Source organism: Vibrio sp. 1580, from assembly GCF_033340055.1.
Genome location: NZ_JAWOVT010000005.1, coordinates 161,329 through 369,298 on the forward strand (window position 1 = coordinate 161,329; position 207,970 = coordinate 369,298).

At 44.8% G+C, this 207,970-nt stretch carries 182 protein-coding genes, 2 tRNA genes, 1 pseudogene and 1 riboswitch (1 of these 186 cut by a window edge); of the genes and pseudogenes, 109 read left to right on the forward strand and 76 right to left on the reverse strand.

From position 1 onward, the window contains the following. The 6 genes from R7093_RS10025 to hemL all read right to left on the reverse strand — a co-directional run. A protein-coding gene (locus R7093_RS10025; protein ID WP_318122927.1) for an ABC transporter permease crosses the window boundary here: on the reverse strand, positions 1-710 show its 5' portion. It extends 277 nt beyond the left edge of the window; the window shows 710 of its 987 coding nt (coding positions 1-710); the start codon lies at positions 708-710; its stop codon lies off the left edge, out of view. A 170-nt stretch (positions 711-880) separates the two neighbouring features. Next, complete coding sequence (locus tag R7093_RS10030; protein ID WP_047102641.1) at positions 881-2,563, reverse strand: ABC transporter substrate-binding protein; 1,683 nt, start codon at positions 2,561-2,563, stop codon at positions 881-883. Positions 2,564-3,345: 782 nt separating this feature from the next. Next, the gene (locus tag R7093_RS10035) at positions 3,346-6,732 is read right to left on the reverse strand and encodes a response regulator (RefSeq protein WP_047102640.1); all 3,387 of its coding nucleotides are present in this window, start codon (positions 6,730-6,732) and stop codon (positions 3,346-3,348) included. Positions 6,733-6,958: 226 nt separating this feature from the next. Continuing rightward, the gene (rsmC, locus tag R7093_RS10040; protein ID WP_005386543.1) at positions 6,959-7,984 is read right to left on the reverse strand and encodes a 16S rRNA (guanine(1207)-N(2))-methyltransferase RsmC; all 1,026 of its coding nucleotides are present in this window, start codon (positions 7,982-7,984) and stop codon (positions 6,959-6,961) included. Between the two features lie 76 nt (positions 7,985-8,060). After that, positions 8,061-9,146 (reverse strand): AI-2E family transporter, encoded by a 1,086-nt coding sequence (locus R7093_RS10045; RefSeq protein WP_005386541.1) that lies wholly within the window; start codon positions 9,144-9,146, stop codon positions 8,061-8,063. A 345-nt stretch (positions 9,147-9,491) separates the two neighbouring features. Next, entirely contained in the window at positions 9,492-10,787 is a 1,296-nt protein-coding gene (gene hemL, locus R7093_RS10050; protein WP_005380032.1) for a glutamate-1-semialdehyde 2,1-aminomutase, read from the reverse strand. A gap of 246 nt (positions 10,788-11,033) precedes the next feature. On the opposite strand from hemL, the gene erpA reads away from it, so the two are divergent. From erpA to vmeK, 3 genes are all read left to right on the forward strand, one after another. Beyond that, entirely contained in the window at positions 11,034-11,375 is a 342-nt protein-coding gene (erpA, locus tag R7093_RS10055) for an iron-sulfur cluster insertion protein ErpA (protein ID WP_005380031.1), read from the forward strand. A gap of 105 nt (positions 11,376-11,480) precedes the next feature. Then, entirely contained in the window at positions 11,481-12,596 is a 1,116-nt protein-coding gene (locus R7093_RS10060) for an efflux RND transporter periplasmic adaptor subunit (protein ID WP_047102639.1), read from the forward strand. Positions 12,597-12,605: 9 nt separating this feature from the next. Continuing rightward, on the forward strand, positions 12,606-15,710 hold the full coding sequence (gene vmeK / locus R7093_RS10065; RefSeq protein WP_047102638.1) for a multidrug efflux RND transporter permease subunit VmeK: 3,105 nt from the start codon (positions 12,606-12,608) through the stop codon (positions 15,708-15,710). A 65-nt stretch (positions 15,711-15,775) separates the two neighbouring features. Here vmeK and R7093_RS10070 read toward each other — a convergent pair whose 3' ends face one another. After that, positions 15,776-17,068 (reverse strand): peptidoglycan DD-metalloendopeptidase family protein, encoded by a 1,293-nt coding sequence (locus tag R7093_RS10070; protein WP_033905576.1) that lies wholly within the window; start codon positions 17,066-17,068, stop codon positions 15,776-15,778. Positions 17,069-17,198: 130 nt separating this feature from the next. Here R7093_RS10070 and tyrS point away from each other — a divergent pair, with 130 nt between their 5' ends. Beyond that, positions 17,199-18,386 (forward strand): tyrosine--tRNA ligase, encoded by a 1,188-nt coding sequence (gene tyrS / locus R7093_RS10075; RefSeq protein ID WP_017820416.1) that lies wholly within the window; start codon positions 17,199-17,201, stop codon positions 18,384-18,386. 418 nt (positions 18,387-18,804) lie between these two features. Further along, a complete protein-coding gene (locus R7093_RS10080; RefSeq protein ID WP_047102637.1) occupies positions 18,805-19,650 on the forward strand; it encodes a magnesium transporter in 846 nt (281 codons plus the stop codon). Here R7093_RS10080 and dacB read toward each other — a convergent pair. Both dacB and R7093_RS10090 read right to left on the reverse strand, forming a co-directional pair. Further along, positions 19,629-21,050, reverse strand: coding sequence for a serine-type D-Ala-D-Ala carboxypeptidase (dacB, locus tag R7093_RS10085; RefSeq protein WP_047102636.1), 1,422 nt, complete (start codon positions 21,048-21,050; stop codon positions 19,629-19,631). The two genes, R7093_RS10080 and dacB, sit on opposite strands and share 22 nt — an antisense overlap. 186 nt (positions 21,051-21,236) lie before the next feature. Next, on the reverse strand, positions 21,237-22,259 hold the full coding sequence (locus R7093_RS10090) for a porin (RefSeq protein ID WP_005386521.1): 1,023 nt from the start codon (positions 22,257-22,259) through the stop codon (positions 21,237-21,239). A 545-nt stretch (positions 22,260-22,804) separates the two neighbouring features. Between R7093_RS10090 and greA the strand changes: the two genes are divergently transcribed. Continuing rightward, positions 22,805-23,278: a transcription elongation factor GreA gene (greA, locus tag R7093_RS10095; RefSeq protein ID WP_005380065.1), complete on the forward strand. Its 474-nt coding sequence runs from the start codon at positions 22,805-22,807 to the stop codon at positions 23,276-23,278. Positions 23,279-23,362: 84 nt separating this feature from the next. Here greA and yhbY read toward each other — a convergent pair whose 3' ends face one another. Continuing rightward, a complete protein-coding gene (gene yhbY, locus R7093_RS10100; protein WP_005380066.1) occupies positions 23,363-23,659 on the reverse strand; it encodes a ribosome assembly RNA-binding protein YhbY in 297 nt (98 codons plus the stop codon). A 138-nt stretch (positions 23,660-23,797) separates the two neighbouring features. Between yhbY and rlmE the strand changes: the two genes are divergently transcribed. The 17 genes from rlmE (at position 23,798) to R7093_RS10185 (ending at position 41,877) form a co-directional block, all read left to right on the forward strand. Continuing rightward, positions 23,798-24,427 carry a 23S rRNA (uridine(2552)-2'-O)-methyltransferase RlmE gene (gene rlmE, locus R7093_RS10105; RefSeq protein WP_005388985.1) on the forward strand — a complete coding sequence of 210 codons (630 nt, stop codon included), beginning with the start codon at positions 23,798-23,800 and terminating at the stop codon, positions 24,425-24,427. A 108-nt stretch (positions 24,428-24,535) separates the two neighbouring features. Beyond that, positions 24,536-26,509, forward strand: coding sequence for an ATP-dependent zinc metalloprotease FtsH (gene ftsH, locus R7093_RS10110; protein ID WP_017635895.1), 1,974 nt, complete (start codon positions 24,536-24,538; stop codon positions 26,507-26,509). Between the two features lie 52 nt (positions 26,510-26,561). Further along, positions 26,562-27,392, forward strand: coding sequence for a dihydropteroate synthase (gene folP / locus R7093_RS10115; protein WP_017820419.1), 831 nt, complete (start codon positions 26,562-26,564; stop codon positions 27,390-27,392). Positions 27,393-27,411: 19 nt separating this feature from the next. After that, a complete protein-coding gene (glmM, locus tag R7093_RS10120) occupies positions 27,412-28,752 on the forward strand; it encodes a phosphoglucosamine mutase (RefSeq protein ID WP_005388992.1) in 1,341 nt (446 codons plus the stop codon). A gap of 220 nt (positions 28,753-28,972) precedes the next feature. Next, complete coding sequence (secG, locus tag R7093_RS10125; protein WP_005380080.1) at positions 28,973-29,311, forward strand: preprotein translocase subunit SecG; 339 nt, start codon at positions 28,973-28,975, stop codon at positions 29,309-29,311. Between the two features lie 16 nt (positions 29,312-29,327). After that, positions 29,328-29,411: transfer RNA gene (locus R7093_RS10130), tRNA-Leu, on the forward strand. A gap of 56 nt (positions 29,412-29,467) precedes the next feature. Then, positions 29,468-29,544 (forward strand) — tRNA-Met (locus R7093_RS10135). 225 nt (positions 29,545-29,769) lie between these two features. Next, positions 29,770-30,225 (forward strand): ribosome maturation factor RimP, encoded by a 456-nt coding sequence (gene rimP / locus R7093_RS10140; protein WP_005386424.1) that lies wholly within the window; start codon positions 29,770-29,772, stop codon positions 30,223-30,225. 36 nt (positions 30,226-30,261) lie between these two features. Further along, positions 30,262-31,749 (forward strand): transcription termination factor NusA, encoded by a 1,488-nt coding sequence (gene nusA, locus R7093_RS10145; RefSeq protein WP_005380084.1) that lies wholly within the window; start codon positions 30,262-30,264, stop codon positions 31,747-31,749. 22 nt (positions 31,750-31,771) lie between these two features. Further along, entirely contained in the window at positions 31,772-34,483 is a 2,712-nt protein-coding gene (gene infB, locus R7093_RS10150) for a translation initiation factor IF-2 (RefSeq protein WP_005380086.1), read from the forward strand. 114 nt (positions 34,484-34,597) lie between these two features. Next, positions 34,598-34,993, forward strand: coding sequence for a 30S ribosome-binding factor RbfA (gene rbfA / locus R7093_RS10155; RefSeq protein WP_005380087.1), 396 nt, complete (start codon positions 34,598-34,600; stop codon positions 34,991-34,993). After that, entirely contained in the window at positions 34,993-35,946 is a 954-nt protein-coding gene (gene truB / locus R7093_RS10160) for a tRNA pseudouridine(55) synthase TruB (RefSeq protein ID WP_017820421.1), read from the forward strand. The genes rbfA and truB overlap by 1 nt, the downstream gene beginning before the upstream one ends. A 141-nt stretch (positions 35,947-36,087) precedes the next feature. Continuing rightward, the gene (rpsO, locus tag R7093_RS10165) at positions 36,088-36,357 is read left to right on the forward strand and encodes a 30S ribosomal protein S15 (RefSeq protein ID WP_005380094.1); all 270 of its coding nucleotides are present in this window, start codon (positions 36,088-36,090) and stop codon (positions 36,355-36,357) included. 292 nt (positions 36,358-36,649) lie between these two features. Continuing rightward, on the forward strand, positions 36,650-38,785 hold the full coding sequence (gene pnp, locus R7093_RS10170) for a polyribonucleotide nucleotidyltransferase (RefSeq protein WP_005380098.1): 2,136 nt from the start codon (positions 36,650-36,652) through the stop codon (positions 38,783-38,785). A gap of 178 nt (positions 38,786-38,963) precedes the next feature. Continuing rightward, entirely contained in the window at positions 38,964-39,884 is a 921-nt protein-coding gene (gene nlpI / locus R7093_RS10175) for a lipoprotein NlpI (protein WP_005380101.1), read from the forward strand. Between the two features lie 99 nt (positions 39,885-39,983). Then, positions 39,984-40,406, forward strand: coding sequence for a MarR family winged helix-turn-helix transcriptional regulator (locus R7093_RS10180; protein ID WP_005380103.1), 423 nt, complete (start codon positions 39,984-39,986; stop codon positions 40,404-40,406). A gap of 124 nt (positions 40,407-40,530) precedes the next feature. Continuing rightward, positions 40,531-41,877: an MATE family efflux transporter gene (locus R7093_RS10185; protein ID WP_033905574.1), complete on the forward strand. Its 1,347-nt coding sequence runs from the start codon at positions 40,531-40,533 to the stop codon at positions 41,875-41,877. Between the two features lie 51 nt (positions 41,878-41,928). Here R7093_RS10185 and R7093_RS10190 read toward each other — a convergent pair whose 3' ends face one another. From R7093_RS10190 to R7093_RS10200, 3 genes are all read right to left on the reverse strand, one after another. Continuing rightward, complete coding sequence (locus R7093_RS10190; protein ID WP_021034024.1) at positions 41,929-42,807, reverse strand: U32 family peptidase; 879 nt, start codon at positions 42,805-42,807, stop codon at positions 41,929-41,931. Positions 42,808-42,827: 20 nt separating this feature from the next. Continuing rightward, a complete protein-coding gene (locus tag R7093_RS10195) occupies positions 42,828-43,841 on the reverse strand; it encodes a peptidase U32 family protein (RefSeq protein WP_005386427.1) in 1,014 nt (337 codons plus the stop codon). 133 nt (positions 43,842-43,974) lie between these two features. Then, positions 43,975-46,014, reverse strand: coding sequence for a bifunctional diguanylate cyclase/phosphodiesterase (locus tag R7093_RS10200; protein ID WP_005380112.1), 2,040 nt, complete (start codon positions 46,012-46,014; stop codon positions 43,975-43,977). 363 nt (positions 46,015-46,377) lie between these two features. On the opposite strand from R7093_RS10200, the gene R7093_RS10205 reads away from it, so the two are divergent. Both R7093_RS10205 and R7093_RS10210 read left to right on the forward strand, forming a co-directional pair. Beyond that, positions 46,378-46,905, forward strand: coding sequence for an SCP2 domain-containing protein (locus R7093_RS10205; protein ID WP_005394645.1), 528 nt, complete (start codon positions 46,378-46,380; stop codon positions 46,903-46,905). Continuing rightward, entirely contained in the window at positions 46,889-47,392 is a 504-nt protein-coding gene (locus tag R7093_RS10210) for a GNAT family N-acetyltransferase (RefSeq protein ID WP_005380119.1), read from the forward strand. The genes R7093_RS10205 and R7093_RS10210 overlap by 17 nt, the downstream gene beginning before the upstream one ends. Positions 47,393-47,454: 62 nt before the next feature. Here the strand turns inward: R7093_RS10210 and R7093_RS10215 are convergent. Further along, a pseudogene (locus R7093_RS10215) lies at positions 47,455-47,900 on the reverse strand (hypothetical protein). A gap of 159 nt (positions 47,901-48,059) precedes the next feature. Between R7093_RS10215 and R7093_RS10220 the strand changes: the two are divergent. The 6 genes from R7093_RS10220 to R7093_RS10245 all read left to right on the forward strand — a co-directional run bounded on the left by R7093_RS10220 (position 48,060) and on the right by R7093_RS10245 (position 53,344). Further along, on the forward strand, positions 48,060-48,461 hold the full coding sequence (locus tag R7093_RS10220; protein ID WP_005380121.1) for a DNA polymerase III subunit psi: 402 nt from the start codon (positions 48,060-48,062) through the stop codon (positions 48,459-48,461). Between the two features lie 12 nt (positions 48,462-48,473). Then, a complete protein-coding gene (gene rimI, locus R7093_RS10225) occupies positions 48,474-48,929 on the forward strand; it encodes a ribosomal protein S18-alanine N-acetyltransferase (protein WP_005380122.1) in 456 nt (151 codons plus the stop codon). Between the two features lie 285 nt (positions 48,930-49,214). After that, positions 49,215-50,804 (forward strand): peptide chain release factor 3, encoded by a 1,590-nt coding sequence (prfC, locus tag R7093_RS10230; RefSeq protein ID WP_033905573.1) that lies wholly within the window; start codon positions 49,215-49,217, stop codon positions 50,802-50,804. Between the two features lie 94 nt (positions 50,805-50,898). Further along, on the forward strand, positions 50,899-51,096 hold the full coding sequence (locus R7093_RS10235) for a DUF5363 family protein (protein WP_033905572.1): 198 nt from the start codon (positions 50,899-50,901) through the stop codon (positions 51,094-51,096). Further along, positions 51,083-51,856: a TatD family hydrolase gene (locus R7093_RS10240; protein WP_033905570.1), complete on the forward strand. Its 774-nt coding sequence runs from the start codon at positions 51,083-51,085 to the stop codon at positions 51,854-51,856. The genes R7093_RS10235 and R7093_RS10240 overlap by 14 nt, the downstream gene beginning before the upstream one ends. Positions 51,857-52,060: 204 nt before the next feature. Beyond that, positions 52,061-53,344, forward strand: a complete 1,284-nt coding sequence (locus R7093_RS10245; protein WP_005380131.1) for a NupC/NupG family nucleoside CNT transporter — start codon at positions 52,061-52,063, stop codon at positions 53,342-53,344. 358 nt (positions 53,345-53,702) lie between these two features. On the opposite strand, the gene R7093_RS10250 is transcribed toward R7093_RS10245, so the two are convergent. After that, positions 53,703-53,837, reverse strand: a complete 135-nt coding sequence (locus tag R7093_RS10250; protein WP_005391675.1) for a hypothetical protein — start codon at positions 53,835-53,837, stop codon at positions 53,703-53,705. Between the two features lie 90 nt (positions 53,838-53,927). Here R7093_RS10250 and deoC point away from each other — a divergent pair, with 90 nt between their 5' ends. From deoC to deoD, 4 genes are all read left to right on the forward strand, one after another. Continuing rightward, the gene (gene deoC, locus R7093_RS10255; protein WP_005380133.1) at positions 53,928-54,704 is read left to right on the forward strand and encodes a deoxyribose-phosphate aldolase; all 777 of its coding nucleotides are present in this window, start codon (positions 53,928-53,930) and stop codon (positions 54,702-54,704) included. Between the two features lie 97 nt (positions 54,705-54,801). Then, the gene (gene deoA, locus R7093_RS10260; RefSeq protein ID WP_005380134.1) at positions 54,802-56,130 is read left to right on the forward strand and encodes a thymidine phosphorylase; all 1,329 of its coding nucleotides are present in this window, start codon (positions 54,802-54,804) and stop codon (positions 56,128-56,130) included. 68 nt (positions 56,131-56,198) lie between these two features. Further along, positions 56,199-57,419 carry a phosphopentomutase gene (locus R7093_RS10265; protein ID WP_017635882.1) on the forward strand — a complete coding sequence of 407 codons (1,221 nt, stop codon included), beginning with the start codon at positions 56,199-56,201 and terminating at the stop codon, positions 57,417-57,419. Between the two features lie 143 nt (positions 57,420-57,562). Next, on the forward strand, positions 57,563-58,282 hold the full coding sequence (gene deoD / locus R7093_RS10270) for a purine-nucleoside phosphorylase (RefSeq protein ID WP_005380140.1): 720 nt from the start codon (positions 57,563-57,565) through the stop codon (positions 58,280-58,282). 94 nt (positions 58,283-58,376) lie between these two features. On the opposite strand, the gene R7093_RS10275 is transcribed toward deoD, so the two are convergent. Beyond that, complete coding sequence (locus R7093_RS10275) at positions 58,377-58,982, reverse strand: YtjB family periplasmic protein (protein ID WP_005391677.1); 606 nt, start codon at positions 58,980-58,982, stop codon at positions 58,377-58,379. Between the two features lie 91 nt (positions 58,983-59,073). On the opposite strand from R7093_RS10275, the gene serB reads away from it, so the two are divergent. Further along, entirely contained in the window at positions 59,074-60,054 is a 981-nt protein-coding gene (gene serB / locus R7093_RS10280; RefSeq protein WP_005380142.1) for a phosphoserine phosphatase, read from the forward strand. 63 nt (positions 60,055-60,117) lie between these two features. Here serB and R7093_RS10285 read toward each other — a convergent pair whose 3' ends face one another. After that, the gene (locus R7093_RS10285; RefSeq protein WP_005380143.1) at positions 60,118-62,466 is read right to left on the reverse strand and encodes a PilZ domain-containing protein; all 2,349 of its coding nucleotides are present in this window, start codon (positions 62,464-62,466) and stop codon (positions 60,118-60,120) included. 136 nt (positions 62,467-62,602) lie between these two features. Here R7093_RS10285 and radA point away from each other — a divergent pair, with 136 nt between their 5' ends. After that, positions 62,603-63,982: a DNA repair protein RadA gene (gene radA / locus R7093_RS10290; RefSeq protein ID WP_005386443.1), complete on the forward strand. Its 1,380-nt coding sequence runs from the start codon at positions 62,603-62,605 to the stop codon at positions 63,980-63,982. Between the two features lie 215 nt (positions 63,983-64,197). Continuing rightward, positions 64,198-66,288 (forward strand): elongation factor G, encoded by a 2,091-nt coding sequence (fusA, locus tag R7093_RS10295; RefSeq protein ID WP_005386444.1) that lies wholly within the window; start codon positions 64,198-64,200, stop codon positions 66,286-66,288. 118 nt (positions 66,289-66,406) lie between these two features. On the opposite strand, the gene R7093_RS10300 is transcribed toward fusA, so the two are convergent. After that, positions 66,407-67,354 carry a LysR substrate-binding domain-containing protein gene (locus tag R7093_RS10300; protein WP_130545035.1) on the reverse strand — a complete coding sequence of 316 codons (948 nt, stop codon included), beginning with the start codon at positions 67,352-67,354 and terminating at the stop codon, positions 66,407-66,409. 106 nt (positions 67,355-67,460) lie between these two features. Between R7093_RS10300 and R7093_RS10305 the strand changes: the two genes are divergently transcribed. Beyond that, entirely contained in the window at positions 67,461-67,661 is a 201-nt protein-coding gene (locus R7093_RS10305; RefSeq protein WP_224721253.1) for a DUF1127 domain-containing protein, read from the forward strand. Positions 67,662-67,729: 68 nt separating this feature from the next. Here R7093_RS10305 and R7093_RS10310 read toward each other — a convergent pair whose 3' ends face one another. Further along, positions 67,730-69,421 (reverse strand): AMP-binding protein, encoded by a 1,692-nt coding sequence (locus R7093_RS10310; protein ID WP_318146639.1) that lies wholly within the window; start codon positions 69,419-69,421, stop codon positions 67,730-67,732. A gap of 477 nt (positions 69,422-69,898) precedes the next feature. On the opposite strand from R7093_RS10310, the gene R7093_RS10315 reads away from it, so the two are divergent. After that, positions 69,899-70,894: a transporter gene (locus tag R7093_RS10315; protein WP_005380160.1), complete on the forward strand. Its 996-nt coding sequence runs from the start codon at positions 69,899-69,901 to the stop codon at positions 70,892-70,894. A gap of 224 nt (positions 70,895-71,118) precedes the next feature. Here the strand turns inward: R7093_RS10315 and R7093_RS10320 are convergent, their stop codons facing one another. Genes R7093_RS10320 through R7093_RS10335 form a run of 4 tightly spaced genes read right to left on the reverse strand, consistent with a single transcriptional unit; the run spans position 71,119 to position 73,696 of the window. After that, positions 71,119-71,685, reverse strand: a complete 567-nt coding sequence (locus tag R7093_RS10320) for a hypothetical protein (protein WP_005380163.1) — start codon at positions 71,683-71,685, stop codon at positions 71,119-71,121. Between the two features lie 54 nt (positions 71,686-71,739). Beyond that, entirely contained in the window at positions 71,740-72,417 is a 678-nt protein-coding gene (locus tag R7093_RS10325) for a C39 family peptidase (protein WP_033905563.1), read from the reverse strand. A 5-nt stretch (positions 72,418-72,422) separates the two neighbouring features. After that, complete coding sequence (locus R7093_RS10330; RefSeq protein WP_005380167.1) at positions 72,423-72,746, reverse strand: hypothetical protein; 324 nt, start codon at positions 72,744-72,746, stop codon at positions 72,423-72,425. Positions 72,747-72,766: 20 nt separating this feature from the next. Then, complete coding sequence (locus R7093_RS10335; protein WP_005391691.1) at positions 72,767-73,696, reverse strand: hypothetical protein; 930 nt, start codon at positions 73,694-73,696, stop codon at positions 72,767-72,769. A 568-nt stretch (positions 73,697-74,264) separates the two neighbouring features. Between R7093_RS10335 and R7093_RS10340 the strand changes: the two genes are divergently transcribed. Continuing rightward, the gene (locus tag R7093_RS10340; protein WP_005380169.1) at positions 74,265-74,909 is read left to right on the forward strand and encodes a helix-turn-helix transcriptional regulator; all 645 of its coding nucleotides are present in this window, start codon (positions 74,265-74,267) and stop codon (positions 74,907-74,909) included. Between the two features lie 123 nt (positions 74,910-75,032). On the opposite strand, the gene chrA is transcribed toward R7093_RS10340, so the two are convergent. After that, on the reverse strand, positions 75,033-76,172 hold the full coding sequence (gene chrA, locus R7093_RS10345) for a chromate efflux transporter (protein ID WP_318146640.1): 1,140 nt from the start codon (positions 76,170-76,172) through the stop codon (positions 75,033-75,035). Between the two features lie 112 nt (positions 76,173-76,284). On the opposite strand from chrA, the gene R7093_RS10350 reads away from it, so the two are divergent. Further along, positions 76,285-77,202 carry a LysR family transcriptional regulator gene (locus R7093_RS10350; RefSeq protein ID WP_158156818.1) on the forward strand — a complete coding sequence of 306 codons (918 nt, stop codon included), beginning with the start codon at positions 76,285-76,287 and terminating at the stop codon, positions 77,200-77,202. 171 nt (positions 77,203-77,373) lie between these two features. On the opposite strand, the gene ebgR is transcribed toward R7093_RS10350, so the two are convergent. Next, entirely contained in the window at positions 77,374-78,360 is a 987-nt protein-coding gene (ebgR, locus tag R7093_RS10355) for a transcriptional regulator EbgR (RefSeq protein ID WP_182016233.1), read from the reverse strand. 420 nt (positions 78,361-78,780) lie between these two features. On the opposite strand from ebgR, the gene R7093_RS10360 reads away from it, so the two are divergent. After that, positions 78,781-79,368: an outer membrane beta-barrel protein gene (locus R7093_RS10360; RefSeq protein ID WP_017636001.1), complete on the forward strand. Its 588-nt coding sequence runs from the start codon at positions 78,781-78,783 to the stop codon at positions 79,366-79,368. 38 nt (positions 79,369-79,406) lie between these two features. Here R7093_RS10360 and R7093_RS10365 read toward each other — a convergent pair whose 3' ends face one another. Continuing rightward, positions 79,407-79,958 (reverse strand): gamma-glutamylcyclotransferase family protein, encoded by a 552-nt coding sequence (locus R7093_RS10365; RefSeq protein WP_206953305.1) that lies wholly within the window; start codon positions 79,956-79,958, stop codon positions 79,407-79,409. A gap of 184 nt (positions 79,959-80,142) precedes the next feature. Here R7093_RS10365 and R7093_RS10370 point away from each other — a divergent pair, with 184 nt between their 5' ends. Next, the gene (locus tag R7093_RS10370) at positions 80,143-81,327 is read left to right on the forward strand and encodes an NnrS family protein (protein WP_182016232.1); all 1,185 of its coding nucleotides are present in this window, start codon (positions 80,143-80,145) and stop codon (positions 81,325-81,327) included. 73 nt (positions 81,328-81,400) lie between these two features. On the opposite strand, the gene R7093_RS10375 is transcribed toward R7093_RS10370, so the two are convergent. The 5 genes from R7093_RS10375 to R7093_RS10395 form a co-directional block, all read right to left on the reverse strand. Continuing rightward, a complete protein-coding gene (locus R7093_RS10375; RefSeq protein ID WP_005391702.1) occupies positions 81,401-82,354 on the reverse strand; it encodes a CorA family divalent cation transporter in 954 nt (317 codons plus the stop codon). A 279-nt stretch (positions 82,355-82,633) separates the two neighbouring features. Further along, entirely contained in the window at positions 82,634-84,193 is a 1,560-nt protein-coding gene (gene glpD / locus R7093_RS10380; protein ID WP_318146641.1) for a glycerol-3-phosphate dehydrogenase, read from the reverse strand. A 176-nt stretch (positions 84,194-84,369) separates the two neighbouring features. Next, positions 84,370-85,161 carry a DeoR/GlpR family transcriptional regulator gene (locus R7093_RS10385; RefSeq protein WP_005380192.1) on the reverse strand — a complete coding sequence of 264 codons (792 nt, stop codon included), beginning with the start codon at positions 85,159-85,161 and terminating at the stop codon, positions 84,370-84,372. Between the two features lie 159 nt (positions 85,162-85,320). Next, on the reverse strand, positions 85,321-86,838 hold the full coding sequence (gene glpK / locus R7093_RS10390; RefSeq protein WP_005380193.1) for a glycerol kinase GlpK: 1,518 nt from the start codon (positions 86,836-86,838) through the stop codon (positions 85,321-85,323). Positions 86,839-86,897: 59 nt separating this feature from the next. After that, the gene (locus R7093_RS10395) at positions 86,898-87,752 is read right to left on the reverse strand and encodes an MIP/aquaporin family protein (RefSeq protein ID WP_005380195.1); all 855 of its coding nucleotides are present in this window, start codon (positions 87,750-87,752) and stop codon (positions 86,898-86,900) included. A gap of 896 nt (positions 87,753-88,648) precedes the next feature. Here R7093_RS10395 and glpT point away from each other — a divergent pair. Together glpT and glpQ are read left to right on the forward strand one after the other, a co-directional pair. Continuing rightward, positions 88,649-90,013, forward strand: a complete 1,365-nt coding sequence (glpT, locus tag R7093_RS10400; protein ID WP_005380199.1) for a glycerol-3-phosphate transporter — start codon at positions 88,649-88,651, stop codon at positions 90,011-90,013. A 56-nt stretch (positions 90,014-90,069) separates the two neighbouring features. Then, positions 90,070-91,125: a glycerophosphodiester phosphodiesterase gene (glpQ, locus tag R7093_RS10405; RefSeq protein ID WP_025768218.1), complete on the forward strand. Its 1,056-nt coding sequence runs from the start codon at positions 90,070-90,072 to the stop codon at positions 91,123-91,125. Between the two features lie 81 nt (positions 91,126-91,206). Here the strand turns inward: glpQ and dapD are convergent, their stop codons facing one another. From dapD to R7093_RS10430, 5 genes are all read right to left on the reverse strand, one after another. Continuing rightward, complete coding sequence (gene dapD, locus R7093_RS10410; protein WP_042521367.1) at positions 91,207-92,238, reverse strand: 2,3,4,5-tetrahydropyridine-2,6-dicarboxylate N-succinyltransferase; 1,032 nt, start codon at positions 92,236-92,238, stop codon at positions 91,207-91,209. A gap of 325 nt (positions 92,239-92,563) precedes the next feature. Further along, the gene (locus R7093_RS10415) at positions 92,564-93,547 is read right to left on the reverse strand and encodes a GGGtGRT protein (protein WP_005391709.1); all 984 of its coding nucleotides are present in this window, start codon (positions 93,545-93,547) and stop codon (positions 92,564-92,566) included. Between the two features lie 22 nt (positions 93,548-93,569). Continuing rightward, the gene (locus tag R7093_RS10420) at positions 93,570-94,262 is read right to left on the reverse strand and encodes an iron-sulfur cluster assembly scaffold protein (protein WP_158174139.1); all 693 of its coding nucleotides are present in this window, start codon (positions 94,260-94,262) and stop codon (positions 93,570-93,572) included. Between the two features lie 131 nt (positions 94,263-94,393). After that, a riboswitch (Fluoride riboswitch) is annotated at positions 94,394-94,469 on the reverse strand. A gap of 156 nt (positions 94,470-94,625) precedes the next feature. Then, positions 94,626-94,925: a YebG family protein gene (locus tag R7093_RS10425; protein ID WP_005380208.1), complete on the reverse strand. Its 300-nt coding sequence runs from the start codon at positions 94,923-94,925 to the stop codon at positions 94,626-94,628. A 128-nt stretch (positions 94,926-95,053) separates the two neighbouring features. Further along, the gene (locus tag R7093_RS10430) at positions 95,054-95,980 is read right to left on the reverse strand and encodes a LysR substrate-binding domain-containing protein (protein WP_005391712.1); all 927 of its coding nucleotides are present in this window, start codon (positions 95,978-95,980) and stop codon (positions 95,054-95,056) included. Between the two features lie 109 nt (positions 95,981-96,089). Here R7093_RS10430 and R7093_RS10435 point away from each other — a divergent pair, with 109 nt between their 5' ends. After that, positions 96,090-97,064, forward strand: coding sequence for a TDT family transporter (locus R7093_RS10435; protein ID WP_005391714.1), 975 nt, complete (start codon positions 96,090-96,092; stop codon positions 97,062-97,064). A gap of 75 nt (positions 97,065-97,139) precedes the next feature. Here the strand turns inward: R7093_RS10435 and R7093_RS10440 are convergent, their stop codons facing one another. Further along, on the reverse strand, positions 97,140-98,963 hold the full coding sequence (locus R7093_RS10440) for a DUF3413 domain-containing protein (protein ID WP_031780218.1): 1,824 nt from the start codon (positions 98,961-98,963) through the stop codon (positions 97,140-97,142). 252 nt (positions 98,964-99,215) lie between these two features. On the opposite strand from R7093_RS10440, the gene recC reads away from it, so the two are divergent. The 3 genes from recC (at position 99,216) to recD (ending at position 108,855) form a co-directional block, all read left to right on the forward strand. After that, the gene (gene recC / locus R7093_RS10445) at positions 99,216-102,707 is read left to right on the forward strand and encodes an exodeoxyribonuclease V subunit gamma (RefSeq protein ID WP_318146642.1); all 3,492 of its coding nucleotides are present in this window, start codon (positions 99,216-99,218) and stop codon (positions 102,705-102,707) included. Positions 102,708-103,033: 326 nt separating this feature from the next. Then, positions 103,034-106,708, forward strand: a complete 3,675-nt coding sequence (recB, locus tag R7093_RS10450) for an exodeoxyribonuclease V subunit beta (protein WP_053306793.1) — start codon at positions 103,034-103,036, stop codon at positions 106,706-106,708. Beyond that, entirely contained in the window at positions 106,708-108,855 is a 2,148-nt protein-coding gene (recD, locus tag R7093_RS10455) for an exodeoxyribonuclease V subunit alpha (protein WP_053306737.1), read from the forward strand. The genes recB and recD overlap by 1 nt, the downstream gene beginning before the upstream one ends. Before the next feature lie 34 nt (positions 108,856-108,889). Here the strand turns inward: recD and R7093_RS10460 are convergent, their stop codons facing one another. Beyond that, on the reverse strand, positions 108,890-109,078 hold the full coding sequence (locus R7093_RS10460) for a hypothetical protein (protein WP_005380230.1): 189 nt from the start codon (positions 109,076-109,078) through the stop codon (positions 108,890-108,892). A 416-nt stretch (positions 109,079-109,494) separates the two neighbouring features. Continuing rightward, positions 109,495-110,832: an amino-acid N-acetyltransferase gene (argA, locus tag R7093_RS10465; protein ID WP_012841478.1), complete on the reverse strand. Its 1,338-nt coding sequence runs from the start codon at positions 110,830-110,832 to the stop codon at positions 109,495-109,497. Positions 110,833-110,994: 162 nt separating this feature from the next. Between argA and R7093_RS10470 the strand changes: the two genes are divergently transcribed. From R7093_RS10470 to R7093_RS10490, 5 genes are all read left to right on the forward strand, one after another. Continuing rightward, positions 110,995-111,450, forward strand: a complete 456-nt coding sequence (locus tag R7093_RS10470; protein WP_005380234.1) for a DUF2850 domain-containing protein — start codon at positions 110,995-110,997, stop codon at positions 111,448-111,450. Positions 111,451-111,723: 273 nt separating this feature from the next. Further along, positions 111,724-112,827 (forward strand): murein transglycosylase A, encoded by a 1,104-nt coding sequence (gene mltA, locus R7093_RS10475; RefSeq protein ID WP_054577574.1) that lies wholly within the window; start codon positions 111,724-111,726, stop codon positions 112,825-112,827. A gap of 99 nt (positions 112,828-112,926) precedes the next feature. After that, on the forward strand, positions 112,927-113,736 hold the full coding sequence (gene tcdA / locus R7093_RS10480) for a tRNA cyclic N6-threonylcarbamoyladenosine(37) synthase TcdA (protein ID WP_005380241.1): 810 nt from the start codon (positions 112,927-112,929) through the stop codon (positions 113,734-113,736). Between the two features lie 19 nt (positions 113,737-113,755). After that, complete coding sequence (gene csdE / locus R7093_RS10485; RefSeq protein ID WP_017636016.1) at positions 113,756-114,184, forward strand: cysteine desulfurase sulfur acceptor subunit CsdE; 429 nt, start codon at positions 113,756-113,758, stop codon at positions 114,182-114,184. Positions 114,185-114,493: 309 nt separating this feature from the next. Next, a complete protein-coding gene (locus R7093_RS10490) occupies positions 114,494-115,414 on the forward strand; it encodes a diguanylate cyclase (RefSeq protein WP_318146643.1) in 921 nt (306 codons plus the stop codon). Between the two features lie 33 nt (positions 115,415-115,447). Here R7093_RS10490 and csdA read toward each other — a convergent pair whose 3' ends face one another. The 4 genes from csdA to R7093_RS10510 all read right to left on the reverse strand — a co-directional run bounded on the left by csdA (position 115,448) and on the right by R7093_RS10510 (position 119,051). Next, complete coding sequence (gene csdA, locus R7093_RS10495; protein ID WP_318146644.1) at positions 115,448-116,659, reverse strand: cysteine desulfurase CsdA; 1,212 nt, start codon at positions 116,657-116,659, stop codon at positions 115,448-115,450. Beyond that, the gene (locus R7093_RS10500; protein ID WP_006742560.1) at positions 116,659-117,258 is read right to left on the reverse strand and encodes a DJ-1 family glyoxalase III; all 600 of its coding nucleotides are present in this window, start codon (positions 117,256-117,258) and stop codon (positions 116,659-116,661) included. Before R7093_RS10500 ends, csdA begins: the two co-directional genes overlap by 1 nt. Further along, positions 117,255-118,145 carry a 2-dehydropantoate 2-reductase gene (panE, locus tag R7093_RS10505; RefSeq protein WP_258481357.1) on the reverse strand — a complete coding sequence of 297 codons (891 nt, stop codon included), beginning with the start codon at positions 118,143-118,145 and terminating at the stop codon, positions 117,255-117,257. Before panE ends, R7093_RS10500 begins: the two co-directional genes overlap by 4 nt. 108 nt (positions 118,146-118,253) lie before the next feature. Beyond that, entirely contained in the window at positions 118,254-119,051 is a 798-nt protein-coding gene (locus R7093_RS10510) for an outer membrane protein OmpK (RefSeq protein ID WP_005385292.1), read from the reverse strand. A gap of 323 nt (positions 119,052-119,374) precedes the next feature. Here R7093_RS10510 and R7093_RS10515 point away from each other — a divergent pair, with 323 nt between their 5' ends. The 4 genes from R7093_RS10515 to R7093_RS10530 are packed head-to-tail and all read left to right on the forward strand — an operon-like array spanning position 119,375 to position 122,611. After that, entirely contained in the window at positions 119,375-119,971 is a 597-nt protein-coding gene (locus tag R7093_RS10515) for an LON peptidase substrate-binding domain-containing protein (RefSeq protein ID WP_005380253.1), read from the forward strand. Beyond that, positions 119,968-121,326 carry a DUF4397 domain-containing protein gene (locus tag R7093_RS10520; RefSeq protein ID WP_318146645.1) on the forward strand — a complete coding sequence of 453 codons (1,359 nt, stop codon included), beginning with the start codon at positions 119,968-119,970 and terminating at the stop codon, positions 121,324-121,326. Before R7093_RS10515 ends, R7093_RS10520 begins: the two co-directional genes overlap by 4 nt. 44 nt (positions 121,327-121,370) lie before the next feature. Next, the gene (locus R7093_RS10525; RefSeq protein WP_017636022.1) at positions 121,371-121,955 is read left to right on the forward strand and encodes an RNA polymerase sigma factor; all 585 of its coding nucleotides are present in this window, start codon (positions 121,371-121,373) and stop codon (positions 121,953-121,955) included. Continuing rightward, the gene (locus R7093_RS10530) at positions 121,952-122,611 is read left to right on the forward strand and encodes a ChrR family anti-sigma-E factor (RefSeq protein WP_005380256.1); all 660 of its coding nucleotides are present in this window, start codon (positions 121,952-121,954) and stop codon (positions 122,609-122,611) included. The genes R7093_RS10525 and R7093_RS10530 overlap by 4 nt, the downstream gene beginning before the upstream one ends. A 63-nt stretch (positions 122,612-122,674) precedes the next feature. On the opposite strand, the gene R7093_RS10535 is transcribed toward R7093_RS10530, so the two are convergent. The 4 genes from R7093_RS10535 to R7093_RS10550 form a co-directional block, all read right to left on the reverse strand. Then, on the reverse strand, positions 122,675-124,027 hold the full coding sequence (locus R7093_RS10535) for an AmpG family muropeptide MFS transporter (RefSeq protein ID WP_318146646.1): 1,353 nt from the start codon (positions 124,025-124,027) through the stop codon (positions 122,675-122,677). Positions 124,028-124,098: 71 nt separating this feature from the next. Continuing rightward, complete coding sequence (locus R7093_RS10540) at positions 124,099-124,644, reverse strand: peptidylprolyl isomerase (protein ID WP_005380258.1); 546 nt, start codon at positions 124,642-124,644, stop codon at positions 124,099-124,101. Next, positions 124,644-125,213: a YajG family lipoprotein gene (locus R7093_RS10545; RefSeq protein WP_005380259.1), complete on the reverse strand. Its 570-nt coding sequence runs from the start codon at positions 125,211-125,213 to the stop codon at positions 124,644-124,646. Before R7093_RS10545 ends, R7093_RS10540 begins: the two co-directional genes overlap by 1 nt. Before the next feature lie 32 nt (positions 125,214-125,245). Next, entirely contained in the window at positions 125,246-126,400 is a 1,155-nt protein-coding gene (locus tag R7093_RS10550; protein ID WP_318146647.1) for a methyltransferase, read from the reverse strand. A 243-nt stretch (positions 126,401-126,643) separates the two neighbouring features. Between R7093_RS10550 and bolA the strand changes: the two genes are divergently transcribed. From bolA to nqrM, 9 genes are all read left to right on the forward strand, one after another. Continuing rightward, positions 126,644-126,952 carry a transcriptional regulator BolA gene (bolA, locus tag R7093_RS10555; RefSeq protein ID WP_005380262.1) on the forward strand — a complete coding sequence of 103 codons (309 nt, stop codon included), beginning with the start codon at positions 126,644-126,646 and terminating at the stop codon, positions 126,950-126,952. Between the two features lie 473 nt (positions 126,953-127,425). Beyond that, the gene (locus tag R7093_RS10560; RefSeq protein ID WP_005380264.1) at positions 127,426-128,766 is read left to right on the forward strand and encodes a Na(+)-translocating NADH-quinone reductase subunit A; all 1,341 of its coding nucleotides are present in this window, start codon (positions 127,426-127,428) and stop codon (positions 128,764-128,766) included. A 5-nt stretch (positions 128,767-128,771) separates the two neighbouring features. Next, positions 128,772-130,016: an NADH:ubiquinone reductase (Na(+)-transporting) subunit B gene (locus R7093_RS10565; protein WP_005380265.1), complete on the forward strand. Its 1,245-nt coding sequence runs from the start codon at positions 128,772-128,774 to the stop codon at positions 130,014-130,016. Beyond that, complete coding sequence (locus R7093_RS10570) at positions 130,006-130,776, forward strand: Na(+)-translocating NADH-quinone reductase subunit C (RefSeq protein ID WP_005380267.1); 771 nt, start codon at positions 130,006-130,008, stop codon at positions 130,774-130,776. The genes R7093_RS10565 and R7093_RS10570 overlap by 11 nt, the downstream gene beginning before the upstream one ends. Then, positions 130,776-131,408 carry an NADH:ubiquinone reductase (Na(+)-transporting) subunit D gene (locus tag R7093_RS10575; RefSeq protein ID WP_005380269.1) on the forward strand — a complete coding sequence of 211 codons (633 nt, stop codon included), beginning with the start codon at positions 130,776-130,778 and terminating at the stop codon, positions 131,406-131,408. The genes R7093_RS10570 and R7093_RS10575 overlap by 1 nt, the downstream gene beginning before the upstream one ends. 7 nt (positions 131,409-131,415) lie before the next feature. Beyond that, positions 131,416-132,012: an NADH:ubiquinone reductase (Na(+)-transporting) subunit E gene (gene nqrE, locus R7093_RS10580; protein ID WP_005380270.1), complete on the forward strand. Its 597-nt coding sequence runs from the start codon at positions 131,416-131,418 to the stop codon at positions 132,010-132,012. A gap of 33 nt (positions 132,013-132,045) precedes the next feature. Next, the gene (nqrF, locus tag R7093_RS10585; RefSeq protein WP_005380271.1) at positions 132,046-133,269 is read left to right on the forward strand and encodes an NADH:ubiquinone reductase (Na(+)-transporting) subunit F; all 1,224 of its coding nucleotides are present in this window, start codon (positions 132,046-132,048) and stop codon (positions 133,267-133,269) included. A 157-nt stretch (positions 133,270-133,426) separates the two neighbouring features. Beyond that, positions 133,427-134,431, forward strand: a complete 1,005-nt coding sequence (locus R7093_RS10590) for an FAD:protein FMN transferase (RefSeq protein ID WP_318146648.1) — start codon at positions 133,427-133,429, stop codon at positions 134,429-134,431. Between the two features lie 22 nt (positions 134,432-134,453). Further along, the gene (gene nqrM / locus R7093_RS10595) at positions 134,454-134,687 is read left to right on the forward strand and encodes a (Na+)-NQR maturation NqrM (protein WP_005380273.1); all 234 of its coding nucleotides are present in this window, start codon (positions 134,454-134,456) and stop codon (positions 134,685-134,687) included. 158 nt (positions 134,688-134,845) lie between these two features. Here nqrM and R7093_RS10600 read toward each other — a convergent pair whose 3' ends face one another. After that, positions 134,846-136,063 carry a response regulator gene (locus R7093_RS10600; protein WP_005380276.1) on the reverse strand — a complete coding sequence of 406 codons (1,218 nt, stop codon included), beginning with the start codon at positions 136,061-136,063 and terminating at the stop codon, positions 134,846-134,848. Positions 136,064-136,250: 187 nt separating this feature from the next. On the opposite strand from R7093_RS10600, the gene R7093_RS10605 reads away from it, so the two are divergent. Together R7093_RS10605 and dinB are read left to right on the forward strand one after the other, a co-directional pair. Further along, positions 136,251-136,484, forward strand: a complete 234-nt coding sequence (locus R7093_RS10605; RefSeq protein WP_005380277.1) for a DUF2789 domain-containing protein — start codon at positions 136,251-136,253, stop codon at positions 136,482-136,484. A 76-nt stretch (positions 136,485-136,560) separates the two neighbouring features. Continuing rightward, positions 136,561-137,625, forward strand: coding sequence for a DNA polymerase IV (dinB, locus tag R7093_RS10610; RefSeq protein WP_054576341.1), 1,065 nt, complete (start codon positions 136,561-136,563; stop codon positions 137,623-137,625). Here the strand turns inward: dinB and R7093_RS10615 are convergent. Then, a complete protein-coding gene (locus tag R7093_RS10615) occupies positions 137,622-139,547 on the reverse strand; it encodes an ATP-dependent DNA helicase RecQ (RefSeq protein ID WP_054576291.1) in 1,926 nt (641 codons plus the stop codon). The two genes, dinB and R7093_RS10615, sit on opposite strands and share 4 nt — an antisense overlap. Before the next feature lie 76 nt (positions 139,548-139,623). On the opposite strand from R7093_RS10615, the gene R7093_RS10620 reads away from it, so the two are divergent. Together R7093_RS10620 and R7093_RS10625 are read left to right on the forward strand one after the other, a co-directional pair. Beyond that, on the forward strand, positions 139,624-140,103 hold the full coding sequence (locus R7093_RS10620; RefSeq protein ID WP_005380280.1) for a GreA/GreB family elongation factor: 480 nt from the start codon (positions 139,624-139,626) through the stop codon (positions 140,101-140,103). Between the two features lie 61 nt (positions 140,104-140,164). Then, positions 140,165-140,908 carry a YggN family protein gene (locus R7093_RS10625; RefSeq protein WP_005380283.1) on the forward strand — a complete coding sequence of 248 codons (744 nt, stop codon included), beginning with the start codon at positions 140,165-140,167 and terminating at the stop codon, positions 140,906-140,908. Positions 140,909-140,998: 90 nt separating this feature from the next. Here R7093_RS10625 and R7093_RS10630 read toward each other — a convergent pair whose 3' ends face one another. After that, positions 140,999-143,545, reverse strand: coding sequence for an Ig-like domain-containing protein (locus R7093_RS10630; RefSeq protein ID WP_053304077.1), 2,547 nt, complete (start codon positions 143,543-143,545; stop codon positions 140,999-141,001). Between the two features lie 378 nt (positions 143,546-143,923). On the opposite strand from R7093_RS10630, the gene R7093_RS10635 reads away from it, so the two are divergent. Then, positions 143,924-145,288, forward strand: a complete 1,365-nt coding sequence (locus R7093_RS10635) for a sodium-dependent transporter (RefSeq protein ID WP_005391763.1) — start codon at positions 143,924-143,926, stop codon at positions 145,286-145,288. A gap of 104 nt (positions 145,289-145,392) precedes the next feature. Here the strand turns inward: R7093_RS10635 and R7093_RS10640 are convergent, their stop codons facing one another. The 5 genes from R7093_RS10640 to tsaA all read right to left on the reverse strand — a co-directional run bounded on the left by R7093_RS10640 (position 145,393) and on the right by tsaA (position 149,270). Then, positions 145,393-145,584 (reverse strand): DUF4250 domain-containing protein, encoded by a 192-nt coding sequence (locus tag R7093_RS10640; protein ID WP_005380289.1) that lies wholly within the window; start codon positions 145,582-145,584, stop codon positions 145,393-145,395. Next, positions 145,584-145,790 carry a YaeP family protein gene (locus R7093_RS10645; RefSeq protein ID WP_005391765.1) on the reverse strand — a complete coding sequence of 69 codons (207 nt, stop codon included), beginning with the start codon at positions 145,788-145,790 and terminating at the stop codon, positions 145,584-145,586. The genes R7093_RS10640 and R7093_RS10645 overlap by 1 nt, the downstream gene beginning before the upstream one ends. Positions 145,791-145,901: 111 nt before the next feature. Next, complete coding sequence (locus R7093_RS10650) at positions 145,902-146,570, reverse strand: tellurite resistance TerB family protein (RefSeq protein WP_005380291.1); 669 nt, start codon at positions 146,568-146,570, stop codon at positions 145,902-145,904. Positions 146,571-146,747: 177 nt separating this feature from the next. Next, on the reverse strand, positions 146,748-148,463 hold the full coding sequence (locus R7093_RS10655) for a proline--tRNA ligase (RefSeq protein ID WP_054577581.1): 1,716 nt from the start codon (positions 148,461-148,463) through the stop codon (positions 146,748-146,750). A 111-nt stretch (positions 148,464-148,574) separates the two neighbouring features. Then, positions 148,575-149,270, reverse strand: a complete 696-nt coding sequence (gene tsaA, locus R7093_RS10660; RefSeq protein ID WP_005380294.1) for a tRNA (N6-threonylcarbamoyladenosine(37)-N6)-methyltransferase TrmO — start codon at positions 149,268-149,270, stop codon at positions 148,575-148,577. A gap of 123 nt (positions 149,271-149,393) precedes the next feature. Here tsaA and R7093_RS10665 point away from each other — a divergent pair, with 123 nt between their 5' ends. The 3 genes from R7093_RS10665 (at position 149,394) to R7093_RS10675 (ending at position 151,599) form a co-directional block, all read left to right on the forward strand. Continuing rightward, a complete protein-coding gene (locus tag R7093_RS10665) occupies positions 149,394-149,654 on the forward strand; it encodes a type B 50S ribosomal protein L31 (RefSeq protein WP_005380295.1) in 261 nt (86 codons plus the stop codon). A gap of 3 nt (positions 149,655-149,657) precedes the next feature. Continuing rightward, positions 149,658-149,783 carry a type B 50S ribosomal protein L36 gene (gene ykgO / locus R7093_RS10670; protein WP_005380299.1) on the forward strand — a complete coding sequence of 42 codons (126 nt, stop codon included), beginning with the start codon at positions 149,658-149,660 and terminating at the stop codon, positions 149,781-149,783. 229 nt (positions 149,784-150,012) lie between these two features. After that, entirely contained in the window at positions 150,013-151,599 is a 1,587-nt protein-coding gene (locus tag R7093_RS10675) for an AbgT family transporter (RefSeq protein WP_005380301.1), read from the forward strand. A 106-nt stretch (positions 151,600-151,705) separates the two neighbouring features. Here the strand turns inward: R7093_RS10675 and R7093_RS10680 are convergent, their stop codons facing one another. The 8 genes from R7093_RS10680 to R7093_RS10715 all read right to left on the reverse strand — a co-directional run bounded on the left by R7093_RS10680 (position 151,706) and on the right by R7093_RS10715 (position 158,870). After that, positions 151,706-152,779: a hypothetical protein gene (locus R7093_RS10680; protein ID WP_318146649.1), complete on the reverse strand. Its 1,074-nt coding sequence runs from the start codon at positions 152,777-152,779 to the stop codon at positions 151,706-151,708. Then, positions 152,776-153,888 carry an ATP-grasp domain-containing protein gene (locus R7093_RS10685; protein ID WP_213917206.1) on the reverse strand — a complete coding sequence of 371 codons (1,113 nt, stop codon included), beginning with the start codon at positions 153,886-153,888 and terminating at the stop codon, positions 152,776-152,778. The genes R7093_RS10680 and R7093_RS10685 overlap by 4 nt, the downstream gene beginning before the upstream one ends. Then, a complete protein-coding gene (locus R7093_RS10690) occupies positions 153,876-155,144 on the reverse strand; it encodes a F390 synthetase-related protein (protein WP_318146650.1) in 1,269 nt (422 codons plus the stop codon). Before R7093_RS10690 ends, R7093_RS10685 begins: the two co-directional genes overlap by 13 nt. Next, positions 155,132-155,995, reverse strand: coding sequence for an MBL fold metallo-hydrolase (locus tag R7093_RS10695; RefSeq protein ID WP_005380307.1), 864 nt, complete (start codon positions 155,993-155,995; stop codon positions 155,132-155,134). The genes R7093_RS10690 and R7093_RS10695 overlap by 13 nt, the downstream gene beginning before the upstream one ends. Continuing rightward, a complete protein-coding gene (locus R7093_RS10700) occupies positions 155,964-156,950 on the reverse strand; it encodes an NAD(P)-dependent oxidoreductase (RefSeq protein ID WP_318146651.1) in 987 nt (328 codons plus the stop codon). The genes R7093_RS10695 and R7093_RS10700 overlap by 32 nt, the downstream gene beginning before the upstream one ends. Then, positions 156,947-157,936, reverse strand: coding sequence for a ketoacyl-ACP synthase III (locus tag R7093_RS10705; protein WP_186584723.1), 990 nt, complete (start codon positions 157,934-157,936; stop codon positions 156,947-156,949). The genes R7093_RS10700 and R7093_RS10705 overlap by 4 nt, the downstream gene beginning before the upstream one ends. 194 nt (positions 157,937-158,130) lie before the next feature. After that, a complete protein-coding gene (locus tag R7093_RS10710; protein WP_005380310.1) occupies positions 158,131-158,580 on the reverse strand; it encodes a YaiI/YqxD family protein in 450 nt (149 codons plus the stop codon). Continuing rightward, the gene (locus R7093_RS10715) at positions 158,577-158,870 is read right to left on the reverse strand and encodes a hypothetical protein (RefSeq protein WP_033905520.1); all 294 of its coding nucleotides are present in this window, start codon (positions 158,868-158,870) and stop codon (positions 158,577-158,579) included. Before R7093_RS10715 ends, R7093_RS10710 begins: the two co-directional genes overlap by 4 nt. Positions 158,871-159,802: 932 nt before the next feature. Here R7093_RS10715 and R7093_RS10720 point away from each other — a divergent pair. After that, on the forward strand, positions 159,803-160,288 hold the full coding sequence (locus tag R7093_RS10720; RefSeq protein WP_005380314.1) for a GNAT family N-acetyltransferase: 486 nt from the start codon (positions 159,803-159,805) through the stop codon (positions 160,286-160,288). Here R7093_RS10720 and R7093_RS10725 read toward each other — a convergent pair. Then, on the reverse strand, positions 160,248-160,547 hold the full coding sequence (locus tag R7093_RS10725; RefSeq protein WP_005380315.1) for a DUF3301 domain-containing protein: 300 nt from the start codon (positions 160,545-160,547) through the stop codon (positions 160,248-160,250). The two genes, R7093_RS10720 and R7093_RS10725, sit on opposite strands and share 41 nt — an antisense overlap. 13 nt (positions 160,548-160,560) lie before the next feature. Next, positions 160,561-161,598, reverse strand: coding sequence for a DUF3549 family protein (locus R7093_RS10730; protein WP_054728427.1), 1,038 nt, complete (start codon positions 161,596-161,598; stop codon positions 160,561-160,563). A 76-nt stretch (positions 161,599-161,674) separates the two neighbouring features. Between R7093_RS10730 and R7093_RS10735 the strand changes: the two genes are divergently transcribed. Then, complete coding sequence (locus tag R7093_RS10735; RefSeq protein WP_086047155.1) at positions 161,675-161,989, forward strand: YqcC family protein; 315 nt, start codon at positions 161,675-161,677, stop codon at positions 161,987-161,989. Positions 161,990-161,993: 4 nt separating this feature from the next. Then, complete coding sequence (truC, locus tag R7093_RS10740) at positions 161,994-162,773, forward strand: tRNA pseudouridine(65) synthase TruC (RefSeq protein WP_318146652.1); 780 nt, start codon at positions 161,994-161,996, stop codon at positions 162,771-162,773. Positions 162,774-162,854: 81 nt separating this feature from the next. Here the strand turns inward: truC and R7093_RS10745 are convergent, their stop codons facing one another. From R7093_RS10745 to map, 3 genes are all read right to left on the reverse strand, one after another. Further along, a complete protein-coding gene (locus R7093_RS10745) occupies positions 162,855-163,238 on the reverse strand; it encodes a DUF3461 family protein (protein WP_005380322.1) in 384 nt (127 codons plus the stop codon). Positions 163,239-163,380: 142 nt separating this feature from the next. Further along, complete coding sequence (gene glnD / locus R7093_RS10750) at positions 163,381-166,005, reverse strand: bifunctional uridylyltransferase/uridylyl-removing protein GlnD (protein WP_017636037.1); 2,625 nt, start codon at positions 166,003-166,005, stop codon at positions 163,381-163,383. 108 nt (positions 166,006-166,113) lie between these two features. Next, on the reverse strand, positions 166,114-166,992 hold the full coding sequence (map, locus tag R7093_RS10755) for a type I methionyl aminopeptidase (RefSeq protein WP_005380326.1): 879 nt from the start codon (positions 166,990-166,992) through the stop codon (positions 166,114-166,116). Between the two features lie 384 nt (positions 166,993-167,376). On the opposite strand from map, the gene rpsB reads away from it, so the two are divergent. The 21 genes from rpsB to R7093_RS10860 all read left to right on the forward strand — a co-directional run bounded on the left by rpsB (position 167,377) and on the right by R7093_RS10860 (position 190,215). Further along, positions 167,377-168,105, forward strand: a complete 729-nt coding sequence (rpsB, locus tag R7093_RS10760) for a 30S ribosomal protein S2 (RefSeq protein ID WP_005380327.1) — start codon at positions 167,377-167,379, stop codon at positions 168,103-168,105. Positions 168,106-168,237: 132 nt separating this feature from the next. Continuing rightward, on the forward strand, positions 168,238-169,083 hold the full coding sequence (gene tsf, locus R7093_RS10765; RefSeq protein WP_005380328.1) for a translation elongation factor Ts: 846 nt from the start codon (positions 168,238-168,240) through the stop codon (positions 169,081-169,083). A gap of 147 nt (positions 169,084-169,230) precedes the next feature. Further along, positions 169,231-169,956: a UMP kinase gene (gene pyrH / locus R7093_RS10770; protein WP_005380329.1), complete on the forward strand. Its 726-nt coding sequence runs from the start codon at positions 169,231-169,233 to the stop codon at positions 169,954-169,956. Between the two features lie 100 nt (positions 169,957-170,056). After that, the gene (gene frr, locus R7093_RS10775; RefSeq protein ID WP_005380330.1) at positions 170,057-170,614 is read left to right on the forward strand and encodes a ribosome recycling factor; all 558 of its coding nucleotides are present in this window, start codon (positions 170,057-170,059) and stop codon (positions 170,612-170,614) included. A 96-nt stretch (positions 170,615-170,710) separates the two neighbouring features. Further along, positions 170,711-171,466 (forward strand): isoprenyl transferase, encoded by a 756-nt coding sequence (locus R7093_RS10780; RefSeq protein WP_047102608.1) that lies wholly within the window; start codon positions 170,711-170,713, stop codon positions 171,464-171,466. 12 nt (positions 171,467-171,478) lie between these two features. After that, positions 171,479-172,321: a phosphatidate cytidylyltransferase gene (locus R7093_RS10785; RefSeq protein WP_005385351.1), complete on the forward strand. Its 843-nt coding sequence runs from the start codon at positions 171,479-171,481 to the stop codon at positions 172,319-172,321. A gap of 50 nt (positions 172,322-172,371) precedes the next feature. Further along, positions 172,372-173,577, forward strand: coding sequence for a 1-deoxy-D-xylulose-5-phosphate reductoisomerase (gene ispC, locus R7093_RS10790; protein WP_047102607.1), 1,206 nt, complete (start codon positions 172,372-172,374; stop codon positions 173,575-173,577). Further along, positions 173,577-174,935, forward strand: a complete 1,359-nt coding sequence (gene rseP / locus R7093_RS10795) for a sigma E protease regulator RseP (RefSeq protein WP_047102606.1) — start codon at positions 173,577-173,579, stop codon at positions 174,933-174,935. The genes ispC and rseP overlap by 1 nt, the downstream gene beginning before the upstream one ends. Positions 174,936-174,979: 44 nt before the next feature. Next, a complete protein-coding gene (gene bamA / locus R7093_RS10800) occupies positions 174,980-177,394 on the forward strand; it encodes an outer membrane protein assembly factor BamA (protein WP_042521413.1) in 2,415 nt (804 codons plus the stop codon). Between the two features lie 13 nt (positions 177,395-177,407). Next, positions 177,408-177,917: an OmpH family outer membrane protein gene (locus R7093_RS10805; RefSeq protein ID WP_005391804.1), complete on the forward strand. Its 510-nt coding sequence runs from the start codon at positions 177,408-177,410 to the stop codon at positions 177,915-177,917. Positions 177,918-177,923: 6 nt separating this feature from the next. Further along, positions 177,924-178,955 carry a UDP-3-O-(3-hydroxymyristoyl)glucosamine N-acyltransferase gene (lpxD, locus tag R7093_RS10810; RefSeq protein WP_047102605.1) on the forward strand — a complete coding sequence of 344 codons (1,032 nt, stop codon included), beginning with the start codon at positions 177,924-177,926 and terminating at the stop codon, positions 178,953-178,955. A gap of 232 nt (positions 178,956-179,187) precedes the next feature. Then, on the forward strand, positions 179,188-179,640 hold the full coding sequence (gene fabZ / locus R7093_RS10815; RefSeq protein ID WP_005380349.1) for a 3-hydroxyacyl-ACP dehydratase FabZ: 453 nt from the start codon (positions 179,188-179,190) through the stop codon (positions 179,638-179,640). A gap of 1 nt (position 179,641) precedes the next feature. After that, positions 179,642-180,430 carry an acyl-ACP--UDP-N-acetylglucosamine O-acyltransferase gene (gene lpxA, locus R7093_RS10820; RefSeq protein ID WP_047102604.1) on the forward strand — a complete coding sequence of 263 codons (789 nt, stop codon included), beginning with the start codon at positions 179,642-179,644 and terminating at the stop codon, positions 180,428-180,430. A 119-nt stretch (positions 180,431-180,549) separates the two neighbouring features. Further along, on the forward strand, positions 180,550-181,689 hold the full coding sequence (gene lpxB, locus R7093_RS10825) for a lipid-A-disaccharide synthase (protein ID WP_017636041.1): 1,140 nt from the start codon (positions 180,550-180,552) through the stop codon (positions 181,687-181,689). A gap of 9 nt (positions 181,690-181,698) precedes the next feature. Continuing rightward, positions 181,699-182,334, forward strand: a complete 636-nt coding sequence (gene rnhB / locus R7093_RS10830) for a ribonuclease HII (protein WP_258658673.1) — start codon at positions 181,699-181,701, stop codon at positions 182,332-182,334. An 81-nt stretch (positions 182,335-182,415) separates the two neighbouring features. Then, on the forward strand, positions 182,416-185,895 hold the full coding sequence (gene dnaE / locus R7093_RS10835; RefSeq protein ID WP_005385364.1) for a DNA polymerase III subunit alpha: 3,480 nt from the start codon (positions 182,416-182,418) through the stop codon (positions 185,893-185,895). 46 nt (positions 185,896-185,941) lie between these two features. Continuing rightward, positions 185,942-186,901, forward strand: a complete 960-nt coding sequence (gene accA / locus R7093_RS10840) for an acetyl-CoA carboxylase carboxyl transferase subunit alpha (RefSeq protein ID WP_005380365.1) — start codon at positions 185,942-185,944, stop codon at positions 186,899-186,901. Positions 186,902-187,008: 107 nt separating this feature from the next. Continuing rightward, positions 187,009-188,319 carry a tRNA lysidine(34) synthetase TilS gene (gene tilS / locus R7093_RS10845; protein ID WP_042521419.1) on the forward strand — a complete coding sequence of 437 codons (1,311 nt, stop codon included), beginning with the start codon at positions 187,009-187,011 and terminating at the stop codon, positions 188,317-188,319. A gap of 70 nt (positions 188,320-188,389) precedes the next feature. After that, positions 188,390-188,704: a c-type cytochrome gene (locus tag R7093_RS10850; protein ID WP_017636043.1), complete on the forward strand. Its 315-nt coding sequence runs from the start codon at positions 188,390-188,392 to the stop codon at positions 188,702-188,704. Positions 188,705-188,890: 186 nt separating this feature from the next. Further along, on the forward strand, positions 188,891-189,229 hold the full coding sequence (glnB, locus tag R7093_RS10855; RefSeq protein ID WP_005380372.1) for a nitrogen regulatory protein P-II: 339 nt from the start codon (positions 188,891-188,893) through the stop codon (positions 189,227-189,229). A gap of 140 nt (positions 189,230-189,369) precedes the next feature. Further along, a complete protein-coding gene (locus tag R7093_RS10860; RefSeq protein WP_025768251.1) occupies positions 189,370-190,215 on the forward strand; it encodes an endonuclease/exonuclease/phosphatase family protein in 846 nt (281 codons plus the stop codon). 1 nt (position 190,216) lies between these two features. Here R7093_RS10860 and R7093_RS10865 read toward each other — a convergent pair whose 3' ends face one another. The 3 genes from R7093_RS10865 to gloB all read right to left on the reverse strand — a co-directional run bounded on the left by R7093_RS10865 (position 190,217) and on the right by gloB (position 193,496). Then, the gene (locus R7093_RS10865; RefSeq protein ID WP_005380375.1) at positions 190,217-190,903 is read right to left on the reverse strand and encodes a YIP1 family protein; all 687 of its coding nucleotides are present in this window, start codon (positions 190,901-190,903) and stop codon (positions 190,217-190,219) included. After that, entirely contained in the window at positions 190,900-192,483 is a 1,584-nt protein-coding gene (locus tag R7093_RS10870) for a LysM peptidoglycan-binding domain-containing protein (RefSeq protein WP_017820746.1), read from the reverse strand. Before R7093_RS10870 ends, R7093_RS10865 begins: the two co-directional genes overlap by 4 nt. Before the next feature lie 254 nt (positions 192,484-192,737). Then, entirely contained in the window at positions 192,738-193,496 is a 759-nt protein-coding gene (gene gloB, locus R7093_RS10875) for a hydroxyacylglutathione hydrolase (RefSeq protein WP_005380380.1), read from the reverse strand. Positions 193,497-193,533: 37 nt separating this feature from the next. Here gloB and R7093_RS10880 point away from each other — a divergent pair, with 37 nt between their 5' ends. After that, on the forward strand, positions 193,534-194,280 hold the full coding sequence (locus R7093_RS10880; RefSeq protein WP_017636046.1) for a class I SAM-dependent methyltransferase: 747 nt from the start codon (positions 193,534-193,536) through the stop codon (positions 194,278-194,280). On the opposite strand, the gene rnhA is transcribed toward R7093_RS10880, so the two are convergent. Continuing rightward, positions 194,277-194,741, reverse strand: coding sequence for a ribonuclease HI (gene rnhA, locus R7093_RS10885; protein ID WP_213896056.1), 465 nt, complete (start codon positions 194,739-194,741; stop codon positions 194,277-194,279). The two genes, R7093_RS10880 and rnhA, sit on opposite strands and share 4 nt — an antisense overlap. A 59-nt stretch (positions 194,742-194,800) precedes the next feature. Between rnhA and dnaQ the strand changes: the two genes are divergently transcribed. The 5 genes from dnaQ (at position 194,801) to R7093_RS10910 (ending at position 198,482) form a co-directional block, all read left to right on the forward strand. Further along, entirely contained in the window at positions 194,801-195,523 is a 723-nt protein-coding gene (gene dnaQ / locus R7093_RS10890) for a DNA polymerase III subunit epsilon (protein WP_005380385.1), read from the forward strand. Between the two features lie 8 nt (positions 195,524-195,531). Further along, positions 195,532-196,782, forward strand: coding sequence for a TIGR03503 family protein (locus tag R7093_RS10895; RefSeq protein ID WP_213896055.1), 1,251 nt, complete (start codon positions 195,532-195,534; stop codon positions 196,780-196,782). A 203-nt stretch (positions 196,783-196,985) separates the two neighbouring features. Beyond that, positions 196,986-197,543, forward strand: coding sequence for a nucleotidyltransferase domain-containing protein (locus tag R7093_RS10900; protein WP_053304069.1), 558 nt, complete (start codon positions 196,986-196,988; stop codon positions 197,541-197,543). Positions 197,544-197,594: 51 nt separating this feature from the next. Beyond that, complete coding sequence (locus R7093_RS10905) at positions 197,595-197,987, forward strand: DUF1353 domain-containing protein (RefSeq protein WP_213896054.1); 393 nt, start codon at positions 197,595-197,597, stop codon at positions 197,985-197,987. An 84-nt stretch (positions 197,988-198,071) separates the two neighbouring features. Continuing rightward, positions 198,072-198,482 (forward strand): GNAT family N-acetyltransferase, encoded by a 411-nt coding sequence (locus R7093_RS10910; RefSeq protein ID WP_033905502.1) that lies wholly within the window; start codon positions 198,072-198,074, stop codon positions 198,480-198,482. A 73-nt stretch (positions 198,483-198,555) separates the two neighbouring features. On the opposite strand, the gene R7093_RS10915 is transcribed toward R7093_RS10910, so the two are convergent. Together R7093_RS10915 and fadE are read right to left on the reverse strand one after the other, a co-directional pair. Then, entirely contained in the window at positions 198,556-200,331 is a 1,776-nt protein-coding gene (locus R7093_RS10915) for a SulP family inorganic anion transporter (protein WP_005391826.1), read from the reverse strand. A 202-nt stretch (positions 200,332-200,533) separates the two neighbouring features. Beyond that, entirely contained in the window at positions 200,534-202,978 is a 2,445-nt protein-coding gene (fadE, locus tag R7093_RS10920) for an acyl-CoA dehydrogenase FadE (RefSeq protein WP_005385392.1), read from the reverse strand. A 376-nt stretch (positions 202,979-203,354) separates the two neighbouring features. Here fadE and lpcA point away from each other — a divergent pair, with 376 nt between their 5' ends. Continuing rightward, positions 203,355-203,930 carry a D-sedoheptulose 7-phosphate isomerase gene (gene lpcA, locus R7093_RS10925; RefSeq protein WP_005380392.1) on the forward strand — a complete coding sequence of 192 codons (576 nt, stop codon included), beginning with the start codon at positions 203,355-203,357 and terminating at the stop codon, positions 203,928-203,930. A gap of 50 nt (positions 203,931-203,980) precedes the next feature. Continuing rightward, a complete protein-coding gene (locus R7093_RS10930; protein WP_005380394.1) occupies positions 203,981-204,826 on the forward strand; it encodes a class II glutamine amidotransferase in 846 nt (281 codons plus the stop codon). Positions 204,827-205,215: 389 nt separating this feature from the next. On the opposite strand, the gene purN is transcribed toward R7093_RS10930, so the two are convergent. Continuing rightward, the gene (gene purN / locus R7093_RS10935) at positions 205,216-205,872 is read right to left on the reverse strand and encodes a phosphoribosylglycinamide formyltransferase (protein WP_005394347.1); all 657 of its coding nucleotides are present in this window, start codon (positions 205,870-205,872) and stop codon (positions 205,216-205,218) included. Positions 205,873-206,023: 151 nt separating this feature from the next. After that, positions 206,024-207,064: a phosphoribosylformylglycinamidine cyclo-ligase gene (gene purM, locus R7093_RS10940; RefSeq protein ID WP_005380399.1), complete on the reverse strand. Its 1,041-nt coding sequence runs from the start codon at positions 207,062-207,064 to the stop codon at positions 206,024-206,026. Positions 207,065-207,243: 179 nt separating this feature from the next. Here purM and upp point away from each other — a divergent pair, with 179 nt between their 5' ends. Further along, entirely contained in the window at positions 207,244-207,870 is a 627-nt protein-coding gene (gene upp / locus R7093_RS10945; protein ID WP_005380401.1) for a uracil phosphoribosyltransferase, read from the forward strand. Positions 207,871-207,970: the final 100 nt, after the last annotated feature.

Below are 207,970 nucleotides of genomic sequence, written 5' to 3' on the forward strand. Positions count from 1 at the left end.
CGGTTTTCACTCAGCCCTTTACCTTTAGCCATCGTGATGTAGTCTTCGGCGAGAAGGTTGATCATGTTGTTACGCATGTTAACTAGGAAGCCACCAATTTGAACGATGGTTGCACAGAATAGAGGTAGTACAGCGTGGTAACCCACGTTCTTGATGAACTCCCAGCTTGTCCAATCAGGAATAGTACCTGGCGTGTAAGCATAGCCAGATGGGAACCATTTCAGGCCAATCGCAAAGGTAAACAGCACTAACATTGCGATAACCATTTGTGGAATAGCTTGAATGATCAATGTGCCAGGCGTTACGAATGCATCGTACTTACTACCGCGCTTCCAGGCGGCAAAAATACCAAGGACAGAAGCGATGGAGAAAGAAAGTACAACCGCAGTACCAGCTAGAAATAGTGACCAGCCAAATGCACTACCTAGTAAAGAATTAACTGAAAGAGGGTAGAACTGGATTGAGGTGCCCAATTCCCAACTTAGAATGTTTTTAATGTACGAGAAGTACTGAATGTAAATTGGCCCATCAACGAAACCGAGCAGTTCTTTCATTGCTGCGATTCGTTCTGGAGTCACCTGTACTGAAGCATTAGCAAACATCATGGTAACTGGGTCACCAGGCATTGCTCGCGGAATAATAAAGTTTAACGTCGCTGCAACTAAGAGCGCGACAAGATAGAACGACAAACGTCTTAAAAAATAACCCATAACTCACACCTTACTCACCCAGATTTTTTCCCTGTTTCTGGTTTCAGGTCGCTCCTAGCGAAATTTAGAGCGAAAAATCCCCTGACGACGAGCGCCACATATTGGTTTCGTTAACAAGGGATTTTTATAGGCGGCACACGGGATGTATGCCGCTTGAAATGAACTTCTACTTATTTAACTGGTTTTAGGTCCAGTACGTGAAGTAGACGCTCTGGGATACCTGCCCAAATGTTTGGACGGCCCTTAGGGTTTTCTTCGTTCCACCAACCAGTGAAGCGAGTTGTGTTGTATTGGTACATGTACGCGCCAGATAGCACAGGGATAGTTACTTGGTCCTGAGCAATGATCTTCTGAATGCCATGAGCGATCTCTAGCTGTTCTTGCTTATCTGCTGTCTTGTAGAAGCTGTTAAGAAGACCGTCTAGCTTATCGTTCTTGTAGAAGTGCATTGCAAAGCGAGGCATGCCGTCACCAGCTTGTAGCTTCGAGTTGTAGCCACTATCCCAGTACAAGTGTGGATCTGCACCGTGGAAGTAGTTGGTGTAAGCAACGTCGTAAGTACCTTCTAGCATAGCTTGGTTGTATACCGAGAAGTCCGGTGTACGAGCACGAGCTTTAATGCCCACTTCTGCTAGTTGCTCAACGGCTAGCTGTACCGTGTTGTTGAAGTCAGTCCAACCGTTTGGTGATTGAATTAGAAGCTCGAAAGACTTGCCAGATGGTGTATCCACAAAGCCATCTTTGTTTACATCTTTGAAGCCAGCTTTAGCTAGAAGCTTTTTCGCACCTTCCGCGTTGTATGTGTTGTAGCCTTTGTACTTGTTGTGCGTCTCTTCATCAGACCAAGCTTCGAATGCGTAGCCAAGACCAGATGCGAAGTCGTTCACTGTACCGCCGCCGTAGAAAGCGATATCAATGATAGTTTGACGGTCTAGCGCCATAGAGAACGCACGACGGAAGTCAACGTTAGTTAGTGCTTCGTTTTTCGCAGAGTCTGGGTTTTTGAAGTTCACTACAAATGCTTGAGTACCCGCTGGTGGGTACCAGTAGTGGTGATTCGGACTTGCTGCAGCGTACGTACGGTCGATGTCTGGTACGAATGAAGACGTCCAGTCCATTTCGCCGTTAACGATTTTGCCCAAGAATTGGTCGTTGTTCGCGATTTGTGGCACACGCAGACAATCTACATCTAGGTTGTCAGCATCCCAATAATTCGGGTTCTCACACTGGATATATAGCTGCGGTGTGAAAGTGTCGATTTCAGTAAATGGACCACTGCCTACTGGATTTTCGTTTGTGAATGTTGCTGGATCTTTTACTTTGCTCCATACGTGCTTAGGTACGACGGGTACTTTCGCAATTTCGTAAGGAACGTTTGAGTTTGCTTCGCTTAGACGGAATTTAACTTGGTAGTCGTTAACTTTTTCTACGCCAGTCACCCAAGAGTTGATACCAGATTGGTCTAGCTCTGGCTTCTCTTTAACTAGGTTGAAAGAGTAAACAACATCATCAGCGGTAAACGCTTTGCCATCAGACCATTTTACGCCCTTACGGATATCGAAGGTTACGCTCATCAGGTCATCAGCCATGGTAAAGTTTTCTGCTAGACGAAATACAGGCGTGTTACCGTGCATTTCGTTAAAAACAACTAGCGGCTCGTAAATAAAGTCGGTTGTTGTGTGCAGGTTAGTTGCACCCAAGAAAGGGTTAAAGTTACGAACGAAAGTTGTAAACTCTTTAGGGTGGATAGTCAGTTCACTGCGTTCAGCCGCAGTAGCTACCGATGCAAAACCTGTAGTAGCCGTTGCAATAATTGCTGTTGCTAGTGCTGTTTTTTTAATATTGGCAAGCATAGCTGTTCCTTACTATTTGCTTTCATTTCACTAAATGGAATTGAATGTCATCAATTGATAAACACTCTCTAAGACCTACCTCTTGTACATGCCTTACTCATTACAACATTGAGTTTCGCCAAGAGTGGCCTGTAGGCCTTAGGCAGGAGTAAGAAAACACCTTATCCATAAAATAATCAAACTTGATTCCCGTTAAAAACGTTAAAATCTCTGAGCTCTCCGTTATAAACGTTATTTTGGCTAATTTTAACCAGTAGAGGGACAAAAAATAAACGTTGATATGCGTCGCAGTTTATATCCTTGTTAATAATGAGTGTTGGTGATTACTAACCTGGTGATCCATTTAAAATATACGTTTCTTGCTTGGTTTCTAGGTTCGGAGATCTCGCTCACATGCAGAAATAGTGTTAATTAATCAGCTAAAAATTAATCTGCCGTTCTGTTGTGATTAAGTTCGCAATCTCTATCAATAGTTCGTCAAAATCCGCTTGTTATCTGAAAAATGGCCTTTTTTATCGACAGTTTTCTTCCGTTTGTTGTCCTTTTTTTATTGTATGAATGAAGTTTTTTCGGTTGCTCGAACTTACCTAGTTAAGACAAGTTAAATGGATAAGGTCGTACGTTTTGAAGACCAACAATAGATAGCGTTGTCTAACCGAATGTTCGTTATTGGAAATATGTTAATGGGGTAGGAAGAGGCGGTCTCTTTTATCTCAAGGAAGGGAATACTCGAATAACAAAAAAGCCCAGCATGCACGCTGGGCTAGTTTTTTTGATAAATATTAGCTGGTCAATAGTCGCTGTAGTTTATCTCGTTGTGCTTCTATGTATGCTCTCTCGGGGCTCTGTTCTTTGCAGTGTTCGAGAATGAACTCTATCGAGCTTAGCACCGTTCTCCAACGTGGTGTTTTGGGTAATGTTTCTATACGCATGTATTTATCTAAGGTGCGTGTTTGTAAAGTACTTCGGTCTAGATAAACGCGCCACAAGCCACTTTGCTCTGCAAATGCGAATTTACTTTCACCCGTTACAGATTCCCAATACTCTAAAGCATGTGTCATTGCGTCGACTAGAACTTCCCGCATAAGTTCTTGCTTGTCCTTTTTATTACCGAGTGCTTTGTCTGCAAGGCGCGTAAATTCTCCGCCAAGCTCTTTTAGCTTTTGCAATTGGTCTTTGTCACCATCAAATGCATAACTTGAAAGCACTTCTACGGCGGTTTCTAGATTATGTATGCGAGCGGCACTGGCTCCACCGCCGACATTAAAGATGTACATGATATCTAACCCTGAACCTTCAGGGAGCTTAAGAATGTCTGCTTCGATGTTCTGACGAATATCTTCAATATAGATATCAATCTTGCCACAGTAATGAGGTTGTTTGACGGTTAGATATTTAGGGGCAATCAGCTCATCAGCAGATGAGCGCTTTAGCTGTTCTAAGCTGCGCTTGAATAGCTTACAAGCAGCTTCGTTAGCAAAGCGAATACGTTTGTCTTCACGTAGACAGATGATAGCTTCAGGAGCCGATTCTAGCTGTTCCAACAAACGACCTTGAGTCTCAAGTAAGCTTGCTTCAACGACTGCTCGCTGTCTAAGTTCAGACTCTAGCACTTTGTTTTCCATATGGCGCATTTCTGCTTTACTTGCCGTTAAATGCGCTTGGATACGTGCCGCCAACTCTTGTTTATTAAATGGTTTCGATAAATAGTCGTTGGCTCCTGCCTCAAAACCTCTTACACGATCTTCTGTTTGACTGAGTGCGGTGAGCATAATGATTGGCAACTCGGCATGATCATAGGTTTCACGTAGTTCACTACAAACTTGGTAGCCGCTCATGCCTGGCATCATGATATCCAATAACAGAAGTTCCGGCTTCTCTTGCTCGACGAGCGCTAACGTTTCTGGCCCATCGGAGACGGTACGCACACGATAGCCCTCTAAACGTAAAAAGCTTTCAAGCACGCGTAAGTTTACTGGTTCATCGTCAGCAACATACAGTAACGGGCCGTCTGGGTTCTCTGGAAGTGATAAGTCTTCACTGTTCTCTACATTAACTTCAGGGATTTGGAAGTGTCCGTGCGCAGCTAGAGTCTGAGTTGCTAGGATTTCTTCTTTACTGGCGAGCGGTAAAGTGAAACTGAAGGTAGTTCCGACCATTGGTTGGCTACTGACGTATAACGAACCTCCCATTAATTCGATCAATTGGCGGCTAATGGAGAGCCCAAGTCCTGCACCTTGACGATAACGGCTCGCGTCTTGCCCTGCTTGGATGAGTGGTTCAAAAATATGTTCAAGTTGTTCTGCGGGAATTCCTTGTCCAGTATCCACGACTTGTACGCGTACATGATCATCTACCACATTAGCGGAGATAACAATTTTACCTTCTGAGGTGTATTTAATCGCATTGCCAATCAGGTTATATAGCACTTGTTCAAGGCGTTGCGGGTCAGCTGACACTGCTTTTAAATCCGCAGGGACTTGGTTGATGATGCGGATGGTTTTACTTCCAAGTAAATGGCTAGAAAGCTCTAAAACCAATCGTGTTGCACTGCCCAAACTCACTGCTGATTTCTGGATATCCATGCTTCCATAACGCATTTTATGATAATCCAACAAGTCATCGACTAGATTAGCGAGACGCTGACCACTTTTAATGATGATATCAAGCTGATATTTCTGGCTAGCGGGGATCGCGCCATTGGCGCCGGACGCTAAGGTTTCAGCAATCCCGACCATGCCGTGTAACGGTGTACGAAGTTCATGAGAAGTCGTGGCTAAGAACTCATCTTTTAATTTATCGGCCAATTGCAGTTCTTCATTCTGTTTCTGAATGATCTGTATGTTGCTTTCTAGTTCTTCATTTTGCTTCTTAATGGTTTGAATCTTCTCTCGAATAGAGCGTTGCATTCGTTCAAAGCTTAACGCAAGCCGACCAATTTCATCTTTACGAACCGTATTAAAAGACGTGTCATCAAGATCCCCTGCAGAGACCTTTTCGGCAACCCAAGTCAATTTCAGCAACGGAGAAGTGATAAAGTTTGATAAATAGTGAGAAGCGATCACCACAAGGATAATGGCGATCAACATAGCGATAACGAATAGTTTTTCGAGTTGATGTATACGAGCGAAAGCTTCGTTTTCTGGTAACTGTACGACGAGCGCCCAAATCACACCACGAGTTTCAATCGGTGCATAAGCCGCGATGATCTCTTCACCTAAACCGTTTGTGTAAGTGCCGACACCAAATGCACCAGAGAGTGCTTTATCGATCACTTCTAAACTGTTCTTAATGTCGTCTTGTTTCGTGTTAATTGTGCGAGGTTGGTGATCATTTCCAACCAGCAAGGTGTTAATTGATGACTCTCGGTTGGCGTCTGCGGCTAACTTAGTGATGCCATTATTTGGCAAGCGGAACATGGCATAGCTGTGTAGATAACCTTGCTGAACAATTGGTGCACCTAGCCAAGCGACTGATTTCCCCCCTTCCAGCTCGAAGTCAGACACAATCACAGGAGTGTAGTCTTCGTTTACTTTTCGACGTTCAGTCACATCATCGGCGAGACGCTTGAAAGTTTTGCCAAGTGCCGAGTCTTTGTAGGGGCCTGATAACAAGTTCGTTCCGTAGTTATCGTCTTTGTTGATCGAGTAGGTGACGTTACCATTGATGTCTACCAGCAAAATGTCATTAAAATCAGAGCGCTTGAGGAGCTCTAAGTAGGCCCAATGATAGCGTTTATGTAAAAGCCGGTAACGTTCACTTCCTACATAGTTGGATGACTCGGGTAACGTTGAGGTTTTGATTTGGTCTCCGCTGCCCTCGATGTAGCGCTGTTGGGCGTTTTTACGAGACTCTTCAATATCATTGCCTAAACGACTAAAAGCATTGACGAGACCGTAGAATCGGCCACCACTGGCGTAAGCCAACTCTGAGCGCACAAAGCCCATGACTTCGGTTTCTCGTGCCTCAAAGTAGTCGATGATTTGCTGCTGTTTTGTATCTCGAACAGACAGTAAGTGCGAGGTGCTTTGTTCTTGCAGATCTTTACTGTGGGACTGCAAGAAAAAGATCGCAGTAATGGTAAGAGGTGTGATACTGAGCACCAGAAATGCGGTCATCAGTGTACTCTGAAGGCGCTTAAATTTCTGTTTTTTGTAGAATTTAAACATGGATAAGATTACAACTCATAATGGGCAGTTCTAAAACATACTTCGCTGCCGAGGTTCTCGTTAAAAACGGATAAGATGTTCAACTAGATAGAATTAACAAAATTAACGAGTTTTTTTTCTTTGACAAGAAAGTTAGTTGTAAAGCGTGCAGGGTGACGCAGTTTTTCTTATGAGTGTTGAATTTATGAGAAAAAATCGCGCAGGTTTGTGCCTGCGCGGGGGGAAGTTATGATTTTTTCGCGTAGTAGATAGAAAATTTATTGGTCTTATTTAGCGTCTCGCAATTATTAAACGCCCGCTCGATAATTGGTGGGTATTTTAAGAAGCTATTCGCGACAATCACCATTTCGCCGTCTTTGGTTAGATATTGTGGTGCCTGACCCAACAAGGTTTCCGCTGCGTTGTAATTTGTGTCTAGACCACTGTGGAATGGCGGGTTGCTGACGATAAAGCGGTAGTCTTTTGCGGTATCCGAGTATATATCTGATGCAAATACGCGTCCGGATAAACCATTCGCTTCTAATGTGGCTTGGCTAGAAGTGATCGCATAAGCATTAATGTCACACATCTCAATCGCGATCTCTGGATTCGCTTTCGCCATAAACGCACCGAGCACACCTGCACCACAACCAAAGTCGAGCACTTTGCCCGACAGCTTAGGTAAGGTTTCAAGCAGCAATCGGCTACCTAAGTCGAACTCGCCATGGCTGAATACGCCAGGTAGGCTCTTAACCGCTAGCGACTTCTCACCGAGTGTAACAGTGTAAGACTTAAACCAATCTGCTTGGTTGAAAGGTTTTGGTTCATTGAGGCAATTACCCCAGTAAAATGAGCAGCGACGAGCAGAGTCGTACTTGTTCACAGGGCCGTATTCTTGGAACATCTTCTCGATGCTCTTGATGCCGGAGCGGTTTTCACCAACGATGACGATTTCGGTGTTAATGCCCAGTTTCGCCATCAACATCGCCAGCAAGTATTCTGCTTCGGCTTTTGCTTTTGGCCAGTATAAAAGGACCATGTCTGCTTTTGTTTCAACATCAAACACAGAGCCAAAATGACTTTTCACTTTGTCAGAGGTTTGAATTTGGCGGTAGTAGCTATAGTTGGAAGTAAACACTTCAACAGACTCACAATGAGCCACTAACTCAAGAGGAAATAGGTCTTCAACTTCACCAGCGACTAAAACGTGTTTTCCATTGAAGTATTCAAGTTGGCGCTGAGCTATTTGGCTAGGAGCGATATAAGCAGACATAAATTTGGTTCATCAGAAATAATTTGGGGCAGATTTTCGCACAATCTGCCCCAAGCTTGAAGTGATTAAGCGGTGACTAGCTGTTGTCTTGTTGGTTAAGGAAGTCTTTGAATTCTTCCTCGTAGATATTAAACAGTACCATGGTCACGGCAAAAATAAGTGGGCCGTAGATAAGACCAATCAAACCAAACAGATGCAGACCACCCAGTAATGAGAAGAAAATCATAAGGGTATTCATGCCGGCGCTGCCTTGCATTAGCAACGGACGCAATAGGTTATCTATAGAGCCAACGACGACTACACTCCACACCGTCAAGAAGATAGCCCAAGTCATATCGCCTGTTAAGAACAAGTACGCTGCTGCAGGAATCCAGATTAGCGCGGTTCCTACCACTGGAATGAATGATGCAAAGCCCATCATCGTTCCCCAAAATAGCCCAGGGAAGCCAGCTAGCCACATACCGATGCCGCCAGCCAAACCTTGAGCAATCGCTGTCATGAATGAGCCCATCACGGCTGATTTAGAAACTTGCTCTATCTCTGTCAATATGCGGTCTTCTTGGCTACGTGAGAGTGGCAGGATATGACGAATCGCAGAGATAATTTTGTCGTGGTCACGAAGCAGAAAAAACAGCACAAACAGCATCAGGAAGAAGTTCATTAGGAAGTTGGTTGCGTCTCCTAAAATCTTTGCGCTGATAGCAACTAAGTTAGAGCCAAACGATGTAGCAAATTGACCAATTTTCTCAGCAATGGCTTTGGGCTCGATTTTATCAAAAGGTAAGTACTCATTAACAATCGCTAAGCCTTTGATAACGAAAGGATGTTGGAATATATCTTGGATGCCACCATTGGTAACCCAATTATATGTATTTTGTGAGAAAACAGAGCCTTGCTGAACAATGGCTGCAAACACAAATAAAAGCGGGATAACAATAATAAACGTCAAGACGACACATGACAGCAGTGCCGCCATATTGGGGTGCTTGGGAATTTTCTGCTCAAACCATTCGTGTATCGGAAACATGAGCAAAGAAATGATAAAAGCCATCACAATTGAATTGATATATGGCTCAACCAATAAGTAGCAAGCAAAAGCAGCGGCGAGTAAAGCAACCATTAGTACTCGGTGACTCGACGTTATTTTTACATTATTTGGCATGGTATTAGTCCAACTTACAGGTGACGTTTACGGTTTATGCCTTCAATGATGGCGTGTAACCTTTATTACTTTGCACTCTTAACTCTTTCAAGCTTATGACAATGCCGAATTAGAGCAGGGCGATGTACCTTGCTATAATGACTACAAATCAGTCGGTTATCAATCAAGAGATGAGCTATGGGTTGTTGCAACGGTGATAAAAAGTGTCAAACTGAGAAAAAAGCTAAGCGAATACCGTGGTTTGGCATTGTCGTTGGGGTATTAGCGATATTGGTTATTTTGAATTGGCAATAAAAAAGGACCGTTACGGTCCTTTTCTAAATGCGTTATCGCCGTTTTTAGCGATTATTTCGCTTCTTCTGCAAGAACAGCAAAACAGCGGTCAGCCGCTTCTAGTGTGGCATCAATCTCTTTTGAACCATGAGCGAGTGAAGTAAAGCTCGCTTCAAACGCAGATGGTGCAAGGTAGACACCGTGTTTTAGCATTAAGTGGAAGAAACGCTTGAAGCGTTCTACATCGCACTTCGTTACGTCTTCGTAGCAAGTTACTTTTTCTTGGTCAGTGAAGAAGAAGCCGAACATACCGCCCACTTGGTTAACAACTAGCGGAATACCGTGTTTTTCTGCTAGAGACTTAAAACCTTCAGCAAGTTGTTTCGTTTTAGAAGCTAGGCGCTTTTCGTTGCCTTCTTCTTTTAGAAGGTTCAAACATGCGTAGCCTGCTGCCATTGCGACAGGGTTACCGGAAAGGGTACCAGCTTGGTAAACAGGGCCTGTAGGTGCAACGTATTGCATGACTTCTTTACGGCCACCGAAAGCACCTACTGGCATACCGCCACCAATCACTTTACCCAGTGTCGTTAGGTCGGGTTTGATGTTGTAGTGTGCTTGCGCGCCGCCTAGAGCAACACGGAAGCCTGTCATTACTTCATCAAAAATTAGTAGCGCGCCTTCTTGATCACAGATTTCACGTAGCCCTTCGTGGAAGCCTTCCACTGGTGGAATACAGTTCATGTTGCCTGCTACTGGCTCAACGATGATACAAGCAATTTCGCCTTTGTTAGCAGCAAATAGCTCGCGTACAGAATCTAGGTCGTTGAATGTTGCTGTTAGCGTGTGCTTAGCAAAATCTGCAGGAACGCCAGGAGAGCTTGGTTGACCTAGAGTTAGTGCACCAGAACCTGCTTTTACTAGCAAGCTGTCAGCGTGGCCGTGGTAACAACCTTCAAATTTCATGATCTTGTCGCGACCGGTGAAGCCACGTGCAAGGCGAATCGCGCTCATAGTAGCTTCAGTACCAGAACTTACCATGCGGATTTGCTCCATTGATGGAACAAGCTCAGAAACTAATTCTGCCATCGCGATTTCAAGTTCTGTTGGCGCACCGAAGCTGAGACCGCGTTGCGCTGCATCAATTACTGCTTCGCGGATAACCGCGTGGTTGTGGCCAAGAATCATTGGACCCCAAGAGCCAACGTAATCAATATACGCTTTACCATCGGCATCAAAAATCAGTGGACCGTCTGCTCGTTCGATAAATAGCGGAGAACCGCCAACGCCGTTGAATGCACGAACTGGTGAATTGACACCGCCAGGGATGGTTTGCTGAGCTTTTTGATACAGCTCTGATGATTTGGTCATGGGGTTATCCTCTTTTGATTGCTCGGACCAAGTGGAGCGCATTGTACCTAGCTATAATCAAGTTAGAAACGTTTTGCTTAATTTATGTGTTGTTTCGCAGTGTAATCTTATATATCCGCATCGGATATAAAGAATCGGCGGCGAATACTTGAACGAGTTTGTCAGGTATTGGATAATCGTCTCAATTAGCACAAATTTGACGTCTTGCTTCAGGCTTGACGCATTACACGAGTGAGAGAGGTCTTCGTGAGCGAAGTAAACGTACCATTATCTTTTTCTGACGCAGCAGCATCTCGCGTTAAAGCATTGATTGCTGAAGAAGAAAACCCAGCATTGAAACTGCGCGTATACATTACTGGCGGCGGCTGCAGCGGCTTCCAATACGGCTTTACTTTTGATGAAAATGTAAACGAAGGCGATACGACAATCGTAAACAGTGGTGTAACACTGGTTGTAGACCCTATGAGTCTGCAATATCTCGTTGGCGGTATTGTTGACTACACAGAAGGGTTGGAAGGAGCGCGCTTCTTCGTAAATAATCCAAATGCAACGACAACATGTGGTTGTGGTGCATCGTTCAGTGTGTAATTAACACCTAACAGGCAGCTAATGGCTGCCTGTGCTTTATGTAGAAGGATGTCACGTAAAGCACACGCTCGCAGATATGCAGAGAAATAATAAAAAGGACTTTATATGTCTGGACTTTCTTTTGGACGCCGAATTGTCGAGCGCCCTTGGCTAGTATCTCTTATCCTCGTCTTACTTCTTGTTGCATGGCTAACCATCGGCCAACTCAAAGCACAAGATGATCATTCTAACTCTTCAACATCCACGAACACGACACCACTTGCAAAGGTGATGTTTGATACTTTTCTTGCCGAACCTACCAGTAAAACCATTGAATTGTATGGACGAACAGCGCCCAATCGTCAAGCGCGTCTTGGCGCCGAAGTTGCCGGTAAAATAGTCAGTCTTAACATAAAGAAAGGCCAAGCGGTCAAACAGGGACAAGTGATCGCAAACATCGATAAGCGCGACCTTGGCATTCAACTTAAACGGGCCCAGGCGATGCTGTTGGTTAAAGAGAAAGAGTTTAATGCAGCTAAATCGCTAAAAAGTCGTGGATTGCAAGGTGAGGTTGCATTTGCGACAGCGCAAGCAGCGTTGGTAGATGCACGTGCGAATTTGAGTAACGTGCAAACGGCTTTAAGAAATACTGAGGTTAAAGCGCCATTTGATGGCATCGTAGATCACCACTTTGTTGAGTTAGGTGATTTTGTCGGGATTGGCGATCCTATTGCGACGGTCATTGATTTGGATACTTTAGTGATTGAAGCCGATGTCAGTGAACGGCATATACAATACCTTAAGGAAGGCCTAGAAGCCGACGTAAGAACCATTAACCAACAGCATCATCAAGGTCGTGTGCGCTACATTGGACGTGTTTCTTCTGCTTCTACTAATACATTTCCAATTGAAATCGAAATTGATAATCAAGACGCAAGAATTCCTGCCGGTATGAGCGCAGAAGTACAGCTGCCTTTGAGTGAAGTGTTGGCAGTAAAGATTACGGCTGCCATGTTAGCACTAGATGAAGAAGGTAACTTAGGTGTCAAGACACTGCGTAATGAGTATGTTGAGTTTGTTCCAATTCAACTCGTTAAGGCCGAGGATGACGGTGTGTGGCTCTCTGGGTTAGGAGAGCGTGCAGACATTATCGTGCTGGGACAAGGTTTTGTGCGAGATGGTGATCAAGTACTGGCCAATAAAGTTGATGACGTAGTTGTTGAAGCGGCTAGTGAGCAGTAAGGAGCACTTATGTACACTCTGATTGATGCTGCGTTATCCCGCGCTCGCACTATGCTGACATTACTGGTGATGATCTTAATTGCCGGTGTCATTACTTACGTCACTATCCCCAAGGAATCGAGCCCAGATATTACCATTCCTATTATCTACGTTTCTGTTGGGCATCAAGGCATTTCTCCCGTCGATGCCGAACGTTTATTAGTTCGGCCAATAGAGCAAGAGTTGCGCTCTATTGAAGGCGTAAAAGAGATGACCTCTGTGGCATCAGAAGGTCATGCTTCGGTGACGCTGGAATTTAGTGTTGGAGTGGATCTTGATAAAGCGATGGCAGATGTGCGTGATGCGGTTGATCTTGCAAAGCCAAAATTACCAGAGGACAGTGATGAGCCAACGGTAAATGAAGTCACGTTTGCATCTGAAGAGCCTGTTTTGACCGTTGTGCTCTATGGCACCGTACCAGAGCGAACCATTGTTCAGATTGCCAGAACGTTACGTGATCGTTTGGAAAGTTTCCGTCAGGTTCTTGAGGTTGAAATCGCAGGAGATCGCGAAGACATCGTGGAGATAGTTGTCGATCCGCTATTGATGGAAAGCTACGGTCTCGATCAAGCGGATATCTATAATTTAATTGCCTTGAATAACCGAGTTGTGGCAGCGGGGTTTGTCGATACTGGGTATGGACGCTTTTCGGTAAAAGTCCCATCGGTTTTTGATTCACTGAAAGATGTGCTTGAACTACCGATCAAGGTGAATGGCAAAGAGGTGATCACTTTTGGCGATGTGGCGACAGTACGACGTGCATTTCGCGATCCTGAAAGTTTTGCTCGTTTAGATGGCGAATCTGCCATCGTTTTGGATGTAAAAAAACGGGCAGGGGAAAACATTATTGAAACGGTTGAGCTGGTAAAAGAAGTACTGGCTCAGGGACAGAAGCGTGCCGAGTGGCCCGACAATTTGCAAGTTAAATACACTTGGGATCAATCCGACGATGTCAAATTGATGCTCAGTGATCTACAAAACAATATCTTATCCGCAATTATCCTCGTAGTTATCGTCATTATTGCCATATTGGGGGTTAGGACCGCGCTTCTCGTGGGGATTTCTATTCCAGGATCGTTCTTGACTGGGTTGTTGGTGTTATCGGTATTTGGGCTGACGGTCAATATCGTCGTACTGTTTGCTTTAATTATGGCAGTAGGCATGTTGGTGGATGGTGCCATTGTGGTGACAGAGTTTGCAGATCGGCGCATGCAAGAAGGAACGCCACGTAAAGAAGCCTATCGAGATGCAGCAAAGCGAATGGCCTGGCCTATTACCGCATCCACAGCAACCACATTGGCTGCGTTTGCTCCGTTACTTTTCTGGCCAGACATTACTGGTGAGTTCATGAAGTACTTACCACTTACTTTAATTGCTACCTTGGCCGCTTCACTGATGATGGCTTTACTGTTCGTTCCTGTCATCGGTGGGCTCATTGGCAAGCCTCAAGTAGTCAATCAGAAAGCTCAGCGAGAAATGGTGGAACTGCATAACGGCAACTTTGAAAAAGCGACAGGCATTACCAAGCTTTATTACCAGACTCTGTCGGTAGCGATTCGTCATCCATGGAAGGTCTTACTCAGCGCGATACTGCTAGCGGCAGGTGTCGGCTTCACTTACAACAAAGCTGGCTTGGGTGCAGAGTTTTTCCCTGAAGTGGACCCTGCCTTTTTTACCGTTAAAGTTCGTTCTTATGGTGACTTGTCTATTCACGAAAAAGATGTTGTTATGCGCGAAATCGAGAAGGTGATGCTCGGTCATGACGAGTTTGAAAGTGTCTACACGCGCACAGGATCGAGCGATAATGGGGATGAGATTGGCCAGATTCAAATAACGCCTGTGGATTGGCAATATCGACGCAAAGTGAAAACCATTATTGAGGAACTAAAAGAGACGACAGACCGCTTTTATGGTGTTGAACTTGAGTATAAATTCCCGGACGCAGGACCGCCTGTCGAGCATGATCTCGTGATTGAAGTATCATCACGAAACTTGAGTGTTAGTGCGTTAGATGAAGCGGCCAAAAAAGTACGACATTGGGCTGATGGTAATCCTGCACTGACCAACTTGAGTGATACCACTAATAAGGAAGGGATTGATTGGCAAATTGATATCCAGCGAGATGACGCTTCTCGCTTTGCAGCGGATGCTACCTTAGTCGGGAATACCGTCCAGTTTGTTACGAACGGCTTGAAAATAGGCGATTATTTGCCTGATGATGCGGATGAAGAAGTCGATATTTTGGTGCGCTATCCGCAAGATAAGCGCGACATAGGTCGATTTGATCAACTGAGAGTGAAAACGACAGCTGGTCTGGTACCGATTACGAATTTTGCTCAAATCAAACCAGATCATAAGCAAGACACTATTCGTCGGGTCGACGGTCATCGAGTTATCAATATTAAAGCGGATATGGTGGAAGGTTACAATTTGGCGCTTGAGTTACCTAAGATTGCCGCTGGAATGGAACAGCTCGACTTACCGGAAGGCATTGAATATAAGATTCGGGGTCAAAATGAAGAGCAGGAAAACTCATCAGCATTCTTGCAAAATGCTTTTATTGTCGCGCTTGGTGTGATGGCTTTGATTTTAATTACGCAGTTTAATAGCTTTTATCAAGCTTTCTTAATCCTTAGCGCAGTGCTGTTTTCTACTGTTGGTGTCTTCGCTGGGTTACTTATTTTCCAAAAGCCATTTGGCATCATTATGTCGGGAATTGGAGTGATTGCGTTGGCTGGTATCGTGGTAAACAACAATATTGTTTTAATCGATACTTATAATCAGATGCGTAAACGTGGCTTAGAAAAATCTGAGGCTATTTTGCGTACGGGTGTGCAGCGTTTAAGACCCGTTTTACTTACGACGGTGACCACCATATTAGGCTTATTGCCAATGGTGTTAGAAATGAACATCGACTTAGTTAATCAGAAAGTGGAGTTTGGCGCACCAAGCACTCAATGGTGGTCTCAGCTTGCGACCGCTGTCGCGGGTGGTTTGGCGTTTGCGACTTTGCTAACGTTAGTTCTGACACCGTGTTTGCTTATGCTCGGGAGAGAGCATCACTCCGAACAGTAAGCTTTATCGTGATGATATCGACAAAACAAAAAGGGCAGCGAAGCTGCCCTTTTCAATACCTTGCCTTACTTCATTGCTAGCAGTTTGCTGTAGCGTTCAAGCTTGTCCATGCTAACTTTCGCGTTTGCCATGAAAGTTTGTCTCGCTTTTCCTGTCAGGGATTTAGATTGTGGCAAATTCACCGTGCGCGGGTTTTTATGGACACCATTCACAAGGAACTCATAGTGCAGGTGAGGGCCAGTTACACGGCCAGTTCCGCCAAGCGTACCGATGGTTTGGCCTTGCTTAACGCGTTGACCAGCTCGTACAGTACGTTTGGTTAAGTGCAGGTACTTGGTAATGTAAGTATTACTATGTTTAATGAAAACGTAGTTACCATTAAATTTGTTGTAAGACGATTTTTGAACAACACCATCACCAGCCGCCCAAATCGGGGTGCCCACTGGTGCTGCATAGTCCGTGCCTCTATGAGGACGAACGCGTCCCGTCACTGGATGTAAGCGGCGTGGGTTGAAGTTAGACGAAACTCGACGGAAATCCAACGGCGCGCGTAAGAATGCTTTTTTCATTGCACGCCCATTTTCGTCGTAATACTTGCCACTTTTCTGATCCAATATTGCGGTAAAGGTATCGCCTTGGTTTTTAAAGATCGCAGCAATGATTTTTCCACGGCCGATTACTTCTCCTTCTACCACTTCCTCTTGGTAAAGTACTCGGAAGCTGTCGTTTTTACGAATATCTAAAGCAAAGTCGATGTCCCAACCAAATATGCCAGCCAGTTCCATGATTTGGTTACCATTTAATCCAGAAGATATTCCTGCATTCCAAAAGTTTGATTTGATGGTGGCTTCAGCGTAGTTGTACTGGAAGTCGACTTCTTTTTTATCAACTTCAGAAACGTACTTGCCGTCTTTTAATGTGATACGAAAAGTCTCGAACGCGCTTAGTGTTCTTCTTAGCTGCACCAAGTCGTTATTTTCGTCAAAACCAAATTGCAATCGGTCACCAGGTCGAAGCCGAGTTAACTGTTTTTCCACTTCTTTGTCTGATGAGACCAGTTCATGTAATAGACGAGCAGAAAGCCCTACGCGACTAAATAAGATGGCAGCACTCTCGCCATTTTTTACCTTGTATGTCTCCCAGCGCAGCACGGCGGGAACCGCAGGCGATGAACTATTTAGTGCACTGAGTTCGAGGGAAACTGGAACAGGATAATGTTGACCAACTTTTAATCGGCTCTGCTGCGGGTCTAGGTCTTGCGGATCAGGTAAAAAGAAGAGCGCGAAGATAATCAGCGCACTAAAAAAACCGATCAATACTTTGTGCAAGAGTGGAAGTCGGACAAAAATCGAATGCATGAGGTACTTGATTGCTAAATTAAACGGAAAAAGTGACAACTACCTAGTCTAACGTGTTTCAAAATGCATCGCTATTCAAGTAATATGTTCAGCTATTATATTTTTGCCAAATCTGTGGGAGTGAACAAGAATGGCGAGCATTGAAGCTGCACTAGCCGAGATTAAGCGCGGTGTTGAAGAGCTGATTCCAGAAGAAGAGCTAATCGCAAAACTAAAAGAAGACCGTCCTCTACGTATTAAATTGGGCGCTGATCCAACAGCACCTGACATTCACCTAGGCCATACGGTTATTTTCAATAAGCTTCGCTTGTTCCAAGAACTAGGTCATGAAGTGACGTTCCTAATCGGTGACTTCACTGCAATGGTTGGTGACCCAACAGGTAAAAACACAACTCGTCCACCGCTAAGTCGTGAAGACGTATTGCGTAACGCTGAAACGTACAAAGAGCAAGTGTTCAAAATTCTCGATCCTGCAAAGACTAAAATTCAGTTTAACTCTGAGTGGCTGTCTGAATTGGGCGCAGAAGGTATGATTCGCCTTGCGGCAAACCAAACCGTTGCTCGTATGCTAGAGCGTGACGACTTTAAAAAGCGTTACGCGGGTGGTCAGCCAATTGCTATTCATGAGTTCATGTACCCACTTCTACAAGGTTGGGACTCAGTAGCAATGGAAACGGATGTTGAATTAGGTGGTACAGACCAGAAGTTCAACCTTCTAATGGGTCGTGAACTGCAAAAGTCTCACGGTCAAAAACCTCAGGTTGTACTGATGATGCCGCTTCTAGTGGGCCTTGATGGCGAGAAGAAGATGTCTAAGTCAGCAAACAACTACATCGGTATCAGCGAAGCGCCAAGCGAAATGTTTGGTAAAATCATGTCTATTTCTGATGACTTAATGTGGAGCTACTACGAGCTGCTTTCTTTCCGTCCTCTGGAAGAGATTGCTCAATTCAAAGCTGATGTAGAAGCGGGCAAAAACCCTCGTGACATCAAAGTATTGCTAGCAAAAGAAATTATTGCTCGTTTCCACAGTGAAGCCGATGCCGATGCAGCAGAGCAAGAATTCGTAAACCGTTTTGCGAAGAACCAAATTCCTGATGAAATGCCAGAGTTTGACTTTGACGCAGGTCGCCCAGTGAGTAATCTGTTGAAAGAAGCAGGTTTATGTCCATCATCGTCAGATGCGATGCGCATGGTTAAGCAGGGCGCTGTGAAGATTGATGGTGAAAAAATTGCGGACAGCAAATTTGCTCCAGAAGCGGGTACTTACGTGTTCCAAGTAGGCAAACGTAAATTTGCTCGTATTACTATTCAGTAATCCATAATGACTGCAAATGAAAGCGTCCGAAGGGCGCTTTTTTTGTATGAAAATTTAGCAAAAACGGCAAAGTAAAACTTCCATACCTGATGAACTTTGCTACTATACTTGCGCTGCCAATAATGGCAGCGCTATCGGAGATTTACATGAACAATACCGACCATCCTCCCAGTCGTTGGGTGAGTAAGATTAAGGGAGCGAAATAACCCGCTTCGGTATTGGCGATCTCCGCCTTACCTAAGTGGTGAGGCATCTTTTCTAATTTTCTTCTCGTTATTTCCTTCATACATTCTGAATAGACAGTGCATTCGCATTGGTTTTCTCTGTGCATCTTATTTGTTGTCTGACTTTTAGCGTGCAAGAGTGGCTTTTCATGCTTTGTCGATGGTCGTTACCAATGCCAATCGGGAGATTCGCCATGACGGTAATGAACAACACTTTTATTGAAACAACACCAAACTTTTCTGAAGTAGAAATTGGTGCAGCTCGCAATGCATTCTTGCAGTACGAGCAAGAGCAACAAGTCCATTTGCTTACGGTTATGCCGATTGATGAGGCTGTAGGTATTTTACAGCATTGCTCTGTCGGCTATGTGAATAGTCTTATTGCTCAACTTGAGCAAGCAGGCCATGACAAACGCGCACGTCATTATGCTCACCAATTAGGTCTGCATATGTCTGAAGTTGATACACCTGATGGTTATTTATCGACTAGTGTTTTGGGGCACGTGAAGCAGCGTATTGGGTGGATCATTGCACTGGCTCTTTTAGGGATAGTGTCAGGCTTGATCATCGCTCAGTATGAGGACACCCTTAGTCAGCTTGTTTTACTTGCAGTGTACATGCCAGTGATTGCAGCTGCTGGTGGTAACACAGGAACACAAGCAGCAACTTTGGTAATTCGTGCTCTTGCTACTGGAGAGTTAAAAAAACGCCAATGGTTAGAAGTTTTGTGGAAAGAGAGCCGAGTCGCTCTATTTATTGCGCTAGCGATCGCTATCGTGATGATTGGACGCATTATGTTATTTAGTGCAGGACAATCAACAGGAGGCTTTGAACTGACCGATATCGCACTGGCAATAGCAGTTGCGCTGTTCATTCAAGTCACCATTTCTACAACATTGGGCGGGCTGTTGCCAATTATTGCACGAGCTTGCAAGTTGGACCCAGCCGTATTGGTGAGTCCAGTTCTTGCGTCTATCGTCGATATTTCAGGAATGTGGATTTACTTTAACGTGGTGAACTATTTCTTAGGTATTACCTGACTAAAGTTCACAATGTCATTGTAAAAAAGCTGCTCAAAATGTGTAATCGGGGCGATGACAGGTGTGTTGTCGTCCCGTTTTTCTGGGAAGTAGTCTGAAACAAACTGAACAAAAATGGTGTTAGGTTGACCATTTTTATCCAAGCCATATCCAGCCATATTGTAAGTCCCGTAGATAGAGCCACTTTTCGCGATCAGCTGTCCTTTAATTGGAAGTTTTCGCATACTTTGTCGGTACTTTAATGTGCCGGATTCACCTGATTTCGGCATGATGGCAATCAATTTGAGTTCGTTTTCATGCTTCCAAATATAGCGCAGCATTTCAGCCATCTTGGTCGCGGAGAACCGGTTATTTCGCGAAAGTCCTGAGCCGTCTTCTAGGCGCGCATTACGAATATCAATACCAGTGTTGGCGAAAATGATCTGCTTGATCGCTTCTGTACCGTTAGTAAAACTGCCTGGCTGAACGAAAAATTTAGCACCAAGTGTTTTGGTTAATGTGTCGGCAATCAAGTTGTCAGAGTTTTTGAGCATATCTTCAAGAATGTCTGGTAAGGCCTTTGATTGATGCATTGCGATGAGCTTTCGCTGCTTTTCTGGCGCCGTACCGACCCTAATCTTTCCTGATACCCCAATGTTGAGCTCCTTGAGCAAAGTCGCCAACCTTTGACTGGTGTAACGCTCAGGGTCTTGAACCGCAAATTTCAGTGGCAATGGTTTGTCTCTTTCAACCAAGCACCCTGTTAGCTTGTAGTTGTTATCGGGATTTGCAACTAAACCTAAGTCACAATGACGACTTTTCTTAATGGTTTTAGAAACTGTTTCTACGGTACTTGTGACACGAATAGGTTGATGCTCTGGTACGTAGACCCGCGTTCCACCATCTTTTTGTGTATAGATAGAGGCTTGTACACAGTTGTTATTGAGTGTGATGGTCGATGCCGGAGCGCTGTAGCAAACTCCCAAGATATCCCACGGCCAGCCCACCGCACGGTTATAACCAGTGAATGCGCTGTTATCGAGCCATAGGTCACCGTTAATCCGTTTTAAGCCATTTTTCTTAGCTAGAGTGAGGATTGATTTTAAGTCGTTGGTTTGGAGTGTTGGGTCGCCGACAAAGTAAATCACTGCATCTGAGTTCGATGTTTCCAGCTTGGTTCGAAACCGGAAGTTATCACCCAGTTCTAACTTCGCGGCTAATGCGGTGACGATTTTTAATGTACTCGCTGGTGGGAACAGTTGTTCGGTAGGATGAACACCGTCAAGCTCAGCATTTTCACTGAGTTTTTCCGCAACTAAACTGATGCGGGCGCCTTCAGGCAACACCTCTTGATGAGGGTACGCTTGTGAAAAAGCAGAAAGTAATGAAGAGAATATGAGCAAGGGCCAACGTAAACGCATAATGATACTTTCTAAGGTGAGTTATGTGATTGAGTATACGCAAGTCCTTTCAATATGCTAGGTAACTAAAGAAATGCTTCAAATGTCTTCATGAATGAGACACGAGAGAAAGGCGCGCTGCTTAAAATGAAGTATAAAAAATGCCCGCTTAAAGCGGGCATTCGATATTCTAGTCAAAGACCGGAATTAGAAGTCGTAACGTAGACCTAGAGCTAGCTCGTCTTCAGCATCGATCTTAGTTGCAACTGTTTTGCTAGTGTCAGTTGAACCAAACTTGTCACCTGCATCAATCAGGTTGAAGTTGTAAGAAATGTAACCACGGAAGTTAGGCTTGAAGTAGTAAGAAGCATCAACAGCAAAGTTGTTTGCAGAAGTTTCGTTGTTAGTTTCTGCATTGTTGTATGATGTTGTAAATACTGTTTGGCCTAGAGTGTAAGCACCCGCTAGCTCGTAACCAGTGTAATCAACTGTGTTACTGTTGTTTGAATCTTCCATTTTCTCGCCGTCAGTGAATACACCAGCGAAGTAAAGATCAGACATTGTGTAAGATGCAGCTAGCATGTACTCGTTAGCTTTGTCTTGATCTGCGTAACCAGCACCTAGCTCAAGACCAGTGTCAGCTAGAGCGTAGATTGCAGATAGAGAGTAACCGTCTTGTTTGTTGTCGTAGTACTCACCAGTGTTTTCGTTTTCCATACGATCAGCGAAGCGGTAGCTTGCTTTTACGCTTAGGTTTTCAAACTGGCCTTTGTAAGCCATCATGTTGTCTGTACGGTCTGATACAGCTAGTTTGTCTGCTGCAGAGTTACCGTGGTAAGCCATGATATCTGTGAAGTCAGTGATAACGCCTAGTGCACCTTCAGTTTTACCGTATGCGAACTCACCGTAAGCACCGCCAAGACCAGCGTAAGCAAGACGAGTTTCTAGATCGCTCTTGTCGTCGCCGTCTACAGTACCGTTTTGAGCAGTCTCAAATTCACCTTCCCAGAAACCAACACCGTATAGGTTGTCATTGATTTCTTGTTTACCAAGGAAGTTTAGACGGATGCGAGATTTGTCTTGAGCGTCGCCATCTTTCATAGATAGACGTGCTTCAGCACGGCCGCCCATTTCTAGAGAAGTACCGTCTTGGTTGTAAAGTTCAGCTGCGTTTACGCCAGTTGCCATAGCTGCTGCAGATACAGAAAGAGCAATTAGAGTCTTTTTCATCTTATTTGTCCTAGTTAGCTGTCCATAATCATTGTTGTATGGGGGAGAGGTGATCTCTCACAAGTTGTTGGTCCAAAATTGGCTAATTGAGCGATATAGTTCGCACTTGTAAGCCATTGATCTAACAACTCGCTGGACATGTTTTACTGCTAAAGTTTCCGTATGAGTTAGTAAAATGATATAAATCTCACTGATGAACACTGTTCAATTGTGCGTTGTTTTTATTTAAATTACTGTTTTTTATTGAAATTATTGGCAATGACATTGACCTGACATTGATTAGTTTTTATCTTTTTTGAGGTTTTTGGTGTAATGAACAGTGTTGTTTTTCAATAAATTGAGAAGGTGATTCGCCCTAGAACCGCTCTAAAAGTGAGTTATATGATTATGCCGAAAAGGCATAGTCTTGCTGCCTTTCGAATTAAGATGATTTCGTCCGGGAGTTTGTTTACACTAAACGAAATACATCTTTAAGCGCACTACCCAGTCCTATGACAGGGTGGGCTTTTTTTGTCCAAAGACCCATTTGGGCTTGAGGTTATAAAATGGAAAAAGTTCCAATGACACTACGTGGCGAGCAAAAGCTACGTGCAGAACTCGATCGTCTACTTAAACTACGTCCTCAGATCTCAGAGGCAATTGCTGAAGCTCGTGAGCTAGGTGATTTAAAAGAGAATGCTGAATATCACGCCGCTCGTGAAGAGCAGGGCATTTGTGAAGCACAAATCCGTGACATTGAATACAAACTGTCAGTTGCTCAAGTTATTGATGTAACGAAGATGGAGAACACGGGTAAAGTGATTTTTGGTTCAACCGTAACCTTGATTGATATCGACACCGAAGAAGAAAAAACGTACCAAATCGTTGGTGATGACGAAGCCGATATCAAAGCAGGTCGCATTTCAGTGAGCTCACCTATTGCTCGTGGCCTGATTGGTAAGATGGAAGGCGATGAAGTTGCTATTCAAACTCCGGGTGGCGCGAAAGACTTCGAAATTGACCGAGTAGAATATATCTAAGTCGTTTGGAGTAGCATTACTACTCTGATAAAACGCAAAAAGGTCGCCTCAGGCGACCTTTTTTCTTCAGCAACGTAAGTAGAGTTACTTACGAGGGATTTCGATTTTACGCTCTTCAGACTGGCGGTATAGCACAAGCACTTTACCAATAGTCTGAACTTTTTCAGCGCCCGTCTCACGTACGATAGCGTCGATGATTAGCTGTTTTGTTTCACGATCTTCCGAAGCAACTTTTACTTTGATAAGTTCGTGATGGTTAAGAGCGATTTCAATTTCTGCTAGCACGGCTTCTGTAAGTCCATTTGCGCCCATTAGCACAACAGGTTTTAAACTGTGAGCTAGGCCTTTAAGGTGCTGCTTTTGTTTGGTGCTTAGGTTCATTACGCGGCCAATTTTCTTTAAAATAAGGGTTGAAAAAAGCTATTTTAACGCCATCTATTGCTGAAGACTATAATTTATTGAGTAATAGGTAGCGCCTATTAAAACAATAGCTCCAATTTGTGCCTTGTTGGGATTAAAATGAGTAAACAAAAACATTCGGCTAGTTCTGGTCGTTGGTTGAAAGAACACTTTGATGATAAATACGCGAATGAAGCCCGAAAAAAAGGCTACCGCTCACGTGCTTATTTCAAGATCGATGAGATTCAAACGAAAGATAAATTGTTAAAGCCTGGAATGACAGTCGTCGACTTGGGGGCCGCGCCGGGCGGATGGTCTCAATATGCTGCTAAGATAGTAGGGGACAGTGGTCAGATCATTGCGTGTGACTTGCTTCCTATGGACCCGATTGCTGGCGTTAGCTTTTTACAAGGCGACTTTCGTGATGATGCGGTATTGGAAGCTTTGCTAGAAAGGATCCAACCTTCCATGGTAGACGTAGTAATGTCTGATATGGCGCCTAACATCGCGGGAAACAATTCTGTTGATCAACCTCGCGCTATGTATTTAGTTGAATTAGCTTTAGATATGTGTCGACAAGTTCTAGCGCCTAATGGTAGCTTTGTCGTAAAGGTTTTCCAAGGGGAAGGCTTCGATCAGTATGTGAAAGAAGTCCGAGACATGTTTAAAGCCGTAAAAATTAGAAAACCAGACTCATCGCGAGCTCGCTCTCGAGAGGTCTTCGTCGTAGCCACTGGTTACAAAGGTTAACCATTTTGCTCTCTTGAGAGCGTGTTAACACTATAGCTACAGTTAATGAACTGTAGTACCCTACCTTTAATTACAATTAGTTATCGAGAGGCTTACACCTTGAGTGACATGGCAAAAAATTTAATTCTGTGGCTTGTTATCGCCGTCGTATTGATGTCGGTATTCCAGAGCTTTGGCCCTGGAGAAAGCAATGGCAGAACCGTGGATTACACCACGTTTGTACAGGAAGTTGGCCAAGGCCAGATTCAAGAAGCAACTTTTAAAGACGGTGAAATTAGCTTTGTTCGTCGTGGCGGCGGTGCCAAAATGGTCACTTACATGCCAGTGTATGACCAAAAGCTTCTAGATGACCTAATTAACCAAAACGTGAAAGTACAAGGCACGCCTCCAGAAGAGCAAAGCTTGCTTGGTACTATCTTCATCTCTTGGTTCCCAATGATCTTACTGATTGGTGTATGGATTTTCTTCATGCGTCAAATGCAAGGCGGCGGTGGTAAAGGCGCCATGTCTTTTGGTAAGAGCAAAGCTCGAATGATGAGCGAAGAACAAATCAAGACAACTTTTGCTGACGTTGCTGGTTGTGACGAAGCAAAAGAAGACGTGAAAGAACTGGTGGACTACCTACGCGATCCAAGCCGCTTCCAAAAACTGGGCGGTAAGATTCCAACGGGTGTTCTAATGGTTGGTCCTCCTGGTACGGGTAAAACGCTTCTAGCGAAAGCCATTGCCGGTGAGGCGAAAGTACCATTCTTTACTATCTCTGGTTCTGATTTCGTAGAGATGTTCGTTGGTGTTGGTGCATCTCGTGTGCGTGACATGTTTGAACAAGCAAAGAAAGCCGCACCTTGTATCATCTTTATCGATGAGATCGATGCGGTAGGTCGTCAACGTGGCGCAGGTGTTGGTGGTGGTCATGATGAACGTGAACAAACACTAAACCAAATGCTCGTTGAGATGGATGGTTTCGAAGGTAACGAAGGTATTATCGTTATCGCTGCGACTAACCGTCCTGATGTGTTGGACCCTGCGTTACTGCGTCCTGGTCGTTTTGACCGCCAAGTGGTAGTTGGTCTTCCAGATGTACGTGGCCGTGAACAGATCCTAAAAGTTCACATGCGTAAGGTCCCTCTAGCGGGTGATGTGGAGCCTTCTCTCATCGCGCGTGGTACTCCAGGCTTCTCTGGTGCTGACCTAGCAAACTTAGTTAACGAAGCAGCCCTGTTTGCTGCGCGCGGTAACAAGCGCAACGTTTCTATGGTTGAGTTTGAACTGGCGAAAGACAAAATCATGATGGGTGCTGAGCGCCGTTCAATGGTGATGTCTGAGGAAGTTAAAGAGTCAACCGCATACCACGAAGCGGGTCACGCGATTGTTGGTCGCTTGGTTCCTGAACACGATCCAGTGTACAAAGTGTCTATCATTCCACGTGGTCGTGCGTTGGGTGTAACAATGTACCTTCCAGAGCAGGACCGCGTGAGTATGTCTCGCCAACACCTAGAATCAATGATTTCTAGCTTGTACGGTGGTCGTTTAGCAGAAGAACTTATCTACGGTGCTGACAAAGTATCAACCGGTGCTTCTAATGATATCGAGCGCGCAACAGATATTGCTCGTAAGATGGTTACTCAATGGGGTTTCTCTGAAAAGCTTGGCCCTCTGCTGTATGCAGAAGATGAAGGCGAAGTGTTCTTAGGACGTAGTGTAACTCAGACTAAACATGTGTCTGACGATACAGCGAAGTTGATTGATGACGAAGTTCGTCAGATCATTGACCGCAACTACGATCGTGCGAAGAAGATTCTTCAAGAGAACATGGATATCATGCATGCGATGAAAGATGCGCTGATGAAGTATGAAACCATTGATGCTCGCCAGATTGATGACTTAATGGAGCGCAAAGCTGAAATTCGTGAGCCTGCGGGCTGGAGTGATAACTCAGCAAGCAAACCAGAAGACAGCGACAAGCCTCAAGCAAAGCAAGAAGTTAAAGAAGAAGCAACGGAGACTGCGAAAGATGCAGAACAGCCTAGCTCTTCTGAAACAACTTCTAACGAAGCGCCTGAAAAGAAAGACTCTGAATAAAGAGTATCGATAATATTAAACCCCGAGTTATCTCGGGGTTTTTGTGTTTATGATGATGATTACAGCAAATAACAAATCTTTGGACCTTTCGCGTCCACATGTCATGGCCATTCTAAATGTGACACCGGATTCCTTTTCGGATGGCGGTAAATACAACTCAATTGAACTTGCTCTTGCTCAAGTTGATAAAATGATAAAGGCTGGTGTAAGTATTGTTGATGTTGGTGGTGAATCGACAAGACCTGGTGCACCGGATGTGTCTTTGGAAGAAGAGCTTAGGCGTGTTGTCCCAGTAATCAAAGCCATTCGTGAAAAGTATGATGTGTGGATTTCCGTTGACACCAGTAAAGCAGAAGTGATGCGTCAAGCAATTGATGCTGGGGCTGATTTGATCAATGACATCCGCTCGCTGCAAGAGCCAGGTGCTCTGGAAGTCGCAGCAGAAGCAAACCTTCCAATTTGTCTGATGCATATGAAAGGTCAGCCTAGGACCATGCAAGTTGACCCTCATTATGATGATTTAATGGGGGACGTGTCGGCTTTTCTAGAAGAGCGTATCGCGGCGTGTGAAGCAGCAGGGATTGATAAATCTCAACTGATTCTCGATCCTGGGTTTGGCTTTGGCAAAACAATCGAACACAATTATCATATGCTTGCTCATCTTGAAAAGTTTCATGAATTCGGCCTGCCTATTTTGGCTGGCATGTCTCGTAAATCCATGATCTTCAAACTGTTAGACAAGCCAGCGGCAGAGTGTACGAACGCAAGTGTCGTTTGTGCTACGATTGCCGCGATGAAAGGCGCGCAGATCATTCGCGTGCATGACTTTGAAGAGACAATCGAAGCGATGAAAGTTGTTGAGATGACGAAAAACAATATTTAAAAATAATAAAGGAAAGTTTATGTCGAATGAAAGACGTTACTTTGGTACTGACGGTGTGCGCGGTAAAGTAGGACAATACCCAATCACTCCAGACTTCGTACTTAAGCTTGGCTGGGCTGCTGGTCGTGTACTAGCGAAACAAGGCACAAAGAAAGTTATCATAGGTAAAGATACACGTATTTCAGGTTATATGCTTGAATCTGCACTAGAGGCTGGCCTTGCAGCTGCGGGACTTAAAGCAACATTTACTGGTCCCATGCCAACTCCAGCTGTGGCATATTTAACTCAGACTTTCCGTGCCGAGGCTGGTATTGTGATTTCTGCATCACATAACCCATATTACGACAACGGCATTAAATTCTTTTCTTCTGAGGGTACTAAGCTACCTGACGATATCGAATTGGCGATCGAAGCTGAGTTAGATAAAGAAATTGAATGTGTGGAGTCTGCTGAGCTTGGTAAAGCAACCCGCCTAAATGATGCAGCTGGTCGTTACATCGAATTCTGTAAGAGTACTTTCCCATCTGAGCTGAGCCTTGCGAACTTTAAGATCGTAGTAGACTGTGCGCACGGTGCAACGTACCACATCGCTCCAAATGTTTTCAAAGAACTTGGGGCAGAAGTTATCGCTATGGGCGTAGAGCCTAACGGCATCAACATTAATGAAAAAGTGGGCGCAACAGACGTACGAGCTCTTCAACAGCGTGTTGTTGAAGAGCAAGCGCATCTTGGTCTCGCATTTGATGGTGATGGTGACCGCATCATTATGGTCGACCACCTAGGTAACAAAGTTGATGGTGACCAAATTGCTTATATCATCGCTCGTGATGCACTTCGTCGTGGTGAGCTAAAGGGTGGTGTTGTTGGTACACTAATGACTAACTTGGGTATGGAAAATGGTTTAAAGCAGCTAGGCATTCCGTTTGTACGTGCTGCTGTTGGTGACCGTTATGTCATGGAGCAACTGCTAGAAAAAGGTTGGAAAATTGGTGCTGAAAACTCAGGCCATGTGATCTTATTAGATAAAGTCACAACCGGCGATGCGATTGTTGCTGCACTTCAAGTACTTGCTTCTGTAATTGGCAGCGATATGTCTTTATATGAACTATCGCAAGGAATGACATTATATCCTCAGGTTTTAGAAAATGTCCGTTTCTCAGGAGAAAGTAACCCTCTTGAAGCTACAGCTGTATTAAACGCTGTCGCTGAAGTAGAGGCGACACTTGGTGATAAAGGGCGTGTACTGCTGCGTAAGTCTGGCACTGAGCCTTTGATCCGCGTTATGGTGGAAGGCGAAGATGGTGAACTAGTTCAACACTCAGCATTGAAAATCGCTGAGGCTGTTAAAGCAAGTTGTTAATCATTGCGTTAAAGCATGTCTTGAATGAAAAGGGCATCTTTTGCCCTTTTTTTGAGCGCTTAACGCATTGGCATTGATTTTTTACTAATTTTCCCTTGTCAGCGTTACTGGCTTTCGCTAGTATTGCTCCGCCTCCCGTTAGGAGGTCGCTAGCCTTGTTCATTATGATTTGTTCTTTTGAACGGCGCTGGCTCAACAATTTGGAACATAGGTGGAAAAAATGTTTTCAGTTCTACTTGTGATTTACCTGTTGGCAGCGCTTGGTGTGATTGGCCTTGTGTTGATTCAACAAGGTAAAGGCGCAGATATGGGAGCCTCGTTCGGTGCTGGTGCTTCAAACACAGTGTTTGGTGCTGGCGGCTCAGGTAATTTCTTAACCCGAACAACTGCTATTTTAGCAACCGTATTCTTTATCGTTAGCTTGTTACTTGGTCGTATGTCTACGCACCAGACTGAATCACAATGGGTAGACCCAACGTTAGGTCAACCAGTTGTTGAACAAGTTAAGGACGCAGCGAGTGAAGTTCCTGCCCCTGCGGGTGATGAAATTCCTCAATAAGCTGTAAGGTTTTGATGCCGAGATGGTGAAATTGGTAGACACGCTAGCATGAGGTGCTAGTGCCTTAGGTGTGAGGGTTCGAGTCCCTCTCTCGGCACCATGTATTTACAAACTTGTAAATCACTTGTTTGCGAGTATAATGCTCAGCAAGTCGGACGCGGGGTGGAGCAGCTTGGTAGCTCGTCGGGCTCATAACCCGAAGGTCGTCGGTTCAAATCCGGCCCCCGCAACCAATCTCTTTCTTTAAAAGGAAATCGTAGATTGGCAAGTTTGCGTAGTGCTAACCACACTACGAGTTAAGAAAAGCAATTGTTGGCTATTCTTAACGTATCAGGGTCCAGCAGCATAAAACCCCGACTATCGGGGTTTTTTGTTATCTGAGCTTTTTGAAATAGCTCAGATACTGCTTGGTTTTTTGATTGGGCTCTGAGCCCTTTTTTTGTTTCTGGAGTGGTTAAATGACTGGTTTAGAAAGACAACTTACTGAAATGCTTGACGCGCCAGTAGCGGCATCAGGTTATGAGTTAGTTGGATTAGAATTCATTCGTGCAGGCGCGCACTCAACGTTACGTATCTACATTGACCATGAAAATGGTATTAACGTAGACGACTGTGCAGAAGTTAGCCACCAAGTTAGTGCAGTTTTAGACGTTGAAGATCCAATTTCTGTTGCTTACAGCCTAGAAGTGTCTTCTCCAGGTTTAGAAAGACCACTTTTTAAAGCAGCACATTACGAGCAATTTATTGGTCACGAGGTCAGCATCGTATTGAAAATGGCTGTAGCAAACCGTCGTAAGTGGAAAGGTATTATCCACGGTGTTGATGGCGAAACAGTGACAATTACTGTAGACGGTCAGCAAGAAGAGTTTGCTCTAAGTAACATTTCCAAAGCTAACCTGATCCCTAAATTTTAGTTCCCTAAAAAAGTTTAAGCTTAGAGGCTAAATACAATGAGTAAAGAAATTTTAGCGGTAGCAGAAGCGGTATCGAACGAAAAAGCGGTACCTCGTGAGCGTATCTTTGAGGCTCTTGAGATTGCTCTAGCAACTTCTACAAAGAAGAAATACGAAATCGAAATCGACGTACGTGTTGCCATTGACCGTAAAACCGGTGAGTTTGTAACTTACCGCCGTTGGTTAGTTGTTGATGACGTTGAGAACCCTACAAAAGAGATCTCACTAGAAGCAGCGCAATACGAAGATGATTCAATCGAGCTTGGCGACTACGTAGAAGACGAAATCGAATCAGTAACGTTTGACCGTATTACGACTCAAACTGCTAAGCAAGTTATCGTACAAAAAGTTCGTGAAGCTGAGCGCGCACAAATCGTTGAACAGTTCATCGACAATGAAGGTGATCTAATCACTGGTGTCGTGAAAAAAGTAAACCGTGACACAATCGTGCTTGATCTTGGTAATAACGCTGAAGCGGTAATCCTGCGTGATGACCAACTTCCTCGTGAAAACTTCCGTCCAGGCGACCGCGTACGTGGCCTTCTTTACAAAGTCGCGCCTGAAGCACGTGGTTTCCAATTGTTCATCACTCGTTCTAAGCCAGAAATGTTGGCAGAACTGTTCCGTGTTGAAGTGCCTGAAATCGCAGAAGATATTATCGAGTTGAAAGGCGCAGCACGTGATCCTGGTTCTCGCGCTAAGATCGCTGTCAAAACAAATGACAAACGTATCGACCCTGTAGGTGCGTGTGTTGGTATGCGTGGTGCACGTGTACAAGCTGTTTCTGGCGAACTTGGTGGTGAGCGTATCGATATCGTTCTTTGGGATGATAACCCAGCTCAATTCGTTATTAACGCAATGGCGCCAGCTGATGTTGCTTCTATCATCGTTGATGAGGATGCACACTCAATGGACATCGCAGTTGAAGCTGACAACCTAGCGCAAGCTATTGGTCGTAACGGTCAAAACGTGCGTCTAGCATCTCAACTAACCGGTTGGGAACTGAATGTTATGACAGTTGCTGATCTTCAGAAGAAACACGCTGAAGAATCACAAGCATCTATTGAAAACTTCATGAAGTACCTAGATATTGAAGAAGACTTCGCTCAACTTCTTGTTGAAGAAGGTTTCTCAACGCTAGAAGAAATCGCATACGTGCCAGTTAACGAGCTACTAGAAATCGATGGTTTGAATGAAGAACTAATCGAAGAGCTTCGTGGACGTGCAAAAGATGCACTAACGACGATCGCACTAGCACAAGAAGAGTCTTTTGAAGGTCTAGAACCAGCTGAGGACCTACTTGCACTTGAAGGTCTTGAGCGTGAGATGGCATTTAAATTGGCAGCGAAAGGTGTAGCGACACTGGAAGATCTTGCTGACCAAGGTATTGACGATTTAGAAGGTATCGAAGGCCTGACCGAGGAACGTGCAGGTGAGCTAATTATGGCCGCACGTAACATCTGTTGGTTCGGCGAAGAAGCATAATTTTCGGCAAGGAGGAAGCGGCATGACACAATTAACAGTTAAAGCACTGAGTGATGAGATTGGTACGCCAGTCGACCGCTTGATTGAACAACTTGCTGACGCTGGCATTAAAAAGGCGAGCTCTGACAATGTTACTGATGAAGAGAAGCAGAAGCTTCTCTCTCATTTAAAGAAAGAACACGGTGATAAATCAGGTGATTCAGAGCCGACTCGCCTTACGCTTCAGCGTAAAACTCGTAGTACACTTAGTGTGAACGCGGGTGGTGGTAAGAGTAAGAATGTTCAGGTTGAGGTGCGCAAAAAACGTACATACGTGAAGCGCAGCACAATTGAAGATGAAGCGAAACGTGAAGCTGAAGAAGCAGCACAACGTGAAGCAGAAGAAGCAGCAAAACGTGCAGCAGAAGAAGCTGCAAAACGTGAAGCTGAAGAAGCTGCAAAACGTGAAGCTGAAGAAGCTGCAAAACGTGAAGCGGAAGAAAAAGCGAAACGTGAAGCTGAAGAAAAAGCGAAGCGAGACGTAGATACGAATGCACAACGTAATGCTGAAGAAAAAGCAAAGCGTGATGCTGAAGAGAAAATTAAGCAAGAAGCAGCGCGAAAAGAGGCCGACGAGCTTAAACGTCGTCAGGAAGAAGAAGCTAAGCGTAAGGCTGAAGAGGAAAGTCAGCGCAAGCTTGAAGAAGCTCGCGAATTGGCTGAAAAGAATAAAGAGCGTTGGTCTGCTGCAGAAGAGAAAAAGGGTGATATGGAAGATACAGATTACCATGTAACGACTTCACAATACGCACGTGAAGCCGAAGATGAAGCAGATCGCAAAGTAGAAGGCGGTCGTCGTAAGAAGAAAAAAGCAGCTTCGGGTAAAGACGACCAAGCTCGCGGTGGCCGTAACAACCAACGTGGCGGTAGAGGTCGTAAGGGCAAACTTGCTAAGCCGACTTCAATGCAGCACGGGTTTGATAAGTCAGCAACGGTTGCTAAGCAAGACGTTGTAATTGGCGAAACGATCGTTCTATCAGAACTTGCTAACAAGATGTCGGTTAAAGCGACAGAAGTTATCAAAGTAATGATGAAGATGGGCGCTATGGCGACTATCAACCAAGTGATCGACCAAGAAACAGCACAACTTGTTGCTGAAGAAATGGGCCATAAAGTAGTTCTTCGTAAAGAGAACGAACTGGAAGAAGCGGTACTATCTGACCGTGACACTAACGCGGAAGCAGTTCCACGTGCTCCAGTTGTTACTATCATGGGTCACGTTGACCACGGTAAAACGTCAACACTTGACTACATCCGTCGCACACACGTTGCTTCTGGCGAAGCGGGTGGTATTACTCAGCACATTGGTGCGTACCACGTTGAAACAGACAACGGCATGATCACGTTCCTTGATACTCCTGGACACGCAGCGTTTACTGCAATGCGTGCTCGTGGTGCTCAAGCAACAGATATCGTTGTTCTTGTAGTTGCAGCAGACGATGGCGTAATGCCACAAACAGTAGAAGCGATTCAGCACGCGAAAGCGGCAGGCGTTCCTCTAATTGTTGCTGTGAACAAGATCGATAAAGAAGACGCGAACCCAGATAACGTTAAGAACGAGCTTGCTCAATACGACGTTATTCCTGAAGAGTGGGGCGGTGAGAACATGTTCGTTCACATCTCTGCTAAACAGGGTACAAACATCGATGGTCTTCTAGAAGCAATCCTTCTTCAGTCTGAAGTTCTTGAACTTACAGCTGTAGCTGAGGGCATGGCATCTGGTGTTGTTGTTGAATCTCGCCTAGATAAAGGTCGTGGTCCAGTTGCAACAGTACTTGTTCAATCAGGTACACTAAACAAAGGCGACATCGTTCTTTGTGGTCAAGAATACGGCCGTGTTCGTGCAATGCGTGATGAGCTAGGTAAAGAAATTACTTCGGCTGGCCCATCTATCCCTGTAGAGATCCTAGGTCTTTCAGGTGTACCATCTTCAGGTGATGAAGCAACAGTAGTTCGTGACGAGCGTAAAGCGCGTGAAGTAGCTAACTACCGTGCTGGTAAGTTCCGTGAAGTGAAACTTGCTCGTCAGCAGAAATCTAAACTAGAGAACATGTTCTCTAACATGACTGCTGGTGAAGTTGCTGAACTTAACGTTGTACTTAAAGCAGACGTTCAAGGTTCTGTAGAAGCAATCGCTGACTCACTAGTTAAGCTATCTACTGACGAAGTTAAAGTGAACATCGTTGGTTCTGGTGTAGGTGGTATTACGGAAACTGACGTAGTACTAGCGGAAGCTTCAAACGCAATCATCCTTGGCTTTAACGTTCGTGCAGATGCTTCTGCTCGCCGTGCTGTTGAAGCCGCAGCTGTTGACTTACGTTACTACTCAATCATTTACCAATTGATTGATGAAGTGAAACAAGCAATGGGCGGTATGCTTGCTCCAGAATTCAAGCAAGAGATCATTGGTCTTGCTGAAGTTCGTGACGTGTTTAAGTCACCGAAACTGGGCGCTATCGCTGGTTGTATGGTTACAGAAGGTGTGATCAAGCGTAACAACCCAATCCGTGTACTACGTGATAACGTTGTTATTTACGAAGGTGAACTAGAGTCACTACGTCGTTTCAAAGATGACGTTCAAGAAGTTAAGAATGGCTACGAATGTGGTATCGGCGTTAAGAACTACAATGATGTTCGCGTTGGTGACCAAATCGAAGTCTTCGAAATCGTTGAAATTAAACGTACTCTAGACTAATTGACTAAAATTACTAATATTGTCTTTGAAAGATAAGTAGTAATTGGTTGTTGAATACACCATGGGGGGCTGGCTTTGACCAACCCCCCATTCTTTCTATATAAGAGTAAAGATATGTCAAAAGAATTTAGCCGCACGCAGCGCGTTGCACAGCAGCTGCAAAAAGAACTAGCGATGATCCTTCAACGTGAAGTTCGTGACTCTCGCCTTGGCATGGTGACGATCTCAGACGTAGAAGTCTCTCGTGACCTAGCTTACGCAAAAGTATTTGTGACCTTCCTGTGTGTGGGTGAGCAAACACCTGAATCATGTCTAGCAGCGCTACGTGAGCACGAAGTGCACATTCGCATGATGTTAGGTAAGCGTATTCGTCTACGTTTAACGCCAGAAATCCGCTTCCACTATGACAATACGCTTGTTGAAGGTATGCGTATGTCTAACCTAGTGTCTGAAGTCGTTAGTTCAGACAAACAAAAGCAAAAAGATTCTGGTCGTGAGGACGAAGAATAATGGCTCGTCGTCGTAAAGGTCGTCCAATTAATGGCGTTATACTGTTGGACAAACCAACAGGTATCTCTTCCAATGATGCACTGCAAAAAGTAAAGCGAATCTACTTTGCTGAGAAAGCAGGCCACACTGGAGCCTTGGACCCATTAGCGACAGGCATGCTGCCAATTTGCTTGGGTGAAGCGACAAAATTTTCTCAGTTTCTTCTTGATTCTGATAAACGCTACCGTGTGATCGCAAAGCTGGGTGAACGTACCAATACGTCTGACTCGGATGGTGAAGTTGTAGAGACGCGTCCAGTCGATGTTACGTTAGACAAGCTAGAAGCGTGCATCGATCAGTTCCGTGGTGAATCTGATCAAGTGCCTTCCATGTTCTCTGCGTTGAAGTATCAAGGTAAACCCTTGTATGAATACGCTCGTAAAGGCATCGAAGTTCCGCGTGAATCTCGTAAGATCACGGTATATGAGATTGTTCTTCACCGTTTTGAAGGCGATGAAGTAGAGATGGAAGTGCACTGCTCTAAAGGTACCTATATTCGTACTATCGTTGATGATCTGGGCGAAATGTTAGGTTGTGGTGCGCACGTAACTATGCTTCGTCGTACTGGTGTTGCTAAATACCCTTACGAGAATATGGTAACACTTGAGCAACTAAATGAGTTGCTAGAGCAAGCTCACCGCGAGGAACGAGCGCCTCGAGAACTACTGGACCCACTGCTTTTGCCAATGGATACAGCGGTAGAAGACTTACCAGAAGTCAACTTGGTGCCTGAACTGGCGGATATGGTCCAACATGGGCAGCCCGTTCAAGTATTTGGTGCTCCGACAGAGGGCTCACTTCGCCTTACTATGGGTGAAGAACGCTTGTTTATTGGCGTTGGCGAAATGAACGAAGATGGCAAAATCGCTCCTAAGCGATTGGTCGTGTTCCGAGATGACGTTGCATCCAAGTAAATGATTGAAAATACCGACCTGAGTGTCGGTATTTTTATATTGCACGAGATAGGAAATTTCCCTATAATCCGCGCTTCGCGTAGCGGCTGAATCAGAGATTGGCTGCTACAACTTTAAACCTACTCTTATTAGGAGAGAATTATGTCTCTGAATGCAGAAACTAAAGCAGCAATCGTTGCAGAATACGCACAAGGCGAAGGCGACACTGGTTCACCAGAAGTTCAAGTAGCTCTACTTACAGCTTCTATCAACCACCTACAAGGTCACTTCAAAGCGCACAAAGGCGATCACCACAGCCGTCGTGGTCTTCTACGCATGGTTTCTCGTCGTCGTAAGCTTCTAGATTACCTAAAAGGTAAAAACCTAGCTCGCTACCAAGACCTAATCAAACGTCTAGGCCTACGTCGCTAATCAGCGACTGCATAGCAGTTTGTCTAAAAAGGGGCTTTATGCCCCTTTTTTGTTGCCTAAATTTAGCCAAATTAGACTTATGCCGTTATAATACTGGCGGCTAAACCTTGTAAGAGGTTTTCTCAAAAGCTCATAGCATTACAGTCAACCACGTCGACCAAAAGGTCGCGACTATTCAAAAGGAACTTCCGAGTTTCTTTTTACTAGTCGCGATTCGTAATGCCTTGAGTGTCAATTAACACATCTAAGATTTCTTTAAGCACTAAAGGAAGATTAGAAACAAGGAATAACAATGTTCGAAAAACCAGTTGTTAAAACGTTCCAGTACGGTAACCACACAGTTACTTTAGAAACTGGCGTTATTGCACGTCAAGCTACAGCAGCAGTTATGGTCACAATGGATGATACGTCTGTATTCGTATCTGTTGTAGGTAAAAAAGAAGCCGTTGCAGGTCAAGACTTCTTCCCACTAACGGTTAACTACCAAGAGCGTACTTACGCTGCGGGTAAAATCCCAGGCGGCTTCTTCAAACGTGAAGGTCGTCCTTCTGAAGGCGAAACGCTAACAGCTCGTCTAATCGACCGTCCAATCCGTCCGCTATTCCCAGACGCGTTTAAAAACGAAGTTCAGGTTATCGCGACAGTAATGTCTGTAAACCCAGATGTTCAGCCAGATATCGTTACAATGATCGGTACTTCTGCTGCTCTTGCTATCTCTGGCATTCCATTCAACGGCCCTATCGGTGCGGCGCGTGTTGGTCATATCGATGGTCAGCTTGTACTTAACCCTAGCCAAACTGAACTAGAAACTTCTAAGCTTGACCTTGTTGTTGCAGGTACAGAGTCAGCAGTACTGATGGTTGAGTCAGAAGCGGACAACCTAACTGAAGAAGAAATGCTAGCGGCGGTTGTTTATGGTCATGACCAACAACAAGTTGCTATTCAAGCTATCAACGAATTCAAAGCAGAAGTTGCAACTCCTGCTTGGGATTGGGTTGCTCCTGAAGAGAACACAGCGCTTAAAAATAAGATTGCTGATCTAGCAGAAGCTAAACTTGTTGAAGCTTACCAAATTACTGAGAAAATGGCTCGTTACGACCGCATCCATGAGATCGCTGCGGAAGTAAATGAAGTTCTTCTTGCTGAAGATCCTGAAGCAGATACAAAAGAAATCCACACTATCTTCCATGATCTAGAGAAGACAGTAGTACGTAGCCGTATTATTGCAGGTAACCCACGTATCGATGGCCGTGAAAAAGACATGGTTCGTGCACTAGATGTACGTACTGGTGTTCTTCCTCGTACTCACGGTAGCGCGCTATTCACTCGTGGTGAAACTCAGGCGATCGTTACGGCAACGCTAGGTACTCAGCGTGATGCTCAAATCATCGATGAGCTAACTGGTGAGCGTAAAGATCACTTCCTACTGCACTACAACTTCCCTCCATACTGTGTAGGTGAAACTGGTTTTGTAGGTTCTCCTAAGCGTCGTGAAATCGGCCACGGTAAACTGGCGAAGCGTGGTATTGCTGCAGTAATGCCTTCTGTTGATGAGTTCCCATACACAGTACGTGTTGTATCGGAAATCACTGAATCTAACGGTTCATCTTCAATGGCTTCAGTATGTGGTACTTCTCTTGCGCTTATGGACGCAGGTGTACCAATCAAAGCATCTGTTGCTGGTATCGCAATGGGTCTTGTTAAAGAAGGTGACGATTTCGTTGTACTTTCTGACATCCTTGGCGATGAAGACCACCTAGGTGACATGGACTTTAAAGTAGCAGGTACTAACACTGGTATCACTGCACTTCAAATGGACATCAAGATCGAAGGCATCACTAAAGAAATCATGCAAATTGCGCTTAACCAAGCTCAAGGCGCACGTAAGCACATCCTATCTGTAATGGATGAAGCTATCTCTGGTGCTCGTGAAGACATCTCTGAATTTGCTCCGCGTATTCACACGATGAAGATCAGCGCTGAGAAGATCAAAGACGTTATCGGTAAAGGTGGTGCAGTTATCCGTGCTCTAACTGAAGAGACTGGTACAACTATCGAAATCGAAGACGACGGTACTATCAAGATTGCGGCAACTGAAGGCACTGCTGCGAAAGAAGCTATCCGCCGTATCGAAGAGATCACTGCTGAAGTGGAAGTGGGCCGTATCTACACAGGTAAAGTTGCACGTCTAGCTGACTTCGGTGCATTCGTAACGGTTCTTCCAGGCAAAGATGGTCTTGTACACATTTCTCAAATCGCAGAAAAACGCGTAGAGAAAGTGTCTGACTACCTAGCTGAAGGTCAAGAAGTTCAAGTTAAAGTTCTTGAAATCGACCGCCAAGGCCGTGTACGTCTAAGCATGAAAGAAGCGGTAGAAAAGCCAGCTGAAGAAGCTGCTGCTGAAGCACCAGCTGCTAAAGACGAGTAAGACAAAATGAGACTTTCAGCCTTTTATTAGATTAAGGGCCTGAAAGCATGTTATAAAAGGGGAGCATTTTCGCTCCCCTTTTTTGGTTTGTTTCGATGTATTAACCTCAAACGAGGTTATCGCCTATATTGCATTAAGAGAAATAAATCTTGAGCGGTCCAAACAGGAGTATCAATTAGTGAAATGGTTTCAAACCGCAATTTTATGTGTTGCTATCGCGCTGACCGGTTGTGCAAATACTTCTCAACAATCAGCACAAAAGTGGTTATATCCACCGATGGCGGTGCCACTTCAGCCTAGTGTTCAACAAGAAGTACAAATCGCGCGTCTCTCGCAGTTGCTACAACGTCCCGACCTTAGTGATGAAGTGCGCGCTAAAATGCATTATGAGCGCGGTAGCTACTACGACAGCGTTGGTTTACGTGATCTTGCCCGTTTGGACTTTAACCAGTCTTTGCAGTTGAATCCTGCTCAGCCGGACATCTTCAATCTTTTGGGAGTATACTTTACCCAAGTAGGAGAGTTTGATGCGGCATATGAAGCGTTTGACTCGACCATAGAGTTGGCTCCTGATAATACCTATGCTGAGCGCAACCGTGCGATTGCACTGTATTATGGTGGCCGAATCGATCTCGCTTTAGAAGATATGACCAAGCATTATCAAGAAATGCCAACGGATCCTTTTCGTTCATTATGGCTGTACATCATCGAAGCTGAGCAAAATCCAGAGCAAGCAAAAGCCAATCTTCAACAGCGTTATTTACGAGATCGTAGTGAAGAGTGGGGGTGGGTTCTTGTTGCTATCATGCTGCGAGACGTCTCGGACGAAGACGCGCTTAAAGCAATTATGGATGGAACGAGAGAGAACTATCGCCTAGCTGAACGATTGACGGAAACGTATTTCTACCTTGGAAAGCGTAATCAGCTTGAAGGTGATATCGCAAGTGCCATCTCACTTTATAAGCTCGCGATTTCGTTCAACGTTTACGATTATGTTGAGCATCGCTATTCTTTCTTGGAGTTGGCGCAAATTTACGATCAATTACAGCAAGATAGATTGGCCAAGTTAAAGGCTGCCAAGAAGCTGGAAATTGAATGATTTAGAGCCGCTCGATGAGAGCGGCTTTTTTTATGATTGAACTTGATGAGTGACTCATTTAAAATAGTTAGTCTTGCTAACTAAGTGGTGGTGGCTTTTATGGCATTAGAAGAAAGCTTGATTGATTTAGAGCGTTTTTGCGCCAAAGCTTGGCGTGTCTATGCCAAAGAAGATCCATTATCACATCTAAGCTTTAATGAGTTCGATTATTTACGTGTGATTCAGGTTTACCCTGAGGGTGTGCGAATAACCGATCTTGCAGAAGAGCTGCAAGTGACTAAGCCTTCCGCATCGACAATGGTTGTGCGTTTGGAAAAAAAGGGTTTGGTGAAACGCATCGCATGTAATGAGGATGCTCGTGCTAAGCGTGTGTTGCTTACGGAAGAAGTCGCAGAAAAAATGTCTTTGGAGCAGGTAGTGTACAAAGATATCTCTGACCAAATGATGCAACAATTAAATCAGCAAGAAGCTGAACAGTTACAAGCTTTATTGAATAAAGCATTGAGTAATAAGTCATTTTAAACTGAAGCAAAGGCCTCAGCTGTATGGTTTAGTTTTTGTTGTTTCATCTTTCTTTTATTTAATTTAACCATTTAGTTAGCCTTGCTAATTAAATGGTTAGCTTTGCTAACTACTGGTGACAGTCATGCAAAACTCAATTTATAGACAGTTTTGGAAATATACGATTCCAACCGTCGCAGCAATGCTCGTAAACGGTTTGTATCAAATAGTTGATGGCATTTTTATTGGCCGTTATGTTGGCGCTGACGGATTAGCTGGGATCAATGTTGCGTGGCCTATTATCGGTTCGATCCTCGGTATAGGAATGATGATTGGGGTGGGGACTGGCGCGCTGACTTCGATCAAGCAAGGAGAGAACGATCATGAAGGCGCTAAGCGAATCCTAACGACCGGATTGACGTTGTTAGCGGCATTGATGCCGATCGTTGCTACAATATTGTTCTTGTTTTCGGATGAATTTATTCGCTGGCAAGGTGCGGAAGGGCGAGTGTTTGAACTTGCGCTGCAATATTTGCATATTCTGATTGTCGCGTGCGTATTCACGTTGGGTTCTATCGCAGTTCCGTTTTTATTACGCAATGACGACAGCCCGAACTTAGCAACGATTTTGATGGTCATCGGTGCCGTTATTAACATTGTATTAGACTACGTATTTATTGCTTGGTTGGAGTGGGAGTTAACCGGAGCCGCTATTGCCACTGCACTTGCACAATTAGTGGTCACTGTGCTCGGTATTGGTTACTTCTTTACTTCAAAAGCAACATTACGCCTTCGTATCCGCGACTTCAAAGTTCAGGTTGATGCTGCACCAAAGATTATCATGATAGGTACATCAAGTTTCTTTATGTACGCCTACGGCTCTGTGATGGTGGCACTGCACAACTCGTTATTTGCTCAATACGGAAGTGCAATGTTGATCGGAGCGTACGCCATTTTGGGGTACATCGTGACGGTTTACTATCTGATAGCAGAAGGAATTGCGAATGGTATGCAGCCTTTAGTGAGCTTCAACCACGGTGCACGTAATCAGGAGAACATCAGAAAGTTATTAAAGGTCGCGATGGGGACATCTGTGCTTGGTGGGGTGGCGTTCGTTGTTTTGATGAACCTTTTCCCGTACGAACTGGTTGCGGTGTTTAATAATGCTGACCAACAGTTGATTGATAGCACCGTGATCGGGATTCGTTTACACATGTTTGCGTTGTTCTTAGATGGTTTTTTAGTTGTGGCGGCCGCGTACTATCAATCAGTAAACAAAGGCAGCAAAGCTATGTTTGTAACACTAGGCAACATGCTGGTCCAGTTGCCATTCTTATTCATTATGCCGAAACTTTTCGGCGTGACAGGTATTTGGTTAGCTTTCCCATTGTCTAACATTGCATTGAGTTTGGTCGTGATCAGTATGTTGTGGCGAGATGTGAAAAAGCTGCTTAATGAGAGTTCTGTCGAACCAAGGGTGCAAGCCTGCTAACAAAAGCTAACAGATAAAAGCGAGGCTAGGCCTCGCTTTTATCTTTAAGGATTAAATGGTTTTTACTTCTAAGCCCGCTAGTTGATGCCAATAGCCATTGCATTGGCGGCTTTCGAGCTTTTCAGGATTATCGCCGTATTCGTTTGAGCGAAAACGCTCTAACTCTGAAAAAGTGTCGATACCAAGAGGGCTTAACCGGACCACATCAACCAGCCCTTTCATAGTAGGTAAGTCATTGATGAGGTTGTAGCAATACCCTGACTGTGTTTGAATGCCGTTAAGGTTAAAGACTTCTTGCCCTTCTTGGCTGCTGACCTGGATACCCGTAGGGTATTTGATACAGCAGGTTTCGCAATCGTCTTTCGCTCGGTTTTCAGCTCGGGCTGTGAAACAGCGAGCGGAATACGCTAAAGGCAAATAACCGTGGCTAAATACCTCAACTTCAAACTTGTTACGAATACCAAGCTCGTCACACTGAACTAAAGTATCGTTTAACCATTCGCGAGATAGCTCGACAGGCATGCACCAACGCATCATACCTTGCTTCAAAAATAAGTTGAGCGTGTGTGCGTTATAAGTATTGATTGCAGGGCCAACGACGAAAGGCACTTTATGCTCTGATGCCAATTGAACAGCAGATACGTCATTTGCTTCAATCGCGAAGTCACCGTTGTCGATGTACTTCTTCATTATGTTTACTTCACTCGGAGCTTCTAGTAGTGCCATTGTTGATAGCACCACTTGCTTGCCAGATGCAGACAGCTCTTTTGCGATTTCAAGCCAATGCGAAGGCTTCATTTCTCGACGTTTTGAACATACGGTTTCCCCAAGATAGATGATGTCCGCGGAGCTTGATTTCGCTTGTTCATAAAACGCTTCGATATCTTGTTTTGGCCAGAAGTACAACAGCGGACCAAGCGCGTATTTCATTGAATTATCCATCTTAACCTCTACTGCCATTTGCGGTGATAAGCACCAAGTGTGGTCTGCGTACCTTCAGACACGTTTGCCAATGCGGCATCCCAAGCCGCTTCGACTTGATAAGCTTCTGGGTTTGCTTGGTAACGGTCAATCGCGGCTCGCCATGTTCGAGTGACTTGTTCTACGTAAGCTGGGCTACGTTGGCGACCTTCAATTTTTACAGACGCCACATTTGCAGCAAATAGTTCTGGCAGCATAGAGAGGGTGTTCAAACTGGTTGGTTCTTCCAGTGCGTGGTAGCGTTTTTTCTCGCCTTCGATTTCTGCTTCGAAACGACCTTTACACAAGGTAGGGTAGCCCGCATTTTCACCGGCGCTGTAGCGATCGATCAAAATGTCGTTAAGGCGGGATTCCAGACCATTTTCTGTTTCTTGCCAGCGAACGTACTTAGCTGGAGAGCATGCTCCCACAGTGTTTGGAGACTCGCCTGTCATATATGACGATAGGTAGCAGCGACCTTCAGACATGATGCAAAGGCTACCAAAAGCAAAGACTTCTAACTCGACATCGCTAGTGATGTTGCGTGAAAGCTGTTTGACCTGATGAATCGATAAAACGCGAGGTAATACTACCCGTTTTACGTTAAAGTTTTGTTTGTAAAAATCAATGGCTGCGACGTTGGTCGCTGATGCTTGCACTGAAAGGTGTAGTTCTAGATCGGGATATTTGCGAGCCGCGTACTCCAGCACTGCAATGTCTGCAACAATCAGCGCGTCTACACCCAGTGCCGCTGCATTGTCTACTGCGTTCGTCCAGCGCTCGAAGCCATTGGGATGAGCGAAGGTATTCAACGCGACATGAATTTTTTTATTGCGGTCATGAACGTATTGCACCGCTTTTTCTAACTTTTTGCCGTTAAAGTTGAGGCCAGCAAAGTGACGGGCGTTGGTATCATCTTTGAAACCAATGTAGACGGCATCGGCACCGCAATCAATCGCAGTTTTTAACGCAGGCAGGTTACCCGCGGGACACAAGAGTTCCATATGCTCACAATCATTGAGAATAAAAAGGTGTCCGCATTTTATGAAGAATTATGAATAGCGAAATTGACCTAAGTTAGGTTTAGCTCAATAAAGTCGATATTTACCCCTTGCGAGTAAGGGTATCGGGTCGGGGTTAGTTCTTGTGACGACGATTCTGTACAAACAGCTCTTCAATTTCATGTTTTGGCTGCGGGCGATAAAAATGGAATCCTTGAATCGCATTACATTGAAGGTTAGAGAGCAGGGTCGCTTGCTGGTGGGTTTCCACCCCCTCGGCAACGACAGTTAAGTCGAGCGACTTACCCAGATTAATGATGTTTTCAATCACAGTGACTTGTTTCGGTAGTGTGTCGATATCATTAATAAAAGCGCGGTCGATTTTTAGCTCGTCAATAGGAAAACGCGCTAAGTAGGAAAGAGAAGAGTAGCCGGTACCAAAGTCATCGATAGAGAGAGCGAAGCCAAGCTTTTTAATCGCATTCAACATTTGCAGTGTATGTTCGCTATCACTCATCACGGCACTTTCGGTTAGCTCGAAGGTAATGCAGCTTGGATCAAGCTCGGTAGTGCGAAGCAGCTTTTCCATAAAGTCGATCAGCTGTGGGTTGCCAAATTGCTCGGGAGAGAGGTTGATGGCGACACGGCCTGGCAGTATGCCTTGTTGCTTCCAACGTTTTACCGTATTGAAAACATCACGCATCACGACACGTCCAAGGTGTTCTATTAACCCAGCGCGCTCGGCGACAGGAATGAATGAGCCAGGACTAATGTACCCTTCGACTGGATGCTTCCAACGAACGAGCGCTTCTGCGCCGTTGATACTGAAGTCTCGCGCGTTAACCTTAGGTTGATACCACACTTCCAAACCGTTCTGCTGCAATGCTTTTTGCAGTTCAATTTCAAGCCACAAACGCATACGCGCTTCTTTGTTCATTTGATCGTTAAATTTGATCAGACGATTTCTACCACGATCTTTGGCTTCATACATCGCAGTATCGGCATTTTGTAGTAGGATTCGCGCATCTTGTCCGTCTTCAGGGTATCGAACGCTACCAATTGAACACGCAAGGCGTTTACTGAAGTGGTGCAAGTCGAAAGGTTGGTTGATCAACGAGATAATGCGATCGGACAAAATTTCAGCCATGCGGGTGTTTTCTGGCTCCGGCAGAATGACGCCAAACTCATCGCCACCCAAATGACCAATAATCGCTTGGTTTGGCAGTAACCGTTTAAGACGGGCCGATACCTCTTGAATCACTTTATCGCCAATATGGTGACCAAGTGAGTCATTAATGTTTTTGAAGTTATCGATATCCAAATAGAACACCAGAAGCGGTGTTTGCTTTTTGATCAGCTGTTCCAAACGTTTGGTGAAGCCAAAGCGGTTGTAGAGTTTGGTGAGCGAGTCAATGTGTATGTCTTCATTCGATGCAGAAGACAGGTTTTTGGGCGCATCATCAGCATCTTGGATTAGGATAATTTGAGATTCGCTACCTAATATCGCCGTGGAATCCGCGTGTAGCTGAACTTTCCGTTCAAAGCCGCATCTTGCACTGGTTAAGCAGACAAAAGGTTTGTCAGAAATTAATGTACTCAATCGATGACTAAATACCTTTTTACTGTTTTCATCGATGAATAAACGACTTAGCTCTTCGCCCAACAATTCATGAGGAGAGTTAAGTCCGAGAAGGCGCGCTGATGCGGGGTTCGCAGAGATGACAATATCATCTTCGATAAGCAGTAAGCCGTCTGGTAGCAGTTGTGTTAACTTCGCAAACTTACTTTCGGACTCTTCTAAGGAGCGAACGAGTATCTGCTTTTCTGAAGTATCGACAGCGTGAAAAACAACAAAGCGAATGTCGTTACCTTCAAAAACTGGCGAAAGACTAAAGTGAAGACTGGTTTCAAGGTCGGTTTCATCGAGCGTGATTTCGGCTTCGACATGTGCCCCTTTGAACGCGCGCTGATAGTATGGTGCAAGCTTCTTATAAAACTGTTCACCCAGCACTTGGCAATCGTTTAAGCCGACGATTTCCTCATGACTTAAACCTGCGATATCGCAGTAACGGTCACTTACCATTCGATAATTGTGTTTTTTATCAAGAATGGCAAAGAAGAAAGGGCTATTTGAGGTTAGCGTGGCAAACCAATGTTTTAATTGCTGGGAAGGCATTAGGGTATTACCGATCTCCAATGAGCCAGATTATTCGTCCGTGTATAAAAAGCGACACCCTGATAAGCCTGCGGCGATCTACCACCAAGCCAAAGTGTTACTTGCCATTAAAGGGCTCGCGGTTTTAGCTGTGCAGTCGACAATCACATGGATACGCTCAGATAACTATAACTTTGAAAATACGGTTGTAAAAGTGTTTATCCACCTGTTCGCATCAATAATACACGTAAGTTCAAAAAAAGAAGCGTTAGTGAGCAATAAACCACCAATCTAAAATAAGCACTTTATTGATACATAACAGTAATCTCATCGCCACGATTGCTTAATATAAGCAACCTAATGACAAAGTAACGGATAATGAACGTGTTAAACAAGATTCGCAGTCAACTAGTAAAGAACGCAGCTAATATTTTGCGTTCTCCAGTCCAGTTATTACCACAGCCAATTCAGCAAAAAGCGTTGCTAGAAGGGCTAAAAATGGTGTTTAAAGAAGCCTTGGAAGATGGTGACTTTGAGTTCCTTGAAGACAAGTGGTTAAAAGTTGCGATTAAAGACTTGAACTTAGCATGGTACATCAGCTATCAAGACGAAAAATTGGTGGTAGCTGAAAAACCAGTTCAGGAAGATGTGAGTTTTAGTGGTAATCTAAACGACCTAGTACTGATTGCTGGTCGTAAAGAAGACCCTGACACACTGTTCTTCCAACGTCGCCTTTCAATTGAAGGTGATACTGAGCTTGGCTTAGAAGTGAAAAACTTAATGGACAGTGTCGACTTAGAGCAGTTACCGAAAGCAATGCAAGTCGCTTTGAATCAATTGGCTGATTTTGTTCAGAAAGGAGTTCAAGCGCCTGCACAACCAACCGGAGTAGCGAATGCTTATTCGAACTGAAGCCCCAGCGGACATTCTTACCATTGACCGCTTATTGAAACACGCCTTCCCGACGGAAGCTGAAGCTGAGCTTGTGATGCGTTTGCGCGAAAACAGCAAATTCACGCTTTCCTTAGTCGCGTGTACAGATGAGGGAGAGGTGATAGGCCATGCTTTATTTAGCCCTGTGACCTTAAATGGTGAAGATTTGTCATGGCAAGGGCTAGCGCCATTAGCTGTTCATGAAGATTACCGTCGCCAAGGCATCGCTGCAGAGTTGATCAAAGAAGGTTTTGATTCACTGCGTGATTTTGGTTACCCAGTGTGTGTGGTGTTGGGCGATCCTGATTATTACGCGCGCCAGGGTTTTCAATCATGCGACGAGATGGGCTTTGAATGTGCTTGGGATGTCCCTAAAGGTGCATTTCGAGTCGCAGAGTTGGTCGAAGGTCAATGTGCTGGACGCTCCGGACGCATAGACTATGCGCCAGAGTTCTCTGAACTGTAAATGAAAGAAGCCCACGACTAAGTGGGCTTCTTTCTTATTCACTGAAAACTGAGATAGGGAGGTTAGGATGACTGGTTACTTTTCTTTTTGCCCCAGACCTCTATTTTCGCTTTTTTACTTACCCCTAGCAGGCTAAGTTTTGTGCTTCCCCAGCTACTGTAAGTCATTTCAATCCGTTTTAGCTTGGCTTCTTTTGTACCTGGAAGGCTCCAGGCACGAGTCGACAATCCGCTTGTTAGTACGCCCATAGAGGAAAGCTTTTTCTCACTACCATCTGTCATGACGACTTTTAAACCATTCATGTCTACCGTTCCTTGCACACATTTTAGTTTTATTTTACTGAAGCTTCGGTTTCGGAATGGCTATTTGGTGTCACGGTATCTGTTTCTGTATGAAAGTTAACGGTTTTCGTTGCAATCAGCTCCCACTCATCGCTGTTATTAGCAAAAACACTCACGCTGGTGGCGGCTACCAGTGTGCAAAGTAGTAGCGTATTTAAGAATTTCATAATGTACCTCATATGTCATACCCAATGTGTGGCCGTTGGCAAAACGCTATGTTCAGGAATATCCAAATCATCTCATTGTGTTCAGGTGTTTCTTGAAGTCCTTTAGGTATAATCGCGATAATTTGATAGGATTGCCCTCGTTCAAATAGGTGACGGAAAATGTCAATTAACGAGAAACAGTATTTACGTGAAATGGGGATCAGCACATGGGAGCTGGTACACCCTGAAAGACTGGAAGGCTATCAATCGCCATTATTGGATTTGCAAAGTTCATGTAAACTCCTATTGGTATCGCCAATATGTCCAGAAAACGAGACGGCATTGATGTTTGAGCGCGTATTAAAAAGCATTAAGCTCACGCTTGATGATGCGCTACACCTAGAGCCTGAGCGCTTATCCATGCTGGGTGAACATCAGCTAGAGTGGGTGTGGTTTGCAGGCTGTGAGGCTGATCAAAGCATCAAGGCAAAGCACCTGACCTCGCCACTATTACAAGATATTGATGGTAATAACGAACAGCGCCGCGCATTGTGGCAACAAATCTGTTCGTACTCTTCTTAACGGAGCTAATGCGTGACAATTGAAATTACGCCGATGCGTGCAGAGCACCTCGACCAAGTTTGGCAAATCGAGCAGCAAGCACATTCTCACCCTTGGGCCGAATCTTTGGTTCGTGACTTATCCAGTCGCGGTGCTTGCCATCATGTGATGCTGGAAGGCTCTCAAGTGGTTGGTTACTTCTATGGACAGAATATTGTTGGAGAAGTGACACTATTAAATATTGCAGTAGCACCTTCTCAACAGGGCAGAGGGCTAGGGCAAAAATTGCTGGACGCGTTTATTGAATACTGTGAACAAGCCAAAGCAGAGAGTGCTTGGTTAGAAGTGCGTGAAAGTAATCACCCAGCTATCCATATTTATGAGCAAGCAGGTTTTAATGAAGTGGACCGTCGTTACAACTATTACCCAGCTAAATCGGGAAATGGTAAGGAAGACGCCATTATCATGAGTTACTTATTTTTGAGTTAGTTTTAGGCCGTTACTAATTACCTCATCAACACTTATGCTTTAAATGCGTATCCGGATTCGAGGCTTTTGAATATGTAATAATAATTTTTTGAATTTTTACATCTCTTTGTGTGGAGCTGGCTTTCCCTTGTTAGTTGCAGGTAAAGGCTGGTGAGCCGAGTAAATTCAGTTCATGTCTTTCCAGTTTGCTAGCACAGCGATAATAAGCGAGAATACCGCACAATATCGAATAGTAGATATGCTTGCCTATTTTGTGAGCATGAAAGTAATTTAGAAGATTAACTAATGTCAAATCCCCTTTTTTTAGGCGAAGTGTCTAAGCGCAGAACGTTCGCTATTATTTCTCACCCGGATGCGGGTAAAACCACCATTACTGAAAAAGTACTGTTATTCGGAAACGCGATCCAAAAAGCAGGTACGGTTAAAGGTCGTGGTAACGCACAGCACGCAAAATCAGACTGGATGGAAATGGAAAAGGAACGTGGTATCTCGGTTACCACTTCTGTAATGCAGTTCCCTTACAATGACTGTCTGGTAAACCTACTTGATACGCCTGGACACGAAGACTTCTCGGAAGATACATACCGTACGTTAACGGCAGTAGACTCGTGTTTGATGGTTATCGATGCGGCGAAAGGTGTCGAGGATCGTACACGTAAGCTGATGGAAGTAACGCGTCTGCGTGACACGCCAATCGTAACCTTCATGAACAAACTTGACCGTGACGTTCGTGATCCAATGGAAGTATTGGACGAGGTAGAAAACGAGTTGGGCATGATGTGTGCGCCAATTACATGGCCAATCGGCTGTGGTAAAGAATTTAAAGGTGTGTACCACATTCACCGTGATGAAACGATTTTATACGAATCAGGTCACGGTCATGAGATTCAAGAAGTTCGAATCATCAAAGGTCTCGATAACCCAGAGCTTGATGAAAAAGTTGGTGCAGGCCTTGCGGAAAGTGTTCGAGAAGAGCTTGAGCTTGTCATGGGTGCTTGCCCTGAGTTTGATTTGGAAATGTTCCTAACAGGTGACCTGACGCCAGTTTACTTCGGTACTGCATTAGGTAACTTTGGTGTGGATCATATGCTAGACGGTCTAACTGAATGGGCTCCAGCGCCGAAAACTCGTCAAGCGGTTGAACGTGAAGTTGAAGCGACTGAAGAGAAGTTCTCTGGTTTCGTATTTAAGATCCAAGCGAACATGGACCCAAAACACCGCGACCGTATCGCATTCATGCGTATTGTATCGGGCACTTACACGCAAGGTATGAAGATGAACCACGTTCGTCTTGGCAAGCAAGTGAGTATCTCTGATGCAGTAACCTTTATGGCTGGTGACCGTGCACGTGCAGAACACGCTTACGCCGGTGACATCATTGGTCTACACAACCACGGTACTATTCAGATTGGTGATACCTTTACGCAAGGTGAATCATTGAAGTTCTCTGGTATTCCGAACTTCGCTCCGGAACTATTCCGTCGTATTCGCCTGAAAGATCCACTAAAGCAGAAGCAGCTTCTCAAAGGTTTGGTTCAGCTATCAGAAGAAGGTGCGGTACAGGTATTCCGTCCTCTACAGAACAACGATCTGATCGTTGGTGCCGTTGGTGTACTTCAGTTCGATGTTGTTGTGGCTCGTTTGAAATCTGAGTATAACGTTGAAGCGATTTATGAAGGCATTAACGTTGCAACTGCGCGTTGGGTTGAGTGTGATGATGCGAAGAAACTGGATGAGTTCCAACGCAAGAATCAAGCGAACTTAGCATTGGATGGTGGTGATAATCTAACGTATATCGCTCCAACAATGGTTAACTTAAACTTAGCGAAAGAGCGTTTTCCTGACGTTGATTTCCGTGCGACACGTGAGCACTAATTTGCGCGGTTAGGGTAAGCCGTAACGCAAACTAGATTTTAAAACGCCCTTGGCTATAAACTTAGCCAAGGGCGTTTTTATATAAGGATAAGATATGAATTGGTTTAAACGTGGGCTAAAGCGTTACGACAACTGGTGTAAAGAGATGGGGTTAACTCCCGATCAGAAACGCAGTTGTGTCCCATATCGAAAAGACCCTGCCCATCAAACTGAAGAGAAGAGTGAAGCCCAACGATCTTCTGATTTTCTGCCCGCAGATACAGATAAAAAGCGTCAAGATGAAGCTCTTTGATACGCACTGCCACTTTGATTTTGATGTGTTTCAAGATGACTTTGCGCATCAACTTGAGCTTGCTCAAACGCAAGGTGTCGCGAGAATTTTGATTCCTTCCGTCGGTCCGCAAAATTGGGCTCGTATTCAAACCTTGGCAGAGCAACATGCTAATTTGTATTATGCGCTCGGCTTTCATCCGTATTTTCTTGAAGATAACGTTGAGCAGCACCTTACAGAGCTAGAAGGCTATCTAAATCAAAAAGGGCCACAGTGCGTGGCAATAGGAGAGTGTGGTTTAGATTTTGCCATTGATGTTGACCCACAGTTGCAAGAAAAGACACTTGAAGTTCAATTTGAGCTGGCTAGACGCTTCGAACTCCCAGTTATTTTACATAGCCGAAAAGCGCACAATCGCCTCATTCAAATGGTGAAAGCGGCGAATCTCCCTAGAGGTGGTGTGCTACACGCTTTTTCTGGGAGTTATCAGCAAGCCATGGAGTGGGTCAAATTAGGTTTTTTTATCGGTGTAGGAGGAACGATTACCTACCCAAGAGCCAAGAAAACACGCGACGCAATTCAAAAATTACCACTCGAAAACCTAGTAATCGAAACAGACGCACCAGATATGCCTATACTTGGATATCAAGGGGAGTCAAATCACCCAGCCAAACTCATTCACGTCTTTAATGAGCTCGTAGAGTTGCATAACGGCCGAAAGCAATCGATTGCCTCTCAACTGTGGAAAAATAGCAATTTTGCTTTCTCGATATGTGAATAAAATCTAAAGATGTGGTTTGAAATCGAAAACGTTTTCCTGCTTATTGTGAATTAACTCACAAAGCTGGTTGAATCAATCATGAATCTTATAGGAAAGTGTGAGGCTGGCATTACTTTAATTGATTCTGCATGAGTATAATTGCCCCCGCTTTATAGCTCCATTTTGTAACACGCCAATAAATAACTTATAAGGAAGTCATAAACTATGAGCCTGTTTATGAGCCTAATCGGTATGGTAGTGCTTCTTGCGATTGCAGTGGCATTTTCTAACAACCGAAAAGCTATCAACTTTAGAACTGTGGGTGGCGCATTCGCTATCCAATTCGCATTAGGTGCATTTGTTCTGTATGTACCTTGGGGCCGTGATCTACTAAACGGTTTCTCTTCAGGTGTTTCTAACGTTATCAACTACGGTAACGATGGTTCATCATTCCTGTTCGGTGGTCTTGTTTCTGACAAGATGTTCGAAGTATTCGGCGGCGGCGGTTTCATCTTCGCATTCCGTGTTCTTCCTACACTGATCTTCTTCTCTGCACTGATTTCAGTTCTTTACTACATTGGCGTTATGCAATGGGTTATCAAGATTCTTGGTGGCGCACTACAAAAAGCGCTAGGCACTTCTCGTGCGGAATCAATGTCAGCGGCAGCTAACATTTTCGTAGGTCAAACTGAGGCACCTCTAGTTGTTCGCCCATTCGTTCCAAAAATGACTCAATCAGAGCTATTCGCGGTAATGTGTGGTGGTCTAGCTTCTGTTGCTGGTGGTGTACTAGCTGGTTACGCATCTATGGGTGTTCCACTAGAGTACCTAGTTGCGGCATCATTCATGGCAGCACCAGGTGGTCTACTGTTCGCTAAAATCCTTCACCCAGAGACTGACCAGCCTCACGAAAGTATCGAAGAAGCGATGGACGGCGGTGACGACAAACCAGTTAACGTAATCGACGCAGCTGCGGGCGGTGCGGCTTCTGGTCTACAACTTGCGCTTAACGTAGGTGCAATGCTAATCGCATTCGTTGGTCTAATCGCGCTAATCAACGGTATGCTAGGTGGCATCGGTGGTTGGTTCGGCATGCCAGAACTAACACTAGAGCTAATCCTAGGTTACGCGTTCTCTCCACTAGCATTCCTAATCGGTGTTCCATGGGCAGAAGCTGTAACAGCTGGTTCATTCATCGGTCAGAAAATCGTAGTGAACGAATTCGTTGCTTACTTGAACTTCACACCATATCTAGGTGAAAACGCTCAAGTAATCGCGGCAACTGGTGAAGTAATGTCTGAGAAGACAACAGCTATCATCTCATTCGCACTATGTGGTTTCGCGAACCTTTCTTCTATCGCGATTCTACTTGGTGGTCTAGGTAGCCTTGCACCAAACCGTCGTAGTGACATCGCTCGCATGGGTGTTAAAGCAGTTCTTGCAGGTACGTTGTCTAACCTTATGGCAGCGACAATTGCAGGCTTCTGCTTAAGCCTTGCAGCACTATAATTAGAATCGGTTCTTAATATATAGACGCCGTTTTACATCATGCCCTGTAGCAAGAGATTGCTGCGGGGCATTTTTCGTTTTTCGGGCTCCAAAATTTCATCGGGTGTTTGCCTTAGTCGAGGTATTACGCAGTCAATGGAATAGGGGCTAGGAAATTTTGAGATACAAACCGTTTGCGCTCTATTTGGTGCTACAGTTTTGCGGTGAAACTCTATAATGTATTAATCACAGGATAGTGGTTAAGCTTGATTCTTAATCACGTAATGAATATTACATAATCGATGGGCAAATGAATTGCCCTGCAATATCAGATCTAATAGGCGTTTTGCTTTGTGATGTGATATTAAAGACACCGCAATCATAGATTGTTGTGCCATAGGCCAAACTGGTACTGTGCGGTGACAAGGATAGCAATTGGCATATGATAAATTTTCGCTGTATATGCCGAGTCTTCAGGGAACCAAGTCCGTTCATTAATAGACTGTTTAGCCATTTACTCACATTGTCTCGACTTGTTGATTATAGTTAAAGACGTGATGTAAGGCTGAGTAGTGAATTTTTTGAATATTGATCGGAGATAGAAATGAGCGATTTAAAAGCAGCAGCGCTACGTGCACTTAAACTTATGGACCTAACTACGTTGAATGACGATGACACTGATGCAAAAGTGATCTCACTATGTCATGACGCGAAAACAGCAGTAGGCAACACAGCTGCAATTTGTATTTACCCTCGCTTTATTCCTATTGCTAAGAAGACACTTCGTGAGCAAGGTACGCCAGAGGTTCGTATTGCAACAGTAACGAACTTCCCACATGGTAACGACGACATTGAAATCGCAGTTGCTGAAACAAAAGCGGCGGTTGCTTACGGTGCAGACGAAGTTGACGTAGTTTTTCCTTACCGCGCGCTAATGGCGGGTGATGAGAAAGTAGGCTTCGAACTAGTTAAGCAATGTAAAGAAGCTTGTGGTGACATTCTTCTTAAAGTGATCATCGAAACAGGTGAACTAAAAGAAGAAGCACTAATCAAGAAAGCATCTCAAATCTGTATTGAAGCAGGTGCTGACTTCATTAAAACTTCAACTGGTAAAGTGCCAGTAAACGCAACACCAGAATACGCTCGCATGATGCTTGAAGTTATTCGCGACATGGGTGTTGCAGAAACTGTTGGTTTCAAACCAGCAGGTGGTGTGCGCACTGCTGAAGACGCAGCAGCATACCTAGCAATGGCTGACGAAATCCTAGGTGACAACTGGGTTGATGCTCGTCACTACCGTTTTGGTGCGTCTAGCCTGCTAACCAACCTACTAAATACATTAGAAGTATCGGACGACGTCGCTGATCCAACAGCGTACTAATTCCAATAATACGTCTGAACGGTAGCACCTAAACGGGTGCTACCAAACCTCTTCTATCCTACTACAACCATGGCTCAAAAGAGCTTGGGAGGCACTAATGTATTTACCACAAGAAATCATTCGTAAAAAACGTGACGGCGAAGTCCTAACCGCCGATGAAATCAACTTCTTTATTCAAGGCGTAGCGAACAACACGGTATCTGAAGGTCAGATTGCGGCGTTTGCTATGACGATTTTCTTTAATGAAATGACCATGGATGAGCGCATCGCCTTAACGTGTGCAATGCGTGATTCGGGCATGGTTATCGACTGGAGCCACATGAATTTCGGTGGTCCAATTGTCGACAAACACTCAACCGGTGGTGTGGGTGACGTAACTTCTTTAATGCTTGGCCCAATGGTGGCAGCGTGTGGCGGTTTCGTACCTATGATCTCTGGCCGCGGTCTTGGTCATACAGGCGGTACGCTGGATAAACTTGAATCTATCCCTGGTTACAACATTACGCCGAGCAACGATGTTTTTGGTCAAGTAACCAAAGACGCTGGTGTGGCGATCATCGGTCAAACTGGTGACCTTGCTCCTGCGGATAAGCGTGTTTACGCGACTCGTGATATTACCGCAACGGTAGACAATATCTCCCTGATTACGGCGTCGATCCTTTCTAAGAAACTGGCGGCGGGTCTGGAATCGCTAGTGATGGACGTAAAAGTGGGTTCAGGTGCATTTATGCCAACTTACGAAGCGTCTGAAGAGCTAGCAAAATCAATCGTTGCGGTAGCAAACGGTGCTGGCACTAAGACTACGGCAATTCTTACGGACATGAATCAAGTATTGGCGTCTTCAGCGGGTAACGCGGTAGAAGTTCGTGAAGCGGTTCGTTTCTTAACAGGTGAATACCGTAACCCTCGTCTACTTGAAGTGACCATGGCTTCATGTGCTGAAATGTTAGTACTTGGCAAGCTTGCTGAGAACACAGAAGACGCACGCGCAAAACTGATGGAAGTGCTGGATAACGGCAAAGCAGCTGAGTGCTTCGGCAAGATGGTTGCTGGCTTAGGCGGCCCTGCGGACTTCGTAGAAAACTACGACAACTACTTAGAAAAAGCAGAAATCATCAAGCCAGTTTACGCAACAGAAACGGGCATTGTCTCTGCAATGGATACACGTGCTATCGGCATGGCTGTGGTTGCTATGGGTGGTGGTCGTCGAGTCGCTACTGATGAAATCGACTACGCAGTTGGTTTCGACGAGTTCATCCGCCTAGGTGAGGTCGCAGACAGTGATAAACCTCTTGCGGTCATCCACGCTCGCACTGAAGAGCAATGGGAAGAAGCGGCAAAAGCACTGCGCAGTGCAATCAAAGTAGGTGGTGAATACACACCAACTCCAGAGGTTTACCGCCAAATTCGTGCAGAAGATATCTAATAGAACAAGTAATTACACAAGGCCTACTCAACCATAATAAAAAGCCGAGTGGGCCTAAGGAACGAGCAATGAAAAGAGCATTTATTTTAGTACTAGACTCATTCGGTATCGGTGCAACTGCCGACGCTAAAGAATTTGGTGATGTAGGTTCAGACACACTAGGTCACATCGCTGACCAATGTGAAAAAGGCTTAGCAGATAACGACAATCGCCAAGGTGCACTTCGCCTTCCAAATCTATCGAAACTTGGTTTGGCAATGGCGCATAAAGAATCGACAGGTCGCTTCGCACCTGGACTAGACACAGACGCTGAAATCATTGGTGCATACGGTCATGCAGCAGAGCTTTCTTCAGGTAAAGACACGCCGTCTGGTCACTGGGAAATCGCAGGTGTTCCTGTTCTGTTTGACTGGGGTTACTTCACTGACAAAGCAAACAGCTTCCCGAAAGAATTGACTGACCGCATTCTTGAGCGTGCGGGGCTTGACGGTTTCCTAGGTAACTGTCACGCGTCTGGTACTCAAGTTCTTGACGATCTTGGTGAAGAGCACATGAAGACTGGCAAACCAATCTTCTACACGTCTGCTGACTCTGTATTCCAAATCGCATGTCACGAAGAGACTTTCGGTCTAGACCGTCTACTAGAGCTTTGCCAAATCGCACGTGAAGAGCTAGAAGATTACAACATTGGTCGTGTTATCGCGCGCCCATTCGTTGGTGCTGGTAAAGGTCAATTTGAGCGTACAGGTAATCGTCGTGATCTTTCTGTAGAGCCACCATCAGCAACGGTTCTTCAGAAGCTCGTTGATGAGAAGCAAGGCAACGTGGTTTCTATTGGTAAGATTGCTGATATCTACGCAAACTGCGGCATCACTAAGAAAGTGAAAGCGACAGGTATCCCTGCATTGTTCGAAGCAACGCTAGAGCAAATCAAAGAAGCGGGCGACAACACGATCGTATTCACTAACTTTGTAGACTTCGACTCAGCTTACGGTCACCGTCGTGACGTAGCGGGTTACGCAGCGGCACTTGAGTACTTCGATGGTCGTATCAACGAAGTGCTAGAGATTATGGAAGAAGACGATGTGCTTATCCTAACGGCAGACCACGGCTGTGACCCAACATGGCCAGGCACTGACCATACTCGTGAGCACATCCCAGTATTGGTTTATGGTCAAAAAGTACCAGCTGGTTCTCTTGGCCGCCGCGAAACATTCGCAGATATCGGTCAAACATTGGCAAGTTACTTCGGTACTTCTCCAATGGATTACGGTAAGAACTTCCTATAATTAGTTAGGTTTTTGAAAACTAGGAGCTCGATTGCTCCTAGTTTTATGTTTGCAGTATGTAAATGCTGCTTGTCGGAAATGAGAATACTCTGGCTTATATCGCCTTAAGCGCGGAGCGCTAGAGAAAGGTTAAGGAAAAGAAAATGGCAACTCCACATATCAATGCTGAAATGGGTGCATTTGCAGACGTCGTACTGATGCCTGGTGATCCACTACGTGCAAAATACATCGCAGAGACTTTCCTTGAAGATGTCGTTCAAGTGTGTGACGTTCGTAATATGTTTGGTTACACAGGCACATACAAAGGCCGTAAGATCTCGGTAATGGGCCACGGTATGGGTATCCCATCATGCTCGATTTACGCGACTGAACTAATCAAAGACTTCGGCGTGAAGAAAATCATCCGTGTTGGCAGCTGTGGCGCAGTGAATGAAGACATCAAAGTGCGTGATGTTGTGATCGGCATGGGTGCATGTACTGACTCTAAAGTGAACCGTATCCGCTTTAAAGGTCATGACTTCGCGGCAATCGCAGACTACAACATGGTTCGTGCGGCAGAAGACGCTGCAAAAGCTCGCGGTATTGACGTTAAAGTTGGTAACCTATTCTCAGCAGAGCTTTTCTACACGCCAGATCCAGAAATGTTCGATGTAATGGACAAGTACGGCATTGTTGGTGTTGAAATGGAAGCGGCTGGTATTTACGGTGTTGCGGCAGAATACGGTGCAAAAGCTCTGACAATCTGTACGGTTTCTGATCATATCAAGACTGGCGAACAGACTACATCTGACGAGCGTCAAACGACATTCAACGACATGATGCTAATCGCACTAGATTCAGTATTGCTTGGTGACGAAGAGTAAGCGACGAAGAGTCATTCTATTTTTCGCTCTCAAGAGCTAAAAAACAGCCCGCACATTGCGGGCTGTTTTTATATGAGTTATTAGCGCTACCTAGTTACTTGGTTAGCAGAAGGTTTGGCGCTTTTTTACGACGTATCGGTTGTCGACGTAAAATCAAGATGAACAACATACCACAGACAAAGCTCATTAAGACCATCATGTACATATAACGATCACTCTTGCGATAGTGGTGGTCAGAAATAGCCGTCACCCGGCCCGTCTCAAAGGTCACGCGAACAAAACCGATAAGCGCACCATCTGCAAAAACTGGTTCAACCAACTGCTGGCGACCAATGGAAGCTGTTGCCAAAGGCGTATCCAGGCCAAGAACTTCGCGTACCGATAATGCCTCTTCACTAGACGCTAAACGTACACCCTGTGCATCGTAGATTGTTGCATCAAACACTAAACGGTCTTGTGCTAGCTGGTTTGTTAGCTGAAGTAATCGTTCTTGATCTTTAGTTAAAATCATCTCACTGGCAGAAAGAGACGCCTGTGAAATCAAAACTTTGGTGAGCGTTTCAAGCTGTTGTGCTTGAATTTTCTCATTACCCTTACTGATCACAACACTGTTTTTTATTGTGATAAACAACATCACACACAGTAGGATTAGTGCCAGAATTCTTAGGGCATTCCTTACTGAGAACAAAGATTCACTCATGCTCTTTACTCATCCATTTAAAATAAAACAAAGACTTGCCTTTTTAGTTTGTTGAGGTAACGTTTTAGCAAAGTCATAAGGGATTATATACATGGACGCGTCAAAAAGCTTGCCTATCAGAAAACATACGACACTTTTAAAACGATTACCCGAGACTCGATTTGCCTCCCAATTAGATAAAGCAAAAGCAAACTGGATCGTATTTGCTGAGTACCTTTCGCCAAGTCACTTCGAAGACATTGATTTCTTCACCGGCTTTTACAACCCAATACTAGAAACGTGGAAAGTTGGCCAATATGAAGTAGCCCTGATGGCCGGAGAGTTGACTCCTCAACATGAAACGATCTTACAAAGTCTCAACCTAGATTACGCCTCGCTTAATGAAGTGCCCGATCTATCAACCCAAGGGTTGATTGTATTTGATATGGATTCAACGGCGATCCAGATAGAGTGTATTGATGAAATCGCGAAACTGGCAGGAGTAGGGGATGAGGTCGCTGAAGTCACTGAACGTGCCATGCAAGGTGAGCTGGATTTTGAGCAAAGTTTACGTCAGCGAGTTGGTAAGCTCAAAGGTGCCGATGAATCAATTCTTGAACAAGTTCGTTCCCAGTTACCATTCATGCCGGACTTTGAAGCGCTAATTGCGACGTTGAAAGCCTTGGGCTGGAAAACAGCGATTGCCTCCGGTGGTTTTACTTACTTCTCTGATTACATCAAAGATAAAGTCGACTTAGACTTTGCTCGCTCCAATCAATTAGAAATTATTGACGGCAAACTCACGGGTAAAGTACTTGGCGATGTGGTAACGGCGCAGATGAAGTCTGACATTCTAGTGGAACTGGCGGATGAATATGAAATTGAGCAGCACAACACGGTTGCTGTCGGTGATGGCGCTAATGATCTTGTGATGATGTCGGTGGCAGGATTAGGGATTGCGTATCACGCAAAACCAAAAGTGGAAGCTCAAGCGCAATCAGCGATTCGCTTTGCAGGGTTGGGCGGTGTGCTCTGTATTTTATCTGGCGCATTGGTGAAGCAGCAAAAGGTCAGCTGGAAAGCTAAACCTTAACCATCCATTCAAAAACACCGCCAGAAAGGCGGTGTTTTTTTTCAATTTGGTATGACTTTGAATTTACTCGGTTAACTCCAATCTAATTACTACCTCTTCAGTAATGTCTTCAAATTCACTGTAACCAACGAGCGCCGTCAACTCTTTTTCTAACTTGCTTGCTTGATGTACACCAAATTGAGTTAAGTCACTTAAATCTTGTTGCAGTAATGATGTCATCGGATCGAAAATTGGCGCAGTAGAAAGGCGAATCACGTAAAAGTCACCCATCATTCGCGCTTTCTTTATAAATTGAATCCGCTCTTTTACGCTGTTGAACTCTTGATGAAGCTTTGACTCAATGCCTGTAATTTTATTGCCTACTTTTGCGGCGCTTATGTAGATATCCTGATGTCTGGCTTGAGCACCTTCTACACGTTTTATTGGCTCTGCGATTAATGTGCTTGTCCGGCCTTTAAAGATAGGTTCAAGTGACAACAGTTGGTCATGCCCAAGACGGGCAAAAAGTTCAATGTGTTTAGGTAGCGGCAAGTTCACCCCGATAACGGGGGTTTTTATTGAAGATGACGTACTCTTACTGATAAAAATGGGCGTGCTCAGCGTACGCGAGAGCAACATGCAGTGCAGTCTTTCAAGTAGAGCATTACTTGGTAGCGTCTCTTTTTGCGGGATTAGCTTGTCTTGATTGTGCTCGATAATGCTGTTGAAAAAAGCGATTACCTTCATGGTTTGGCTGCTTTCATCAATAACTAACTGCACGCTACAACCATCTGGGCTTACACGAATTACTCGGTATGGCACCGACATTAACGGCAATTTTTTATCGTAGAGTTGTAATTCTCGAAAGTTGATTCTTACCTCTTGCCCAGAACGTAACATCGTGGGCTCACTTAGCCTAATTCCGAGTCCTCGTTTGGAAAGGTCAACAGTACAGCCGCCTGTTTTAGTTTGTCCTGAGTACAACTCTAAAGGTGTTTTAAAACGATAACGAGGCTCTTTACGACGAGACTTTGCATCAAAATAAATGCCCTTTGGATTGCCAATAACTCTTCTCGGATGGCGAAACGCGTTTAACGTATTAGCGGGTAAGCGCGGCTTTTCAGTTAGCAGGTAATCCTGCCCTGACTTTTCGTCAGCAATTTCTTGCAAAATACCAATATGAGTCAGTGATTGAGACGTTTCTGCCAACTCTGGAGAGAATGCTGCTAGGTCTTCCTGTTCTTGCTCAGATAGTTCAAAGATTGAAATTCTAAAGGCGCGCCAACTCTCTCGTTTGCCACCTAAATGCCAAAATAGCTGGCGCTGTTCGCGAGTTGCTTCAGGGCGAAACATCGAATAGAAATAGGTTCGATTCTCGTGCTCGTGAGTAAATGAATAAAGGACATTGGTTGTTCCTTTCACACCAGGCTTAATGAGTGACGCGATGCGTTGCTCGTTGAATAAGGAACCAAACATTTGCTGGTTTCTCTCATCGTGCCAGTATTGCCAAAGCTTTTGATTGTTTGGCGTTAACATTGCTAATTTTAGGTCACTACCATCAAAGAATAGAGGCAAGCTGCTGGTGTGCTTTAGTGCGATGTGCTCATAACCGCGAGTTCGAGCTCGAATAATCTTGTCTTGATTGTCGTGACGAGCCCTTTTAGCAGCACTGTTGAGCGCTTCATCTATCACTCTGGTGACGACATTGGTGTCAGTTAAGCGTATGGTTCTGAGGTATCGAACTGAGTCATTTTCGTAACAGTCATCAACCGCGAGTATGCGGTATGCAAGCGGTTTCTCTATACCTGCAACGTTAGATTTGCTGGCAAATTCAGTAAACGTGACCTGAATAATTTCCCCAAGGTTATATTTAAACGCGCTAGGGACTTTGAACTTTGCGCCAGAGCTAGATAAATCAATGCTTAATCCATGAAGAAGCTGTCCTTTAGAACGGCAAATTTCAACTTGAGATTGGACTTTCAAGCGTTTTTCTTGGCGCTTTAAATCGTAGCCTAGGTGAACAGGTTCTGCTAAGAACGGGCTTTTAGGATCCGTTAACGATTGCGTTTTTTGCTGAGTAAGGCGCTTGCTCATTACGCGAAAGTTATTTCGCGTGTTGACTAATGCTTCCCACATTCCTTCCGTGTAGCAGCCAAACTTTTTGATGTTTTTATGGTAAGCGTTGAAAGCAACATCATCCAACCAATGTGGAATACCATCCAAAATATACTCGCGACATTCGCCTTGAACGCGACCTCGCAAATCAATACTTTTTTTGCATGGAGCCATTAAGCGGTTAAGTTCCATTTTAACCAAAATTTTGGCCGAAGGCGGCTCTTCCTCGGTCAGTTGGCCAAGGACAAAGTCAAAGTCATTCGTACCGTAAACGGGAATGAGTCGTTCTGCGAGCGAGAGAATTTCAGATTGCTGCATTATTTCTGTTAGAGTATGTCGTTACTTTAAATTGTATCGGCTAAGCGAAGTAATACTTAAGTATATCAATAGTTCATTTCAGTTCAGGTCTGACTTGGCTGTGCTTAGTCACATTTGTAGAAAAAATTGAGGCATCATGGCGAAAGCAAAACGAGCGTATGTTTGTAATGATTGTGGCGCGGACTTTCCCCGTTGGCAGGGGCAGTGTAACGCATGTGGTGCATGGAATACGATAACAGAAGTACGTATCGCTGCATCGCCAACCGTTGCTCGCAATGAACGCTTAAGCGGCTACGCTGGTTCCGCAACAGAAGCTACGGTTCAAACGCTATCCGAAATTGATCTGCAAGAAGTACCTCGCTTCACCAGTGGGTTTAAAGAGCTTGACCGCGTGTTGGGTGGTGGTGTTGTACCAGGTGCCGCAATTTTGATTGGTGGTAACCCTGGCGCTGGTAAATCAACCCTTCTGTTGCAAACCATGTGTAGTTTATCTGCGCAAATGCCAACGCTTTACGTAACCGGTGAAGAGTCATTACAGCAGGTGGCAATGCGTGCTTCCCGATTGGGCTTGCCGAAAGATCATTTAAAAATGCTATCGGAAACGAACGTCGACAAAATTTGCCAAATCGCCGAAAAAGAGCAGCCTCGTATAATGGTAATAGACTCGATTCAGGTGATGCACGTTTCTGATGTTCAATCGTCGCCTGGCAGTGTTGCTCAGGTACGTGAATCTGCGACGGCTCTGACACGATACGCAAAACAGAATAATGTTGCGGTATTTATTGTTGGTCACGTAACAAAAGATGGTACCCTTGCGGGCCCCAAAGTTCTTGAACACATTATCGACTGTTCGGTACTACTCGATGGTGGAACGGATAGCCGATTCCGCACTTTGCGTAGTCATAAAAACCGTTTTGGTGCTGTGAATGAGCTTGGTGTATTTGCAATGACAGGTCAAGGATTGAAGGAAGTGAGTAACCCATCAGCGATCTTCCTTTCTCGTGGTGAAGAAGAAACATCAGGCTCTTCCGTCATGGTGGTTTGGGAAGGCACGCGCCCTCTACTAGTAGAGATTCAAGCGCTGGTGGATTACTCGCAGTTAGCCAACCCTCGTCGTGTTGCGGTCGGCTTGGAGCAGAACCGCCTATCACTTTTGCTTGCTGTGTTGCATAAGCATGGTGGCTTACAAATGGCAGACCAAGATGTCTTTGTTAATGTGGTTGGCGGTGTTAAGGTGACGGAGACGAGCGCTGATCTTGCTTTAGTTATGGCGCTTTTATCGAGTTTTCGTGACCGTCCACTCCCTAAAGATGTGGTGATTTTTGGTGAGGTAGGGCTTGCGGGCGAAATCCGTCCAGTGCCAAGTGGGCAAGAGCGTTTGAATGAAGCGTTCAAACATGGTTTCAAGAAAGCCATCGTGCCAGCAGCCAACATGCCGAAAGGTGGCATCCCTGGCATGCAAATTCACGGCGTTAAGAAATTGTCGGAAGCTATAGAGGCTTTTGACGAGCTGTAATGCTCATAAGAATGGTATTTGTGCAATCACAAACTGTTCTATCCGTCCTCAATAAAATGCGAATAAAGTACATAAATTGCTGTGTTTGACTATGCTTTGGGGACGGAAATTTCACGTTAAAATTTTTTTTCTTCCATCCGCACGCAAGGGTATCAGTATTGACAGAATGTGATATACTCTGCGCGCACTTTATACCTTATTAACAGAGTAAGACAATGACTGATTTATCAAAATACAGAAACATTGGTATTTTTGCTCACGTAGACGCGGGTAAAACTACCTCTACAGAGCGTATCCTAAAGCTAACTGGTAAGATCCATAAGATCGGTGACACTCACGACGGTTCAACTACTACTGACTTCATGGAGCAGGAAGCTGAGCGTGGTATCACAATCCAGTCTGCAGCAACAACTTGTTTCTGGAACGATCACCGTCTAAACATCATCGATACTCCTGGACACGTTGACTTCACTATCGAAGTTTACCGTTCTCTAAAAGTACTTGACGGTGGTATCGGTGTATTCTGTGGTTCTGGTGGTGTTGAGCCTCAGTCAGAAACTAACTGGCGTTACGCTGACGAATCACACGTATCACGTCTGATCTTCGTTAACAAACTAGACCGTATGGGCGCAGATTTCTACAAAGTTGTAGATCAAGTACAGAACGTACTAGGTGCTACACCTCTAGTTATGACTCTACCTATCGGTATCGAAGAAGATTTCGTAGGTGTTGTAGACGTACTAAGCCAACAAGCTTACGTATGGGATGAGTCTGGCCAACCAGAGAACTACGAAGTTCAAGATATTCCAGCAGACATGGTAGAAAAAGCTGCTGAATACCGTGAAATGCTAATCGAAACTGCTCTAGAGCAAGACGAAGATCTAATGATGGCTTACCTAGAAGAAGGCGAAGAGCCATCTCTAGAAGACATCAAACGTTGTATCCGTAAAGGTACTCGTGATCTAGCATTCTTCCCAACTTACTGTGGTTCAGCGTACAAGAACAAAGGTATCCAACTTATTCTTGACGCGGTAATTGATTACCTACCATCTCCAACAGAAGTTGATCCACAGCCTCTAACTGATTCAGAGACTGGTGAGCCAACTGGTGAAGTTGCGACTGTATCTGCAGACGAGCCACTACGTGCTCTTGCATTTAAGATCATGGATGACCGCTTCGGTGCTCTAACCTTTATCCGCATCTACTCTGGTAAGATGAAGAAAGGTGACACAATCCTTAACTCTGCAACTGGTAAAACAGAGCGTATCGGCCGTATGGTTGAGATGCACGCGGACGAGCGTAACGAGATCGATTCAGCACAAGCTGGTGACATCATCGCTGTAGTTGGTATGAAGAACGTTCAAACTGGTCACACTCTATGTGATCCTAAGCACGAATGTACTCTTGAGCCAATGATCTTCCCAGATCCAGTAATCTCTATCGCAGTTAAGCCTAAAGATAAAGGCGGTTCTGAGAAGATGGGTATCGCGATCGGTAAAATGGTTGCAGAAGATCCATCATTCCAAGTTGAGACTGATGAAGATTCAGGCGAAACTATCCTGAAAGGTATGGGTGAACTTCACCTAGACATCAAGGTAGATATCCTTAAGCGTACTTACGGCGTTGAGCTAGAAGTTGGTGCTCCACAGGTTGCTTACCGTGAAACTATCACTCAAGCAATCGAAGATAGCTACACGCACAAGAAACAGTCTGGTGGTTCTGGTCAGTTCGGTAAGATCGACTACCGCATCAAACCAGGTGAGCCAAACTCTGGCTTCACGTTCAAATCAACAGTTGTTGGTGGTAACGTACCTAAAGAATTCTGGCCTGCAGTTGAGAAAGGCTTTGCGTCAATGATGGAGCACGGTGTTCTAGCTGGCTTCCCTACTCTAGACGTTGAAGTTGAACTATTCGACGGTGGTTTCCACGCAGTTGACTCTTCAGCTATCGCTTACGAAATCGCAGCGAAAGGTGCATTCCGTCAGTCTATGCCTAAAGCTGGCGCGCAACTTCTTGAGCCAATCATGAAAGTTGACGTGTTCACTCCAGAAGATCACGTTGGTGACGTAATCGGTGACCTTAACCGTCGTCGTGGTATGATCAAAGACCAACAAGCAGCGTCTACTGGCGTACGTATCAAGGGTGATGTACCTCTATCAGAAATGTTTGGTTACATCGGTACTCTACGTACTATGACTTCTGGTCGTGGTCAGTTCTCTATGGAGTTCTCACACTACGCACCATGTCCAACAAACGTTGCAGAGCAAGTAATTGCTGACGTTAAAGAGCGTAACGCTAAGAAGTAATTCTTAAGTTAACTCTATAACTTGAAAGCCCCGCTTAGTGCGGGGCTTTTTGTATTTAACAGTCTTATACGCAGAGCGTGTTTGTTTGATTCCTATTTAGCGTTTGTTTTGACGATTGTTATGATGCCGTTCTAGTACTGTTGCCTTTTAGGTCAATGGTCCTAAAGTCTGGTACCACTGACTTTTCAAATATTTCTATTTCTTCCTTCAACCATTGCGCAAACAATTGAGCTTTAGGTCTTTTTAAGTAGCCTTTTGGCGCACACAAGTAATACGCAAAGTTGGGCTTGATAGCGATATCTCCAATTCGGACCAATTTGCCAGAACGAAAATATTGATGAGCTAAACTGTGTTTTACTAATGCCACGCCTTGAAGTGATAGTGCAGCCTCAAGCACGAGATGTGATCCACTGTATTTTAAGGTAGGCTTTGCTGCGCAGTGACCCAAGGTTGCTAACCACATATTCCAATCAAGATCAGGCCAAACATCTTCAATCAGCTCAGCTTTGCTTAAATCCTCGATGTTATAGATCCCGTGCTCTTTCTGGTACACCGGATGACAAGCTGGATAAAAAGCTTCGTCCATCAGCCATTGTGATTCTAAATTGGGGTACTTTCCTAAACCGTAACGAACACATAAATCTATCTGGCTATCTTGAAAAGACACCAAATCATTGGTTGGTTCTAATAGCAAGGCGATATCAGGGTGACGCTGACGAAAAGCCGTAATTTTCGGGACTAACCAATGATGAGCGAAAGAGGGGAGTGTTGATATCGAAAGGTGGTTCGGGTTTGGATCTTGATTGACTAATCTAACCCCTTGCTGCAAATGAGCAAACCCTCTTTCTGCCTGACTAAACAGTAGCTCTCCCTCAGGTGTGAGCACGATTTTTCTGTGCTGACGAACAAATAGGTCCGTGCCTAAGAACTCTTCTAAATGACGAATTTGCTGACTAATGGCCGCTGGCGTAACAAACAGTTCTTTTGCTGCCGTTTTAAAGCTTCCTTCCTTTGCTGCAACGAAAAAGTAATACAAGCCCTGTAAGGGAGGCATTCGATCTTTCACATTAGTTTTCCTTAACTCTATGGCAGATTCTATCGTTTGAGGATATCAGCGTAGTCGCTGATTATTAAGTGGTCAACATTGTATAGGGATCTTTGAAATGGAAAACATGACACACACTTGTGAGCGTACTATACCTACTGCCCATCAGAGCGGGTTACAGTTAATTTATTCTAAACTGGCGGCTTGGAGAAGGAACTATAAGACACGTCGTCACTTGAGAGAGTTACCAAAGCACCTTTGGGACGATATTGGGTTAGGTGAAAGGGAGATTAGTTGTGAAGTGAGTAAGCCATTCTGGAGAGAGTAGTTTATGAGTTTGATTCAAGCTCAAAGTTAAGTTGCACTCCCCAATGGTGTTGAGGAGTGCAAGCAAAATTACAAGTCTTCTTCCCACACGACCAATTCATCTTTTGGCCAATTGTGGCCTATCTCATGATACTTTTGTTCGAGCACATGACGTTTAATTTTAAGCGTTGGCGTCAGTACGCCATTTTCTATACTCCAAGGTTCTTTAATCATTAACACGCCTTTGATTTGCTCATGAGAGGTGAGTTCTTGATTCATCCTAGCAATAACTTTACGTGTGGTGCGTGCGTATCGCTCTCGATCAAAGTTAGGGAAGTCATGTGGCACAACCAAAAGAATCGGAGCGGGTAGCCCTAAACCGATGAGACACATCATCTCTACGCGACTGTACTCGAAAAGCTTTTTCTCGATAGGAACCGGAGAGACAAATTTACCTTTGGCGGTTTTGAAGTTATCTTTTTTACGGCCTTGAATCGTTAGATAACCATCTGAATCGATAGCGCCGATATCGCCTGTGTGTAGCCAGCCCTCTGAATCAAAAGACTCTTGGGTGGCAATATCATTTTTGTAGTAGCCAGAAAATAGCCCTTTACCACGCACCATGATTTCATCATCAGCTGCGATTTTTAACTCAATGCCTGGCCCTGCATTACCGACACTACCAATTTTGTCAGCTCTAAATGGGTAGTTGAGCGTGCTGTAGGCAAATGATTCCGTCATCCCCCAAGCCTCTGTGATATCAAGGCCCACTGAGTGGTACCATTCCAACAGCGCTGGCGAGACAGGTGCAGAGCCACAGCCTAATACTCGAGCCTGATCTAAACCGAGACCATCTGCTAGCTTTTTCTTGATCAAAGAATTGACGAATGGGATTTTCAACAGAATATTGAGCTTCTTCTGTGGAAGTTTGTCTTGAATACGTTGCTGGAATAGCGTCCATAATCGTGGGACGGAGATAAACAGAGTTGGTCGGTGCATCTTCACATCTTCGATAAAAGTGTCCAGTGACTCTGGAAATGCTGTTGGCACGCCACCCATAATCGATGAACCGAAGATATAAACACGCTCTGTAATATGAGCGAGCGGTAAATAAGAGAACAATCGGTCGTTTTCTTGGATACCAATATGATTGATCAGTTGCTGAACAGACCAACTGAATGCGCCGTAAGTTAGCATCGCGCCTTTCGGTAACCCTGATGTGCCTGAGGTATACACCAACGACATTAGCTTGTCATCGTAATGCTGCGGACGCTCTTTACTTGGCACTGCATCAGCAATGAGCGCTTGGTATTCGTGCTTACACTTTGGTGCCGTGTCATAAGGTAGAGCGATGCTAATGAGTTCAGGCATAGCATCAATGACTTGCTGAGTTGCTTTGGGATCATCGAGTTTTCCGCCAATGATCGCTTTACTTTCACTATGAGTCACACAGTATTCGATGGTGTCTGCACCGGCGGTAGGAAAGATTGGCACACTGACATAGTCACCAAGCATCATAGCAAGATCGCAAATAAACCATTCTGCACAGTTTTTAGATACTAACGCGACTTTGTCGCCAGGCTTTAAACCAAGCGAGCGTAGTGCGCTGACAAGTTTTAAGGCTTGATCTGCAACATCAGAGAATGTGTACTCAACAAATTGTCGGTTAATAATTTGTTTTAGGTAGACCTCATTTGGACGCTCTTGAGCCCATTTGAGGATCATTTCATTTGGTGGTGGGAGAGCGCAACCAGCAGCGCTATTTAGATTCGGCTGATTCATTTTAAGTGACTCCATGTCTTCTCATTGTATTTATAATTGTTAACGCATTGTTAACTTTAGCATGTTAAATCGCGACACGGGAATGCATTTTGATGAAATATGTGGGGAAGATAGCGTTAGTTATGGTTGAAGTCGGAGCGACTCGATCTAAAAAAGCAATGTGATTGATGCTACGCAAAAGAGAACAGGCTTTTCAGCTGTTATGTCATATCGACTTCATACTAAGAGCACAGGTAAGCAATTTATTTTATTAATAATATTGCGAAAACATAGAATCTATCCTAATTATTTATTAACTAGTGGCTTAGTGTTGAAGATAAGTATAAATGTCTCCTAATTTCTTCAAAGCGCCAAACTTAAAGGTATGTCGTGGTTTTGAAGTAGCTATACTAATCTTACTTTGGAAAGTTAGGAGCTTCACCTCAAGCTATTGCCTGAGATTACTTGGGTACGATCATCAGCAAAAGGAAAGATGTGATGTTACGGAAGACTTTACTGGGTACCTATCTTTGTAGTTTATTCATTGCGGGGAATGCATATGGTGCTGAAGGAGATGATATTCCTCAGCGCGCCCAAACGGTTGGTGATGTTATTGAGCGCCCAGGCGTTCTCACACCTAAAGGTAAATGGTCATTTGATTCGTCTTTAAGCTATACACAAAACTCTTCAAACAAAGTATCTGTTGTTGGGTATACAGTCTTACCAACTCTGATTGTTGGGCGAATTGAAGTGAGTGATTCGGATAGGACTACAGTAACCGTTGGATTAACTGCTCGGTACGGTTTAACAAACGCCACAGAGTTAGAAGTTAGAGTGCCGTATGTGTATCGTAATGACCAAGTTTCTACGCGCCCCATTCAAGATGGTTCAAACAGTGAAGTAGTAAACACAACGGTGGATGGCGGAGGGCTTGGTGATGTAGAGTTCGCATTGAGGCACCAGTTTAACTTTGAGTCTGCGCCATACTGGGTAGGTGGCCTTAGAGTAAAGTCGGATACAGGACGATCGCCTTATGATGTTTCTATTGAAGATGGAAGCAACTCATTTAGTGATGTCCCTACAGGTTCGGGTTTTTGGAGTTTTGAGCCTAATTTATCTCTTATTCACCCTGTTGATCCTGCGGTCTTGTTCGCTAGTCTAAGTTATATTTATAACTTAGAGGATACTGTTACAGTTGGCGACACAAAAGCTGATGTTGAACTTGGAGACACTATTTCTCTTTCAGGAGGAATGGGGTTTGCGGTGAATCCTGATCTTTCATTCTCTTTAGGACTTAGCCATAAAACTATTTTAAAAAGCAAAGTAAATGGCAGATCGGCAGATGATGCTAAGTTGCTTCAATTAGATGCATTAACTTTTGGTATAAACTATGCCTTTAGTGAACGCTCATCTATCAATGTTAGTGCTCAAGCTGGTCTTACAGAAGATACTCCCGACTTTCAATTAACAGTACGAGTACCTTTTAATTTGTAAAATGGATATTAGGCCCTTGAGTCTTGGGCCTAATTTATCGTTAGCGCCTAGTGTTCGCATTATAAATTGATTGGATTATATTGGATAAAGTAGGTATATATTCTTAAAATGATGGTGGCCTATTGATATATCTACCTTTCTTTTGGTATGTAATCATAGATCTCAGTCGTTTCTAATATCAAAGAAGCTTAACGTGACAATTTTTCAGATAAAAATGGAAATGCTCATTGAAGGTGGTTCAATAAGGCGTCTTCTAATTGTTGGTTTGCTTTGATTTCCCGTATTACCCCATTTACTTGAGCATCAATGTCTACGAGCGTGCTAAGTCCAATAATACTGTTATCTTTCGTGTTTTGAATAATATTGATAATACTTGAATTTATAAAGTCTGAACTTATTATATTAGGATTTTGAGACGAAGGCATTTTGGGTGAATCTATAGAATCATCTCCAATAATATTTCCTTCACCAAATTGTATGATGTTAACAATACCCTGGTTGAAAATATCTCCACTTTGATTTTCACTATTTGCGCTAATGTTTTTTAAATTACCATTTTCAATTACTAAGTTGGCAATGTTTGTGTTCAAAATATCATCGCCATTTATAGTCGTAGTAATGCTTAATCCAATATTAATAATATACTCGTCCGTAATTTGGAAGCCACCTCGATATTCTTCTAAAGATAAATTTGAAAGAGGAGTAAGTTCTTGCAGGCCAACATCTTTAGCATTCACATTAAAATGAGGTATTAGCATACAAAGCACTAACAAAAATTTATTGTAGTTCATAATGCAGGCCTTTCAGGTTGTTTAGTTCTTAAAGTTATTTAAAACAATGTTATATTAATTTTCACCGGAAACTGGGAGAGTAATGCTAAATACCCCTAAGGAATCTCTAGACACTCCTGTTTTTAATGGTGATCTTTGATATACGGTGAAATTATCATTGGTTATAAAGCTAGACCTTCCCATTTCCGCTTCGTTACGGACCAGTAACACAATTCCTTGGTAATATTTTTCAAACTCATCCAGTTTCATTATCATGGTTCCTCTAGAAGGGTCTCCTAGAATAACTGAGTGATTGTTTATACCTCTGATGACAACAAAATGCATATACCCATCGAAATTAACGAGAGTAATCCCAGGGACGCCGACTTCTTTAATTTTCTCCAATCCTACTTGAAAGCCGTCAGAACGTAACCCTATGGAATCCAAGTAAAACTTCATATCCAACAAAGAAAAACCTTTCTCTTTGATTTTTTCTTTATCACCTTTTTCAAACATGCTTTTGAAGATATCTTGTTCAGATGACTCTGTTGCATAATGAAAAGTGAGAAGAGAAGCCAGGGCGGCAGAGCCACAGCTGAAGTCATACTGTTGGCGAAAAACATCACCGAACACTATTTCTTTGTAGCTTTTAACAGGAACAGAGTAATGTGCTCGGTAAGGTAGCAGTTCTAATGAAATGGCTGATGCTGAATAAACGAGCATCAGCCAAATTACGTTATTTAATACTTTCATATTGTTTACTTGAGTGTCAGGTTAACGACGGTAGAGTTCTGGATTAAAACGTTGTTTCCGCTGTTCTGAATTACGTTGGATATACCCGAACTGTCTGCGAACGCTCCACTTGATAGTATATTGTTACCACTCACGGTGTTTGACGCGACATTATCTGACGAAATACCATTGATATCTGATTCTGCATAAACCAAGTCGAGTTCAACATTTTGTCCACCTCTTGATTCATTCATGATATCCAAGCTAACTTCTCCGCCAGATAATGCAATGTCATCAGCGAGTGCAGTGCAGGCAACTATCATACTCAAAGTACAGATTGCCAAACGCATCGCTTTCTCCTACTAGTCGGTTACTCACCCCCAGTAAACACACTTGCATTAGTTGTAACAGATTGTTGTACAAGTGAATTTGAACCAGCATTCTGACCAACGGTAGTAATACCAGCCGCACCACCAAGACCACCAAGGGTGTTCATGTTTTCAACTCGAACTCGAGTATCATCCGCGTTAGTTGCATAAATAACTGATGCACCTGTAACACCACCCATTAGGCTTGAGCTCGCAACAACCATATCTGTATCCATATGGACTTGATTGAAGCTATCAACATTTGTTGAGCTCGAGTCACTTTGATAGTTACTATTGTCGTTAAAGCTGTTCGAGTTTGTTGTGCTTGAATCAGCGTAGCTACGGTTATCACTCTGGTTACGGTTGTCGCTTTGATTACGATTATCGCTGTTATCGTTAAAGCTACTGTTGATACTAGAGTCACTGTTGTCGTTGTTGCTACGTCTTACAGTAGTACTAGAGTCGCTGTTGTCGTTGTGGCTTCTATTTGTGTTAGTACTTGAATCACTACTATCACTATTTAGGCTCACATCAAGATCAGCACTGGTACTGTTGTCGTTAGCGTTAGACGTACTATTGTCGTTGTGGCTTTGAGCTGTGTTAGTGCTCGAGTTTGAGTTGTCGCTGTTGTTATTAAAGCTGTCATCAACACCAAGAGTTGCACTGTTGTCAGTGTCGCTGTTGTCGTTGAAGCTATGACCAATACCTAGTGACGCACTATTATCGCTGTTGTCGTTGAAGCTATCACCAACACCGAGAGATGCGCTATTGTCACTGTTATCATTGAAGCTGCCAGATAAACCGATATCGGTATTAGCGCTGTCAGTCCATTGCATGTTGTCGTCTCCATCATCGATCTCATTCGCGATTAGAGAGCCACTAAATAAAATTGCTGACATTGCTAAAGCAAGCCCTGTTTTGTTTAGAGTCATAACGATTACTCCATTTCCTGTTATTCCTGATTAAAAATGACTGCACTTAACTTCTTGCTGCTTCCTTCAAATGTTGTGGGAAGCGATGAAATTATAAGAAAGGATCAGTGAAAGCTGTTCTCATTATTGAGAATGATTCAGGCTGGAAGGGAGTATTTAGGTGCGTCTCTTTAAGGTGTTAAAGAAAAAAATAACATAATCATAATGTTATTTTTTGTATTTACTTTAAGTACTCATCAAGTATGAAATGAAGCCAATATAAAGAAGTAATTCGTTCTATTGCACTGAGCGGAGCAGTCATCCATTTTTTATAAATGGTATTTTATCCAATTATTATCTTTATTATTTAATATTATAAATCATATCCTTATGCTAACACAGGTTGAAAAGTATGGATAAAAATATAACATGTTCATACTTTTTAAGTCTTTTTCGGTGCTGAAAAGCAATGCGATATCATTCTGAAGTGCTATATTTTCTACTTAAAATGAAGATAAATTCTCTTTGCTATCCCCAATTAATTTTCTAACGGGGGTTGGTGAAACAGGTAAGTTAATGTGGTGGGACTATGGAAAAGAAGCACTTGATACTGCTAGCTGAGAGTAATTTACAAAGTAACTTAATAAAAAAACAGCTGTCTTCCATTCATGATGTCGATGTAAAGATAATGCAACCAGATGAAGTGGTGTTCAGAAGTCACTCACTCAGTATCGATTTGATGTTTATTGATTACGATTTTATGCGTCAGCTTGAAGTACAAGGAAAGTTACCAGATTTTGATCTATTTGGGTGGTCCTTTATGCTTCACAACGTCCCTTGTGAAAAAGTACAAACGGACTTACTGCATTGGAAGTTGTTAAAAGGAATTTTGCTCCGAAGTGCATCAGTGACACATATATGTGATGGCGCGGAATACGTACTGAAAGGTGGGTTGTGGCTACCAAGAATGTACCTAGAGAAGTTAGTCCTCAATTATCGGCATGCAAATTTGTCCGAAGAACAGCAGCATGATGAGTTAACATGCAGAGAAAAACAGATTCTAGAGCTACTTGTGTACGGCATTTCAAATCAACAAATTGCTTCAAGACTTTTTTTATCTGAAAGTACAGTGAAAAGCCATATATACAAGTTGTACAAAAAACTCGATGTCCATTCTCGTCATGATGCGGTTAAGTTGGTAAGAATGAACAATGGCTTAACCGAGAGAAGTTAAGTCACAATTTGTGATGCTCTTTTTATCGGGGTCTGTTCCGTTTTCACTATCTAATCTAAGCAAGGGCACTCGTATTTGAGTGCCCGTGGTTTATCTAGATTCAATAGTTGGCGTATCAGCAGGCTACATCATGCCCGTGACAAGGCCTGCTGCCACAAAAAACACGATCATCCATAGTACCGAAAGGTTGAGCTTTTTGTGTAGATAGAAACCCGCAATCACTAACGCCATGTCGATGGGAGCAACAACTGCGCTGCTAAATACTGGCTGGTAAAGTGCCGCGAGTAGTAACCCTACTACCGAGGCATTTACACCGTTGATGGCGCCGGAGACCAGCGGTTTGCCTGCCAGTGCTTGCCAGTTTTTAAGAACGCCAAGCAGTAAAAGAAACCCTGGGAGGAATACGCCAAGCGTTGCGATCAGAGCGCCTAAAATTGGCGTATCCGAAAGCTCATAACCGATAAAAGTCGCAAAGGTGAACATTGGCCCTGGTACAGCTTGTGCAGCGGCGTAGCCTGTTAAAAATGCATCTTGGCTGAGCTGGTCGCCAACAATGTTTTGCAGAAGCGGCAGCACCACATGACCGCCACCAAACACTAAACTACCAGCTTGGAAAAAATCACTAAACAGCCCAAGCAAAGGTAACGTATGAGCCACTAATGGTAAGCCGAGTAAAAGCACCGCAAATAGAGCCAATGGCGCGATAGACGGTTTAAACGGCTCGGCTGATGACGCGGAGTCTTTCTTCAGATATCGCGTACCGACAAAACCTGCTGCGATCAACACGAACATTTGCGTCATGATGCTTGGTGCCACTAGCAACGCAATCGCAGTCGCGACGCACACACCCGCGGTCAGTTTACTTTGGCAGAAGTTTTTGTACATGCCCCAAGTCGCATCCGCCACGACGACGACTGCGAGCAGTTTTAGGCCGTGAACGATGTTTTGGAACACTGCGGTGTCGGTGATTTGGCTGCTCACCATCGCCAGCGCCAACATGATGGCCACTGAAGGAAGCGTGAATCCGACAAATGCTGCGCATGCGCCACCTAAACCGCCACGTTTATAGCCTAAAGCAAAGCCAACTTGGCTTGAGCCCGGTCCCGGCAAAAACTGACTGAGCGCGACAATTTGCGCGTACTCACTGTCATCAAGCCATTTCAGTTTCTCAACAAATGTTTGGCGAAAATAACCAATATGAGCCGCAGGGCCGCCGAAGCTGAACCAACCCAGCCAGAAAAAAGTTTTGAATATGGTGAACATGTCGAGCCTGTTTATCTAAAAAGCATTGTTGCTAATTTATCGAATGCTCTAAAATGACTCAAATTGATGATTTTAATTTCATCTATGAATGAGATGGGATGAGGATGTTGGAGTGAAAGAGGACATTCAGTGGCGCAACATTGACTTGAACTTATTGGTGACGTTTTCCTACTTGTATCGCTATCGAAGCGTTAGCGTCGCGGCAGAGAAAAGTTACGTTAGCCAGTCGGCGATGAGTCATAGTTTGTCTCGTTTAAGGTTGTTGTTTGACGACCCGCTTTTTGAGCGAAAAGGGCACAAGATGGAGCCCACCGAGCACGCTCACCACATCGCGCCAACTGTGCATCACTTATTGGATTCTATCGCCAAAGACTTGCTCACTAAGTCTGCCTTCCAACCTGAAAATTACGCGGGTGTATGTCGCATCGGGTTAACGGATTATGCCGAGTTTATCTTTGCTCCTCGGCTTTATGACGAAATACGCCAGCGCGCCCCAGAGGCGCAGATCAGTTTTATTAACGTCAATCGTAGCAACTACGTGGCATTAACTGAGCATGAAAAGCTCGATGTCATTATTGGCAGCATGCCGGTGTTGGATGACAACTTTGAGAGCTTGTACTTGTACACCGAAAAGCACGTGTGCATGTGTGATAAACAGGTATTGCAAGGGGAAACACAGCTGTCTCTGGAAGCGTTCGCGAACATAGAGCAAGCTCTGGTAAGTCCCGATGGGAGCTTAAAGACACAAGTAGACCAAAAGCTCGCAGAACATGGCTTGAGCCGCAAAGTCACCGTGGCGTCGCGCAACTTTCTCACTATTCGGCATCTGTTGAAAAAGCGCGATCTCATTGCCATCGTGCCAGAAAAAATGGCGTTGGCGGAGGGCTTTTCGGACGATCTCACTACTGTTAAGCCGCCGATCGCCGTTGCGGATTTTGATATTGCCATGCTGTGGCATTCCAGCCGAAACAATGAAGACAAAGGCATTTGGCTACGCGAGTTGGTTTTTTCGACCATCACCTCTAAATGATAAACATTTGGGGCACTCATGGTGCTTAGAGTTATTTGTTGTTGGACTTCTTACTACCCGCTGAGTTATCGGCGTTACACCGAAACAGTACTGATTGTGCAAAATGAATGTCTTGGGTTAGGGGGGGGATGTTCCAGATTTAATTCATAAAAGAGATTAATGGAAAAGGTATCATTGAGTTGTACCACGTAGTTTAAGCTCTGTTTGAACGTATACATGAAGAGGGAGTAAGCGTCCATCTCGGTATTTTTCCACCAGTAAGTTCACTCCCTGAGTTCCCATCAACTCAGAGTGAATACGAATTGTAGACAACGGCGGAAAGGTAAAGCGAGCAGTAGGAATATCATTCATACTAATCAACGTAATATCCTCTGGTATCTTTAAGCCAAATTCATGGATTGCACGTACTATGCCAATCGCGATGGAGTCTGAATCAATGAATACTGCTTTCGGGAAGTCACCTTTGGCTAGCATCTCTTTCGCTAAGTTATAACCGGACAAACTAGAGCAGGCACAATAGTGTATATCTTGTTCTGCGACCACGCCTTTTAGATAGCCATAGTCCAAAAACACATTTTTACGAGTGTCAGCTGCGTCGGGCTTGTTTTGACCGCTAATATAACCGATGCGGCGGTGGCCTCGTTGTACAAAGAAATCAACCACTTGCCTACTGATTCGAATAAGGTCGACATCAACGCAATCATAAGGGCAGGTTGGATCTGAAAAGTTTATGTAGCAGATGCTATCGGCTAGACGTTTAGGTAATTTATCTACTACCTTTTGGTCGACATTTCCGACTAAAAGGACACCTGTTATCTTTTTCGTTTCAACATCAATTTCACTGTTATAGCAATTGGTTAGCGTAATACCTAATTTGTCGCATTGCGTTTCAATCCCATGACGAATTGATAAGTAGTAAGGGTCATTCACCTCTGTTTCTTGTTTGTAGTTATATAAGGCTAAAAAGTGATGTTTTTGCTTAACTTCTTTGATGCCTTTCTTCGAGCTACTGGTGCGGTACTCCAGTTTTTCTGCAATTTCCAAAATGCGGTATTTGGTTTCTTCTTTAACGCTCAACGTTGGGTCGTTGTTCAAAACCCGCGATACGGTTGCAAGTGAGACGCCTGCTTCAATGGCGATATCTTTTAGCTTTGCCATGTAAATTTCCCGTTGGCACTGCCCAAGTGTGAGCTCAATAATCTGACTATTTTAAACAGCTACTTAGATATGCACAAACCTTTAGTAAGACAGTCCTAAACACTTTAAATCATCATATCAAGCCAACTTGTTTTCATGAAATAGACTCTATTGAGTAATAAATAAAGCCGTAAACGTAAGGATTATATTGCTGTAAAAATACTGAAAAACGCGACTGGTTTGGAAACTTGCTACTTGTGGTAACTCTAGTACTTAATAGGAGTCGAGCTGTTTAGAGTTTAATCAAGCAAACGTTTTATTGTTCATGTTTATGTTTTGTGTCTCATTTTATAAACAAATCAATAGGAAAGTATTCAACTCTATTTATAATCTCCGCGCTTTTAAAAGCTGTCTAACAGTATGAAAAATTGGGAAATTATAATGAAAAAAGTATTGCCATTATTGGCTTTAGGTGCAGTGGTTGCTTCAGCGTCAGTTCAAGCAAAAGGTAACTGGTATGTTGGTGCTGATTTGGTAAATTCAGATCTTAAAGTTAAAAGCTTGTCAAAAGATTTTTCTGCGACAGGTCTTAGCCTTGCTGTAGGTAAAGAGCTGCAATATTCAGAAAACTTCAAACTAGCTTTTGAAGGTGAGTACATATACTTTGGCGACTTTGAAGAAACATTTTCTTACATGGGGTGGCCGGTTAAATTTAGTGTTGATGCTTCTGCGTTCAATTTCAATGCGAAGCCTAAATACCAATTTGCAGGTACAGGCTTCTATGTTGGTGCGATTGCTGGCCTTGGTGTAATGAGTGTTTCTTATGAAGTGAAATCATCTAGCACTGTTACCGATGATGGTCGTGATGTAGGCTTTAACTACGGTGTTGAGGCTGGTTATGAGTTTGCTTCAGGTTTGGTTGTATCTGGTGGCTACCGTGCTTCTTCGGTAAGTATTGATGCCGAAAACGGTGGCAGCGAAGATTTTGATTTTGACAGCCTGTACGTTGGTGTTGATTACAAGTTTTAAGCTCGCGTAAGCAAAACATAGATACTAAAAAGGAGCCGTTAGGCTCCTTTTTTGATCAGATTATCAATCAACTCATAATGGTGATCTTGTACGCCTGCAAGGTTGCCATATTTGGGTTGATGGCGGTCATTTTCTTTCGCGTGTTGCCAGCCAATGGTGTGACGCACAAAATGCTCTGCAAACGCGTGGGAAATTTCCAAGCAACCTGCCAGCACGGTATCAACATAACTTTGCATGATTGGGCTCTTTGCGCATGGTGGTAGTGGCTCGTCTTTTACGTAAACCCAAATGTCATGTTCTTGGTTAAAACTCGCATCTGTTTCGATTTGATCTGGCTGAAGTTGAATACGATGATAACCTCGCTCACGGCGGTCGAATTCTGCGAGCGCTTCTTTATTCACTTCGAGTAAAACGCCATTAACCTGTCCATCGCCTTGGTTCACCACTAATGGAGAGAGGCTGTAGCTGTCGTCAATCTTCCCCCAGTAGCGCACCAGTCCATGAGCAATGACGGGAATGGCTTCTCCCGTTTGTCCGGTTAACTTACGTGACGCAGAATTAATCAAACTGCCATAGCCAAATATGTACATCTTCGTTGCATCCCTTAACTGATGGTTGTGTCTCTCACCGTTTATACCTAACCCGCCTCTGAAGCACAACTTTACCTCTTAAGTATAATCTTAATTATAAACATGTATTTTTTATGCATGTTTGTGGTAGCATTAATATTGTAGTTGAGTCAACCAGCATCAAGAGACGCTTGAGGGCAAGATAATGCTGAATATCACCGATAAAAAAGTGGAAGAAAAAATCCCCGCATGGCTGCGATTAGGCTTTCGGCCGTTTTTTCTGTTTGGGTCGATTTACGCCATTGTTGCGATCGCGTTGTGGGTGTGGATGTTCCAGAGCGGACAGCCAAACGCATTAGCTGTACCGGCATTATGGTGGCACGTACATGAAATGTTGTTCGGTTTTTCGATGGCAATCGTAGTTGGCTTTGTACTGACCGCGGTACAAAACTGGACTGGCATTAATGGTACCAAGCATTACATGCTTCTGGCTTTATTTGGCTTGTGGTTAGTGCCCCGCATATTGCTTTGGACACAAGCACCGTTATGGTTAACCAGCAGTATCGAAGCGGTATTTTTACTGTTTGTCGCCTATGAGGTGGGCATTCGTGTGTATCGAGCCAAAGGTTGGCGTAATTTGTTTTTCGTTCCACTGTTTCTTTTGGCCATCTTTGCGAACTTTGCAAGCTACGCAACGATAAAAGGTATGCCGCCCTTTAGCTCTTCAGCGGTGTGGCAAGCAATGCTGTGGTGGTTTACCTTGCTGTTGTCAGTGATGGGCGGACGTGTGATTCCATTTTTTACTGCGCGTCGATTTAATTTCGAAAAAGCGCAACCATTGGCTTGGTTAGAGTGGTTCGCGAACTTGCCATTGGTAATGCTATTTGTGCTGAGCTTTTTCCCTGTGACGTTTGCAGAACTAGGTAGTCCTTTGATGCTATTTGCAGGTGTTGCTCAGTTGGTGCGTTTTGTTCGCTGGAAACCTTGGTTAACCCTGAGCGAGCCTTTAGTGTGGTCGCTGCATGCTGCGTATTTGTGTTTACCACTAAGCTTAATTTTGCGAGGCGTCTGGGGAGATGCATTTGCCAGCCATAACCTCATTCACCTGTTTGCGATAGGTGCGTTAGGCGGTTTGATTTTAGCGATGATTACACGGGTGACGATGGGACATACTGGTCGCATGATCTACAAAGGGCCAAACATGAGCCTTGCGTTTGCAGCGATTACCGCGGCAGCTTTGGTTCGCAGTTTCGCCGTGATCTTTGATCCAGCGAACATGATACTGTGGATTGATATCAGCGGCGGATTATGGATTGTTGCGTTTGGGCTATTTGTGTGGCGCTTTGGTGTGATGCTTGTGACCCCTCGTGTGGATGGTCACCCCGGATAAGATTCTAATGTGAGTAGAGAAAAGAGGAGCCGCGTGCTCCTCTTTTGGTTTTTGTTCTTTATAGGTTTAGTGTTTATTCGTCTTCGTCGTCCGCTTTATTCGTGAGCCCCAAGCGTTTAAATAGCCACCACTCTAGACCAAAAATGACAATTAAGGCGATGCAGAACCAGGTGAATGCCATGGTGGATTCCACACCTGGCATTCCACCAACATTGATGCCGAGTAAACCTGTTAAGAAGCTGGTTGGTAGAAAAATCGTTGCTACCAAAGTAAACAGGTAACTGTTTTTATTGGTTTTCTCATCACGATGATGTTTGATCTCTTCTTGGAAAAGCGCCACTTCTCCAAGATAAAACTCAAGTGTTTCATTTATGCGCGTAATATTATTGTGTGCGAAGCGATATTGATGAGGTCTCAAAGCAATCAATTCTGATTCTGACTCCACAAGATCACGGATAGCGTACTGCTGAGGGCGAATAAAACGCTTGATAGAAATCAATGCTTTTTGAGTCGCCATATGTTTGTACGTCGATTCATCATTCACGTCGAACTGGTTTAGTGTTTCTTCAATTGTATCAAGGTAAATGTCTATTTTACTGTTTAATCCTTCAATGATCTGATGAAGTAAACTGGCAAGACTTTTTGGGCCTTTGTGTTCCGCTAATGCTTGGCGAATCTCCATGATCGCGCGTGATGGAATTTTACGAGTTGAAATGAGTGCGCCTTGAAAGTAGAGAATTCGAATACTAAGCATATCTTCTGGTGATGCATTGCCGTTCATATTGACGCCTCGTAAAATCAACATGAAGTTCTCGTCATCTAAAGGATGGAAAGATGGTCGGCTTTCGTCGGCTAATAGATGATCAACCGTTGCACGAGGCACTTGGTTCTGCTCCAGCCAACCACGAATATCAGGATGCAGCCGTTCGCAATGGTACCAATGCTTAGCTTGAATTTGCTCTGCCGTGGTGGATTGTTGAGTTGCTTCTGGGGTTGAGAAGTCCCAATGTTCAATCATAAAACCCATTTTCTTTTCCTTGTTTGAGCCGATACCAAAATAACCTCAAGATACTTCTTTCGCGAGAATTGCATTGCCATACAGAGGCAATACTCTGAGTACGGTACTCTGAAGTCATTGATGCATTATTTTTCAAATGAGTATGATTGTATTTAACGCCAAATGTCTATGAATAGTTGTTCTTATTTGCAATCGAGTGGAGCGCACCAAGGTGTTGTGCTTAAACAACAAAACAAAAAGCCTGCAACTAAGCAGGCTTTATTGTGGGGGAGGGAGGGAGGGGAGCTGTTAGCCAACTTGAGAAAGATTAACCACTTTCTGTTGTAGCTTTTTCTTTAAATAGTCCGTTAAGGCCTGTTTTTCTTCCTCGTTCATGTAAAGACCAAGCTTAGTACGGCGCCATAAAATGTCTTCATCGGTCATTGCCATTTCATGGTTCATTAAGTAATCGATCTCACGTTGGTAAACACCACCTGCTTGTGCCGAGAACGTTTGTCCTAAGTCAGCTTCACTTGTTGTGCCTTCCATTAAGTTCCAGGTGTGGGTACCAAACTGTGTGACATAACGAAGAATCAATGCTTCTGGCGCCCAGGTGTATTTAGCGTGAATTTGTTTAGCTAATTGTTCACGACTACAGCTGAAGTTACCACCAGGAAGGGTTTGGTTGGCCGTCCAGTCTTTACCCATTTCAGGTAGGAACGGAGCAAGTTTCTTCATTGCTGCTTCACCTAACTTACGGTAGGTCGTTAACTTACCACCAAAAACAGAAAGCAGAGGTGCATGGTCGTATTCCGCATCGAGCTCTAGCGTGTAGTCTCGTGTGATTGCTTGCGGAGAGTCAGATTCATCGTCACATAAAGGACGAACACCGCTGTATGTCCAAACTACATCTTCGCGAGTCAACTGGTGGACAAAGTGTTGGTTTACGATATCAATGAGGTAATCGACTTCGTCATCTGAGATCGATACTTCGCGTGGGTCACCTTTGTATTCCACATCTGTTGTACCAATGATTGAGAACTTATCTAAGTAAGGAATCATAAATACGATGCGATTGTCTTTGTTTTGAAGGATGTAGGCTTGCGGTTCGTTGTGGATACGAGGAACAACGATGTGCGAGCCTTTGATTAAGCGAATGTTACGAGGAGAGGCTTGCTCTAATCCATCATCAAAGAACTGTTTTACCCAAGGCCCCGCAGCATTGACTAACGCTTTCGCTTTACGTTCGAAACGTTGGTCTGTCATCACATCGTGAATAGTAACGTGCCAGATACCACCTTCACGGTGTGCTTTTTCCACGCGGCAGTAGTTACGTACTTCAGCATGGTTTTCGCGAGCCGCAAGAACGTTCAGTAATACTAAACGTGCATCATCAACCCAACAGTCAGAGTATTCGAAACCCGTTTTCATCTCTGGTTTTAGCAAGCCAGATTTCGCAAGGTTGACGGTTTTACTGCCTTGCAGCGTCGTACGTTTACCCAAGTTATCGTAAAGGAAAAGGCCACAACGAATCATCCAAGCTGGGCGTAGGAATGGGCGATGCGGTAAACGGAAACGCATTGGTAATGCGACGTGTGGTGCTTTACGAAGAATAACCTCACGCTCTGCGAGCGCTTCCGAAACTAAACGAAACTCGTAGTGTTCAAGGTAGCGTAAACCGCCGTGTATCAGTTTAGAACTTGCTGAAGAAGTCGCAGATGCGAAGTCATTTGCTTCATATAAGCCAACACTCAAACCTCGGCCAGCTGCGTCTGCTGCAATACCAGCTCCGTTAATGCCGCCACCGATTACGATCAAGTCTAAGGTAGTGGATGAGCTAGTAGTGGAAGCATTATTTTGTATACTCATAAATTTGACCTCTTGGTGAGCGAACGAGCATTTTAGAACATAATGTAATCCTAGCTCAGGTTTCGTTTGTGATCATCTATTATTTTCGTTTGTGAGCGTTTTGTGTGATTTAGACACAAAAAAACCTCTGTCTAATTAAGACAGAGGTCATTTGAGGGGAAATTATACGATTGACGTTACTCGTTTTCGGAGTTTGATTCGTTAGCTTCAACCACTTCAAGTGGGATAGAAGCTTCCTTCAAAATTGACAAGATTTCTTCTGGTGGCTGCTTATTGGTAAAGATCATGTTGAGCTGTGCAATATTGCCTAGTTTCACCATAGCATTGCGCCCGAACTTGGTGTGGTCTACGGCCAGAAATACACTACGGCTATTGTCAATGATCGCTTGTTTGACCCGGACTTCGTGGTAATCAAAGTCTAATAGCGAGCCATCGAAGTCGATACCGCTAATGCCGAGAATACCAAAGTCGAGACGGAACTGTTTAACGAAATCGAGGGTAGCCTCGCCAACAATACCGCCGTCTCTGCTGCGGACTTCTCCACCCGCCAAAATGACTTTGATTTCAGGGTTAGGGAAAAGAATGGTCGCAACATTGATGTTGTTGGTGACAACACGCAACTGTTTATGGTTTTTATTGAGCGCTCGCGCAACTGCTTCTGGTGTAGTGCCAATATCGATGAATAGTGTGGCACCATCTGGAATGTGTTTGACTACCTCGTCTGCAATGACATCTTTTTCATTGAAGTTGAGCGCTTTACGCGTGTTGTAAGATGTGTTTTCAGAACTGAGAGGAATAGTGGCTCCACCGTGATAACGACGAATTTTGTTGTCATCGGCGAGTTCATTGAGATCGCGTCGGATGGTTTGTGGGCTGACATTGAATCTTTCTACCAACTCATCCGTGCTGACATAGCCTTGTTTTTTCACCAGCTCAACAATCTGCTGGTGTCGAGGTATTTGCTTCACTTACCACTCCCTTGTGCATTGGTAACGGCCAATGCTTCAAATTCGAAGCTCTATTGTGCTCGAATTTGCTCGTTGTGAGAAGTAAGCGAGTTCAGGAATCGGGGATAAAGCGCAAAAAGAGCGCACAAATGGCGCTCTTTTTTTCTTATGGAGATGAGATTAATCTTCTTCGTCGTGAAGTTCAGACCAGGTTTGTGCACATTTCACTGCACGTTTCCAGCCCTTGTAACGACGATTGCGTTTTTCTTCATCATCGTGTGGCTCAAAGGTGCGATCAAGTACCGCTTTATTCTGCAACTCATCAATGCTATCCCAGTAACCAACGGCAAGGCCGGCAAGGTAGGCTGCACCAAGAGCGGTAACCTCAGTTACTTGAGGGCGGTGTACTTCTGTGTTCAATACATCGGATTGGAATTGCATGAGGAAGTTGTTCGCTACTGCACCACCATCGACGCGAAGGTTCGCAAGCTTAATGCCTGAGTCAGCTTGCATCGCATCCAGTACGTCACGAGTTTGATAAGCGATGCCTTCTAATGTTGCACGGATGATATGGTTTGAATTCACGCCGCGAGTAAGGCCGACAATCGTGCCACGTGCGTAGGCATCCCAGTATGGTGCGCCTAAACCAGTAAATGCAGGCACGACATAAACGCCGTTTGATGTATCCACTTTTGTCGCGAAGTATTCAGAGTCTTCTGCACCGTTTAGGATTTTTAATTCATCACGTAGCCATTGGATAGAAGCTCCACCCATGAATACGGCACCTTCAAGTGCATAAGCTGGTTCGCCTGCAGGACCACAAGCCAAAGTTGTTAGAAGACCATGTGTCGAAGTGACTTTTTCTTGGCCCGTATTCATTAGCAAGAAACAACCCGTACCGTAAGTGTTTTTCGCTTGACCCGCTTCAACACACATTTGGCCGTAAAGCGCCGCTTGTTGGTCACCTGCGATTCCAGAAATAGGAATACGAGTACCGCCTTTACCACCGATGTTGGTTTTACCGTAAATTTCCGATGAGCGCTTCACTTCTGGCATCATAGATGCTGGGATGCCAAGCTCATCTAACATTTTTTGATCCCAACATAGATCGTTGATGTTAAACAGCATGGTACGTGATGCGTTGGTGTAGTCGGTTACGTGAACGCGACCTTGAGTCATCTTCCAAACTAACCAAGTATCGACAGTACCAAACAACAGCTTGCCTGCTTCTGCGTCTTCTCGTGCGCCTTCAACATTGTCCAGAATCCATTTAACTTTGGTACCGGAGAAGTAAGGGTCAAGCACCAAACCAGTGTTGTCACGTACATAGTTTTCGAGACCGCGTGCTTTTAAATCTTCACAGATATCAGCAGTACGGCGACATTGCCATACTATCGCATTGTAAACGGGTTTACCTGTTTCTTTATTCCAGACGATGGTCGTTTCACGCTGGTTAGTAATACCGATAGCCGCTAATTGGTCGCTACGGATGCCAGACTTAGCTAGAGCTTCTACTAAGGTAGAGCTTTGTGTTGCCCAGATCTCCATTGGATCATGTTCAACCCAACCAGCTTCTGGATAAATCTGAGTAAATTCGCGTTGCGCGACGCTTACGATGTTCGCATCGTGATCAAGAATCACTGCGCGAGAGCTTGTTGTACCTTGGTCTAGGGCAACAATGTATTTTTGCTCAGTCATGGTAAGAATCCTTTTGTTTCGTTATTTATATTTTAGTAAATGTTCGAGTTACGTCAGTTTTAAGCTCTAGCTTCTTCTGTTTCTTCTTCCGTCTCACATTGGTTTGGAATCGTGCAACCGTGACCTTGTTGTGGAAGGTAAGCGGCAATCGCTTTTGGATACAACCAACCACCAAAACACGCACCTGCAATCGGAGCAAGTAAAGGCACGATAAAGTAAGGAATGTCTTTAGCACCTGTCAGAGCGTAATCCCAGCCTGCGAAGTAAGCGAACAGCTTCGGTCCAAAGTCACGAGCAGGGTTCATCGCAAAGCCTGTTAGTGGGCCAAGTGAACCACCGATGACGGCAATCAAAATACCGATCAATAGAGGGTTCATTGCGCCACGTGCCGCGCCGTTATTTTCATCGCCCAGAGCCAGAATCGCAAACATCAGCACAGCAGTGATAACGAATTCCACAGCAAAAGCACCAAAGAAAGAGAGGGAGGCATGCGGATAGGTTGAGAAGATACCAGCAGTTGCTAGTGCATCTTGGCTGCTGCGAACGAAGTTATGAGCGATTTCGTAGTCGGTGAAAAGGTTGCTGTATAAGCTGTATACCAATGCAGCAGAACAGAATGCCCCAAGCATTTGAGCGATAATGTATGGCACCACTTTCGCCTTATCAAAACCATGGAACATAGCAAGTGCGATGGTAACGGCAGGGTTGATGTGTGCACCAGAGACGCCAGCCGTACAGTAAATAGCGATGGCGACACCGAAGCCCCATACAATACTGATTTCCCATTGTCCAAATGATGCTCCTGTTAGAACTAAGGCTGCAACACAGCCTACGCCGAAGAAAATAAGTAGTCCTGTACCGATAAACTCGGCCAAACATTCTCCAAGCAGAGAGGGGTGTTTGTTCGTTGTCATGTTAAAAGTCCTTTGATCATTTTTGCCTGTCTAGCACGATACTATTGTGCATATATAAACGTTTGCGAAAACAAACGAGCGTTAAAAATGAGCGTTTGAGCATAAATTTGTTAATCAAAGTCTTCGTTTTTGTTAAATGGCGCATCTTTTAACCGGAAAAGAACACAACGAAAATAATTTATTTGTCACGAGGCCAGTGTTGAGAGCGCTCAAATTACCGATGTGAAAAAGAATGCACAACTGGTAAGAGGAGTTTTGTGAAGCTGCTACGTGCTTGGAGACTTATTGCACAGAACTTGTGTAGCAATTAACCCTAAAGGAGTAGCGGAATGTCAAATGTATCAAGGGATAGCAGTGATATAAAAAATACGCTGTCATGTTTGGACTTTTAGAAAAAATCGTCATCCCATTGGTACCAATAGGATGAGTTGATAAGAGAATAAACGCTGTTAATGTCTTGTGTTTGTGAATCATTGCTTCGGCTTGTATTCAAATAAAAATTGTTTTTTTTATTTCGTTTGATGCTAAACGTGATCGTTTTTCAGCTTTTTAGTTATTAGTTGGTTCGGAGCGAGTAGGGCAGGCGTAAATCGCCCTTTTTACGGTTAGTTTATGTTCTAATTCGAGCCTTTGTTTCAAAGGTTTCGAATTGGAATGCTCAAGTGAGAGGTTTGAACATCAGTTTCATATTAACGAATCTTGAGTAAAGTTGAACGATGATCTAATTAATGCTCATATAATTTACTGTATTTACTTATATTTAATCCATGTGCAACATTTGTCACAGAAATAAAATCCTAACTCCATACAATTCATGAACTTTCGAACGAAGATTTATTTTGTTTCGTTCGCTCCTTTTGTGTTTTTACCATCGCATACAAAATAATGAGGTTCCTATGTTTGGAATATTCAAACCTAAGGCGCACATTGATCGTCTGTCCCCTGGCAGCATCGATAGCACCTACTCTCGCCTCCGTTGGCAACTCTTTATCGGTATCTTTGTTGGCTACGCCGGTTACTATCTAGTTCGTAAAAACTTCAGTTTGGCGATGCCTTATCTTATCGAGCAAGGCTTTAGCCGCGGAGACTTAGGTGTCGCCTTGGCAGCTGTTTCCATTGCATATGGTCTCTCTAAGTTTCTAATGGGCAGCGTTTCAGACCGCTCCAACCCTCGCTATTTCCTTAGTGGCGGCCTATTGATGTCTGCATTAGTGATGTTTTGCTTTGGCTTTATGCCATGGGCGACTGGTAGCGTCACTGCGATGTTCATTTTGCTTTTCTTAAACGGTTGGTTCCAAGGGATGGGGTGGCCTGCTTGTGGCCGAACCATGGTGCACTGGTGGTCACGTAAAGAGCGTGGTGAGATCGTTTCGGTTTGGAACGTGGCGCACAACGTGGGTGGCGGTTTGATTGGTCCACTATTTATTCTTGGCCTGTGGGCATTTAATGATGATTGGCGCACTGCATTTTATGTTCCTGCATTTTTCGCCACGTTGGTTGCTGTGTTTGTTTGGATGACGGTTCGCGATACCCCTCAGTCTTGTGGTCTGCCTCCTATTGAAGAATACAAAGACGATTACCCAGATGACTATGACAAGTCCCATGAACAAGAAATGACAGCGAAGGAAATCTTCTTCAAATACGTCTTCAACAACAAACTTCTTTGGTCGATTGCAATTGCAAACGCATTTGTTTACCTAATTCGTTACGGCGTACTGGACTGGGCACCTGTTTACCTAAAAGAAGCGAAGGATTTCTCGGTAGATAAATCGTCATGGGCTTATTTCTTATACGAATGGGCTGGCATTCCAGGAACACTATTGTGTGGTTGGATCTCTGACAAATTGTTCAAAGGTCGTCGTGCACCTGCTGGTATCTTATTTATGGTGTTAGTGACAGTTGCAGTGATGGTTTATTGGTTTAACCCTGCAGGCAACCCAACAGTAGATATGATGGCGCTTATTGCAATTGGCTTCCTAATCTATGGTCCGGTTATGCTGATCGGTTTGTACGCACTTGAACTCGCTCCGAAGAAAGCCGCAGGTACTGCCGCTGGTCTTACTGGTTTGTTTGGATACCTGGGTGGGGCAGTTGCCGCAAACGCGATTTTGGGCTACACCGTAGACCACTTTGGCTGGGATGGTGGCTTTATCATCTTAGTGGGTTCTTGTATTACTTCTATCGTGTGTTTGATGTACGCCTTCTTAGGTGAACGTGCGCACCACGAGCAAAAAGAGCGCGAGAAGGAAGCGCTAGCGTAATATTTATTTAAAGAGGCAGTGGAATACTGCCTCTTCGCTTTATCAAGGAAATAACAATGAAAACAAAGTCAGTATGTCTTACTTTTTTAGCACTTAGCCTCTCTGCTGGTGCGATTGCGAAGCCGCTTGTCATTGCGCATCGTGGTGCATCGGGCTACTTGCCTGAGCACACGCTAGAAGCCAAAGCACTTGCTTACGCAATGAAACCTGACTACATAGAGCAAGATGTGGTAATGACGAAAGATGACCAGTTGGTCGTGTTGCATGACCATTATCTCGATCGCGTAACGGATGTTGCGGAGCGTTTTCCTGATCGTGCACGTAAAGATGGTCGTTATTATGCGATTGATTTCACTCTGGCGGAAATCAAATCCTTGCGAGTAACTGAAGGCTTTAATATCGATGACAAAGGCAACAAAGTAGCGGGCTATCCAACCCGATTCCCTATGTGGAAATCTGATTTCACCGTGCCGACGTTTGCTGAAGAGATTGAGCTGATCCAAGGCTTAAACAAAACGCTGGGTTATGACATCGGTATTTACCCAGAAATTAAAGCGCCTTGGTTCCATCGTCATGAAGGTAAGGACATTTCTAAAGCAGTACTTAAAGTCTTGAAGCAGTACGGTTACGGCTCTCAAGACGACAAAGTCTACCTTCAGTGTTTTGACGCGAATGAACTTCAACGCATCAACAGTGAACTCATGCCTGCAATGGACATGGACTTAAAGCTCGTTCAGCTTATGGCTTACACGGACTGGAACGAAACTATGGTGTACAAAGGCGACAAGGCAACACCATACAGTTATGACTGGATGTTCGAAGCCGACGGAATGAAGAAAGTAGCGAGTTACGCGGAAGGAATTGGACCTTGGAAGCCGATGCTGGTGGATGATAAGTCAACCAAAGATAATATCATCATCAAGCCGTTGATGAAGGCTGCAAAAGACGCTGGCTTGCAAGTGCATCCATACACGTTCCGCGCCGATCCAGGACGCATTCCAGCGTACACTGACAGCTTTGAAGGCATGATGGATGTGTACTACAACCAAGTAAAAGTGGATGGTTTGTTTACTGATTTCCCAGATAAAGCGGTCAGCTTTTTAAATCAGTAATCACGCATTTTGCTGTAAGCTAAAAAATCCCCCAACAGTTTCCTGCTGGGGGATTTTTCGTAGGGCTAATTCACGAATGAATTAGTTGTTTTTATGCAGTTCGCTGTTCAGTTCAACCGCGCTCTTGTTAGCAAGACACTCGATTTGACCTGTTACAGAGTTACGACGGAACAGTAGGTCAGAAACACCTGCAAGATCGCGTGCTTTCACTACTTCTACTTCTTGGCCTGCAGAATCTAGCATGCGCACTTTAGAGCCAGCGGTTACGTATAGACCTGATTCGATAGTACAACGGTCACCCATTGGGAAACCAAGACCTGCGTTTGCGCCTAGTAGCGAGTTTTCACCGATAGAAACTACAACTTTACCGCCGCCAGATAGTGTGCCCATGATAGATGCGCCGCCGCCGATGTCAGAGCCGTTACCAACCACTACGCCAGCAGAGATACGACCTTCAACCATGCTCACGCCTGTTGTACCCGCGTTGAAGTTGATGAAGCCTTCGTGCATTACTGTTGTGCCTTCGCCAACGTGTGCGCCAAGACGTACGCGAGAAGTATCAGCGATACGAACGCCAGTTGGTACCACGTAGTCCACCATTTTAGGGAACTTGTCTACGCAATCTACGCTTAGTGCACGACCCGCTAGGCGAGCTTCGATTTGACGCTCTGCTAGTTCAGGTAGATCGATTGGACCTTCGTTAGTCCATGCGATGTTGTGCAGTAGACCGAAGATCCCGTCTAGTACTGTGCCGTGTGGCTTAACTAGACGGTTAGAGATAAGTTGAAGTTTTAGGAAGCCTTCAGCAACACTTTGTGGCTGCTCGTCAGTGGCAAGGATAACCAGTACAAGTGGTTGTGCTGATTCTGCTGCTTTTGCTGCGAAAGAAGCGTTTGCCGCATCGCCGTTTGCTTCAAATGCTGCTGCCAGTTCTGCGCTTTGTGCTGCAGAGATCTCGATAGCTTGGTTGCCTTGCTCATAACCTGCTACTGCTGCTAGTGCGTTAACAAGCGCTTCGCTTGGGTTAAGAACTGGGTTTGGGAAAAACGCTTCGATGATTTTGCCGTCGCGGTTTTTAGTTGCCGTACCAAAGGCTAGAGAGAAGAAAGCCATAGTTGATCTCCATGTGTTGAGTCTTGTGTCTCGTCTGTTCACTGACAAGAAATAATTAAGTTGTCGGTCATCATAAAGAGAGTGTTGGGGAGTTTAAAGAGGGGAAATGGAGAAAGTCCGTAGATGGATACCTTTTGTCTTTTTAGAGATATGTTTGTCTGATGAGAAATGTGTCGCAAAAGCCTTATCAGGCCGATTTTGGGCAGAGACACAGTGAAGTGGGAGAAGGGAGCATCGCAAAAAAATAAGGGGAGGACCGAAGTCACTCCCCCTACACTGGGTTTGTTGGATTTACTGACTTTGGATAGTAAAGCGATAAATCGACTTAGAGGCTTAGCTCACCGACCTCTACTGCAAGTGCAACCGTTGCCCCTACCATTGGATTGTTGCCCATACCGATGAAGCCCATCATCGCTACGTGTGCTGGTACTGAAGAGCTACCCGCGAATTGCGCATCGGCGTGCATGCGACCCAAGGTATCTGTCATGCCGTAAGAGGCAGGACCTGCCGCCACGTTGTCTGGGTGTAGAGTACGACCAGTACCACCACCTGATGCCACAGAGAAGTAAGGCATGCCTTCACGGTTACGTTCTGCTTTGTAGATGCCTGCTACAGGGTGTTGGAAGCGAGTCGGGTTGGTTGAGTTACCAGTGATGCTCACATCCACTTGTTCTTTATGCATGATAGCCACGCCTTCACGCACATCGTCTGCACCGTAGCAAAGGATCTCACCACGTGGACCTTGGGAGAAACGGCGACGTTCTACTTCCACTAACTCACCAGTTTGGTAGTTGTACTGAGTGCGTACGTAAGTGAAACCATTGATGCGTGAGATTAGGTAAGCGGCGTCTTTACCCAAGCCATTTAGGATAACTTTCAACGGATTTTTTCGTGACTTGTTCACGTTCAATGCGATTTTGATAGCGCCTTCTGCCGCTGCGAATGACTCATGGCCCGCAAGGAAAGCGAAACAGCCACTTTCTTCATTCAATAGACGAGCCGCCAATGCACCGTGACCGATACCCACTCGGCGTTGTTCTGCGACGCTGCCTGGTTTTGTGCAGGCTTGAAGGCCTTCACCGATGATGTTTGCAGCTTCTTCAGCTGTTTTTGCTACGCGGAAAATCGCCAAAGCAGTGCCTAGCGTGTAGGCATCGGCAGCGCTTTCAAACGCGATAGGTTGAGTGTCCATCACTAGCGCTTTAGGGTCGATACCACGATCCATACAGTATTGGTAAGCCTCTTCCAGAGAAGAAAGTTGCATTTCGTCTAATGTGCGACGTACAGATTCAGTAATTGGAGTGTTCATAATCTCTTTCCTCTTGGTGGCATTATTGTTGGCGTGGGTTGATAGTAGTTACGGCTTCGTCAAAACGACCGTAAGTCCCCGTTGCTTTGTTTGCGGCTTCTGCCGCAGATACGCCTTCGTTGATGGCTTTCATCATCTTGCCTAGGTTGAGATATTGGTAACCAATCACTTCTTTGTTTTCGTCTAACGCGAGTTTTGTTACGTAGCCTTCAGCCAACTCCATGTAACGTACGCCTTTTGCTTTAGTTGAGTAGCTAGTACCCACTTGGCTACGTTGAGTTTGACCAAGGTCTTCCAGTGCCGCACCAATTTCCAAGCCGCCTTCAGAGAAAGCGGATTGAGTACGACCGTAAACAAATTGAAGGAAGATTTCGCGCATCGCGACGTTAATAGCATCACATACCAAGTCGGTATTCAGTGCTTCAAGAATGGTTTTGCCTGTTAGGATTTCTGCGGCCATCGCGGCTGATTGAGTCATGCCTGAACAGCCGATCGTTTCGATCAAAGCTTCTTCGATGATGCCGTTTTTGACGTTAAGGGTCAGTTTTGCTGCGCCTTGTTGAGGAGCACAAGCGCCAACGCCGTGGCTAAGACCAGAAATCGCGATAACGTCTTTTGGATTGATCATTGCGCCTTCAACAGGGATCGGTGCAGATGCATGAAGATCGCCGCGTTGAATCGGGCACATTGATTGGATTTCGTGTGAATATTGCATAATGTTTTCCCAGTGTATTTTTATTTTTTGAGAAAACAGGAGCGGGGTTGGAGAAGAGTTGAATTGCTCACTACAGAACTCTTGCTTTAACAACATTGGTAAAGCATTTCCAACAGGGCTGACCTGTTTTCGTTTCTGTAGGAGTCATTAGCTGTAAAAGCGGTTCGAATCTTTCGATTCCGGTGGCACCCCATCACCGAACCCATTTAGACTAGATCTAAGTCACACTAATCTGCAACATGAAATTTAGAGCAATTTGGGATATTAAATCGGTTCTTTATATTCTCAGAGATATATGGAGATAAACGGAAGGAATAAAAAAACGCCGCATAATGCGACGCTTTTTCTAAACAAATGAGAGGCTTATGCAGCGTCTTCTTGCTCGCTATCTTCTTCAACAGCTTCAAGCTTCTTTGCTTTTTTTGGTGCAGGTTTACGTTTTGCACCAAGAGCATAAAGCACTTCTTCTTTGTTTTGCGCAAGGAACATTGCAAGATCTTCTTGCTTACCTTCGTCTTCTAGAAGTTCACTTTTACCCAGCAGTGAGAATAACTCGTCTGCCATATCCAGCATTTTGTCGTATGCGTCAGCTTCCGCTTTAGAGGTAAAAGTCATTTTCTCTTCTCCATTGCGTTCTACCACGTACTTGACGATTACAGCCATGGTTGGTCCCCTAATTTGGTGTATTGATACTGGCTTTTTATACAGTTTTTGACCAATCAAGTCTAGCGACAAGCCTCAGAATGAGAGACACGTACAACTAACTGACTAGCATTTAAACTATCTTGGTTTCACTTTGCGGATTTGTCCGCCAAAGGAAGGTTTGTTGGTCGCTCCCAATCTTGGCAAAATTCGATAAACGTTCTGAGCAATGGGCTTTGATATTTCTCTTTATGAACCAGTAACCAGAAGCGACGTTTCATATCTAAAGGCATGTCGAGCAGTTTTACGCGGCCGTCACGAATAGCAGGTTCTGCAGACAAACGTGACAAACAGCCCAAGCCTAACCCTGCCGATACTGAGTTGATCAACGCTTCGGTGGTATTGAGCTGAAAAGCTTCATGCCAATGTTCCAAGCGCGGCGCGACAACGCGCATAAAAAATTCGCGTGAACCAGATCCTGCCTCTCGCAATATCCATTCACTGTTTTCTAGCTCGGTTAAGTTTACTGGCCCTTCGTGCGCGGCTGGGGAATTGGGCGCGCAAATCACGCACATTTCATCTTCGCTAAACTGGGTAGACTGCAATTCAGGGTGAAGTGTTTTGCCTTCAATGAGGGCTATGTCTAACTCGTAATCGGTCAGCATGTCGCAGATTTGTGCGGAGTTAGAAATGAACAGACTTTGAGAACGATGGTTCGTTTGCTGACGAAATTCGCTAAGCAAATAGGGCGCGACTTGGTTGCCAATGGTGTCGCTGGCACCAATGCGAAGTTGGCCCGATAGCGCTTGGTCACCATCGAAAATGCTCTCGATGTCCTTGGCTCGGTTGAGTAATTCATCCGCCAGTGGCAGTAGTTTTTGACCTTCTTGGTTCAAAATCAGTCGGTTATTAACACGATCAAATAAGTGATGGCCGATCTGCTTTTCTAATTCTGAGAGTGCCATGCTCACTGCGGCTTTCGATAAAAAGAGACTATCAGAAGCCGCTGTGAGCGTTTTGTGCTGCGTGATCGTCGTAAACACTTTCAGTTGTTTAAGAGAAATGTGACTTGCCATACCCCACCGTTAAGTAATTCTGAACGTTTGTTTTAAATAATTAGATATATCGGAACGAAGTGCAAGCGTATTATACGTCCCATCAAGAGTGAGTCTGGTTGAGGTCATCATGATTCAAAGAACAAAAGCAAAAGTAATGGGAGCACCAACTCCAATGGCGGGTTTGGCTCTTGGTATTGCAAGCTTGGGCTGGAGTTGGGAGAACTTCGCCGAATTACATGGCTACGGACAGTGGATTAGTGCGGGTATCGCGAGCATATTGTTGGCTATATTGGCAACCAAGTTTTTGCTACATAATCATCTATTGAGACAAGATCTTGCTCATCCGGTTGTGGGCAGCGTGGTTCCGACATTTGCGATGGGCACTATGGTGGTATCGAACTCTCTCGGTCATTTTTACCCATTAGCTGGCGATGCGCTTTGGCTGATTGCGGTGGTTTTGCACATCGTATTCTTGGTGAGCTTTGTTTACCATCGCGCCAAAGATTTTGAATTGCACCACATGGTTCCTAGTTGGTTTGTACCGCCTGTGGGTATCATCGTTGCGGATGTGTCTTTCTCTGGCAACCCGATGTTAGCACCAGTGGCACAAGGTGCATTGATGTTTGGTATGGTGGCGTACGCGATCATGTTGCCGATGATGATTTACCGTTTCATGTTTACCCATGAAATTCCGGATGCAGCGAAACCAACAATGGCAATTATGGCGGCACCAGCAAGTCTATCATTGGCAGGGTACTTAACGGTCACTGCGACACCATCACCAGTGATCATCGCTATGCTATTTGGTATCGCGGTATTGATGACAGCCATCATTTACCTCGCATTCTTTAAATTGCTTAGACTGCCATTTAGCCCAGGCTATGCGGCGTTCACTTTCCCGATGGTGATCGGTGCGACGGCGCTGTTTAAAATGGCGAATTGGATGGAGTTGCAAGGATTGGCTGCGCACTATGTTCAACAAGTGCGAGGCTTAGCTAGTCTTGAGTTGATTGTGGCAACATTTGTTGTCTCTTATGTGGCCTTACAATACATCAACAACTTGTTGATTCAGCCACGCTTGATGCACGCTCATCACGCTTAAATAGCAGATAGGAAAAAGCCTCTTGGTCTTACAACCAAGAGGCTTTTTTATTTCAATCGGCGTCGATGTTGGACACTAGCCTTTTTTGTAAAATCGCGACATCTCATCCAGAGAATGACGAATGATATCGACAGGAATTTTCTGTTCTTTCTCGACTTTTAACTGGCGATTCAGTTGCTGAGAGTGCCCGCCAGGGTTGACCACAAGCATCAGTTCTTTGCCGACCAATGCATAGTTGTAGTAGCTGCCTGCAATATACCAATCGCGAGAGGCAGAGCTATCAAACAAGTTATGACCAACGCTGTATGAACTCGTTGTGCCTTGAACGTCAAACAGCGTATTCATCATGGTTGGCACGACGTCAAAATGGGTCGTGCGGTAATCAACTTGCTCTGGCTGACGATTTGGCATGTACACGTAAAGAGGCACATGTACTTGAACGTCACTGTAGTTACCCGTGTGGCCCCAATAGTTCATCTTATGGTCGTTAAACTCTTCACCATGATCTGATGAAATCACCACAATGGTGTTGTCTAAGTCGACATTTTTCAGCACATCACCAATCAAGCTGTCGATGTAGTACAACGAGTTCTTGTATCGATTGTGGTAAAGCGAAGCGTCAAAATCGTTGTTGAGCAAAATGTGGTCAACGCGTTCCCAGTATGGTTTGAATTTCGCAAATTCAGGTTCAGGAAACACCGTGCCGTGGGCGGCATCGTAGAACAGAAAACCAAAGTACGGCTTGTCGCTGTCCTGCTTTTGGAACTCGATGAACTTGTCTGTTATCTGCTGATCGCGCTCGACAGCTGTTTCTCCAGTTTGTTTCAGGGTCAAGTCCGACACTTTTTTGAATACCGTGCGAGAAAGTGGCGGGCTGGTGAGCGGTGCTGAGCCAAAAATGCCCATGCGGTAGCCTTCTGCTTGCAGCGTATCCATAAACACAGGAGAGCGTTGACTTGCGTAAAAGCTTTCCCAGTAGGTCGCTGGCAAGCTGTAAAACAGGCTGAAAATACCCGCTTGAGTTGAGTTGCCGCCGCTCATATGTTGTGTGAAATTCACCGTTTTTTCGGCGAACTTGCTGACATTTGGCATGACTTCCGGCGTCGCATCACTGTAGCGCCACGCGTCAACCAAGATAAACAAAACATTGGGCTGTTTCTCTTTGCTTTGCACTTGAATCGGCGCAAGCGGGTAGTTGAGTGAGCTACGTTCAATGTTGGTTAACTCTACGCGGTTCTTCGATGCAATGTTCTCATCCACTAGGTCGTGTTTGTAAATAAATTTACGAGCCGTCAGCGGGTAGTAAAGTGGCCAGTTATTCGAAAACTGACTGACTTCATCGTCGTAAAGTGCGTTTTTGTACGCATGAATCATCTGCGTGCTAAGCAATACAGCAAACCAGACGCTGATCAAAACGAACTTAGCTCGGCTTTGTGCCAGTTGATTACTTACCCAAACGGTACAAGCGAGCCCGATCACCAGAACGGCAATTTCACTGATGAAGATTAGCCAACTCATCCACGAAATATCGAAGACATCATCACCACCTTCGAAAAACATACGGATTAATAGAGCGTTGATGTGAAGTTTGTATTGCTGAAAAACGAGGATATCGACTTTAAACATAATCAATAGACAGATCGCGATAGCGATCACGATGCCTTTGAATGCTCGAGTCGGTAGAAAAGAGAGCAATAAACTCAACAACATAAATGGAAGAGCGATCAAGCCCAGCCAGCCATATTGAGTCGAAACCAAATAGTAACCTTGCAACAAGGTTAGTGGTTCATTCTGATTGTTAGACAACACAAAAGGATAACAAGCGATCGACAGGTACACTGTAAAGCAAGCAAAAAAAGCAATCAGCCAAGCGCTGTTGGAAGACAGTTTGCGAAACATACTTTTTATATATTTATAAATTATAGGTAGCAAGAGTATAAAACAGTGTTTTTTATTATGGAATAGTTGCGACGAATGTCACATTTTGTATGGAAGTGTCAGACTTGATTGACATGTGAAAATTCAGAAGATTCATACTCTATTTGAGTGATATATAACCTTTTGTTTTTTCCGAACGCGAGATCACTGCGGGTTTAAATAGGGCTGTGCTAAGCTAGCTAACAGTTTCAATCGGCGCTCGGTATTCCCAATTTGTTTACTGTTTATCACTCCAACCAAGTTGACGTTCTTAAATCACTCCTTGTCGAACTGATTCGAATCAGTCCGCTGGAAAACCCGTTCGAAAAAGAACAAATTCTGGTTCAAAGTCCAGGCATGTCCCAGTGGCTAAAAATGGAATTGGCCAAAGAGTTTGGTGTTGCCGCGAACATTGATTTTCCGCTCCCTGCGACTTTCATTTGGGAAATGTTTACGCAGGTATTGCCAGACGTGCCAAAACGCAGTGCGTTTAACAAAGAAGCGATGACGTGGAAGTTGATGCATTTGCTTCCGGGGCTTCTCAACCAAGAGGTGTTTTCGCCGTTAGCGCAGTACCTCAAAGATGACAGTGACCACTCTAAGCTGTATCAGCTGGCTGAGAAAATTGCCGATATTTTCGATGGTTACTTGGTGTATCGTCCGGAATGGATCGCAAGTTGGGAAGCCGGGAAGAGTGTGGCAGAGTTGGAAGATGAGCATCCGTGGCAGCCGATCTTATGGCAAGCGTTGTATGATCACACTGTGTCGTTAGGGCAGTCTCCATATCACCGTGCCAACCTTTATGAGCACTTTATCGACACGTTAGCGAGTTTTAACGGCAATTTTGACCATTTACCCAAGCGTTTGTTTGTTTTTGGCATTTCTTCGTTGCCGCCTCGCTATATGGATGCGCTAAAAGCAATTGGCGAACACATCGACGTGCATCTGATGTTCACTAACCCTTGTCGTTATTACTGGGGTGAAGTTCGAGATCGCAAATATCTGGCTCGTTTGGCGGCGAAACATCGTCAGCACGTTGTGTGGCAGGACGATCACTCGGAAGTGCAAGGTGAAACTGAGCAACTGAAAGGATCACTGGAAGATAATGTGATCGATGAGCTGCACACCGATGTGGTCGGAAACAGTCTGTTGGCGTCCATGGGTAAACTCGGGCGCGACAATATGTATCTGTTGTCTCAGCTGGAATCTCATGAAATTGAAGCCTTTGTTGATGTTGAGCGCGACAGTCTGCTCCATCAATTGCAAGCGGATATTCTCAATCTTGAAGAACATCAAGATGACCAACAGATTGAAAACAGTCATCACAAACAAGTGGTTAGCTTGGGTGATAAATCACTGAGCCTACACGCTTGTCACAGCCCGATGCGTGAAGTGGAAGTGCTGCATGATCAACTATTGGCGATGTTCGATGCTGACTCAACGTTAAAACCGCGCGATATTATCGTGATGGTCGCGGACATCAACGCTTACAGCCCTGCGATTCAGGCGGTCTTTGGTAACGCACCGGGTGAGCGTTTTATTCCCTATTCGATTTCTGACCGAACCGCCGATCAAGAGAGCCCAATTCTGGCCGCATTTATGCAGTTGGTGAACTTACCCAATACGCGCTGTTTGGCATCAGAACTACTCGAACTTTTGGAAACTCCGGCGATATTAAAGCGTTTTGAACTCAGCGAAGATGATTTCTTACAAGCCAAACAATGGGTTGAGGAATCGGGGATTCGCTGGGGGTTGGATGCCAATACCGGACGCGAATTTGAACTGCCGGAAACCCGTCAAAACACATGGCAATTTGGTATTCAACGCATGTTGCTTGGCTACGCGATGCCAGAATCCGCAGGTTTGTTTGAAACCGAGCAAGGCAGTTTATCTCCGTACAACGAAGTGCAAGGCATGGGCGCAGAGCTGGCGGGCAAGTTGGCACACTTTATTCAACAAATTAGCACTTATCGAAGCAAACTTTCTCATGTTCAGACTATTGATGGTTGGCGAGAGACTTTGGTTTCACTGCTGGATGACTTCTTCTCAGTTGAGTTAGAAGGAGAAATGGCGCTCAAATCCATTCGCGATACGCTCAGCCAACTCAAAGAGCAATTAGCTGATGCCGCATTTGATGATGCGTTATCTCCGTCGATCATCAGCCAATACCTTCAAAACAAATTATCTGGCACACGAGTCAGCCAGCGCTTCCTGGCTGGTCAAGTGAACTTTTGTACCCTGATGCCGATGCGCTCTATTCCGTTTAGAACCGTTTGCCTACTGGGGATGAATGACGGCGTGTACCCACGCTCCATGCCGCCAGAAGGCTTTGACTTGATGACGGGAAGAACCAAACCGGGCGACCGTTCGCGCCGAGATGATGACCGTTACCTATTCCTCGAAGCAATGTTATCGGCACAGCAAACGCTCTACATCAGTTATGTTGGCCGTTCAATCCAAGACAATACCGAGCGAGTGCCTTCGGTTCTGGTTTCTGAGCTGATGGAATACTGCCACCAGAACTATTGTTTAAGTGGTGATGAAGCGTTGCCCGTTGATGAGTCTGGCGACAACTTATTAAATGCGTTGGTGAATACCCACGCCATGGTGCCGTTTAGCCCAAGTGCGTTCCAAGGCATGCACGCCAGCTACGCGAAAGAGTGGATTCCAGCGGCATTGACTCAAAGTAGTCAATCGCAAGGCTATGTTCGTCGTGATTTTAATCGGGCATTAGACGACTATCTGTTAGGAGCGACGTTCCCACTTGAGCTCGACTTAGTAGAGTTGCAACGTTTCTGGCGCTTACCTGTGCAGTATTTTTTCAATCGTCGTTTAAAAGTAATCTTTGAACCGCCGCTACCGGTGATGGAAGACGACGAACCCTTTGTTTTAGGTGGTTTGGAAAGCTATCAAATGCGTGATGAGCTGTTAGAAACCTTGCTTGAAACGACATTGATGCAGCCAGAGAAAACAACAGAGGTGCTTAAACACTTTATGAGTCAACAGCGCGCGCAAGGCAAACTGCCGGTGGGGGCGTTTGGTGATATCGAGTTTGAAACCAACCGAGTTCAGGCGGAAGAGCTGGTGGATAAACTGGCGTTTTTATCTGGTGCGCCTCAAGACGATTTGGAAATCGACCTGACGTTTGATTCCTTGTTTGAGCGAAATGAAGGCGAAGAGAAAAACGTTCGCCTAACAGGTTGGCTAACTCAATGCTACCAATCCGGTTTGATTCGCTATCGAAGCGGTAAGATTCGCTCGCAGGATTACCTTGCTGCGTGGATCGATCACCTTGCCATGTCGGCGTCGGGTCATGCTAAGAAAACCCACATCATTGGTTACGATCGTAAAGAAGGCGCGCTGCATTTGATCTACCCAGAAATTGCCGATGCTCAGTATGCCAAACAGCTACTGACTGAATTAGTTCGCTTATTCTTCGAAGGCATGACTAAGCCTTTGCCTTATTTCCCGAAAACGGCGTTGGCTTGTGTTGAAGCGGGCTTTAGTCGCGGTCAGTGGGTAGATGACGAAGAGAAATCTTTGAAGAAAATGGCTGACGCATTCAATGATGGCTTCATGAGCCCGGGCGAAGGCAATAATGCGTACATCTCTCGAATTTGGCCTGCTTGGAATGATGAGTTGGCCTCAGAAGTTCGTTTGCTGACAGCATTAGTTTTGCAAGGTGCGCGCTTAGCGGTTCAAGACGCTGATGACGTAAAAGCGTAATAAAGACAGTTGGATAAAGAGAAGGAAGAGTAGGGTGGCCGCCAGAAAATCATTATTTTTTGTAGGGCGTTCGCTGTACGGCCACAAGGTCAGAGGGACCATGATACTTTTGTTTAATTCATTTGAGTTGTGCCGCCAAAAGGTTTGGCTTATCTCGTGGGGCGCATACTAACGGTACGTCTTATGGATAACCGTGAGAAAGATCTCACAAAGCTCTAAATTATCCAACTTGTTAAACATATTAATAGAATTTTTAACTATAGATCACATTTATTAGGTGATACGTCCTAGTAAATAATCCGGAGAGATTCAGCGTTATGGATCAAATGTCAGGTGCAGAGTGTCCTCTACATACATTAGACCGCACAGAGCAACCTCAACCAACGCCACTAGAACCGATGACGTTTCCTCTGCATGGTGCGAGGTTAATCGAGGCATCAGCAGGTACAGGTAAAACCTTCACTATTGCAGGTTTATATCTGCGCCTTTTGCTTGGTCACGGCAGCGCGGAAACTCGACATCGCGTACCGCTTACGGTCGACCAAATTCTGGTCGTAACCTTTACCGAAGCGGCAACTGCGGAATTACGCGATCGTATCAGGGCAAGAATCCATGATGCGCGAATCGCGTTTGCGCGTGGACAGAGTTCCGATCCGGTGATCCAACCTTTGCTTAATGAGTTTGACGATCACAAGCAAGCCGCAGAAATTTTATTGCAGGCAGAGCGTCAGATGGACGAGGCGGCAGTCTACACCATTCACGGTTTTTGCCAACGTATGCTAACGCAAAATGCGTTTGAATCTGGCAGCCGATTTAATAACGAGTTTGTGACCGATGAAAGTCACCTAAAAGCGCAAGTTGTAGCCGATTACTGGCGCCGCAATTTCTACCCGTTGCCATTTACTTTGGCTGGAGAAATTCGCCAGCTATGGGGCTCTCCATCTGCGTTGTTGTCTGACATCAGCAATTACTTAACTGGTGCGCCGTTAAGCCTTTCTGTTCCGGCAATGAAAGGCAGTTTGGCTGATCTTCATACTGAAAATCTGAAAAAAATTGATGAATTAAAAGCACAGTGGCGAGAAAGCCAAGATGACTTCTTGACGCTGATTTCAGATTCAGATATTAGCAAACGCAGCTACACCAAAAAGTCTCTGCCGACGTGGTTGGAGGCGGTAAACGCTTGGGCAGCAACGGAAACCACAGGTTACGATTATCCAGACAAGCTGGAGAAATTCGCGCAAAACGTCTTGTTGGAAAAAACACCGAAAGGCAGTGCGCCGCAGCACGCGGTATTTGAAGCCATTGAAACATTTCTTGCTAACCCAATCAGCTTAAAAGCGCCACTGCTTGCTCATGCGATTGAGCATTGTCGTGTGATGCTGGCCAACGCGAAAAATCAAAAACAGTGGCTCTCTTTCGATGATTTGCTGACACAACTTTCTGCTTCTATCGATACGGACGAAAGCGAGCTTTTAGCGGCGCGTATTCGTACTTTGTATCCTGTCGCAATGATTGACGAGTTCCAAGATACCGACCCGCTTCAATACAGTATTTTCAGCCGTATTTATCTGAACAACCCGGAATGTGGTTTGTTTATGATCGGGGACCCCAAGCAGGCGATTTATGGCTTTCGTGGCGCAGACATTTTCACTTATATCAAAGCGCGTAACCAAGTAAGTGCCCACTACACGTTAGGAACCAACTGGCGTTCTAGCGCAGATATGGTGCAGGCGGTAAACCAAGTATTTGCTTTGCCAGACAGTCCATTTATCTACGATTCGGATATTCCGTTCTTACCCGTTAAGTACAGTCCCAATGCCGAAAAACGCATTTGGACTATGGGTGGCCAAAAGCAACCAGCGCTGACTTATTGGTTGCAAGAAGCGGACGATAAACCGCTACCAAAAGGCGAGTATTTGACTCGAATGGCAGAGGCGACCGCAAGCCAAATCCAAACCATTTTGACGCAGGCTCAACAGGGGCAAGCGTGTCTGGTGAATGGCGAAAATCAGAAAGCGGTTCAAGCGGGCGATATCGCGGTGTTGGTTCGAACAGGTAGTGAAGGTCGAATGGTCAAACAAGCCCTGGCAAACCAAGGCATTGCCAGCGTGTACCTGTCTAACCGAGACAGTGTGTTTACCAGTTCAGTGGCGCAGGATTTACAGCGTTTGCTGCAAGCGGTGCTGACTCCAGAAAATGATCGTGCGCTGCGTGCAAGTCTTGCCTCTGAGCTGTTTGCCCTCGATGCAGCAAGTTTGGATGCGCTTAATAACGATGAAATTGTGTGGGAAAACGCCGTAAACGAATTCAAAGAATATCGCAAACTTTGGGTTCAGCGTGGTGTGCTGCCGATGCTGCGGGCGGTGATCAGCAAACGCCATATTGCCGAGCGATTACTAGAAGAAGGCGCGAGTTCACAGGGTGAAAATGGTGAGCGAGTGCTTACCGATTTAATGCACATCGGTGAACTGCTTCAACAAGCCAGTAATGAACTGGACAGCGATCACGGTCTACTGCGTTGGCTCGCTCAGTCTATCAGTGATGCGGAAAACGGTTTGGGTGGCAGTGATGACCAAATCCAACGTTTAGAATCGGAACGTAACTTAGTGCAGATCGTAACTATTCACAAATCAAAAGGCTTGGAGTATGACCTCGTATTTCTGCCGTTTGTGTTCAGCTATCGAGAAGCCAGTGAAGCCAAATATTACGATGCAGCCAATGACCGCACGGTACTGGATATTACTGGCAACGATGCGTCCATGAAGCAAGCGGATAAAGAGCGTTTGGCGGAAGACTTACGCTTGATATACGTAGCACTAACGCGAGCTGTGTATGCGTGTTTTATCGGTGCCTCACCTTTGCGCAATGGCCGTTCGACCAAAGAGCCAACTGGTGTACACCGCAGTGCGATTGGCTATTTGATTCAAAATGGTCAAGAAGGTGGCATTAACGATTTGCAACAAGGTTTAACAAAGCAACAAGACGAGCTTGATTGTGTCGTTGTGGCCGATCCGCCGCAGCAACTCGAAGAGAAGTACGTAGCGCCACAAGAAGAAATACACGATCTTAGCGCGAAAGAGCTGCAAAACCCTATCGATAGAAACTGGCGCATCACCAGTTATTCTGGCTTGGTCAAGCAAGGCTCTCATCACGCCGAGCATGATGCCACGATTGAGATTACGGGTTTTGATATCGACTCATCTGAAGAGCAAGACGAAGCGGATTTGGTGGAGCCAGAGCGCTCTATTTTTACCTTCCCTCGTGGTGCGCGTCCGGGTACGTTCCTGCACAGCTTGTTTGAGGAAGTTGAATTTACTCAGCCAGCCACTACGGAAGAGAATACACAAATCATCCTTGGCTTGATGGAAAGCGAACAGCTCGATGAAGAGTGGCTACCTATTTTACAGCAATTGATTGATACCGTACTCGCAACGCCGTTGGATGGTAAGTCTTTGCTGCTGAATCAAAAAGCACCGTCGCAACGTTTGGTGGAGATGGAATTTTTGCTGCCGATTGAAGTTTTGTCTGCACCGGCGTTAAACCGAGTCATTCAACGTCACGATCCGTTGTCGGCGAAAGCGGGGGATTTAGGTTTCCAAACCGTGCAAGGCATGCTCAAAGGTTTTATCGACTTGGTGTTTGAACATCAAGGTAAATACTACGTGCTTGACTGGAAATCGAATCATCTTGGCGACGATGTGACGCACTATCATGGTGAGGCTCTGAAATCGGCGATGGCAGATCACCGCTACGATTTGCAGTACCAGATTTATGCGTTAGCCCTGCATCGTTTCCTACGCAGCCGATTGGCCAATTATGATTATGAACAGCACTTTGGTGGCGTGTATTACTTGTTCTTGCGCGGCATGGATGGGCAGAGTGACCACGGCATTTTTGCCGCGAAACCAACTTTCGAGTTCTTACAAGAGATGGATCGTTTGATTGATGGTCAAGTACTTGAAACGCGCTCAACTCAAGCCGGGCAGATGGAGCTACTTTAATGACGACAAATCACAATCTTCATTCTGACCAAGATAGCCTATTGGTAGTGTTGGAACGCTTGGCGCACAAAGGTGCTATTCGTCAGCTCGACTACCAATTCGCCTGTTTTATTGATTCTCAAACGCATGATGAACAGTCGGACAGCCAAGCACTGGCGTTTATCGCTGGTGTTGTCAGTAGTGAGCTTGGTAAAGGACATATCTGTCTGTCTCTGTGCGATGCACAAGGGCAAACTACGGATTTAGCCAGTAATCTAGGGCTGTTTGGTGAGTCGGCATTGGCGCTTAACACACAGTTGCAAGGCATAGACTGGATTCAAGTATTACAAAATTCCAGCGTGGTCGGCGCGCAAGGAGAAGCCTTGCCTTTAATGTTCGATGGTGAGCGTCTGTATCTGCATCGCTATTGGCATTATGAAGTGACACTGGCGGAAAAGCTCAATCAGCTGGGCGCCGCAGTTAACTTGCAACCACAAGAGTTTGCGCGATTATCGGAGTTGCTCAACCATCTGTTCGCACGCCAATACCATTTTCTGTTTAACGCGTTGGGCAAAGCAGTAGAAGCGGGAAGCAGCAACCAAGTGTTGCGTCAGCAATTGGTGTGTGACCACCTTGATGTGGTCGCAAGCGAATCGTTGGATTGGCACGCCATTGATTCCGTGCTTAGCAATGCGCGCAAGGTTCAAGATTTGCAAATACTGGATGAACTCGTGCCACTCTCAGCTTGCGTGAACTGGCAAAAAGTCGCGGCGGCGGTTGCGTTAACTCGTCGATTTGCTGTGATTTCTGGTGGCCCTGGTACGGGTAAAACGACGACAGTAACCAAATTGCTTGCTGCTTTGATTGAACAGGCGACGCAAGAGAAAAATCTAACCATCAAGCTGGTGGCCCCGACGGGGAAAGCGGCGGCGCGATTAACCGAGTCCATTGGTAAAGCGGTGCAAGAGCTGCCAGTTTCTCCGGAGCTAAAAGCCAAAATTCCGACTGAATCGAGTACCTTACATCGGTTGCTGGGTGCGATTCCTAATAGCGCAGAATTTCGTCACAACAAGCAAAATCCACTGCATTTGGATATTTTGGTTATCGACGAAGCGTCGATGGTCGATTTACCAATGATGTATAAAGTGGTCGATGCCTTACCGAAACATGCGCGGCTGATTTTGCTAGGTGATAAAGATCAACTTGCCTCAGTTGAAGCAGGGGCAGTGTTGGGTGATATCTGTTCGTTCCATGCGTTGGGTTATGGCAAAGAGCAGGCGTCAGCCATCGCAAAACTGACGGGCTTCGATACTTTAGCCCATACGGGTAACAGTGCATCTAGCATTGCTGATAGTTTATGTATGCTGCAAAAGAGCTACCGATTTGACGCTCGCTCAGGCATTGGTCAGTTGGCAAAAGCGGTTAATTCCGGTTCTGCTGCGAGCGTAGATAACGTCTGGGCGCGTGACTTTTCCGATATCGAACATTTCGCACTAAGTAGTCAACATTACAACCAAATGATGCAGACGTTGGTGCAGGAATACGGTCGTTACCTCAAACGCATTGGACAACAGGAAACTGATCCTAAAACCGGAGAGCCAGAGTCGCTAACGCACAAAGCCAAAGCGGTGTTAGATACCTTCAACCAATGCCGACTGCTGTGCGCGATCCGTGAAGGTGACTTCGGTGTGGCTGGGCTAAACCAACGCATCGAGAAAGCGCTTGCGGCGCGCAAGTTAATTCAAGTTCAGGATGAAATTTGGTATCACGGCAGACCTGTCATGGTTACGCGTAATGATCACGGTTTAGGTTTGTATAACGGTGATATTGGTATTTGTATGCGAGATGACAGTGAAGAAGAACCGCGTTTGAAAGTCTTTTTCGAGTTACCTGACGGCAGTGTGAAATCGGTCTTGCCAAGCCGAGTACCTGAACATGAAACGGCTTACGCCATGACCATCCATAAATCGCAAGGCAGTGAATTTGATTACACCCTTATGATTTTGCCACCAGACTTTAGCCCGATATTAACCCGTGAGTTGATTTACACAGGCATTACCCGCGCGAAAAAGCGTTTAGCTCTTTACGCCGAGCTCAATGTTCTGAAGCGAGGCATTAAGGTGAAAACCACTCGCGTGAGTGGGTTAGTAAAGCGGCTTACCAACTAAAACAAGAAGACCGAGCTTATGGCTCGGTCTTCTTTTATGCATGTTTTGCAAACGCATTGGTAAAAGACACGCTGCGTATTTTGTATTGCTGTTGATAAGCAAGAATAAAATCTCGGATAGCGTCATTTACGGGGAAAACACAGTGGACGTCTAGGCCTTCTAAAAACTGATTGTCAGCCATATCCCAGAAGCTTTGAAGCGAATTACAAATGATTGTTCTCATAACAGTGCTCGTCTCGGCTTATTTAAAGTCAGATTAACAACTGTCCTTGGTGTGCAATACGGAGCTAACTAGTTTTTCAATTGCCCAGTATTTTAGGGTGAAGGCTAATTACATCACCTAGATCCATTCGTATTGGTTAAAAACCAATCACTAGCGAGCAGAGTATAGCCAACCAAATGTATATTTAAAAGATAAAATTGGAACAAAAATCAAGCAATGGTTTGCGCATTTCTAAGTTGGGTTTACATGATGACCCGCTAGTCCGGAGTAGGGTTTATGTGTGGCCTTACTCCTCAACAAACTCGTTCCTAAACAAGCTCGATGTGCAGGGTTGAGCGTTAATGAACTAAATCCTGCCCTTTGAGGTTAGTTGGTATAGTGGAACGTTAAGTTTCGCTCCCTGATTTAAGGTTAAGCTATAAATCTAACGCTAAGATTTTGGACTTACGCTGGAAGTTATATAACCCTTGTTTGGCTCCAGGCAAATAGTCGACACTGACTTCGTAAAAACCTTGCTCTCTGAACCAATGCAAACTGTGTGTCGTGAGGACAAAAATCTGATCAATGGTTTCGGATTTAGAACGATGTTTCATGTAGTTGAGCAGTAACAAACCTCGGTTTCCATCACGATAGTCAGGGTGAATCGCTACGCAAGCCATCTCAGCTTTACGCTCTTCTGGGTATGGATAAAGGGCAGCACAGCCAATAATCAAGCCGTCTTTTTCGATGATGGTAAATTTTCCAATCTCTTGCTCTAGCTGTTCTCGAGAGCGCCTAACCAGTACACCTTGTTCTTCTAACGGGCGAATGAGGTCTAAGATACCGCCAATATCGTCAATATTAGCTTGCCTCACTTGTTCAGCACTCGCCATAACAACTTGGGTACCGATACCGTCGAAAGAGAACAACTCCTGAATTAAGGCGCCATCTACTTTATAACTGATCAAGTGGCTACGAGGTACTCCGGCACGGCAAGCGGCAATAGAGCCTTTAAGAAAGCGCAGTGTTCCAGTGTTGTAATCTAGGTCAGGAGACGTATTTTCAGAAAGCGTTTTGATGACATGCTCCGCCTCAATTGGTAGTAACTCGGCGACAGCATTGCCGTTGTCATCAATGACACCTTGTTCGGAGCAAAAACCAATCAGCTTATCCGCACCCAGCTTTATCGCTAGTTGGGTGGCGACTTCTTCCGATAATAAATTGAAGCACTCGCCAGTCACAGAGCTAGCAATGGGACCTAGCAGAACAATTGAACCTTGATCAAGAGTGCGATTAATCGCGTCGGTGTCAATGCGGCGAATACGTCCACTATGGCAATAGTCCACACCATCATCAACGCCGAGTGGTTGGGCAATGATGTAGTTTCCGCTAACGACATTGAGCTGGGTACCTGCCATCGGAGTATTGTTGAGGCTCATTGATAGGCGCGCAGTAATCGCAAGCTGAAGTTGTCCGGCAGCTTGCATAACAACAGATAAAGCCGATTCATCCGTAATGCGGATATTTTTGTGGTAAGGCGTAGTGAGGTCTTGTTTTTCTAGCAGCTGATTAATTTGAGGACGTGCACCATACACCACCACGACTTTGATTCCGAGGCTGTGCATGAGTGCGATATCATTAATAATATTGCCAAAATTTTTGTGTGCGACGGCTTCTCCGCCCAGCATGATCACCATGGTTTTTCCGCGGTGAGCATTGACATAAGGTGTTGATTGACGGAATCCTTTTACGAGAGCAGTACTACGAATTTTCACTACAGCCATTCCTTTGTTTAATTATGTTAAAATAATGCCTTTTTATTCACTTGGTGGCAAGGTGAAATTTTGGAATAAAGCACAAACATATTGAGGTAGGTTCTTGGTCCCGTTAAGAGGGAAGGTTACAATGGTGGCGTCTTTCCTCAATACGTGAACCTCATGTCTTCTGCTGTTAATAAGAATGCTGCGATCACTGCTTCAAATTTGTCAAAAACGTCATCTAAATCAATGCTTCGTAAGTGGCTAGAGCGTTCTCTCATGCTTATAGCGATAGTTGGAACCGTTGTCGTGTGCATGCTGTATAGTGATTTGATTACTCGAACCATTAATCCGCCCATTCCCAAATCGACTATTTATGGTCGCTGGGTTGAGCAAGATGTTGCGCCTTATGCTCGTGAAGAATTTGTGTTGAGTGAGCGCGGTGTTACCGTAAATGGTTCTACAGTGGCGACCAGTTTTGAATTCGATGGGGATTCGTTTTCGTATCGAGTGGGTTCAAATGAGCGGCACTTCAATTTTGTGGGTAAGCAGCATGCAGAAATGAAGCTGGATGCTAATGCACATTATCTACCTGTATTCCGTTTAGAGGGGCGTGCAAGGATTGCGGTAAGATAGTCGTTTTTATCTTTGTCTGTTAAGCAGAGATCTCTTGCGTCTGTGAGTCACATGGATGATCACAATTTCATCTCTCAATCAGTAAATCTTACTTTCAAACATAATCCGGACAATTCCGTAATTCTTCCGCTGCTATCATGTTGCATTAACTGAATGAATTCACAACGAGTAAACGGATTGGCTTAGCGTTGAAACATTTTGTCGTTGCTTTTCAATTGCACCGTATGCATTTGTTTGCCATCCTTTTGCTATTCTCTTTTACGGAAAAGACACGTGTTAAAAAAACTCCTTCCTATTATCTCTTTGAGCCTACTCTTTGGCTGTGCTCAACAAAATGATCGTGCTCAGCAATATCTTGATGGTGAGTTTCCTCAGATCCTCAATAAAGTGGACGTAGTTGAGTCTAACAAACCACGCGATTTTACTGAATTTAACAAGCAAGCTGAGCAAGTGGTGATAAAGTCACCATCCATGGCGAAGATATACCAACCGCTATATCAACGATTAAGTGAGTGGGCGCAACAGAGCGGAGATACCAGTGCGTTGAGTGCGTTTGGCATTCAAGCCGCGCAATTGGGTGGTGGTGATAAAAAAGGTAATGTGCTGTTTACCGGATACTTTTCTCCCGTGATGGAGCTGCGTCATACACCAAACGACATTTTTAAGTACCCAGTTTATGGCAAGCCAAACTGCTCATCAGATTGTCCGACTCGTGCGGAGATCTACAACGGGGCATTAGATGGCCAAGGTTTAGTGCTAGGTTATGCGCCTAACCGTATTGACCCGTTTATGATGGAAGTGCAGGGCAGTGGCTATGTGCATTTTGAAGATGATGATACGTTGGAGTACTTCGCGTACGCAGGGAAAAATAATAAAGCTTACGTTAGTATTGGCCGCATTTTGATTGAACGTGGTGAAGTGCCGCGTGAAAAAATGTCTCTCAAAGCGATTAAAGAGTGGGTAATGGACAACGACGACGCAACAGTACGCGAGTTGTTGGAGCAAAACCCTTCTTACGTCTTCTTTGCGCCAAAAGCGGAAGCGCCAGTAACGGGATCGGCTGGTATTCCTTTGTTACCAATGGCCGCGGTCGCGGGTGACCGTTCTATCTTACCAATGGGCACACCAATCTTGGCGGAAGTACCATTGCTGAATGCGGATGGTACGTGGAGCGGTGCTCATCAACTGCGAATGCTGATCGTTTTAGACACTGGTGGTGCGGTAAAACAGAACCATTTGGATCTGTATCATGGCATTGGTGCGAGAGCAGGAACGGAAGCAGGGCACTACAAGCATTTTGGTCGAGTTTGGAAACTTGGGCTGGAAAACTCACCAACTCAAGCGCCTTGGGCTTTGCCGCCAGAAAAGCTACAATAGCGACCCAAGAAAGAGGAACCGCCTCTTATCTAGACATTTCATCAAAGAGTGCGTATAAATCGCACTCTTTGTTTTTCTATCGATCATCTGGACTTCAATATGCGTGAACTCGATACCCCAGCATCTGACAGCTACAATCAACGCTTTGGCGGCACTCGTCGTCTTTATGGCAACAGTGAAGTGGACATTCTTCGCGCTGCACACGTTTGTGTTATTGGTATTGGTGGCGTGGGTTCATGGGCGGTCGAAGCGCTGGCCCGTACTGGGATCGGTGAGTTGACTCTGATTGATATGGATGATGTTTGTGTCACGAATATTAACCGCCAAATTCATGCGATGACGGGCACCGTTGGCCAAAGCAAAATTGAAGTTATGGCCGAGCGTGTCAAATTGATCAACCCAGAGTGTAAAGTCAATCTGATTGATGATTTCATCACGCCAGACAATCAACATGAGTACTTAAGCAAAGAGTTTGATTACGTGCTAGATGCGATTGACAGCGTAAAAGCGAAGGCGTCTTTGTTGGCGTATTGCCGCAGCAACAAGATCAAAGTGATCACTACGGGGGGCGCTGGTGGTCAGGTTGACCCAACGCAGATCATGGTCGCTGATTTAACGAAAACGATCCAAGATCCTCTAGCGAAGAAAATCAAAGACACCTTGCGTCGTCATCATAACTTCCCTAAGAATCCGGCTCGTAAGTTTGGTATTGATTGCGTGTTTTCAACCGAGCAGCTGAAGTACCCTCAAGCAGACGGTTCAGTGTGTGGTGTGAAGTCGACAGCGGAAGGCCCAAAACGTATGGATTGTGCTAGCGGTTTTGGTGCGGCGACTGTTGTAACTGCAACGTTTGGCTTTGTCGCGGTATCGCGAATCGTTGAGAAGTTGATTTCAAAATATAAGAAGTAAACTAGAAGAAGAGCGCATCATGACAGATTTTCCCGTTTCTCCATTTGGTACAGATATCACCAGCGAAGACATTGTAGCGACTATGCAGCAATTTCAAGGCTGGGAAGATCGCTACCGTCAGGTTATTCAGTGGGGTAAAAAGCTGCCACAAATGCCAGAAGAGCTGAAATCAGAACAAGTTACCGTTTCGGGTTGTGAAAGCTTGGTGTGGTTAGTGAGCCAAGAGCAAGATGGCGTTTGGCATTTTTGTGCGGACTCCGATGCGCGTATCGTCCGTGGATTGATTGCCTTGGTGATGGCGGCTTATGACGGAAAAACGGCCGATCAAATTCAAGCATTTGATATTGATGCTTATTTTGATCAACTGGGGCTTGTCTCCCATTTAAGCCCGTCACGTGGTAATGGCTTGAAAGCTATTGTAGAGCAGATTAAGCAAACCGCCGTGTAACGAGTCATTTTCCCAATTCTTAAAAACGCCGAATAACCTAGCTGTTTGGCGCTTTTTTGTATCTGAGTTGAGACATTTTTTGCATATGGATAAAAAATATGCAAATGGTCGACTATTTTAGCGTTAATTAACCATTCTATTGATCCTGGTTCATTATATTGCCCACTTGGTTTTTATAAACTCAATTGTATTTAAAATTTGTCTATATTAGATAATAGACATATGCCCCATTCGCTCCTATTCCCCAATGTGGAAACACACTTGGAAGCGATTGGGTTACTTAGATACAAATGCTAGGAACCTCCCTATATGCAATTCACCTTGGAACATGCGCAAGACGTGTTATCCGGAATGCCAGACCCCACTTTTATTCTGAGTGAAGATGGTATCTATATTGATGTTTTTGGAGGAACAGATAAAAAAGCCTATCACGATGGAAGCAATTTGATAGGTAAGACACTTCACAGCGTACTTGAAAAAGATAAAGCCGGCTGGTTTATCGAGCAGATCAGTCGATCACTGAAACAAGACAGTATTGTGACGATCGAGTACAAGATGTGCGCCGACAGCATTCAGGGAATAGATGCCAACAGTGGACCAAGAGGCGACCTATACTACGAAGGCAAGATCTGCCCACTCGCTATAAAATACCGGGGTCGTCGCGTTGTCCTTATTCTTACACGCAACATCTCCAATCGCCACCGAGTTGAAACCCTTCTTCGCCATCAAAGCCAAATTGATGCTCTTACCAACATCTACAATCGACGTGTTTTTTTCGAAAAGCTCACAGAAGAAGTTATTAAATCCCAAGCTCCAGATTATCACTCCGCGTTGTTATTGTTTGATTTGGACTTTTTTAAAGTCATCAATGATAAACGTGGTCATGATGCGGGGGATTATGTCTTAGAGACCTTAGCTGATTTGGTTTCTCACTTACTCGTCAAAGACGAAATTTTTGCAAGAGTCGGAGGGGAGGAGTTTGCGATTATTTTGCCAGAAACTTCTCTGTCGGCGGCGAAAGAGGTAGGAGAGGAAGTACGTTCCCACATTCAAAATTGTCAGTTCGAATTTGAAAAGATTGAAATTCCGGTCACGGTGAGTGTAGGCGTGGTGGAAATAGGCAGAAATGAAACCACCAAACGTTTGTATGCGCATGCAGATAAAGCGCTTTATGCTGCGAAAAGAAATGGCAGAAATTGCGTGGCGACTCTGGATAGGCAGATGGAGTAACCTTGTTGGTTACTCCAAATCAAACCGTTGGCGTTATAGCATGTCGACGGCTTTTTCTACGGCGGCGATGAGTCTATCCACATCTTCAGCCGTGTTATAAATACCAAAAGAAACGCGAACCGTGCCTTTCACATTTAGCGCATCCATCAATGGGTGAGCGCAGTGGTGTCCTGCTCGTACCGCAATGCCTTGTTGATCGAGCAGCGTCGCAATATCTTGGTGATGAACGCCGTCCATGACGAACGTCAGTACAGAGGCATTCGGTTGATAGCCTAGAATATGAATGTCATCCAAAGCGCTTAGTGCTTGGTAGGCCTTATCCTGAAGCGCATGGAGATGAGTCTCTACTTCGCGATGGTCAAAACCTTGGTACCACTCAATGGCTTTCGCTAGAGCAATCGCGCCCGCAACGTTTGGTGTGCCCGCTTCAAACTTTCCAGGAAGTGCAGAAAACGTCGTTTTTTCGAAAGAAACGCGTTCAACCATTTTACCGCCGCCGTGCCATGGTGGCATGGCTTCCAAAAGTTCAAGCTTGCCGTATAAAACCCCAATGCCTGCTGGTGCATAAAGTTTGTGACCTGAGAAAACGTAGAAATCGATATCTGATGTCGATAAATCAAGTTGCTCATGTACGATGCCTTGCGCGCCATCAACTACAACAACCGCGCCAACGTTGTGCGCCAGTTCAGTGATTTTTTCGATAGGTTGGCGTGTGCCTGTTACGTTGGTTATTTGTGCGCAAGCAACAATTTTACAGCGGTCAGACAGAAGCGCCTCAAATGCACTGATGTCGAACTGACAATCTGATGTCATCGGAACTTTAATGACTTTAGCACCCGTTTGCTCTGCCACGATTTGCCAGGGCACGATGTTGGCGTGGTGCTCCATCTCGCTAATTAATATCTCATCACCTGGTTGTAACGTGCTACGGGCGTAGGTTTGAGAAATTAAGTTCAGTGCTTCGGTTGCGCCCCGTGTCCAAATGATTTCCTTAGAGCTGTTTGTACCAATAAAGCTTGCCACTCGTTCTCGTGCCGCTTCAAATTGGCTGGTGGCATTAGCCGTTAAACTATGGCTGCCACGGTGAACATTGGCATTTTGCGCACTGTAGTAATGACTGATGACATCAATCACACATTGCGGTTTTTGCGTTGTCGCTGCGCTATCTAAATACACTAAGGGCGTATCGTTGACGGATTGGTTTAGAGCAGGAAATTGCTCGCGTACAGCATTTACGTCAAACATTATTCTTCACCAAGCTTGTGGTAGTGCAGAGTAGGCAGAGGGATCATTGGTTCAGCAACTGACCATGCGTGTTTTTTACCTGAGAGTTGAATGATTACTTCCATCGCGAACTCTAAAGCTGTACCCGGACCTTGACTAGTGATCAGGTTGTGGTTGATATCAAAGGTCACGCGTTTGCTGCGCCACTTCTCTTCCGGGATATGTGACTGAAAGCTCGGGTGACAGGTCATCAGTGATTGTGGGAAAAGATCATGGTGTTGCAATACCAACGCCGGTGCTGCGCAGATAGCTGCGACCAATTTTCCCTCATAGATGTGCTGCTTAAGGATTTCTATCATCACCGTACTATCACGAAAAATTTCTGCACCACCAACACCACCAGAAAGCGCTATGGCGTCAAACTCATCATCAGCGATATCGACCAGTTTACAATCGGCTGTTAGTGTGACTCCGCGAGAAGCTTTCATCGTCAATGAGCCATCAAAAGCAGCACTCGCTACCGTAACGTCATAACCCGCGCGAACCATCATGTCGATAACGGTGACGGCTTCCATTTCTTCGGTGCCTGGAGCGATTGGCACTAAGATTTTCTTACTCATTGTTCTGTCCAGCTTTGTTCTATTTGTTTGATGCGTTGGTAAAGTTTTAAATTCTCAGGCGTATTGATGCGATGTTTCTCGGCAGCCTTTAACAAGTATCCGGTTATAAAATCAATTTCCGTTCGACGCTGATGGAATACGTCTTGTCTCATTGAAGAATAGTTCTCAGCTGTGGCGTTCACCACTTGCATTACCGTATCGAAAAGAGAGCGAAACTCGATAGCAATACCTTCTTTACTCATTACTTCAACCAGTTCTTGAGTGATGCTTTCGAGTTGTATCTTAAACTCGGGCTGCGCAAGCTCACCATTCTTACACTGCTGAATCGCAGTCAGTGGGTTAATCGCGCAGTTAATTGCTAACTTAGTCCATAACGCAGATTGGATGTGTGGATTCCAAATGGCCTCTGGAAGAGCATGATGCATAACATCTTGCAGAAAAGCGCACTGCATTCCTTTGTCATTATAACCACCCACTTGCGTTGTTCCGTGACCGGTATGCAGTACGTGTTGGTTATCTGGTTTGTATGCGCCGTGCGTCGTTGTGGCGAGCACGATCGGATTGTTTGGCAGAGCCTTCTCCACGCCAGAGGCGGTACCCATACCATTGTGCATCGGCATGATAATCGTGTCTGCGTTGATATGAGGCAGTAAAGGCTGAATGGCGTCTTCCATTTGCCAAGCTTTTACCGTGATCAAAATGAGATCTGCTTGATTTACTGAGGAAATATCTTGATTACTGAATACGATTGCGGGTGTGTCATCCAACTGAAGTGATTGTTGGCTTTCAGAACTTCTTCCCCACAATGAAACATTGTGCCCGGCAAGCTTAAATTTTGTTGCCCAGAGTGAGCCCACCGCACCTGGACCGAGGATAAGGATATTCACCAAACGCTCTCATTAAAAAGGTTTGCTGCAAGGATAATGAGGGAAAAAAGGAAAGCAAATAAAAATGGCGCCGAAAGGCGCCATTTTTGAGCAAACTTAGTGGTTCAATTAGAACTTGTAAGTTACAGCTAGGTAGTGGCCAAAGCCAGTTGACTTGAACCCATCAGTATCTTTGATACCGTACACGTCTTTGTAACCTTTTAGACCGTAACCCACTGCGAAGCGGTCTGAGTGCCAGTAGATACCGTTGAACATTGCACCACCGTTTGACGCGGTTGAACCAAACTTGTTACCAGCATCATCATCCATACCGAATTGGTAATCGATGTAGCCTTGGTAAGAAATGAATGAACCGTTCTCGAAGAAGTAGAATGGTTTGAACCAGTTAGTCGAGATTTGGAAACCGTTCCAATCCTTTTTGTTGCCGTCGTAAGTGCCGTATAGGTTAACACCAACTTTACCAAACCAAGGAACCATTACGTCAGAACCTAGACCGATTTTTTGAGAGTTAACACCAGAGTTACCACCCCACTCGATTAGAGTTGCAACGTATAGCTCTTGAACTGGACCGAAAGATAGGTCTTTACCAGTTACCGCATCTAGAGACATACGTGGAGCGAATTTCATAAAGATCTTCTCTGCGCCAGCTTTGTCGCTACCTGGATCAGAAGTTAGGTTGAATACATCAACGTAGCCGTAAAGGTCGAAGATACCAGAGCGGCCGCCGAATTCCATTTCTAGGTAGTCGTGTGAAGACTCACCTGGAAGTTCGTCAAATGCACCCATTAGGTTAAATTGCATCCACTTGTAATCGTTTTTGTGAATATCGCCGTCAGAGTAATCTGCCGCCATAACTGGAGCTGAAGTAGCCGCTAGAAGGCTAAGAGCTAAAAGTGATTTACGCATAAGGGGACTCTCTATGTTTGTAATGATTCAGAACACGCAATCTGTGCTGCGCTTTCCAATTGGCGGGAATAATAGCGATAAAAATCCCAAATGAAAGTGATAAAGGGTGCAAAATGAAACGTTTTTGGTGAGTTGCATCACGAAATTATCTTTATTTACGGAACTTTTTGTTTGTTGCATTTTATTGCAATAAATGTGTGATTTGGATCGTTTGCGTGAGCGATTTTATGACTTTTTAAGCCAGTCGATTAACCAACATAAATCGTTAGTGATCGGAGTGATAAGGGATTCGTATGTATCCGTGAATCAAAGAGGACGTTTGAATGAAAGAAGTCATGTTATTCCCACTCACTTCAGTTGTACTCCCTGAAGGTAAAATGAATCTGCGCATTTTTGAGCCACGATATAAGCGAATGGTAAAGGAATGCAGCCTACAAAATGTGGGTTTTGGAGTTTGCCTAGTAGGAAGTGAAGGTGACCCTAAAGACGTGGGTAACGTTTCATCTATCGGAACTTTGGTCAGGATCGTTGATTTTGAAACACTCAGTGATGGTCTTCTTGGTATTACAGTCGCTGGTGAGAAACGCTTTGTTGTCAAACGAGTTCGTGCAGATGCGGACGGCTTACGCCATGCAGAGGTCGAATGGTTAGACAATTGGCAACATCCAGACAACTCACCAGATTTCTTCTATTTAAGCCAGCAGTTATCCCATGTTTATGAAGAGTTTCCTCAACTTGGAAACCTCTACCAGCATCGTTTTTACGATGACTCAGCTTGGGTGACCCAGCGCTGGCTTGAATTACTTCCTTTAGACTGCAATCTGTTCGAACAGCTCGTTGGCGCAGAGAACTGCATTCCTGCGTTGCAATTTCTGACAGAAGCCATAGAAGCCCCGACTAACAAAGAGGCAAGGATATGAAAGGATTTGGCAGAGCTGCGCTAACTATGGTGGCGGCATTAGGACTGGTGGCGTGTGGCTCCGACAGTGACACTATCGAGTATTCCAATTTACAAGCAGTGCACGCGTCTTCTGATGCGCCGCTTGCAAATGTGTGGATCAACGATAAACCATCATTAACGAATGTTGATTATGGTGTGGGATCTGGCTACGTTAAATTGCGAGAGGGGATGAATTCGATTCAGGTCGATGTTCAGCTCCCAGGTAATGAAACCGCGACCGTAATACCTAAAACAGAACTAGATCTTGATTCCGACCTCAATTATAACGTGTTCGTTGTTGGCGATGCCGATGGTTCGCCAAACCCAGTTGAGCCTTTAGTTGTGACTCGCAGCGCCGATTCAATGGCTGATGCCAATAGTCTAGATGTTCAAGTTGTTCATGCAGCTTCAGGCGTTCCTGCTGTTGATCTTTATGTCACTGAGCCAGGTGTTGCTCTTGCTAGCGCGACTCCAATAACTAACCTTGCTTACAAAGCTTCTACCGACGTATTGAACATCCCAGCTGGTGAGTATCAAGTTCGACTTGCCGTAGGAGACAGCGTTGCTTTTGACTCGGGCAAAGTATCTCTTGCGGCTAACTCCAACTTGACGATTGCCGCTATCGGCACAGGAGATTCGAATAGCACGTCACCTGTCAAACTCTTGGTGTTGGACGGTTCGGGCTCTTCTATAATTGAAGATATGGGCAGCCAAGCTGAAGTAAGAGTCGGACACCTTGTCGATGGAGCGCCAGTCGTCGATGTTAACGTTAACGGGGCGGCCTTCGCTCCTCTTGCCGACTTAGCGTTCAAAGAGATTCGTGGTTATTTGGATCTTGCTGCTGGCGCTTACGATATTGACGTTTACGTGGATGGCACAACAACCAATCCGATCATAGATGTTGACGGGTTAATGGTTGCAGGTGGAATGGATTACAGTGTTTATGCAGTCGGTGTTGTTAGCCCAGCGATTGATATCGAAGCTCTGGTTGTTGAAGATATGAGACGCGCTGTGGCGACTAGCGCGACATTGAATGTGACACACGCGGCGGCTAATCCTATAGCGGAAATGGTGGATATTTACCTCACTACGAGTGCAGGAATAGATGGAAGTGATCCAACTATTGCTAATTTTGCGTATAAAAATAGCGTACAAGGATTATATGTCGCTGAAGGTACATATTATGTAACGGTAACAGTGGCTGGTAACCCAAGTATTGTTGCGGTTGACTCAGCACCAGTCAATGTAATGAACGGTGTTGTGTACCAAGTCGTTGCCATTGATGATGGGAACAACGGTGGTTTCAACTTGTTGGTCGATGACGTGACCGATTAGGACGAATGGGAGGAGGAGACTCCTCCCACAAATTAAGGCCGATTATGATGAGTGATAGCCCGAAAAAACTGGGGCGCAGTGATTGGAACGATTACATGGATAAAGTGAAGGATCGAGACAAAGATGCGTTCGCTTTTGTATTCCGTTTTTACGCACCCAAGCTGAAGCAATTCGCTTACAAACATGTTGGTAATGAGCAAGTTGCTATGGAGATGGTGCAAGAGACCATGGCGACAGTTTGGCAGAAAGCGCACCTCTATGATGGTGAAAAGAGCGCGTTATCGACTTGGATATATACCATAATCCGAAACCTTTGTTTTGATCTGCTGAGAAAACAGAAAGGTAAGGAATTACACATTCATTCTGATGACATTTGGCCGTCAGAGTATTATCCACCTGATCTTGTTGATCACTATTCACCAGAACAAGATATGTTGAAAGAACAGGTGGTTAAGTTTTTAGATATATTACCGAAAAACCAGAGAGATGTTTTACAAGCGGTATATCTTGAAGAGTTACCTCATCAACAGGTCGCGGAATTATTTGATATACCCCTCGGTACCGTAAAATCCAGGCTGAGGCTTGCAGTAGAAAAGCTAAGGCATTCAATGCATACGGAGCAACTATGAACAAACACCCAGATAACAGCTTGTTAGAAGCATACGCTTCGGGAAGCATTGATGCAGTTTCTGGTCTTGTGGTCGCAACCCATTTAGAAACATGCACCAAGTGCCGAGCTTATGTGAACCAAGTCGAAGCAAGTCAAGCGAACATCGTAAGTGACATACCTTCTGAGTATGTTTCTGAATTTGACGACATGTTCAATGACATCATCAACGCGGAGCCAGCGACTGATAACATCGTGATCCGCGACTCTGCTGCTGTTAATGTGGCAGGAAAAAGCTTCGCTCTTCCTAAAACCTTAGCGCGTTTCTCTGATCTCGTAGGGTCATGGAGAAGTTACGGAGGCAAGGTTTTCAGTGCTCAGATTGATCTAGGGGAAGACGCTCGTGTCAGCTTAATGTACATCGGGGAAGATGTGCAAATCCCTCAACATACGCACAAAGGCCTGGAGTCTACATTGATCCTACATGGTGGATTTAGTGACGAGGATGGCCAATATGAAGAGGGCGATTTGATGATTAGAGACGCATCAGTGAAGCACAGCCCTTACACTAAGGCCGGAGAAGACTGCTTGTGTTTAACCGTATTGACTGAGCCGATGATCTTTACTCAAGGCGTGGCACGTATATTTAATATGTTTGGTAAAGGGTTATACCCATAGACCTCTTATCTTATATCTCGCAAAACAAAAACCACCGAATTCGGTGGTTTTTTATATGTTTCGTTAATGCTTGTGACGTGCTTTTTCCAATAGAGCATCAAAGTAATGTCGTAGCGAGTACAACATAATCAAGCTTGGCACGACCATGACAGCGGTAAGCACGAAGAATGTGCTCCAATCATTGAGATAATCCACTAGCTCGCCACTGAAAGAAGCAAGAGTCGTCCGTCCGAAGTTTCCTAGAGAGGCAAGCAACGCATACTGAGTTGCCGAAAATGCTTGCCCGGTTAGAATCGTCAAAAATGAAACAAAAGCGACAGTTGAGAAAGCAGTCGTAAAGTTATCGACAATAATCGTGGCTAAGTACAAGTGCTCGTTTGGGCCTACCGAAGCAATCCAAGCAAACATCAAGTTACTGGCAGACATCGCAATACCGCCGATCATTAATCCACGTACAATACCAAACCTAACGTTGAACATGCTTCCGACAAAAGTAAAGAAGATGGTGGCTCCCCAACCGATCAGTTTGGAGTAATAGCCAATTTGTTCATTGCTAAAACCAATATCTTTATAGAACGCGATCGACATCCTGCCCAAAAACGCTTCGCCAATTTTAAATAGGAAAACGAACAGCAACAGAGTAATCGCGACACGGACGCCATTGCGATTAAAGAAATCAAGGAAAGGTTCTACAACAGTCACGGTAAACCAAGCTACGACTTTTGAACCAACCACTTCTTTGTGTCGTTGTTCAGCGGCAGACTGAAGTTGTTCGCGTTGAGTCTTCGGTTCACCGACTAAAATCGTAAAGACCATTAGAATGCCGACTATCACCGCCATCCCGTAATACACACCATTCCAACCGACGCTATCAGCATTAACAAACGCTAAATAACCCGGTAGTGAATAACCTGTCCACCAGCCAATGACCGCCATTGCAGAAGCTTGAGGCAGTTTAGACTCTTCTGACTTTGGGAAAGTATCAATACGAAAAGCATCAATTGCGATGTCTTGTGTCGCTGAAGCCGTTGCAATACACAAGGCGAGTAGTGACGCAAACACCAAGTTTTCCGCTGGATTTACGCCGGCAATAAATAGGGTAGCGACGAGTACGATACTTTGACAAAAGAAAATCCAGCTACGTCTTTGCCCCAGCAGTCTAAAGAGGACTGGCAGCTTCACGCGGTCAACCAGAGGTGCCCACAGAAAGTTGATCGCATAGACCGCAAAAACGCTACCAAAATAGCCAATTGCGGAGAGGGTCAAGCCGGCATCTTTTAGCCAACCTGACATGTTTGAGCCGATAAGAACCCACGGAAAGCCGCTAGAGCAGCCCAGCATGAAAACCCACACGAGTCGTTTATCGAGGTAACTTTTTACCGTTTCCAACCAAGTGATGGAAGGTAATGAAGACATAAATCAATCCAATAAAATGAAGCCGTTGAAAGAGAAAGCCCTTCGATTATTCAAAGGGCTTATCGTTTTGGCTATTTAAGTAGTGTAGCTTTGGTGATGACGATTTGCGTCTCTGGTACATCACGCATTCGGCCTACCGTCGTGGTCGGCTGCTGAGCCATTTTCTGGATAACGTCGAACCCCTCAGTAACCTCACCAAATACAGCATAACCTGGTGGTCGAGCGCCATAGTTGAGAAAGTCATTGTCGACTAAGTTGACGAAAAACTGACGAGTTGCAGAGTTTGGTGCATTAGTTCGTGCCATGGCGATGGTAGCACGGTCATTGTTTAGACCATTATTTCCTTCGTTTTTGATTGGCGCGTATGTTTTCACCATCTGCATATCTTGGTTAAAGCCGCCACCTTGTGCCATGAAGCCTGGGATAATACGATGAAAAATAGTACCTTCGTAGCTCCCATCTTCTACATATTTCAGAAAATTAGCGACAGTGATAGGTGCTTTCTCTTCGTTTAACTCAACCGTAAATGAACCAAGTGTCGTTTCAAACGCTACTTTTGGTCCAGCCCAAACGCTGCAGCTGAGTAATGCTAAAGACAGAATCGCTTTGCGTAACATTAGAAACGCTCCTGCATGTATTGACGAAGCTCAGGGTCATTGGCAATCTCTTTAAGCGTCAATGTCACCACATCATTCAATGTCTCTTCAATATCGGCATCAGAAGCACTCAATGTGCCAGAGCGCTTTGCTGTACCTGTATAAGTTTTGACTAGCTTGCCCTCAGGTGTCTCTGCTGTGATTTCCAGCACAACTTTAGCATCCATCTCATTTTCCATCACCGAATGCTTCACGTTGACCAACGCTTCTTGAACGCTCAATTCAATCGCGTTGTTGCTGTTTAGATCCGCATGGAAACCTTGAGATGAGAATTGCTTCTCTAATGCTTCTTCTAACGCAATACGTAAATTCTGTTTAGCATGAAGAGGAAGAATGTTCGAACGGCCGTTATCCACCAACGCCACGTACTGCGCTGCACGTACATCTTTGCTGGTCAAACTGTAAGTCTTGCCTTGAACAATTGGATTGGTGCTCAATGTGCTTTCTGGCATCAGGTTCAGCTGAGGTTGTTGAGGGGCTGAACACGCAGCAAGCAACGCAACCGAAGCCGCAAGTACCAATTTTCTCATTTTATTATTCCTTTTAACTATTTTGCTAAAGCTTATTTTGCGCTTAATTTAGCAGGATTTTTTGTAGCCTGTAAAATCACAAACTTATTGTTGGAAGCGATAAGTTTCACATTTTTATCGCCAAACAGACGTTTGAGTTTTGCGTCGTACCCGAGGTGACGATTTCCGATAACCAGTAAACGGCCATTTTCACTTAATACTTGTTTAGCATCGCAGAACATTTGCCAAGCAATATGATCGGTGATTGCCTGTTGTTGATGAAACGGTGGATTACACATAACCATAGAGCTGCTGCTGTGTTTAAAACCGTCCAAGCAATTGTTCGCTATGCACTGTATGTCTCTATTTTCACCAAGGTTGTCGCGTAGGTTCTGTTTTGCCGACTCAAGCGCCATAAAGCTTTCATCAACACATGTTAGCCGAGCATTTGGATTCAACTGACCAAATTTAACAGACAGAACACCATTGCCGCAGCCGAGGTCGATGACATTGTCTATTGAAGGGTTTTGAGGCAGGTGCTGCAGCATAAAGCGTGCACCTAAATCTAAACTTTCTCCTGAATAGACATTTGGCATGTTCTTGAGTTCGATATCTTCGCCATCAACGCGCCAAGTCGTGAAAGGCATTACTTCAATCGTAGGCTCAACTGTTGCTTGAGAAAACACCAATCTGTGCTTTTTCCAGGCCAAAGATGTTTTTGTTTCGCCTAAGTATTTTTCAAACAGTTTTAGCGTCGAAGTATGAATGTCTTTCGCTTTATTGACTGCAATGACGGGGCAGGAAGCCGGTAGCGCCTTTCTTAATTGGCTTAGTATCCACACTAGATGGCGGTTACTTTTGGGCAGTTGCAGCAAGACGAGATCAATATTGGCAGGAACGAGGTCCATCGTGGTGGCAAACGCTACTTTATTGCACTGGTTTTGCTCGAGATTTTGCTGTGCACCTTTATGTGAGATGAATGAATCACTCATTAGCGTTACATGGTGCTTTTCCGAAAACCAGCAGGAGAGGGCACCAAAGCTGTCATTAATCACGAGGATGTTTTGATTGTCTGGCAAAGCAAGCTCTTCAACATGATTAATAAGATACTCATCACCGGCATCCCACGCTTGTAGCGTTTCGTTACTACGTTTTGGGAAACGATGAAGTGTTAAGCTTCGCTCGTGAAGGTTCAGTTCGGTTTTCATAGCTAAATGTAAGTTGATTTAGAAATTAAGTGTTATTGTCGCAAATGATGACGTGTCGAGATACAAAAAGCTGTCAAATTTTACGAGTTCAGTGATGGCTGCTCTTTAGACATGTTCGTGGAGTCAAGCGCCTTGAGACAATATGTCTACAAAGTGCGTCAATAATGAGAGTGACGTTTGAGTGATGCATGTCTGCTTTACTTAGGTATATACTTATGGAATTCGCATCAATGAGGAACGAATATGATCCAAGAAATCATAGAGAAGAAACTACACAGTGAGCTGCAACCCAGCTATCTCAAAGTCATTAATGAGAGCTACATGCATAATGTGCCACCAGGCTCAGAGAGTCATTTCAAAGTGATTGTTGTGAGTGATTCGTTCGCGGGACAGCGTTTGATTGGGCGCCATCGTCAAGTTCATCAAATTTTGGCAGATGAACTGGACAACCACATTCATGCATTAGCTATTCATACATATACTGATGAAGAGTGGAAGCGTGAACAAGATGGCGCCCCTGATAGCCCGATGTGTATGGGTGGTGGTCACTAAAAACGCAAGATATAAAGGTGCAGAGAAAGGTGGCTTAAGGCCATCTTTTTTCGTTTTACATTCTTTAGGGACGTTAACGTGGCACAAATTCTGGTTAAAAAATGTGTTAACAGTGTTTCAACAAATGAATGGAAATTGCAGAATATTTCAGGCGATGAATATCACTTTTCCATAAGATATGTATGGAATATGGCATTTGTGCGATGGGTCAAAGTTATGACTATTCTTTGACCTTTTAGACCTGATTCTACCGAAATAACCCCTCTATTCTAATGATTGATCATGGCATCAAGTTCCTAAAAAATGCTAGACTACGGCACCTGATAAATCTCGCGTATTCCTTGTGACGAGATTTTTAATAGGATGTTGCGATTTTGATGTTTAAAACAACATCAAAACCGGACACTGATGTCGTGTCTAAAAGTTACGCAATCAAAAGAATCTTTTTCCCGATAAAAGTAGTGCAAGTGCGTATGATTACAATAAAGAAGGGCTTGGATCTTCCTATCGCAGGAACTCCATCCCAGGTGATTAATGATGGTAAGACCATCAAAAAAGTCGCCTTGCTTGGCGAAGAGTACGTTGGCATGCGACCTACCATGCATGTCCGCGTTGGTGATGAAGTGAAAAAAGCGCAAGTTCTTTTTGAAGATAAAAAGAACCCAGGCGTGAAATTTACTGCACCAGCAGCCGGTAAAGTGATCGAAGTTAACCGTGGCGCTAAACGTGTCCTTCAATCTGTAGTGATTGAAGTGGCAGGTGAAGAGCAGGTGACATTTGATAAGTTCGAAGCCGCTCAACTTTCAGGTCTAGATCGTGAAGTGATCAAGACTCAGTTGGTTGACTCTGGCTTATGGACCGCTTTACGTACTCGTCCGTTTAGCAAGGTTCCTGCAATCGAGTCTTCTACTAAGGCTATTTTCGTAACTGCAATGGATACTAATCCACTAGCAGCTAAGCCTGAGTTGATCATTAATGAGCAACAAGAAGCATTCATTGCTGGTCTAGACATTCTTTCAGCCCTGACAGAAGGCAAGGTTTACGTATGTAAATCTGGCACTAGCTTGCCACGCTCTTCACAGTCTAACGTAGAAGAACACGTCTTCGATGGCCCTCACCCAGCAGGTCTTGCTGGCACCCACATGCATTTCCTATACCCAGTAAATGCAGAGAATGTGGCATGGAGCATCAACTACCAAGACGTTATCGCGTTCGGTAAGCTGTTCCTAACTGGTGAGCTATGCACAGATCGTGTTGTGTCTCTAGCTGGCCCAGTTGTGAATAACCCTCGTCTAGTTCGTACCGTAATGGGTGCAAGCTTAGATGACCTAACAGATAACGAGCTGATGCCTGGCGAAGTTCGTGTGATCTCTGGTTCAGTACTAACAGGTACACATGCAACTGGTCCACACGCATACCTTGGCCGTTACCATCAACAGGTTTCTGTATTACGTGAAGGCCGTGAAAAAGAACTATTTGGCTGGGCAATGCCTGGTAAGAATAAGTTCTCGGTAACTCGCTCTTTCCTTGGTCACGTATTCAAAGGTCAGTTGTTCAATATGACAACGACGACCAATGGTAGTGATCGTTCAATGGTTCCAATTGGCAACTACGAACGCGTAATGCCTCTAGATATGGAGCCTACTTTGCTGCTTCGTGATCTATGTGCCGGCGACACAGACAGTGCTCAAGCACTGGGTGCGCTTGAACTGGATGAAGAAGATCTAGCATTGTGTACCTTTGTATGTCCAGGTAAGTACGAGTACGGTACGTTACTTCGTGAATGCCTAGATACTATCGAGAAGGAAGGGTAATTTTCATGGCTCTTAAAAAGTTTCTTGAAGACATCGAGCATCATTTTGAGCCTGGTGGCAAACACGAAAAATGGTTTGCCCTGTACGAAGCTGTAGCAACAGTTTTTTACACCCCAGGTATCGTAACAAATAAAAGCTCGCACGTTCGTGATAGCGTTGACCTAAAACGTATCATGATCATGGTTTGGTTTGCGGTATTCCCAGCAATGTTCTGGGGTATGTACAACGCAGGTGGCCAAGCTATTGCAGCACTTAACCACATGTACGCTGGTGACCAACTAGCGACAGTTATCGCAGGTAACTGGCACTACTGGCTAACAGAAATGCTTGGCGGCACTATCGGTGCGGAAGCGGGTGTTGGCAGTAAGATGCTACTAGGTGCGACTTACTTCCTGCCAATCTACGCAACAGTATTTATTGTTGGTGGCTTCTGGGAAGTGTTGTTCTGTATGGTGCGTAAACACGAAGTTAACGAAGGTTTCTTTGTAACTTCTATCTTATTCGCACTTATCGTTCCACCAACGCTACCTCTATGGCAAGCGGCACTAGGTATCACATTTGGTGTTGTTGTAGCAAAAGAGATCTTCGGTGGTACAGGTCGTAACTTCCTTAACCCTGCACTTGCAGGTCGTGCATTTCTATTCTTCGCTTACCCAGCACAAATTTCGGGTGACGTAGTATGGACTGCAGCTGACGGCTTCTCTGGTGCAACTGCTCTTAGCCAATGGGCTCAAGGTGGTAACGGTGCTCTAGTTAACACAGTAACTGGCGCTCCTATCACTTGGATGGACGCGTTCATCGGTAACATCCCTGGCTCTATTGGTGAAGTATCGACTCTAGCTCTAATGATCGGTGCAGCGATGATCGTTTACATGCGAATCGCTTCATGGCGCATCATTGCGGGTGTGATGATCGGTATGATCGCAGTATCGACTCTGTTTAACGTGATCGGTTCTGACACTAATCCAATGTTTAATATGCCATGGCACTGGCACCTAGTTCTAGGTGGTTTTGCATTCGGTATGTTCTTCATGGCAACGGACCCAGTATCAGCGTCATTTACTAGCAAAGGTAAATGGTGGTACGGCATCCTGATTGGTGCAATGTGTGTGATGATCCGTGTAGTTAACCCAGCGTACCCAGAAGGTATGATGCTGGCGATTCTATTCGCGAACCTATTCGCACCTCTGTTCGACCATGTAGTGATTGAGAAGAACATCAAGCGGAGACTAGCACGCTATGGCAAGTAATAACGACAGCATTAAAAAGACGCTGGGTGTTGTTATCGGGTTGAGCCTTGTTTGTTCAATCATCGTATCAACAGCAGCAGTAGGTCTGCGTGATAAGCAAAAAGCTAACGCTGTCCTAGATAAGCAATCAAAGATCGTTGAAGTTGCAGGCATTGACGCAAACGGTAAGAAAGTACCAGAGCTATTTGCTGAGTACATCGAACCTCGTCTAGTAGACCTTGAAACAGGTAACTTTACTGAGGGTAATGCATCTACGTACGATCAACGTGAAGCATCAAAAGATGCAGAACGTTCAATCGCATTGACACCAGAAGAAGACGTAGCTGATATCCGTCGTCGCGCGAATACAGCAGTGGTGTACCTTGTAAAAGATCAAGATGAAGTCCAAAAAGTTATCCTGCCTATGCACGGTAAAGGACTATGGTCGATGATGTATGCCTTTGTAGCCGTTGAAACTGATGGTAACACTGTGTCTGCTATTACTTACTACGAGCAAGGTGAAACTCCTGGACTTGGTGGTGAAGTAGAGAACCCTTCATGGCGCGATCAATTCATTGGCAAGAAATTGTACAATGAAGATCACCAGCCAGCGATTAAGGTCGTGAAAGGCGGCGCACCGCAAGGTTCTGAGCACGGTGTTGATGGCCTATCAGGAGCGACGCTCACTAGTAATGGTGTTCAACACACATTTGACTTCTGGTTAGGTGATATGGGCTTTGGTCCTTTCCTAGCAAAAGTTCGTGACGGAGAACTTAACTAATGTCTAGTGCACAAAACGTTAAAAAGAGCATCCTAGCGCCAGTGTTGGATAACAACCCAATCGCGCTACAAGTTCTTGGTGTATGTTCTGCTCTTGCAGTAACAACTAAACTAGAAACAGCTTTTGTAATGACACTAGCGGTAACATTTGTAACTGCGTTGTCTAACTTCTCTGTTTCATTGATCCGTAACCACATTCCTAACAGTGTGCGTATCATCGTTCAGATGGCAATCATCGCATCGTTAGTAATCGTGGTAGACCAAGTGCTAAAAGCTTACCTATACGATATCTCTAAACAGCTATCTGTATTCGTTGGTCTGATTATCACTAACTGTATCGTAATGGGTCGTGCTGAAGCATTCGCAATGAAGTCTGCGCCAGTACCATCTCTTATTGACGGTATTGGTAACGGTCTAGGTTACGGCTTCGTTCTTATCACTGTAGGTTTCTTCCGTGAGCTATTTGGCTCAGGCAAACTATTTGGTCTAGAAGTTCTACCTCTAGTGAGCAACGGTGGTTGGTACCAGCCTAACGGCCTAATGCTACTAGCACCATCAGCATTCTTCCTAATCGGCTTCCTTATCTGGGTAATCCGTATTCTGAAACCAGAACAAGTAGAAGCGAAGGAGTAAGGACGTCATGGAACATTACATTAGTCTGTTAGTTAAATCGATTTTCATCGAAAACATGGCTCTGTCTTTCTTCCTAGGTATGTGTACTTTCCTTGCCGTATCTAAGAAGGTTAAGACCTCTTTCGGCCTAGGTGTTGCAGTTGTGGTAGTTCTGACTATCGCTGTTCCTGTGAACAACCTGGTATACAACCTAGTTCTGAGAGAGAACGCGTTAGTTGAGGGCGTGGACCTTAGCTTCCTAAACTTCATCACCTTTATCGGTGTAATTGCAGCACTTGTACAGATTCTAGAGATGGTCCTAGACCGTTTCTTCCCACCTTTGTACAACGCGCTAGGCATCTTCCTACCGCTGATCACAGTAAACTGTGCAATCTTCGGTGGTGTATCTTTCATGGTACAACGTGACTACAACTTTGCTGAATCGATCGTTTACGGTTTCGGCTCTGGTGTGGGCTGGATGCTAGCAATCGTTGCTCTTGCAGGTATCCGTGAGAAGATGAAGTACTCTGACGTACCTCCAGGTCTACGTGGTCTTGGTATCACATTTATCACTGTAGGTCTTATGGCGTTAGGCTTTATGTCTTTCTCTGGTGTTCAACTGTAAGTCGGGTAAACCGCAACAATTAAGGAATAGTCAATGGACATTATTCTTGGTGTAGTGATGTTTACTCTGATCGTACTAGCACTAGTACTAGTGATTCTTTTCGCTAAGTCTAAGCTTGTACCAACAGGTGACATTACAATTTCTGTGAACGATGACCCTTCTCTGGCGATCGTTACACAACCAGGTGGTAAGCTACTGAGTGCTCTAGCAGGTGCTGGCGTATTCGTATCTTCTGCTTGTGGTGGCGGTGGCTCATGTGGTCAGTGTCGCGTAAAAGTTAAATCAGGTGGTGGCGACATCCTACCAACCGAGCTTGACCATATTACTAAAGGTGAAGCGCGTGAAGGTGAGCGTCTAGCGTGTCAGGTTGCAATGAAAACTGACATGGATATCGAGCTTCCTGAAGAAATCTTCGGCGTTAAGAAGTGGGAATGTACTGTTATCTCTAACGATAACAAAGCGACATTCATCAAAGAGCTTAAGCTACAAATTCCAGATGGCGAATCAGTACCTTTCCGTGCTGGTGGTTACATCCAGATTGAAGCTCCTGCTCACCACGTGAAATACGCAGACTACGATATTCCTGAGGAATACCGTGAAGACTGGGAGAAGTTCAACCTTTTCCGTTACGAGTCTAAAGTTAATGAAGAGACCATTCGTGCATACTCTATGGCTAACTACCCAGAAGAGCACGGTATCATCATGCTTAACGTTCGTATCGCAACTCCGCCGCCGAACAACCCAGACGTACCACCAGGCATCATGTCTTCGTACATCTGGTCTCTAAAAGAAGGCGACAAGTGTACTATTTCTGGTCCATTTGGTGAGTTCTTTGCGAAAGATACAGATGCAGAAATGGTATTCGTTGGTGGTGGTGCTGGTATGGCTCCAATGCGCTCACACATCTTCGACCAACTTAAGCGTCTGCACTCTAAGCGTAAGATGTCTTTCTGGTACGGCGCACGTTCTAAGCGTGAAATGTTCTACGTAGAAGACTTCGATATGCTACAAGCTGAGAATGACAACTTCGTATGGCACTGTGCACTGTCTGATCCACTTCCAGAAGATAACTGGGATGGTTACACTGGCTTTATTCACAACGTTCTTTACGAGAACTACCTACGTGATCACGAAGCGCCAGAAGACTGTGAATACTACATGTGTGGTCCACCTATGATGAACGCTGCTGTAATCGGCATGCTAAAAGATCTAGGTGTAGAGGATGAAAACATCCTACTAGATGACTTCGGTGGTTAATTCCTCCAAGTGATTGAATCTATGGCTAGCTCTCCAAGAGAGCTAGCCATTATTTTTTATAGACATAAAACTGATACTCAACAGTTGATATAGGTAATCGGATTGAAAGGATTGATCCTATTTCCCATATCAATTCAACAACATTGGGAGTTAACAAGTGAAAAAGTGGCTTGTTGCATTTGCTTCTCTATTGATTTTGGCTGGCTGTGAGCAGCCTGCCGATCAAATTCATTTAAGTGGCCCTACCATGGGGACTTCTTACAACATCAAGTATATCGAGCAAGATGGTATTCCAACGCCAAAAGCGATGCAGACAGAAATTGATCGCTTATTGGAAGAGGTTAATGACCAAATGTCGACCTATCGTGACGACTCAGAGTTAAGTCGTTTTAATCAGCATCAAACGAGCGAGCCATTTACAGTTTCGACACAAACTGCAACGGTAGTGAAAGAAGCAATTCGCCTTAACGGTCTTACTTTAGGTGCATTGGATGTGACGGTCGGCCCTCTAGTTAACCTGTGGGGGTTTGGTCCAGAAGCTCGTCCAGATGTAGTTCCAACCGAAGAAGAACTCGCTGCTCGCAAAGCAAATACCGGTATTCACCACCTATCTGTTGATGGTAATACACTGTCCAAAGACCTTCCTAACTTGTACGTCGACCTATCGACGATTGCGAAAGGTTGGGGGGTTGACGTGGTTGCTGACTACCTTCAATCTGAAGGGGTACAGAACTTTATGGTCGAAGTTGGCGGTGAAATGCGTCTCAAAGGTGTCAATCGTGAAGGTGTGCCTTGGCGTATCGCAATTGAAAAACCGACCGTTGATGAACGTTCAATTCAAGAAATTATTGAACCAGGCGACATGGCAATTGCAACAAGTGGTGACTATCGTAATTACTTTGAGAGTAATGGTGTGAGATACTCTCATATTATTAATCCACGAACAGGCAAACCAATTCATCATAAAGTGGTGTCTGTAACGGTATTAGATAAATCGTCGATGACTGCTGATGGTCTTGCAACTGGTCTTATGGTGCTAGGTGAAGACAAAGGCATGGCAATTGCGAACGAAAATAATATTCCTGTTTTCATGATTGTGAAAACGGAAGATGGTTTTAAAGAGTTGGCTTCGGAAGCATACAAGCCATTCATGAAGAAATAACAACAGAAGTGAGCATGTTTTTATGAATACATTTCTAATTACCTTTGCTGTGTTTGTCGCGGTAATCACTGCAATGGCTGTCGGATACATTTTCCAAAAGAAAGTCGTGAAAGGTAGCTGTGGTGGCTTAGGGGCAGTTGGCATCGAAAAAGTGTGTAATTGTCCAGAACCCTGCGATGCGCGTAAAAAACGTGAAGCGCGCGAGGCTGCGCGTGCTGAGAAATTGGCGGCTTGGGAAAAAGATAGAATTGCTTAGTATTGGTTAATCGTACTAAGAAAGTGATAAAGCTCAGCGTTCTGCTGAGCTTTATTTTTAGGCAGCTAACCAAAGCTCAGATGTCCGAGAAAGAGCCCAATACCGTGTTTTGTTGTTTCTTTCTCTCATGTTACAGAGCAAGACCACACTGATAGTCATTAGGACGAAGAAATGATTTGGTTACGTCCGTTCTCTTTGGCCATGTAAAGTCGCTCATCCGCCACTTTTATTTGTTGTTCCAGCTCCCCCTCGATGTTGCTTACACCAATACTCGCGGTCACAAGAATGTTTTTGTCCAAATAAGTTATTGGCGTTTTTTCTATGCGCTGTCTCATTTGTTCTAAGCGTGTTAGAAAGCCGTCATAGTCGCCACTGGCTTGAATACAAAACTCCTCGCCACCAAGCCTAGCGACAATATCATTTGGAAAATAGATTTTTAGAATATTCGCTATCATGACTAACACTGCATCGCCGCCCTCATGTCCGTGTGTATCATTTACTTGCTTAAAGAAATCGATATCAAGCATCGCGATGTTTCTTTGAGCGTTTTCTACATGGGGTTGCTCAAACAGAAAGCGGCGGTTCCATAAGCCCGTTAGCGCATCTTGATTTGCCATTTTAAACAGTTCAGATGTTGCGTCTTTGATATCTAACAGTTGGTGAATACGGCAAAAAAATTCTTCTTGATTAAATGGCTTGTATAAAAAGTCATTGGCCCCTGCTTTTAGAAACCTAGCCGTCATGGTCTTAGAGTTACTACCCGACAAGCCGAGAATGGCTAATTGATTTTTATCCCACTTCCGACGTAATTCACGCACCATAGTAATGCCATCTTTAACGGGCATATCATGGTCGGTTAAAACGAGAGTGATATCTGGATTTTGCTCGACAAGCTCTAGGGCTTTTTGCCCATTGTCAGCTTCCAACGTCTGAATATATTGATGCTCCAAAAGTTGGGCAATGTGTCTTCTTACGGTGTGTGAATCATCAACGACTAAACATTTGTGTTGTTGATTGTTGGTTAGTCGCTTGAGGAGTGGTAATAGATAGGAAACGGACGCCATGCTGTCTTTCAAAATATAGTCGAGGACACCTTTTGCAAGCATCTTTTCGCGAGTGTCTTCTTGAAATCGAGCCGTTAAAACAATGACACGATGACCATGTTCCAAAACGAGGTCAATAATCTCGCCATCTTGAGCATCCGGTAAACAATAGTCTAAAACCGCACAGAAGAGGTCCTGTGCTGAAGATAACAAGTTCTTTGCCTCCGCGTAGCTTTCCGCTGCGATGACCTCATAACCAGCTTGGCTTATTGTTTGGCAAAGAAAGTTTTTAAATGCACGACTATCTTCAACAACCAGAATCTTATTACTCAAGCGCAGTCCCCAAAATTAATTGTTTAAAATCAATGATAACTAAAATTAAACTTATCGCCATCAAAAAACACATGTCAACCAAAAGTAGAACAACTACTCAAATGTTTGACACGCATCCGTTAACATCACATCATTATTCCTGTCTTAGTTATATAATTATGTTTAGCTAACGTAGGGAGAAAGTAGTATGGAAATGCATCAACATGGTATGGCTGAGCTATTTCAACAACTGGGCCTCGGTAGCTCTCCTCAAGAAATGAAAGATTTTATTAATCAACATCGACACAAAAGAGATTCTGCGCCTTTACATGAAGCTAGCTTTTGGACGATGTCACAGGCGAACTTTCTAAAACAAGCCATCGAAGAAGATGCAGATTGGGCCGAATTAGTCGATCAATTGGACGTAATGCTTCGAGATTGACGTTCGCTTAAACACGCCCATTTCTCTTCAGGTAGATTTGATTTATACTGTTTTTTTGAACAGTGCTTTGATGGCTATGTCAGATCGAATTAGAAAAATTATTCATGTCGATATGGATTGTTTTTATGCTGCCGTAGAGATGAGAGATAACCCCAGTTACCGTGGCATTGCACTCGCTGTTGGCGGACATGAAAAGCAGCGTGGAGTGATTAGCACCTGTAATTATGATGCGCGTAAATATGGTGTTCGCAGTGCAATGTCAACGGCGCGCGCGCTGCAACTCTGTCCTCATTTGTTGGTTGTGCCCGGTAGAATGCATGTATATAAGCAAGTCTCTCAGCAGATTCGTGCTATTTTTGAGCGTTATACGCCTATCATTGAACCTCTCTCATTGGATGAAGCATACCTCGATGTCACGGACTCGACAGCTTGCCGTGGCTCCGCTACGTTGATCGCAGAGTCAATTCGCCGCGATATCTGGAGTGAACTTGGGTTGACGGCATCGGCGGGCATTGCTCCGATAAAGTTTCTTGCCAAGGTCGCGTCAGACATGAACAAGCCCAACGGTCAGTTTGTGATTCCGCCAGAGAAAGTCCAAGAGGTTATCGATAGTCTTCCGCTAGAGAACATTCCTGGTGTGGGGAAGGTGAGTCTTGAGAAGCTCCACCAAGCCGGTTTTTATCGATGTGAGGACATTAAAAACAGTGACTATCGAGAGTTGTTGAGGCAGTTTGGTCGTCAGGGTGCCTCCTTATGGCAGCGAAGCCATGGAATTGATAATCGAGAAGTCGTTGTTGAGCGCGAGAGAAAGTCCGTCGGTGTGGAAAGGACATTCAGCCAGAACATCGCAACCTATGATGAATGTTGGCAAGTGATTGAGGAGAAACTTTATCCTGAACTCGAGAAACGTTTAGAGCGTGCAAGCCCAGATAAGTCGATTATTAAACAAGGTATTAAAGTCAAATTTGCCGACTTTCAACTGACAACAATTGAGCACATCCATCCGCAATTAGAGCTTGAGGACTTCAAGACCTTGCTAAGAGATATTCTTAAACGCCAAAATGGACGGGAAATTCGCCTTTTAGGCTTGAACGTGATGCTCAAGCCCGAAGACCAAGCGCGTCAATTGAGCTTTTTTTAGGCCCTTACCGTTTCTACCTGCGTTAATACCTGCTCAAAACTTACATTTGCCATTGCACCATAACCTGCTAGCTTTGAGGCTTTTAGCTGGCTAATCAAAGGAGTGCTGATTCCGCACAAGAAGCGAGCAACGGCATCATTACTGATGGCCGATGGGGAAAGCTGAATAAACTCCCGCGCCCATATCGATACTTGAGATTGTTCAATATCTTCAGGTTCTGGTGCTGTGAATGTGGCGACGTGACCACGACACACGGAGCAGTGACCACATTGCTTTGGTGCATCGTGATCCGCAAAGTAGTTCGCCAATTGTGAGCTCAAACAGTGCTCGGACTGGAACAAGTGCAGCATGGTGTGGATTCTTTCGATATCTTTGCTTTCTTTGGATTGGAACAGTTCAGACAGTTGTTGGATTAAAACATCCGAGCTCTGTTTGGTTGGCATAACTGAGTACACGTCCGTCAGTTGTTTGCTCTCTAGTTCTATCCAGCCGTTCTGGTGAAAATAGTCGAGCGCTGCGACAACTCGGCTGCGTTCCGATTGATAGTTCATCCATAGCGCTTCTAGATCAACTTGGCACCACACTTTGGCTTTTTGTGAGCAGGAAAAAATAGCCTCCACAAATTGACGTCGCTCGCCTTGAAATTGATTCACAATAAATTGCTGATCGTGCAAAAACTTAAACCGATATTCCGCAAAGTAACTGTACTTTGCTTCAATGACGTTATGTAGCTCCAAATAAACCAACAAGGTTTTGAGTGGCAATTGGCGGATATTACTTTCACGCGACAAACGCAGTGGCACTACCTCCCATTGTGGAGCATGTTCTTTCGCTTGCTCGACTACATAGTTAATTGACGTAAATTCTGGTGTGTCACCATAGACAAAATTCTCCAACACCGTTAGGCCGGACGTATTGCCTAGCAGAATGCACTCCGAGCGTTGCCCGTCCCTGCCTGCACGTCCAATCTCTTGTGCGTAGTTCTCGATTGATTTGGGTAAGTCGAAGTGAATGACGCGTCGAATATCAGATTTATCGACCCCCATACCAAATGCAATCGTTGCAACAATACAGTCAATTTGGCCATCCATGAACTGCTGTTGGATTTGTTCACGAACGTCGCTTTTCATGCCAGCGTGGTATGCGTGAGCGTTAATGCCAATATTGATTAATGACTTTGCTACTCGTTCTGCTGTTTGCTGCTGCGTCACGTATACGATGGTCGGAAGCTTAGGTGAAGAGGCGATGATCTCACTGAGCTGTTCTTGTTTCTTTGTTTCCTCACACGGGATCACCGAGATATCCAGATTAGAGCGGTAGAAGCCTGTAACGGTAATATGTTCACTGGAAATATCGAACTTTTTTTGCATGTCTTCAATAACTGCAGGCGTTGCCGTTGCGGTGAGAAGTAAAGACTGTGGGATGTTCAGTTCACGTTGATATTGCGGTAGTTTGAGATAATCTGGACGAAAGTTATGCCCCCATTCGGAAATACAGTGCGCTTCATCAATGACCATCAAAGAAATCGGTACTTGGCGAATGAATTCACGAAAACGCTCATTTTTTAGTCGCTCAACAGAAATCATCAAGATTTTGATTTGTCCATTCTTCACGCCAGCCATGACCTGTTGTGCTTCTTCTCTACTTTGACTGCTATCGATAGAAGCGGCCGCGATTCCTTTACTTTGTAAAAAGCTCAGTTGATCCTTCATTAACGCCAACAACGGAGAGATCACCAACGTAAGGTTGGGTAATATGGTTGCAGGTAGTTGATAACAGAGTGACTTCCCCGAGCCTGTAGGAAAGATTGCCGCAGCAGAGTAACCATTCATAACGGCTTCAATAACGGGTTGCTGACCTTGGCGTAATGAGTCAAAACCAAATACAGATTGAAGTGTTTGATGCAGCGAGTCACTTTGCATAATAGGGAAACCTTTCTTTGATGGTAAACTTGGCTACATTAACACACCCCGAATACTAAACGCGCGTCCTAAAAGTATGAACAAAGCTGACTTAGTCCAAATTATCATCCAACATCTGGAAGAAAAACTTCAAGTTGCCCATTCATCGGCTCAGCGAGCTATCGATGCCGCCACAGATGAAGAAACTGTTCCCGAGCACAAGTACGATACATTGGCACTTGAAGCCGCGTATCTTGCTCATGGACAAGCCATGCGAATTCAAGATAGTGAAGAGGAGTTGCGTCAATATCGTTCTTTAGTGACTCGTAACTTTAAGAATGCGCCTGTTGGTGTTGGTGCTTACGTTGTTCTCGCAGATGAGAATTTGATCGAAAAGCACTTCTTTGTAGGCCCTTGCTCTGGTGGTTTGACTGTTCAATATCAGACTCTGGAAGTCTTTGTCTTAACAGCCAAATCTCCTCTGGGTCGAGCGTTGTTCGGGAAAGAAGAGGGTGATGAGGTTGACGTGAAAATAGGAGATAAAACAACTTGTTACGAAGTCGTGACGATTTGCTGACATCTCATGTATCACTCAGTGTTATGTTTAACACGAGTAATGTTAAATAAAAGAGAATGACATGAAAAAGCTTTTTACACTCTCATTGCTGATGGTCAGTGCTACTGGTTATGCAGCGCAGTGTCGTGTGGACATCAATAATGAAGTCCGTATGGATGGGCAAAGCTTGGAAATTCGCCAAACGACAGGTGATAAAGCTGTCGTGGATGAGGATAACAACCTCTTCATCAAAGGTGAGCTAATTGAACTCAATGCCGACCAAAAAGCGGCAATTGAAGACTATCGCGAAAAAATGAACGCGTATATTCCACAAGCAAAGCAATTGGCGAGTGATGGTTTAGCGCTTGCGAATGATATTATTGATGATGTTGCGGAAAGCCTCGATGCACCTGGTGCGTTTGATAATGTAAAAGTCGCAGTAAAGGACTTTTTCGCTGATGTTGAATCACGTTACTACAAAGATGGTGATTTCATCCTGCCTGCGGAGAGTTTTGAGTCTATGACACAAGGGTGGACTGAAGACTTTGCAAAAGCACAAGAGATCTTCAATAAAGAGTTTTTAGCCAGTTCGTTGGATGCTTTATCGAAAAAAATGAAGGAAGAGGGAGGGATAAACCTCACTGCATTATCAGAGAGTATGGCTGAACTCAGCGCGAAAGTAGAAGAGCGTTTAGCCGAGCATTCGAAAGAGGTAGAACAACAAGCAGAAGACTTGTGCGATTCGCTGGATGACATGGCAGGGCAAGAAAACGATCTGTTGAAGAAAATCCCTGAGCTAAAAGATTACCGAGTATTTACGATTTAATTACTCATTAAAAAGCAAAAACTCGATGAGATAAAGAAAGAGAGCACTATTGTGCTCTCTTTGCGTTTTACTCGCTTATTCTTTGATAGCTTATTGCGCATTCATCTCGGTGAGTTTATCGCCGACAGGTTTTGAGAAGTTAAAGCCATCATGCTGATCCCAGTTGATAGACCATGTCATTACTCCTGCATAATTCGGGTAATGGTACGCTGGTTTAACGGTGCCACATGAAGTGCCTTTGGTTAAACAATCTAGTGCGTTGATAATATTCTGTGTTGGAGCCTGCCCTGAATTTGCCGAGCTAGGACCTGAAGGTAAACCGATTGCGACTTGATCATCGCGCAATGGTGCAAATTGAGTGCCGTCGGCCAACTCAAAACCTTCGATAAGCATTTTAGATTGCGCTACCATCATATCCACAGAGCCTTCTGGTGCACTGCCTGGCAGGTATGGGTTTGGCAAACCGCCGTTGTTATATAACTGGACGTGAAGCAAGTCGAGCGTGCTGCGTGTCTCGTTAATCACAGGGATGTACGCCCCCCAAATACCGCTGTAAGCCACATAACCACCTTGAACATAAGGGTGCTCAGGCGCCATGGTTAGGTACATATCTCCACCCATGTTTTGCTCTATTTGAAGCAAAGCACGACCAAGGCGAGCTTGAATTTGCGAGCCATGAACTAAGTTAGAACCACTCTCTAAATCCACATCTAGACCATCAAAGCCCCACTCAGCGATAAGACCTGTTAGGCTAGAGACAAAGTTGGCTTCATCTTGGTCGGTATTCAGCGTAATCGTGCCTTCTGCGCCGCCAAGAGAGAGAACAAACTTCTTACCTTTAGCTTGAAGCGCTGCCATGTCCTGCTTGAATTGTGTTGGATCGAGTGCTGGACAATCGCTGTAAATATCGCCTGAATATAGATTAAAGTGCACAGTGCCATCACTGTTGCGATCATTTTCAGCAAAGGCAATATCAATCACATCCCAAGCATCTGCCATATCTGCTAGACGAATTGGACAGCCCGCACCATTTACAAAATTGTGCCAGTAACCGATGAGTTTATGGCGTTTCTCTACTTGCTCAACCACCGTTATTGCTGCGGCGTCAGACAGTGCATTGCTTCCTGACAAATCCACAGCTTGGGCGCTAACTGTAAAGTTACCAAGTGCAGTTGGTGTCCAGTTGGCTGTGTAAGGTGCTGTGGTATCGGTTGCAACAATAGAGCCGTTGATCATGAAATCAACGTGTTTAATGCCTGAAGTTAAAGACGTTGCATCGGCGCTTAATGCGAGACTTTTGCCTAATCCGACGGTTTGACCGCTGCTTGGTGAAGTCAGAGAGACGACCAAATCTTTATCGCTGACTTCCACACCAACCAGGGACTCTGACGTGTTGTTATCATTATCGGTTGCGACGGCTTTAAGCTGGTTAGCGCCAATAAGTGTGGCGTTCCAAGTAACGGAATATGGCGCTTGAGTGGTGACCCCTAAGCTGGTGTTGTTCGCAAAAAACTCAACTTGCGTGACTGTGCCATCAGCATCGCTTGCGTTTGCCGTGATTTCGTTATTGCTGCCAGCGAGCACGACTTGTCCATCCGTTGGTGCCGTAATGGTAACTTGCGGTGGTGTCGAACAAGCACCTAGGCCACTCCAAGCATCTTGCCAGTATAGCCCTTCACCAGGCTCGTAAGCCCATGTCGCATCCGAGGAGCACCAACCAGCAACATCACAACGATATTTTTGGTTGAAGTGAGAAATCAGGTCGCCAGCTTGATAACTTGTGCCTGCCACATAAGGTACTGCATCTGCACATCCGCCCGTTCCGGTTTCTGAATTACTAATAACCAGCGCTACTTCTTGGCTCATCGTTGCGAGGTTTGTATCATCAGTCGCTTGTGCTTTGAACGAGTATGTACCTGGACTAGCGGTCCATTGATATTCGTAAGGTGCGCTAGTATCAATGGCGACAGATTGATTGTTTACGAAGAACTCAACTTGTGTGACCACACCATCAATATCGTCAGCTTGAGCGGCTACGGTTAGGTTATCGCCTACATTAAGCACTTCTGTGCCTACTGGGCTTGTCAATGAAATGCTTGGTGGCGGTAATTCGACTTGTGGTTGAACTTGGATAGAAATCGTCGTGGTGCTAACAGCTCCCTCATTATCTGTCGCAATTGCGGTCAATTGCGAGATCCCTTCAATAGCTGTCCAAGAAGCTTCGAATGGTGCTTGAGTTACCACAGCAACGGTTTGGTTGCCTGCAACAAACTCAATTTGTGTGATTTGGCCATCTTCGTCAGTTGCGTTGGCTAACAAAGTGATCGCACTGCCTTCGGGAATTTGTGCGTTGTTTATTGGAGAGGAGAACGACACCGTTGGTGATAAATTGTTGCTTCCACCATCACATTGCCCTAACGCTTTCCATGCTTCCCAAGATCCTGAGTTGGTCACGGGATCATTGCCTTGCGTCCAATATGCAGCCTCATAAGCGGCTCCTTGCGTTTTTACTAAAGCGCCCGATGTATAAGTCGCAGTGCTGTCCCAGTCGGGTAAACTTTGACAGTTATAGGCTTGAGCTTGGTAGCTGGCGCTGAGTGCTACAACCATCGCTCCGTGAAGTAGGGTGACCTTCATTTTCCTCTCCTTGAATCATGGGTATAAATGAGAACAGAGTAATAACTAGCTGATAAATAGACATTAGGGGGAAAAAGCGAAGCACAATATTCTGCTTTTCGACACAGTATCACGAGGAACAGTTCGTCCCTTACACCAGAGCTCATTATTTTTCGGCTCACTTCACGGCAGAAGGATTGGTAAAATTCAGCCACGTAAAACGAACAACAGTCGCGAGGCTTTTGAGCGATGAATATGAGATGTACGTTAAAATTTACAAGCTGAATGACTACAAATTGTTTCAACTGTCGAGGATTTAACCGAGGTGCTCTTGTTGAATAGTGAATATTGCTATAGTGTACTAGTTAGCTAGTTCAATGATATTTTTGTGTGAGTAGTATGACACAGCAAACCTCTTCTCAGCCTCGCGAGCATTTTGGCTCTCGTCTCGGGTTCATCTTAGCTGCCGCAGGTGCCGCAGTTGGCCTTGGCAATATTTGGGGCTTCCCAACTCAAGCAGCCAGTAATGGTGGCGGTGCTTTCCTGTTAGTTTATTTGGTGATGATTCTTATCGTCGCATTTCCGATGCTGGTGGTTGAAATGGCGATTGGTCGCCATGGTCAAGCCAACCCTGTAGACAGTATGCGTGCAATCACAGATAACCCTGCCGGTAAAAAGCTCGGCGGCATTGTGGGTTGGATTGGTTTAAGCGTACCAAGCGCTGTCTTAGCGTTTTATTCAATTGTTGGTGGTTGGTTGATCTGCTTTTTACTGGGTGCAATCACAGATCTAATGGGGTTAGAAGCTGCAACTCAATGGCTAAAGGGCTTTAGTGTTGAACGTAACTTGTTCGGAACCATTACTTTTTATGTACTGACGATTCTCATCGTACAAGGTGGCGTAAAACAAGGTATTGAGAAGTGGTCCACACGTTTGATGCCAGCATTGTTTGTTTTGTTTGCTCTGCTATTTGCTTACATCATGACGCAAAACGGTGCGATGGAAGGTCTGAAACATTACCTAGTGCCGGATTTTGAAAAGGTATGGGACCGCAAGTTGATTCTTGCTGCAATGGGGCAGGGCTTCTTCTCGCTTACGATCGGTGGCTGTTCAATGCTGATTTATGGCTCTTACTTGAGTAAGAAAGAAAACCTACCAAAGATGGCGATGAACGTGACCATGGTAGATACTGCCGTTGCTTTCATTGCAGGATTAGTGGTGATGCCAGCGATGTTTGTGGCAATGCAAAAGGGCGTTCAGATCTATGCAGAAGATGGCTCTCTATTAAGCTCTGATACGTTGGTATTTACCGTATTGCCATTGATGTTTGATAGCTTAGGTTTGCTTGGTCAATTGTTCTCTATTGTGTTCTTCTTATTACTGACGATTGCGGCGCTAACGTCCTCCATTTCAATGTTAGAGTGTCCAGTGGCTTTAGTGAGTGAGCGCTTCAATACTAAGCGCAGCGCAACGAGCTGGGTTTTAGGTGGTCTCATTGCCTTGTTCAGTGTGGTGATTGTTTATAACTTTGGCGCTCTGTTTGGTATGGTCGCGACGGTTGCTACTCAGTATCTACAACCAACCGCTGCGCTCTTATTCTGCTTATTTGGTGGTTGGGTATGGAATCGCAACTCAAAAATCAAAGAGCTTGAGCAAGGTTGCCCGGAGTTTACGCAAGGTTGGTTTGGTAAGTTATGGCCTGCGTATGTGAAGTTTGTATGTCCAATTCTTGTGGCGACAGTCATCTGGGCTTCATTTGGCTAACCGAGACGTCTATCGAATAAAAGAAAAGGGCTTGATGGTAACTCATCAAGCCCTTTTTCATATTGGTTATTCTCGTTTCGGTTATCCGCCAAGCATGGTGTGGATTAACGGAATTGTCCTGCTTCTGGAAGAAAGTCAAAACCAGCAGAAGCCAGTTTTGTCTCCAGTGCTGTGCGCTCGATATCGAAGAAAGCCACCAGTTTGTCCAGATCACCTCCGAAGTCATCGCGTAGCTTCATATTCACAATGCTCATCAGCATGACAGGGTCCATGGATTCAAAGTTCGCTAGATTCATTACTTATCCTCAAAATCTGAAATCAGTAGGTTTGCCGCAGCAAATGCCGCTTTTTCACGCACTTCTTTAGGCAGGGACTCATCCGCTGCAACATCGTTCAGTGCTTTAACTGCACATGAAATTGCTTGGGGAATATAAGCTTGATCGCCACTACCAATCTGAGCATAAAGCTCACGAACCAGTTCACAACAGCCGTATACTTGCATGTTTTCTTTCCACTAAATGATAACTTATCTCAATATACACACAGCGGATTTGAAACTCAAAGTACAGAGTTGTTTTGGCTCAAGTTGAAGGTTTGCTTGAGCGAGATTTAATCACTGCATTTGTGCTTCTAACTGCTGAGTGACTTCTGGTGAAAGTTGAAGTTGTTTTGCTAGTTCTTGCAGATACGCTTTTTCCATAAAGTTTTGTTCATCAGCGACGATCAAAGACGCCAGGTAAATTTCTGACGCTTGTTGAGGAGAGGTCGCCTGATTAGCAATTTCAGCAGGATCAAGCGGTTTGTTTAACTCTTGCTGAACGAGGTGACGAACGTGCTCATCTGCGCCCATATCCGCGAGAGCTTGTTCAATGCGCGCCATTTCCTCTTCATCAACGTGACCATCAGCTTTTGCAGCTCCAATCATTGCTTTTAAAATTAAGACACTGTGTTTACTGTCATCGGGGTCAAAGGTTTCTTGAACACCTTGACCGGATTGCTTGGCTTGCCAGTCGTTATACACTTTGTAGGCCAAGGCTCCAAGCGCAGCTGCGCCACCGACTTTTAATGCGCTTGACCCTATTTTTTTAGTCATTTTTTTACTTTTCTTTGAGCCCATCAGCATACCGATGAGGCCTCCGCCTACAGCACCTGCTCCTAGCGTTTTTAGGCTACTTGAATTTGATGAGGATTTGATGTTGTTGGTTTGTTTGCCCAATGCATCTGCACCTTGCTTAAGTAAGTCTGATTTGAGTGCTTGGTTTAGAAGACTTTTTAAATCCATAACTGACCTCCTTTAGATGATGAAATCAGTTTAATAGCAAGAAGCTGAACCAAAGATTAACAAAGTGAATAGTTCGAAAAAGGTGGAGGGGGGCGTTGAGCTGTAATAAAAAGGGCTGACCGAAGCCAACCCTTTTTAACTATTTGAAACTACCTCAAATGCGAACTCGTCTAGTGCTTACTTTAGTTGAGCTTTTACGTGCTCAACAATGTCAGTCATTGCGACTGCTGTTTTCTCACCAGTAGCACGGTTCTTGTATTCGAAGTTGCCTTCTTTCATTGAGCGGTCACCGATAATAATTGTATGCGGTACACCAATAAGCTCCATGTCAGAGAACATTACGCCTGGGCGTTCTTTACGGTCGTCAAATAGCACTTCGATGCCCATTGCCGTTAGCTCAGCGTACAATTTCTCAGCGGCTTCTTTCACTTCTTCTGACTTGTGCATGTTCATTGGAACGATCGCTACCTGGAATGGTGCGATTGCATCTGGCCAGATGATGCCGTATTTGTCGTGGTTTTGTTCAATAGCAGCCGCTACTACGCGAGTGATACCGATACCGTAACAACCCATTTCTAGGATGACGTTCTTACCATCAGGACCCAGTACACCACAGTTCATCGCTGCGGAGTAAGCGTTACCTAGTTGGAAGATATGGCCAACTTCGATACCACGCTTAAGCTGGATAATGCCCTTGCCACATGGGCTTGGGTCACCTTCCACAACGTTACGTAGGTCTTCAACTTGGCCAAGCTCTACATCACGACCCCAGTTAATACCGAAGTAGTGTTTGCCATCGATGTTCGCGCCCGCACCGAAGTCGCTCATTACCGCAACGCTGCGGTCAACAATGAACGGCAGTTTAAGGCCAACAGGGCCAAGTGAACCAGGGCCTGCACCGATAAGCTCACGAATTTCTTCTTCAGATGCCATTTCCAGTGGAGCTGCAACCTGAGGAAGGTTTTCTGCTTTCACTTCGTTCAGTTCATGATCACCACGAATAATAAGCGCGATGATTGGCGCATCAACTTCGTCAGATGCTTTCACAAACAGTGTTTTCACTGTTTTTTCAATTGGTAGTTCGAACTGCTCAACCAATTCAGCGATTGTTTTCGCGTTTGGCGTATCAACCAAAGTCATTTCTTGTGTCGGTGCCGCAGCCTCAGAGGCTGGAGCTAGTGCTTCTGCTTTTTCAATGTTTGCCGCGTAATCTGACTCGCTAGAAAATGCGATGATATCTTCGCCGCTTTCAGCCAGTACGTGGAACTCTTGAGAGCCGCTACCACCGATAGCACCGCTATCTGCAAGTACAGGACGGTAATCCAGACCCATGCGATCGAATGCTTTACAGTAAGCATCGTGCATTGCGTCGTATGACTTTTGTAGTCCGTCTTTATCAATGTCAAAGCTGTACGCGTCCATCATTGAGAATTCACGTGAACGCATTACGCCAAAACGTGGGCGTCGTTCGTCACGGAATTTAGTTTGGATTTGGTACAGGTTTAGCGGAAGCTGTTTGTAAGAGCTCACTTCATTGCGAACAAGGCTAGTGATCACTTCTTCAGCGGTTGGGCTAAGTACAAACGGACGAACATGACGGTCAGTAAAGCGAAGTAGCTCAGGGCCCATCTTTTCGCTGCGGCCTGTCTCTTCCCATAGTTCAAACGGCTGAACAACGGGCATCAAAGTTTCGACTGCGCCTGCATTGTCGATTTCTTGACGAACGATGTTTTCGACTTTACGCAGTACACGTAGACCAGTAGGTAGCCAGGTGTATAAACCTGAAGCCAGCTTACGGATCATACCTGCACGTAGCATGAGCTGGTGGCTCACTACTTCTGCGTCGTTTGGAGTCTCCTTCAGAGTAGAAAGAAGATAATTACTGGTACGCATTAAATTTATCCGTTTATTTAAGTTAGATACTCAAGCTTGAATAAGCAGGAGTATGGGAGTTCCCTAAAGGGAAATTTGTTAGCCGTCTATAATATCAGCCAATTGCGTTTGTCAAAAGCTTTCAATAGCGGTAACCGTTATTAAGTTGCTTGTTGCTGTGAACTTTACGTTCAAGTCGAACAAATTTACCGCATATTCTTTGTCGTCCGGCTTGTTTTTCTTATATGCAGGGCGAGGATCTTGTGCCAGAACTTGTTCAATGACTGATCTTACATAGTCAGTATCGGATCGATTTTCTATCGTTGCTAATGCTTGAGCAGAAAAGGTGACTTGTGACTTTTCTGGCTCTTGGTCTGCGTATCCGCCTTGTGCTTCCGAAATAGAATCCGAATAGGGGATATAAGGCTTAATATCCACAATCGGTGTCCCATCCACGAGATCTACACTGCCTAAATCAAGATAGATTTGATCGCCTTGCTTAGTGACTCCTTTCACTTCAACGGCTGACATTCCGATTCCGTTTGGACGGAAAGTCGAGCGCGAGGCAAAGACACCAATTCGTTCATTGCCGCCTAATCGTGGCGGACGTACAGTTGGTTTCCAACCAGCTTCCAGGTTCTGATCAAATAGAAACAACAACCAAACGTGAGAGAACTGTTCTAGCCCACGCACTGCTTCAGGGCTATTTGCTGCACCTAACAGTTTTACGCGTGCTTTAGCCTCTGGTACTAAGCGTGGTTGGCGCGGAACTGCAAACTTTTCTTTGTACGGTGTCTCAATGACGCCGATGGGTTCGATGGAATACATGGTGGACATCTTTAAGAATTCATTGAGATGAAAAGTATCACAAATTTCTCTTGCTTTTCTTGTTGATAATGATTATTAATTAAAATGTTATAACATAACAATTTAATTGAAAGGAAAAGTATTATGAAACCAGGAATCCACCCTGAATATCGTCCTGTGGTGTTCCACGACACCAGTGTAGATAAGTACTTTGTCGTTGGTTCTACGTTGAAAACGGAGAGAACCATCGAATGGAAAGATGGCAAAACTTACCCTTACTTTACGTTAGATGTGTCGTCAGCTTCTCACCCGTACTACACCGGTAAACAGCGCGTTGTACAAACCGAAGGTCGCATTGCGAACTTCAACCGTCGTTTTGGTCAATTTAAGAGCGAAAAGGAATAAATCATGAAGGTAGTAAAATCATTAAAAAGTGCAAAAAGTCGTCATCCGGATTGTCAGATTGTAAAACGGAGAGGGCGTCTTTATGTCATTTGTAAAACGAACCCGAGATTCAAAGCTGTGCAAAAGTAATCAGCCTGCATATATCTAACTTATGGTTTTGTTTAATTGATAATGTTGAGTTAATTATCTTACATGGATGAAATATCTACATTTTTATTCAATGTTGGTTATAAATGCCTCTGTTAGTCACAGTTTGTAACATTTAGGGCTTTTATTTGACCTTCTACTCAAGTACCCTTCGCACGCTTTTTGACATTTTTGTCACATTTGCATAGGAATAAAAACAAGGAGGGAACAGATGAGTTCATCTGATTCAATTAAACAAAACTCGCCTAAGAAGCCGCTGTTTACGCGCTTTTTGGATACTGTCGAATATTTGGGGAACTTATTACCCCACCCGATCACACTATTTGCCATTTTCTGTTTAGCCATTCTGGTGATGTCGGGTATTGCAGGATACTTCGAAGTTTCCGTAGTTGATCCTCGTCCTGAGGGTGCAAAAGGTCGTGCCGCGGATGGCATGATTCATGTCGTTAGCTTGCTTAACGCTGATGGCCTTGAACTAATCGTTACCAATCTAGTGAAAAACTTTGTCGGCTTTGCACCTTTGGGTACGGTATTGGTTGCGATGTTGGGTGTTGCTATTGCTGAATACTCAGGCTTGCTATCTGCAGCAATGCGTGGCTTAGTCATGGGTGCATCACAACGCATGGTAACAGTGACGGTCGTTTTCGCGGGTATCATTTCAAATACGGCATCAGAGCTTGGCTATGTGGTACTTATTCCACTGGCTGCAATGCTGTTCCATTCTTTAGGTCGTCACCCACTTGCCGGTCTTGCTGCGGCGTTCGCTGGTGTATCTGGTGGTTACTCAGCAAACCTACTTATTGGTACGGTTGACCCGCTGTTGTCAGGCATTACTGAAACGGCGGCGCAAATGATTGACCCAACTTACACTGTTGGTCCAGAAGTTAACTGGTACTTCATGTTTGTGTCGACATTCTTCATTGCAATCACAGGTGCGTTTGTTACTGAAAAAATTGTTGAGCCAAAGCTTGGCAAATACAGTGAAGAAGAAGCCTCAGAAGATTTGTCGAACGACAAAATGGGTGGCTTAACAGACATTGAGAAGAAAGGCCTAAAACTAGCAGGTGTTGCTGTACTGGTTGTTTCAGCGCTGCTTGCTTGGACGGTTGTTCCAGAAGACGGTATTCTACGTTCTGATGCAGGTACAATTGCAGGTTCACCATTCCTGAAAAGTATCGTGGCATTCATCTTTGTGTTCTTTGCTATTCCAGGCTTTGTGTTTGGTAAAGTTGTTGGCACGATGAAGACGGATCGCGATGTAATTGATGCAATGGCGAAATCTATGTCTTCTATGGGCATGTACATTGTATTAGTTTTCTTTGCGGCTCAGTTCGTTGCTTTCTTTAAATGGACTAACTTCGGTCAGGTATTCGCGGTTGCTGGCGCTAGCTTCCTGCAAGAAATTGGCTTAACTGGTCCAATGTTGTTCTTTGCCTTCATCCTGATGTGTGGCTTTATCAACCTAATGATTGGTTCGGCATCGGCACAGTGGGCAGTAACGGCTCCGATTTTTGTTCCTATGTTGATGCTTGTTGGTTATGCACCGGAAACGATTCAGGCTGCTTACCGAATTGGTGACTCGACGACAAACATCATTACTCCAATGATGAGCTACTTTGGTTTGATTCTTGCCGTAGCGACTCGTTACATGAAGAACTTAGGTATCGGTACGCTGATCGCGACCATGCTACCTTACTCAATCTGCTTCATTGTAGGTTGGAGTGTGCTGTTCTACCTATGGGTATTCGTATTTGGTTTACCAGTAGGCCCTGGCGCAGCAACATACTACACACCGTAGCAAACGGTTACCTCACACAGCTCCATTATAAAAAGCCTGCGAACGTCGCAGGCTTTTTTATCGATTGAGACTGTGTACGCAGGCTTAGCTGATTATAGATGTCGGTTTATAGCTGAAAACGTATCAACAAAGGGCGATAAAAGTGCTGAGTGAGCCAGCACAAGCTTTTCCAAATTATGCGTTTGTACCAAGGTAAGTGCGCAATATAAACATAGCTAAATTCAATTTCTGGCCGGGCTTTTCTGTTGCGTTTAAAAGCCGGAGCGCCTGAGCTCATATTAAAGCGACGCTGGAATATCATTGCGTGGCGGATGGTATAGGCCGATATTCGACGATACAATGCGAGGCGTTGTGGCTTATTGATATCGTAGCCAAAAATTGGGCAAGTCATATCATTATCAATTTCTACAATGCCTAACGCAGCCAGCATCTCTTCTTGATAAAACAGTCCCACTAAATGTACTAATTTGTTCTGGCTCGCCTGTTTTAAATATTGGCTTGAAAACTGGATGTTATTGAGGCTGTATTTATCAAGGTAAAGCATGTCATATAACTCTTTGGCACGCTGAAATTCTTCATCAGTGGTCAGTGGCCTAAACTGCCAATCTTTATCATTAAGCAGTTTGAAGTCTTTCGTTAAATCTCGGTTGAAGCTGAACGCTTGCCAATCATCAAGTAAATACACTTGTCGTGTTACCAAGCTTTGCCATTTTGGCTGCTTCAATCGCTGAATTAAATGTAAATGCTGACGCTGGTTGAGGGAGCGAAGCACCAAGGGAAAGGTGGGGTATTGATCGAGTGCGACGCGACGCAGTTCATCGAGATTTAAGGCTGCCCATTGTTCGCTATACATATTGGTGGACAAGCACTGATTGTTGAGCGTTTGGACTTGATCCAATCCAGCCAGTGATAAGGTTGGTTTAGTCATATTAATAAGTAACTTACATACCCATCGAACAGCCACATTTTTGACTTTGTGAAGCTCTTCTTCGGCGTAGCCACTAAGCAGTGTCATAGGGGACACGGCATAACAGTTGTTTGGTATTTTTGGTGTTACGGAGTAGGGAATGGCAACATCATCGATATAGTAGCAACCAAAGCTTGCTGTGCATTCATCAATGGGATTCGACTGCATAAGAGTGATAAAGGTTTGATGCCATTCTTGAGAGGAAAGTGTCATGAGTTCAATGCCTCTCCATTCCACTCAATATCAACGGTAGAAGCGTCGCTCCACTTCGTCTTGTTCTGCCTAGCTAACCGGAGTAATTCAAACATACTCCGGATTTGGCTCCCGGCCGGTAAGTTATGCTGTTGCATCACATTCACTCCAGACCACCAATCTTGCCAAGTTCGAGCCTTGAACAGGGATAATCCACCTTCCGCGATGAGTGTTATTGGACCTAAATGATGCAATCGCTGCTTGGAAGGACTGGTAAACTCCATATTAGGAAGCAGTTGGTTGCATCGAGACGAGAGTAGGTGCAAACCACTGGTGGCTCTTGGGTTACATTCAATCACGTAGAGTTCATCTTGTGATTTGATGAAGTCAAACGACACTTGCCCATGATAAGTATGACGTTTACCAAAAGCTGCGATAAATGTATCTAGTCGTTCGCACGAGATCGGCTGAAAAGCACTGGCGGCCGAGCCGTTTACACAGTATTTCGGCACATAAGCTTGGTGTGCTTTAAGGTCACCATGTTCAAAAATGGCATAGTTACACACCGGAGTCCCATGGATTTTTTGTTGCTGAACCCAAGGGTAAAGGGGCGATATCGTGGCGGCAGAAATAGACTGAGTTGTCACATCTCTTATGACTTGCCCGCCAAACCGAGAGTAAACGGGCTTTAGAACGGTTCTCTTATTAATTTCAATCTCACTTTTATCAGCGACCAAACGAGTTTTTGGAAGTGTGATTTCTGGCAAACTTTGAAGCTGTTCAAAGACGGTCAACTTGTTGTGCAGGGCATTGAGTAGTCCCACATTGGGCAGAAAAAAATCTACTTCTGGGCATTGTTTGGCAACATGAGCCAAGTAATACACTTCTTCACAAGTGGGTATCACTATATCAATACGCATCTGAGTAATGATTTTTAGGATCTGCTGTTGATAGGTGGGAAACGCAAATCGAGGTGAAGCGGTGGGTATATAAGACTCGATACCTCGCAAAAACGATCCCAGAGGCTTTTTTAGCGAATCGGTGAGAATTACTTCATGCCCATGATGCATACACATGGTTGCCCACTCTAGTGCAACTGGTGCTCGGGCTCCGGTGATTAAGACCCGCATATGTTCACCACACGTCGTTGTTTATTCATTGGCGTCCAAATAGGCGCAGGGCGGTAACTAAATCTGACAGGATCAAGCCGCAATTGGTCAAACAACTTTATCAAGGCTTGGTGTATAACCCGATGGTGGTGAACATCCGCTTCAATTTGAATGGCTTGTGACCCTGTTTGGGTGATTCGGTAATCCACGCGACCTTTGGCAGATAGTGTTATAGCGCGGTAGATGAGATCTGGTAACACCGTAACTGGGACGTGGTTTGCGTTTAGCGTGAGGCGATCACCACATCGTCCGGCAATCGTGCCAAGAGGTTCAAATACGCCATTATCCTGTTTATTCTCAATAATATCGTCGAGCTGATAACGAATAATGGGCTGAGTTTTACGACGAAAATCGGTGATAATTGGGCTGTAATGAGTACGTTCGGTATTCAGCCAATGTTTTTCGATGTAAATAACATCCTGATTCCAGCGCATTTGTCCATGCTGATCAGTACATGCAAGAAAACCTTCGGTACATTGATAGACTTCATGGAGTTCGCTGTCGAACCGTTGAGAAATAAAGTGACGGTCACTCTCAGTTAGGACTTCTGCACCAGAAATGATCCGCTGTGGTTGAATTGCGGGTTGATCAAATTGACCGCTGAACTGGGCGCAGAGCTGAAGAGCTTGCGCACTACCAACCAAAAGCGTGGGTTGGAACTCATCCAACTCTTTTATCCATTCTTGGTAAGGTTTAGTTAAATCCGCATAAAAGAATGTGACAGGGCATTTCGCGACGGATTTATACAGTGGGCTGTTGGCGCGCAAGGCTAGCGCAATTCGGTGCTTTTGCCATAGGTTGGGCAACAGGCGAGCCAATATATTGCCAGCCCACAGTTGCGTTTCCTGTTTGTCAGCAAGAAACAACCCGCGCATGCCTGATGTGCCCGAAGAAAGCCCAACCGTAACATCGCCAACTTTCGAAGCGGCAAAGTTGCGTGACTGCTCTGCTTTGAGTGCCTGCTGCATTAACTGTTCAGCATCTAAGCCCTTCGTATTCAACTCTGAAAGGTTCTCCATCATGGTTTGCTTATTCATGATAGGGAAATCACTGAGTGGTGCACCTTGAAAAGAGCGGTAATACGGTGAATGACGGCATACCCAATCCAAGTGTTGCGTTAAGTGTTGTTGCTGCCATGTTTCGACTTGTTCCCTTGAGCCGAAGGGGCGGTAGCGGGTTCGCCAGAATTCTGAGATAAGCGTTCTCACTTCATCCATCCTTCTTTGATTAGCTGCTGGATAGTTTCCTGACAATGTGAAGGCACGAAGCGAACAAAGTGGTGGGTTTGTTGGTAGCAACTTCTCAACTCGGAGAGGGTGTTTTTATAGGCTTTTGTATCATCGCAAAGCATGTTCGCCAGCCAATGTTGATCGATATTTTCACTCAAGCTCTCGATTAACCAGCATGCATCGGCGAGTAAGAACAGCCAACTTTGGTCTCTTTTAACTAGCAAGCCCACTTGGCCAGCTGCATGGCCTGGCAAGCTAACCATATAAATAAATCCATCGTCGAACATGTCTTTACAGAGCAAATTAACACCTTGGCACTGAGGAAGAATTTGGCTGATTGGTACAGAAAAATCACTATGAATGAATAAGTTAGGTTCAAGCTGTGGAGGAAGTAGAGCTTTTAGGTATCCTTTTCTTACGCCTCCAATTCGACCACTTTTAGTAATTGCATCTACCCCTTTTTGTTGGCAATGCAATTGAGAGTGGGAAAACTCAGACACGGCAGCAATGTGATCAGCATGGAAGTGGGAGAGCACTAAGTGTTCAATATCATGAGGTTTGAGACTTTCTTTTGCTAACTGCGCAACAATTCCGTGTTCTTTTTTATAGCGACAAGGTGTTGTCCAAGCATAAAAACGTTCAGGGAAGGGGCGAGTCGCGCTAAAAAAATGCTCGTGATATCCCGTGTCAAACAGGATGTTGCCTTGTGTTGGGTGCTGAATTAACGCAACGGCTGCCGGAAATGCTCTAGGCTTGATACCAGAACCTGGTTTGACAACAAAGCCAGGGTGTACGCAGTGTCCAGCCTCAAAGATTTTTATTTTTAGACCAGTTTGCATACTGCTGTATTCCTTCTTGAATTGAAAAAAGCGGTTGGTAATTCAGTGTTTGTTTAGCCTTGCTGATATCCAGAGTTTGATGATAGTTAAACAATCCTGCGCTGTATGAGGTGAGCCTTGGTTCTGGCTGATGTGGTAAGTGCCTTCGTATTTGCTCACTGAGCTTTAATAATGGTGATACCACACCGTATGGTAATGATTGTAACGTTACTTTTAGGTTTAACCCCTCACATAAAGCTTGCAGAACAGTCTCAATTGGCATTGGTTTGTTGTTGGAAATGTTGAACACATCACCATGCTGAAGTCGGTCTGCCTGAGTGCAAGCGAGCATCGCTGCATGGGCAACGTTGTCGACATAGGTCAGATCAACCACAGGATTTCTACCCGATGGCAGAAGCAGAGTGTTGTTTTTTATCGCCTTAAGCACTCTTGGGATAATCGCGCGATCATTGGGTCCAAAAATGCCACGCGGTCTTAAAATGATCGCTTTACTTCGACCTTTTACGGCTTCAATTTCTGATAGATATTTTGTGTGTGCGTAATCATTACACCAGTATGAAGCTATGGCGTCGGTTTCTCGAATATTCCAACGGTCTTGATGGTCAAAGTAGACGCTGGTGGACGAAATATGGATAAAACGCGAGATTTGATGCGTATTAGCCGCATTGACGAGGTTTTTGGTGGCATCTACATTGGCTTGATAAAACGCCTGCCACTTTCCCCATGGGCTTGAGAAAGCGGCACAATGGATGATTGCATCCATACCTTGGCATACCGCATGAACTGCTGAGTGGTCTCTTAAATCGACTATATGGGGGATAACATCGAATTGCTCGGCGAGTTGTTTAGCGATGACTGTATTTCGTGCTGTAAAGTGCAGTTCATGCTGCTGGTGAAACATTCTCAGAATTGCACTACCCAACATCCCGCTGCCACCAGTGACCAATATCTTCATAGTTTTAGCACTCCCATCCCTAGTGACAACCCTGCGGCGGTGCCAGCTAATAACACATGTTTTCCTGCGGCTTCCGGCTGATTACGCAGCCAGTGTAAGTTAATTGGGAGTGAGGCGGCGACTTGGTTTCCCAAAGTCGAAAAGTGATTAACGGTTTTCTCTGTTGGTAGCCCGGTGAGTGAAGGCAGTTTTTTTAATCCATGCGCGCTGGCTTGATGAGGAAGAAAATAATCAATATCGCTGAATGTTACCGGAGAGGCGTCAAACCCTTTTTTTAGAAACGCTGGTAAGGCTTTACGCACATGTTTAAAGAGTGCTTTGCCCTCCATCTCAAACTGGCAACTTTTTAAATAGGCTTGATGCTCGGAGGTATGCGGATTGATATGACTACCTCCGCCCTTAATTTGACAAAATGAATACCCGGTATGATGCGTTTCAAAGTGACTGGTGAGCAATCCATCATCGTTGCGTTCTTCGAGCAAAAATGCGGCGGCACCGTCTGCGAATAGCGTTGCAACTTCTGGTTTGAGCGTAAAATTTCGATTCAGTGTGATGCCAGTGGCGAGTTCGCTGGTGACAATAAGAATCCGACGGTATCGTTTTGCTAAGAATAGACTCTGAGCAAGATCAAGCGCAGAGAGAAAGGATAAACAGGTGCTGTTCAAATCAAAGCTTTCTAGCCATGTTGGAGCGTCTAACGCGGCGAGAACCGCTGAGGCGTCGTAGGGTAGAGACTGGTGGTGTGTGCCGCTAGCGTAGATAAGAAGATCAACGGAGCTTAAGGTATGTGTGTTTCCTAAACACTGCTCTATTGCCTGCACTGCCATGTAAATAGCGGTCTCTTTTGTATTGGCTACATGACGATATTCAACGTCGAATTTATTTCGGCAGGTCCCTGGCGCTAATTTTAGGAAGCGATCCATCTCTCGATCAGACCATTGATTCGTTGGCAGGTAGCTTCCACTGGAAACGATGTTAAAGCCCATTATTCTCTATACACTTATTAAAAACGTCGTTCAAAATAAACCACGTTGCATATTGAAGCTATGGTGAGCGAGATGAAAAATAAACAGAACAAAACAAATGGGAGTAAGAGCACGCTTTGGGTGCAATGCTGAGAATGAATTTTCAGGAATGAGCCAGGCTTTTATTTGCTGGCTCAATATGAATAGAGTGAGGGTTACTTCTTAAATTTCGCCAAAATACGATCCAAATGGTTTGCAAATTCGCGTCGATCGGTTTGAGAAAGTGCGGCGGGCCCACCTGTCTGAATTCCGCTTGAACGCATGGTTTCCATAAAGTCGCGGATATTTAGGCGAGCTTTGATGGTGTCTTTTGTATAGAGCTCGCCACGAGAACTGAGGGCTTGAGCGCCTTTAGAGATAACCTCATCTGCAAGCGGAATATCTGACGTGATCACCAAATCGTTGGCTTCTACACGCTTGACGATTTCGTTGTCTGCGATGTCAAATCCCGCAGGGACTTGTAGCGAGTGGATGTTGTCTCTTTTCGGCACAGGGACAACGTGGTTAGCGACAAACGTACATTCAATCCCCGTACGCTCGGCGGCACGCACAATGGTTTCGCGAATAACTTTCGGACACGCGTCTGCATCTACCCATAACTTCATGATGATTTCTCACTGAGTTTCGCTTCTAACTCTTCAATACGAATGGCTAGCATTTTTACGGTGTGTTCTAGGGCTTCAAGACGATCATTATCGGTGTGGTGTTGTGCTGCGATTTCAACCTTGGGTACGCGTTGAGCACTCTTCCAACTTTTTATTGCGGTGATTAACGCTGGCATTGGAACTGGCGTTTTCAATCGTGCTTTCACTAACGCTACGGTTGGCTCTTTTCCTTGTTGTTGCAACTGTTCCATTGCCGCTTCTAATTCTTTAGTAACGTCTTGAGTTAACATTTTTAATCCTTAACAACGATATATCTATCATCATACGTTGAGTGCGCTAATTTGGCGAATGGCATTTTGGAGAGTGTAGTGTGAGAGATCTCTTACATAGGTTGTGAGAGAAAACGATTTCGTAAGCGGAAAAAGAGAAGCTGAAGAGCTTAAGTTTCTGATAAATAATGATTTAACAACTTGTTAACCAATGTGAGAGCCAAATATTTATCTTAGATAGATTGTCTATTTTTGGAAAAGGCGTAAATTGAGAGTTGTCAGCAGGAAGCAGACATGGAACAGGAAAGCACCAAGGATTTGGTTATCGTCAGGAAGACGATTTGGTTGGTCAGGATGATTAATCAAGCATGGAGCGTAGGACATTGTAAGGATACGATCATCAATAGGATGTTGATGACTAAGGATAGACAATGGACCCCTCTAGGATTGAGGTTATGGACAGCATCAGGAAGATGCAAGGGACACCGCTCAAGGAACAAGTGACGTGTGCTAACGAGGAATGTTAGCAGTCAGGATGATAAGGACACCGCTAGGACGGCGACGTAAGGAATAAGCTGACGGAATCAGCCACTATTATGGATGATGCATGGAGCACTTTTAGTAGCCGGACTGCTGCGAGTAAGACCATGACCCCGATACTTATGTGTCGGGGTCTTTCTTATATAAAAACGATATCCAGTGTTCTCATTGAATTAAGCATCTCGATGTTATTTGGGGATATCAATATCACAAAATATATAAATTCCTAATAACACTTAATAAAAAACAACTCAGATCAATATCCTTTCCAACCAGTTGGTTTAACTTTCGGCTTCTCTACAAGGTGTTATGCCCGCAATCATTGAGCATGTTCAGCTCATCGAGTTTGTGATCTGCGGATAGATTAAGTTTGTTGTAATCAAGGAACAGATGTGGCCATAGTAACCAGAAGAATGCTTCTTCTACCCTACAATGAGTCGTTGCAACTAGAATTCGTCATGCTGAATTGCTGTGCGAAAAACCGTGCTGAATTGAATGGTCCGTATACAGTTGCGTCTGCCAAACAGATGTTTGAGAAAATACTGGATGATGAGAACATTTATAGTATGGCAGTGCTAGAGAGCACCAGTCGTGACTATATGGGGCACGTGTTCATTGCTAATCTCGATTCCGAACCTGAATTAGGTTTTATTTTTGATAAATCATATTGGGGTAAAGGGTTAGCAACAGAAGCACTAAAAGCATTTTTCCCCAAAGCGTGCCGTGAGTTGGGCTTGAATAAGGTGAAAGCTAACGTGAATAGCAATCATCAAGCTTCTATGGCGGTACTGAAAAAGCTGGGATTTGTTGAAACAAAAGAAAGTAAGGATATATATGGTCCTTACTTTGAAATGGAATTTACAAGCGATGCGGTGGTAGGTGAAAGTTCTGCGGCCTGAAACCGACCATGGTTAACTCTCCTTGGTAGCAATCGTCACCAAGAGATGAAAACTCAAATTGATACACCGTATGCCAACGCCAGACTCCGTCTGGCGTTTTTAGTTTATGGGCACCAAAGGCGATGCTGATTAATTGGAGATCCAATTGCTCACATTTACGCGTGATGGCCGCTTTTGCGAGTTCGGCTTGGCGACGCTGTTGCCAAAACAGGTAACAGAAAAAGCAGAGCCCTAAAATTGCTAAAAGATCACCAATCATTCCTGAACCTTTCTTAGCTTTTTGTTGTTTGTTGTAAGCTTACTAGCGCATTTGCTAGTTCCTCTGATGGGTTTGAATGCAGTAAAGGCAATAACACCATTCTTAACTCTGGCAGCATCACTAAATCGGCAAATAACTGATTAAATAGGGCTTGATTACCGGTTTGAGCTAAACGCAGCAAAAACTGTTCTGCTACCTTTTCATTGGCGAGTAAGTGCCAAGCGCGACCCGCCACACCAATCAATACCTCCTGATGGCTTAAACGAGGGCTATGCAATATCGCATCTAATACTGGAGAGGCGACTTCTGTTGGTGCACCAGCAAGGGCTCGGATAAGTGCTGAAAGTAGGAAGAGATCAGGTTCGCTACTTGCGATTTCTTGCTGTGCCTTTTCCGCGATACGTTCTGCTAAACGCTCTTGAAGCTCTACGTGCTCAAGCGCACCTAATAGGGCATAAAGTGGCTCATTTGGTAGGTGGTTCAACGCTTTGCGTATCATTACCCCGTTTTGCTCTTTGTCCAGGCGAGCGGCTATGTCTGTGATACCTTGCAGACCTACAGTTTGCCAATTATCCCAGCCTAAACCTCCAGAGAAGTAATGCTGGGTATGCTCGTAATATTGGCTGGTAGGAAGATTGAGGTTTGCGCGGACCTGGCTATGAAACACGGCCATTTTATCTTCGGAAGGTTTGAAAGTGTATGGGTTGTTAGACAGCTTTTGCTGTTGCTCTTCAGTGATATCATCATTGAGGCGTGTTCCCATAGCCTCCACTACGTATTTAATGAAATTGCCGATATCCGCTTGCTTTAACAAACCGCGCTCGTCCAATTCAAACTTTAGAAACCAAATCCAAGGTTGCTTTTGTTCATTCCAGTACGCGATGGCAAGGTGTGCTTTACGTTGCATTGGAAATGGGTAAGGTGCTTGACCTTTTTCTACATCGATAAACTCTTTCTTAGCGATGGTTTTGATACGGCGACCAAGATCGAAGATTTGATAATCACAGTGGCTGTTGTTCAACAGTTGAGTGAGGGTTTGAATGTTTTCCATTAAATACGACGTCCTAACGTTCTTTTCACAAGAAATGGTATCATTCTCGGCTAATTCAAGGTTCGAGATAGAATTAATGGTAACAAATACTCAATTGGTCGACTTACTTCACCAACTTGAAGCGCAGCTTAGAGAGCATAAATTGTGGCAATACACTATGCCTTCAGAGCAAGCCTTACAAAGTACGGAGCCATTTGCGATTGATACATTGCACCCTCATGAGTGGTTGCAGTGGATCTTTATAGCCAGAATGCACGCACTAGTGAAAAATAACCAACCACTGCCAAGAGGGTTTTCTCTCGAGCCCTATTTTTCGGAAGCGTGGAAGCAGGAACCGCAGTTCGCCGAGCTGCTCGTTACAATCCGAACCATTGACGAACTGTGTAAGTAAACGAATGCTAGAACAAGAACTAACGCGATCTTCAGAACCAGTTGAGCTGGAGATCGTTTATCAGGATGAATATTTTGTATCGGTCAACAAGCCTGCAGGCATGTTAGTGCATCGCAGTTGGTTAGATAAACACGAAACTCAGTTTGTCATGCAAACTTTGCGTGACCAAATTGGTCAGCATGTGTTCCCATTGCATCGTCTGGATCGCCCAACATCTGGTGTGCTCGTGTTTGCGTTGTCGAGTGAAGTCGCATCACAAGTCATGCCGATGTTTGCTGAACATAAAATGGAAAAGACATACCACGCAATAGTACGCGGTTGGATTGAGGAAGAGGGCGTTTTGGATTACGCGCTCAAAGTCGAGTTAGACAAGATTGCGGATAAGTTCGCTTCACAAGAAAAAGAGGCGCAAGAAGCGGTGACGGAATATAAGCCGTTGGCTAAAGTGGAGGTTCCCTATTCGACGGGTAAATTTCCTACAACGCGTTATTGCTTAGTTGAGATGAAACCTAAAACGGGGCGTAAGCACCAACTTCGTCGTCATATGGCACATCTACGCCATCCGATCGTGGGTGATACAACGCACGGGGATGGAAAGCACAACAAGCTGTATCGCACAGAGTTTGAATCTCATCGTCTGCTACTGCATGCTTCAGAGTTACGGTTCGTCCATCCATTTACCGATCAAGAGATTGTCATGACGGCCAATCTTGATGAAACTTGGCAGCAATTGTTCACTCGATTTGAGTGGGATGAATCGATGATCAACCGACAATCGGCGTAGTTAGATCTAGATAATGATTGAGTACAAATAAAAAGGGTTAGCATCAATGCTAACCCTTTTTTAATATTTAAGACTTAACGTTTACTTTAGTTTTTCAAGATCCGCTTCGATCTCTGCGATCTTACTCGAAACGACTTTTTCTAAATGACGAAGGTCTGAAAGAATTTTCTCTTTTACATCAACCTCAGGTTGTTTCGTTGGCTTAGTGATTTTATTCAGTTCATCAATGACTAATGTGAGGTTACGGTTGATTTCCGTTACTTCTTTATATTTGTGACTGCCACTATCAACAAGAACATTTTTGATTTGGCGTGGGTATTTGAATTTAACGCTTTTAGCGAATAGTTCGCCTTTTTGCTTGTGGAAATAGATCTTGAGTACGTCTTTGTGTGCTTCTTGGCGTAGGGAATAACGTTCAATCTGCTTAGGGTCGTGAATACCCAAACCAGTGAGGTGGGGATACATAGGCTACCTCTATTACATCGAATTGATATTGATATAACTGTAGCAGCCTATGTATGAGCTAGATAGCTGATATTTAGCCAAAATGCTTAACTTGTGGGCAAGATCGCTCTCGCCCTGAACCGAAAAGATTGGCAGGTTTTATCTAAGCTGCGACCTCATCAGATAACTTTTCGATCAATCTCTCTCTTAGCTCATCTTGCTGTTCTTCACTTAATCTTCCTCCTGCATCACTGGTTAAAATAAACAAGTCTTCTGCTCGCTCACCAATTGTGGTGATTTTGGCACCGTGAAGGTTGATATTTAAATCAGCAAACGTACGGCCTACTTTGGCCAACAGCCCTGGTGTGTCTAGCGCGACAAACTCCATTAAAGTGTGTTTTTTACCTTTGGTTGGTAAGAAGTCGACTTTGGTTTTCACATTAAAGTGCTGAAGTTTGTTCGGAGTACGGCGCGTTTTAATCTTGGTTGGTCGGCCCGCCTCCAGTACATGGGTGAGGTGTTTAATCACCGCCGCGTGACGAGACTCATCGATCGCTTCGCCATGTTGATCGAGTACCATAAAGGTATCAATCACGTGCCCATCTTTGCTGGTCATGATTTGCGCGTCGTGTACATTAAAATTACGCCTATCTAACTCCGCCACGACCGTCGCAAATAAAGCAGGCTGGTCTTTCGTATATACAAACACCTCAGTGCCGCCACGAGTGGCTTTTTTACTGATCAAGACCAAAGGCTTAGTCGGATCTTCCATGCGAAGTAAGTGTTCACAGTGCCACGCGATTTGCGTATGAGTATGACGAAGGAAGTAGTCAGCTTTAAAGCGTTGCCACAATACTTCAATTTCGCGCGCGGCAAACCCCTCTTTGCGCAGCATTGCGGAGGCCATTTGTTGATTGTGGCGAATTCGCTCACGCACATCGACAGGGTTCTCTAGCCCTCTGCGTAAAGCACGTTGTGTGGAGTAATACAGCTCTGCAAGTAAAGTTCGTTTCCAAGCATTCCAAAGTTCTGGGTTGGTTGCACAAATATCTGCAACTGTCAGGCATACAAGATAATCGAGAGATTCTTCGTCTCTGACTTTTTTGGCAAATTCGGTAATAACATCAGGATCATAAATGTCTCGGCGCTGTGCGGTGACAGACATTAATAGATGATGTCTTACCAACCAAGCGACAAGTTTCGCTTCGGGCTTCGATAAGCCATGCTCAATGCAGAAGTCGTATGCTTCTCCTTCACCGATAATTGAGTGATCGCCGCCACGACCTTTCCCGATATCGTGGAAAATAGCGGCAATAATCAGCAGTTCTTTCTTTTGCATCCGTGGGTAGACGTCACAGCAAATAGGGTGCTTCGCATGATTTTCTGGGTCACTAAAAGTGTTGATGTGTTTAAGTAAGCGAATACTGTGTTCATCAACGGTGTAGGCATGGAATAAGTCAAACTGCATTTGACCAACAATCTGACTCCATTGCGGTAAATAGGCCGCCATAACCCCTAATCGGTGCATGAGGCTGAATGCTTTGTGCAGAGCATTAGGGTGACGACATAACGCCATGAACTTTTCACGCGCAGCAGGAATGGTGTGCAAAAACTTGTTGAGCCGACGCCGAGCGGTGCGCAGTTGACGCAGCGTTGGTGGGCTCACCCCTTCAATAGTTGAGTCGTTAGCAATATGTAAGAACATATCCAGAATAGTTTCTGGGCGAGCTTGGAACAATGCGGGTTTCCGCGCTTCAATTAAAGAACCGCGACGTTGAAAGTCCGTATCGAGAATCTCGGCACTTTCTGTCGCCCCACCATTAATGATCGCTTGGTCAAAGAGTTTGAGTAGCATTTTATTGAGCTCTGCCACACGACGAAGCGTGCGGTAGAACTCTTTCATCATCATTTCTACGCCTCGATTGCCTTCTCCGACGTAGCCTAGATTTTCCGCAACTTGTGCTTGATGGGCAAAGGTCAAGCGGTTGTCATAGCGGCGAAGCTCCATGTGCAGAGCGAAACGTACTCGCCAAAGGAAGTCCTGACATTCAACCAATTCTCGGTATTCTGCGTCAGTTAAAAATCCGTATCGGCTCATTTCTAACAATGAAGTCGCACCAAAGTGACGTCGAGCGACCCAGCTTAATGTATGAATATCGCGCAGCCCGCCAGGGGTTGATTTAATGTCCGGTTCTAAGTTGTAGGTCGTGTCGTGGTAACGTGCATGGCGTTCGCGCTGCTCTTGAATTTTAGCGCGGTAAAACGTCTCACTTGGCCAGAAGGAGTCTGATAACACGACTTTCTTCAGTGCCTGAAAGGTGTCCTCGCTTCCACACAGCAATCGCGCTTCTTGCAGGTTTGTCGCGACCGTTAGATCGGCTTTACCAATTTCAGCACATTCAGTAACGGTGCGAACAGCGTGTCCGACCTCGAGTTTTAAATCCCACAACAGCGTAATGAATTCGCTGATTTTTGCTTCTAACGCGGTTGGCAGTTTATTGTTCGACAGAATCAAAATATCGATATCGGAGAGCGGATGCAGCTCGCCTCGTCCGTAGCCACCAACGGCAACTAGGGAAATGTTGTAAATATCCTTGAAACCAAAATGTTGCCACAAACGATTGAGAAGCAGATCCATATATTCAGCTCTGGCTAAAACCAAGCTTGTTACCGGATGATGATTGAGAAACTCTTGGTTTTGATTAGAGCTAAACTTCTCTAATTCTTGTTTGAGTTCACCGATATTGATTTGTTCATCGGAAAAGGTAAGAGGGGACTGAAGTGTCATATTTGCCATCCGTGCAAGCTAATCTAATAACAATCTAACAAATTTGCGGCAGATAAAAAATATCCCCGCCGAAGCAGGGATATAGTAAACAACGAGTGGTTGTCAGCTTTACGCGTTTTTCATTAGGCGAGGAATCGTATCGTCGCTACGAAGCGTCAGTACTTCACAACCTTCTTTTGTTACTACAATGGTATGTTCCCATTGCGCAGAGTTCTTGCCGTCGCCCGTGTAAACAGTCCAGTCATCTTGTGCATCAACAGAGCAACCAAATTTACCTGCGTTAATCATCGGCTCAATAGTAAAGCACATGCCTTCTTTTAATACGCGGCGGTCTTTGTTCTTGTAATGAACCACTTGTGGTTCTTCATGGAACTCATCGCCGATACCGTGACCACAGAAGTCTTTCACAATAGAAAACTTGTTGCGAGGATTGTTCTTGTTGTTCTCTTTGATGTACTTCTCGATAGCTGTACCGATGTCGCCAACTGTTGAACCTGGCTTAACGGTACGCATACCAACGTACAGTGCTTCTTGAGCTACCATGCACAGACGTTTGTTTGCAGGCGAAACATCACCGACTAGGAACATCTTAGAAGTGTCACCATGGTAACCCTGAGGACGCACGCTCAGATCGGCATTCTCATCATTTGGAACGATTACGGTAATATCAACGTTTAAGATGTCACCATCTTTTAGTACCGCCGGCTTCATTTGGCCGTTGCTACCGATTTCGTCTTTTTCCGCTGGAATACCGTGGCATACGATATGGTTGATTGAAGTACAGATCGACTTAGGGAAACCATGGTAATCAAGCGGAGCAGAGTATGCGCCTTTTTCTAGAGCGTACTCATGACAGATTTTGTTTAACTCTTCTGTCGTCACACCAACTTTGATGTGTGGTTCGATCATTTCTAGAATCTCTGCGGCTAGCTTGCCCGCAATGCGCATGCGTTCTATTTCTTCAGCAGTTTTAATCTTGATTGACATTGGCTTTCTCTACTTATTCCTAAGCACGTAAACGTGCGAATGGTCGCATTCTATCAGACATCGGGGCGTTAACCCAAGTTAGATAGGAATATGCATCATTCTTAATTCGATCATATGTTTAAAGTTTTGCTTATAAATAGGAGAAAGTGGCTCGGTGAAGAAATAATTTTTACTAGCCACAGTGAGCTAAAATATGGTATAAAGCGCGCCGGAATAGAGGACTGTTCTCTTCGTTTAGCAAAGTTAAGCGGCGAAGCAAGCTTCATCCGAATAACCTTTTATCTTTAAATCACACACATTCCGTCACATATTCCGGGGTGCTGAGCAGAAGCTTGGTCGGAGTTATGGGGAATGTGGAGGCCTAACCCCATAGAGGATTTTAAAATGGCAACTGTATCAATGCGCGATATGCTAAAAGCTGGTGTTCACTTCGGTCACCAGACTCGTTACTGGAACCCAAAAATGAAGCCATTCATCTTTGGCGCTCGTAACAAAGTTCATATCATCAACCTAGAAAAAACTGTACCAATGTTCAACGACGCTCTAGCTGAACTAGCTAAAGTTGGCGAGAAGAAAGGTAAGGTTCTATTCGTAGGTACTAAGCGCGCTGCATCTGAAGCTGTTAAAGAAGCTGCAATCGCAAGCAACCAGTTTTACGTAAACAACCGCTGGTTAGGCGGTATGCTTACAAACTACAAAACAGTTCGTCAGTCTATCAAGCGTCTAAAAGAACTAGAGACTCAATCTCAAGACGGTACTTTTGACAAACTAACTAAGAAAGAAGCTCTAATGCGTACTCGCGAAATGGAGAAGCTAGAGAAATCTCTTGGTGGTATCAAAGACATGGGCGGCCTACCAGACGCTCTATTCGTAATCGACGCTGATCACGAACACATTGCAATTAAAGAAGCTAACAACCTAGGTATTCCAGTATACGCTGTGGTAGATACTAACTCTAACCCAGACGGCGTTGACTACGTAATCCCAGGTAACGACGACGCGATCCGCGCTGTACAGCTATACCTGAACGCTGCTGCTTCAGCAGTATCTGAAGGTCGTAACAAAGACGTAGCTGCAGTTGCTGAAAAAGACGGTTTCGTAGAAGCTGAATAATAGCGGCTCTGTGTCACACTTGGTCTATGTGAAACCTTTGTGTAGCATAAACTAAGTTATAGTTAGCAATGGGGGCCGACAATGTTAGGCCCCTGTTTTTTACCTTATTTCGAATCAAACGAGGAAGACAGAATGGCAACTGTAACTGCTGCTCTAGTTAAAGAACTTCGCGAGCGTACTGGCGCTGGCATGATGGAATGTAAGAAAGCGCTTGTAGAAGCAAACGCTGACATCGAACTAGCAATTGAAAACATGCGTAAATCTGGCGCAGCGAAAGCAGCTAAGAAAGCTGGTAACGTTGCAGCTGAAGGCGCAATCATCATCAAAGAAGAAAACGGCGTTGCTGTTCTTCTTGAAGTTAACTGCCAAACTGACTTCGTTGCTAAAGACGGTAACTTCACTGCATTCGCAGAAGAAGTTGCAGCTGCAGCTCTAGCTTCAAAAGCTTCTGTTGAAGAACTACAAGCACAATTCGAAGACGCACGTGTAGCTCTAGTAGCTAAAATCGGTGAAAACATCACTATCCGTCGCGTAGAATACGTTCAAGGCACTGCAATCGCTTCTTACCGTCACGGTGAGAAAATCGGTGTTGTTGTTGCTGGTGAAGGCGACGCAGAAACTCTTAAGCACGTTGCAATGCACGTTGCTGCTTCTAAGCCTGAGTTCGTTAACCCAGAAGACGTACCAGCTGACGTAGTAGAAAAAGAGAAAGCTGTTCAAGTTGAAATCGCAATGAACGAAGGCAAGCCTGCTGAAATCGCTGAGAAGATGGTTGTTGGCCGCATGAAGAAATTCACTGGCGAGATCTCTCTAACAGGTCAAGCTTTCATCATGGAGCCTAAGAAAACTGTAGGCGAAATGCTGAAAGAAAAAGGCGCTTCAGTTTCTACGTTCGTTCGCCTAGAAGTAGGTGAAGGTATCGAGAAGAAAGAAGAAATGAGCTTCGCTGAAGAAGTTGCAGCAGCTCAAAAAGGTTAATCCTTAGAGACTGTATAAAGATTAGACCGTAGCCAAGGCTGCGGTCTTTTTATGAGCAGTGAACGATTAGCCGTGATGAATAGCCATAACTGAAGTTGTGTCTATTCATGACTGTTAATCAACAACTCTCTTTGGAAGGTAAACTCCATGACTACGAACCCTAAACCAGCGTATCAACGTATTCTATTAAAACTGAGTGGTGAAGCTCTTCAAGGTGAAGACGGTTTTGGTATTGATCCTGCGGTCCTTGATCGTATGGCACAAGAAGTTAAAGAACTGGTTGAACTGGGTGTTCAGGTTGGTGTAGTTATCGGTGGCGGTAACTTGTTCCGTGGTGCAGGCCTAGCTGAAGCTGGTATGAACCGCGTAGTTGGTGACCACATGGGTATGCTTGCTACAGTAATGAATGGCCTAGCGATGCGTGATGCTCTTCACCGTGCATACGTAAATGCGCGCGTTATGTCTGCAATCCCTCTAAAAGGCGTATGTGACGACTATAATTGGGCTGATGCGATCCGTGAGCTTCGCCAAGGCCGAGTTGTCATCTTCTCTGCTGGTACTGGTAACCCGTTCTTTACAACGGATTCTGCTGCTTGTTTACGTGGTATCGAAATTGAAGCGGATGTCGTACTAAAAGCGACGAAAGTTGATGGTGTATTTACTGCTGACCCTGTAGCAAACCCAGACGCAGAGCTGTATGATAAGCTATCTTATGCAGAAGTTCTGGATAAAGAGCTGAAAGTTATGGACTTGGCGGCGTTTACGCTAGCTCGTGACCACAAAATGCCAATCCGCGTATTTAATATGAACAAGCCAGGCGCACTACGTCGCGTGGTAATGGGCGAAGCAGAAGGCACGCTCATCAACGAATAAGCTTGGCTTAAGGTGCCACTCCAAAGCGTTAGGGTGGTGCTTGCTTTGCTCAACCGTTTTAGGCTTTCTTCAGGAAAGATGACATTTTTAAGGTGAAACTGTGATTAACGAAATCAAAAAAGACGCGCAAGAGCGCATGGATAAAAGCGTTGAAGCGCTTAAGAACAACCTTTCTAAAATTCGTACAGGTCGTGCACACCCAAGCCTACTATCTGGTATTTCTGTAGAATACTACGGTGCAGCAACACCTCTAAACCAAGTAGCAAACGTTATTGCTGAAGATGCACGTACACTTGCAATCACGGTTTTTGATAAAGAGCTGACGCCGAAAGTAGAAAAAGCGATCATGACGTCTGACCTTGGTCTAAACCCTATGTCAGCTGGCACTATCATCCGCGTTCCACTTCCACCGCTAACGGAAGAACGTCGTAAAGACCTAGTTAAGATCGTCCGTGGTGAAGCTGAAGGTGGTCGTGTTGCTGTTCGTAACATCCGTCGTGACGCAAACAACGATCTTAAAGCGCTTCTAAAAGATAAAGAAATCTCTGAAGATGAAGATCGTAAAGCACAAGACGAAATTCAAAAGCTAACTGACGTTGCAGTTAAGAAGATCGATGAAGTTCTTGCTGCAAAAGAAAAAGAGTTGATGGAAGTTTAATACTCCCACACACATCACTGTTGGAAAACGCTGTGCTCACAGCTCAGCGTTTTTTTATGTTAGTCTATCCAACTGATGGAACTCAATTAACTCCCTATGCAAAATTCTCAAGCCTTCTCTGATTCCCTTCCTAAGCATATTGCCATCATTATGGACGGTAATGGCCGTTGGGCTAAGTCCAAAGGAAAACCTCGCGTATTTGGTCATAAAAAAGGCGTTAGTGCCGTTCGTAAGACCGTGGCTGCTGCTTCAAAACTAGGCATTAGAGCCATGACGCTGTTTGCTTTTAGTAGTGAAAACTGGCGTCGTCCGGAGGAAGAAGTGGGTCTTTTGATGGAACTGTTTATCACGGTCCTGTCTAGTGAAGTAAATAAACTACACAAAAATAACTTACGGTTGCGCGTGATCGGTGATACCAGTCGATTTAGTGAGCGTCTACAAAAGAAAATTGTAGAAGCAGAAAACCTAACGGCAGATAACACGGGTATGGTGATCAACATTGCAGCCAACTATGGCGGTAAATGGGACATCACAGAAGCTGCTAAAACGTTAGCGCTAAAAGCACGTAACGGTGAAATTCGTGTAGAGGATATCAATGAGCAGCTAATCACTGAGCATTTGACCATGGCAGACTTACCGGAAGTGGATCTTTTAATTCGCACCAGTGGAGAGTGCCGCATCAGCAACTTTATGTTGTGGCAAATGGCTTATGCAGAAATGTACTTTACACCAGAGTACTGGCCAGAATTCGATGAAGACAGTTTGGTAGAAGCTGTGACTTGGTTTATCAACCGAGAACGTCGTTTTGGCTGTACAGGTGAACAAATAAAGGCATTGATGGCAGCTCAATAAGGACTAGTTAGTTTGAAACAGAGAATAATAACAGCACTAATTTTAGCTCCCCTGGTTATTTTAGGCATTTTTAAATTACCGCTAATGGGCTTTATTGCCGCTTTAACTGCAATAACGCTATTAGGTTTTTGGGAGTGGACTCAGTTTACAGGAAGCAACTCTCGCATTGCTGCCCTTGTGCCGGCAATCATTATTACCGGACTTAGTTTTCTATACATCTCGCCTGATGCATATAGCCTAAATCACTTAACGACACCTCATTATGTCGTCTTGGGTATTGGTTTTGTTTGGTGGATTATTGCTAGCTTAATGGCGATTACTTACCCCAAAACGACGAAATCTTGGCAAAGTAATTTTGTTTTACGTCATGTATTTGGTTTTCTGACACTAATCCCATTCCTTTGGAGTGTGATTATTCTCAGAGCGTATGACATCACTGTAGATCCATACCACGGCGCAAAGCTTGTGTTGTACGTTTGTTTCTTGGTATGGGCTGCAGATAGCGGCGCCTACTTTGCAGGCAAAAGCTTAGGCAAACGTAAGATGGCTCCTCATGTAAGCCCCAATAAAACCATTGAAGGGCTAATTGGTGGCATTATCACGGCATTAATCGTAGCGTGGGCATTTGCTGATTGGTTCGACATCCAGTTCACTAGCCCTGTCCATATGGTGCTGATTACGCTAGTGACTGTCGTTATTTCAGTGCTTGGTGATCTGGTTGAAAGTATGTTCAAACGTGTCTCAGGCATTAAAGACAGCAGTAACATTATCCCAGGGCACGGTGGTGTGCTAGATCGTATCGACAGCCTAACCGCAGCATTCCCAGTTTTTGCTCTTCTTTACTACGTATTCTAATTTATCAGGAGCGGCGTCGTCGCTCCTGAGCTTTCTAACGGTCTTACAACATGCAAAAGTTAACGATTCTTGGTGCTACTGGATCAATTGGTGCAAGCACGCTTAAAGTGGTCGAACAAAACCCAGATCTGTTTTCTGTCGTTGCCTTAGCGGCAAGCACTAACGTTGAAAAGATGATCGGTTTATGTCGTCATTGGCAACCTAAGTATGCGGTCATGGCAGATAAAGCTGCGGCGTCTCAACTTCAAGCTGAGCTACACTCGGTTTCGCCAGGTACCGAAGTGCTAGGTGGTGTTGATGCGCTATGCCATATTGCTTCGCTGGACGAGGTCGACAGTGTAATGGCTGCTATTGTAGGAGCCGCTGGCTTATTGCCTACCATGGCTGCCGTGAAAGCAGGTAAGCGAGTCTTGTTGGCAAATAAAGAAGCACTTGTAATGTCAGGCCAGCTATTTATTGATGCCGTTGAAGAATTTGGCGCAGAGCTACTTCCCGTCGACAGTGAACACAACGCCATTTTCCAATGTTTACCGCAGCAAGTACAAACCAATCTGGGTCGTTGCAATTTACAAGAACATGGCATTTCTCATATTTTGTTGACTGGATCTGGTGGTCCTTTCCGTTACACTGACATCGCAGAACTGGAGCAGGTGACACCCGCGCAGGCGATTGCTCATCCAAACTGGTCGATGGGGCCAAAAATTTCTGTTGACTCTGCCACGATGATGAATAAAGGCCTTGAGTATATCGAAGCTAAGTGGCTATTTAATGCTGCTCGCGAACAACTGAAGGTGGTTATTCACCCTCAATCGGTAATTCATTCTATGGTTCAGTATCGTGATGGTTCGGTCTTGGCACAAATGGGAGAAGCGGATATGGCGACGCCAATTGCGCTCACCATGTCATACCCGTCAAGAGTGGAAGCTGGGGTTAAGCCGCTAGACTTCACGAAAGTTGGTGAGCTGACGTTTTTGCAGCCTGATTTTGCTCGTTACCCATGTTTAAAACTCGCAATTGATGCTTGTTATGAAGGTCAACACGCAACAACGGCATTGAATGCAGCTAATGAAGTCGCTGTTGATGCATTTTTAAATAACAGACTAGGTTTTACCGATATTGCTCGCATCAATGAGTCTGTGTTGAATAAAATCAACGCAAGCTGCAAAGCTGAGAATGCGAATAGCTTGGAAAGCTTGCTCGAGCTAGATAGAATGGCACGAACTATTGCCCTAGAAACCATACGCGAGCGTAGCTGATGACTGGTATATTGTGGAATCTCATTTCTTTTATCGTCGCACTGGGCATTCTTGTTACCGTGCACGAATTTGGGCATTTTTGGGTTGCTCGCCGTTGCGGCGTTAAAGTTGAAAAGTTTTCAATCGGTTTCGGCAAGTCTATTTGGAGTAAAGTAGGCAAAGACGGAACGGAGTACAGCATCTCAATGATCCCTCTCGGCGGCTATGTGAAAATGGTTGATAGCCGTGTCGATGAGGTGCCAGAACATGAGAAGCACCTAGCGTTTGATAAGAAGCCGTTATGGAAGCGAACCTCTATTGTTGCGGCTGGCCCCATCTTTAATTTTCTTTTCGCAATTTTTGCCTATTGGCTGGTATTTCTAATTGGTATCCCGGCTGTTAAGCCTGTAATTGGTGAAGTTACGCCCAATTCGATTGTTGCGGAAGCTGGAATTGAATCTGGAATGGAACTTAAATCGATATCTGGTATCAAAACTCCGGATTGGGAATCAGTAAATATGGGATTGATTTCTCATATTGGCGATGATTTGATGACGGTAACACTAACGTCAGCGAATGAAGTTGGTTCAGAAGTAACGAAAACGCTCGATTTACGTGAGTGGAAGTTCGACCCAGAAACTCAGTCAGCGATGCAGTCGTTAGGTTTTACTCCGTATACACCGGAGGTGTATCGAGTTATCGAGCAGGTCTCGCAAGGTGGAGCGGCGGAAAAAGCCGGTGTGCTTCCAGGTGATGAGGTTGTCGCAATTGGTCAACAACGCGTGACCGAATGGAAGCAAGTAGTTGAAGCGGTTCGTTCTAATCCTGATACACCGCTTGAATTGACGGTGTTACGTCAGGGTTATGAGCAAACATTGACGCTGACGCCCGGTAGCCGTGAGCTAGCTAACAAAGAAGTCGTTGGTTTTGCAGGTATTGCACCTAAAGTCGCAGAATGGCCAGAAAGTTATCGCTTCGATCTTCAGTTTGGTGTATTCGAGTCAATAGGTAAAGCAGTAGACAAAACTGGCCAAGTCATTGGTTTGACAATCAGCATGCTTAAGAAGCTTATTGTTGGAGACGTTGGTCTGAATAATCTGAGTGGACCAATATCAATAGCCAAAGGCGCAGGCGCGACAGCAGATTATGGTTTGGTCTACTTTTTAGGTTTTCTCGCTCTAATTAGTGTTAACCTAGGTATTATTAATCTCGTTCCTTTACCAATGTTGGATGGCGGTCATTTGTTGTTTTTTGCAATTGAAGCAGTCATTCGACGTCCTGTTCCTGAGAAAGTGCAGGAAATGGGCTTTAGAATTGGTGGTGCGATCATCTTCTCGCTCATGGCGTTAGCGCTATTTAATGATTTTACTCGTCTGTGATAGTTCAGAGACAAAAGCAGTAGCAAGGAATAATTAGAACAAGTATGGCGATTAAGCGAATTCTATTTGCAAGTTTACTGGCGACCAGTGTATCTGCAAATGGAGCAGAGAACTTCGTAGTTCAAGATATTGAAATCGATGGATTGCAGCGTGTAGCACTGGGTGCTGCATTGTTGAAAATGCCTGTACGTGTCGGTGATACCATTGGCCAAGGCGATGTTGCAGAAATTATCCGCGCCCTGTATGCATCTGGTAACTTTGAAGATGTGAAAGTGTTGCGTGACGGTGGTGTTCTGATGGTTCAAGTCAAAGAACGTCCTACCATTGCAAGCATCTCTTTTTCAGGTAACAAAGCAATCAAGGACGAGCAGCTACAAGAAAACCTGAACGCGTCTGGCGTTCGTGAAGGTGAAGCGCTTGACCGCACCACGCTAAGCAACATTGAAAAAGGCTTAGAAGACTTTTACTACAGCGTAGGTAAATACAACGCAACAGTAAAAGCGGTGGTGACTCCACTACCACGTAATCGTTCTGACCTTAAGTTTGTCTTTACTGAAGGTGTGTCGGCAAAAATTCAGCAAATCAACTTTATCGGTAATGAAGTGTTCAGTGATGAAGAACTGCTTTCGCGCTTTAACTTAAATGTTGATGTGCCGTGGTGGAATTTCCTTTCTGATGAAAAGTATCAAAAGCAAGTCCTTGCAGGTGATATTGAAGCACTCAAATCATTCTACCTGGATCGTGGTTACTTAAAATTTAACGTTGATTCGACACAAGTTGCAATCTCTCCTGACAAGAAAGGGGTATACATTACTCTTGGTCTAGAAGAGGGCGAGGTTTACACCGTTAAGAACGTGAAGTTCCGTGGTGATTTGATTGGCGAGGAAGCGACGTTCGAAAGACTTGTGCCATTTGAAGACAATGAGACATACAACGGCTCGTTGGTTACTTCAATGGAAGAAGGGATTAAGCGTGTGCTTGGTGAGTCTGGTTATGCTTATCCTCAAGTGAATACCATTCCAGAGTTTGACGACGAGAATCAAGAAGTTTCTTTGGTCGTTAACGTAGACCCGGGTAACCGAATTTATGTTCGTGATATTCGCTTCACGGGTAATAACTCAACCAAAGATGAAGTCCTTCGTCGTGAAATGCGTCAGATGGAAGGCAGTTGGTTGAACTCGAAATCGATTGAAACGGGTAAAACTCGTCTAAATCGTTTGGGCTACTTTGAAAATGTTGAAGTACAGACGGTTCGAGTTCCTGGTAGTGATGATCAAGTTGACCTAGTTTACTCTGTCAAAGAAGCGAACTCTGGTAGCGTTAACTTCGGTGTTGGCTACGGCACAGAATCGGGTGTGAGCTTCCAGGTTGGCCTGCAACAAGATAACTTCATTGGTAGTGGTAACCGTGTTGGTATCAACGCGATGATGAATGACTACCAGAAAAACATCAGTCTAGATTACCGTGATCCGTACTGGAACTTAGACGGTGTAAGCTTAGGTGGTAAGGTTTTCTATAACGAATTTGAAGCGAAAGAAGCCAATATCGTTGACTATACCAACGAAAGCTATGGCGCGAGCTTAACGTGGGGTTTCCCATTCGATGAGTTGAACCGTTTTGAATTCGGTGTCGGTTATACGCACAACAAGATCGGTAACTTATCGCCTTACTTACAGGTAGAGCAGTTCTTACGAGCACAAGCAGACAACATTGATTCTAGTGGAGCGTTGAACACAAACGACTTCGACTTCAATATCTCTTGGACACGTAATAACTTAAACCGTGGCTACTTCCCTACGGCAGGTAACCATCAGCGTGCATTCTATAAAATGACCGTACCTGGCTCTGACGTTCAATACTTCAAAATGCAGTACGATGTTCGTCAGTATGTGCCATTGACTAAAAAGCACGAGTTTACCCTCTTGTTCCGTGGCCGCTTAGGTTACGGTAATGGTTACGGTCAAACGGATGGCAACGATAACTTGTTCCCATTCTACGAAAACTACTACGCAGGTGGCTTTACATCGCTTCGTGGCTTTGGCTCAAACTCTGTTGGTCCTAAAGCGGTTTACCGTGATACATCTGGTTCAAACAATGGCGCAGATACAGCAACAGATGACTCTGTTGGTGGTAACGCCGTAGCGCTAGCAAGTGTTGAGTTGATTGTCCCAACACCATTTGCATCAGAAGAAGTACAAAACCAAATTCGTACCAGTATCTTCTTTGATATGGCAAGTGTTTGGGATACGGAGTTTGACTACCGCGATTCAGGTGCGGAATATGGTGACCGTTACTACTACGATTACTCAGATCCAACCAACTACCGCTCTTCTTACGGTGCGGCGTTGCAGTGGATGTCTCCAATGGGGCCACTAGTATTCTCACTAGCGAAACCAATTAAGAAATTTGATGGCGATGATGAAGAGTTCTTCACATTCACTATCGGTAGAACTTTCTAAAGAGGAAAATATTTTGAATAAAATGATCAAAGCGGCTGGGATTGGCCTTCTTGTACTGAGCTCTTCAATGTTTGCAAATGCGGCAGAAGCTGCACAAAAAATTGCTTATGTAAATACAGCTCAAGTTTTCCAAGCTCTTCCTCAACGTGAAGTTGTACTACAAAAAATGCAGAAAGACTTCAAAAGCAAAGCTGATGAACTGAAGTCAATCCAAGCACAAGCTAAAACAAAGATTGAGAAGCTACAACGTGACGGCGAGCTTTTGGGTCAAGACGAAGTTGAAAAGCTACGTATCGATATCGCGAAGCTAGACAGCGAGTACAAAGTGAAAGCACAAGCACTTGAAAAAGCAAGTGCGCGTCGTGAAGCTGAAGAAAAAGCGAAGCTTTTCAAAACGATTCAAGATGCAGTTAAGAAAGTCGCAGACAAAAATGGTTACGATCTTGTGATTGATATCTCTGCTTTGCAGTACGGCAAGCCAGAATACAATATCTCTGAAGACGTAATTAAAGCTCTAAAATAAGAAGTTATGAAGACATTAACATTAGCCGAATTGGCGACAATTACCGGGGGTGAACTGTTTGGTGACGAGTCTCTCGTTGTAAGCCGTGTTGCCCCAATGGATAAAGCACAAGAAGGTGATGTAACCTTCTTGTCTAACCCAAAATACGCAAAACACCTTTCTGAGTGCCAAGCTACCGTTGTTATGGTAAAGGCTGAGCATAAAGATCAATGCGTTGGAAATGCGTTAGTGGTTTCAGACCCTTATGTCGCATTTGCTCGTGTGGTTCAAGCGATGGATACCACACCAAAACCGGCAGACGATATTGCACCAAGTGCTGTGATTGCCGCTGACGTTAAAATGGGTGAGAACGTTACAATCGGCGCTAATGCTGTGATTGAAACAGGCGTGGAACTCGGCGACAACGTAAGTGTTGGTGCTGGTTGTTTTATCGGTAAGAACGCCAAGCTAGGGAATAACACCAAGCTTTGGGCTAATGTCACTATCTACCATGAAGTGTCATTGGGTGATGACTGTCTCGTTCAATCGGCTACCGTCATTGGCTCTGATGGCTTCGGTTATGCGAATGACAAAGGCGAGTGGATCAAAATCCCTCAGCTTGGTTCAGTGCGTATCGGTAACCGCGTTGAGATTGGTGCTTGTACTACGATTGACCGCGGTGCACTCGAAGATACTATCATTGAAGACAATGTCATTCTGGATAACCAACTTCAAATCGCGCACAACGTGCAGATCGGATATGGTACCGTGATGCCTGGTGGTACTATTGTCGCGGGCAGTACAAAAATTGGTAAGTACTGCCAGATTGGCGGCGCGTCTGTTCTGAATGGCCATATCACTATCGCAGATGGTGTGGCGATTACAGGTATGGGCATGGTAATGCGCAGTATCGAAGAAAAAGGCCTTTACTCATCAGGTATTCCACTACAAACGAACAGAGAGTGGCGTAAGACCGCAACTCGAGTTCACCGTATTGATGAGATGAATAAGCGCCTAAAAGCGGTTGAAAAACAGCTGGAACAGAAAGAAGAAATTTAGAACAAGTTATCTTTCGCTCTGTATTTAACACGAAGGCTAACAAGTTCTAGTTCCATATTCTGTAAGAAGACTCGCGAAATGCGGGTCTTTTTCTTCTATAATGACGCGCTCTAAGTAGATTTAACTCCAAGATGGTGCGTATTTTGCTAGTATATTGCAAAGCGATTCGGCTTTACGACCTGTTGCCACGTTTGCCATCTTGGCGGCAAAAAATTGATATAGGAAGACGACTTTGACTACTGAAAAGAAAACGATGAACATCTCTGAAATTCAAGAGCTACTACCTCATCGCTACCCATTCTTATTGATCGACCGAGTGATAGACTTCCAAGAAGAGAAGTACCTTCACGCGATTAAAAACGTGTCGGTTAACGAACCTCAGTTCACAGGTCACTTTCCTCAACTACCAGTATTCCCAGGTGTTTTGATTTTAGAAGCAATGGCTCAGGCAACAGGCTTACTTGCATTTAAATCATTTGGTGCACCAACAGAAAATGAACTGTACTACTTTGCAAGCGTAGACGGCGCGAAATTCCGTAAACCAGTGGTTCCGGGCGACCAATTGGTTATTGAGGTAGAATTTCTGAAAGAACGTCGCGGCATTGCTGCATTTAGCGGTGTAGCAAAAGTTGACGGCGAAGTGGTATGTTCTGCAGAACTGAAGTGTGCTCGTCGAGAGTTTTAATATGATTCATGAAACCGCTAAAATCCACCCGGCAGCGGTGGTAGAAGAGGGCGCCAAAATTGGTGCTAACGTAACAGTAGGTCCTTTTACGTACATCACCTCTACGGTTGAAATTGGTGAAGGCACAGAAGTGATGTCTCACGTTGTGATCAAAGGTCACACAACTATTGGCAAAGATAACCGTATTTTCCCACATGCTGTCATTGGTGAAGAAAACCAAGACAAAAAATACGGTGGTGAAGACACAACTGTGGTTATCGGTGACCGTAACGTCATTCGTGAAGCGGTCCAAGTTCACCGCGGCACAGTGCAAGACAAAGCAACCACGATCATTGGTGATGACAACTTATTGTGTGTGAATGCACACGTTGCGCATGATGTTGTTATTGGTAACCACACTCATATCGGTAATAACTCGATTCTTGGTGGTCACGTTACTGTTGATGATTATGCCGGTGTGATGGCACTGTCTGCGATTCATCCGTTTTGTACAGTGGGCGCTTACGCATACATTGGCGGCTGTTCAGCTGTGGTGCAAGATGTCCCAGCTTATGTACTCGCGCAAGGTAACCACGCTGCTCCATTCGGCTTGAACCTAGTTGGCTTGAAGCGTAATGGCTTTGAGAAACCAGAGATTCGTGCGCTACAAAAAGCGTATAAAGAAATCTACCGTTCAGGTAAGACGCTAGAAGAAGTGAAGCCTATTCTGGCTGAAATGGCTCAAGAGTGGCCGGCTGTGAAGCGTTTCTCAGATATTCTGGAAACGACGGAACGTGGCATTATTCGTTAATTGGCGAATGAACCAATAAATAAAAAGATCGTGACCAAATTTGAGGTTACGATCTTTTTGTGTTTTATGGATAAGGCAAACCGTTATCCATAGCGCACAGGAAAAATAGCGAAGTAGATATGGAAAGACCATTACGTATTGGCATCATTGCCGGAGAATTGTCTGGCGATACGCTAGGTGAAGGCTTTATCAAAGCAGTAAAGCAACAATATCCAGACGCAGAGTTCGTAGGCATTGGTGGTCCGAAAATGATAGCCCAAGGTTGCGAGTCTCTGTTTGATATGGAAGAGCTTGCGGTGATGGGATTAGTCGAGGTTTTAGGCCGCTTACCGAGACTTCTTAAAGTGAAAGCTGAGCTCGTTCAGTATTTTACTCAGAATCCGCCTGATGTTTTCATCGGGATCGATGCTCCTGACTTCAACTTACGCCTGGAGCTTGACCTCAAGCAAGCGGGCATTAAAACCGTTCATTACGTGAGTCCGTCTGTTTGGGCTTGGCGTCAGAAGCGCATCTTTAAAATAGAAGCGGCAACGAACTTGGTGCTAGCATTTCTTCCGTTTGAGAAAGCGTTCTACGACAAATTTAATGTACCTTGCGAGTTCATTGGTCATACCTTGGCTGATGCCATCCCACTAGAATCAGAACAAGCGCCTGCACGTGAGTTGCTTGGTTTAGAACAAGATAAAAAGTGGCTTGCTGTCCTGCCAGGCAGTCGTGGTAGCGAGTTAAAAATGCTCTCAGAGCCATTTATTGAAACCTGCAAGTTACTCCATAAAAAATTTCCAGAACTGGGGTTTGTTGTCGCGCTTGTTAATCAAAAACGCCGTGAGCAGTTTGAACAAGCATGGAAAGAGCTAGCGCCAGAGTTGGACTTCAAGTTAGTTGATGATACCGCACGCAACGTCATCACCGCATCCGATGCTGTGATGTTGGCCTCCGGTACCGTAGCGTTGGAGTGTATGCTTCTCAAGCGTCCAATGGTGGTGGGTTATCGTGTGAATGCATTTACTGCTTTCTTAGCTAAACGTCTATTGAAAACGAAGTATGTGTCATTGCCGAATATCTTGGCGGATGATGAGCTCGTCAAAGAATATCTACAAGATGAGTGCACACCAGACAATTTGTTTACTGAGGTTTCTCGCTTATTGGAAAGCGACAATAAACCGATGTTAGATAAGTTTACGGAAATGCATCATTGGATCCGTAAAGATGCGGATCAACAAGCCGCAAACGCGGTTCTAAAACTGATTGAAAAATAGAGATTTATCATGGCTGTTAAACCAAAAGCGACCAAAACCAAAGTTGAACTCCCTCCGTTTGAATATCCGCAAGGTTACCAGCTTGTGGCCGGAGTCGACGAGGTAGGACGTGGTCCTTTGGTGGGAGACGTCGTCACCGCTGCGGTTATCCTTGATCCTAACAATCCTATTGAAGGGTTGAACGATTCGAAAAAATTGACCGAAAAGAAACGCATGGCGTTGCTTCCTGAAATCAAAGAAAAAGCATTGGCGTGGGCGGTCGGGCGTTGTTCTCCTGAAGAAATCGATCAACTGAATATTTTGCAGGCGACTATGGTTGCGATGCAGCATGCAGTGGCGGGGTTACAGGTTCAACCTGATTTGGTGTTGATTGATGGTAACCGTTGTCCGGAGCTGCCAATGGATGCTCAAGCTGTAGTAAAAGGCGATCTACGTGTTGCCGAAATCAGTGCGGCTTCCATTATTGCCAAAGTCGTGCGTGACCAAGAGATGGAAGAGTTGGATAAACTTCATCCACAATTTGGCTTCGCGAAGCACAAAGGTTACCCAACTAAAGCGCACTTTGAAGCGATTGAGCAACACGGAGTGATCAGTGAACACCGCAAGAGTTTCAAGCCAGTAAAAAAAGCGTTAGGCATAGAATAATCAAACGATCTAATTGGTGTTATAAACCCAACCTCTTTAGGTTAGAATCCCCAACAAAATAGAGTTACACGGTACCTGTTAATGTCAGATCCCAAATTCATCCACCTGCGTGTTCATAGTGACTTCTCGATGGTGGATGGCCTCAACAAAGTTCCGCCAATCGTAAAGAAAGTTGCTGAGCTCGGTATGCCCGCAATGGCGTTGACCGACTTTACCAACCTATGTGGTTTGGTGAAGTTTTACGGTACGGCGCATGGCAGTGGTGTTAAACCGATCATTGGTGCTGACTTTAAAATGCAGTCGGACGAGTTTGGTGAAGAGCTGACACAAGTGACTTTGCTTGCGGCGGATAATGTAGGTTATAAGAACCTGACGTTATTGATATCAAAAGCGTACTTACGTGGACATGTTCAACACCACCCAGTGATTGATAAAGCCTGGTTGGCTGAAATGTCTGAAGGCTTGATTGTATTATCCGGCGGTAAAAGCGGAGAAATTGGTCGCGGCCTTTTGAAAGGCAACCGTCAAATAGTGCAAGGGTGTGTTGATTTCTATAAACAGCATTTTCCAGATCGCTTTTATCTTGAGCTACTTCGTACCGGTCGTCCAGATGAAGAAACTTATCTTCACTTTGCGGTTGAATTGGCAGAGCAGCAAGACTTGCCAGTAGTGGCGACCAATGAAGTTGTATTCCTGAGTCCAGACCTATTTGATGCTCATGAAATACGCGTAGCGATTCACGATGGTTACACATTAGAAGATCCGCGTAGGCCAAAAAACTACAGTCCGCAGCAATATCTTCGTACAGAAGAAGAAATGTGCGAGCTGTTTGCTGATATTCCTGAAGCGTTAGAAAACAGTGTCGAGATAGCGAAGCGTTGTAACGTGACTGTGCGCTTAGGGGAGTACTTCCTACCAGCTTTCCCAACCGAAGGGATGAAAGAGACTGAGTTCCTAGTCATGAAATCCCGAGAGGGGTTGGAAGAGCGTTTAGAGTTCCTATTTCCAGATGAGGAAGAGAGGAAACGTCGCCGCCCTGAATATGATGAACGTCTTCAGATAGAGCTAGATGTTATCAACCAAATGGGATTTCCTGGTTACTTCTTGATCGTAATGGAGTTCATCCAGTGGTCAAAAGATAATGGAATTCCTGTCGGTCCTGGACGTGGTTCCGGTGCTGGTTCTTTGGTGGCTTACGCACTAAAAATCACCGATCTGGATCCACTAGAATATGACTTGCTGTTCGAACGTTTCTTGAACCCAGAACGTGTTTCGATGCCCGATTTCGACGTCGATTTCTGTATGGATAAACGTGACCAGGTTATTGACCACGTTGCGGAAATGTACGGTCGCGACGCGGTATCTCAGATCATCACGTTTGGTACCATGGCGGCAAAAGCGGTAATCCGTGACGTTGGCCGCGTATTGGGCCACCCATTTGGTTTTGTTGATCGTATTTCAAAGCTGATCCCGCCCGATCCAGGCATGACGCTAGATAAAGCGTTTAAAGCTGAACCTGCACTACCTGAATTGTATGAGGCCGATGAGGAAGTTAAAGAACTCATCGACATGTGTCATATTTTGGAAGGCTGTACGCGAAACGCCGGTAAACACGCTGGTGGCGTTGTAATTTCACCTACAACAATTACCGATTTTGCGCCAATTTATGCAGACGCTGAAGGTCACTTTCCGGTTACTCAATTTGATAAAAACGATGTTGAGACCGCTGGCCTAGTTAAGTTTGACTTCTTGGGTTTACGTACCTTAACCATTATTGACTGGGCGTTAGGACTGATTAACCCACGCCTAGAGCGAGAAGGGAAAGAACCGGTTCAAATTGAATCCATACCGTTAGAAGACCCTGCCTCTTTCCGTTTGTTGCAAAACTCTGAAACGACAGCAGTATTCCAGCTTGAATCTCGAGGCATGAAAGAGCTGATCAAACGACTTCAGCCAGACTGTTTCGAAGACATTATCGCATTGGTAGCACTCTTCCGTCCGGGTCCTTTGCAATCGGGCATGGTAGATAACTTTATCGACCGTAAACATGGTCGAGAAGCGATCTCTTATCCAGATGAAAAGTGGCAACACGAGTCGCTAAAAGAGACGCTTGATCCAACCTACGGCATCATCCTGTACCAAGAGCAGGTAATGCAGATTGCGCAGATCTTAGCGGGTTATACGCTAGGTGGTGCGGACATGCTTCGTCGTGCAATGGGTAAGAAAAAGCCAGAAGAGATGGCAAAACAACGTGCTATCTTTGAAGAAGGTGCGATAAAGAACGGTATCGATGGCGAGTTGGCGATGAAAATCTTCGACTTGGTAGAAAAGTTCGCCGGTTATGGTTTTAACAAATCGCACTCTGCTGCTTATGCATTGGTTTCTTATCAAACTCTTTGGCTGAAAACACATTATCCTGCCGAATTTATGGCTGCGGTAATGACAGCCGATATGGATAACACGGAAAAAGTCGTTGGCTTGGTCGATGAGTGTTTCCGTATGAAGCTTACCGTGCTGCCACCAGACATCAACTCTGGCCTATATCGCTTTAATGTTGATGAAAATGGCGCAATTGTTTACGGTATTGGTGCGATAAAAGGGGTTGGTGAGGGCCCTATCGATGCGATTCTTGAGGCGAGAAATAAAGGTGGTCACTTTAAAGACCTGTTTGATTTCTGTGCTCGAGTTGATCTAAAACGCGTCAATAAACGAGTGATAGAGAAGCTGATTTACGCGGGCGCGTTGGATCGACTAGGCCCACACCGCGCGGCGATGATGGCGTCACTCAATGATGCGGTAAAAGCAGCAAGTCAACATCACCAAGCTGAGGCGTTTGGTCAAACGGATATGTTTGGTGTGCTGACGGATGCACCTGAAGAAGTAGAGCATAAGTATACGCAGGTTCCGCCTTGGCCAGAAAAAGTGTGGTTAGAGGGCGAGCGTGATACCCTAGGCCTATATTTGACAGGGCACCCAATTAACGCCTACGTAAAGGAACTAAACAAATACACCAGTTGTCGACTAAAAGACGCAACGCCCACTCGCCGCGATCAATCTGTCACGGTAGCCGGCCTGGTTATTGCCGCTCGTGTAATGACGACCAAGCGTGGTACACGAATTGGTATTATGACACTGGATGACCGAAGTGGTCGTATGGAAGTGATGTTGTTCTCTGATGCGCTGGATCGATACGCTGAACTTCTCGAAAAAGACAGAATTTTGGTCGTTTCTGGACAGGTCAGCTTTGATGACTTTAACGGTGGCCTTAAAATGTCGGCGCGTGAAGTTATGGATCTTGGCAGTGCGCGCGAGAAATACGCTCGTGGTTTGTCGGTATCGATAGATGCAAATCAGATCAATGATCAGTTTTTTGAGCAGTTCAGCCGTATTTTAGAACCGCACAAAGCCGGAACCGTACCCGTCAATGTATACTACCAGCGTGCCGACGCCAGAGCGCGGTTAACATTGGGCACCGAGTGGCGAGTTACGCCAAGTGATACATTACTCGACGATTTAAAACAGTTGCTTGGCAAAAGCCAGGTAGAACTCGAATTTAACTAAAAATTCAGCGCAATATGTTAGACGCTGAGTAAACAAGGATTCATAGATGAGCCTAAACTTTCTTGAATTTGAAAAGCCAATTGCAGAACTAGAAGCGAAAATTGAAGCACTACGTGATGTCTCTCGTCACGGTGGTGATTCTGCGATTGACCTGGATAAAGAAATCGAACAGCTTGAGAAGAAAAGCTTAGAGCTGAAGAAAAAAACCTTCAGTGACCTAGGTGCATGGGAAACAGCTCAACTGGCTCGTCACCCACTACGTCCTTACACGCTGGATTACATCCAACACGCTTTTGAGGAGTTTGATGAATTAGCGGGTGACCGCGCGTTTGCAGACGACAAAGCGATTGTGGGTGGCATGGCTCGCCTTGAAGGCCGCCCTGTGATGATCATTGGTCACCAAAAAGGTCGTGAGACCAAAGAAAAGGTGAAACGTAACTTTGGTATGCCGAAACCAGAAGGCTACCGTAAGGCTCTACGCTTGATGGAAATGGCAGAGCGTTTCAACATGCCGATCATCACATTTATTGACACGGCTGGCGCGTATCCAGGTGTGGGCGCAGAAGAGCGTGGTCAATCTGAAGCTATCGCGAAAAACCTAAAAGTGATGTCTGGTCTTAAAGTGCCAGTAATCTGTAACGTTGTTGGTGAAGGCGGTTCTGGTGGTGCACTAGCAATCGGTGTAGGCGACTACGTGAACATGCTTCAGTACTCTACGTACTCAGTAATTTCTCCTGAGGGTTGTGCTTCAATCTTATGGCGTGATTCAGACAAAGCGCCACAAGCGGCAGAGGCAATGGGTCTAACTGCTCCGCGTCTTAAAGAGCTTGAACTGATCGACGAAATCATTGAAGAGCCACTAGGCGGCGCTCATCGCGATCATGTTCAAATGGCAGCGAATATGAAAGCGACACTACTTCGTCAGCTAGAAGATCTAGAACAATTGGATGAAGAGACGCTACGTGAGCGTCGTTACCAGCGTCTAATGAGCTACGGTTACTGTTAATTTCGGTGATTGCTATTAAGCGTTAGCTGATATCTCAAGTGATAACAGTTAAAATAGAAAGGGTTGGATGAGAGTCCAGCCCTTTTTTTGTACCTATCGGATCGCTTATGGAATCGCTTTACCCGCATTTTGCTCAAGTTCTCGGCCGCTACTATCAATTAGGCACTAAGGTTGTCTTGGCGTTTAGCGGAGGAGTGGATTCACGTCTTTTACTCGAATTACTCAGTCGCTACCAACAAGCGCATTCGATAGAGTGTCACGCTGTGTATGTGCACCATGGTTTAAGCTCGAATGCCGATAATTGGGCCGATAAATGCTTACTTTGGGCACAACAAGTGGGGATATCGTGCTCGATCGAGCGAGTGAGCTTAGACATCAGCAATGGTGAAAGTATTGAACTTCTTGCTCGTAAAGCTCGCTACCAAGCCTTAACTAAGTACATTCAAGAAGGTGATATACTGTTGACTGGTCAACATGCCGACGATCAAATAGAGACTTTTCTCCTTGCGCTTAAGCGCGGCAGCGGGCCTAAAGGGTTATCTTCGATGGCGGAGAGTATGCCGTTTTCTTGCGGATCTCTAGTTCGACCATTGCTTACTATCAAGCGGAAGACCATCGAAGAAGCCGCTACTAAATTAGGCTTGGAGTGGGTGGAAGACGAAAGCAATCAAGATACCCGTTATGATCGTAACTTTCTTCGTCATTGTGTTATTCCTGAATTGTCTGGTCGCTGGCCGAGTATCCATCAAGCGGTTCAGCGCAGTGCAAGTTTATGTGCTCAACAAGAAGCGCTATTGGATGAACTATTGAGCGCGGTGTTTGAACGCGCTTTACAAACGGATCTAAGTTTGAGTATTGAAGAACTGGCTAAGCACAGTGGATTAGCGCGTGCGCGCTTGATTCGTATGTGGCTGGCTAAGCTTAATACTAGTATGCCGACTCAGGTACAACTCAATCTTATCTGGAATGAAGTGGCATTAGCTCAGCAAGATGCCAACCCCAAACTACAACTTAAACAAGGTGAAGTGCGCCGTTTTCGAAATCGTCTCTATTGGGTAACGGAAACGGCTGATGTCACTAAGTGGCAAAGTACGATTCAAGTTGATGCGACTTTGTCGCTGCCTGAGGGACTCGGGGAGCTGACCTTAACGACGAGTTCTAGTAACGCAACGATTGCGCTACCGAGTCAGCCAGAATTGCTTCGCGTGACCTTCAATCCGGAAGGCTTATCAGCGCATCCAACCACGCGTAATCACAGTCGAAAACTGAAGAAGTTATTCCAAGAATACAATGTGCCAAGCTGGCTGCGTCGTCAAATTCCGATTTTAATGTACCAAGACCGAGTCGTTGCTGTGGCAGATCTGTTCGTTGATCAGGCGTTTAATGGTCAAGATTGTGAACTTATTTGGCGCAGGTAATGAAAATTCATGCCACAATGTCGATTATAAAATATAAAAATCCTTAAATAATAATTGATTAGGTGAAGCAATGAAGAAAACAATCATGGGTGCAATGGTGGCGTTAACCATGTTCAGTGGGCAGGCTCTAGCTGCGGGAGATGCTGCAGCAGGTCAAGCAAAGTCGGGAGTATGCGCGGCGTGTCATGGCGCTGATGGTATTGCTGTCATTCCGGGTTACCCAAATCTGAAAGGGCAAAATGAGCAATATATTATCAGTTCAATTAAAGCTTATAAAAATAAAGAGCGAACAGGTGGGCTTGCTGCTGTGATGCAAGCTCAAGCTTCATTGTTGTCTGATGAAGATATCGCTAACCTAGCGGCTTACTACGCAAGTTTGAAGTAAACGCGAGTCTGAAAAAGCTTGGACGATTGGGCATTGAGCAGTCCTCATTGGGTTTTATCAACTCACGATATTCGCTATGTTAATTTGCTCAGCCTGGATTTTCGCTGGTGGATCAGAGACAAACATTGAATGTTGCGAAACGCTAAACGATAATAAGCGCAATCGATTGAAGCTTAAGGGATGAACATGAAAAAAATTGAAGCGATTATCAAGCCATTTAAACTGGATGATGTTCGAGAAGCGCTAGCTGAAGTTGGCATTACAGGGATGACCGTCTCTGAAGTGAAAGGCTTTGGTCGCCAAAAAGGTCACACCGAGCTTTACCGTGGTGCAGAGTACATGGTGGACTTTCTACCTAAAGTGAAGCTCGAAATCGTTGTAACGGAAGATGTGGCTGATAAATGCGTAGAGACAATCATTGAAACCGCGCAAACTGGTAAGATTGGTGATGGTAAAATATTCGTCACTGATATTGAGCGTGTGGTTCGTATTCGTACTGGTGAAGAAGACGAAGACGCGATCTAAGGTTTCTTGTCACTTGTTTCGTATTTATTATGCTAAAAGGGAGCCAAGTGGCTCCTTTTTTGTTGTTTGCTTATTAGTGAAATCATTTAACCCGAGATTGGTTGTTCTAGATTTCGGGTGCCTACATTCAGGTTTGTCGTATGTTTAAGCGTTTTTTTCTGGCGTTAGCTTTTCTCGTAATGGCGGTATTGGTTGGCTTCCAGGTTATTTTCACCGTACCAGATCAGCCGCAAATTATTACTCAAACAGGTACCGAGCTGACACAAGATATCAGGTGCATCGAATTTAGCGATTCAAAAGCTCTCGATCATGACGGCAAAATCAATGTGCTTGTCTGGAATATCTACAAACAGAACCGGGCTAATTGGCAACGTGCACTCGATGAGTTTTCTGCTGATAAGCAGTTACTGTTATTGCAAGAAGCCAGCATGACACCATCATTTAAACAGTGGTTGGTGGATGGTCGCTGGGTTAGTAATCAAGTGAGTGCTTTTAAGGCGCTGGGTAGCGGTGCCGGTGTAATTAGTATTGCTCAAGGGCAACCAGAAAAAGCCTGCGCTTACACCTCTAAAGAGCCGTGGCTTCGCTTACCTAAGTCTGCATTATATAGCCAGTATCACTTGAGTAATGGCGAGAAACTCGCAGTGGTGAATGTACATGCGATTAACTTCACCGTGGGTACAAAAGAGTATGTATCTCAGTTAACGGCGCTTGAAATGCTTTTAAAGCATCATGTGGGGCCAATTCTATTTGCTGGAGACTTCAATAGCTGGAGTGAATCTCGCGTTAATGCGATGAGGCAGGCCTTAAAGGCTGCGGACTTACAAGAGGTGACGTTCTTGCCGGATCATCGAGTCCAATTTATAACAGGGTTACCACTGGACCATGTGTTTTACCGAGGTCTGACGCTTAAGTACGCAAAAGCGCCGCAGAGCGACGCTTCCGATCATAACCCATTGTTATTGTCATTTACGTTAAATAACTAGCTTAGGTTACCACAATATAAAGTGCCCAAATAACGTAGAAGAATACCCATGGCAGGCTTGCTATCACCAAAGCTTGGCCACGTTCAAACTCCGTCCACGTCAGTACAACGCCGTAGCCGAGCACAATGTACCAAGGCAGAAGCAAAGGTAACGAGCTAGCGAAATGAGACCATTCGTTAGTAAGAGGCAGCTTTAATAGACCATTGAGGCTATTTAAATCGGCAGCGTAAGTCATTACCTGACCATGCTTGAGTAGCAAGCTCGCGTAGCTTGCTACATCGCCCAATACTGCTGGGAATAAGATAGCACACGATGCGGCAAACCATTTCCAGTAACCGTATTGTTGTTTGCTTGCCTTTGTTGCAAGAAAGAACCAAAGCGCGAGCAATAGTAAGGTGGCAAAGCGGTTGAATACATCATTGATGATCGCGCTTGCCATTAGCGTGTTTGGTTCTAATAGCTCAATCTGCTTCGGGTCGATTTGCTGAAATTGCGCAGCAAGTTGGTCACTGAGCCACGTGAAATCGACATTCGAAAAGTAAGCACCCCAGAATAAAAACGGACTAAGCATCAGGAAGATGAACGGTTGCCATCCCCATCCACCGCGTTGATAAAGCGCAAGAAAACAAGATGTTGGAGAACGAAAAATGTCCAACAGCATCACAAGTGGATTGCTTGATGGGTTCATACACTTACCTTCGTTACGTCAACGTACAACTTAAGCTTTTGACCTGGTTGTAAGTATTTTTTCTTGTGTAGCGAGTTCCATTTCACGATGTCGTTCGTTTTTACTTTGAACTTGCTTGCAATGCCGCTAATGGTGTCGCCAGAGCGAACGTTGTAGAAAACGGTACGGATCACAGAACCTTTGTCTGAGTCTTTCCAAATCACTAGCTTTTGACCCACACGCAATGGATCTTTAGGGCCCATACCATTCCATTTAGCTAACGATTTATACGACACTTTATTGTTACGTGCGATTGACCACAAACTTTCTCCAGACTGAACGACATGGGTGAGCTTGAGTTGACCACGAGCACGAGATTGAGTCTTGTTTAATCGGTTTTGTGCCGTTAATGCATATTTTGCATCGTCTTTTGTTGATGTCGGAATCAATAGGTATTGACCAATACGAATGTTGTTATTCGATAGGCCGTTGGCACGTCGAATGACTTTCGTGGTTGTGCCGTATTTATTAGCTAGCACGCTTAAAGAGTCACCAGATTTCACCTTGTAGCGAGCGACCTTCATCCCTTTACCGCGATTTTTCTCCACCTTGGTGAGAAAAGTCTCTTTTTTCTCTACGGGAATCAAAAGTTGGTGCGGCCCCTCAGGCGCTGTCGACCACTGGTTGTATGCTGGGTTGTAACTCTGCAACTCTTTTACGCTAATGCCGGCATAATCTGCGGCAATAGCCAGATCTAACTGCTCTTCTGGATCAACAAGCGTTAGAACAGGCTTGTTTGGAATTGCAGGAATATTAAGTCCGTACTTGTCTTGGTTTGCGATAACGTCAGCCAAGGCCAATAGCTTAGGAACGTAACTGCTGGTCTCTTTTGGTAAGTCTAATGAGAAGAAATCGATAGGTTTACCGAGCTTTTTATTCTTACGAATTGCGCTAGAAACTCGGCCTCCACCGCTGTTATAAGCGGCGATTGCATGTTCCCAGTTACCATCAAAACGCTCGTTTAGTTGTACTAGGTAGTCCAGCGCTGCATCCGTTGCTGCTGCCACATCTCTGCGACCGTCATACCAGTAGTTTTGCTCTAGTCCCATCATTTTTCCGGTGCCAGGGACAAATTGCCACAACCCAGCCGCGCTACCATGTGAGTAGGCAAAGGCATCGAATGAACTTTCCACTACAGGAAGTAAAGCTAGCTCCATTGGGAGTCCGCGCTCTTCGATACGTTTTGTGATCATGTATAGAAAAGGAGTCGCACGCTTAGATACCGTGTAAAGGTGATTTGGGTGCTTTAAATACCACGTACGGTAGTAGTCCACTTTCTTGTGGTTTGGGATATCCATGTCCAGCTGCATGGCGATACGTTGCCACACATCTTCTTGTTCTTGGGGGGAGAGAACTTTAGGCGCGTCGTTAGCGGATTTTTTTGCTAGTGACGATTTATTGCCCGGTTGAGCTTTTACTGCATTTTGCTTTGCAGTCTGCTCAGATTTATTGGTTTCTGGTGTAGAAGACGTTGAATCTGACTGAGTCAATTGACAGCCAGATAATAACAACGCCAACGCCCAAGTATACTTCAAACGCATGGATTCAGCCTATTTAGGGCCTGTTTATCTTCACCTGCCTGTCGCGCAACGTAATGTGCGTGGCAGTCGCAAGATAATAGACATCTTTTAAACACTAACTAATTTATAGAGGCAAAGAGCTTCTAATTATGCAATGGGGAGAAATTCAAATAGATTTATATCAACCCCAAACGTAAGAGAAGCGCCAGTGGCGCTTCTCGAAAAATCAGTCCCTGATAATACTGGGGTCTTGCAAACTTACAAGCAGAAAATGGTTAAAATTCGTTCTTCCACTCGCGTAAAGCAGTAAAAACCGAGCATGGATCGCTATTTTTAATGCGACTAGCAACAGATTGAACCACGTCAGGGTTAGAGGTTCGCAAGAACGGATTAATCCACTTTTCTTTGCGTATTGTTGTTGGAAGTGTCGGAATGTTGAGTGCTCGCAGTCGGTTTACATCGTCGCGATATTGGCGAAGTTGCTCATTGTCAGGTTCAACCGCTAGAGCAAACGCCACGTTACTCGCGGTGTATTCATGCGCGCAGAAGACTTGAGTTTCTTCTGGTAGAGACGTTAGTTTGCTCAGTGATTCAAACATTTGCTCAGGCGTACCTTCAAAAATACGACCGCAGCCAGCAGAAAAGAGCACATCACCGCAAAACAGTTTTCCGTCCCCAACGTAACCGATATGGCCCAAAGTATGACCGGGTAACCCAAGTACTAAGAAAATCTCACCAAACAACTCTAGCTTGTCGCCTTCTTCCATTGGTGTCGTTAGGGTTGGAATTGGCTCTGATTTTGGGCCCACAACGGCGACGTTAGGAAATGCACGCACTAAGTCTGGAACGCCACCAATGTGATCGTTGTGGTGGTGCGTAATTAAAATCGCTTCTAAAGTTAATTCGTTAGCCTGCAGAAATTCTAATACTGGCTTCGCATCGCCCGGATCAACGACTGCGCAGCGCTTATCGCTATTTTGTATCAGCCAGATGTAATTATCATTAAATGCGGGTATGCTTTTGATCTCTAACACGATTCGTTCTCCGTCACCCATTTTAGTCAGGTGGTTAATGAAACCAGCACTCAGCAACAAAACTATACCACACCCGTCGACTTGGTCAGCAATGAACAACGGTCCGTGGGTGCTTGAGTCAATCCAGACCCGACTTGATGAATGGTGCCCGAAACTCTTCGGCTACCATATGCTCAAACTGGGCGGGTTGAGCTGTGAGCTAACCAGCTGTAATTGTAACATTCAACACCAAGTCAACGTAGATATCCAGAACCCGTTGCATAATGTGATTGCAGATGGTTACGAATTACCCTTTTTGGAAAAAAGCTTTGATGTTGTGATACTCGCTCATCAGCTCGACTATGCAAGCGATCCACACCGTTTGTTGCGTGAAGTCGATAGAGTGATGATGGATGATGGCTATGTAATTATTACTGGATTCAACCCATTAAGCTTGACTGGATTAGCGAGTTTGCTTCCATGGCGTAAACATAATTTGCCTTGGAGTGGACGAATGTTTACGTCGAACCGCATCAAAGATTGGTTAGGGTTACTTAATTATCAAGTGATTCATTGTGATCGTTATGCGCTGTTTCCGATGAAACGTTACCGTACGATGTGGACATGGTTGGAAAATAGTCTTGGTGATTGGGCATCACCCGCTGGGAGTTTGTATTACATAGTCGCGCGGAAACGGACATACCCTCTCAAGCCTATCAAACCGCATTGGCGCTTGAAGAAAAAGCTCACACCACTTGGGGTGATGAATCGAGAGGGTAACACTATGAGGAAAGAATCTCGCTAAGAGGGTTGGTAACCTGTATCTTCCTCAGTTGGGTTTTCTGCAGCAGTACGGGCTAGCTCATCACACATTTCGTTCTCACGATGGCCTGCGTGGCCTTTTACCCAATGCCATTCAACTTGATGGCGTGCGGTTTCTTTGTCTAGAGCTTGCCATAAATCGGCATTCTTCACGGGTTTTTTATCCGCTGTTTTCCAACCACGCTTCTTCCAGTTATGGATCCACTGAGTAATACCTTGGCGCACATATTGGCTGTCAGTCGTTAAAGTGACTTTGCAAGGTTGTTTTAACGTCTGTAGCGCGACGACAGCCGCCAACATTTCCATGCGGTTGTTGGTAGTTAACGTATAGCCTTTGGAAAGTGTCTTTTCTATGTCTTTGTAACGCAATACTATGCCGTAACCACCTGGTCCTGGGTTACCTAAACAAGAACCGTCAGTGAAAATCTCAACGTGTTTGGTCATATTTTTTGGTACTATTAGCCGAAACATTTAATAAAGCATAGTCTGACATACATAACCTTATGAATACCAGCAGCAATTCTGAATATAACCGCATTGTCGTTCTCGATACCGAAACCACAGGTATGAACCGCGAGGGTGGTCCTCACTACATGGGACACCGCATTATTGAAATCGGTGCCGTGGAGATCATCAACCGTAAGCTGACTGGTCGTCACTTCCACGTTTATTTAAAACCCGATCGTGAAATCCAACCAGAAGCGGTTGAAGTTCACGGTATTACGGATGAATTCTTGGTTGATAAACCGGAATACGCGAGCGTGCACCAAGAGTTTCTTGAGTTTATTAAAGGCGCAGAACTTGTTGCCCACAACGCGCCCTTCGATACCGGCTTTATGGATTACGAGTTTGGCATGCTCGATCCTAACATCGGCAAAACGGACGACTACTGCAAGGTGACCGATACCCTTGCTATGGCGAAGAAAATCTTCCCTGGTAAGCGAAACAACCTTGATATCTTATGTGAACGTTACGGTATTGATAACTCGCACCGTACACTCCACGGAGCTTTGCTCGATGCGGAGATTCTAGCCGACGTTTACCTCTTTATGACGGGTGGTCAAACGAGTCTAGAATTTAACGCGAATAAACAAGAGGGTGGAGTAGAAACCATTCGTCGTATTGAAGGAAGAAAAGCGCTAAAGGTTTTGCGCGCAAGTGCCGATGAACTAGAAGCTCACCAAAAAAGATTAGAGTTGGTGAACGACTGTATTTGGCATCAATAGGAGAAGCTATGTTGAGGGCTTTGTTGGTCGCGTTTTTAGCGATATGGAGTAGTCTCTCGAGTGCTGCGAGTGAATCTACAATGTCTTTGTTAGACAATCGCTTTCGAGTTGATCCAACCATCGAGCAGATCACGTTTTTGGTTTATCGTGAGCAAAGTTCTCAGCCAGTTGTTTTAGTCCGTCCTGACGGTAAAAAATACTATGCTTGGGGCTCTTACGACAATGTACGTTGGTATCAAGAAGCCTCTCTCGATATTATTTCCGTTGATAACCCTATGCCAGGTCCATGGCAGGTTGTGGGGAAAGTTACGCCTAAAAATAACATCCGCTTAATTTCTCACCTAAAGCTCAGTACGGATCTGTTCCCAAACCGATTATATAATGGGGAAGCGCTTAAGTTTACAGCTCGCCTGACCTCCGACGGCAAACCTCTTGTACTGCGCGACTTCCTTGAACGCGTGAATTTGCGCGTGACATTTACCAAGTTTGTCGAAAATGAAGATGAGCTGATCAAAGAAGCTCGTCCAGTGCCGATGGTTGTGGGTGAGTTTTCTGATGACGGCCGCGGCTTGGATGAAAAAGCAGGGGATGGTGTGTTTACGGTTCAGCTCCCAATAGACGTTGAGCCTGGTAAGTACCGCGCGCGCATCACGTCTGGCAATGGCGTATTCTTACGAGCGCAAGAACAAGTCATCTTGGTTTATCCGAACCCAATTTCTCGTACTTTTATTCAGACTCGTAATCCCGATAAGCCACACCAATTAGTGGTGAGTGGCGAGCAAGGTATGATTGCACCAGGCTCCATTGCAGTCACAGTGAAAAAGGACGCTCCCGATGGCTTCATTAGTTACAGCCAAGGACAGGTCTCTAAAGATGGAATGAGAGTTACGTTGGACCTCAATAACGATGCTGAGCTTGGTAAGTACGCATGGCGCGGCGAGATCTTTGCCACTGATTTTGCAACCCAGCGTCCGTTGGTGTTTCCTATTCCAGAGCAAACTTTCAGTGTTGTTGATGAAGTTGATCTAGAAGCTGCTCGAATTGCAAAAGAAGCTGAATTAGCCGAGCAGCGCCGTATTGAAATGGAAAAGCAAATTATCGCTGAGCGGGAGGCTGAGCGTAAGCGCAGCATGATTATTATCGCGGTAGGTAACTTGATAATGCTGCTGATTGTGATCATTGCATGGATAGTTTGGCGCAAAATTAAAGCGAAGCGCGATGCCATGCCAGAGATGCAATTAGAAGTACCAAAGAAATAGTAGTAACACATAAAGCGAGAAACGGAGCCAATCGGCTCCGTTTTTTTCAGTTTAAGTTTGAGACAGAGTTTGATGCTTCTCATGGTCATTAATCATTTTATTTTAAAGTAACACCATGATTTAACGTTGATTAATCATAATAAAGCTCGCATGATACTGTTTACGTTTCGACTTGATTTTAGTGCGTATCGACGGAGTGAGTTATGACAATTGGAGAGTTAGGACTAGAACATTTACCACGACAAAAGGCCTTGGTTGAGTCAGCTTATGATGCCTTTTGTTCTGAAAAAGACGTTGTTGCCGCGGTATTGCTTGGCTCCTTGTCATCAGGACAAGGTGACCGTATTTCGGACGCTGATGTTGTTGTATTTACTCAAAACAACTTCCATAAAGCCTCAGAGCCTTGCTTTACCCAGTTTGAAGCTAATAAAGATATTTTTTATCGCCTTGAGGGAGAGCACAACGAAAATGCGTGTTTCAAAAAATACATTTTTAATGACCTAACCAGTGCAGAGATTCATTGTTTAGATCTCTGTGAGCCCTTCAAACTTTCTAAGCCATTTAAGACTTTATTTGATAAAGCTGATGTGATTGGGGGCATGGTTACTGATGAACCTGCGCCAAAGCATGAAGATTTCCCAGTTTATACCAGTGGTGATCAAGGCCTGATCTGGGAACTCTTTGATTGTATTAAGTGGTTGAGCAGAGATAACCATGAGCTTGCTAAGTCCTATTTGAAAAAACTCTCTGAGAAACTCTAATTTGAGAGTCATCTCCGTTCCTCCCACTGAAGTTAGCTAGGCGGTTAGGTTATGAAATACAAAAAGCGTCAGAAGTATAAATACACTCTCCATTCTGAAGAAAAGGTTGAGACTCACATTTCAGTGAGTAACGCGTATGACAGCCCTTTTCTTAGTTTGTCCAAACAAGGCGTGTTAACGATTAAAAAGGGCTATGCATGGGATGGAGCGAGTGGGCCAGCGTTAGACACAAAAAACATTATGAAAGCTTCTTTAGTGCATGATGCTCTTTACCAACTCATGAGGGAAGAGGTGTTGCCACAAAGTGCTCGAAAGCATGCGGATACGTTGTTGAGAGAAACATGTTTAGAAAAAGGAATGTCTAGCTTCAGAGCAACTTATATCTATTATGGCGTCAGAGTTGTCGGTGGCTTCTTTTCTAGACCTGATACTTTGTGTGCTTAATGGGAACATCTTTCCAACGTTTAACTGTTTATTTATACAGTTTAGTTATGTAAGCTCCAAGGTGATACAAAGGAGTAGTACATAATGACAATAAGATATGAAGAGCATGTGCCAAGCCCGAAAGAATACTATGATATGCGTGTCAAAGCCGGGCTATCACCCAAATCGTTGAAAGCTGCTGAAATTGGTCTACCCAATTCGTTATATGGCGTATCTGTTCGGGATGAAGGAAAGCTCATTGCAATGGGTCGGGTTGTTGGTGACGGGGCGTGTAACTTCGAAATTGTCGACGTTGCCGTTGATTCTGATTATCAAGGCAACGGTTTAGGTAGAAAAGTCATGGAATACATCGACGGTTATCTTTCATCTGTTGCACTTGAAGGCTCTTACGTTTCTATGATTGCTGATGAACCGGTCTTTTACGAAAAGCTTGGTTATAGGCTGGTGGCTCCTAAAAGCCAAGGGATGACAAAAAAGTTTAAGCCAAAGGCGTAACACGTATTCAGCTGTGAAGATAAGCACTAGAAAACAGGAGTTTAATTTCCTGTTTTCTATATTAAATTTGTATTTAAGCCACTTCTGGAATTGGTTTGGGTGGCTGCTCTAAATCAGGCTCTTTTTGAACAGTAGGAATTTGTCCCTCACCCACAGCACTGATGTAACAGCCACTAAGTTTAATGGCAAGGTACATATCAGCTCGCAGTAAGATGCCTCCTTCACTGGTGCTGATACCAGTAAGCTCACACCATTGACGAAGACGTCGTTTCCTTCCTGCGAGGATTAAGCGTACACCTCTCTTTTTCAAAGTATTGTGAATATCTGCCAGTGTTGCCATCACACTGAGATCCAAGTGAGTAAAGCTCGATACGGCGTCGATGACAACGCAACTTGCGTCTTTGTGATGCTCTGCCTGCTCTAACACTCTACGTTTAAAGTAAGGAGCATTGAAGTAAGTTAGCGGTGAGTTAAAGCGGTAAATCACCATTCCAGGAATAGGCGAAGCTTTTCCTGAGTCGTCGATGGTCCGAATGGTACCTTTTTCATCCAAGCCAAGTAGCTGATCACTCGGTCGCATGACAATCCGTAAAAATTGAAACAGCCCTAGCAATACCGCCAAAGTGATCCCCGGTATTACACCCACGATCAACACAGAAATAAAAGTAATGATGGCCAGATAAAATGCATCTTTGTCACGAGATTTTAATTTCCAAATTGCTTTAAGATCGAGCAGCGATAGGGACGCAATGATCAATACAACACCAAGTGAAGAGATAGGGATGAACTGCAAAGGCTCGTAAATAAATACCGCAATAATGGCAATGGTGATTGCGGCGACAATCGAAACTAATTGAGATTTACCGCCATTTGCATCATTGACGGCTGTGCGTGAGTCAGCGCCGCTTATCGCGAAACCTTGCGAAAACGCTGAGGCAATGTTGGCAAAACCCAACGCCTGAAACTCTTTATTAGCATCAATATCATAACCGTTTTTAGCAGCGAAACTGCGGGCGGTGAGCATCATGCTAACAAAACTGACAATCGCAAGGTTGAGAGCCGGGACCACTAGTTCACGAACTTCACCTAGCTCAAACTCCGGTGTTTGAAACTGAGGGAAGCCACCTTGAGTGAGTCCGACAACCGATACGCCCATCTCTTGTAAATGGAAAAACCAAACTGACGCAGTAGTTACGAGGATCGCCAGCATGGCAGCAGGCCAAGTTGGTCGGTAGCGTTTGGTGAGCAAATAAACGACAACTGTCACGATACTCAGAGTTACAGTAGGCCAATGAAGATCGGTTAATCGTTGTGGAGCTTCCCATAAACGTTCCAGTAAATAACGTTGCTCGTATTTCAAACCGACTACTTTCGCAAACTGACCAACGATAATTGTGAGAGCAACACCGTTGAGTAGACCCAAAAGAATCGGACGAGAAAGGAAATCTGCAAATACCCCTAGCTTGAAACGACTTGCCAGTACACACCAAATCCCCGTCATCGCTGTCATGGTCATAACCAACTGCCAATGTTTTGTGGGGTCACCTGCGGCAAGTGGTGTCACAACAGCAGCAATCACTGCACAGGTTGCTGCATCGGGTCCGACAATGAGTTGTCGAGATGTGCCCATCATGGCGTAAACCAACATTGGCAGTACACACGAATACAGACCGACAATTGCGGATACACCAGTTAACTGTGCGTAAGCTATGGCAACTGGCAGTGCAACCGCGACAACAGAAAAGGCGGCTCTAAAGTCGTTAACAAACCATTCTTTTTGATAATGCTTAAGCTGAACAAGCCCTGGGAACCACTGTGCGAGTAATATTTTAGCCAACGGATTTACCATATATGTGAGTGAGTTACTTAAAGTATACACCGCTTAGTTGGAACGTCTGTGAGTTAGTTATCACTGGAAATCGGGAGAAAGATTGGAGTGCGAGGATTTTATTGCGCAGGGGGGCTTTGTAGTGTGAGGTGTTATGAATCCGATTCTGGAAGCAATAAAAAACGGGAGCTGATACTCCCGTTTGTGGTCTCAGATTCTAGAGTTACGCGACACTATCCATCTGAGGGTATAGCGGCTTTGCGGCAAGCAGTTCCGGCTCAAAATCGTCAACGTTGATTGTATCTAGACGATGCTGCTCCGCTTCTCTGAGTAGATCGGCTTCTTCTTGCGTGATAAAGCCTTGCTCTAGCCCTTCCTGAGCAATCATATCCAAACGTAAGAATGGGCGACGCTTACCTTGCGCTTTACATACTTTGTCAAACACAGGTTCAGCTTGAAGAATGACTGACAGCGCAAGCTCAATCTTACCTGCTGCGTTGTGCTCGGTTGGTTCAAGGTATTGACCGCGACCAATGCGTGAGCGCGTTGCACTTGGCGTTTGTAGAATGCGCGCCACTTTACTGTCTAGTTTATCGCTTGGTGCTTTGCGTACGCGACCAAATGGCATGATTAATACGCGTAGCGCACGGCCAATTACTTTGTTCGGGAAGTTTGCTAAGAATTCATCTACTGCCACTTCCGCTTGTTTCAAACTGTCTTGTAGACCCCAGTGTACTAATGGTAAATCTTCGACTGGACGGCCATCTTGCTCAAAACGTTTCAACGTCGCAGAGCTCAAATATAGCTGGCTTAGAATGTCACCAAGACGTGCTGATAGACGCTCTTTACGCTTCAAAGAGCCACCTAGCACTGCCATTGAGATATCCGATAGCAGAGCAAGGTTTGCACTGTAACGGTTCAATTGTTGATAGTAACGCTTGGTTGCATCTTTGGTTGGTGATGAAGAGCCCAGACCGTCGCTCAAACCAAACCAGATACTGCGCACTAGGTTACTCATTGTAAAGCTCACGTGACCAGCAAGCGCTTTATCAAATTTCTCGACAGCATTACTTGCTTCAGAATACGCCGCGTTCATTTCTTCAAGAACGTACGGATGGCAACGGATTGCGCCTTGGCCAAAGATGATCATTGAGCGTGTTAGAATGTTAGCACCCTCAACCGTTACTGCGATTGGCGCACCTTGGTAACCACGAGCTAGGAAGTTAGAAGGTCCCATACAGATACCTTTACCGCCTACGATGTCCATTGCATCGATGATGCTTTGCTGGCCGCGGTGCGTACAGTGATACTTCACGATAGCTGAGATTACTGATGGCTTTTCACCTAAGTCGATACCCGCAACGGTTAAGTTGCTTGCTGCATCCATCACGTAAGCATTACCACCCAAGCGTGCTAATGGTTCTTCAACTCCTTCCATATGGCCGATCGGCTGTTTGAACTGACGGCGAATACGTGAGTAAGCACCGGTTGCCATTGCCGCAGTTTTGATGCCACCTGTTGAGTTTGAAGGTAGCGTGATACCACGTCCAACCGACAGACACTCAACCAGCATACGCCAACCTTGGCCCGCCATTTTTTCGCCACCGATAATGAAATCGATAGGAACAAAGATGTCTTTACCGCGCGTTGGACCATTTTGGAATGGCACATTGAGTGGGAAGTGTCGGTTACCAATCTCAACACCTTTGACATCAGTTGGGATAAGCGCACAAGTGATGCCAAGATCTTCTTTGTCGCCTAGCAAACCTTCAGGATCGCGAAGTTTAAATGCTAAGCCTAGTACCGTTGCGACTGGCGCTAGGGTGATGTAGCGCTTGTTCCAAGTCAGGCGCATACCCAGTACTTCTTTTCCTTCCCATTCGCCTTTACAGACCACACCGTAATCTGGAATAGATCCAGCGTCAGAACCCGCTTCTGGACTTGTTAGGGCGAAACAAGGGATTTCCTTACCTTCAGCTAGACGCGGTAAGTAATGATTTTTCTGATCTTCAGTACCGTAGTGTTGCAGTAGCTCACCTGGGCCCAAAGAGTTAGGAACACCAACGGTAGACGATAGAACGCCAGAAACACCCGTTAATTTTTGTAGTACCAAAGATTGCGCGTATGCTGAGAATTCCAGACCACCGTACTTTTTCTTAATGATCATGGCGAAGAACTTATGATCTTTCAGGTATTGCCAAACTTCTGGCGGTAAGTCCGCGAGTTCATGGGTCACTTGGAAATCACTCACCATGGCGCACACTTCATTCACAGGGCCGTCTAAAAAGGCTTGTTCTTCCGCACTTAACTTAGGTGCTTGAATCGCGTGTAGCTTTTGCCACTCTGGTTTGCCTTTAAATAGTTCGGCTTCCCACCAGACGGTACCTGCGTCTAACGCTTCTTTTTCGGTTTGAGACATAGCTGGCAGCACTTTCTTGAAAAGCACTAACGCTTTGCGGCTAATTAAAGACTGACGTACGCCAGGAACCGCTAGCACAGCTGCGGCGAGAACGTAAATCGCCCAACCAATAACGCCGACAGTACCAGCTACTGTAAGAGCCAGCATGGCTGCGGTGAGTAAGCTAATAGATTTCACGAGAGACATGCGGTGGTAGAGCGTAATGCCTAGCACGATCGCCATCGTGATGATTGAGAGCAAGATGTCCATATGTATTTTCCTTTTCAGACTTTATAAGTTTTGTACGTCTGTATGTTAGGTAAGAGGTCTAACCAGTTGGTTTAAGTGTAATCAAAATATTAAGGAAATGTAAAACATAAGATTGGATAAAAAGTGATCTAAGTAGAGTTAAAATTCTAAAGTTGAGATTTGAGTGATGGTTTCATGAGCAAGTTGACAAGTTTATTACCATCACTAATCTAAATCTGTTGGTTCACTATCGACACTAATTCTCGTTTGTGGGTAAACTCAGAGTAATCAAACCCGAGTTCCGGTTTATGAAATGTCCGATACCAAATTGGTATCAGAACAATTTGCTCAGTGAGTCAAGAGCTGACTGAAGCCGAAATAATAAAGAGAACGTCTTATGTACCATGATCTGATTAGAAGTGAATTAAACGAAGCTGCTGAAGTGCTCAACAAATTTTTAAGCGATGACCATAACATTGCGCAAATCGAAGCAGCGGCGAAAATGATTGCTGACTCATTCAAGCAAGATGGTAAAGTATTGTCGTGTGGTAACGGTGGTTCTCACTGTGATTCAATGCACTTTGCCGAAGAGCTAACAGGCCGTTACCGAGAAAATCGTCCTGGCTATGCTGGTATTGCTATTTCAGATCCAAGCCACCTTTCTTGTGTGAGTAATGACTTTGGTTATGACTTCGTGTTTTCACGCTATGTAGAAGCGGTTGGTCGAAAAGGTGACGTACTGTTTGGTCTGTCGACGTCAGGTAACTCAGGTAACATCCTGAAAGCGATTGAAGCAGCACAAGCGAAAGGCATGAAGACGATTGCGCTAACAGGTAAAGATGGCGGCAAAATGGCAGGCCTTGCAGATATTGAAATCCGCGTGCCACACTTTGGTTATGCAGACCGCATTCAGGAAATTCATATTAAGATTATTCATATCATCATTCAGTTGATCGAAAAAGAGATGGAATAATCGTTTACGGCCACCGTTTCGAGCTGTGTTGTTAGGGAGTTTTTTAAACCATGTGTGAATTGCTCGGTATGAGCGCTAATGTTCCAACGGATATTTGTTTCAGTTTTACTGGGCTCATGCAGCGTGGAGGTCGAACCGGCCCACACCGTGACGGATGGGGGATCACCTTCTACGAAGGGAAGGGCTTTCGAACCTTCAAAGATCCCAAGCCAAGTTGTGAGTCTAAAATAGCAGAGTTGGTACAAAATTATCCCATCAAAAGTCGTGCGGTCGTTAGTCATATCCGACAGGCGAATCGTGGTGGTGTTAATTTAGAAAATACTCATCCCTTTACACGTGAGCTGTGGGGTAGGTATTGGACGTTTGCGCATAACGGTCAGCTCTCTGGCTATCAAGACTTACATACAGGTCGACATCGACCTGTCGGTGAAACAGATAGTGAACTGGCATTTTGCTGGTTGTTGAAGCAAATGGAAGATCGATATCCTGAGCCGCCAAAGGATATGGAGTCGGTATTCTTATATGTTGCTAAATGTTGTGATGAGCTAAGAGAGAAGGGTGTATTTAACATGCTTCTGAGTGATGGTGAGTATGTAATGACGTATTGCACCAATCATTTGTATTGGATCACAAGACGCGCACCGTTTGGAAAAGCTGCTTTGCTTGATGAAGATGTGGAAATTAACTTCCAAGAAGAAACAACGCCACATGACATCGTTTCTGTGATCGCAACTCAACCTTTGACGGGCAACGAAGCTTGGCAGCGTATGAAACCTGGCGAATACGGCTTGTTTCACCTAGGTGAACTAGTCAAAAATAATGCCTCTGAACTGGTAAATGTGCCGTTTGCGGCGGCTAAGCCGGGCAATCAAGCGCCAACCGAACCGTTAGAGTGATGGTCTCTTACTCTGAATATAAAAATAAAGCTCGCTTAATCGCGAGCTTTATTTTTATGCGTTTTAAACCGAGGGCGGATACGGATGAGCATTCTTACTTTCTAGAGTGCTGGTAGTAGAGTCCTAGTCTCGCTAAGGCTTGCTGTAAAGACGTAACTGATAGAAATTTCTCATAAAACACCTCGTCAGTCTGAACGGTGAAGAACGAACCAGATGCAGAATCTACTTTCCGAGTGTTATGTTACTCAAGTGGTTATGGGATTTTTTAGAATGCTGGGTTTTAGGTTTCTAGTCTCACCATGGTTTTCTTGAATCAAGTTTATAAGTATTAAAACAACCAAGAGCAGCCCTCAGGCTGCTCTTTTGTGCTTGGAGTTTATTATTCAGGGCTACTCATCTGAGGCGTACCCATGTACGCCAAGCTCTGCGCCATCTAAATAGGCTTTACCATCCTTCATGATCAACCGCTCGTCTACCAGCCACTTAGCCACCATAGGGTAGATTCGGTGCTCCTGCGCCTGAACACGTGCCGCAAGTACACTAGCATCATCGTCTTCGAACACCGGAACTTTTGCTTGCAGTATGACAGGGCCACCATCAAGCTCTTCCGTTACAAAGTGCACACTCGTACCATGTTCTTTATCGCCAGCATCAATTGCTCTCTGGTGTGTGTGTAGCCCAGGATATTTTGGTAGAAGAGAAGGGTGGATATTGATCATCTTACCCATGTAATGAGAAACAAATGCGCTGCTCAGAATGCGCATGTAACCAGCAAGAATAATCACGTCTGGTTGGTATTCATCTATTTGACTCATTAGCTCTGCATCAAAGCTTTCACGCGAGCTGAATGCTTTAGGGTCGACAAAGTGACCGTCCACATCAAACTTTTTTGCACGTTCTAAACCAAAAGCATCTGCTTTGTTAGAGAACACGGCTGCCACTCGTGCGTTTGGCATGCTGTCTTCGCAAGCTTCCAAGATAGCTTGCAGGTTACTTCCGTTACCCGAGATGAGGACCACAATGTTTTTTAGGGTATGGTTTTTCATGATGTCGAGAGCGCCTTGGTATTGTAGGTTGGAGTTATGTAGCTTCTAAACTACCTACTAATAGAATGGTTTTTAGTGTTCTAGATAGCAAAATGAGGACCTAGTCATCTAGTGTCCTCATTCTTCTTATCTTTTGAGCTCGATTTGCAAATTATTGGATTTCAACTTGCTCTTCGTTCGCGTCTGCTTGTTCGATTTGACCAATTACCCACGCGTTTTCGCCTTCTTCTTTAAGAAGAGCAACTGCTGCATCTGCCTGGTCTTTCGGTAGTGCGACGATTAGACCTACACCACAGTTGAATGTGCGGTACATTTCGTGTGTGTCGACGTTGCCTTTCTCTTGTAGCCACTTGAAGATAACTGGCCATTCCCAACTGTTACCATCGATAACTGCTTTCGTGCCTTCAGGCAGTACGCGTGGGATGTTTTCCCAGAAACCACCACCAGTGATATGAGAAATCGCATGGATGTCGTGTTTCTCAATCATCTTAAGTGCTGACTTGATGTAAATTTTTGTTGGTTCTAGTAGGTGCTCACCAATAGTGCGGCCTGCTAGCTCTTCGCTCTTATCTGCACCAGATACTTCTAGGATCTTACGGATAAGGGAGTAACCGTTTGAGTGTGGGCCGCTTGAGCCAACAGCGATAAGTGCATCACCAGCAGCGACTTTCGTGCCGTCAATCACGTCTTCTTTTTCTACTACGCCAACACAGAAACCAGCTACGTCGTAGTCTTCGCCTTCATACATGCCCGGCATCTCCGCAGTTTCGCCACCAATTAGGGCACAACCTGCTTGAACACACCCTTCTGCGATACCTGAAACAACATCCGCTGCGGTATCAACGTCTAGTTTGCCTGTTGCGTAGTAATCTAGGAAAAACAGTGGCTCTGCGCCTTGCACGATAAGATCATTTACACACATTGCCACTAGGTCGATGCCAATCGTGTCGTGCTTGTTCATATCCAGTGCTAGGCGAAGTTTTGTGCCAACGCCATCAGTACCAGAAACCAGTACAGGTTGTTTGTATTTAGTTGGCAATTCGCATAGCGCGCCAAAACCACCGATACCACCCATAACTTCAGGGCGACGAGTGCGTTTTACCGCACCCTTAATACGATCCACAAGCGCGTTGCCTGCATCAATATCTACACCAGCGTCTTTATAGCTAAGAGAAGAGTTGTTACCACTCACAGGGAAGTCCTCGGTATTAAGTTGGATATGAAAACGGCGCTATTCTAACAGTGCTTAAACATAGATAGCAAACGTTTGCGTCTGTTTTTTTCTTTAGTGATTTATCCTGATATCCCTGTGAAAATCATGTATAATCTGAAGGTTTGTTTAAATATTGCCAACTATAGCCGGAGATGGACATGAAAGTTGTTGAAGTAAAGCACCCTCTAGTAAAACATAAAATTGGTCTAATGAGAGAAGGTGACATCAGCACAAAACGTTTTCGTGAGTTAGCGACTGAGGTCGGTAGCCTACTTACTTACGAAGCAACGTCAGACTTTGAAACAGAAAAAGTGACCATTGATGGTTGGAACGGTCCGGTAGAAGTAGACCAGATTAAAGGTAAAAAAGTAACCGTAGTGCCAATCCTACGTGCAGGTCTAGGCATGATGGATGGAGTTCTTGAGCACATGCCAAGCGCACGTATCAGTGTTGTGGGTATTTACCGTGATGAAGAAACGCTTGAGCCAGTTCCTTACTTCAACAAGCTTGCTTCAAACATCGAGGAGCGTATTGCGCTTGTTGTTGACCCAATGCTTGCAACAGGTGGTTCTATGATTGCTACTATCGATCTCCTAAAAGAGAAAGGTTGTAACCAAATCAAAGTGCTGGTACTTGTTGCTGCACCAGAAGGTATTGAAGCGCTAGAAAAAGCACACCCAGATGTTGAGCTATACACTGCGGCAATCGATGAGAAGCTTAATGACAAAGGCTACATCGTTCCGGGTCTAGGCGATGCAGGTGATAAGATCTTCGGTACTAAGTAATTCTTTGATGTATTACTATGACTTGACCCGTCCTGATATGGGTTGACACTTTTTAACTAAAACGCTCGATGTACTTCATCGGGCGTTTTGTATTTTAAAG

Excerpts from the sequence above, each read along its gene's own strand:
- deoA (WP_005380134.1), top strand. The coding sequence starts at position 54,802 with ATGTATTTACCACAAGAAATCATTCGTAAAAAACGTGACGGCGAAGTC.
- R7093_RS10745 (WP_005380322.1), bottom strand. The coding sequence starts at position 163,238 with ATGTATCCCCACCTCACTGGTTTGGGTATTCACGACCCTAAGCAGATT.
- R7093_RS10900 (WP_053304069.1), top strand. The coding sequence starts at position 196,986 with ATGACAATTGGAGAGTTAGGACTAGAACATTTACCACGACAAAAGGCC.
- R7093_RS10500 (WP_006742560.1), bottom strand. The coding sequence starts at position 117,258 with ATGAGTAAGAAAATCTTAGTGCCAATCGCTCCAGGCACCGAAGAAATG.
- R7093_RS10545 (WP_005380259.1), bottom strand. The coding sequence starts at position 125,213 with ATGAGAAAATTGGTACTTGCGGCTTCGGTTGCGTTGCTTGCTGCGTGT.
- pyrH (WP_005380329.1), top strand. The coding sequence starts at position 169,231 with ATGACTACGAACCCTAAACCAGCGTATCAACGTATTCTATTAAAACTG.
- R7093_RS10695 (WP_005380307.1), bottom strand. The coding sequence starts at position 155,995 with ATGCAAACTGGTCTAAAAATAAAAATCTTTGAGGCTGGACACTGCGTA.
- R7093_RS10510 (WP_005385292.1), bottom strand. The coding sequence starts at position 119,051 with ATGCGTAAATCACTTTTAGCTCTTAGCCTTCTAGCGGCTACTTCAGCT.
- rnhA (WP_213896056.1), bottom strand. The coding sequence starts at position 194,741 with ATGACCAAACACGTTGAGATTTTCACTGACGGTTCTTGTTTAGGTAAC.
- R7093_RS10395 (WP_005380195.1), bottom strand. The coding sequence starts at position 87,752 with ATGACAACGAACAAACACCCCTCTCTGCTTGGAGAATGTTTGGCCGAG.
- glnD (WP_017636037.1), bottom strand. The coding sequence starts at position 166,005 with ATGACACTTCAGTCCCCTCTTACCTTTTCCGATGAACAAATCAATATC.
- R7093_RS10320 (WP_005380163.1), bottom strand. The coding sequence starts at position 71,685 with ATGAACTACAATAAATTTTTGTTAGTGCTTTGTATGCTAATACCTCAT.
- R7093_RS10715 (WP_033905520.1), bottom strand. The coding sequence starts at position 158,870 with ATGTTAACTCAAGACGTTACTAAAGAATTAGAAGCGGCAATGGAACAG.
- tsf (WP_005380328.1), top strand. The coding sequence starts at position 168,238 with ATGGCAACTGTAACTGCTGCTCTAGTTAAAGAACTTCGCGAGCGTACT.
- R7093_RS10285 (WP_005380143.1), bottom strand. The coding sequence starts at position 62,466 with ATGCAGCAATCTGAAATTCTCTCGCTCGCAGAACGACTCATTCCCGTT.
- R7093_RS10700 (WP_318146651.1), bottom strand. The coding sequence starts at position 156,950 with ATGAAGATATTGGTCACTGGTGGCAGCGGGATGTTGGGTAGTGCAATT.
- R7093_RS10665 (WP_005380295.1), top strand. The coding sequence starts at position 149,394 with ATGAAACCAGGAATCCACCCTGAATATCGTCCTGTGGTGTTCCACGAC.
- R7093_RS10415 (WP_005391709.1), bottom strand. The coding sequence starts at position 93,547 with ATGAACACTCCAATTACTGAATCTGTACGTCGCACATTAGACGAAATG.
- R7093_RS10210 (WP_005380119.1), top strand. The coding sequence starts at position 46,889 with ATGCTTATTCGAACTGAAGCCCCAGCGGACATTCTTACCATTGACCGC.
- R7093_RS10190 (WP_021034024.1), bottom strand. The coding sequence starts at position 42,807 with ATGAAATACGCGCTTGGTCCGCTGTTGTACTTCTGGCCAAAACAAGAT.
- map (WP_005380326.1), bottom strand. The coding sequence starts at position 166,992 with ATGTCAATCAAGATTAAAACTGCTGAAGAAATAGAACGCATGCGCATT.
- R7093_RS10635 (WP_005391763.1), top strand. The coding sequence starts at position 143,924 with ATGACACAGCAAACCTCTTCTCAGCCTCGCGAGCATTTTGGCTCTCGT.
- R7093_RS10435 (WP_005391714.1), top strand. The coding sequence starts at position 96,090 with ATGATTCAAAGAACAAAAGCAAAAGTAATGGGAGCACCAACTCCAATG.
- tilS (WP_042521419.1), top strand. The coding sequence starts at position 187,009 with ATGGAATCGCTTTACCCGCATTTTGCTCAAGTTCTCGGCCGCTACTAT.
- nqrF (WP_005380271.1), top strand. The coding sequence starts at position 132,046 with ATGGACATTATTCTTGGTGTAGTGATGTTTACTCTGATCGTACTAGCA.
- recB (WP_053306793.1), top strand. The coding sequence starts at position 103,034 with ATGTCAGGTGCAGAGTGTCCTCTACATACATTAGACCGCACAGAGCAA.
- R7093_RS10880 (WP_017636046.1), top strand. The coding sequence starts at position 193,534 with ATGAAACCAGCACTCAGCAACAAAACTATACCACACCCGTCGACTTGG.
- R7093_RS10560 (WP_005380264.1), top strand. The coding sequence starts at position 127,426 with ATGATTACAATAAAGAAGGGCTTGGATCTTCCTATCGCAGGAACTCCA.
- bolA (WP_005380262.1), top strand. The coding sequence starts at position 126,644 with ATGATCCAAGAAATCATAGAGAAGAAACTACACAGTGAGCTGCAACCC.
- upp (WP_005380401.1), top strand. The coding sequence starts at position 207,244 with ATGAAAGTTGTTGAAGTAAAGCACCCTCTAGTAAAACATAAAATTGGT.
- rimP (WP_005386424.1), top strand. The coding sequence starts at position 29,770 with ATGACTGGTTTAGAAAGACAACTTACTGAAATGCTTGACGCGCCAGTA.
- truC (WP_318146652.1), top strand. The coding sequence starts at position 161,994 with ATGCTAGAACAAGAACTAACGCGATCTTCAGAACCAGTTGAGCTGGAG.
- R7093_RS10420 (WP_158174139.1), bottom strand. The coding sequence starts at position 94,262 with ATGCAATATTCACACGAAATCCAATCAATGTGCCCGATTCAACGCGGC.
- R7093_RS10615 (WP_054576291.1), bottom strand. The coding sequence starts at position 139,547 with ATGCAAAGTGACTCGCTGCATCAAACACTTCAATCTGTATTTGGTTTT.
- tcdA (WP_005380241.1), top strand. The coding sequence starts at position 112,927 with ATGCGTGAACTCGATACCCCAGCATCTGACAGCTACAATCAACGCTTT.
- fadE (WP_005385392.1), bottom strand. The coding sequence starts at position 202,978 with ATGGACATCTTGCTCTCAATCATCACGATGGCGATCGTGCTAGGCATT.
- R7093_RS10645 (WP_005391765.1), bottom strand. The coding sequence starts at position 145,790 with ATGCAAGTATACGGCTGTTGTGAACTGGTTCGTGAGCTTTATGCTCAG.
- R7093_RS10030 (WP_047102641.1), bottom strand. The coding sequence starts at position 2,563 with ATGCTTGCCAATATTAAAAAAACAGCACTAGCAACAGCAATTATTGCA.
- dacB (WP_047102636.1), bottom strand. The coding sequence starts at position 21,050 with ATGCGTTTACGTTGGCCCTTGCTCATATTCTCTTCATTACTTTCTGCT.
- R7093_RS10780 (WP_047102608.1), top strand. The coding sequence starts at position 170,711 with ATGCAAAATTCTCAAGCCTTCTCTGATTCCCTTCCTAAGCATATTGCC.
- R7093_RS10605 (WP_005380277.1), top strand. The coding sequence starts at position 136,251 with ATGGAAATGCATCAACATGGTATGGCTGAGCTATTTCAACAACTGGGC.
- serB (WP_005380142.1), top strand. The coding sequence starts at position 59,074 with ATGGACGCGTCAAAAAGCTTGCCTATCAGAAAACATACGACACTTTTA.
- R7093_RS10930 (WP_005380394.1), top strand. The coding sequence starts at position 203,981 with ATGTGTGAATTGCTCGGTATGAGCGCTAATGTTCCAACGGATATTTGT.
- ykgO (WP_005380299.1), top strand. The coding sequence starts at position 149,658 with ATGAAGGTAGTAAAATCATTAAAAAGTGCAAAAAGTCGTCATCCGGAT.
- infB (WP_005380086.1), top strand. The coding sequence starts at position 31,772 with ATGACACAATTAACAGTTAAAGCACTGAGTGATGAGATTGGTACGCCA.
- R7093_RS10905 (WP_213896054.1), top strand. The coding sequence starts at position 197,595 with ATGAAATACAAAAAGCGTCAGAAGTATAAATACACTCTCCATTCTGAA.
- glmM (WP_005388992.1), top strand. The coding sequence starts at position 27,412 with ATGTCGAATGAAAGACGTTACTTTGGTACTGACGGTGTGCGCGGTAAA.
- glnB (WP_005380372.1), top strand. The coding sequence starts at position 188,891 with ATGAAAAAAATTGAAGCGATTATCAAGCCATTTAAACTGGATGATGTT.
- nqrE (WP_005380270.1), top strand. The coding sequence starts at position 131,416 with ATGGAACATTACATTAGTCTGTTAGTTAAATCGATTTTCATCGAAAAC.
- R7093_RS10675 (WP_005380301.1), top strand. The coding sequence starts at position 150,013 with ATGAGTTCATCTGATTCAATTAAACAAAACTCGCCTAAGAAGCCGCTG.
- R7093_RS10330 (WP_005380167.1), bottom strand. The coding sequence starts at position 72,746 with ATGCGTTTGGCAATCTGTACTTTGAGTATGATAGTTGCCTGCACTGCA.
- R7093_RS10220 (WP_005380121.1), top strand. The coding sequence starts at position 48,060 with ATGTCAATTAACGAGAAACAGTATTTACGTGAAATGGGGATCAGCACA.
- R7093_RS10070 (WP_033905576.1), bottom strand. The coding sequence starts at position 17,068 with ATGCATTCGATTTTTGTCCGACTTCCACTCTTGCACAAAGTATTGATC.
- R7093_RS10460 (WP_005380230.1), bottom strand. The coding sequence starts at position 109,078 with ATGAGAACAATCATTTGTAATTCGCTTCAAAGCTTCTGGGATATGGCT.
- R7093_RS10640 (WP_005380289.1), bottom strand. The coding sequence starts at position 145,584 with ATGAATCTAGCGAACTTTGAATCCATGGACCCTGTCATGCTGATGAGC.
- R7093_RS10365 (WP_206953305.1), bottom strand. The coding sequence starts at position 79,958 with ATGTACATATTTGGCTATGGCAGTTTGATTAATTCTGCGTCACGTAAG.
- R7093_RS10650 (WP_005380291.1), bottom strand. The coding sequence starts at position 146,570 with ATGGATTTAAAAAGTCTTCTAAACCAAGCACTCAAATCAGACTTACTT.
- R7093_RS10360 (WP_017636001.1), top strand. The coding sequence starts at position 78,781 with ATGAAAAAAGTATTGCCATTATTGGCTTTAGGTGCAGTGGTTGCTTCA.
- R7093_RS10080 (WP_047102637.1), top strand. The coding sequence starts at position 18,805 with ATGACGGTAATGAACAACACTTTTATTGAAACAACACCAAACTTTTCT.
- lpxD (WP_047102605.1), top strand. The coding sequence starts at position 177,924 with ATGAAGACATTAACATTAGCCGAATTGGCGACAATTACCGGGGGTGAA.
- R7093_RS10440 (WP_031780218.1), bottom strand. The coding sequence starts at position 98,963 with ATGTTTCGCAAACTGTCTTCCAACAGCGCTTGGCTGATTGCTTTTTTT.
- rnhB (WP_258658673.1), top strand. The coding sequence starts at position 181,699 with ATGGCTGTTAAACCAAAAGCGACCAAAACCAAAGTTGAACTCCCTCCG.
- R7093_RS10910 (WP_033905502.1), top strand. The coding sequence starts at position 198,072 with ATGACAATAAGATATGAAGAGCATGTGCCAAGCCCGAAAGAATACTAT.
- R7093_RS10520 (WP_318146645.1), top strand. The coding sequence starts at position 119,968 with ATGAAAGGATTTGGCAGAGCTGCGCTAACTATGGTGGCGGCATTAGGA.
- R7093_RS10310 (WP_318146639.1), bottom strand. The coding sequence starts at position 69,421 with ATGAATCAGCCGAATCTAAATAGCGCTGCTGGTTGCGCTCTCCCACCA.
- rseP (WP_047102606.1), top strand. The coding sequence starts at position 173,577 with ATGACTGGTATATTGTGGAATCTCATTTCTTTTATCGTCGCACTGGGC.
- R7093_RS10200 (WP_005380112.1), bottom strand. The coding sequence starts at position 46,014 with ATGCCTTCCCAGCAATTAAAACATTGGTTTGCCACGCTAACCTCAAAT.
- R7093_RS10340 (WP_005380169.1), top strand. The coding sequence starts at position 74,265 with ATGGAAAAGAAGCACTTGATACTGCTAGCTGAGAGTAATTTACAAAGT.
- lpxB (WP_017636041.1), top strand. The coding sequence starts at position 180,550 with ATGGAAAGACCATTACGTATTGGCATCATTGCCGGAGAATTGTCTGGC.
- R7093_RS10180 (WP_005380103.1), top strand. The coding sequence starts at position 39,984 with ATGGCATTAGAAGAAAGCTTGATTGATTTAGAGCGTTTTTGCGCCAAA.
- R7093_RS10725 (WP_005380315.1), bottom strand. The coding sequence starts at position 160,547 with ATGATTGGTGATCTTTTAGCAATTTTAGGGCTCTGCTTTTTCTGTTAC.
- R7093_RS10690 (WP_318146650.1), bottom strand. The coding sequence starts at position 155,144 with ATGGATGAAGTGAGAACGCTTATCTCAGAATTCTGGCGAACCCGCTAC.
- greA (WP_005380065.1), top strand. The coding sequence starts at position 22,805 with ATGGAAAAAGTTCCAATGACACTACGTGGCGAGCAAAAGCTACGTGCA.
- csdA (WP_318146644.1), bottom strand. The coding sequence starts at position 116,659 with ATGTTTGACGTAAATGCTGTACGCGAGCAATTTCCTGCTCTAAACCAA.
- deoC (WP_005380133.1), top strand. The coding sequence starts at position 53,928 with ATGAGCGATTTAAAAGCAGCAGCGCTACGTGCACTTAAACTTATGGAC.
- R7093_RS10625 (WP_005380283.1), top strand. The coding sequence starts at position 140,165 with ATGAAAAAGCTTTTTACACTCTCATTGCTGATGGTCAGTGCTACTGGT.
- nqrM (WP_005380273.1), top strand. The coding sequence starts at position 134,454 with ATGAATACATTTCTAATTACCTTTGCTGTGTTTGTCGCGGTAATCACT.
- lpxA (WP_047102604.1), top strand. The coding sequence starts at position 179,642 with ATGATTCATGAAACCGCTAAAATCCACCCGGCAGCGGTGGTAGAAGAG.
- truB (WP_017820421.1), top strand. The coding sequence starts at position 34,993 with ATGGCTCGTCGTCGTAAAGGTCGTCCAATTAATGGCGTTATACTGTTG.
- radA (WP_005386443.1), top strand. The coding sequence starts at position 62,603 with ATGGCGAAAGCAAAACGAGCGTATGTTTGTAATGATTGTGGCGCGGAC.
- dinB (WP_054576341.1), top strand. The coding sequence starts at position 136,561 with ATGTCAGATCGAATTAGAAAAATTATTCATGTCGATATGGATTGTTTT.
- yhbY (WP_005380066.1), bottom strand. The coding sequence starts at position 23,659 with ATGAACCTAAGCACCAAACAAAAGCAGCACCTTAAAGGCCTAGCTCAC.
- R7093_RS10195 (WP_005386427.1), bottom strand. The coding sequence starts at position 43,841 with ATGGAACTCTTGTGTCCCGCGGGTAACCTGCCTGCGTTAAAAACTGCG.
- R7093_RS10895 (WP_213896055.1), top strand. The coding sequence starts at position 195,532 with ATGTTGAGGGCTTTGTTGGTCGCGTTTTTAGCGATATGGAGTAGTCTC.
- R7093_RS10860 (WP_025768251.1), top strand. The coding sequence starts at position 189,370 with ATGTTTAAGCGTTTTTTTCTGGCGTTAGCTTTTCTCGTAATGGCGGTA.
- dapD (WP_042521367.1), bottom strand. The coding sequence starts at position 92,238 with ATGGCTTTCTTCTCTCTAGCCTTTGGTACGGCAACTAAAAACCGCGAC.
- tsaA (WP_005380294.1), bottom strand. The coding sequence starts at position 149,270 with ATGTATTCCATCGAACCCATCGGCGTCATTGAGACACCGTACAAAGAA.
- vmeK (WP_047102638.1), top strand. The coding sequence starts at position 12,606 with ATGTACACTCTGATTGATGCTGCGTTATCCCGCGCTCGCACTATGCTG.
- R7093_RS10090 (WP_005386521.1), bottom strand. The coding sequence starts at position 22,259 with ATGAAAAAGACTCTAATTGCTCTTTCTGTATCTGCAGCAGCTATGGCA.
- R7093_RS10540 (WP_005380258.1), bottom strand. The coding sequence starts at position 124,644 with ATGTTACGCAAAGCGATTCTGTCTTTAGCATTACTCAGCTGCAGCGTT.
- R7093_RS10535 (WP_318146646.1), bottom strand. The coding sequence starts at position 124,027 with ATGTCTTCATTACCTTCCATCACTTGGTTGGAAACGGTAAAAAGTTAC.
- R7093_RS10430 (WP_005391712.1), bottom strand. The coding sequence starts at position 95,980 with ATGGCAAGTCACATTTCTCTTAAACAACTGAAAGTGTTTACGACGATC.
- R7093_RS10375 (WP_005391702.1), bottom strand. The coding sequence starts at position 82,354 with ATGGGTTTTATGATTGAACATTGGGACTTCTCAACCCCAGAAGCAACT.
- glpD (WP_318146641.1), bottom strand. The coding sequence starts at position 84,193 with ATGAGTATACAAAATAATGCTTCCACTACTAGCTCATCCACTACCTTA.
- R7093_RS10655 (WP_054577581.1), bottom strand. The coding sequence starts at position 148,463 with ATGCGTACCAGTAATTATCTTCTTTCTACTCTGAAGGAGACTCCAAAC.
- R7093_RS10710 (WP_005380310.1), bottom strand. The coding sequence starts at position 158,580 with ATGAAGTTATGGGTAGATGCAGACGCGTGTCCGAAAGTTATTCGCGAA.
- lpcA (WP_005380392.1), top strand. The coding sequence starts at position 203,355 with ATGTACCATGATCTGATTAGAAGTGAATTAAACGAAGCTGCTGAAGTG.
- R7093_RS10265 (WP_017635882.1), top strand. The coding sequence starts at position 56,199 with ATGAAAAGAGCATTTATTTTAGTACTAGACTCATTCGGTATCGGTGCA.
- R7093_RS10370 (WP_182016232.1), top strand. The coding sequence starts at position 80,143 with ATGCTGAATATCACCGATAAAAAAGTGGAAGAAAAAATCCCCGCATGG.
- glpK (WP_005380193.1), bottom strand. The coding sequence starts at position 86,838 with ATGACTGAGCAAAAATACATTGTTGCCCTAGACCAAGGTACAACAAGC.
- glpT (WP_005380199.1), top strand. The coding sequence starts at position 88,649 with ATGTTTGGAATATTCAAACCTAAGGCGCACATTGATCGTCTGTCCCCT.
- rbfA (WP_005380087.1), top strand. The coding sequence starts at position 34,598 with ATGTCAAAAGAATTTAGCCGCACGCAGCGCGTTGCACAGCAGCTGCAA.
- tyrS (WP_017820416.1), top strand. The coding sequence starts at position 17,199 with ATGGCGAGCATTGAAGCTGCACTAGCCGAGATTAAGCGCGGTGTTGAA.
- R7093_RS10525 (WP_017636022.1), top strand. The coding sequence starts at position 121,371 with ATGATGAGTGATAGCCCGAAAAAACTGGGGCGCAGTGATTGGAACGAT.
- R7093_RS10490 (WP_318146643.1), top strand. The coding sequence starts at position 114,494 with ATGCAATTCACCTTGGAACATGCGCAAGACGTGTTATCCGGAATGCCA.
- R7093_RS10735 (WP_086047155.1), top strand. The coding sequence starts at position 161,675 with ATGGTAACAAATACTCAATTGGTCGACTTACTTCACCAACTTGAAGCG.
- R7093_RS10630 (WP_053304077.1), bottom strand. The coding sequence starts at position 143,545 with ATGAAGGTCACCCTACTTCACGGAGCGATGGTTGTAGCACTCAGCGCC.
- R7093_RS10565 (WP_005380265.1), top strand. The coding sequence starts at position 128,772 with ATGGCTCTTAAAAAGTTTCTTGAAGACATCGAGCATCATTTTGAGCCT.
- purN (WP_005394347.1), bottom strand. The coding sequence starts at position 205,872 with ATGAAAAACCATACCCTAAAAAACATTGTGGTCCTCATCTCGGGTAAC.
- R7093_RS10870 (WP_017820746.1), bottom strand. The coding sequence starts at position 192,483 with ATGCGTTTGAAGTATACTTGGGCGTTGGCGTTGTTATTATCTGGCTGT.
- R7093_RS10060 (WP_047102639.1), top strand. The coding sequence starts at position 11,481 with ATGTCTGGACTTTCTTTTGGACGCCGAATTGTCGAGCGCCCTTGGCTA.
- R7093_RS10720 (WP_005380314.1), top strand. The coding sequence starts at position 159,803 with ATGCTTCTTCTACCCTACAATGAGTCGTTGCAACTAGAATTCGTCATG.
- deoD (WP_005380140.1), top strand. The coding sequence starts at position 57,563 with ATGGCAACTCCACATATCAATGCTGAAATGGGTGCATTTGCAGACGTC.
- hemL (WP_005380032.1), bottom strand. The coding sequence starts at position 10,787 with ATGACCAAATCATCAGAGCTGTATCAAAAAGCTCAGCAAACCATCCCT.
- rlmE (WP_005388985.1), top strand. The coding sequence starts at position 23,798 with ATGAGTAAACAAAAACATTCGGCTAGTTCTGGTCGTTGGTTGAAAGAA.
- R7093_RS10850 (WP_017636043.1), top strand. The coding sequence starts at position 188,390 with ATGAAGAAAACAATCATGGGTGCAATGGTGGCGTTAACCATGTTCAGT.
- R7093_RS10245 (WP_005380131.1), top strand. The coding sequence starts at position 52,061 with ATGAGCCTGTTTATGAGCCTAATCGGTATGGTAGTGCTTCTTGCGATT.
- R7093_RS10915 (WP_005391826.1), bottom strand. The coding sequence starts at position 200,331 with ATGGTAAATCCGTTGGCTAAAATATTACTCGCACAGTGGTTCCCAGGG.
- R7093_RS10275 (WP_005391677.1), bottom strand. The coding sequence starts at position 58,982 with ATGAGTGAATCTTTGTTCTCAGTAAGGAATGCCCTAAGAATTCTGGCA.
- rpsO (WP_005380094.1), top strand. The coding sequence starts at position 36,088 with ATGTCTCTGAATGCAGAAACTAAAGCAGCAATCGTTGCAGAATACGCA.
- R7093_RS10865 (WP_005380375.1), bottom strand. The coding sequence starts at position 190,903 with ATGAACCCATCAAGCAATCCACTTGTGATGCTGTTGGACATTTTTCGT.
- R7093_RS10530 (WP_005380256.1), top strand. The coding sequence starts at position 121,952 with ATGAACAAACACCCAGATAACAGCTTGTTAGAAGCATACGCTTCGGGA.
- nusA (WP_005380084.1), top strand. The coding sequence starts at position 30,262 with ATGAGTAAAGAAATTTTAGCGGTAGCAGAAGCGGTATCGAACGAAAAA.
- R7093_RS10425 (WP_005380208.1), bottom strand. The coding sequence starts at position 94,925 with ATGGCTGTAATCGTCAAGTACGTGGTAGAACGCAATGGAGAAGAGAAA.
- dnaE (WP_005385364.1), top strand. The coding sequence starts at position 182,416 with ATGTCAGATCCCAAATTCATCCACCTGCGTGTTCATAGTGACTTCTCG.
- R7093_RS10315 (WP_005380160.1), top strand. The coding sequence starts at position 69,899 with ATGTTACGGAAGACTTTACTGGGTACCTATCTTTGTAGTTTATTCATT.
- ebgR (WP_182016233.1), bottom strand. The coding sequence starts at position 78,360 with ATGGCAAAGCTAAAAGATATCGCCATTGAAGCAGGCGTCTCACTTGCA.
- R7093_RS10240 (WP_033905570.1), top strand. The coding sequence starts at position 51,083 with ATGAAGCTCTTTGATACGCACTGCCACTTTGATTTTGATGTGTTTCAA.
- rpsB (WP_005380327.1), top strand. The coding sequence starts at position 167,377 with ATGGCAACTGTATCAATGCGCGATATGCTAAAAGCTGGTGTTCACTTC.
- R7093_RS10185 (WP_033905574.1), top strand. The coding sequence starts at position 40,531 with ATGCAAAACTCAATTTATAGACAGTTTTGGAAATATACGATTCCAACC.
- R7093_RS10035 (WP_047102640.1), bottom strand. The coding sequence starts at position 6,732 with ATGTTTAAATTCTACAAAAAACAGAAATTTAAGCGCCTTCAGAGTACA.
- R7093_RS10550 (WP_318146647.1), bottom strand. The coding sequence starts at position 126,400 with ATGAAAACCGAACTGAACCTTCACGAGCGAAGCTTAACACTTCATCGT.
- ispC (WP_047102607.1), top strand. The coding sequence starts at position 172,372 with ATGCAAAAGTTAACGATTCTTGGTGCTACTGGATCAATTGGTGCAAGC.
- fusA (WP_005386444.1), top strand. The coding sequence starts at position 64,198 with ATGACTGATTTATCAAAATACAGAAACATTGGTATTTTTGCTCACGTA.
- accA (WP_005380365.1), top strand. The coding sequence starts at position 185,942 with ATGAGCCTAAACTTTCTTGAATTTGAAAAGCCAATTGCAGAACTAGAA.
- R7093_RS10045 (WP_005386541.1), bottom strand. The coding sequence starts at position 9,146 with ATGCCAAATAATGTAAAAATAACGTCGAGTCACCGAGTACTAATGGTT.
- glpQ (WP_025768218.1), top strand. The coding sequence starts at position 90,070 with ATGAAAACAAAGTCAGTATGTCTTACTTTTTTAGCACTTAGCCTCTCT.
- R7093_RS10705 (WP_186584723.1), bottom strand. The coding sequence starts at position 157,936 with ATGGGCTTTAACATCGTTTCCAGTGGAAGCTACCTGCCAACGAATCAA.
- secG (WP_005380080.1), top strand. The coding sequence starts at position 28,973 with ATGTTTTCAGTTCTACTTGTGATTTACCTGTTGGCAGCGCTTGGTGTG.
- R7093_RS10570 (WP_005380267.1), top strand. The coding sequence starts at position 130,006 with ATGGCAAGTAATAACGACAGCATTAAAAAGACGCTGGGTGTTGTTATC.
- dnaQ (WP_005380385.1), top strand. The coding sequence starts at position 194,801 with ATGAATACCAGCAGCAATTCTGAATATAACCGCATTGTCGTTCTCGAT.
- R7093_RS10575 (WP_005380269.1), top strand. The coding sequence starts at position 130,776 with ATGTCTAGTGCACAAAACGTTAAAAAGAGCATCCTAGCGCCAGTGTTG.
- R7093_RS10685 (WP_213917206.1), bottom strand. The coding sequence starts at position 153,888 with ATGCGGGTCTTAATCACCGGAGCCCGAGCACCAGTTGCACTAGAGTGG.
- ftsH (WP_017635895.1), top strand. The coding sequence starts at position 24,536 with ATGGCAAAAAATTTAATTCTGTGGCTTGTTATCGCCGTCGTATTGATG.
- csdE (WP_017636016.1), top strand. The coding sequence starts at position 113,756 with ATGACAGATTTTCCCGTTTCTCCATTTGGTACAGATATCACCAGCGAA.
- chrA (WP_318146640.1), bottom strand. The coding sequence starts at position 76,172 with ATGTTCACCATATTCAAAACTTTTTTCTGGCTGGGTTGGTTCAGCTTC.
- R7093_RS10730 (WP_054728427.1), bottom strand. The coding sequence starts at position 161,598 with ATGGAAAACATTCAAACCCTCACTCAACTGTTGAACAACAGCCACTGT.
- prfC (WP_033905573.1), top strand. The coding sequence starts at position 49,215 with ATGTCAAATCCCCTTTTTTTAGGCGAAGTGTCTAAGCGCAGAACGTTC.
- R7093_RS10335 (WP_005391691.1), bottom strand. The coding sequence starts at position 73,696 with ATGACTCTAAACAAAACAGGGCTTGCTTTAGCAATGTCAGCAATTTTA.
- R7093_RS10470 (WP_005380234.1), top strand. The coding sequence starts at position 110,995 with ATGTCTTCTGCTGTTAATAAGAATGCTGCGATCACTGCTTCAAATTTG.
- R7093_RS10305 (WP_224721253.1), top strand. The coding sequence starts at position 67,461 with ATGACACACACTTGTGAGCGTACTATACCTACTGCCCATCAGAGCGGG.
- pnp (WP_005380098.1), top strand. The coding sequence starts at position 36,650 with ATGTTCGAAAAACCAGTTGTTAAAACGTTCCAGTACGGTAACCACACA.
- R7093_RS10325 (WP_033905563.1), bottom strand. The coding sequence starts at position 72,417 with ATGAAAGTATTAAATAACGTAATTTGGCTGATGCTCGTTTATTCAGCA.
- R7093_RS10235 (WP_033905572.1), top strand. The coding sequence starts at position 50,899 with ATGAATTGGTTTAAACGTGGGCTAAAGCGTTACGACAACTGGTGTAAA.
- recD (WP_053306737.1), top strand. The coding sequence starts at position 106,708 with ATGACGACAAATCACAATCTTCATTCTGACCAAGATAGCCTATTGGTA.
- folP (WP_017820419.1), top strand. The coding sequence starts at position 26,562 with ATGATGATTACAGCAAATAACAAATCTTTGGACCTTTCGCGTCCACAT.
- bamA (WP_042521413.1), top strand. The coding sequence starts at position 174,980 with ATGGCGATTAAGCGAATTCTATTTGCAAGTTTACTGGCGACCAGTGTA.
- R7093_RS10250 (WP_005391675.1), bottom strand. The coding sequence starts at position 53,837 with ATGGCTAAACAGTCTATTAATGAACGGACTTGGTTCCCTGAAGACTCG.
- R7093_RS10515 (WP_005380253.1), top strand. The coding sequence starts at position 119,375 with ATGAAAGAAGTCATGTTATTCCCACTCACTTCAGTTGTACTCCCTGAA.
- rsmC (WP_005386543.1), bottom strand. The coding sequence starts at position 7,984 with ATGTCTGCTTATATCGCTCCTAGCCAAATAGCTCAGCGCCAACTTGAA.
- R7093_RS10620 (WP_005380280.1), top strand. The coding sequence starts at position 139,624 with ATGAACAAAGCTGACTTAGTCCAAATTATCATCCAACATCTGGAAGAA.
- R7093_RS10680 (WP_318146649.1), bottom strand. The coding sequence starts at position 152,779 with ATGACACTTTCCTCTCAAGAATGGCATCAAACCTTTATCACTCTTATG.